At 29.0% G+C, this 170,021-nt stretch carries 159 protein-coding genes, 1 tRNA gene and 2 riboswitches; of the genes, 27 read left to right on the top strand and 133 right to left on the bottom strand.

Features of this window, described 5'->3' with window-relative positions; translation table 11 throughout:
- Positions 1-63 precede the first annotated feature (63 nt).
- The 3 genes from B8978_RS11290 to B8978_RS11280 form a co-directional block, all read right to left on the bottom strand.
- Positions 64-1,484 (bottom strand): IS3 family transposase gene (locus B8978_RS11290; protein ID WP_242950543.1). Its coding sequence is split into 2 segments (ribosomal slippage): positions 64-998 and positions 998-1,484, totalling 1,422 coding nucleotides; the frame shifts between segments, so codons are not numbered across the junction.
- A gap of 74 nt (positions 1,485-1,558) precedes the next feature.
- Positions 1,559-2,839 (bottom strand): DedA family protein, encoded by a 1,281-nt coding sequence (locus B8978_RS11285; RefSeq protein ID WP_084116130.1) that lies wholly within the window; start codon positions 2,837-2,839, stop codon positions 1,559-1,561.
- Between the two features lie 124 nt (positions 2,840-2,963).
- Positions 2,964-3,365, bottom strand: a complete 402-nt coding sequence (locus B8978_RS11280) for a hypothetical protein (protein WP_084116129.1) — start codon at positions 3,363-3,365, stop codon at positions 2,964-2,966.
- Positions 3,366-3,513: 148 nt separating this feature from the next.
- Here B8978_RS11280 and B8978_RS11275 point away from each other — a divergent pair, with 148 nt between their 5' ends.
- Positions 3,514-4,053 (top strand): DUF2383 domain-containing protein, encoded by a 540-nt coding sequence (locus tag B8978_RS11275; RefSeq protein ID WP_084116128.1) that lies wholly within the window; start codon positions 3,514-3,516, stop codon positions 4,051-4,053.
- Between the two features lie 432 nt (positions 4,054-4,485).
- Here the strand turns inward: B8978_RS11275 and B8978_RS11270 are convergent, their stop codons facing one another.
- The 11 genes from B8978_RS11270 to B8978_RS11220 all read right to left on the bottom strand — a co-directional run bounded on the left by B8978_RS11270 (position 4,486) and on the right by B8978_RS11220 (position 14,512).
- Complete coding sequence (locus B8978_RS11270) at positions 4,486-5,373, bottom strand: DUF2156 domain-containing protein (protein WP_084116127.1); 888 nt, start codon at positions 5,371-5,373, stop codon at positions 4,486-4,488.
- Positions 5,374-5,484: 111 nt separating this feature from the next.
- Complete coding sequence (locus tag B8978_RS11265) at positions 5,485-6,276, bottom strand: MBL fold metallo-hydrolase (protein WP_084116126.1); 792 nt, start codon at positions 6,274-6,276, stop codon at positions 5,485-5,487.
- 83 nt (positions 6,277-6,359) lie between these two features.
- Positions 6,360-7,109 (bottom strand): elongation factor P 5-aminopentanone reductase, encoded by a 750-nt coding sequence (gene ymfI / locus B8978_RS11260; protein ID WP_084116125.1) that lies wholly within the window; start codon positions 7,107-7,109, stop codon positions 6,360-6,362.
- Positions 7,110-7,157: 48 nt separating this feature from the next.
- Positions 7,158-8,270 carry a rod shape-determining protein RodA gene (gene rodA, locus B8978_RS11255; protein WP_084116124.1) on the bottom strand — a complete coding sequence of 371 codons (1,113 nt, stop codon included), beginning with the start codon at positions 8,268-8,270 and terminating at the stop codon, positions 7,158-7,160.
- A 179-nt stretch (positions 8,271-8,449) separates the two neighbouring features.
- Positions 8,450-8,707 (bottom strand): DUF3892 domain-containing protein, encoded by a 258-nt coding sequence (locus tag B8978_RS11250; RefSeq protein WP_084116123.1) that lies wholly within the window; start codon positions 8,705-8,707, stop codon positions 8,450-8,452.
- A 96-nt stretch (positions 8,708-8,803) separates the two neighbouring features.
- A complete protein-coding gene (gene trmB, locus B8978_RS11245; protein ID WP_084116122.1) occupies positions 8,804-9,439 on the bottom strand; it encodes a tRNA (guanosine(46)-N7)-methyltransferase TrmB in 636 nt (211 codons plus the stop codon).
- 57 nt (positions 9,440-9,496) lie between these two features.
- Positions 9,497-10,144: a site-2 protease family protein gene (locus tag B8978_RS11240; protein ID WP_084116139.1), complete on the bottom strand. Its 648-nt coding sequence runs from the start codon at positions 10,142-10,144 to the stop codon at positions 9,497-9,499.
- A 142-nt stretch (positions 10,145-10,286) separates the two neighbouring features.
- Positions 10,287-11,315, bottom strand: a complete 1,029-nt coding sequence (locus B8978_RS11235) for a hypothetical protein (protein ID WP_084116121.1) — start codon at positions 11,313-11,315, stop codon at positions 10,287-10,289.
- Between the two features lie 14 nt (positions 11,316-11,329).
- Positions 11,330-12,367, bottom strand: coding sequence for a phosphodiester glycosidase family protein (locus B8978_RS11230; RefSeq protein ID WP_084116120.1), 1,038 nt, complete (start codon positions 12,365-12,367; stop codon positions 11,330-11,332).
- Between the two features lie 46 nt (positions 12,368-12,413).
- Positions 12,414-13,448, bottom strand: coding sequence for an NHL repeat-containing protein (locus B8978_RS11225; RefSeq protein ID WP_084116119.1), 1,035 nt, complete (start codon positions 13,446-13,448; stop codon positions 12,414-12,416).
- Positions 13,449-13,459: 11 nt separating this feature from the next.
- Complete coding sequence (locus B8978_RS11220) at positions 13,460-14,512, bottom strand: phosphodiester glycosidase family protein (protein WP_084116118.1); 1,053 nt, start codon at positions 14,510-14,512, stop codon at positions 13,460-13,462.
- Positions 14,513-14,833: 321 nt separating this feature from the next.
- On the opposite strand from B8978_RS11220, the gene perR reads away from it, so the two are divergent.
- A complete protein-coding gene (perR, locus tag B8978_RS11215; protein ID WP_084116117.1) occupies positions 14,834-15,268 on the top strand; it encodes a transcriptional regulator PerR in 435 nt (144 codons plus the stop codon).
- Positions 15,269-15,479: 211 nt separating this feature from the next.
- Positions 15,480-16,367: a VCBS repeat-containing protein gene (locus tag B8978_RS11210; RefSeq protein ID WP_242950542.1), complete on the top strand. Its 888-nt coding sequence runs from the start codon at positions 15,480-15,482 to the stop codon at positions 16,365-16,367.
- Between the two features lie 238 nt (positions 16,368-16,605).
- Here B8978_RS11210 and yihA read toward each other — a convergent pair whose 3' ends face one another.
- The 17 genes from yihA to pyrB form a co-directional block, all read right to left on the bottom strand.
- The gene (gene yihA / locus B8978_RS11205; protein WP_084116115.1) at positions 16,606-17,190 is read right to left on the bottom strand and encodes a ribosome biogenesis GTP-binding protein YihA/YsxC; all 585 of its coding nucleotides are present in this window, start codon (positions 17,188-17,190) and stop codon (positions 16,606-16,608) included.
- Positions 17,171-19,516 (bottom strand): endopeptidase La, encoded by a 2,346-nt coding sequence (lon, locus tag B8978_RS11200; RefSeq protein WP_084116114.1) that lies wholly within the window; start codon positions 19,514-19,516, stop codon positions 17,171-17,173. Before lon ends, yihA begins: the two co-directional genes overlap by 20 nt.
- Positions 19,517-19,617: 101 nt before the next feature.
- On the bottom strand, positions 19,618-21,300 hold the full coding sequence (lonB, locus tag B8978_RS11195) for an ATP-dependent protease LonB (protein ID WP_084116138.1): 1,683 nt from the start codon (positions 21,298-21,300) through the stop codon (positions 19,618-19,620).
- Positions 21,301-21,452: 152 nt separating this feature from the next.
- Positions 21,453-22,754 (bottom strand): ATP-dependent Clp protease ATP-binding subunit ClpX, encoded by a 1,302-nt coding sequence (gene clpX / locus B8978_RS11190; RefSeq protein ID WP_084116113.1) that lies wholly within the window; start codon positions 22,752-22,754, stop codon positions 21,453-21,455.
- A 20-nt stretch (positions 22,755-22,774) separates the two neighbouring features.
- Positions 22,775-23,362, bottom strand: coding sequence for an ATP-dependent Clp endopeptidase proteolytic subunit ClpP (gene clpP / locus B8978_RS11185; RefSeq protein WP_084116112.1), 588 nt, complete (start codon positions 23,360-23,362; stop codon positions 22,775-22,777).
- Between the two features lie 113 nt (positions 23,363-23,475).
- A complete protein-coding gene (gene tig / locus B8978_RS11180; protein ID WP_084116111.1) occupies positions 23,476-24,768 on the bottom strand; it encodes a trigger factor in 1,293 nt (430 codons plus the stop codon).
- A 237-nt stretch (positions 24,769-25,005) separates the two neighbouring features.
- Positions 25,006-25,788: a sugar phosphate isomerase/epimerase family protein gene (locus B8978_RS11175; protein ID WP_084116110.1), complete on the bottom strand. Its 783-nt coding sequence runs from the start codon at positions 25,786-25,788 to the stop codon at positions 25,006-25,008.
- Between the two features lie 32 nt (positions 25,789-25,820).
- The gene (locus B8978_RS11170; RefSeq protein ID WP_084116109.1) at positions 25,821-26,612 is read right to left on the bottom strand and encodes a hypothetical protein; all 792 of its coding nucleotides are present in this window, start codon (positions 26,610-26,612) and stop codon (positions 25,821-25,823) included.
- A 209-nt stretch (positions 26,613-26,821) separates the two neighbouring features.
- Positions 26,822-30,016, bottom strand: a complete 3,195-nt coding sequence (gene carB, locus B8978_RS11165) for a carbamoyl-phosphate synthase (glutamine-hydrolyzing) large subunit (protein WP_084116108.1) — start codon at positions 30,014-30,016, stop codon at positions 26,822-26,824.
- A gap of 34 nt (positions 30,017-30,050) precedes the next feature.
- A complete protein-coding gene (carA, locus tag B8978_RS11160) occupies positions 30,051-31,136 on the bottom strand; it encodes a glutamine-hydrolyzing carbamoyl-phosphate synthase small subunit (RefSeq protein WP_084116107.1) in 1,086 nt (361 codons plus the stop codon).
- A 351-nt stretch (positions 31,137-31,487) separates the two neighbouring features.
- Complete coding sequence (gene pyrE / locus B8978_RS11155) at positions 31,488-32,162, bottom strand: orotate phosphoribosyltransferase (RefSeq protein WP_084116106.1); 675 nt, start codon at positions 32,160-32,162, stop codon at positions 31,488-31,490.
- A gap of 2 nt (positions 32,163-32,164) precedes the next feature.
- Complete coding sequence (locus B8978_RS11150; protein ID WP_084116105.1) at positions 32,165-33,061, bottom strand: dihydroorotate dehydrogenase; 897 nt, start codon at positions 33,059-33,061, stop codon at positions 32,165-32,167.
- A complete protein-coding gene (locus tag B8978_RS11145) occupies positions 33,054-33,794 on the bottom strand; it encodes a dihydroorotate dehydrogenase electron transfer subunit (RefSeq protein WP_084116104.1) in 741 nt (246 codons plus the stop codon). Before B8978_RS11145 ends, B8978_RS11150 begins: the two co-directional genes overlap by 8 nt.
- Before the next feature lie 16 nt (positions 33,795-33,810).
- A complete protein-coding gene (gene pyrF / locus B8978_RS11140; protein ID WP_084116103.1) occupies positions 33,811-34,671 on the bottom strand; it encodes an orotidine-5'-phosphate decarboxylase in 861 nt (286 codons plus the stop codon).
- Positions 34,672-34,685: 14 nt separating this feature from the next.
- Positions 34,686-35,870 carry a dihydroorotase gene (locus tag B8978_RS11135; RefSeq protein ID WP_084116102.1) on the bottom strand — a complete coding sequence of 395 codons (1,185 nt, stop codon included), beginning with the start codon at positions 35,868-35,870 and terminating at the stop codon, positions 34,686-34,688.
- 12 nt (positions 35,871-35,882) lie between these two features.
- On the bottom strand, positions 35,883-36,305 hold the full coding sequence (locus tag B8978_RS11130) for an aspartate carbamoyltransferase regulatory subunit (RefSeq protein ID WP_084116101.1): 423 nt from the start codon (positions 36,303-36,305) through the stop codon (positions 35,883-35,885).
- A complete protein-coding gene (pyrB, locus tag B8978_RS11125) occupies positions 36,305-37,228 on the bottom strand; it encodes an aspartate carbamoyltransferase (RefSeq protein WP_084116100.1) in 924 nt (307 codons plus the stop codon). The genes B8978_RS11130 and pyrB overlap by 1 nt, the downstream gene beginning before the upstream one ends.
- A gap of 341 nt (positions 37,229-37,569) precedes the next feature.
- Here pyrB and B8978_RS11120 point away from each other — a divergent pair, with 341 nt between their 5' ends.
- Positions 37,570-38,172 carry a DedA family protein gene (locus tag B8978_RS11120; protein ID WP_084116099.1) on the top strand — a complete coding sequence of 201 codons (603 nt, stop codon included), beginning with the start codon at positions 37,570-37,572 and terminating at the stop codon, positions 38,170-38,172.
- A gap of 336 nt (positions 38,173-38,508) precedes the next feature.
- Here the strand turns inward: B8978_RS11120 and B8978_RS11115 are convergent, their stop codons facing one another.
- Positions 38,509-39,282, bottom strand: coding sequence for an SDR family NAD(P)-dependent oxidoreductase (locus B8978_RS11115; RefSeq protein WP_084116098.1), 774 nt, complete (start codon positions 39,280-39,282; stop codon positions 38,509-38,511).
- A 37-nt stretch (positions 39,283-39,319) separates the two neighbouring features.
- Complete coding sequence (locus B8978_RS11110; protein ID WP_084116097.1) at positions 39,320-41,059, bottom strand: ABC transporter ATP-binding protein; 1,740 nt, start codon at positions 41,057-41,059, stop codon at positions 39,320-39,322.
- A gap of 269 nt (positions 41,060-41,328) precedes the next feature.
- Between B8978_RS11110 and B8978_RS11105 the strand changes: the two genes are divergently transcribed.
- On the top strand, positions 41,329-41,529 hold the full coding sequence (locus B8978_RS11105) for an alpha/beta-type small acid-soluble spore protein (RefSeq protein WP_084116096.1): 201 nt from the start codon (positions 41,329-41,331) through the stop codon (positions 41,527-41,529).
- A gap of 121 nt (positions 41,530-41,650) precedes the next feature.
- On the opposite strand, the gene B8978_RS11100 is transcribed toward B8978_RS11105, so the two are convergent.
- From B8978_RS11100 to B8978_RS11060, 9 genes are all read right to left on the bottom strand, one after another.
- Positions 41,651-42,070: a CBS domain-containing protein gene (locus B8978_RS11100; protein ID WP_084116095.1), complete on the bottom strand. Its 420-nt coding sequence runs from the start codon at positions 42,068-42,070 to the stop codon at positions 41,651-41,653.
- 129 nt (positions 42,071-42,199) lie between these two features.
- Positions 42,200-43,273 (bottom strand): nicotinate-nucleotide--dimethylbenzimidazole phosphoribosyltransferase, encoded by a 1,074-nt coding sequence (gene cobT / locus B8978_RS11095; RefSeq protein WP_084116094.1) that lies wholly within the window; start codon positions 43,271-43,273, stop codon positions 42,200-42,202.
- Between the two features lie 66 nt (positions 43,274-43,339).
- A complete protein-coding gene (locus B8978_RS11090) occupies positions 43,340-43,657 on the bottom strand; it encodes a PTS lactose/cellobiose transporter subunit IIA (RefSeq protein ID WP_084116093.1) in 318 nt (105 codons plus the stop codon).
- Between the two features lie 80 nt (positions 43,658-43,737).
- Positions 43,738-44,040 carry a PTS sugar transporter subunit IIB gene (locus B8978_RS11085; RefSeq protein WP_084116092.1) on the bottom strand — a complete coding sequence of 101 codons (303 nt, stop codon included), beginning with the start codon at positions 44,038-44,040 and terminating at the stop codon, positions 43,738-43,740.
- A 75-nt stretch (positions 44,041-44,115) separates the two neighbouring features.
- Positions 44,116-45,831, bottom strand: coding sequence for a methyl-accepting chemotaxis protein (locus tag B8978_RS11080; protein WP_084116091.1), 1,716 nt, complete (start codon positions 45,829-45,831; stop codon positions 44,116-44,118).
- Between the two features lie 220 nt (positions 45,832-46,051).
- Positions 46,052-46,513 (bottom strand): ribonuclease H-like YkuK family protein, encoded by a 462-nt coding sequence (locus tag B8978_RS11075; protein ID WP_084116090.1) that lies wholly within the window; start codon positions 46,511-46,513, stop codon positions 46,052-46,054.
- Positions 46,514-46,617: 104 nt separating this feature from the next.
- A complete protein-coding gene (gene hxlB / locus B8978_RS11070; RefSeq protein WP_084116089.1) occupies positions 46,618-47,166 on the bottom strand; it encodes a 6-phospho-3-hexuloisomerase in 549 nt (182 codons plus the stop codon).
- A 5-nt stretch (positions 47,167-47,171) separates the two neighbouring features.
- On the bottom strand, positions 47,172-47,810 hold the full coding sequence (hxlA, locus tag B8978_RS11065; RefSeq protein ID WP_084116088.1) for a 3-hexulose-6-phosphate synthase: 639 nt from the start codon (positions 47,808-47,810) through the stop codon (positions 47,172-47,174).
- A gap of 93 nt (positions 47,811-47,903) precedes the next feature.
- The gene (locus B8978_RS11060) at positions 47,904-48,944 is read right to left on the bottom strand and encodes a LacI family DNA-binding transcriptional regulator (protein WP_139796037.1); all 1,041 of its coding nucleotides are present in this window, start codon (positions 48,942-48,944) and stop codon (positions 47,904-47,906) included.
- Positions 48,945-49,111: 167 nt separating this feature from the next.
- On the opposite strand from B8978_RS11060, the gene rpsD reads away from it, so the two are divergent.
- A complete protein-coding gene (gene rpsD / locus B8978_RS11055; RefSeq protein WP_084116086.1) occupies positions 49,112-49,699 on the top strand; it encodes a 30S ribosomal protein S4 in 588 nt (195 codons plus the stop codon).
- Between the two features lie 86 nt (positions 49,700-49,785).
- On the opposite strand, the gene B8978_RS11050 is transcribed toward rpsD, so the two are convergent.
- The 14 genes from B8978_RS11050 to B8978_RS10985 form a co-directional block, all read right to left on the bottom strand.
- Positions 49,786-50,445 (bottom strand): DUF4430 domain-containing protein, encoded by a 660-nt coding sequence (locus B8978_RS11050; RefSeq protein ID WP_084116085.1) that lies wholly within the window; start codon positions 50,443-50,445, stop codon positions 49,786-49,788.
- Positions 50,429-52,792: a hypothetical protein gene (locus tag B8978_RS11045; protein ID WP_084116084.1), complete on the bottom strand. Its 2,364-nt coding sequence runs from the start codon at positions 52,790-52,792 to the stop codon at positions 50,429-50,431. The genes B8978_RS11050 and B8978_RS11045 overlap by 17 nt, the downstream gene beginning before the upstream one ends.
- Positions 52,793-52,804: 12 nt before the next feature.
- Positions 52,805-53,494 (bottom strand): ECF transporter S component, encoded by a 690-nt coding sequence (locus tag B8978_RS11040; RefSeq protein ID WP_084116083.1) that lies wholly within the window; start codon positions 53,492-53,494, stop codon positions 52,805-52,807.
- Positions 53,491-55,116, bottom strand: coding sequence for an ABC transporter ATP-binding protein (locus tag B8978_RS11035; protein WP_084116082.1), 1,626 nt, complete (start codon positions 55,114-55,116; stop codon positions 53,491-53,493). The genes B8978_RS11040 and B8978_RS11035 overlap by 4 nt, the downstream gene beginning before the upstream one ends.
- The gene (locus B8978_RS11030; RefSeq protein WP_084116081.1) at positions 55,113-55,979 is read right to left on the bottom strand and encodes an energy-coupling factor transporter transmembrane component T; all 867 of its coding nucleotides are present in this window, start codon (positions 55,977-55,979) and stop codon (positions 55,113-55,115) included. Before B8978_RS11030 ends, B8978_RS11035 begins: the two co-directional genes overlap by 4 nt.
- A gap of 121 nt (positions 55,980-56,100) precedes the next feature.
- A riboswitch (cobalamin riboswitch) is annotated at positions 56,101-56,221 on the bottom strand.
- Between the two features lie 175 nt (positions 56,222-56,396).
- On the bottom strand, positions 56,397-56,987 hold the full coding sequence (locus B8978_RS11025) for a 50S ribosomal protein L25 (RefSeq protein WP_084116080.1): 591 nt from the start codon (positions 56,985-56,987) through the stop codon (positions 56,397-56,399).
- A gap of 216 nt (positions 56,988-57,203) precedes the next feature.
- Positions 57,204-57,902 carry a response regulator gene (locus tag B8978_RS11020; protein ID WP_084116079.1) on the bottom strand — a complete coding sequence of 233 codons (699 nt, stop codon included), beginning with the start codon at positions 57,900-57,902 and terminating at the stop codon, positions 57,204-57,206.
- Positions 57,892-60,510: a sensor histidine kinase gene (locus B8978_RS11015; protein ID WP_242950541.1), complete on the bottom strand. Its 2,619-nt coding sequence runs from the start codon at positions 60,508-60,510 to the stop codon at positions 57,892-57,894. Before B8978_RS11015 ends, B8978_RS11020 begins: the two co-directional genes overlap by 11 nt.
- A 175-nt stretch (positions 60,511-60,685) precedes the next feature.
- Positions 60,686-61,306 carry a K(+)-transporting ATPase subunit C gene (locus tag B8978_RS11010; RefSeq protein WP_084116077.1) on the bottom strand — a complete coding sequence of 207 codons (621 nt, stop codon included), beginning with the start codon at positions 61,304-61,306 and terminating at the stop codon, positions 60,686-60,688.
- A 19-nt stretch (positions 61,307-61,325) separates the two neighbouring features.
- Positions 61,326-63,389, bottom strand: coding sequence for a potassium-transporting ATPase subunit KdpB (gene kdpB, locus B8978_RS11005; protein WP_084116076.1), 2,064 nt, complete (start codon positions 63,387-63,389; stop codon positions 61,326-61,328).
- Between the two features lie 42 nt (positions 63,390-63,431).
- A complete protein-coding gene (gene kdpA, locus B8978_RS11000; RefSeq protein ID WP_084116075.1) occupies positions 63,432-65,108 on the bottom strand; it encodes a potassium-transporting ATPase subunit KdpA in 1,677 nt (558 codons plus the stop codon).
- 26 nt (positions 65,109-65,134) lie between these two features.
- Positions 65,135-65,212: a K(+)-transporting ATPase subunit F gene (gene kdpF, locus B8978_RS20545; protein WP_423236721.1), complete on the bottom strand. Its 78-nt coding sequence runs from the start codon at positions 65,210-65,212 to the stop codon at positions 65,135-65,137.
- Between the two features lie 359 nt (positions 65,213-65,571).
- The gene (locus B8978_RS10990; protein ID WP_084116073.1) at positions 65,572-65,841 is read right to left on the bottom strand and encodes a hypothetical protein; all 270 of its coding nucleotides are present in this window, start codon (positions 65,839-65,841) and stop codon (positions 65,572-65,574) included.
- A gap of 208 nt (positions 65,842-66,049) precedes the next feature.
- Entirely contained in the window at positions 66,050-67,936 is a 1,887-nt protein-coding gene (locus B8978_RS10985; RefSeq protein WP_084116072.1) for a PAS domain-containing sensor histidine kinase, read from the bottom strand.
- 231 nt (positions 67,937-68,167) lie between these two features.
- On the opposite strand from B8978_RS10985, the gene B8978_RS10980 reads away from it, so the two are divergent.
- Positions 68,168-68,980, top strand: a complete 813-nt coding sequence (locus tag B8978_RS10980) for a PPK2 family polyphosphate kinase (protein WP_084116071.1) — start codon at positions 68,168-68,170, stop codon at positions 68,978-68,980.
- A gap of 28 nt (positions 68,981-69,008) precedes the next feature.
- Here the strand turns inward: B8978_RS10980 and B8978_RS10975 are convergent, their stop codons facing one another.
- The 4 genes from B8978_RS10975 to B8978_RS10960 form a co-directional block, all read right to left on the bottom strand.
- Positions 69,009-70,634 carry a hypothetical protein gene (locus tag B8978_RS10975; protein WP_084116070.1) on the bottom strand — a complete coding sequence of 542 codons (1,626 nt, stop codon included), beginning with the start codon at positions 70,632-70,634 and terminating at the stop codon, positions 69,009-69,011.
- Between the two features lie 2 nt (positions 70,635-70,636).
- The gene (locus B8978_RS10970; RefSeq protein WP_176212679.1) at positions 70,637-71,425 is read right to left on the bottom strand and encodes an ABC transporter ATP-binding protein; all 789 of its coding nucleotides are present in this window, start codon (positions 71,423-71,425) and stop codon (positions 70,637-70,639) included.
- A 103-nt stretch (positions 71,426-71,528) separates the two neighbouring features.
- Positions 71,529-72,140: a LysE family translocator gene (locus B8978_RS10965; protein ID WP_084116069.1), complete on the bottom strand. Its 612-nt coding sequence runs from the start codon at positions 72,138-72,140 to the stop codon at positions 71,529-71,531.
- Between the two features lie 11 nt (positions 72,141-72,151).
- Complete coding sequence (locus B8978_RS10960; protein WP_084116068.1) at positions 72,152-72,592, bottom strand: Lrp/AsnC family transcriptional regulator; 441 nt, start codon at positions 72,590-72,592, stop codon at positions 72,152-72,154.
- A gap of 228 nt (positions 72,593-72,820) precedes the next feature.
- On the opposite strand from B8978_RS10960, the gene B8978_RS10955 reads away from it, so the two are divergent.
- Positions 72,821-74,509: a methyl-accepting chemotaxis protein gene (locus B8978_RS10955; RefSeq protein WP_084116067.1), complete on the top strand. Its 1,689-nt coding sequence runs from the start codon at positions 72,821-72,823 to the stop codon at positions 74,507-74,509.
- Between the two features lie 63 nt (positions 74,510-74,572).
- Positions 74,573-75,217, top strand: a complete 645-nt coding sequence (locus B8978_RS10950; protein WP_084116066.1) for a superoxide dismutase — start codon at positions 74,573-74,575, stop codon at positions 75,215-75,217.
- A 75-nt stretch (positions 75,218-75,292) separates the two neighbouring features.
- Here B8978_RS10950 and B8978_RS10945 read toward each other — a convergent pair whose 3' ends face one another.
- Positions 75,293-75,826: a GNAT family N-acetyltransferase gene (locus B8978_RS10945; protein WP_084116065.1), complete on the bottom strand. Its 534-nt coding sequence runs from the start codon at positions 75,824-75,826 to the stop codon at positions 75,293-75,295.
- A gap of 63 nt (positions 75,827-75,889) precedes the next feature.
- Positions 75,890-76,258: a VOC family protein gene (locus B8978_RS10940; RefSeq protein WP_084116064.1), complete on the bottom strand. Its 369-nt coding sequence runs from the start codon at positions 76,256-76,258 to the stop codon at positions 75,890-75,892.
- A gap of 136 nt (positions 76,259-76,394) precedes the next feature.
- Here B8978_RS10940 and B8978_RS10935 point away from each other — a divergent pair, with 136 nt between their 5' ends.
- The gene (locus tag B8978_RS10935) at positions 76,395-77,135 is read left to right on the top strand and encodes an MBL fold metallo-hydrolase (RefSeq protein ID WP_084116063.1); all 741 of its coding nucleotides are present in this window, start codon (positions 76,395-76,397) and stop codon (positions 77,133-77,135) included.
- A 46-nt stretch (positions 77,136-77,181) separates the two neighbouring features.
- Here the strand turns inward: B8978_RS10935 and B8978_RS10930 are convergent, their stop codons facing one another.
- The 3 genes from B8978_RS10930 to B8978_RS10920 all read right to left on the bottom strand — a co-directional run bounded on the left by B8978_RS10930 (position 77,182) and on the right by B8978_RS10920 (position 79,057).
- Positions 77,182-77,466, bottom strand: a complete 285-nt coding sequence (locus tag B8978_RS10930; protein ID WP_084116062.1) for a hypothetical protein — start codon at positions 77,464-77,466, stop codon at positions 77,182-77,184.
- 43 nt (positions 77,467-77,509) lie between these two features.
- On the bottom strand, positions 77,510-78,451 hold the full coding sequence (locus tag B8978_RS20080; RefSeq protein WP_207651883.1) for a DUF4062 domain-containing protein: 942 nt from the start codon (positions 78,449-78,451) through the stop codon (positions 77,510-77,512).
- Positions 78,452-78,640: 189 nt separating this feature from the next.
- Positions 78,641-79,057, bottom strand: coding sequence for a bis(5'-nucleosyl)-tetraphosphatase (locus tag B8978_RS10920; protein ID WP_084116061.1), 417 nt, complete (start codon positions 79,055-79,057; stop codon positions 78,641-78,643).
- A gap of 92 nt (positions 79,058-79,149) precedes the next feature.
- Between B8978_RS10920 and B8978_RS10915 the strand changes: the two genes are divergently transcribed.
- On the top strand, positions 79,150-79,866 hold the full coding sequence (locus B8978_RS10915) for a DUF3298 and DUF4163 domain-containing protein (RefSeq protein ID WP_139796035.1): 717 nt from the start codon (positions 79,150-79,152) through the stop codon (positions 79,864-79,866).
- A gap of 109 nt (positions 79,867-79,975) precedes the next feature.
- Here B8978_RS10915 and B8978_RS10910 read toward each other — a convergent pair whose 3' ends face one another.
- The 9 genes from B8978_RS10910 to B8978_RS10870 form a co-directional block, all read right to left on the bottom strand.
- Entirely contained in the window at positions 79,976-80,656 is a 681-nt protein-coding gene (locus tag B8978_RS10910; protein ID WP_139796034.1) for an HAD family hydrolase, read from the bottom strand.
- 86 nt (positions 80,657-80,742) lie between these two features.
- Positions 80,743-80,946, bottom strand: coding sequence for a hypothetical protein (locus B8978_RS10905; RefSeq protein ID WP_084116059.1), 204 nt, complete (start codon positions 80,944-80,946; stop codon positions 80,743-80,745).
- Positions 80,943-81,350: a MerR family transcriptional regulator gene (locus B8978_RS10900; protein WP_084116058.1), complete on the bottom strand. Its 408-nt coding sequence runs from the start codon at positions 81,348-81,350 to the stop codon at positions 80,943-80,945. Before B8978_RS10900 ends, B8978_RS10905 begins: the two co-directional genes overlap by 4 nt.
- Before the next feature lie 96 nt (positions 81,351-81,446).
- Positions 81,447-83,114, bottom strand: coding sequence for a B12-binding domain-containing radical SAM protein (locus B8978_RS10895; RefSeq protein WP_084116057.1), 1,668 nt, complete (start codon positions 83,112-83,114; stop codon positions 81,447-81,449).
- Complete coding sequence (locus tag B8978_RS10890; protein WP_242950540.1) at positions 83,089-83,670, bottom strand: hypothetical protein; 582 nt, start codon at positions 83,668-83,670, stop codon at positions 83,089-83,091. Before B8978_RS10890 ends, B8978_RS10895 begins: the two co-directional genes overlap by 26 nt.
- A gap of 60 nt (positions 83,671-83,730) precedes the next feature.
- Positions 83,731-84,447, bottom strand: a complete 717-nt coding sequence (locus tag B8978_RS10885) for a zinc dependent phospholipase C family protein (RefSeq protein ID WP_084116056.1) — start codon at positions 84,445-84,447, stop codon at positions 83,731-83,733.
- Positions 84,448-84,451: 4 nt separating this feature from the next.
- Positions 84,452-85,774: a PQQ-dependent sugar dehydrogenase family protein gene (locus B8978_RS10880; protein ID WP_084116055.1), complete on the bottom strand. Its 1,323-nt coding sequence runs from the start codon at positions 85,772-85,774 to the stop codon at positions 84,452-84,454.
- Positions 85,775-85,839: 65 nt separating this feature from the next.
- Positions 85,840-86,400, bottom strand: coding sequence for a ferritin-like domain-containing protein (locus B8978_RS10875; RefSeq protein WP_084116054.1), 561 nt, complete (start codon positions 86,398-86,400; stop codon positions 85,840-85,842).
- A 57-nt stretch (positions 86,401-86,457) separates the two neighbouring features.
- Positions 86,458-86,979, bottom strand: coding sequence for a hypothetical protein (locus B8978_RS10870; RefSeq protein ID WP_084116053.1), 522 nt, complete (start codon positions 86,977-86,979; stop codon positions 86,458-86,460).
- Positions 86,980-87,176: 197 nt separating this feature from the next.
- On the opposite strand from B8978_RS10870, the gene spoVB reads away from it, so the two are divergent.
- Positions 87,177-88,682 (top strand): stage V sporulation protein B, encoded by a 1,506-nt coding sequence (gene spoVB / locus B8978_RS10865; RefSeq protein WP_084116052.1) that lies wholly within the window; start codon positions 87,177-87,179, stop codon positions 88,680-88,682.
- A 117-nt stretch (positions 88,683-88,799) separates the two neighbouring features.
- Here the strand turns inward: spoVB and B8978_RS10860 are convergent, their stop codons facing one another.
- The 5 genes from B8978_RS10860 to B8978_RS10840 all read right to left on the bottom strand — a co-directional run bounded on the left by B8978_RS10860 (position 88,800) and on the right by B8978_RS10840 (position 95,848).
- The gene (locus B8978_RS10860; RefSeq protein ID WP_084116051.1) at positions 88,800-90,407 is read right to left on the bottom strand and encodes a putative polysaccharide biosynthesis protein; all 1,608 of its coding nucleotides are present in this window, start codon (positions 90,405-90,407) and stop codon (positions 88,800-88,802) included.
- A 56-nt stretch (positions 90,408-90,463) separates the two neighbouring features.
- A complete protein-coding gene (locus tag B8978_RS10855) occupies positions 90,464-91,417 on the bottom strand; it encodes an RluA family pseudouridine synthase (protein ID WP_084116050.1) in 954 nt (317 codons plus the stop codon).
- A gap of 177 nt (positions 91,418-91,594) precedes the next feature.
- Positions 91,595-92,773: a M20 metallopeptidase family protein gene (locus B8978_RS10850; protein WP_084116049.1), complete on the bottom strand. Its 1,179-nt coding sequence runs from the start codon at positions 92,771-92,773 to the stop codon at positions 91,595-91,597.
- A gap of 34 nt (positions 92,774-92,807) precedes the next feature.
- On the bottom strand, positions 92,808-94,856 hold the full coding sequence (locus B8978_RS10845) for a cell division protein FtsA (RefSeq protein ID WP_084116048.1): 2,049 nt from the start codon (positions 94,854-94,856) through the stop codon (positions 92,808-92,810).
- A gap of 98 nt (positions 94,857-94,954) precedes the next feature.
- A complete protein-coding gene (locus B8978_RS10840) occupies positions 94,955-95,848 on the bottom strand; it encodes a fumarylacetoacetate hydrolase family protein (RefSeq protein ID WP_084116047.1) in 894 nt (297 codons plus the stop codon).
- Between the two features lie 196 nt (positions 95,849-96,044).
- On the opposite strand from B8978_RS10840, the gene B8978_RS19525 reads away from it, so the two are divergent.
- Complete coding sequence (locus B8978_RS19525; RefSeq protein WP_139796033.1) at positions 96,045-96,479, top strand: MarR family winged helix-turn-helix transcriptional regulator; 435 nt, start codon at positions 96,045-96,047, stop codon at positions 96,477-96,479.
- A 54-nt stretch (positions 96,480-96,533) separates the two neighbouring features.
- Positions 96,534-97,679 carry an MFS transporter gene (locus tag B8978_RS10835; protein WP_139796040.1) on the top strand — a complete coding sequence of 382 codons (1,146 nt, stop codon included), beginning with the start codon at positions 96,534-96,536 and terminating at the stop codon, positions 97,677-97,679.
- A 70-nt stretch (positions 97,680-97,749) separates the two neighbouring features.
- Here B8978_RS10835 and B8978_RS10830 read toward each other — a convergent pair whose 3' ends face one another.
- Complete coding sequence (locus tag B8978_RS10830; protein WP_084116046.1) at positions 97,750-98,337, bottom strand: nitroreductase family protein; 588 nt, start codon at positions 98,335-98,337, stop codon at positions 97,750-97,752.
- Positions 98,338-99,044: 707 nt separating this feature from the next.
- Here B8978_RS10830 and B8978_RS20540 point away from each other — a divergent pair.
- The 4 genes from B8978_RS20540 (at position 99,045) to B8978_RS10805 (ending at position 102,370) form a co-directional block, all read left to right on the top strand.
- Positions 99,045-99,689, top strand: a complete 645-nt coding sequence (locus tag B8978_RS20540; RefSeq protein ID WP_084116044.1) for an accessory gene regulator ArgB-like protein — start codon at positions 99,045-99,047, stop codon at positions 99,687-99,689.
- A gap of 14 nt (positions 99,690-99,703) precedes the next feature.
- Positions 99,704-99,841: a cyclic lactone autoinducer peptide gene (locus B8978_RS10815; RefSeq protein WP_084116043.1), complete on the top strand. Its 138-nt coding sequence runs from the start codon at positions 99,704-99,706 to the stop codon at positions 99,839-99,841.
- Positions 99,842-99,913: 72 nt separating this feature from the next.
- Positions 99,914-101,767, top strand: a complete 1,854-nt coding sequence (locus B8978_RS10810; RefSeq protein ID WP_084116042.1) for a PAS domain-containing sensor histidine kinase — start codon at positions 99,914-99,916, stop codon at positions 101,765-101,767.
- A gap of 45 nt (positions 101,768-101,812) precedes the next feature.
- Positions 101,813-102,370: a DUF5317 family protein gene (locus tag B8978_RS10805; RefSeq protein ID WP_084116041.1), complete on the top strand. Its 558-nt coding sequence runs from the start codon at positions 101,813-101,815 to the stop codon at positions 102,368-102,370.
- 25 nt (positions 102,371-102,395) lie between these two features.
- On the opposite strand, the gene B8978_RS10800 is transcribed toward B8978_RS10805, so the two are convergent.
- The 4 genes from B8978_RS10800 to B8978_RS10785 form a co-directional block, all read right to left on the bottom strand.
- Positions 102,396-102,773 carry a hypothetical protein gene (locus B8978_RS10800; RefSeq protein WP_084116040.1) on the bottom strand — a complete coding sequence of 126 codons (378 nt, stop codon included), beginning with the start codon at positions 102,771-102,773 and terminating at the stop codon, positions 102,396-102,398.
- A 4-nt stretch (positions 102,774-102,777) separates the two neighbouring features.
- On the bottom strand, positions 102,778-103,356 hold the full coding sequence (locus tag B8978_RS10795; protein ID WP_084116039.1) for a hypothetical protein: 579 nt from the start codon (positions 103,354-103,356) through the stop codon (positions 102,778-102,780).
- Between the two features lie 111 nt (positions 103,357-103,467).
- A complete protein-coding gene (locus B8978_RS10790; RefSeq protein ID WP_084116038.1) occupies positions 103,468-105,648 on the bottom strand; it encodes an ATP-dependent helicase in 2,181 nt (726 codons plus the stop codon).
- 51 nt (positions 105,649-105,699) lie between these two features.
- Entirely contained in the window at positions 105,700-106,614 is a 915-nt protein-coding gene (locus B8978_RS10785) for an AEC family transporter (protein WP_084116037.1), read from the bottom strand.
- A 244-nt stretch (positions 106,615-106,858) separates the two neighbouring features.
- Here B8978_RS10785 and B8978_RS10780 point away from each other — a divergent pair, with 244 nt between their 5' ends.
- Positions 106,859-108,337: a nicotinate phosphoribosyltransferase gene (locus B8978_RS10780; RefSeq protein WP_084116036.1), complete on the top strand. Its 1,479-nt coding sequence runs from the start codon at positions 106,859-106,861 to the stop codon at positions 108,335-108,337.
- A gap of 10 nt (positions 108,338-108,347) precedes the next feature.
- On the top strand, positions 108,348-108,698 hold the full coding sequence (locus B8978_RS10775; protein ID WP_084116035.1) for an iron-sulfur cluster assembly accessory protein: 351 nt from the start codon (positions 108,348-108,350) through the stop codon (positions 108,696-108,698).
- Between the two features lie 19 nt (positions 108,699-108,717).
- Here B8978_RS10775 and B8978_RS10770 read toward each other — a convergent pair whose 3' ends face one another.
- The 15 genes from B8978_RS10770 to B8978_RS10700 all read right to left on the bottom strand — a co-directional run bounded on the left by B8978_RS10770 (position 108,718) and on the right by B8978_RS10700 (position 122,551).
- Entirely contained in the window at positions 108,718-109,485 is a 768-nt protein-coding gene (locus tag B8978_RS10770) for a DeoR/GlpR family DNA-binding transcription regulator (RefSeq protein WP_176212678.1), read from the bottom strand.
- A gap of 17 nt (positions 109,486-109,502) precedes the next feature.
- A complete protein-coding gene (locus tag B8978_RS10765; protein WP_084116034.1) occupies positions 109,503-110,192 on the bottom strand; it encodes a response regulator transcription factor in 690 nt (229 codons plus the stop codon).
- Positions 110,167-111,651, bottom strand: a complete 1,485-nt coding sequence (locus B8978_RS10760; protein ID WP_084116032.1) for a sensor histidine kinase — start codon at positions 111,649-111,651, stop codon at positions 110,167-110,169. The genes B8978_RS10765 and B8978_RS10760 overlap by 26 nt, the downstream gene beginning before the upstream one ends.
- A gap of 62 nt (positions 111,652-111,713) precedes the next feature.
- The gene (locus tag B8978_RS10755) at positions 111,714-112,919 is read right to left on the bottom strand and encodes an ABC transporter permease (RefSeq protein WP_084116030.1); all 1,206 of its coding nucleotides are present in this window, start codon (positions 112,917-112,919) and stop codon (positions 111,714-111,716) included.
- A gap of 43 nt (positions 112,920-112,962) precedes the next feature.
- Positions 112,963-113,655: an ABC transporter ATP-binding protein gene (locus B8978_RS10750; RefSeq protein WP_084116028.1), complete on the bottom strand. Its 693-nt coding sequence runs from the start codon at positions 113,653-113,655 to the stop codon at positions 112,963-112,965.
- 15 nt (positions 113,656-113,670) lie between these two features.
- Positions 113,671-114,906, bottom strand: coding sequence for an efflux RND transporter periplasmic adaptor subunit (locus tag B8978_RS10745; protein ID WP_084116026.1), 1,236 nt, complete (start codon positions 114,904-114,906; stop codon positions 113,671-113,673).
- Positions 114,907-115,065: 159 nt separating this feature from the next.
- Complete coding sequence (locus tag B8978_RS19855; protein ID WP_176212677.1) at positions 115,066-115,758, bottom strand: hypothetical protein; 693 nt, start codon at positions 115,756-115,758, stop codon at positions 115,066-115,068.
- A gap of 245 nt (positions 115,759-116,003) precedes the next feature.
- Positions 116,004-116,921, bottom strand: coding sequence for a patatin-like phospholipase family protein (locus B8978_RS10735; protein WP_084116022.1), 918 nt, complete (start codon positions 116,919-116,921; stop codon positions 116,004-116,006).
- A gap of 62 nt (positions 116,922-116,983) precedes the next feature.
- Positions 116,984-117,781 carry an ABC transporter permease gene (locus B8978_RS10730; RefSeq protein ID WP_084116020.1) on the bottom strand — a complete coding sequence of 266 codons (798 nt, stop codon included), beginning with the start codon at positions 117,779-117,781 and terminating at the stop codon, positions 116,984-116,986.
- Positions 117,774-118,538: an ABC transporter ATP-binding protein gene (locus B8978_RS10725; RefSeq protein WP_084116018.1), complete on the bottom strand. Its 765-nt coding sequence runs from the start codon at positions 118,536-118,538 to the stop codon at positions 117,774-117,776. Before B8978_RS10725 ends, B8978_RS10730 begins: the two co-directional genes overlap by 8 nt.
- 130 nt (positions 118,539-118,668) lie before the next feature.
- Positions 118,669-119,682, bottom strand: coding sequence for an ABC transporter substrate-binding protein (locus B8978_RS10720; RefSeq protein ID WP_084116016.1), 1,014 nt, complete (start codon positions 119,680-119,682; stop codon positions 118,669-118,671).
- Positions 119,683-119,775: 93 nt separating this feature from the next.
- Entirely contained in the window at positions 119,776-120,582 is an 807-nt protein-coding gene (locus B8978_RS10715) for a transporter substrate-binding domain-containing protein (protein ID WP_084116014.1), read from the bottom strand.
- Between the two features lie 22 nt (positions 120,583-120,604).
- Positions 120,605-121,342 carry an amino acid ABC transporter ATP-binding protein gene (locus B8978_RS10710; protein WP_084116012.1) on the bottom strand — a complete coding sequence of 246 codons (738 nt, stop codon included), beginning with the start codon at positions 121,340-121,342 and terminating at the stop codon, positions 120,605-120,607.
- Between the two features lie 11 nt (positions 121,343-121,353).
- Positions 121,354-122,040, bottom strand: a complete 687-nt coding sequence (locus B8978_RS10705; protein ID WP_084116010.1) for an amino acid ABC transporter permease — start codon at positions 122,038-122,040, stop codon at positions 121,354-121,356.
- Positions 122,041-122,335: 295 nt separating this feature from the next.
- Positions 122,336-122,551, bottom strand: coding sequence for a hypothetical protein (locus tag B8978_RS10700; RefSeq protein ID WP_084116008.1), 216 nt, complete (start codon positions 122,549-122,551; stop codon positions 122,336-122,338).
- A 244-nt stretch (positions 122,552-122,795) separates the two neighbouring features.
- On the opposite strand from B8978_RS10700, the gene B8978_RS10695 reads away from it, so the two are divergent.
- On the top strand, positions 122,796-123,299 hold the full coding sequence (locus B8978_RS10695; protein ID WP_084116006.1) for a hypothetical protein: 504 nt from the start codon (positions 122,796-122,798) through the stop codon (positions 123,297-123,299).
- Between the two features lie 169 nt (positions 123,300-123,468).
- Positions 123,469-124,737: a D-alanyl-D-alanine carboxypeptidase family protein gene (locus B8978_RS10690; protein WP_084116004.1), complete on the top strand. Its 1,269-nt coding sequence runs from the start codon at positions 123,469-123,471 to the stop codon at positions 124,735-124,737.
- Positions 124,738-124,887: 150 nt separating this feature from the next.
- On the opposite strand, the gene B8978_RS10685 is transcribed toward B8978_RS10690, so the two are convergent.
- From B8978_RS10685 to B8978_RS10670, 4 genes are read right to left on the bottom strand one after another with little or no spacing between them, the layout of a single operon-like run.
- Positions 124,888-125,670 carry a CPBP family intramembrane glutamic endopeptidase gene (locus B8978_RS10685; RefSeq protein WP_084116002.1) on the bottom strand — a complete coding sequence of 261 codons (783 nt, stop codon included), beginning with the start codon at positions 125,668-125,670 and terminating at the stop codon, positions 124,888-124,890.
- Between the two features lie 25 nt (positions 125,671-125,695).
- The gene (locus tag B8978_RS10680; RefSeq protein ID WP_084116000.1) at positions 125,696-128,485 is read right to left on the bottom strand and encodes an AAA family ATPase; all 2,790 of its coding nucleotides are present in this window, start codon (positions 128,483-128,485) and stop codon (positions 125,696-125,698) included.
- Complete coding sequence (locus B8978_RS10675) at positions 128,486-129,835, bottom strand: metallophosphoesterase family protein (protein WP_084115998.1); 1,350 nt, start codon at positions 129,833-129,835, stop codon at positions 128,486-128,488.
- A gap of 19 nt (positions 129,836-129,854) precedes the next feature.
- Positions 129,855-130,829 (bottom strand): hypothetical protein, encoded by a 975-nt coding sequence (locus B8978_RS10670; RefSeq protein WP_084115996.1) that lies wholly within the window; start codon positions 130,827-130,829, stop codon positions 129,855-129,857.
- Between the two features lie 158 nt (positions 130,830-130,987).
- Between B8978_RS10670 and ltaE the strand changes: the two genes are divergently transcribed.
- Positions 130,988-132,016, top strand: coding sequence for a low-specificity L-threonine aldolase (ltaE, locus tag B8978_RS10665; protein WP_084115994.1), 1,029 nt, complete (start codon positions 130,988-130,990; stop codon positions 132,014-132,016).
- A 527-nt stretch (positions 132,017-132,543) separates the two neighbouring features.
- Here ltaE and B8978_RS10660 read toward each other — a convergent pair.
- Together B8978_RS10660 and B8978_RS10655 are read right to left on the bottom strand one after the other, a co-directional pair.
- Entirely contained in the window at positions 132,544-133,161 is a 618-nt protein-coding gene (locus B8978_RS10660; protein ID WP_084115992.1) for a DUF488 family protein, read from the bottom strand.
- Between the two features lie 18 nt (positions 133,162-133,179).
- The gene (locus tag B8978_RS10655) at positions 133,180-133,725 is read right to left on the bottom strand and encodes a DJ-1/PfpI/YhbO family deglycase/protease (RefSeq protein WP_084115990.1); all 546 of its coding nucleotides are present in this window, start codon (positions 133,723-133,725) and stop codon (positions 133,180-133,182) included.
- 725 nt (positions 133,726-134,450) lie between these two features.
- Between B8978_RS10655 and B8978_RS10650 the strand changes: the two genes are divergently transcribed.
- Positions 134,451-135,095, top strand: coding sequence for a DUF4397 domain-containing protein (locus B8978_RS10650; RefSeq protein WP_084115988.1), 645 nt, complete (start codon positions 134,451-134,453; stop codon positions 135,093-135,095).
- A 155-nt stretch (positions 135,096-135,250) separates the two neighbouring features.
- Positions 135,251-136,717, top strand: a complete 1,467-nt coding sequence (gltX, locus tag B8978_RS10645; RefSeq protein ID WP_084115986.1) for a glutamate--tRNA ligase — start codon at positions 135,251-135,253, stop codon at positions 136,715-136,717.
- A gap of 148 nt (positions 136,718-136,865) precedes the next feature.
- On the opposite strand, the gene B8978_RS10640 is transcribed toward gltX, so the two are convergent.
- From B8978_RS10640 to B8978_RS10560, 17 genes are all read right to left on the bottom strand, one after another.
- The gene (locus tag B8978_RS10640; protein ID WP_084115984.1) at positions 136,866-137,645 is read right to left on the bottom strand and encodes a prepilin peptidase; all 780 of its coding nucleotides are present in this window, start codon (positions 137,643-137,645) and stop codon (positions 136,866-136,868) included.
- 42 nt (positions 137,646-137,687) lie between these two features.
- A complete protein-coding gene (locus B8978_RS10635; protein WP_139796032.1) occupies positions 137,688-138,116 on the bottom strand; it encodes a type II secretion system protein in 429 nt (142 codons plus the stop codon).
- Positions 138,117-138,195: 79 nt separating this feature from the next.
- On the bottom strand, positions 138,196-138,882 hold the full coding sequence (locus tag B8978_RS10630; protein WP_084115982.1) for a ribonuclease H-like domain-containing protein: 687 nt from the start codon (positions 138,880-138,882) through the stop codon (positions 138,196-138,198).
- A 128-nt stretch (positions 138,883-139,010) separates the two neighbouring features.
- Complete coding sequence (locus B8978_RS10625) at positions 139,011-140,480, bottom strand: hypothetical protein (RefSeq protein ID WP_084115980.1); 1,470 nt, start codon at positions 140,478-140,480, stop codon at positions 139,011-139,013.
- 126 nt (positions 140,481-140,606) lie between these two features.
- Positions 140,607-142,109, bottom strand: coding sequence for a hypothetical protein (locus B8978_RS10620; RefSeq protein ID WP_084115978.1), 1,503 nt, complete (start codon positions 142,107-142,109; stop codon positions 140,607-140,609).
- An 84-nt stretch (positions 142,110-142,193) separates the two neighbouring features.
- Entirely contained in the window at positions 142,194-146,165 is a 3,972-nt protein-coding gene (locus tag B8978_RS10615) for a carboxypeptidase-like regulatory domain-containing protein (protein ID WP_084115976.1), read from the bottom strand.
- An 84-nt stretch (positions 146,166-146,249) separates the two neighbouring features.
- The gene (locus B8978_RS10610) at positions 146,250-147,566 is read right to left on the bottom strand and encodes a hypothetical protein (protein WP_084115974.1); all 1,317 of its coding nucleotides are present in this window, start codon (positions 147,564-147,566) and stop codon (positions 146,250-146,252) included.
- A complete protein-coding gene (locus B8978_RS10605) occupies positions 147,563-148,450 on the bottom strand; it encodes a prepilin-type N-terminal cleavage/methylation domain-containing protein (protein WP_084115972.1) in 888 nt (295 codons plus the stop codon). Before B8978_RS10605 ends, B8978_RS10610 begins: the two co-directional genes overlap by 4 nt.
- A gap of 7 nt (positions 148,451-148,457) precedes the next feature.
- Complete coding sequence (locus B8978_RS10600) at positions 148,458-149,066, bottom strand: prepilin-type N-terminal cleavage/methylation domain-containing protein (RefSeq protein ID WP_084115970.1); 609 nt, start codon at positions 149,064-149,066, stop codon at positions 148,458-148,460.
- A gap of 20 nt (positions 149,067-149,086) precedes the next feature.
- On the bottom strand, positions 149,087-149,725 hold the full coding sequence (pilO, locus tag B8978_RS10595) for a type 4a pilus biogenesis protein PilO (protein ID WP_084115968.1): 639 nt from the start codon (positions 149,723-149,725) through the stop codon (positions 149,087-149,089).
- Positions 149,709-151,277: a pilus assembly protein PilM gene (gene pilM, locus B8978_RS10590; RefSeq protein ID WP_084115966.1), complete on the bottom strand. Its 1,569-nt coding sequence runs from the start codon at positions 151,275-151,277 to the stop codon at positions 149,709-149,711. Before pilM ends, pilO begins: the two co-directional genes overlap by 17 nt.
- 168 nt (positions 151,278-151,445) lie before the next feature.
- Complete coding sequence (locus B8978_RS20420) at positions 151,446-151,817, bottom strand: prepilin-type N-terminal cleavage/methylation domain-containing protein (protein ID WP_084115964.1); 372 nt, start codon at positions 151,815-151,817, stop codon at positions 151,446-151,448.
- 36 nt (positions 151,818-151,853) lie between these two features.
- The gene (locus B8978_RS10580; protein WP_084115962.1) at positions 151,854-153,065 is read right to left on the bottom strand and encodes a type II secretion system F family protein; all 1,212 of its coding nucleotides are present in this window, start codon (positions 153,063-153,065) and stop codon (positions 151,854-151,856) included.
- Positions 153,066-153,082: 17 nt separating this feature from the next.
- Positions 153,083-154,774: a GspE/PulE family protein gene (locus B8978_RS10575; RefSeq protein WP_084115960.1), complete on the bottom strand. Its 1,692-nt coding sequence runs from the start codon at positions 154,772-154,774 to the stop codon at positions 153,083-153,085.
- 168 nt (positions 154,775-154,942) lie between these two features.
- Entirely contained in the window at positions 154,943-155,755 is an 813-nt protein-coding gene (locus tag B8978_RS10570) for a MetQ/NlpA family ABC transporter substrate-binding protein (RefSeq protein WP_084115958.1), read from the bottom strand.
- A 167-nt stretch (positions 155,756-155,922) separates the two neighbouring features.
- Positions 155,923-156,041: riboswitch (SAM riboswitch) on the bottom strand.
- A gap of 239 nt (positions 156,042-156,280) precedes the next feature.
- Complete coding sequence (locus tag B8978_RS10565; RefSeq protein ID WP_084115956.1) at positions 156,281-156,658, bottom strand: CBS domain-containing protein; 378 nt, start codon at positions 156,656-156,658, stop codon at positions 156,281-156,283.
- Positions 156,659-156,719: 61 nt separating this feature from the next.
- Positions 156,720-157,520 (bottom strand): ribonuclease H-like domain-containing protein, encoded by an 801-nt coding sequence (locus B8978_RS10560; protein WP_084115954.1) that lies wholly within the window; start codon positions 157,518-157,520, stop codon positions 156,720-156,722.
- Between the two features lie 275 nt (positions 157,521-157,795).
- On the opposite strand from B8978_RS10560, the gene B8978_RS10555 reads away from it, so the two are divergent.
- Entirely contained in the window at positions 157,796-158,260 is a 465-nt protein-coding gene (locus B8978_RS10555) for an Lrp/AsnC ligand binding domain-containing protein (protein ID WP_084115952.1), read from the top strand.
- Positions 158,261-158,364: 104 nt separating this feature from the next.
- A complete protein-coding gene (locus B8978_RS10550) occupies positions 158,365-158,574 on the top strand; it encodes a DUF378 domain-containing protein (RefSeq protein WP_084115950.1) in 210 nt (69 codons plus the stop codon).
- Between the two features lie 79 nt (positions 158,575-158,653).
- On the opposite strand, the gene B8978_RS10545 is transcribed toward B8978_RS10550, so the two are convergent.
- The 11 genes from B8978_RS10545 to B8978_RS10495 all read right to left on the bottom strand — a co-directional run bounded on the left by B8978_RS10545 (position 158,654) and on the right by B8978_RS10495 (position 169,984).
- Positions 158,654-160,390, bottom strand: coding sequence for a phosphoenolpyruvate carboxykinase (locus B8978_RS10545; protein WP_084115948.1), 1,737 nt, complete (start codon positions 160,388-160,390; stop codon positions 158,654-158,656).
- A 258-nt stretch (positions 160,391-160,648) separates the two neighbouring features.
- Positions 160,649-161,965: an argininosuccinate lyase gene (argH, locus tag B8978_RS10540; RefSeq protein WP_084115946.1), complete on the bottom strand. Its 1,317-nt coding sequence runs from the start codon at positions 161,963-161,965 to the stop codon at positions 160,649-160,651.
- 2 nt (positions 161,966-161,967) lie between these two features.
- Positions 161,968-163,173 (bottom strand): argininosuccinate synthase, encoded by a 1,206-nt coding sequence (locus B8978_RS10535; protein ID WP_084115944.1) that lies wholly within the window; start codon positions 163,171-163,173, stop codon positions 161,968-161,970.
- Positions 163,174-163,402: 229 nt separating this feature from the next.
- Positions 163,403-164,410 carry an isocitrate dehydrogenase (NAD(+)) gene (locus B8978_RS10530; protein ID WP_084115942.1) on the bottom strand — a complete coding sequence of 336 codons (1,008 nt, stop codon included), beginning with the start codon at positions 164,408-164,410 and terminating at the stop codon, positions 163,403-163,405.
- 460 nt (positions 164,411-164,870) lie between these two features.
- Positions 164,871-166,259 carry a beta/alpha barrel domain-containing protein gene (locus tag B8978_RS10525; RefSeq protein ID WP_084115940.1) on the bottom strand — a complete coding sequence of 463 codons (1,389 nt, stop codon included), beginning with the start codon at positions 166,257-166,259 and terminating at the stop codon, positions 164,871-164,873.
- 345 nt (positions 166,260-166,604) lie between these two features.
- Entirely contained in the window at positions 166,605-167,321 is a 717-nt protein-coding gene (locus tag B8978_RS10520; protein WP_084115938.1) for a lysophospholipid acyltransferase family protein, read from the bottom strand.
- A gap of 68 nt (positions 167,322-167,389) precedes the next feature.
- Positions 167,390-167,854, bottom strand: a complete 465-nt coding sequence (locus B8978_RS10515; RefSeq protein ID WP_084115936.1) for a hypothetical protein — start codon at positions 167,852-167,854, stop codon at positions 167,390-167,392.
- Positions 167,854-168,177 carry a hypothetical protein gene (locus B8978_RS10510; protein WP_084115934.1) on the bottom strand — a complete coding sequence of 108 codons (324 nt, stop codon included), beginning with the start codon at positions 168,175-168,177 and terminating at the stop codon, positions 167,854-167,856. The genes B8978_RS10515 and B8978_RS10510 overlap by 1 nt, the downstream gene beginning before the upstream one ends.
- Complete coding sequence (locus tag B8978_RS10505) at positions 168,149-168,694, bottom strand: RNA polymerase sigma factor (protein ID WP_242950536.1); 546 nt, start codon at positions 168,692-168,694, stop codon at positions 168,149-168,151. Before B8978_RS10505 ends, B8978_RS10510 begins: the two co-directional genes overlap by 29 nt.
- 5 nt (positions 168,695-168,699) lie before the next feature.
- Positions 168,700-169,758 (bottom strand): LiaF transmembrane domain-containing protein, encoded by a 1,059-nt coding sequence (locus B8978_RS10500; protein ID WP_084115932.1) that lies wholly within the window; start codon positions 169,756-169,758, stop codon positions 168,700-168,702.
- A 151-nt stretch (positions 169,759-169,909) separates the two neighbouring features.
- Positions 169,910-169,984, bottom strand: a tRNA-Asn gene (locus B8978_RS10495).
- Positions 169,985-170,021: the final 37 nt, after the last annotated feature.

The raw sequence follows: 170,021 nt of genomic DNA, 5'->3' as shown, positions 1-170,021 counted from the left end.
ATGATGCGACCCCAATAAGTTAGACTTTATTGCGTAGTAGTTTTTAACTGCTACGCAATTATTTTAAGCAGCCAAGAGGCTGAGCCTGTATTCTACAGGACTCATCCATCCTAGTTTCTCTTTAATTCTTTTCTCGTTATAATACTTTATATATTTATCTATTGTCTCTTTCAGTTGCTCATAGCTATAGTAAACCAAACCATAATACATTTCTTGTTTCATAATTCCAAAGAAGTTTTCCATTACTGAATTATCATGGCAGTTTCCTTTCCGGGACATACTTTGGAAGATTTTATTTTCTTTTAGCTTATAACAATAAGCTTTCATCTGGTAAGCCCATCCTTGATCCGAATGAAATGTACGCCTATATTTACAATCGCTTGTAATTTTTACAGCTTCATTTAATGCATTCATTATATTCTCAGCAGACGGACGTTGAGAAATAGAATAACTAATTATTTCTCTATTACACATATCCATAAATGGATCTAGGTAAAGTTTCTTGATGATCATTCTTCCTTTATCATCTATAACATAATACTTAAATTCTGTAGTGTCTGTTGTAATCTTTTGGTGTGGAATATGAGTTTCAAACCTCCTGTGAATTCTATTAGGAGCAACTCTACCCACCTTGCCTTTATAAGAACTGTATTTACGGCTTCTTCTGGTAAACGAAGTAACTTGAAGACCTAGCTTCTGAACAATTCGTTGAACACGTTTCTTGTTTACAACTAGTCCTTGTTTTCTTAATTCTCCATATAACCGACGATAGCCGAAATCTTTATTCTCTTTTCTGATTTCAAGGATTCTTTGTTCAAGATCCTTGTTTGGATTTTCTCTATCAAAGCGTTTTTGCCAGTACATATATGTTGATTTAGGAAAACCTGTGAATGCGAGAATATCTTTTAGTTTGAAGTATCCTCGGAGGCTGTGAATGATTCCCGCTGTTTTTTCAGAAGAGTTTCCTCTTCTAAACGCAACCTCCTCAGTTCTTTTAAATAGGCATTCTCTATTTTTAACTTAAGTAACTCATCTTCAAGCTGTTTAACATGCTCAACACTTGTATCCACTGGTTTTGTATCAAACTGTTCTTTTGATTGTGAGGTCTTTGGAGATTCCAATGATTTCTTCCTCCCTTTCCGCTTTGGTCTCAAAGCATCAGGACCTGAAATTCTGAAATCATTAACCCACTTCGCTATTAATGGCGGATTACCGATTCCAACCGATAAAGCCAGTTCCTGATAAGAAACTTCTTTAGATAAGTATAACTCTACCACATGGGTCTTAAATTCAAAAGTATATTTTTCATTTTTTCTCGAACGCATTAATCCTTTATCGCCATACTTTTTGTATGCTTTTATCCACTGTTGTATATTTCGATGTGCAGGAACGCCATATTTAGTTGAAAGATAGTGTGCTCCTTCTTCACCTGATAGATATTCTTGAACAATCTTTTTCTTGAATTCAAAACTATATTTTGCCATAAAAAAACTGACCTCCCATACATTAGATTTTTAGGTCTAACTTATGGGGGTCAGTTCAGAATGCAGAGTAATAGCTACTTTTTTAATTCTTTAATGATTTTAAAAATCTGATTTATTGTTATATTTATTGTTAGCCATGTAACCCCAAAAATATAAGCTACAATAACACTACTAGCCGTATAATTCTTTATTAACATTGCTGAACTTCCTATTAATATACATATTACAATACATATAACCACACTAATTGTTTTCAGCCTATATCTAATTTGCTGTTCTAAAATTATAAATGCTAAGTATCCATAAAATATTACAGAAATATATGCTGCATAACATAAAAACTTGCCTTCTATATTGTATTTTCTTGTTATTACCATAGAAAGTATACGCTCAATTAATATGTATATAAAGCCTCCACCTAAAACTTCAACTATAAAACTTAATATTTGAACCTTTTTATTATTAAAATAAAACAACATACAACTTACAAAAATTAAAGAACCTATTAAAATAGCTATGTTATTTGACATATATAAAAATAAATTCATTATCTTCGGTGTTTGAAAATTAAACATACTTCTTACAATATAATTAATTACTCTATTAAATCTAATAAATTCATTATGTAATATCTTATCTATACTAATTATAATTAATACAACCATAGATAAAAATATGAATTGTGTTACAATAAACAAGATTTTTATTCTGCCTAGGGATTTATATGTTAATATGACTTTATTAAGAGAGTTATAAATATATTCTCTTATTTTAGTTTTAAAATATTTTAACACTATTATTAAAATAACTATTAAAGACAATACAATGCATATGACAACCAGGTATTTACTAGCATAAGCATGAAGTTTACCCCATTTTCCACCTAAAACCTTACCAATAGATATAAAAGTGAAAGTCCAAATAAATGATCCTATGTAAGAATTAATCACAAATTTTTTAAATGATACTTTTGTAATTCCTGCAAAATATCCAGTAATATGCCTTACTCCAGGAATGAAATAAGCTATTATCAATAGATTACTCCCATATAAGTCAAACCATGTAGAAATTTTTTTCATTCTCTTAGGTCCCATGTGAACGTATTTTCCATACCTATTAAAAAAACCTATACCTAAAGTTTTACCAATAAAATAAGAAATGGTGACTCCAATATTTACACCTAAAAATGCAAGTAATATACTTATAGAATAATTTAACTTTCCTTTATATACAAGATATCCACAATAACTCATTAATGTTTCACCTGGTAAGGGAAACGCTAATAATTCAAGCATTAAAGCTACTAATAAAACTACATATCCATTATTGTCTAAAAGAGTAAGTATTGAATGCATTTTTGAAACCTCCATACAAAGGTAAATATAAATTATATTTACTATCTTAACATAAAACTTTAAAAAATAGATGAATAAAATTTAAATTTACAACTTTGATATGGATATTCTATAATATAATTTATTATGCTTTATATCGCATTAATGGTGCTTCATATAAATGTATTTCTTTAAATATGCCTTTTGCCTCTTCCCTAAGCATGTTCCAAGTTTCAGGTACGTGTTTTCCTGTTGAAAAATCTAATGTATTTATATCTTTTAATTCAATTTTAACTTTTTCTAAATTATGACACTGTTCAAATAGTCCTGGAACAAATGCCAAACAAGCATCTAATATAGAATTTTTGTCATCTCTATCTTTAGGAATTACAGCATGTATATTTCCAAGCCTTTGAAATTTCTCTTCATCATATTTGGCTTCAAACCACCTTTTTTCTCCTTCACCTTGCAAAATTTCTACATAAATGTCTTCTAAACCATCCTTGCTCTCATTTCCAATAATAAATATTTTAGAATATACGGACATTTAATATCATCTCCACTTATATTTTAATCATATGTTATGCAGTTATTTTTGTTTTATAATATGTTATTTTGTACATACTTGGGAAATTTAAAAGGTTATATTATATTTAAAAACTGATAATAATATAATTTAGAAAGGAGTGTTTTGTATGAATAAAAATAAAAATAAAAAAAAGACTGCTGCTATAAAAAATAAGACTGCAAATAACTCCACAAATTCATCAAAATTAAATGAAAATCTTAAAAATTCATCAATAAAAGAGTTAAACGCTATTTTAAAGGGTGAATACATGGCAATAGATGCTTACAAAAAATATATAAATAATATTTCTGACAAAAATGCAAAAACTGAGCTACAAAAAATTCAAGATGAGCATAAAAATGAGGTTCAAATTTTATCTAAAAGGATACAACAACTTGGTGGAACTGCAAAACAAAGTCCTGGAATATTAGGAAAAGTTGCTGAAACAATTTCAAGCGTAAAAGACCTGGGTAATAAAAAGCCTAGTACTTTTGTTAAAAATGCACTGACTGGTGAAACTAGAGGTGTAAAATTAGTTTCTGAAATGGTTAAAGGTGACTTAGATTCTCAAAGTATGAATTTAGTTAACACAATGCTAAACCAAGATAAGGCTCATATAAATACACTTTCTGGACTGGCTACAAGTCTTGATAATGTTGAGAAATGATTTATGCACAATATATGACTTTCCGTAATAGTGAGATATTGCAAAGCAAAGACTAAAAAATTTTATCATAGCTAAAGCTGATAAAAAGATTAAAGAAAGCCTTCGGCTAGATGGAATAATTGACCAGGCTAAAGCCGTCAAAGATTAGAGAAGTTGCTTACGTAACAGGTAAAGAAGTGAAAGCTAAAGGCTGATACCTATATTAATATACAAAAATAATTCTACTATATATTAACACCACAGGTTGTGTTTTTAGGCGCAACCTGTGGTGTTAACATTATAGTTAATATTATAATAAATACTTATACATTACCTTTTTGCTGAAAGCAAATTCTATCACCATTAACGGTATTACCGTTAATTCTTTAATTTTGCCACTTTGGCAACCTTTCACCTTTTTACTCACGAAGTAAAGGAAAAATCTTTAACCAGTTACTTCACAACATATTTTTTAACAAATTCAAATAACTTGTAGGATTCCTTAGCTTTTCTTAATCCTGGTATTCCTAAATCTTGTTCTCTATTTATAATTTTTACATCATTAAAATAGTTTTCAACAAAATACTTATTTATAAAAGTATACACTCCTTTTATATCTGAATCTGCCTTCTCAACATGTATAATTGCCATGTTATCACTTATCTTTTCTCCAATTGTAAGTGCAACTATTTTGTCTTCAACAAATACAGCTATACCTTTAAATTGAAATTTTTCATAATTCCTTAATAAATTCTCAATTGCTTTAATTTCATATGATAAATACTCACTCTTGTCCTCTTTTTGATTTAACCAATAATTTAATGCTTCTAATGATTCTTCGATTTTAACATCTTTTAGTTCTTTTACTGTATATGTATAGTTCTTTATAAACTGATTGTAATGATTCTTTTTTGCATGAAGTTTTTTACCTGAAAGAGACATCAATTTTTCACTTTCATATACATAGTCAAAATTATCTCTGTCTTCTAAAATTTCTAGAGAATTTCCGTATACAATTTTTAAGTCTTCTACGAAACTTTCTTCAATATCTTTGAATAAACATTCCATTTCAAACTCTTTTTTATATACCTTGAGCGTTTCAATTATTTCCTTTAAATCTTCAATTTTATAACCTATAGGTTGCATAAAATGATTTGACCCGTCAAAATCTTTCTTTTTTATAATTAAAACATCATTATATATAGCATACTCAATTTTACAGGCATCTTTCCATATATATAGTGTAGTAAATGAATACTCACAACTATTGTAGTTAAAATTATTTAAATATTTTTCTAATATCTGCTTATCTTCTAATGTAAGCTTTTTAAACTGTAACACAAAACCACTCCAATTCAATACCCAAATTAATACTTATTATTACTTAATACTTCGTTTTAACATTTCGTTTCTTAATTATACCATAAAACTTAATAAAATTATAATGGACTTTTACTTTGTATAAGTTTTTATAATAACATTAAAATTACCTTCCGAATCACAACTTGTGCTTACATCATGTTTTATCCCACTTATTCCAGAGGTTTTGTTAAAATCATCTTTTACAAATGACATGTTTTTTAAATTACTCTGATTTTTAGGTATAGAAAACTTCAACTTTATATTGTCTTTTGAGTCACTAGCTTCTACATCTATGTCTCCAATTTGATATTTAGATTCTATCTTGTTTAATTCTAGTCCATTAGAATTTACTGCTGCTTCAAGTTCATTGTAATGACTATTTGATTTTATTGAATCATCTATATATCTAACTTCCTGAACTTTATAATCGCTTATTATTTTAGCTGCTGCTCCCATATTGCTATCATCGCCACTTGTTATAATAACTGAATACAAAGTATCTACAGAATGAGCTTTTAAAGCACTTTCTATTTCTTTTATATTTTCAGCCTTGCCCGAATCTATAAGTATGTTTTTTTCTCCACATTGCAATAATATACAACCATTATCTCCATTATCAATAAAATTAATTTTTAGCATAGTATTTACAATGTTACTACTCAAAGTTTCCTTTTCCATATCACTTGTTGTAGAGTTTTTAGCAATTTGTGATTGATCTTGTATTGGTATTTTTAAATACCCAACAAATGTAATTATAATTCCAATTATCATGCATATTATATAAATTTTTAACTTTTTCTTTTTCGTAACTAATGCGGTTATAAGCATAGTAATAAAATAAATTGTACTTACAAGACCAAACATGATTAATATTATTTCCAAAAACATCATCCCCTAATTCTAGATAATCATTATTAGAAATATTGACATATTAGCCTTATAGTATTCACATTTTTTTAGATGTCCTATAGAAATCCGCCATCAATTGTTATTATTTGTGATGTAATATAACTTGAGGAATTACTTGCAAGAAATACTGCAAGTTCTCCAATTTCTTTCGGTTTTCCAAGCCTATCCATTGGTATATCTTCTTTAATTGAATCTATTTCCTCATGGCTAAAAGACTTATTCATATCCGTATCTATTACACCAGGAGCTATAGCATTTACTCTTATATTTGCAGTTGCAAGTTCTTTTCCAAGAGCCATTGTAAAAGCATTTATCGCACCTTTTGAAGCTGAATAAAGTGTTTCACAAGAAGCTCCAACATTACCCCATATTGACGATATATTTATTATAGATCCACATTTTCTTGAAATCATGTGACTTATTACAGCATTAGTGCAGTTATAAACTGACTTAAAGTTTGAATCCATTATGTAATTATATTCTTCTTCATTAGAATCAACAAATAACCCAATCTTAGATACTCCAGCATTATTGATTAAAACATCTATCTGTCCAAAATCACTTATAATACTTTTAATCATTTGCTTTACTTTTAAGAAATCTCTTAAATCACATCTATACTTTTTACCATATCCACCTATTTCTCTTATAAGTTCTAATGTTTTGTCTATTCCAATTTCATCTTCCATATAATTAATAGCAACAGATGCCCCTACCTTTGACATTTCTATTGCTATTTGTCTTCCTATACCTCTAGAAGCCCCTGTTATTAAAACAACTTTTCCTTTTAAATCACTATTAATCATTTAAATCCACCTATCTATAAAAAAATTTGTATATATACAAGTTATTCTCTAAAAATTTATTTTTTTCTTTCTCATCCCAACATTCATAACCAATGCTATAGCCATAAAATTCGAAAATATAAAACTGTTACCATGACTCATAAATGGAAGTGGTATCCCTGCAATTGGAGCTAATCCAATTGTCATGGCTATATTTTGAAAAATTGAAAATGTTAAAGATGAAAATGTACCTATACAAATTAATCTACCTAATAAATCCTTTGATTGTATTCCTATTTTCAATATTTTATATAATAGCAGGGCATATAATATAAGCAATGCTACTGCCCCTATTATTCCCCATTCCTCTCCAACAACTGCAAAAATAAAGTCTGTGTGATCTTCAGGTATATATCCACCTGAAACTTGAGTTCCCTTTAAAAATCCCTTACCAAATAATCCTCCAGAACCTATGGCTACCAGTGAATTTGCTAGTTGATATCCTGAGCCTTGTTCGTTTCCCGTTGGATTAAAAAGAGACGTTATTCTAGCTTTTTGATATGCCTTTAAAAGGCTGCTATTCCATAAAATAAGTACAAATGGTACTACAATTGCTACACTGGCATAAATTATTTTCAAATCTATACCTGAAATAAATATAATTCCAAGTGCTATACAAAGACAAATTATAGCTTCTCCTAAATTGGGTTGTTTATAAACTAAAAGCACTGGTATCAATGTATAAAGCATTAATATACTAAAATTCTTTAGGTTATTAACTTCACCATCCATATCACTTATCTTTCTTGCAATAAATATAGTAAGGATTACCTGAAAAAAACCAACAGGAGCAAAACTTTGACCTCCTACCTTCATCCAAGAATTAGCGCCTTTTACTGCTTCACTATGAAATGCTGTATAAAACAAAAGCATATTTCCAATCCAATAAAATACTGTAGCATAATTACTCATAAAACTATAATCTAAGAGAAGAATAACATATACAACTATTAAACTCATACCTATACCAACAAACTGTGCAATTAAATAATGCGTCCCATATGAAGCCCGAGATGCACTGTATACATTTAACGCTCCAAACACTGATATAATGAGTGCTATAATTAATATACTGAAATCCGCTTGCTTTAATAATCTCTTATCAATTACCCATTTTTTCAAAATTACTCCTCCCATCTTACATTTTTATATGTAAGTTTTGCACAATATCATACCAATAAATTATACATTAAACCAATACTATTTGTCCTATAATAAATCATTAATTTATTATAAACAATTAATAGAGTACGCATCACACTGTTTTGATACGTACTCTATGTAAAAACCTGCATTTTTAATTATTGAAATTTGTTAGTATTTAAATTTGGCATATCTATAAGATTGTCACTGTAATCTTCTTCTATACTTTTTATATATTCATCTCCGTTATCATCTTTTTCAATTTTAACGCCACTAATCATTCCTTGATAAGCCATACTTACAGCTTCTTCTTTCATTACAATTTCACCATTTTCAAGTGAGTACGCAATTATGTCTTCATTATTGTTTTTTATTACTTTTTTTATTACATGTGAATTTTTAAATCCAAACGGCATAAATATACCTCCTCTAATGTAGCACTGTTATAAACATAAATCTACATTTTACTAAGATATATTTTATCCAATCATATATGTTTTATACACATTTTGTTATTTAAGAACTGCTTTTAAAAACATTATTTTCATTCCTAAACTTACAAACTTACTTTCATATTCTGTTACAATGTTTTCATGGAAATCACTATTATGAAGATCATAAGTATAATATTCTATCTTAAACCCATTGTCTTTAAAGTATTCAATAGAAGCATCAAACAAACCTGCATTGTCAGTTTTAAACCATATTTCAGTATTTGGTTTTATAAACTTCTTATATTTTGTAAGAAATTTAGTGTGTGTGAGCCTTCTTTTATTGTGTCTGTCCTTTGGCCAAGGATTGCAAAAATTTATATATATTCTGCTTATCTCATTTTCACTAAAAACATCTTCAATAAATGCTATTTGAAGTGGTATTATTCTAATGTTTTCAAGTTCAGCCTCTTGAACTTTTCTTAGAACATAAACTAATACTTCATCTTTTAAATCTATGGCTATATAGTTTTTGTTTGGATTTTGTGATGCAACTTTGATTATAAAGTCTCCTCTTCCACAGCCAAGTTCCAAATGAATATCATTACTATTTCCAAAAACTTCACTCCATTTACCACTGTATTGTGTTGGTTCTGTTATAACAAGAGGGCTTTTTTCCATCTCTGGTCTTGCCCACCATTTTTTTCTAAGTCTCATTAATTTCCCTCCATCATTGGTCTTAACTAATAACTGCAATGTTTTCTATTCTAATACTTATCTTATAACCATAGCCGCAATATTCATAAATGCATTATATATTAAACTTCCTGGTATTCCTATAACTATACCTAATATAGAATTTCCACCTAATACAGGCATTGCTAATACAATAAAAATAATCAACTGATATCTATATAGAGAATCCGATATATTATAAAAAGCTTTTGGAAATAAATCTCTCAAGATATGGAACCCATCAAATCCCGGTATTGGAATTAAATTCAGCAATGCTAACATACAATTTATACTTGAAACAGTACTAGCTATTCTAATTAATAAATATGTTAGATTATTTGATGGTAATACTTTATATAAAATCATTGTAACAAATGCAAATACAAATCCAACAAGTAAATTTGCTAGTGGTCCAGCAACAGAAACTTTTAGATCATCTTTATAGTAATTTTTATAAGCACTTGGATTAGTCTCTACTGGCTTTGCCCATCCAAAACCTACAATTAAAATTAATATAAATCCTATTGGATCTATATGTGAAATTGGATTTAAGGTTAATCTTCCTTGAAATCTAGGTGTTTTATCCCCTAATTTATCTGCTACTATTGCATGAGCATACTCATGAAATGTAAACGCTATTAAAATTGCGGGAATGCTTATTATAATAGCTAGTGCTTTATCATTTATACTTCCCACATGAAATTCCTCCTATCATAAATTATATTATACAATTATATCAAACTTTTTATGAACTTATAAGTACCTTACCCAATAAAGTAAACTTTACATTCATATGGATAAAAAATTTGCAGAATAAATCTGCAAATTTTTATTTATAATCTGTAGTTAAAAGTTTACCACTTTCTTGTGATAATATTTCTTTGTCCGTCATCTTAATTAGAGTTCCTTTATAACTTGTCATTTGATTTGTTTTTAACGCAGTAACCTGACCTTTTAAACTATCATTTTTATATATGATTCCACCTTCAGTTACATGTAAATCATCAGGTTCTGCTCCACCTGGAACTACTAATGATTGCCACTCACTTGTAGGTGTTTCTGTTTTTCCATAATATATATTAGTTATTAATCCATTTACCTGATTGCCAATAAAAACATCATTATCATCATCAGCGCCTAAAATCACTGGATTTTGAATGTTGGAAAAATTCATACTTACTTTGTCATTTGTTGAAACAATTCTATTTGAACTTAAATCTTCATAAATCAATTCATCTTTATTAGGTATAATTCTTATATTACCAATTTTCGAAGAAGTGGTATCAATTTTGGTAACTTCATTCATAACATTGTTTTCATAAATCTCAGATTTATAAGAATTTCTTTTAACTTTCACATATATCAAATTAGTTGCTGGTGAAATTTGAATATCATCTACAGTTGATGAACTACTAGACCATGTAATATTGTCATTTATATTATTTTTAATTGATTTAGCTGCATCATATGCTTTTAATTGAATTTTACCACTGTTTTCCTCAGGTTCTTCTGCTATCATAATTCTATGTCTATCAGAAACCCAGTTGTAAAACAATATTTTATTACCTTTATCTGGCACAACTTCTTTAACTTGGCCACTAGTTGCATCTAATATTTTTAAACTTTGACCTTCACAATATGAAATAAACTTTCCATCATAAGAAGCATTTATCTTATTGGCATCAGCAGGAATATTTATAGAAATAGCTTCTTTCTGAGGTGCCTTTGTTACCATTTTACTAATTTTAAATTTAGTTTCCGTTCTTAAATAGTACTTGTCTACATAATATAGTGCTCCAAATTGAATTACTAAAGATATAACTATCCATATACTTACGTGTTTCAAAGCCTTTATCATAAGTGTACCTCCTATTATTTCGCATATACAATTGAAGGCACATATCTTTCACCAACTGCATCACTTGGATTGTTTATTACGTCCCCATTGTAGTACATTGTAGTTGATGAGCCCCCATCTAAAGCTACTGCATTAAATGCACCATGCTGCTGCATAAGGTTTCTAACTTCTTCATAAGATGCACCAAGACTTGAGATAGACCTTCCATCAATTGCCAAGAACAATATACTTCCATCTCTCGTTTGTCCTATTGCTGTCCTTGGCGCAAAACCTGATTCTTGACCTATAACTTGTGGAACCCCATTAATTAAAAGCATAGATTCACACGAAATTGCATCTGTAACATTTGCAGCTTTTAGATCATTAACACTGTAATTTCCAACTCGCATTTTTCCATCTGGTGTTATACCAAAACTCTGTATTTTTTTATCCGGATTGCCATTATTGTCACTAATTACCTTTCCATTAGAAATCAAAATACCTATTGGCTTACCACCTGTACCAGTATATTTCTCTCCACCAATTGTAGCTTCATCGGCAAAATCGCCACCATTTATAGCTGCAACTGCTCCATTGTCCTCTGCCATAGCGCTTGTTATTTGTCCTTCTTTGCCAAGATATTTAGTATATGCCACTTTTACCCTTGTTGGATCATTAATAACCAAGAAATACGCTTTAAATTTTGAACTATTTACAGTTTCTACGGATATTCCAGAATCATTTTTATGTTCTACATGAATTTCGTTTACATCCGATTTTTGGTTGCTTGTAATTAAACCATTTTTTGCATTACTATAATTTGTTAGTTTATTTATTTCGTCATCTGACAAAAACCATTTTGCCACATATTGATGTCTTCCAGAATTTATAAACATACTTACAACCGTTTTTTTCACATTTGTAAATGGTCCATAAAATACAATTAGTGTCAATGTCACTGCTGTAAACACAACTTCGAACAACAAAAATAGTCCTGAATATTTTAGTTTTGAAAATCTACGTTTGTTTGTTTTATTTTCTGTTGACTTCCCATCTCTCCTAAAAACAGACATTAATTTACCTTACCTTTCTTATATAAAATATTAAATTTTTTATCAATTACTTCATCTGCTTAATCATAAGTTTGCCACCGTTGGTGTAAACTATGTATTCATCATTTATCTCACAAAAATTCCCTTGATAATTATAGGATTTATTGCTTTTAACATCTGTTACAGTACTTTTTTCTCTATCTACAATATATACATTCCCATTTTCTTTTACTACTATACTATCATTGTTTACCATTGAACCTAACTGAATCTTCTTCCAAGCAGAGGTGTTTTCAGTTAACTTCCCATAATACACAACGCTTGATTGCTCTCTCCCATTTCCTATGTAAAAATTATCATTGCTGTCGGTTCCAATTATTGATGGTCTTGAAACACCTGAAATAGCTATATAAGTTTTAAGTTTATAATTAGTCCTAATTGTGCCAGAACCCAAATCCTCGTATGCAAGCTGATCATCATCAGAAGCTAATGCTATTGCCCCAATGTTTCTTCCAGTTACTGACCTAGTTAAAGTCTCATTTCTATCTATTCTATATATATTATCCCTTATTGAGTTGTATCCAACTTTAATGTACAACAAACCAGTTAAATCGGAAATTTGCATATTAGCTGTTTGACCTGCTGGAACAGAGTTTATTCTTTTATTTAATGTATCATCAACTTCGGATTTCACTTGATTTTCTGCATCATAAGAATAAAATCTTATTTGAGATGGACTTATTTTTTCAACAATCATAATCCTATCTGTACTAGGTACCCACTTATAAGAAAGACATTGAATTCCACTAGAATAATTTAGATTACCTCTAACCTTCCCAGTGTTTGTATCAACTACAATTACGTGTCCATTGCTTAAATAAGCTGTATAGTTCAGGTCATCTGAAAGTGATATGTTTTTAACATTATTGCCAAAAACTACATTTGGAGTAACTTTCTTTTGCTGATCATCTGTAGTTGTATCTTTATTAATTTTTATATTTCCCTCTTCAGCGTAATAAAATTTATCTAAAAATAAATATACTGAGCACTGAAGAATCAGTGAAATTATTATCCAAACAAATATCCTTTTTGAAGCCTTCACTGTCATACCTCCTATTTCGTTACGTATATAGCTGTAGGAACTGGTCTTTCTCCAAATTTATCACTAGGACTATTTATCACCTTACCATCATAATACATAGTAGTAGATGCACCACCATCAAGATTAACGGCATTCAGCACGCCTTCTTCTTTCATCGTTTGTTGAACATCTTCTATTGTAGCCCCTGCTTCAAGTCCTTGTCTTCCGTCTATTGTAAGTAAGATTATTGATCCATCACTTTTCTGCCCAATTGCTGTTCTTGGATTTGCACCCTGGTATTGAAGACCTTTTATCTCTGTCCCATTTTCTATAAGTGTTGGTCCAAAACATAATGCATCTGTAACACCTAATTGTAGTAACTCATCAACTGTGTGATCTCCTACAACCAATTTTCCCTTATTAGTAATTCCAGCTACACCACTAAAAACCTGTTTAGTATCAAGATCTTCTCTTTGTGGAAATATTAATTTTCCCCTTGAAATAACTATTCCTGTTGGAATCGCACCAGTTCCAGTCCAAAGAGTTGTTGAATTGTTTCCTTTATCGTTAAAGCCTCCACCATTTATAGCTGCAACAGCATTATTTTCCTTTGCTATTTCACTAGTCTTTTGACCAACTGTACCAAGCTTAGATGAATACCCAATTTTAACACGTTTGGGGTTATGTACAATAACCATTATTCCATTAAATTTTTTACCTTGGATTGTTGCCTTTTCAATTCTATTGTCCCCGCCACTTAAGTTAATTCTACTTAAATCTTGAGCCATTGCACTCACACTAGAACTTCCATCACCATTAAGTATTTGTTGTATTTGCTTATCTGATAAGAATAATGTAGCAATAAATGCGTGACTATTTGTACTCATTGCGGTCCCAACAATATTTTTTCTTAAATTCGTAAACAATGGACTATAATAAACAATTATTGGTGCTGTTGCAATTCCAAATAAAAACTGAAAAAGCACAAAGTACAGTATAAGTTTCCATGTTTTTATTTTTTTTACTTTGTTTTTACTTTTTGTTTTTTTTGTATTATATTGTCTATTATTAACTTTATTTTTCATTTTATTACCTCAAATTTATTATATTAGGCACAATACTTACACTCATATAAAGTCAAAACCAAAGTTCAACTTGAGTGTAAGTTTCACTTTATTTTAACTCTTAAAAATAAATTTTTCATATATAAATCATGTATTTTTTGTAAAAATGTTATACACGTTTGTTTAACATAAAAAAAACCAGAAAATTTATCTGGATTATTATTTATTATACCCTTTTTGTTACTTTAAAATCAAGTATATATTTGTTAATAAAATATTATCTTTGACAATTGATAATTCTTATTATATAATACAATTAATTAATTGACAAGGGTGGTGCTTATGGATAGCATAACAAGTATTTTTAGAGAAAAAAAATTAAAACTGACACCGCAGCGAATTGCAGTATATAAATACCTGCAATCGACAAAAGAACATCCGTCTGCAGAAATCATTTACAAAGCATTGCAAGAAGATTACCCTACAATGAGTCTAGCTACTGTCTATAAGGCTTTAAAAACACTAGTAGAGGTTAATTTAGTTATAGAATTAAACGTAGGTGAAGGTAATTTTAGGTATGATAGTAATATCTCTTCTCACCCTCACATTCAGTGTATTTCATGTGGCAGAGTAGATGATATAGAAAATGTACCTTTCTCTGACTTAAATATGAGAGTTACTGAGTTTACTGATTATGAAGTTTTAACAAATCGAGTTTACTTTTATGGTTTATGCAAATGCTGTAGGGATAAAGTTAATACTCTAAAAACTAAATAGTTTAAAAATAAACTGTTTCAAAATCACTATTCATTTTGAAACAGTTTATTTTTTTAATATGTGAAAATTAAATGTAATAAGAAATATCACCTCCTAATATATTTTAAATGAGGTGATTAATTTGAGATTCAATGTTTTTTTCCTGAAAAAACGATATATATATTATAGTGTAATTTTTTTATTAATATTAATTCTATCTATTCTTTTCATCTTGTCTAAGGATGTATCTTATATTTTTTCAACATCAAATGATGAGAAAGTATTACATAATTACGATCTAACAGGTGATGGAACAAAAGATTCTATTCACATAAATAAAAACAATAATACATATCAAATCAATGTTGAATCAAAGAATAAAAATTACATTTTGGATTCAAAAAATGGATTAAAAACTTTAGGCTCTTATTATAGTTATTGGCCTTTACGTATTACCCTTTTAGATGCATCAAGGGATAACCTCCCTGAAATTTTTGTACAGGCTTCCAAAGATAATGCACCCATTGAAAATGTTTTTATGTGGAAAAATAATAAATTTGAAAATATACTTAGTAGTTCTAATAATTTATTAGGTTTTATAGACTATCACAATAATAAAACGCCTAAAATAATTTTAGGCAATTTAAATGACGATAGCATTGACTTTGCAAATTATATAATTTCTAAAAACTCTTTAATTAAATATGCCCCAAACTACGATTCTAATTTCTTAGGCAAGGATTCTATTCTTCAGTTCGTGAAGTATGTAAAAACTCTACCTTACGACAGATTGTATACACCTAATGAAATTTTCCGTTCAGAAAATTTCAACAATATAACAAATGCTATAGATAAGTTATGTGATAATAATTCTAATTACAATTTCCAAGATGGAATGTTTATAGATGATAAATGTGATAAGGAGGGTAATATTAAAGAACTTAAGTGGATTTTAAATTTTAAAGCTACATCAATTATAGATAAGAACACAATAAAAAACTGTACTATAAAATTAATCTTAAAACCTGCTGCAGATGCAAACAGCAAATACTATTTTAAAATATATTCATGCGAATTACTTGATGAAAACAGCGTATGGATTAACGAACCTCATCAATGACAAATAATTTAAAACAAATTATATTAACGCAATACACAGTTATTTTTCTATATAACTAAAAATGGGACCGCATTACGGTCCCAAGGGGGATGGGGGGTTTAGCATAAAACAAAGCTTTTACCTTATTTCATACTAATGGAGATCTTATCTCCAATTACATTTATTATGATACCCTATTTTTGTTTTTTTATTCAATTTTGTAAATGTTTTTTATAATTTTTTCTAAAAATGTCTTTAATTATAAAACATCATCGTAAATGTAATCCAACAATTCTTCTTTTCCTACTTTTTTTAAAGATGAGTAGAAATATATTTTTTCTGAACTATTAATTTTTAATGTTTCCCTTATAACTTTTTCGCTTTTACTTAATTCACTTTTGTTTAATTTATCACTTTTTGTTGAAATAATCATACACTTATATCCATAATGTTTAATCCATTCATACATTAATAAATCATCTTCATTAGGTTTTCTTCTACAATCCAATAGCAAAACTACTTTTTTCAATTCATTTCTGCCATTTAAGTAGATTTCTATCATCTTTCCCCAACTTTTTTTCTCTTCTTTTGAAATTTTAGCATATCCATAACCTGGTAAATCAACAAAATAAGAATTATTATTAATTAAAAAATAATTAATCAATCTAGTTTTTCCTGGAGTTGAACTCACCTTTACTAATTTTCTTCTGTTGGTTAAAGCATTAATTATAGAAGACTTTCCAACATTTGATCTTCCTACAAACGCAACTTCTGGAAGCCCGTCCTTAGGGAATTGTTCTACTTTTACAGCCGATATAATAAACTCAGCTTGTTTTATTTCCATTATTATCTTCACCAACCAATGCATTTTTTATAACATCATCAACTTTTTCAGCTAAAACAAAGTTAACTTTGTTCGTAACAGATTTAGGAATCTTTCTCAAATCTTTTTCATTTTGTTTTGGAATTATTATAGTGTCAATTCCAGCTCTATAAGCCGCCAATGATTTTTCTTTAAGTCCTCCTATTGGAAGTACTCTTCCTGTAAGAGTTATCTCTCCAGTCATGGCTACATTATGCTTTACTTTTCTGTTGCTCAAAGCTGATACCATTGCAGTTATCATTGTTACCCCTGCCGAAGGGCCATCTTTTGGAACAGCACCTTCTGGCACATGAATATGGACATCTTTTTCTTTATAAAATTTTTCATTTATTTTATATTTATTTGCATTTGTTCTTACATAACTAAAACCAGCTTCAGCAGATTCCTTCATTACGTCTCCTAGCTGTCCAGTTATGGATAATTTACCACTTCCAGGCATTACAGCAACTTCAACTGGTAATGTATCACCACCATATCCAGTCCATGCCATTCCAGTTACAACCCCTACCTTATCTTCCCCATCTACTTTATCATAGGTATACATATCATTTCCCAAATATTTTTTAGTTATTGTAGCTGTTATAGTAATTGTTTCTTTATTTTTTTCTAACATCTCCGCTATAGCTTTTCTTATGATTGCAGCAATCTTTCTTTCAAGATTTCTTACACCTGATTCTCTAGTATAATTATCAATAATACAATTTATTGAGTTATCAGTGAAAACTATTTTTTTAGAATCTATTGAGTGTTCTTTTAATTCCTTTGGAACTAAATATTTCTTTGCGATGTTAAACTTTTCTTCTGATGTATAACCTGAAACCTCTATAATTTCCATCCTATCTAAAAGTGGAGTTGGAATTGTCTCTAATGTATTAGCAGTCGTTACAAACATTACATCTGATAGATCGTAATCTAATTCTAAATAATGATCTCTAAAACTAAAGTTTTGTTCAGAATCCAATACCTCTAACAGTGCTGCAGCAGGATCCCCTTTATAGCCCTCACCCATTTTATCTATTTCATCTAGTAAAAATAATGGATTCGTTGATTTAGCTTGTTTCATGCTATATATTATTCTACCAGGTATTGCTCCAACATAAGTTTTTCTATGTCCTCTTATATCAGCTTCATCACTAACCCCACCTAATGACATTCTTACAAAATTTCTATTTATTGCATGGGCTATAGATTTTGCTATAGATGTTTTACCAACTCCTGGTGGTCCAACAAGACATAAAATTGGTCCTTTAATTGAATTACTCATTTCTTTCACAGCAAGGTATTCAATTATTCTGTTTTTAACCTCTTCAATCCCATAATGTTCATCATTCAAGATATCCCTAGATTTTTTTATATCAATGTGATCTTCAGTTTTAACATTCCATGGTAAATCTAAAATCCAATCAAGATAACTTCTAATAACTCCACCTTCCGATGAAAAACTGCCTGCATTTTTAAGCTTATTTAGCTCATGAAGTGCTTTAGCCTTTACGTCTTTAGGTAATTTTGCTCTACTTATTTTATTTTTGTATTTTTTTTGTTCCTTTTTATCGTCGTCATCTTCCCCAAGTTCTTCTTGCATAACTTTTATCTGTTCCCTTAGGTAATAATCTTTTTGACCTTTATCTATCTTTTCTCTAACCTTATTTCCTATTTCTTTTTCCACTTCAAGTATTTCAATTTCACTGCGCAAAACTTCTAAAATGATTTCTAACCTTTTTGTAGTATCTACTGCTTCTAATATCTCTTGTTTTTTTTCTTGCTTAACTATTAAATAAGAACATATCGTATCAGCAAATCTTCCTAAATCATCGTCAATGTCTTCTAATGAAATTGGTACATCACTAGGTACAGCACTAGAAAGTTTCATATATGAATCAAAACTTTCGCTAACAAGTCTAGTTAATGCAGTCTGCTTATTTTCATCCGAAGATTTATTATCCTCTATTTCTTCTATTTCAACCTTCATAAATGGTTCTTTTTCAACATATACATTAATTTTAGCCCTTTTTTTTCCTTCTACCAATACTCTTACTGTATCTCCAGGCAATTTTAACATTTGTTTAATTGTACATATTGTACCCATTGAGTATATGCCGTCCTCATCAGGTTCCTCAATTTTTGCTTCCATTTGTGCAGCTAAAAATATTTCTTGCTTATTAATCATTGCATCCTCTAAGGCAAGAATTGATTTCTCTCTTCCAACATCAAAATGCATTACCATATATGGAAATATAATTATACCTCTTAGTGGGATTAGAGGAAGAACTTTAATATCATTGCTCATTTTTCTCCCCTCACTTTCAATTGCTATACTAAATGTTTAGATAGTCTTATTTATTATACATTTAAAATAAAATTTTTTCAATTGTAAGAATATTATTTTTCTTAACATTTGTATTCATTTAATTTTGCTAGAAGAATTTCTCCTTTAGTTTCAAATGTTATATTATTATCCTCTATTTTATCTGTGATTGATAAATCGAAAACTTCATTAATACTATCTACTGGTTTTATTTTTACTCCATTTATTCTATTAAATTTGTCTTGCCAATTTTCTCTTGGAATTATTATTATTTTTGCCCCAGCTTTTATTGCAGCTGCTATTTTTGCATCTACCCCTCCCACAGGCTTTACTTTTCCGTATAAAGATATTTCACCAGTCATAGCTATTCTGTTATCTACATATACTCCTTTGATTGCACTATATATAGCTGTAGCCATACTTATACCAGCTGATGGTCCATCTACTGGAGCTCCCCCCGGAAAGTTCACATGAATATTATATTCATTACAATTTATATTAAATTTTCTTTCGAGCATAGTTATTACATTTTCTACAGAACATCTAGCATTGCTTTTTCTTATGATTTTATTGTTTCCATTTTTTATTTCCTCCTCTTCTACAATTCCAGTAACCTTAAGTTTACCATCGTTATTTTTGATTTTTATAGCACTTGCCTCTATTTCCATAATCGTACCAATATTGGCTCCATAAATTGCAAGTCCATTTACATATCCAATTTGAGGTTTTTCATTTATCTTCTTCTCAATTTTAGGTGAATACTGGCCATTCTCAATAACCCATTCAACATCCCCTAATCTAACTTTATCTCTTTTTTCATTTAATACTATTCCGTAAGCTAGTTGTATTAGATTAACCGCATCTCTTCCATTATTGGAATACTCTGAAACCATTTCTAATGCTTTTTTTTCTATTTTCATTTCAACTTTCTCTACTGCATTTAATGCTATCCTTTTTAGTTCATCTGGTAACAGTGGTTTGAAAAATATCTCTACACAACGTGATCTTAAAGCTGGGCATATTTCTTCTGGACTCCTTGTTGTTGCCCCAACAAGTCTAAAATCAGCCGGTAAACCGTTTTCAAATATTTCCTTTATGTATACAGGCATTTTATTGTCACTAGAATTATAATAAGCACTATCGAGGAATACTTTTCTATCCTCTAAAACCTTTAACAATTTATTCATTTCAGTAGGGTGAAGTTCACCAATTTCATCTATAAATAAAATTCCTCCATGGGCTTTTGTTACAGCACCTGATTTTGGTTGTGGTATTCCTGCTATTCCAAGGGACCCTGCCCCTTGATATATAGGATCATGAACTGAGCCTATGAGCGGATCTGCAATACCTCTATCATCAAATCTAACTGTAGTTGCATCAATTTCAATAAATTTTGCTTCACTTTTAAATGGTGAGTAGTTTATTTTTTTTGCATATTCTAATACAAGCCTTGCAGCAGCAGTTTTTCCTACACCTGGTGGTCCATAAATTATTACATTTTGTGGATTAGGTCCACATATAGCTGCTTTCAAAGCTTTAATGCCTTTTTCTTGGCCTATGATTTCGTCAAATGTCTTTGGTCTACTTTTTTCAGTTAACGGCATTGTGAGGCTAATACTCCTCAATTTATTTAAATTATCCATTTCCTTTTTATTTTCTTTATCTATCACAATTTTAGAAGATTGTTGCCCCTTCAATAGAGTAAAAAAATAGATTCCTATAATCACTGTAAAAAATAATTCTACAACTAAAAGTAACATCGTCATATTCTTTGGCATTAAGGCTGTTTCTTCCTTATGCCTACCTCCTCTCAAATATAAGTATTTACTTTTAGTATTTACATTTTTATAGTAATATATTCCACATAAAAAAATGTGCCAAAATAATTAAAATCATTTTGACACACTTTTAATATACACTAGGCAGTTTCTGAGCCTTTTTTCTTTTTCTTTATATCTTCAGTCTTATTTTCAGGTTCAGGAAGTTGTTCTGTTGGTTCTGTCAATTCAATTTTAGGTTGTTTAGTTTTAAGCGTCTCTTCATTGACAGATACTTTCTTAACATCTTTCCTTGATGGTATATCAAACATAATATCTTTCATCATGTCTTCTATAATTGCCCTTAAACCTCTTGCTCCAGTATTTCTTGTTATAGCTTCTTTAGCTATAGCTAGAAGCGCCTCTTCATCAAAGTCTAAATCTACATTATCCATTTTAAACAATTTTTTATATTGCTTTACCAATGCATTTTTAGGTTTACTTAATATCTCTACAAGCGCTTTCTCATCAAGTGCATCCAAAGTAACAAGAATTGGTAATCTTCCTACAAATTCAGGTATTAATCCAAACTTTAGTAAATCACCAGGCATGATTTCTTTTAATAACACACCTATATCTTTTTCTTTCTTTGACTGAATCTCTGCACCAAAGCCTAATGAACTTTTTCTAGTTCTATTCTCAATTATCTTGTCAATTCCATCAAAAGCTCCACCACAGATAAATAAAATGTTTGTAGTATTAATTTGTATAAATTCTTGATGAGGATGCTTTCTACCACCTTGAGGAGGTACTGAAGCTACTGTTCCTTCAAGAATTTTCAAAAGTGCTTGTTGTACGCCTTCTCCAGAAACATCTCTTGTAATTGATGGGTTCTCTGATTTTCTAGCTATTTTATCTATTTCATCAATATAGATAATACCTTTCTCTGCTCTTTCAACATCATAATCAGAGTTTTGAATAAGCTTAAGCAAAATATTTTCTACATCTTCTCCAACATACCCAGCTTCAGTTAAAGTAGTAGCATCTGCTATAGCAAAAGGTACATTTAAAAATTTTGCTAAAGTCTGAGCTAGAAGTGTCTTTCCTGAACCCGTTGGTCCTAATAAAAGTATATTACTTTTTTGTAATTCAACATCTTCGCTATTTACATTTGAATTAATTCTTTTGTAATGATTGTATACAGCAACAGATAATGACTTTTTAGCATCATCTTGACCAATAACATACTGATCTAAATAATTCTTTATCTCAGTTGGTTTTGGAAGTGATCCTACTTCTACTGAAGAACTTTCTTCAAATTCATCAGCTATAATTTCAGAACATAACTCTATACATTCATCGCAAATGTAAACTCCAGGTCCAGCAATAAGCCTTCTAACCTGATCTTGACTTTTGCCACAAAAAGAACATCTTAATTGTTTTTTATCGTCAAATTTTGCCATCTTTGCACCTCACTTAAAGGTTATTTCTTTTTTGTTACGAAAACTTCATCTATTAATCCATAAGTCTTAGCATCTTCTGCATCTAGGAAATTATCTCTCTCTGTATCTTTTTCTATAACTTCTAAAGGCTGACCTGTTCTTTCACTGAAAATTGTATTTAATTTCTTTTTTATTCTAAGAATTCTGTCAGCATGTATTCCTATATCTGTTGCTTGACCTTGGAAGCCTCCAAGCGGTTGATGAATCATAATCTCACTATTTGGAAGTGCAAATCTTTTTCCTTTTGCACCAGCACATAATAAAAATGCTCCCATTGATGCTGCCATTCCAACACAGATAGTTGATACATCTGGTTTTATATATTGCATTGTATCATAAATACCCATACCAGCTGTTATTGAACCACCTGGGCTATTTATGTATAGGTAAATATCCTTATCTGGGTCTTCACTTTCTAAAAACAATAGCTGAGCTATAACTAGACTAGCTGTTGCATCATTTACTTCTTCACCTAAAAAAACTATTCTGTCTTTTAAAAGTCTTGAATAAATATCATAAGACCTTTCTCCCCTGTTTGTCTGTTCCACTACCATAGGTACCAAACTCATAAAAATCCCTCCTACATCTGTATCTTTATAACCAAATAAAATACATGAAAATTTAACCTCTTTATATTATGCTAACATAACACAGCAAATAATCAATATATTTTTATTTTTTATTAATCAATAGCTTTACTGCTACTAACTAATAAATCTATAACTTTTTCATTTTTAACATCATTTTCTATTGTTGCTTTTTGAGCATCTAATAATAATTTTGCCATTTTTTCAATATCTTTGTTTGAGTATTGCTTAGCTAATTCAGTTGCCTTATTTAACAATTCTTCTTCTGTAGCTTCAACTTTTTCAGCTTTAACAATCTCTTCAAGTACAAGTCTTGTTTTTACCCTTTTTTCAGCTGTTTCTTTCATGTAATCTCTAACTTTTTCTTCAGAACTATTTGTAAATTCATAATAAGATTTTAAATCTAATCCTTGATAACTTAATCTTGTTTCTAATTCTTTAAGCATTTGATCAACTTCATTTTTAACCATAACTTCTGGCACATCAACTTTTGAATTATCACATACAGCTGATATTACAGCATCTTCATATTCAGCTTTTTCTCTTGCTGCATTGTTTTCTTCAAATTTAACTTTTGTATCATTTCTAAGTTCTTCTAAAGTATCAAATTCAGAAACCTCTTTTGCAAATTCATCATCAATTGCAGGCAATTCTTTAATTTTAATTTCTTTAATTGTAACATTAAACGTAGCTTTCTTTCCGTTTAATTCCTCTTTGCCGTATTCTTCAGGGAAGGTTACTTCAACATCTTTTGTTTCACCTTTTTTAAGTCCTATAAGTTGTTCTTCAAAGTTGTCTATGAAACTACCACTTCCTATTTCTAGAGAATAGTCTTTTCCTTCTCCGCCTTCAAAAGGTGTTCCATCTACAAATCCTTTAAAGTCAATAACAGCGATATTTGTGTTTTCAACAGCGCCTTCTTCTTTTGTTTCTATTCTAGCATTTTTTTGTTGTATTGATTTTAATTCGTTTTCAATGTCTTCTTCTGTAACTGGATATTTAACTTTTTTAACTTCTAAATCTTTATATTCTCCAAGTTCTACTTCTGGAGTTACTGTAACTTTAGCTGTATATACAAAGTCTTTTCCATCTCCTATATCTACAACATCAATTTCAGGATAGTCAACAGGCTTTATGTTATTTTCTTCTAACGCTACTGGATATGTATCATCACAGCAAAAGTTAATAGCATCTTCATAAAAAACTCCCTCTCCATAATATTGTTTTATTATAGATAAAGGTGCTTTACCTTTTCTAAATCCTGGTACATTGAATTTTTTACTATTTTTCTTATATGCTTTTTGAACAGCTTCGTTAAATTTTTCTGCCTCAACTGTTATCTCAAATTTAACGACATTATTTTCTAATTTTTCTAATTTTGTATTCATACGTAAATTCCTCCTAATCAAGTAAAAGCTTATTAACTTAAATATTATAACATATTCTAATCTATTTACAAATACTAATACCAAGCAAATTAGCTATAAATCTTTTATATATTATATAACAAAAAACCTTATGGTTACAATTAAATTTTTCAAAGTAAAAAACTTTATGTTAACTTACAAATTAATTCTTAATTATTCGTAAGTTAATTTACATATTACAAGTGCTATATTTTTGGTTTATATAAACTTAGACAGAAACTTTTTAGCGTCTTGTAATTCAGAGTATGTTTTGTAATTGTTTCCATATACTTCTATTATAACATTACCCAGATAATTTTGTGCTTTTATTTTATTAAATATAGCTTTTAAATCCACATTCCCTTGTCCTGGCATTAAACAAACGTGCTTATCATCCCTATCATTTACATGAAAATTTATTAATTTATTTCCCATTATATCCAAATATTCAAATGGCTTTATACCAGCCTTATAGGATTGCTTTATATCAAATGTATAATATAGTGGATAATTTATATTTTCTTCGATTCTATTTAAATATTCAATATTACTAGACATGCACCATGAAACATTCTCTTGAGCTAATTTTATTCCATTTTCTCCAGCAATATATGTTAATGTATTATATACATCATGAATTAATTTAAAATCTATTGCTTCTATATTGTTTAATCTCATACCATGAAAAGTATAACATCGTGCACCTAAAAGCTTTGCCGCTACGCATACCTTTGTAAAATACTTTAGCATGTCATCTCTTCTTCTCTTATATGAATCAAAGAGATATGGTTCATATAAAGATGAAAAACTATGAACACTGTTTATTTCCAAATTGTATTTATCTTTTTTATCCCTTAATAACCTTATAAAATCTTCTTCAAATTCCATAGGACTATTTAAAAAAATTTCTGCACAGCTAAAACCAAGGCTAGAGATTAATTCTATGCTGTGCTCTGTCTCAACCTTTGGATAAAACACCGCAGACGATAACCCAATCTCCATATTTTCCTCCTAAATAACTATTGTAGATACTCCTAATTTGTTACAGAACCATCACCTTTAAGATATTGAACCGAATTGTCAACAGAAATTTCTAATCCATTTGGAGTTATAGCATTAATTTGAACATTTTCTCCTGTAAGATTTGTATTTACTGAAGTTTTATCCTGAATATTAAATTTCCAAATATACTTATTACTTTTGTTAAACCATGGTAACTGACTTATATATGCTACATTTGTATCGTCTATAAATTTAGGTGATGTGCACCATACATAACTTGGATTTGCTTTTAATACAGAATCCTTTGTAAACACAGTTCCTGTAGTCGCCGTGTAGCTTGCATTTGTAATATTAATTGATGTTCCATCGGCATTTGCAACTATTATATCCTGAGTACTTTTTTGAAATAATACTATGGCAGAACCTGATGGATTTATATTATAATCCAAATCCGGATCACTATTTTCTACACTTTTAATAACCTTTGCTGTCCCAGCATTTTCATAAATAACTTTAATTTGTTTACCACTTGGCATATTAATAACAAAATTTAATTTATCAATTTTCTTTGAAGCATCTTCATTGGATTTTTTAATTTTGTCTTTTGATTTTTTACTACTAGTATTTGTTTTGCTGTTAGTCTCAGTGTTTACAATCTTTTTAATTTGTTCATTTTTCTTATTCCTAATGCCCAGATTTCCTAACAAGGAAATTATAACTATTACCAAAGCAACAATTACTATTAAAACACTGATAAAAATCATCCTTTTTCTTTTCCTCATCTTCTTTTCATATCCACTACTAAAAATGCTTGGCTTTGCCACTTGAAACCCTCCTTAATTCATTTTTTAATATTTGGCCATTCGCTACCATCCGTAAGACTCTTACTTTATTATAACTCATTGTAAAAAAATTTAATAATGAATTTTATGTTTACAAAAAAATAGATAAAATACTTTAAGTTAAAACTTTAAAAGTATTTTATCTATATTATAACATGAACACTCTGAAGAGCTTAAATAAATTGTAAGTCTTATTTATTGTCTTTAAAATAATCATTCATAGGACTATAAGCAACTTCTTTGTTAGATTTTTTATATTCTACAGCAGTTAAGAATATGCTAGCTGTATCTATACATGTAAAAACTGGTATTCTGTGTTCTGCTGCTTTTCTTCTAAGTCTAAATCCTAAAGTTTCTAATTTATTCCCCTTTGTAGGTGAGTTTATAATAAATTTAATGTTTCCATCGCCTAAGTTATTAATTACATCTTCAATTTCCAATATTTCGCAATGGAGCCCATTTTTCTTTATATGCTTGCCTGTTTCAGAAGATGCATATATATTAAAACCAAGTTCTACGTATCTCTTTATAGTTTCGATTCCTTCTTCTTTATCTAAATCCTTTAGTGCAACATATATATTTCCTTCTGTTGGTATTACATAATTTGCTCCACAAAATCCTTTGTATATTGCTGAAGGAAAATCTTTGCCTACTCCTAAAACTTCTCCGGTAGATTTCATTTCTGGTCCGAGGTATGTATCTACATCTACAAGTTTTTCGTTGGAAAACACTGGTACCTTTACTGCAAATAATTTGTGATCTTTAATAATTCCAGTACCATACCCAAAATCCTTTACCTTGCCCCCAAGCATTACATCTACTGCAAGTTTTACCATTTGGACACCTGTAACCTTACTTAATATTGGTACTGTTCTAGATGCTCTTGGATTTACTTCAATTACATATACATCTTTTCCGTCATATACATATTGAATGTTGAAAAGTCCTTTTATATTTAAAGCTTTTGCTATTTTTTTTGTACTTTTTTCAAGTGTTTCAAGAACTTCATTTGAAAGAGTTTTTGTAGGATACATAGTTATACTATCTCCTGAGTGTACTCCAGTTCTCTCCACATGCTCCATTATTCCTGGTATTAATACTTCTTCTCCGTCTGAAATAGCATCTACTTCAATTTCAGTTCCCCTTACATACCTATCAATAAGTACTGGATAATCTTTTGAAAGATTTACAGCATCTTTCATATATTTTTCTAGAGTGGCATCCTCATGGACAACTTGCATTGCTCTACCACCTATAACATAAGAAGGCCTTACTATCACTGGATATTTCAGTTTATTTACTGCTCTATACGCTTCCTCCATATTCGTTACCGAAACGCCTTCTGGAAGTGGTATTTCTATATCATTTAAAAGTTTACTAAATTTTTCTCTGTCTTCTGCAAGGTCTATTGATTCGAAGGAAGTTCCAAGTATATTTACATTTTTTTCGTTTAACTTACCTGCTAAATTAATTGCAGTTTGACCTCCAAATTGAACAATAACTCCATATGGTTTCTCTTTTTCAATTATATCTAAAACATTATCTATATATAAAGATTCAAAATACAGTTTGTCTGCTGTATCAAAATCTGTGCTTACAGTTTCAGGATTATTATTTATTATTATAGATTTATAACCAGCTTCTTTTATACCCCAAACTCCATGTACGCAGCAATAGTCGAATTCAATTCCTTGACCTATTCTTATTGGCCCAGAACCCAAAACAATTATCTTTTTATCATCATAAATTTTGTTCTCATCTTCGTCTTCATAACATGAGTAATAATAAGGTGTATCCGCTTCAAATTCTCCACTACAAGTATCAACCATCTTGTAAACAGGTGTTATATTATTCTCCTTCAGTATATATCTTATGGTTTCTTCATCTTTTTTACAAATTCTGCTTATCTCTTTTACTGTAAAGCCCATTTTTTTTGCCTTTATAATATTTTCATTTGAAGCTTCTTCTCTAATATCAACTTCCATATCAACTATAGATTTAATGCTATTTAAAAACCAATAATCTATTTTTGTTATATTGTGAACTTCTTCTAACGTTACGCCCTTTCTTACAACTTCAGCAATGGCAAATATTCTCTCATCATCCTGCATCTTTATTTTTTCTATTAGTTCATCTACATTAAGGCTCTCAAGATATTCAAGTCTAAGTCCAACTATTTTTCCTTCTAGAGAAGTAACTGCCTTTAAAAGTGCACTGCTAAACGTTCTATCAATTGCCATTACCTCTCCGGTTGCTTTCATTTGAGTGCCAAGTGTTCTAAGCGCTGTATCAAATTTATTGAAAGGCCATTTAGGTATTTTAACAACACAATAGTCCAGTGCTGGTTCAAAGCATGCACTAGAATTTTTGGTTACATAATTTTTAAGTTCATCTAGACTGTATCCTATAGCTATTTTTGCAGCAATTTTAGCTATTGGATATCCTGCGGCTTTTGATGCTAAAGCACTAGAACGGCTAACTCTTGGATTTACTTCAATTACTATATAATTATTACTATTAGGATCAAGTGCATATTGAATGTTACATCCACCTTCAATTTTAAGGTTTCTAATAATCTTTATTGCAGCTTTTCTAAGCATTTGGTATTCGGTATCTCTAAGTGTTTGTGAGGGAGCTACTACAATACTATCTCCTGTATGTATTCCTACAGGATCAATATTTTCCATATTACAAATTATTATGCAATTATCCTTTCCATCCCTGATCACTTCATATTCAATTTCTTTCCAACCAGCAACACTTTGTTCTAAAAGTATCTGACTTATTGGACTCATCTCTATTCCTCGTTTTGAGATTTCTAAAAGTTGATCCATATCTGAAGCTATACCACCACCAGTTCCACCTAATGTATATGCTGGTCTTATAATAACTGGAAAGCCATATTTGTTTACAAATTCTATACATTCCTTAACATTTGTGGCTATTATGCTTTTAGGGATTGGTTCTTCAATTTCTTCCATTAAGTTTTTAAATTCTTCTCTGTCTTCTGCTTTTTTTATCGCTTCACTGTTAACACCTAAAAGTCTAACATTATATTTCTCTAATATTCCCTCGTCCTTAAGCTTCATTGCTAAGTTTAAGGCTGTTTGACCACCAAAACCAGCAAGTATACCATCTGGCTTTTCCTTTGCTATAATTTTTTCTAAAGCTTCTACAGTAAGTGGCTCTATATAAACTTTATCTGCAATATGATAATCTGTCATAATTGTTGCAGGATTGCTATTTACAAGTATTGTCTTTATTCCTTCTTCTCTTATAGCTTTAGCAGCCTCAGTACCAGAATAATCAAATTCTGCTGCCTGACCTATAATTATAGGACCAGAACCAATAATTAGAGCTTTTTTTATAGTTTTATCTAAAGGCATTTTTATTCCTCCAATATCGTTAGTATTATTTATCTTATATTGCTTCTTCTTTTACAGTTTTGTCCATGAGTGTTATGAATTTATCAAATAAATAAGCTGTATCAGTTGGTCCAGGCGCTCCTTCTGGATGAAATTGAACTGAAAATACTGGGAGTGAATTATGTTTCATTCCTTCAACCGTATCATCATTTAAATTTCTATGTGTAATTATCATACCTTTGCTTTCAACACTTTTAGGGTCCACTGCATATCCATGGTTTTGAGAGGTTATATATGCTTTATCTCTTTCTATATCATAAACGCCGTGATTTCCACCCCTATGTCCAAATTTAAGTTTATAAGTATCTCCTCCTATTGCCAATGCTATCATTTGATGTCCAAGGCATATGCCAAAAGTTGGTATTGAATTTATAATACTCTTAACGGTTTTAACTACATCACCTAAATCCTTTGGGTCTCCAGGTCCATTAGTTAGGAAAACTCCATCTGGCTTTATGCTCATAATTTCGTTATAACTTGCATTGAATGGGAATATTGTTATATCACAATTTCTTTGTTTTAAATTTTCTATTATATTTCCCTTAGCACCAAAATCCATAACTGCAACTTTAAATTGACTTCCCTCAATGTGCTTAATTTTCTTTGTGCTAACCATCTTAACATAATTTTCTTTTATATTTTTTCCATCCATAATATCCTTTAACTTTTCAATTGAAAACTCTTTATTGGATATTATACATTTCATTGCTCCTGAATTTCTTATTTTTTTAGTTATAGCTCTTGTATCTACATCATACAATCCAACTATGTTCATTTTTTTAAGCATATCATCTATACTCATCTCACTCATGTAGTTTGATGGATTGTTACATACTGATTTTACAATGAATCCTTTAGCGTAAACTCTTTCAGATTCATTTTCATAGCTGTTTACTCCGTAGTTACCAATCATAGGATATGTCATATTAATTATCTGACCTGCATACGAAGGATCTGTAAGTATTTCCTGATATCCTGTCATAGAAGTGTTAAACACAAGTTCTCCAACGGATGTTCCAATTTTACCAAATCCTTTTCCAATGTATGTTGTTCCATCTTCTAAATATAATATGCCTTTCATAAAATACACCTCTCCTAATATATTAAAATAAAATTAATTTATATTTATGCAATTGAATTTATATTTATACATAGATTATCATATTGCTTATCAACCTGTCAAATACAATTTAAGCCCATATATCTGATTTTTGCATAAAAAATAGAGCCTTCTCCTATGAGAAAGGCTCTTGCGTACGAAAACAAAGCTATGCATATACTTATGCTGCTTTTTACTAATATACCGTATCACCTTCTCAGCCTCACAGGACCAAATTTAAAGGTTATATTCATTTTTATTTTTCTATACTTAATAATACACTATTATCTCACTAATATCAAATGTTATTTAATGTTTCTACAATTTATAATTTTATTTTACCCCATAAACCTCATAATATTCTTCTATTTTTTTCTTCATTTCATCATTTATTGTAATTTTTCCATTTATTTCTTTATTATAAAGGTGCGCTACTACATCTTCCATTGTAACTATTGCACAAGTTTTCATACCAAACTCTTCTTTAATTTCACTTAAAGCTGACTTTGTTCCTTTTCCCTTTTCCATTCTATCTACAGAAATTATTAGACCAATTACATCTACATCTCCCTGAATTTTTATAATTGGCATTGTCTCATGTATTGAAGTGCCTGCAGTAGTTACATCTTCAATTATAACTACTTTATCTCCAGACTTAATTTTGCTTCCAAGAAGTATTCCCGTGTCACCATGATCTTTTACTTCTTTCCTATTTGAACAATAACCTACATTAATGTCATATATATTGTTTAATGAAATAGACGTAGTTACACTAAGTGGAATTCCTTTATATGCTGGTCCGAACAATATATTAAAATCACTACCAAAGTTTTCTTTAATAGCCTTAGCATAAAATTCTCCCAATTTGCTAAGTTGTCTTCCAGTTTTATAATTTCCCGTATTAACAAAGAATGGTGTTTTTCTTCCGCTTTTAGTTGTAAAATCTCCAAAGGTTAGAACTCCGCAATCTACCATAAATTCAATAAAATCTTTTTTATATTGTTCCATCACTATATCACTCCCGTTATTTCTGATAAATCTTTTATTCCTTGATTTTTCATAAAATCTTCAATATCTCTTATTATATCAAGACAAATATCAGGTTTAATGAAATTCGCAGTTCCAACTTGAATTGCTGTGGCTCCTGCCATAATAAACTCTATGGCATCTTTTCCATTCATTATACCACCCATCCCAACTATTGGAACATTTACTGCTTTAGAAACTTCATACACCATCCTAAGTGCTAAAGGTTTTATTCCTGCACCAGAAAGTCCCGCCGTAATATTGTTAAAAACTGGTTTCCTCTTATTAATATCTATAGCCATGGCTTTAAATGTATTTACAAGCGATATAGAATCTGCCCCTGCCTCTGTACATTTTACTGCCATATCTACAATATCCTCAGCATTAGGAGAAAGTTTTACCATAAGTGGCTTCTTCGAATATTTCCTAACACTCCTTACAATATCATATGCAACTTCGGACTTTATCCCAAAAGCCATTCCTCCATGTTTTACATTTGGACAAGATATATTAAGTTCTATTATATCAACATCAGTTTTATCTAGAAGTTCTATTCCCTTTTCGTAATCTTCCTGACAACCTCCACCTAAGTTTGCAATTACTACAGTTCCAAATTTTTTCATCATAGGTAGTTCATCATCTATAAAAGTTTTTACACCAGGATTTTGTAATCCTACGCTATTCATAATGCCGCCGTCTACTTCATAAATTCTTATACCGTCATTACCTTCTTTAGGATTTATGGTTAATCCTTTTGATGAAATCCCGCCAAGTTTACCTACATCAAAATAATTATTATATTCGTTGCCGAAACCAAAAGTTCCAGAAGCCGCTATCACAGGATTTTTAAATTCAACCCCACAAATATTAACTTTAGTCATTTATTATCAGCTCCTCACCTAAAAAAACAGGTCCTTCTTTACATGACCTTTTTCTTCCATCCTTTGTTTTACAAGTGCAAACAAGACAAGCACCTATACCACAAGCCATTCTATTTTCCATAGATACGTAAACTTTGACATTCTTTTCTTCGCATAATTTTATAGCTTTTGTCATCATTATCTCTGGTCCACAACAAATTACAACATCATATTTCTCTGGCTTTAACAAATCTGTGACGTATCCTTTATGACCAACATCTCCAACTTCTGTGGATAAAAATAAGTTATTAACATATTTTTCCACATTATCCACAGTTTTGCTCTTGTTTTTAAATCCTGCATATAAGTCTACACTACAATCCGTAAGTTTATTTATAAGATATCTCATTGGTGCAATTCCTATCCCACCTGCAACTATAGCAACTTTACCTTTGATATTTTGTGTATCAAACCCATTTCCTAGAGGACCGGTAAGTTTTATTTCATCACCACTTTTAAGCTTTGATAAAATTTCAGTGCCTCTTCCAAAAACTCTATATAAAAAACTTATTTTATCTTCATCAATATTATTTATACTTATAGGTCTAGAAAGTGTTGGCTCTTTATCCCAAGCCCTAAGCATATAAAATTGTCCAGGTTTACCCAAAAAATCGCCTTTAATTGTTATTTCATATATATCATCATCTACTTTAGTATTGCTATATACCTTTTCCACTGAATATTGTTCGCTCATAGGTTTCCTCCATAATTTAAATATGTTTTAGAATATCATCTCTCATTAATATAGCTGCTTTTCTTGCATATCTTTCAAAATGTGTTTCTCCATCTTCCTCTTTTTTATAAGCAAGTAATATTCCCCTTGAGGAATTAACTATCCCACCATTACCAAGTGTTAAATAACTAGCAACTTCTTCTGCTGTACCACCTTGAGCTCCATAACCTGGTATTAAGAAAAATGTAGATGAAAGTTTATTTCTCATTTCTTTACCTTCAAATCCAGTTGTACACCCTACAACCGCTCCAATTGAACTGTAGCCACTCTCACCTAAAAAGTCATTTCCCATATCCTTAAGTTTTTCTCCAACAAAATCATAAACTCTTTGATTTTCACATGTACTTATATATTGAATATCCTTAGAGCCCTCATTAGAAGTCCTTAAAAGAACAAACACACCTTTTTCTTTATTTTTTACGTATGGAAGGTATGGCTCAACACTATCAAAACCCATATATGGATTTAATGTTATAAAATCACTTTCAAAGTCTCCCTCAAAATGTGCTTTTGCATACATTTCGGCAGTTTTTGCTATGTCTCCTCTTTTTATATCTGCAATTGCTATAGCCTTTTTATCTTTTAAATACTCTAGAGTTCTTTTATATGCAGCAAGTCCCTTTAATCCATATGCCTCATAATATGCTATTTGAACTTTATAGCAAGCAACTACATCAAGAGTTTCATCTATAATTTTTTTATTAAAATTGAATAGTGCATCTTCTATATTTTCATAACCTTTGAAAAAATCCTCTGGTAAATAGCTTAGGTCTGTATCTAGTCCTAAACATACATGTCCTTTTTCCTTAACACTTTCATACAACTTATCTATAATCATATTAAAAACTCCTCTTATATATTATAAACAACTTTACCTTTTTTTATTGTTTTAAGAACAACACCATATAGTTCCATTCCATCAAAACATGTGTTTTTACCTTTTGATAAAAAGTCATTATGGTCTACCTTATATTTTGTTTCTAAATCTAAAATTACAACATCACCATCATATCCAGGTTCTATCTTACCTTTTTTTAGTTTCAAAATTTCTGCTGGAGTTTTGGACATTATTTCAGAAAGTTTTTTTAAACTTATATTTTCTTTCTTAACAAGCTCTGTATAACATATTGAAAAAGATGTTTCTATTCCTGATATTCCGCAAGCTCCATTTTTTTTATCTTCTTTTGTATGAGGTGCATGATCTGTTCCTATAGCATCTACGTATCCATCTTTAATTGCCTTTATAAGTTTTTGCCTGTCTTCTTCTTCTCTAAGTGGTGGATTTACCTTATATCTATCTTCTCCTGTTAAACATATATGATGAGGAGTTACTTCACAAGTTATATCATATCCTTCATCTTTTGCATTTTTTATTGCTTTAATGGCTTCCTTCGTGCTTACATGGCATAAGTGTAAATGTGCTCCAGTAAATTTTGCCAATTCAAGGTCTCTTACAGTCATTAGATTTTCTGAAAGTCTCGTACTTATATAACTTACTTCCATATCTTCTGCATGAGACATAACAACCCAATTTCTCTTTTTTGCTATTTTCATTGCCTTTAGCATATTTTCACTGCTGCATACTCCTTTGCCATCATCAGAAATACATTTTACACTGTCATCTAAATCTTCTAAATGACTTATGTCTTTACCTTCTAAATCTCTTGTGATACTTACAGTTTGATTTGCTTTTACAAGTCCAAGTTTGTCTGCTTTTTCTTCAACATATCTTACAATGTCCATGTTACTACATACAGGTTTTGTATTTCCCATAAGGTTTACAGTTGTGTACCCACCTCTAACTGCTGCTTTACTTCCACTTTCAATATCTTCCTTATAAGTTAACCCTGGATCTCTAAAGTGACTATGTAAATCTATGAAAGCTGGCATAACAGTCTTTCCTTTTGCATCTATAGTTTCACAAGATTTTTTCAAATTTGTTCCTATTTCTTCAATTATTCCATCTCTAATATATATATCACCATTAAAACTTTTTGAAAAATCAACTACGGTACCATTCTTTATTAAAAGTTCCAAACTGACTCCCCCTTATATCGTAACTATTTCATCACAATATTCGCATCTATATTCGCCTTTTTCCGCATCTACTAGATTAAATATATGCGGTACATATAATTCAACAGAAGTAATACACCTTGGGTTTTTGCACCTAATTACATTTTCAACCTTGTCTGGAAGACTTAGCTTAATCTTTTCTTTTATTCTCTCATTTTCAATTATATTAACTGTAATATTATGATCTAAAAGTCCAAGCATTTTAAAATCTAAATCAATAACATTTTCAATTTTTATTATGTCTTTTTTTGCATTTTTTGTACTATTTACATTCATAATTAAAGCTGTTGGAAAATCAGCGTCTTGAAGATTTAAATAATTATAAATCTTTATTCCATGTCCGGCCTGAATGTGATCTATTACTATTCCATTCTTTATACTGTTTATAGTAATCATTAAACCACCCCCAAAAGTTTTGCCATTAATGCCATTCGAACGTACATTCCGAACTTAGCTTGCTTAAAATAACAAGCTCTTTCATCTTCATCTACTTCATAATCAATTTCATTTACTCTTGGTAAAGGATGAAGAATTATCATATCTTTTTTTGCAAGTTCAAGTTTTTCCTTATCAAGAATATAGCTATCCTTAAGCCTTATGTAGTCTTCTTCGTTAAAAAATCTTTCTTTCTGAACTCTCGTCATATATAAAATGTCTAGATTTTCAATGACATCTTCTAATTTCTTTGCCTCTACAAAATCAATATTGTTTTTTTCAAGTATTTCCTTCTTAATATAATTTGGGATTTTCAATTCATTAGGTGAGATTAGTATAAATTTATTATTCTTATATCTTGAAAGTGCTTTTATAAGTGAATGAACAGTTCTACCAAACTTAAGATCACCACATATACCAATTGTTGAATTATTAAGATTCCCTTTAATTTTTCTTATGGTTAAAAGATCAGTTAACGTCTGAGTTGGATGTTGATGTCCACCATCTCCAGCATTTATTATTGGTACCTCTGAATACATAGCAGCAATTTTAGGTGCCCCTTCTTTTGGATGCCTCATAGCTATTATATCTGCATAACATCCCACAACTCTTATTGTATCTGCTACGGTTTCACCTTTAGAAACTGAGGTTGAATTTGGTTCTGAAAAACCAACAATTTGACCACCAAGTCTTAACATAGCAGTTTCAAAACTAAATCTGGTTCTTGTACTTGGTTCGTAGAAAAGTGTTGCTAATATTTTACCAAAAGCTATTTTGCTATATTGCTCTGGATTTTCTATTATATCATCTGCTAATTTAAAAATTTCTTCTAATTCATCAATGCTAAAATCCATAGGATCAATTAGACTTTTTCCTTTTAACATATTATATTACTCCTCCTTCTTAGTCTCTCTGTACTAAATTTAAAGGTACACAAAAAGCCTTCCTTAAAATAAAGGAAGGCATAATGATATCATAACTCATGTATACTCATTTGACCTTCCCAGTCTCTCTGAACTGAACTTAAAGGTTCATTAATTTCTATATTATACTATCATAACACTTTTTTAATGTCAATAAGAATTGAATTTCACTATTTAATTGTAAATTTTTTATAACCAATTTATTTTTTCTGAAAATTATGTGGAAATTTGTTTGCTTAACCTTTACAATAGGTACTATGTATTAAATAAACATTGTACATCTTAGAAAGGATTGTGTTAATTTGGTTGAACATATTATAAACATATTAATATTAATACTTGGAAAACTTGGCTATTTAGGAACATTTTTAGGGATGTTATTTGAAAGTGCCTGTATTCCAATACCAAGCGAAATAATTTTACCACTTGGAGGCTACCTAAGTTTTAAAGGAAGTTTAAATTTGATAGTCACTATTATAGTTGGAACTTGTGGTGGAACTTGTGGTTCTATAATTGCATATTTAATTGGTGCAAAAGGTGGAAGACCACTTGTGGAAAAATATGCAGATAAGCTTCATCTTTCAAAGGAAAAGATTGAAAACAGTGATACCATGTTCAATAAATATGGTGATAAGATAATATTTATTTCCAGATTGCTACCAATTATAAGAACCTTTATATCTTTGCCAGCTGGTATTACAAAGATGAATTTCACTAAGTTTGTAACTTATACCTTCGTTGGATCTGCTATCTGGAGTACTATACTAGTATATCTTGGATATGTTATGGGTGAAAATTGGGAGACAATTCGCTCTTATTATCACTATTTAGATATAGCTGTTTTAATTGCAATTATTGGATTTATAATTTATAAAATTGTTACTAGAAAGAAAAGTAAAAAATAATTTAACCAATTCAAATCACAGTAGTAAGAAATTGTGACGCAACTGGTTAAAGATTTTCATCATAGCTAAAGCTAGATAAAAAGATTAAAGAAAGCCTTCCGCTAGATGGAAGAATTGACGAGGCCTAGGCCGTCAAAGTGGTAGATAAAGAGTTCTAAGTCTCATATGGATGACCCTCCACCTAAAACTTAGAACTCTTTTTATGTATCTTAATATTTAGAAACAACTCTACAATATATTTTAAGTTCAAAGACTTTTCATAGCGTAGTAGAGAAAAATCATCCATAGCTTTTTCCCACGGAAAACCCTTCACCTTTACTTTGCAATCTCTCCATACTATAAATCAGCCTTATTGTTATCTGTTAACCCTCTTTGATATTTACCTACCATTTTCATAACTAAATTACTTGGCAATTTTACTAATATTTTATTCGTAATTCCTGGTACTATCACCCTTTTATCTCTAAGTAACTGCTTATAAGCTATTTTTGCAATCTTACTTGGATTTGAAGCTAATGTTGAATCTTTCCTTCCAGCTCTCTTAGCAAAATTAGTTTTTGTTGCGCCAGGACAAAGTGCGCTTACCGTAATATTATATGGCTTTAATTCTTCTGACACAGCTCTTGAAAATGATAATACATATGCCTTAGTTGCATAATAAATTGCTATATATGGCCCTGGCGTGAAAGAACCCGTGGATGCTACATTTAAAATTTTACCCTTTTTCATTTTTATCATTTCTTCAGCAAATAACTTTGTAAGTTTAGTTAGAGCTATTATATTTAATTGAATCATTTCCATATCTTTTTCTATACTAATACTACTAAACAAGCCCACGTTTCCAATGCCGGCATTGTTAATTAATATATCAATTTTTAGGTTTAACTTTTTAATTTCATTAAACACTTCCTCAGCAGAAAATTCTTCGCATAAATCCTTAACAATTACATGAACTTTTATTGGGAATTTCATTTCTAAACTATCTGCTATTTTTCTTAATTCATCTCTACTTCTAGCAACTAAAATTAAATTATAATTATTTTTTGCAAATATTTTAGCCAGCTCTAGCCCTATACCACTAGAAGCACCCGTTATTAATACATTTTGCATAATTCTATCTCCTATATAATGAAAAAGGGTTTCGGACTTATTTTATAGTTTCAAATTGCATATTATAAAGCGAAGCATATATTCCTTTTTTGTCCATAAGTTCTGAATGATTTCCTCTTTCTTTAATACCTTCTTCTGTTAAAACCATAATTTCATCTGCATTTCTAATTGTACTAAGTCTATGTGCAATAACAATAGTTGTTCTATTTTTTGAAAGTTCTTCAAGTGAATTTTGAATGAATTTTTCACTTTCATTATCTAGTGCTGATGTAGCTTCATCTAAAATTAGGATTGGAGGATTTTTAAGAAATACTCTTGCTATAGATATTCTTTGTTTTTGTCCCCCTGAAAGTTTAACTCCTCTTTCTCCAACAAAAGTATCATATCCATCCTCAAGTTCCATAATGAATTCATGTATATTAGCTCTCTTAGCAGCTTCAATAATTTCATCATCTGTTGCATTTTGTTTTCCGTAAGCTATATTTTCTTTTATAGATCCTCCAAATAGATATACCTCTTGTTGGACAATACCTATGGCGTTTCTAAGTGAGTTCAATTTTATATTTTTTACATCAATTCCATCTATTGTTATACTTCCATGTGATATTTCATAAAATCTTGGTATAATACTACAAAATGTAGTTTTACCACCACCAGATGGTCCAACTAACGCTACATTTTTTCCAGCTGGTATATTTACATTAATATCTTTAAGTATATCTAAGTCATCATCATATCCAAAAGTAACATTTTTGAACTCAATATCACCTTTTGGTTCTCTAATATCCACAGCATCCTTTTTGTCTACAATATCTGGGTTTGTGTCAAGTACCTGTAATAATCTTGTAAAACCAGTAAGTCCTCTTTGAAATTGCTCAGTAAAGTTAACTAATTTATCAATTGGGTTTAAAAATATATTTATATACAATATATATATTACAAGTTCTGAAACATTAAAATTTCCTGTACTTATAAATATACCACCAAGTAATATCACTGAAAGATATAACATTCCTTGAAAAAAACCATTCCCACTATAATATCTTCCCATAGTAAAATAACTTTCTTCTTTAGTTCTTAAAAATTCATTATTTCCTTTTTCAAATTTAGCAGCCTCAACTTTTTCATTTGCAAAAGATTTAACAACTCTTATACCAGAAAGTGTATCTTGAACTACTGCATTTACATCCGCAATTTTTACTCTATTACTCATAAATACGTTTTCCATTTTTTTGTTATAAAATAAAGAGAAATATAACATTACTAAGGTTATAAATATTAATAACAAGGTTATTGGTATGTTTATGCTAAACAAAATAATAAAGGATCCTATAATCTTTAAAAGCGAAATAAACATATCTTCAGGTCCATGATGTGCTAATTCTGATATATCAAACAGATCATTTACAATCCTTGACATAAGCGTCCCTGTATTATGATTGTCGTAATATGAAAAAGAAAGTTTCTGATAATGTTCAAATAAATCCCTTCTCATATTTGCTTCCATTTTTGCGCCCATTATATGACCCCAAGAAGTTATAAAATATTGACAAAAATATCTTATTATGTACATAGCTAGCAATGCTGCTCCAAGTATAAGCACATATCGTAAAATAATATTTTTATCTTTCAAAATGTATACATGGTTAAGCATAAATTGTACAATTATTGGAAAGACAAGATCTACTGCAGATAAAATCAACGCGCAAAACATATCTGCAAAAAATAATTTTTTATAAGGTTTGTAGTATGCAAAAAATCTTTTTAATTTGTTCATAATAAAAAACAACACCCTCTTTTAAAAAAATAATATAAAGACAAAATATAATATACATACTAAATAACTTAACATTTAATATGCATTTTATCAATATAAACTTCCTTTCACGATTATTTTCTACTTTTACATATAATAAATGCATAAGTTCTATTAAATACAAATTACTTCCATAAAACTCTTAAATTTCATAGAATATGATTCTTTAAACTGCACAATATACTATCGTAACACAAATAAAAAATTATTTTAGAAGGAGATGCATACTTATGTCAAGTAGAAGAAATAGGGCCCTAGTCCCAGAAGCAAGAGAAGGATTAAACAAATTTAAGATGGAAGCTGCTAATGAGGTAGGTACTCCTTTAACTGAAGGTTACAACGGAGATCTTACTTCAAGACAAAATGGTTCTGTTGGTGGTCAAATGGTTAAAAAAATGGTTCAAGATTATGAAAGCAAACTAAGCAAATAGTACCTTTTAACTTCTAAATCTAAGGGTGTTTCCAAAGATATATGTTTTATTTTTGGAAACACCCTTTTATTATATTTATAAAAAATAAAAGCCATCAATATTAGATGACTTACATAAGCTTTTACATACAATTTAATTTTTCACTTTCATTATATTTGCTCATGCTGAGCAAATCACTTTTTTTGATTATTCCTATAAATATATTGCTATCATCTACCACAGGCACAAAACTTCTATCCAACATTGATGTTGGCAAATCATCAATATTATCATATATATGCACTGTCATATCTATCATGTCCGTTATAATATCTGAAATTCCCATTTTATTAAAATCTTTAAATTCAAGTTTAGGAGAGTTTTTTATCTTACTAATTAGGTCCTCTTTTGTAATAATCCCTACAAAAACTCCCTTGTCATCTAATATAGGTAATCTATTGCAATTGTGATATTTCATTTTTTCTAAAACCTGTCTCACCGTAGAAGTTAATTTTACGTATATTACTTCTCTCTTAGGAGTCAAAAAAAATACTATATTCATAATTATTAACCTCTTTCCCTTTATTATTTTTTTCTATACCTATATTATATATGTTGTTTTTTAAAATTTCAAGAGTTTATTTGATAATCTTTTAATAAAATAGATTTATTTTTGATAATTTATCAATAGCTATGCTTTTCTGATATCAATATAAAACTTTTTGTTTATCCCTGCTTCATTAAACGAAGCCATGTTATTAATTGTATATAATGCAGTCTCAATTAAATTAAAAGCTATAGGACATCCCGATCCTTCACCTAATCTCATTTTTAAATTTAACACTGGTTCTATCCCCATCTTTTTCATTACAAATGCCATTCCAGGTTCTGCAGAAATGTGCGATGGAAATATGTAATCTTTAACATTGTTATTTAACTCATATGCACATAATGCTGCAACTGAAGATATTAAACCATCAATTACAATTGGTAATTTTTTTTCTGCTGCACCTAAAAAGCATCCACAAAGCGCTGCTATATCAAAACCTCCAACTTTTGAAATAACATCGATAACATCACTTTTTTGTGGTAAATTAACTTCTATTGCCTTCTTTACTACTGACTTTTTATTTTCTAATTGCTTATCTGTAAGTCCTGATCCTTTTCCAACTGCACTCTCTAAATCTATTTGGAGTAAAACACTTAATATTGCCGCAGACGTAGTTGTATTTCCAACTCCCATTTCTCCAGTTCCAAACATATCGTATCCATATTTACTTAATTCATTCACCGTTTCGATTCCAATTTCAATAGCTCTAATTGCCTGACTACGACTCATAGCTGGACCTTTGGCTATATTTTTTGTTCCATATGCTATTTTCTTATTTATTATTTTTTTATTATTAAAATCAGCGTTTACACCAACATCAATTACTGTTATTTCTGCATGCTCCTTTTTTGCTAAAACACAAACACCTGTGGTTCCTTTGGTGAAATTCTCCATTACAATTCGAGTTATATTTTGAGGGCATGTACTAACGCCTTCCTCCACAACTCCATTGTCCCCGCACATAATAATTATATTTTTTTTATACTTTTCATATTTTAATTCACCTTTAATTCCTGCCATCTTTGCAGAAATTTCTTCTAACATTCCTAAACTTCCTATAGGTTTAGATAAGTTGTCTATTACGTTCATAGCATTTTTTATTGCTAGTTTATTTGAAGGTTCTATTCCTCTAAGTGTTTCCTGTAATAATTTCATTTTTTTCTCCTTAATATTATAATAAATACATTTTTATTATAATATTATTTAAGATAATTTTACATATTATTTTTCCCTTACTTTTTGATATAACTCAATTATAAGTTTTACCATATCCCTATAAGTTACTGAAGTCATAAATTGGTCCTGCGCATGAATTAACAAAATTGTTTTTTCAATTATTATTCCATTTAACTCCTCCTCTATAAGTCTTGTTTGTATATTATGTGCTTCACCAATACTTTTTCCAGCTTCTTTAAGTTTAGCTTCAGCACCATATTTGTCTCCGCTTAGAATTAGATTAAAAGCTTCGGTTGCAAGAGCCTTTCCTTCTCCGCTACACGTGATAAGCGTCATGCAATCCTGTACCAACTGTTTATCCATATTATTAGACCTCTTTCTCTTAAGTTTAATAACTCATGAGTTTATTGCTTAAATAAAACCTTTACAGTAAGTGCTAAGCTTTATTTGTTGATAACTGCCAATGCTTGAGCTAATACATTTTTACCATTTATCATTCCATAATCTCTCATACTAATTGTTTCTACTGGGCAGCTTCCATCTACAATTTTTGTAATTTCTTTTGACATATGCCTTATTTGTGGCCCAATTAGAATTACATCTGCTTCATCTTTTACTTTTTCTAGAACTTCTACTGAATATGCTTCAATTTTAGCTTCTAGTTCTATAGTTTCTGCTGCCTGTCTCATTCTTTTAACAAGTACAGACGTTGACATTCCTACATTACATACTAAATAAATGTTCATAACTAATTCCTTCCTTTATTTTGCTTATATATATAATATAACATTTTCAACCTAAGTATAAAACAAATTGAACATCTATATTTTAAAACTTTTAGTGATTTCAGTAAGTTTTTGTGCAAGTTCTGCTTGATTTTCAGCTGACTTTGCAACCTCGTTTACTGCTATAGTTACATCATTTATACTATTCATTATTTCTTCTGATCCACTTGCAGATTCTTCTGCAGTTGATGACATATTTTCAATTGCACTATTTACTTGCTCAACTATTTCATTAATTTCTTTAGATGAATATGCAATATCTTTAGCCATTCCATTAATAAATTCAGCATCATTTTCATATTGAATTCCAGTATTCATTAATAATTCAAAGCTTGGTTTTATATTTATACCTATATAATCCAAAATTTCCTTACCACTTGTTGAAAGATTATTAAATGCCACTTGAACTTGTGTTACCATATCCTGAATATCCAAAACCGCTTTACCTGATTGCTCTGCAAGTTTTTTAACTTCATCTGCTACAACTGCAAATCCCTTTCCTTGTTCTCCCGCTCTAGCTGCCTCTATTGCAGCATTTAATGCAAGTAAATTTGTTTGTTCTGCTATCCTGCCAATAGAATCGGCCATGGTTTTTACTTGTTCTACAATTTTTCCTTCCTCTATTGATTTTAATATATTTTCACTTTTTTCTTTATAAATATTATTTCCTTCTATAATACTTCTCTCAGCTTTTTGTTTAACATTTAAAGCCCTCTTTTTTATTTCATTTGCAGAAATTACTGCATCCTGTGCTTTTTTAGCTAAATTTGCTGTAGTTTCACCAATTTCAAGTGACGAACTGCCAACTTCTTCTGATATAGAACTTAACTCCTTAGACCCGCTAGCAATGATACCCGTTGCCTCACTAATTACTTGCATAGTAGAAGAAATTTCTTCTGTAGTTGAAGATAAGTCTTGACTTGAAGTATTAATAACACCTGAACTATTTACAATTTCACCTATTAAATTTTTTACATTTGAATTTGCCTCATTTAATGCACTAGATACTTGTCCAATCTCATCTTTATAATTTACTTTTATATATTGCTGTAAATCCCCACGCTGAAGTGATTTTGCAAAACACAATATTTTTTCAACTCTTCTTGAAATTAAAACTGATATCATTATTCCTAAGACAATTGCTATTATAAGTCCTAGCAATGTTATTCCTATTGTTATATAAATAGATGTCTTATATGTACTTATGTTTAAAGCATTGGCATTATCGGCTTCTTTCCTGTTTATTTCTATAAGTCTGTCTAAATCACTATATACGTTACTCCTTAAAGTTGCTACCTTTAAAAATCTATCGCCAGCCTCACTAAACTCATTATTTACCACATATAATTTTATAACATTGATATTGTCTTCATATTCATATATATCTACTTTTAATTTTGAAAAAATCCCTTTTTCTTCAGCAGATGAAATATACTTGTCATATGTGTTAACGATTACATAGCTGCTATTAGATAAATTTTCAATATTTTTCGAAACACTTTTATTTTGTTCTGCATCTTCATTCTGATATACTAATTTCATTGTTTCAGTTTCAATATCAGCAAAGTTTTGCTTTATACTATTCAAATTCTCTATGGACTTTAAATTATAATCATGCATTTTAATTGCATTAGAATTTATTTTATTCATATTATTTATACCAATAGCTCCTACAATTCCTATAAAAAGTGCTGTTAATAAAAATGACAGTATTAATTTTTGCGATATTTTTAAATTATTCATCCACTTCATAAAAATCCCTCCATTACTTTTAGCAAACGTTTGCACAACCCATATTACTTATTCTATATTAAATTATAAAATCCGTCAATAAGTATAACCATATTTATAATTTCAGCACATGCTTAACTTCTACAAACATTTACTTAACTAATACTAGCAATTGAACTTTAGTTAAGCTAACACTCAGATGGAGTTAAAACTAAAACCTCACCTGAGTACAAGTTCCACTTTATTTTGAATATTTATTTGCTATTGTTGAGGCTGCGTAAGAATCTGGTTTCGTTTTACAGTCAAATCCACATGCTTTTACCCATGAAGTAATTTCAGGTATTACCCTTTTTGTTGGCCCATTTTGACCTGCATCTACATGAATTCCTATACTGTAATTAAAATCTTCATCATGAAATTTTTTTGAAAGTTTCATAGCGAGTTCAAGACTGATACTAGTTTCATAAAATAATTTTTGATTAATATCACTAATCTTTTTTACCCTTTTAACCTCATAAAAAAATATTCCTCCGTGTCCAACTTGGTATACTGAAACAACTAGCACTACTTTTGTAAGTTCAAAATTTTGACTGTCAGTGCCAATTGAAATTTTGTACGCTTCTTTAGGAGCTTTGTTTACAAAGTCTTTTATAATAGAAAACATCTTATCAAAATCAACTTTTCCATAGGTTATACTTTGCATAATATCTCCTTCTCTCATAACTTATTGTGTTTTATATATTATAAGTTAATTTGAGGAAAATGATGCTATAAAAATAAATAATTTCATTTTAATCTGGCTTAAATCTACTCTAAATTACTATGTTTTTTAAATGCATCATCATTGTTTAAATTTTTTGACTCCGCATACCCTAAACAAATAGAATCAAATATTATATGGCAACACTGGTCAAAAAGTGAACCTAATGGCTGAATACTTGATGTCTCTCCTTGTCTGCGATATTTTGTAGCTGCTGGTATATGTAATTTAAACGTAGCTATCTTTCCAAGTTCTGAATCTAAATTAGTTGTAACTACAATAACAGAACACCCCAATTGTTTTGTTCTTTCTGCTGTTGTAACAACATTTTTAGTTGTACCAGAACCAGAAATAGCAACAAGTATGTCACCTTTTTCAATGGCAGGAGTAATAGTTTCTCCCACAACATACACCTTTGCACCTAAATGCATAAGACGCATAGCAAACGATTTACCCATAAATCCACTTCTGCCTTCTCCAATAACAAAAATTCTATTTCCATTATTCATAATTTCTATAAATTCATCTATATCTTTCTCTTCTATTCCTTCTAATACACTTTTTATTTCATTCATAATTATTTGTGTTCTTCTCATTAAATTTACCTCCTATTAGCTAATTCTTTAATTTTTTTTGCTTCAAGTTCTGGATTATTTGACTTTGTAATTGCGGAACCAACTATTACTACATATGGATGGATATCTTTCAAATTTTCTAAAAACTCACTAGTAATTCCACCCGCTATTGCTATCTTTAAATCCTTTATTTTAGTTAATGGTTCAGGTACTTTTATTTTGCTTACCTCCTGTTTTTCTCCAATAACCTCTTGTAAATCCTTACTAATATGCATACAAAAGATAGCATCTTCATATACACTAAGCTCCTTTATTTTTTCATCTGACGTATTAAGAAGGTCTATCATTACCTTCCTTCCACTCTCCCTTGCTACTTCCATACAAATGTCTATAGAAACCTTTGGTGCTGTGCCCATAACTGTTGCCACATCAGCTCCAGCTTCAAAGCACATTGTAAATTCATATTTAGCATTGTCAAAAGTTTTCACATCTGCCAAAATAATTTTTTCTGGAAATGCCTTTCTTATTTCTTTTACACTTTTAATTCCAAATTCCTTTATAAGAGACGTACCAACTTCAATCCAATCAACATATTTTTTTACTTTATTTGCATTTAAAATTGCTTCTTTAATTGTAAGTCTATCTAAAGCCAGTTGTATATTCATCACTAAACCTCCATTTAAGTTATTTCATCTTCAATTCATTTATGGTACCGATTCCAAATTTACTTAAATTTTTCATAACTACTGAAATTCTTATTATTGTGTTGAACCTCTAATTATTAATTGGCCCGGAAGTTCTATTATTTTAGGCTCATCTACATCACCATTTATACGACTTAAAATTCTATTCATTGCTGTATTACCAATTTTATAAGCTGGCTGAGCAAAAGTTGTTATCCCATTACCAATTATTTCAGTCCATTCTGGATTATCAAAGCCAACTATCCCTATATCCTCTGGTATTCTTAGATTTTTGCTTTTAATTATTGACATTATTTTTAATAAAACAACACCATTAGTAGCAAAAATAACCCTTGAATTTTTTTGGGAATCCTCTAAAAAACTATTAATGCCATTCTCAAGATTTTTACTTATATTAATATCAATTTCGTATAAATCTTTACTTGCACTCATATGTTTCTTTTCAGAAAGTATTTTTATAAAAGTATCCATGCGTTCTATTCGTGAACTGATTTTTTTAACTGGCTCTGTAAAAAAAGCTATTCTCTCATAACCTTTTTCTAATAAAAAGTTTACAATTTCTGACGTCCCCTTTTTATTATCAACTGATATAGTGTCAAAATCTAATTCGGGTATTTTGCGATCTACTAATACTACAGGTATCTCATCATCTGCTGCTAATTTGTATAAAAATTCATTGTTTTTACCCGTTGTATTTATAATAAGACCATCTATCCTATGTGCTTGAAGCATAAATATATAATCAAGTTCTTCAACTGGATCATTATCTGTATTGCAAACAATAAGACTATAATCATTTTTTTTGCAAATAGTCTCTGCCCCTCTAAGCATTTCTGTTGAAAATGGATTAGTTATATCAGCAATTACCATACCAATTATTCGACTTTTGTTTCCTTTTAGTCCCATTGCCATAACATTAGGCCTGTACCCTAGTGTATCAATGGCTTCTTCAATTTTTTTTCTAGTTTTTTCAGCTAAAGAATCATAATGCCTTCCAATATATCTTGACACAGTTGTTTTTGACACCCCAGCCAACTTTGCTACGTCATTTATTGTTACTCTTGATGTTCTTGAAGCTGTAATAAATTTATTCATCACTTAATACTCTCCTATAACTGATAATGGTACCGGTTTCATTATTTTACTAAAGTATATTAAATTATTGAATACTTGTCAATACTAATTTAATCATATGATATTGATTATCACTATCATATATGGTATGATAATTTCAATTTATAAAATAATTTAAGGAGATAGATATGGCAACTACAAGAGGACCAAGATTTAAAGAGTGCAGACGATTTGGAGTAAATATTTATGGCCATGCAAAAGCTATGAATAGGTTTGAAGTAAATAGAAAACCTAAGAAAATTTCGGATTATGCTGTGCATCTTATGGAAAAACAAAAACTTAGAGCTTATTATGGAGTTCTAGAAAAGCAATTTAAAAGATACGTATATAAATCTATGAAAAGTGGAGAATTAAGCGGTGAAACTCTATTAAAATTTTTAGAATGTAGACTTGACAATATGGTTTACAGGATAGGCTTTGCAAATTCAATTAGACAAGCAAGGCAGATGGTTAATCATGGTCTCATACTTGTTAATGGTGAAAAAGTTGATATACCATCCTATGGAACTAAAATAAATGATGTTATATCCTTAAGGGAAAAATACAGAAAAAATGAATTGTTCTCTAGCAATTTTACAGAACTTTCATCTTTTTCTCTTCCTTATATAAAAAAAGATTTTAACAATTTCTGTGGAGAACTCACTAGACTTCCTGAAAGAAAGGAAATCCCAATACACGTAAACGATATGGCTGTTATAGAGTTCTATTCAAAATAAAACTTAATTAAGTGAAATTCTTACGGATTATAAATAATGTATAAAAAATAAGCTAAATCAAATTTTGATTTGGCTTATTTTTTAGCTTAATTATCTAGGGCATTCTGAAAAAATTCCCATTCAACTTTATCTCCTGTTTTTAAAATATAGCTAGATGCCCCAACAGATCCCTTTTCTCCATTTACATAATAATTCCACCCGCTTTTTTCACCTGCACTCTTTTCTTTTTGTCCATTTATACTTGAAAAGTAAATTCCTGTTATTCCAGAAGTATAACTTCTAGGAATGTTTTGTCTGTTCAACACCTCTAAAGTAACGTCTGCTACTGATTTGCCATTAAAATTCACAAAAGAGCTATAATTCTTACTTTTATCGACATTATCAATTATAAAAAAATTTTCCTGACCATTACTTTTTGTAGCTGCTGAAACAAAGTTGTTTTGTCCATCTGCCTGCTTTACGTAATTACTTTTATTATTTGCATTGCTATTGTTTTGTGAATTTGACACATTATTTAAATTTGAATCTCCATCATCGTTTGAGGCAACTTTAGCACTTGAAGGTACTTCTGTTGATGTGTTTTTTTCATCATTCTTAGAAATATTTTGTTGTTTTTGCACAGTATTTCTATTCCCTGATACTTGTACTAGTTGTGCAGACATTTTTTGTTGTAAATGATTTGCAAGTATAGCTGTTAAAGAACAAATGAAAATAATTAGTACTATTAAGCTACTCTTTCTCTTCAACTTTTTCACCTCTTTTCCCTAAAATCAATACAAATAATACTACTGCAATAATTAAAAGCACACTACAAATTATAATCGTTGAATCAAAAATACTATTGCTTGAGTTAAAAGGTTTGCTGCTTATTTTATTTAACGAAATATTTCCTTCAAATATTGCAAAAGTTGTAAAGTGAGGTGTTTCAAATGTAAATGTGGAATTACTGTTATCAAAAACACCATTTGACCCCTCAACCTTTTCCCATTTTAATTTTGACTCATTAAAATAGTAAGCTCCAAGCTTTGATGGGTCTATATTTTTTATGCCCTTTAAACTTACTGTAACCTTAGCCATTTTCCCAGGTTTAAAATTATGAATTTCACTAACTTCTCCATTTGCTTCCCTAAGCACAAGATTTAAAGAAAAAATATTTCCTACTATTTTTAAATTAATTGGTATCTTATTTATTACTTTACTAGCTTCTGTAGAAGATAAGTATCTTTGTGAAAAATAAAGTTTGCTTCCATTCGGTATATTAATAATATCTTTAGGCAGTATTACTCCTATTTTATTATCTTCTGAATTTATGGTTATTTCATCGTTACCCGTTTCAGCTTGAATCACGCTATTAGCTTCTATAACTTGTGATTTACTGCCTTCATCTGCTACTTTTACTACTTTAGATGGCTTCATAACATTTGATACTGCTTTTGTCATGACGCTTTTTGTCCCATATTCTGTATCCTTATTTTCTAACTTAAAATCATAAGCTGGGAGCTGACTAGCATCTATATTAGTGGAATAAAAGTTGTATGTATCAGAAGTTTTTAATTTTTGCAATGCTATAAGTGCCCTAAGTGCCTCCTCTGTAGCCATATAATCATCACTTCCATTTAAGTTATGCTTGTACATGCCTCCATTACCCTTAAACGACAGTAATGCTGTTACAATGTTTCCATTTTGCCTTACAAAAGGGCTCTGACTTGGATCTATTCCTATTGCTGTAAGTCCAAGTATTACCATAGAAAGTGTTTCACTTGTAAGTCCATTATTAGAGCCAATATAACCACTGTTATTTTCCATACTTGAAATAGCTTGTACAGCTTTATCTAGCTTTGATTTCACCATAGCATTACTATTATAATAAGGTGCTAAAGAGCTTATAGCCATACCTGTTATGTCTGCATCTACCGAATTGCCACTTATTGACCATCCTCCAGAATTACTTAAATTCTTATTTAAAATTGCATTAACAATGTCAACTTTATTAATATTATATTTTTCTTTTATATTTGCATAGTTGTATGCATCTAGACCGAATATTAAATCATTAATTTGAAAACTACTTAACTGTCTATTATAAAGTTCTTCAACTAGATTTTGTGCTTCAAAATTATAAGGGCTGTATCCTGCTGCTGTAATACCTATAATTGCTTTTTCTAAATCTGTGTTACTATAAGAGGCTAAACCATTGTAACTTATATCCTGTGCCAAGTTTTCTAAAAAATCTTTATTACTATTTACACCTAGTTTTTGCATGTCCATAGCTACCCAATTGTCTGAGATTGGCATTAAAACTTTTGAAGTGGCACTCACCTCGTTATTTATATCTACATCAATTTTATTGTTATCCTTAGTTATGTTGTCATAACTTGAATCAGTATAATTAAATCCTGATGTTGTCTCTCCATCAATAATAAAACTTCCCTTGTCCATTACAACGCTGGGAGGCTGACCTTTATTATAACCACTTATCTCGTATGTATGCTTTCCGTTGTGAAGACCTTTAACTGAAATTTGTCCATTATCATCAGTAACATAATTTTCATTATCAATTTTCACATTTACCTTGGAGATTGGTGTAGTAGTTGAAATTGCATTCCAATTACTATCATAAATATCATGTTTCCAGCCGAATTTCATGGTAAATGCCTCATTTACTTTCACTATATCGGGAGTGAATTTTATTGAATTCACAAAAGGTGTATTCATTTCCTTATTGCTATAATAAAATACAATTTCATCACCAGCTACAGGTGTATACGGGTAAGACTGATCTACAGTTTTTCCATCTGCATGCTTTACATATGACATCCAGCCATCATAACCACCCTGCAAGCTTCCAGACTTTATATTATCTATCTCGCTAATATAATTTTTATCCCCTGTGTAATGAATTTTCTTTTTATTCAAAACATCAATAGCAACTTCTGCTGCCGTTGTTCCATTCCCATAATCTTCTGCAATTGTGCCTGAAAGCCCTTCAATTCTTACAAGACAGCTTGCACCAGTATCTTCTGCATTTACAACATTTGTTAATCCACTCATAAATAGTACTAAAGTAAGTAACAAACTTAAAAATCTTTTCAATGTTGTTCCTCCTTATATATCATCCTTAATATATGTGATTTCAAGTCTCCTTTTAAATCTATCTAAGACCTTATAAAATTTTTCAAAAAATATTATACAAAATACAAAACTACTAGCAGCATGTGCAAGATCAAAAGTTAATCCTGATAAATAAGCAATAAAAATGCCTTTAACTGTAAGTGGTTTAATAAATCCTATTACGTACCATAAATTCATAATCCAATCAAACATAAATCCATAAATAAAACAAATAAAAGAAAAACCTTCTCCGGAAATGTGTTTATTCCTTTTTCCAATCAATCCTGAGATAAAGCCAACTAACCCCCATGCAAACATCTGCCAAATTGTCCATGGCCCTTGCCCTAAAAATATATTTGAAATAAAAGCTGAAGTACTTCCGATTAAAAAACCTTCATATGGTCCAAAAACCAATCCTGAAATAGCAACAATGAATGTGGTTGGTTTTATATTTGGGAATGGAGCAAAAATAACTCTACCCACTGCTCCCACAGTACTAAGCGTTGCAATTAAAGCAATTTCCTTTGTCCCTAGCAAGCTTTTTTCAAAATATAAATAGCTTAGTACTAGAATACAAAACACTGACATAGTTATAAGCCAAGAAAAATCACCCTTATATTTAAAAGTTAATACACCTAGTATTACAAAAATTAATACTACAAGTGCTATTATTGCTTTCCTCATATCTTCTCCTTTTTAAACATTTTCATTGCCTGGTTTAAAGTGAATATGTCCTTTTCATTGTCTCTAATAAGTTTGTTTATAGTAGTAGTATAAAATATACCCTCAGATAAGACGTCTGTTTTGCTTCCAATGGATACTTTTTCACCATTAAACATTAGCATAAACTTATTGCAGTATTCAGCAGCAAAATCTGCGTCATGTGTTATTAGAATTATTGTAGTCCCACTTTTGTTTAAATTTTTAAGTATCTCCCCTAAGTCTTTTTTTGCATTTATATCCATACCCCTTGTTGGCTCATCTAACATGAGTATTTTAGGATTTAATACTAAAATAGATGCTACTGCCACTCTCTGACGTTGTCCCCCACTTAAGTCTCTTGGATTTTTATCCTTAAATTCGTAAATTTTAAGGGCTTTAAGCACTTCATCTATGACTTCATATTCCTTTAACTTATGATTATCCAAAGTAAACTTTAATTCTTCATAAACTGTATCCTTAGTTAGATAGTCATTTGGATTTTGAGATACATAACCAACAATTTTTGAAAGTTCTGTAAGCTTAATTTTTGAAACTTCCTTTTCAAAAATTTTTATGCTTCCTTTATACTTATTAAGTCCAATTATGGTTTTCATAAATGTACTTTTCCCTGCTCCATTTGATCCAAGTATTGCAAGGAAGTCCATGCAATTCACACTAAGGCTTAAATCTTTAATCGCCTCAACTTCACCATATTTACAGCTTAAGTTTTTAACTTGAATTGCCTCTTTTTCAACTTTTTTTTCCTCTACTATAGGCTTAGCAAATTTAAAATTTCTAATGCTTTTTCTAATATTTTTTAAACCCTCTGGCCTGTTATTTAGCTGTAGAAATTTAGATAGTTTAAGATAAGTTGGTAAGAATTTTTCCAGTTTCCCAGACTTTTCATCGTACATTTCTTCTTTGTTTCCAAAAAATATTTTTCTACCCTTTTCCATAACCATAATCTTGTCTGCAACATCAAACCACTTATCAATTCTTTGTTCTATAACTATAATTGTTATTCCAAGTTCCTCATTTATTCTTTTCACAAGTTCACACACTTCAAAGGCAGCAGAAGGATCAAGCTGTGAAGTTGGTTCATCTAAAATAATACAATTTGGCATATAGCTAAGTGCTGAAGCAATTGCAACCTTTTGTTTTTCTCCACCAGAAAGTGTGTTTATATCTCTATAAGCAAGCTGCAATAAATTTGAATACTGCATTGCTTCAAAAACTCTTCTTTTTATTTTGTTTTCTTCTATTCCAACATTTTCAAGCCCAAAAGCAATTTCTCTATGCACCTTATTCATAACCAGTTGTCTTTCTGGATCTTGAAAAACCATAGTTATTTCCTTAGCTCTTTCCACATGCTCAATATCCTTTATAAGTTTTCCATTTAAATATATTTGTCCTCCTATGGTTCCTCCATAAAAATTTGGTATAGAGCCTGATATACATTTTGCAAGAGTTGATTTCCCAGAGCCTGATTCACCCGTAAGTAGGACAAAGTCTCCCTTCTCTATAATAAAATTTATACTTTCCAATGTTTTTTTCTCTTCTCTAGGATAGTAATAATCTATATTTTTAGCTTCAATATAATTCATTTTATTTTCTCCTCATAAAAAACTAAGTGTAATTCAAATGTTAATAGGATAAGTGATACAAAGATTACAGAACTTGCTGTGTCTACTATATTCCTTAGATTTATTCCATAGTAAGCATTAAAATTATCCATACCTAAAAACTTAAAAGTTAAAAATATAATTAAAATTAAAATTACTGAAATTGATATTGCATAGTCTCCTTTATTTAAATGCTTTCTATCATATATTGTTCTCTTATTACTTAAAAATCCTCTAATATAAGCAGCTTCCCCGATATCAAAAGAATTTTCTAATGAATCCTCAAGTATTACAGAAAAAAGAGGTTTAAGATTTCTTATCACATCTTTTATACCCTTTGTTTCAAAATTAACCCCTCTAATACTGTATATATCTTTCAAGTTATTCATCCTTTTTTGCATAGAAGGAAAAAGCTTAAGTGCAATCATCATTGTAAGTGTAGTTTTAGGTACAATCTTAGAAAAAAAAGAAATTGCTTTATCAGAGTCAATCATTACCTGAAACATTGCAAACACAAAAATTACAAGTAAAAGCTTAAATGAAAGTGTTAAAGAATATATTAGAGCTTCAATGGTTATTATCCTGTTAAACACAGTTAGAATTACAATGTTTCCTTCATTTACAAAGATAAGATTAATAATGACTGTTATTATTGCAAATGGGAAAAAATACATAATACTTTTCTTAATAACCTTTAACCTTCTACTCCTTATAAATATATAAATCATAATCACTGATAAACCAAACAAAATTAAAGGATTATCAGAACATATTATTAAAATACATAAAATCATATTTAATAATATTACTGAAGACACATGCATGCCTTTTAAATTTTCATTCATATTTCCTCCAAAAAAATATACCGGACAAAAGTCCGGTAAAGTGTAAATTGTCATACAAAAGTATAACGCTATATAATCCTTTACCCTCCCTCCGAAGGTAGAAACTTCACGAAAAAACACAAAATATCCTGACTTGTACTTCATCTTAATGATACTCTTCCCCAGAAAAATCCGAGTGATAATGTATCCTTCATCAATACTTACAGTAGCGGGGGCTGTTGTGGATTTAAACCACATTCCTTCATGCCTTTTCATATTTAATTTTATATTACCTATATTTATTATAGTTTATACTATTATATTGTCAACAATATATATGGCTGTAAGTTTTATAGCGTTTTTATTAATAAAAAAAAACCGAATCAGATTTTCTAATTCAGGTTCTTTCTTATTTATATCATTTTATGTGCTTATGAATTATTCTTCTGTTTTAGTTTCCTCGGCTTCATCTTCAGTTTCTTCTTCAATTATTAACTTGGTTATAGTAGCGTATATTTCATCTTCTTTATCATGTGCTTTTATATTCTTGTCCAAATTAAAGTCTTCAAAAACAATAGTATCACCAGCATTTTTCTTAGAAACATCAACATACACTACTTCTGGCATTAAATCTATTTTTCCTAAAACTTCTACATCTGATTTATGAGCTTGAATTTGTAATTGATTTGCTTTTAATTCTTCTTCACCTTTAAACACAATAGGAATTTGCATCTTTATATTTTGATCTTTAGATACAAGTTGTACATCTATATGTATAATCTTGTTTGTAAGAGGTTCTCTCTGAATTTCTTTAATAAATCCAAATTTTTTTTCATCTCCATATTTAACCCACAATTTTACATTTGATCCATGCTTAGAAAGAATTTTCTTTAGAGATACTTCTTGAATTTTCACAGATTTTGTATTTTCAGCATTGCCACCATAAATTACACCTGCTATAAAACCATCTTCTTTAAATTTCTTTGTCTTTTGTATTCTTTGTTCTACATCTAAAACTATTTGTTCCATAATAAATCACTCCTCTTAGCTTTTATAAGCCATTTTTAATGTTTGAATCGCTAGCATCCGTAGGAGTTTTTTAGCTCTCCTTCAATTTTAATTGAAGTAAGTTATTCGCTATAAATTAAAAATTTAAGTTCCTTACTTATGCGGTAACGTTAGTGATTTAAATATCTAGTTTTATTATAGCACTTCTGTCCAGTTATATTATTACAATTTTACAAATTATTCATCAATTAATCTATATCCAACTCCAACTTCTGTATAAATGTATTCTGGCTCAGCTGGATTCTTTTCTATTTTTCTTCTAAGACTTGCCATAAAAACTCTTAGAGATTTTGTTTCACTTCCAATGGATGATCCCCATATTTCGCGAATTATAAAATTATGCGTAAGAACTCTGCCAGGATATTTACATAATAATAACATTATTTTGTATTCTATAGGTGTTAGATGCACTTCTACATTATCTATCGTTACTTTTCTTTTAATAAAATCTACATACAGCTTTTTTACATTGAAAAATTTAATATCTTCATCTTCAGATTGGCCAGATATAACATGCCTGAGTGCCACTCTTACCCTCGCTAGGAGTTCGCCAATTCCAAAGGGCTTCGTAAGATAATCATCTGCTCCTAAATCTAGCGCTTCCACTTTCTGTCTTTCATTTTCTCTAGCTGAAACAACTATTATTGGCACTTTAGACCACTCTCTAATCTTACTTATAACCTTTAGTCCATCAATATCTGGAAGACCTAAATCAAGTATTATAAGATCTGGATTATGTGACATAGAAAGAGCAACTGCTTCATTTCCTTTATCTGTTTCAACGTACTTATAACCTTGAGCCAATAAGGATGCTGAAATAAAATTTCTTATTGGCTTATCATCTTCAACCACCAGTATATACAGTTTATTTCCCATCCTTCTCAACTCCTAAAAGATTATTTTTGTTTTCCATTGCATTACTTTCTGGTATATTAAATCTAAAAATAGCTCCACCATCTTTTCTATTAAGAGCCTTTATTCTACCATCATGTGCCTCCACTATAGACTTACAAATAGCAAGCCCTAGTCCAACGCCACGTCTTGAATCTGACACATTATTTCCATCGGTAAAGAATCTGTCAAATATGTGTGGAAGTATTTTTTTAGGTATTCCTGTGCCGTTATCAATAACCTCAAATATCACATCTTTATTTTTTTCATATAAGTTTACAATTATTAAGGATTGCTTTGGTGAATATTTAACTGCATTATCAATTAAATTTATTAATACCTGTTCTATTAAGCTGCCATCCATTGCCACTAATATTAATTTATCTGGAACATTTACCTTTATCTTATGGTTTTTAAACTGCTTAGAACTTCGTTGAACAGCTTCATATACAACTTCCTCTACTACCTCAATATTTTTTCTAATTTCCATTTTTCCTTCATCAAAGCGCGTCATACTAAGTAAATTTTCTACTAATCTAATCAGCCATTCTGTATCATCATACATTCCTTTAAGAAGTTTCTTCTCTGTTTCTTTCGAAATAAGATCCCCATTCTCCAAAATGGTACTAACTGCACCTTTTATTCCAGCTAATGGACTTCTTAAGTCATGTGAAATAGATCTTAAAAGATTACTCCTAAGCCGTTCTCTCTCAATTTCAATTTTTGAGGTTTCTTGCTCCTTTGAAAAAATTTCTCTCTCAAGAGCTATGGACATTTGACTTGTAACTGTTTCAAAAACAAACTTTTGTTCAGGCTCAAGCTTACCATCTATACATGAAATCCCTATAACTCCCAATATGTTTTTTTTCCCTTTTATAGGCATATAATAACCTTTAGCCCCATAAAAGGTATCCGTTCCAGAGCCAGATTCCTTTTTATTTAAAAATGTCCATTGAGCTGCCGCCTGCTCCTCTTTATCCAAAATATTATTATAATTTTTGCTTTTATCACTGTTATATATAAATGGAGCTGACAACTTTTCATTTTCAAAGACATAACATATAACAGTTCTCCCTATAAGTCTTGAAATATATTTTATTCCTACAGTTACCACATCTGCATTGCTAGTTGCACTGAGAAGTTTTCTACTTATCCGATATAAAGTTTGTGTCAGTTTTTCTCTATCTGAAGATTTTCTAACCTCAGTTTGAACTCTATTAGTAAGAGTTCCTATTATTAATGCAACTATAAGCATTATTGGAAATGTGGCTAAGTAACTTTTATCATAAAATTCAAATGAATATTTGGGTTCTGTAAATAAATAATTGAAACTAAGCACACCTATAATTGATGATATTATTCCCGCTAAATAACCTGTAGTTGCCATATAAACTATTATAACACCCAAAATATATACCATAATCATATTTGTAGAAGCAAATCCAAATATATCAAAAATCTTAGAAATTATTGTAACATTGCACATTACTAAAATTGCCTTAATTATGTCTTGAAAAGATATAGATAATTTCACATTTGTATTTAATTTTTTTCTTATATTTTTGTTTTCACACTCTGCGTTAGGTACAACATATACATCAATATAGGAATTTGAATTCATAAGTTTATCTACGATGTCTCTAGCATAAAAATGGAGTATCTTACTAGTTACCTTGTTGTTTTTTCCTATAATAATTTTAGTTATATTCCTAAATTCAGCATATTCTATTATTTCCATAGCTACATCATCCCCATATGCTGTAACTACTTCACCACCAAGTTGCTCTGCCAAATTAATATATGAATTTAACCTCTCTTTATCTTCCGCCGTTAGTTTTTGAAATTTAGTTGTCTCAACATACAAAACTATCCATTTTGTATGAAAAGCTTCTGCAAATCTTGCTGCAGTCCTAATTACCCTCAGTGAAGATGGCGATGTACTGATACAAGCAAGTATTTGATCTGAAGTTGGCATAACTGTAATCTGCCCCTTTGATAATCTGGCACTCTCAACTTCATAACTTACCCTATCAGCAGTTCTCCTTAAAGCAATTTCTCTAAGTGCATAGAGATTGTTTTTTGTAAAAAAATTGTTAAATGCTTTTTTTGTCTGCTCTTTGCTGTATATTTTCCCTTCACTAAATCGCTTTAAAAGTTCCTCAGGTTCAATATCAATTAATTCAACTTTATCCGCATCATCAAAAACTTTATCTGGTATTGTTTCTCTTACCGTTACTCTCGTTATAGTAGCAACTACATCATTTAAACTCTCAATATGCTGAACATTTAGAGTAGTGTATACATCAATACCTGCATTTAAAAGTTCTTCGATATCTTGCCATCTTTTTTTATATCTTTGCCCATTAACATTTGTATGTGCTAGTTCGTCTACTAATATAATTTTAGGTTTTCTTTTAAGTGCTTTATCTAAATCAAATTCCCTAAATTTAATTCCCTTATATAAAATCTCTTTTATCCCAATAGACTCTATTCCATTCAATAGTGAAATAGTCCCTTTTCTTGCATGAGGTTCGATATACCCAATGACCACATCTTTTCCAATTTCTTTTAAGTCATGTGCCTCTCTTAGCATTGTATATGTTTTTCCAACACCTGCTGCATATCCAAAAAATATTTTTAGTTTTCCTTTATGCTTTTTGCTTTCTATCTTTTGAACTGTGCTTAAAATAACATTAGGATCTGGTCTTTCGTTATTATAGATTCAAATCACCTCCTATTCTGTATTATGTTAATAACTGTATTCATATCTATTTTAACATAGAATTTACCTCTAAATTTAATTTTAAAACATTTACTCTTGAAGCACCTAATACTCCTAATGTTTTGCCTTCAGTATATTTATCAACTATTTTTTGAAGTTTATCTCTACTTATACCAGTTGCCTTTGAAACTGCTGGAATTTGAATTTCAGCAGCTTTTGGGCTTATATCTGGATCTAACCCTGAACCTGAACTTGTCAATAAATCTGTAGGTATATCTGATTTTTTTACCCCTGGATGACTCTTTAAAAAATCTTGAATATCTTTTGCTACTCTTTCCTTCAAAGCTTTATTTGAAGGTGCTAAATTTTGTGAACCAGAGCCTACACCACTGTAAGCTACCTTGCCTGTTTTATCTGGCTTCATATCCGCTTTCGTATAGGTATTATAGTTGACAGAGGAAACTCTTCCTCTAAAAAATCTAGGATCCGTAAAATTTTGTCCAAGTAATGCTGAACCAACTTCTTTTCCCTTATAACTAATTATACTACCATTTGCTTTGTTACTGAAAAAAACTTTACCTATTCCAGTAATTGCAAGTGGATATACTAATCCACACAATACAATCATTACAACACTTAACATAATGGCGTTTTTTAGAAACTTCATAAAAATCACTTCTCCCTTATTAGCCTAAATTTAACATTCTAACTACTGGTGTAATAACTAAATCAATAATTTTAATTCCTATAAAAGGCACAATCATTCCTCCAAGTCCAAATACAATCATATTCCTTAGAAGCATCATTTCTGATTTCATAGGTCTATATTTTACACCTTTCATTGCAATTGGTATTAGAAGAGGTATTATTATTGCATTAAATATTAATGCTGACAAAATAGCACTATAAGGAGTTGAAAGTCCCATTACATTTAAAATTTGCATTCTAGGTATAGCAATTGTAAATATTGCAGGTATTATAGCAAAATATTTTGCTACATCATTTGCAATACTAAAAGTAGTTAATGCTCCTCTAGTTATAAGCAGTTGTTTTCCTATTTCAACAATTTCCAATATCTTTGTTGGATCAGAATCTAAGTCTACCATGTTAGCAGCTTCTTTTGCCGCTGTAGTTCCACTATTCATTGCAAGACCAACATCTGCTTTAGCTAATGCTGGTGCATCATTAGTACCATCCCCAGTCATTGCTACAAGTTTTCCTTGTGCTTGTTCATCAGTTATAGCTTTAATCTTATCTTCTGGTTTACATTCTGCAATAAATCCATCTACACCGGCCTCTTTAGCAATAGTTGCTGCTGTTAATGGATTGTCCCCAGTACACATTACTGTCTTTATACCAATCTCTCTAAGTCTTACAAATTTTTCTGCAAGACCTGGTTTCACTGTATCTTTTAGGTATATAACTCCATATATCTTATTTGCTACACATACTACAAGTGGTGTTCCTCCAGCTTTTGAAACCCTATTTATGGATTCCTCAAGATCCGAAGGTATTTTACCGCCAAGTTCTTTGATTCTATTTTTTATAGAATCACCAGCACCTTTTCTTATAATAGTTCCATCTTTAAGATCTACTCCACTCATTCTTGTTTGAGCCGTAAATTCAATAAAATCACTGTCTTCATATTCTTTATAATCTAACTCTTTGCCTAATTTTTTTCCTAGTTCTACAATTGATTTACCTTCTGGTGTATCATCTTTTAGAGAAGATATAATTGAATATTTAATTAAAGCTTCCATTTTTGCATCGCCTACAGGTATAAATTCTGATGCAAGTCTGTTTCCAAAAGTAATAGTACCTGTTTTGTCAAGTATCATTGTATCAACATCACCACAAGCTTCAACTGCTTTACCTGATAAAGCTATTACATTAAATCTTGTAACTCTATCCATTCCTGCAATACCAATAGCAGATAGAAGTCCACCAATAGTAGTTGGAATTAAACACACTAGAAGTGCTACTAAAGTTGATATTTGAATTTTTACCCCTGAATACCCAGCCATTGGATATAAAGTAACTATTACAATTAAAAATATCAAGGTTAAACTAACAAGCAATGTATTAAGAGCAACTTCGTTCGGAGTTTTTTGTCTTGAAGCACCTTCCACAAGTGCAATCATTTTATCTAAAAAAGATTCACCTGGTGTTACTGTTACCTCTACCTTAAGCCAATCACTTACAACTTTTGTTCCTCCAGTTACAGACGCGAAATCTCCACCTGCTTCTTTCATAACTGGGGCTGATTCACCTGTTATGGCTGATTCGTCTACAGATGCAATTCCTTCAATAATCTCACCATCATTTGGAATTATATCACCATTCTCAACCAAAACTATATCGCCTTTTTTAACTTCATTTGAACTAACTATTTTAATATTGCCATTTGAATCTAAAAGTTTTGCAGTAGTGTCTTTACGTGTTTTCTTTAAACTTTCAGCTTGTGCTTTTCCACGACCTTCTGCTATTGCCTCTGCGAAATTAGCAAATAATACTGTTATAAATAATATTACAGCTACAATAATATTGTATATTCTTAAATTATTTCCTGTATCTCCAAATAAATTAGGAAATATGGTAAGAACAATTGATATAAAAAAACCTATTTCAACAATAAACATTACAGGATTTTTTATCATATATCTTGGGTTTAATTTTTTAAATGCTTCAATAGTAGCTTCTTTAGCTATTTTTTTTGTAATAAATTTAGACTTTGCTTCTTTACTACTCATAATCTTATCTCCTTCTAAAAAACTTTATTGTCATACTTTGATTCATAACGTAAGATGTTCTGAAATTGGTCCCAGTGCCATTGCTGGTAAAAATGTTAACGCACCAATTATTATGACAATAACTATTAATGTTATGGCAAACATAGAATTATCAGTCTTAAATGTTCCTATGCTTACTGGTATGGCTTTTTTAGCTGAAAGTGAACCTGCCACAGCAAGTAAGATAATCATAGATAAATATCTTCCATAAAGCATTACTATTCCAGCTGTTGTATTCCAAAATACTGTATTATCACCTAAGCCTTCGAAACCAGATCCATTATTAGCTGCCGATGACGTATACTGATATAATATTTGTGATAATCCATGGAATCCTGGATTCGATATTGCGCTTACTCCTTGAGGCATAATCAGTGCTAACGCCGAGAACATTAGTATTAAAAAAGGATGAATTATTATAGCAAGAGCTATTAATTTCATTTCTTTTGCTTCTATTTTCTTAGATAAAAATTCTGGTGTCCTTCCAACCATAAGTCCACATATAAAAACTGTAAGTATTGCATACATGATCATATTCATGAAGCCAACGCCTTTTCCTCCAAACACAACGTTAATCATCATATTAAACATTAAAACTGCTCCTCCTATAGGAGTAAATGAATCATGCATACTATTTACTGCGCCAGTAGATGTATCTGTTGTAGTTGTGGCAAATAACGCGGACAGAGGTACTCCAAACCGAACTTCTTTACCTTCCATATTTCCCATACTCTGACTTAATCCAATATTACTTAATACTGGGTTTCCTGCCATCTCAGCTTTATAACAAACTGCAAGCCCAACTACAAGTAAAATACTCATAGCAGAAAATATTACTACTGCCTGCTTTTTGTTTTTAAGCATATATCCGAAACATACTACTGTAGAACCAGCAAATATAAGAAATGCTATATTACCCACTGCATCCGTAAGTGGTGTTGGATTTTCAAAGGGGTGTGCGGAATTGGCTCCAAAAAATCCTCCTCCATTTGTTCCTAAAAGCTTTATTGATTCAAGGCTTGCTACTGGTCCAAGTGGAATATCTTGAAGCTTTCCTTCTATAGTAGTTACTGTTTTATTTGCCGCAAATGTCTGCGGTACTCCTTGTGCTATAAAGAATATTGATAAAACTATAGCTGCAGGTAATAATATTCTTGTTATTATTCTTACATAATCTTGATAAAAGTTTCCAAGCTTCTTTCTTCTTCCAGCTATTCCTCTCATAAATGCTAACCCAACGGCTAAACCTGTTGATGCTGCAAGAAACATAAAGAACGTAATTACTGCCATCTGACTAAAATAAGATAATCCAGACTCACCACTGTAATCTTGTAAATTTGTGTTAGTCAAAAAACTGATAACAGTATTAAACGTAAGATCCTGACTCATGTTTCCTATATTATTAGGATTTAATATATGAATAAAACTTTGCATTCTGAGAATTAAATACGCTATAAAAGTAGCTACCGCATTACTTGAAATCAAAGCAATTAAATATTGCTTCCAGTTCATTTCCTCACTTGTTATTCCAGTTATTTTATATATAAAATTATCTAATTTATTAAAAACAGGATCTAAAAAAGTCTTCTCTTGCTCGCTAACTTTATAAATATATTTTCCTATTGGAATACATAATAAACCAAAAATAATTAGTATGATTGCCATTTGCAATACTTCCATATTAAAAACCTCCACGCTTTTTAGAATTAGAACTTTTCAGGATTAAATAATGCATATCCTAAATAGCAGAACATCAAAACCACTATTATAATTAGTAAAACCAATTTTATCCTCTCCTTCAAATTTATTATTGCCTTTTATTAATTTGTTTTTCACACCAATCTGTAAAAAATTTAATTGATATGAATCCAATTATAAGTAAGCAAATAAAAACTAGATCCATCATCACTCTCACTCCTTTATTTCTTAATTTTTACATTCCTAATATTAGCACTGATAATATAAATGTTGGATAAAGATTCTAGCAATAGGTGTTAAGATTGTATAAAGATTTATATTTATAAAAAAATAAATATAAAAATAGTGTACACAGATTTTTACAAGCCTATGCACACATCCAATAATATGTACTAATTCAAATTAACGGTTTATATTTATCACCACTTATTTTTATTGTTTAAAATTATATTGATTCCATAACATGTTCTATTTGTTTATCATTTAACGAAATAACTTTTCCATATTTAAGTCCAACAACTATAAAGTCTTCTTTTATATCAGCTGCAGATTTTATTATAGAATTTTCCATATTTATGCTATTGCAAATTGCTACAAACTCATCCTCGTTAAAAAACATTTTTAAGCAACCCTTTTCTAACCTATTCAATACCTCTAACTCACTAATTTCCATAACATATGGGGCTACATTATCTTTATATAATATTGCTTTCATTGTTTCCTCCTTAAATTTGTTTAAATATTTTTAAGTTATTTTAGAAGCATAATTCTATTAATTTTCTTTGGTTTATATTTTAATTTAAGCCAACATATGTAATACTATCAAAGTTGATTATAATGTCAACGGTAATATATTCCACAGCAATATTAAACATAAAATACCTCATGTAGAACGTCAATATTCTACATGAGGTATTTTTCATTCACTCCAGATATATGGTGGAAAACTCAACTTTCATATTTTGCACTAGTCTATTGTTAGTAAATTCTTGTAAATTTTTTTCTTTTTTAAATTCAATTTTTATATCAGGCAAACTTATAATAAAGGTGCTGCCGATATTTTCCTCACTAGTTAAGGTAATATTTCCCCCTAAAGCTTTTACTAAAAGTTTTACAAGATATAGACCTATACCTGTGCCCTCAGATTTTCTCGTTAAAACACTTTCAGATTGCCCAAATCTATTAAATATTATAGATTGTTTTTCTTTTGCTATGCCTACACCATCATCTTTAACAATAATATCCACAAAATTATTGTTCTTTATAACAATACCAACCTCAATATTCTTATGTTCAGGAGTGTATTTTATTGCATTTGAAAGCAAGTTTAATAATATTCTTTCATATTTTTCATCATCAATAGCAATAACCTTCTGTTTCAATTTGCAGTTAAATTTTACACTTATATTCTTAGATTTTGCAAATGTATTTATAGATTTTATAATTTCTTTAGTCATAGAGACAATATCTCTATTTTCACTATGAACTTTAAGATATCCAGTCTCCGCTCTTGTTATGTCAAGCAAATTATTTACTAACCGTAATTGCTGATTTACATTTCTATTCATCATTTTTATGTATTTTTCTAATTTATCAGATATCTCTGATTTATATACACATTCTATAAGTTGAATCGTTGCACTTAAAGTAGTTAAAGGTGTCCTAAATTCATGGACTATAAAAGAAAAAGAATTTTCTCTTGCTTCTATTGATTTTCTAACTTCATTCATTTCCTCCTCTTCATTTGTAATATCAATAGCAATTATAAAAAATTCTGATACCTCTGAATTCATATCTAGAATTGGTTGATAGCTGATTTTATAATATTTCACCTTGTCATCTAATTTAACAGTAAATTTTTTCAGATTTACTACAGTCTTAGTTTTAATCATTTGATTTATACATTCAATATTATCTTCATTTGAAAATTTGATTTTATTTTCAAATGAATTTCCTACATTCAAGAAATTACTTTTTTTCAAACTTCTTAATAACCTTAATCCTTCATTGTTTATTTTTTTTATAAAAAAATCAGGATAAGAAACACAAATTACAGGTAATTTGATATTATTAAAAACCATACTTAATTGTTTTTCATAATTTATTAAATTTTCTTCGCTGTTTTTTATATTAACACTTTCTTCAGCTACATCTATTATAGTTTCTGCTAAATATTTTATGTCACCGTGAGCTCTAATGGGAACAACTGTTATATCCCAATATGAATGTTTTCCATATGTATCTATAACCTTCATTTTTCTATTATGATAAACCTCACCTGACTGGATTATCTTCTTCCAGAATCCTTCTATGTCTCCTTTATTATAGTTTCTCATAATATATTCTTTTTTCATGCCTATGCAATTTTTTTCTATATTAAATGTCTTACATAAATGATAAAGATATTTCTCATTTGCCTTCAATAAAATCATTTCTGGATAGCTATACATTGCTAAGCCAATTAAATCACTATTATATATCTCATTTATATAATTGTTATTATTTAAATCAAATTCTTCTTTTTCTGTAAAACAATATTTAGCTTCACCATTTAATCTGTATTCATTACTTATTGTTACACTTTTTACAGCTAATGATTTTGTGAATATGAAGCAATCTAAACCATTACCCTCATTAATTTCTAATTCACCTGTTATGTTTGACCTTAAAATTTTAAAAACTTCTGTTGATGACTTTCCTAAAAATTGATTTTCATCATACCCTGTTAATTTAATAAATGCATTATTAACCCTAACCACCTTATTATTAGAAAAATATAAACATGCTAATTCATTATTAGATATACACATACTCCCACCTCATCTTCAATTATAATATATCATCCAAAATCAAGAAATTTTCTACAGTACTATATTAGCATGATTTAAGTAATTTTTCCAAAAATATTATTTTGAAACAATAAAGCCATATTGCCACCAAATATGGATTTATTATTGCGTTTATATTAATTTTATTTATAATTATATATATCTATGTAAAAATATCTATATATTAAATAAAAAACAAAGGGAGATAGACTAATGGATGATTTTATCGTTAAATTAAACCAACATATAAATTTAAAAGATTTTAGTCCTAAATACACAAATGATTTATCAAAAAAGGATGTTGAAGAAGAGTATTCTATTTTACAAAAAAAGTTTATTGATCTTCAAGATGTATTTTGTGCCTCTAAAAAATTTAGTTTACTGATAGTATTACAAGGAATGGATTGTAGTGGCAAGGACGGTACTGTTAAAAAAGTTTTAGCTGGTTTAAACCCTAATGGTTTTAAAGTTGAAAGTTTTAAGGAACCAACTTCTGAAGAATTATTACACGACTACCTTTGGAGAATCCACAAGGTAACTCCTAAAACAGGTAACATTACAGTTTTTAACAGATCCTATTATGAAGATGTACTTGTTACAAGAGTTCATGGTAATATTGATGATAAAACAGCATTTAATAGATTTAAAGAAATTAATAGATTTGAAAAATATCTTACGGATAATGGTACTATTATACTAAAATTTTTTCTAAATATATCAAAAGATTTTCAAAAAGAAAAGCTCAAAAATCGGCTTGAGAACCCCGAGAAACATTGGAAATTTTCTGAAGCTGACCTAAGGGAACGGAAGTTTTGGGATAAATACCAAAATTATTATGAAGATGTTTTATCAAATTGTAGTATAGACGATGCCCCATGGCATATTGTACCCGCAGATAATAGATGGTTTCGAGATTATATTGTACTTAAAACTATAGTAAATACACTAGAAAAATTAGATTTAAAGTTTCCAGATATCCAAGGAAATTTGAAAGAATTAATTCGAGAAGTTAAAGAGAGTGATTAAAAAATTAAGGTGGCTACTGACAGCCACCTTAATTTTTAATTTTAAAAGCAAATTTCCAAGTTATAAAATCTATAATAAACATAATTAAAATATAAATATATACTCCAAATGTAACAAAAGTTGCTAAAAAGTGAATTAAACCCAAAACTCCTAGTAATATCATAATAGGTATCATAATTATACCTTCACTTTGTTTAGCTGTTGCATAAGGTATTGAAAATGGTAATGCTTTTTTAAATGCTTTGAAGCATACTACGGTATATAACATCATATTTAAAAATACAAGTATTAAGTCTGGAAATATCCTTAACCCAAATATAGCTATAAATATGATTCCCTCTAAAATGAAAATAGGACATATTAATTTTAAAATTAGACTTTTAAATGTTCCCCTATAAATATCCCCAGTATCTTTGATTGGAGTGACTTTGTAAATCCATGCACCCTTATATTCTTTTGAATATTTAACCATCATTACAACTGTTGGGAGCATCAATGCACAAAAATATATCATTATAAACCCTTTTCCAGAACGAATGCTGCTAAAACTAGTGTTTCTATTAAACATAAATATAAATGGAAATATTATAGATAATCCTAATGAAGGATAAACCTTTAATTTAAATTCTCTTTCATTTTTTATCATATCAGTTGTAAATTTAAAAAATGTCCTTTCAATTTTTGTAAAGCATACTATATTGGCTAGCTTATCTGTAAACTTTGATTTAGCTTTCGTAATTTCACCATTATTTTCAAGCTTTTGTAAGTTCTTTTCAAAGGTTGGCATAAGCTTTAAATATAAACAGATGGAAAGAATAGGTACACATACCGCTAATAATAAAAATATTATATAATATATATTGTAATTACCATTTATTATCAACTGAAATGACCCACCAAACCACATTGGAACAATAAAGTATTGCCACCATTTAGGAACAAAAGTCACATTTAACTTTACAATATTAAATAACCTTCCAAGAAATTGATATCCAATAGTTAACGTAATAGATAAAATTATTTGCACATAATTTATTATGTCCTTTAATTTCTCACCATCAAAGAATCTTAAAATAGCAAGATACAAGAGAGCGGTTATCATTATTACTAATAAATCCGTAAGTATTATTTCTAATAAAAATATTATAAAAAACACAACTCCATGTACAAATAATGATATTATTAAAGGAATTCCAGTCAATGAAATGGTAAGTGAAAAAATATAAATACAAATATGAATTATTTTTGCCATACTTACTGTTTTACCTTCTACAGGTTTTGAGGCTATTATATTTTTATCTCTTAAATCAAGCAGCACTGATGAAAAATCTGCAATTAAAGTTGTCATAAGCATAAACATGACAATAGCAAATACAAAACTCATTGAAAAAGCATAATTTGCTTTTATAAATATAAATGGAATCATTATAAGACTAATAAAAATATAAACTATAGAAACTCTTCCTGATGAATTTTTATCATCTTCTGATTTTTTATTTTTTCGTGCCCTATTATTAAGCACAGTGGGTACTCGTCTACTGTCCATAATAAGTTTTATTTGAATAATTTTTCTCATGGTTTCATAGTCTATATGGAACTTTTCAAAAATGCCTTTAAATTTATCTAAAAACTTTAATATTCTAAAATCCTTCACATCTACACCTCTTTTATAGTAGATATAAATTCTTTAGCTATATCTTTATATTCGTTAAATCCAGTAAGTTCATTAAATATACTCTCAAGTGACCCTTTTTTAGAGTTCCCTTTAAGTTCTTCAAAACTTCCATCAGCAATTATTTGACCATCCTTAATAAGAATTATTCTATTACTTATCTTTTCAACTACGTCCATTATATGCGATGAATAAAATATAGTTTTCCCATCAGAAGCTAGTTCTGAAAGTATTTCCTTAACTATCATAACACTATTTGCATCAAGTCCACTTAATGGCTCATCCCAAAATAATATATCTGGATTGTGAAGTAAACTTGATATTATAAGTACTTTTTGTTTCATTCCCTTAGAATAAGATGTCATTCTTGAGTTGTACACACTTTCTATTCCAAACATATTCATTAATTTTCTTGCTTTCTTATCAACCTTTTCGTAATTAATGCCATAAAGTTCAGCTACAAAAGTTAAATATTCTTCGGCGGTAAGACTATCATATATATCTGCAACTTCTGGAACATAACCTATCTTCCTTTTATATTCCACACTTCCATTTAAAATATCTTGTCCTAAAATTTTTACTTCTCCCGTAAAGCCTTCAACAAGTCCAAGCATTATTTTAACGGTTGTACTTTTGCCCGCTCCATTAGGCCCTATGTATCCTATTATCTGTCCTTTTCCAACATTTAAATTTATACCTCTTAAAACTTCTTTTTCTCCATAATTCATTTTCAAATCCTTAATAGTAATTATTGGCTCCATCATGTTTTCCATAAGTTACCTCCTACATATTAGTAGCATATTCTGATTTTTATTTTACCATAATATTGTAGTGCATACTATAAATTTAAATATTATCAATATGTAAATTATATTATTAGTCTTTCCTTCTTATAAGCATCCTAACACTAAAATAAATAAAAAGTACTCCCACCATTAAATTTAATATTTGTATTACACTATATGATAAGAATGTTTTAACAAAACTTCCCACTACAGCGATTAGACTCAAAAATACTACTGTTGATAACAATGCTCCAAAACCAAACAAGTAAATTTGATTTTTATCCATATTTTTCTCTGTAAGTTTTGCCGAGAATACACCTGTCCAGAAAATTATTGTTAGAGGATTGGAAAAAGTAATAAGCATTGCACGAGAAAAAGCATTATTACCTTTAGAAATGTTGTGTATATTTAAACTTGGTAAAAATATAATGTTGAATTGATTTAATATTATACTTAATCCAAATACAAACAATATGATTGCTCCAAATATTCTTAAACCTATTTTAACATTCTTTTTGTCAATTACAGAACCAATTCCAAGTGTTGCAATACCGATAAAAATGCCATCAATTAAGGAAACTCCACTTACTGCCGTTTCTGCTATATAAAATCCTCTTAACGATGCTACTTGAAACACAAATATACAGACGGGTCCTATTGCAAATTGTAACAACATTCCAAATTTAAACCCCTTGAATATCATTATATTACTCCTCATACATTAATATTTTCTTTTAGCGATGATAAAGTTATTATTGTATTCGATTTGCACACACCTTTGATTTTCTTTAAAATATCTGATAAAAAATATTCCAAACTCTTAGTATCCTCAACTAAAACCTTTAATAAATAATCATATTCACCTGCAACATGATGACATTCTAATACGGAATTGTATTTAATAATGTTTTCCCTAAAATTTTTTATATTTTCTGTTTTATCAATATTTATGAAAACAAAAGCTAAAACCTTATAATTTATTTTTTCCCTGTTAACCTTTATAGTATATTTTTCAATTATGTTTGCTTGCTCCATTTTTCTTATTCTCTCACCAATTGCTGGAATAGAAAGACTTACTTTTTTACTTATTTGCGAATTGGTTACTTTACTATTTTGCTTCAATACGTCAATTATTTTGAAATCAATTTCATCCATAAGTTAACCTCCATATTATTTAATTAATGTTATTATACGTATTTATTAACCACCAGTAAACATTTTTTAATATTTCATTAATATTTTAATTTTTTTATTGTTTTTCTTTATTTTAGCTTGTTATTGTAACATTAAAAATATTACAAATATTCTTAAAGTTTTTTATATTTCGCACGATATAATAACTATATTTTACATTTATATACATACATAAGGAGGGTTAAGTCTATGAAAAATATTAAGATCATCCATGGAATTTTGATTTTGTGGATATTATCATTGATTTCTGTACTTTTAATGGGGGCTATTGGATATAATGGTATGTCTCAGATTCAAGGAAATTTAACTTCATTGTCTAAGAATGAATTGATACGTTTAAACGTCCTGGGAGATGTAAATGGTAATTTTAATGCTATGAGAAATAGTTTAACTAAGATTATAGATAGACCATATGATGAAACTATGGTTGCTTCTGTTGTTACCATAGATAACAATATTCGTTCAGCGTTTAAACAGTTTTCCTCAACAAATATTAGCACTGCAGAAAAAGCTCAAATAGATAAATTTTTAAGTGATTACAATAATTATATGAATAGATTCCCAAGCTTAAAAGAAACAAGGACAAATGGTGCCTCTCTTGATGCAACATCCATGAAAGCTTATGGTGATATTGGTACTTTAGTAACTTCTGACTTAGATGGACTTGTAAAAACTGAAAAACAAAATGCCGCCGATTTATATAATAAATCAGTTACAAGTTATAACTCCACTAAAATGATATTTATCGCTATTTTTCTAATTATGCTTGTAGCTAACTCAGTCATATCCTTATTATTGAGATATTTCATTAAGGGTTCAATAAAAGATTTTAACTCTCAACTGAAGGTTATATCAACAGGAGATTTTAGTTTAAAAATTGACACTACAAAAACAAATGAATTTGGAGAGATGCAAAAAACTTTAGCTACAACTGTTAGCTCTATCTCCTCAATTCTTAAAGAAATAGTGTCTAATTCAAATAACATTAGTGAACATTCTCTTTCCTTATCATCAATATCTACTGAGATGACAGCTTCCTCACAAGAAGTTAATACAGCTATTCAAGATGTTGCTCAAGGTTCAACTTCACAGGCTCAAGAACTTGTAGATATAAGTTCTACAATGAATACCTTTAGCGAAAAAATAACTTCAATTACAAAAACTATTGAAAATGTTAATTCAAATGCTATGGCTGTAAACTCTATGGCAGCATCAAGTAATAAAAATCTTATTGAACTTGTAAATTCGGTTAACATAATTAATTCTTCTTTTGGCTCTATTGATACAAGCATTAAGGAGCTAGGTGCTAATTTAAAACAAATAAATGCAATTACTTTATTAATCAACGATATTTCAGACCAAACTAATCTCCTTGCATTAAATGCTGCCATAGAAGCTGCACGTGCTGGTGAAGCAGGAAAAGGTTTTGCTGTAGTTGCTGATGAAATCCGTAAGCTTGCGGAACAAAGCAAAAATTCTTCTGAAGAAATTAACAAATTACTTGATATTATTAATTCTGACACAGATAATGTTGTTAACACTACTAATGATGTAAGTTCAAAACTATCTTCTCAAGTATCTGTAATTGATACTTCAATTGACTCATTTAAAACAATAATGACTTCTATTGAAAGAATAATACCTGAAATTTCAACGGTGAGTAATGAAATGTTAACTATAAATGGATCTAAGGATGAAATTTTAAGTAAGGTAGACAATGCTTCAGCTGTATCAGAAGAAAATTCAGCGGCTTCTGAAGAAATAGCAGCCTCTTCTGAAGAACTAACAATTTCCTCTGGAAAGGTTGCCTCTTCAGCACAAATACTGACAGAGATGTCTGACAAAATGAAAACTTCAGTAAATGAATTTAAATTATGAATATGAACATTTATCTCATTATCTCATAAAATATAATGTAGTATTTTTTATAAGGTGGCTTTAATGTATAATATAAAACCTGAAACCTTTAATTTCAAATCAGTAAAAGGAATTTCAACAAAGCAACTAGATGAACACTATAAGCTTTATGTTGGTTATGTAAATAAACTAAATGAAATTTGGAACACTCCATATATACAAGGGAATTACCTAGACAGTAATGCAACTTATTCAAAAATGCGTAGCCTAAAGCTTGGTGAAACATATTCATTGAATGGCGTAAAGCTTCATAATCTATATTTTGAAAATATGACGAATGGAAATAACACTCCCCATGGCCTCGCACTAGATATGATAACAAGGCAGTTTTCTTCTTATGATAATTTTATTTCTTACCTTACAAACGTAGGATTATCTGTGCGTGGGTGGGCTCTTCTATCAATTGATTCAATTGATAGTAAATTTCATATAATAGGAAGTGATTTGCATGATACTGGAGCTGTATGGCTTTCTTATCCAATACTAGTTATGGATGTATACGAGCATGCCTATTTTATGGACTTTGGCACAGATAAAAAGAAGTATATAAATACTTTTATTCAAAATATAAATTGGAAGGTTTTAAATGACAGATTGCAAAAATACATTTCTTTTACAAAACCTATTTGCATGAATAGAAATATAGCTTGTCCTATGGGATTTTTTTAATATTTTTAAACTAATTAAAAGCCTTAGAGTTGCTATTCTATAGGCTTTTGTTTATATAACCTCAATAAAATCTTCTTAGTCTATTTCAAGTCCCATGTGAACTGAATCATAAAATTTGCCATTAACTAAAAATTCTCTTGTGACTAATCCCTCTTTTTTAAATCCATATTTCTCATATAACTTTATTGCATTTAGATTGTCCTTTTTAACTATTAAATTTACTTTTCTAATAATTTTTGTTTCTTTTGCGAAGTTTAACAATTCTCCTAATAATAAACTTCCGATGCCACAATTCCAATAAGCTTTTCTAACTGTAATTCCCATTTCACCAGTGTGTTTAACTCGACTTCTTGTCCCCGCTGAAAGTGATGTTGATCCAACAATTTTGCCATCTATTATAGCAACTAACATTATTGAATTACTGGTATTAACATTTTCAATATAATTTATTTCCTGCTCATAAGTAACCGTCCACTCCCCATCTCCAAATGTAAGATTATCCGATTCTCCTCCAATAAGGCTCATATATTGCATTACTTCATCAATATCTTCTTTTTCTACTTTTCTTATAAGCAAAGACTCACCATTTTTTAAAGTTATTTTTTTCACCTTCAATGCATCCCTTTCATTATAATAAAGATGGGACTATTAATTTAAGCCCTATCTTTATTATTATCTATTTGGTAAAATTTCTGTCCAATAACCATCTGGATCACTTATAAAGTACAATCCCATTTTATGATTTTCAAAGCAAATACAATCCATTTTTTTATGTTTTTCATACGCACCATCAAAATCGTCTGTTCTTACTGCCATATGAATTTCATTGTCACCTAAATTATACGGCTCTTTTCTATCTCTAAGCCATGTAAGCTCAAGCTGATAGTTTGTCTCACCATCCTCTAGATATACTAATATAAATTCTCCGTTTTCTTCATTTTTTCTTTTTACTTCTTTAAATCCTAAAGCTTCTTCATAAAAAGCAAGACTTTTTTCTAAGTCAAAAATATTTATGTTGTTATGAATAAAATTAAATTTCATTATTTTGACTCCTTTCAATTTCTATGATTATAATATAATTATAGAATAAATTATTAAAAATTGAAAGATTCATAAATAAGGGAGGTGGATTTTAGCTTGTTGGAATTTTTCCAAATGGAGAAAGCTAATTTACATTATGAAAAACACACTTAAAGTAAATTATTTGTATAACAGTGGATTTTATGTTGAAACCGAAAATCATATATTAATATTTGATTATTATCTAGATACTCCGTCCTTATCTGTAAAAGGATTAGAACATGGAGTTGTAAATTTTTATGATCTAAAAGATACAAATAAAAAAATATTTGTTTTTGCTACCCATAGTCATTTTGATCACTTTAATCCTGTTATTTTTACTTGGCAAAAAAATATTAAAAATATAACTTATGTTTTAAGCAACGACATTAAAACAAACCATAATGGTGATAATGTCAATTTTATGGCACCTTATGATAGTTTAAAATTAGATGATATAACGGTTAATGCCTTTGGATCTACAGATTTAGGTTCATCCTTTTTAATTAATGTTGATAATATTGATATTTTTCATTCTGGTGACCTTAATTGGTGGGATTGGTTTGATGAAAGCAGAGAATATAATTTAGAAATGGAAAAAAATTTTAAAAATGAAATTCATAAAATTAAGAAACATAACGTAGATATAACATTTTTTCCAGTTGACCCTAGACTAAAAGATAAATTTTATCTAGGTGGCGAATATTTTATTAATAATTTGCATCCAAAATATTTTATTCCTATGCACTTTGGAGAAAATTTTGAAATAACAAAACTATTTTCAAATAAAATTTTGCATTTAGATACAAAAATTATTGAAATTCATCATAGAGGTGAAACATTTAGCCTAAAGTTATAAAAAAGGATTTCTAAAAATGATTAGTTTCATTTTTAGAAATCCTTTTTTATATCAATGAGATTATATATATTATTATAGTTCCAATTATGTTTATACCACCAAAAGCAAAAACAGCATTTGTAATGTTATTATTACTCTTTTTATATTTGCCTACTTTACCATAAGTTGTAGCACTCCCAAACACTTTTACATATGCAGTTGCCAATAAAAAAGCTATAATTCCAATGCCGCCATTAAAGATTAATACGTAATTCCAATTTTTTGATACCATACCTATTGCCGCACCAGCTAAAACTAATATTACACCGATTATTATTGATTTTTTAATCAAAGTTCTACACTCCTTGTTGTTATATAAACTTGTACATCTATTTTTAATAAATAATTTGTTTTTTTAAATCTTCATTTTCTTTTTTTAACCTATTGTATTCTTGTAAAAATTCTCCTGGTACCCAACCTGCAAATTCATATTTTTTATCAAAATCTCGTAAAGTATCCAATATAGCTATTTGAATATCCTTTTTATCATTATAAAAACTACTTATATTTTTTAAAACTTGTTTTCTAAATCTATTATATTTATCTCTGTTTTCAAGTTCAATTATATTAGTTCCAAATTCTTTAACCTTTTTATTAAGAGCATCTTCAGTTATAACAACAGAAAAATATGGTTTTTTCTTTTTCACTGCATAATTGTATTCGAGATGTGTATAACTTAATCTAGATTTAGCTTCTATACTCCCATATCTTCCACCTAATATAAGTAAATATATATCAGACTCATCTATCCAATCCTTAATAGTTTTTAATTGTGTAACATTACCTGATTTAAAAAGTTCCATTCCAGCTGGTATATTTCCAGACTTTAGTATTGCTTCAACAGCCGATTGCCTTTCCTCAATTAAATCACTATAAGTAGACGATATAAACACTTGTAATTTTTTGTTTGTTTCTTTTTTTTCACTAAAAGCCGTCATCCTCTTTTTATTTAAAATGATAGTATTTTTATTTTCTATTTCTTTATTTTCTATTTCTTTAAAAAATATTTGATGTTCTTCTTTCATAGTTAAAAACAAATTCATCAATCTTTTTATACCATTGTTCCAGCTAATATAATAATAATATTCATCAACTGGATAAACAAGAGGATAAAAATTAACATTTTTTAAAGAACTAATATAATCAGAAGACTCCCCAAATATTTTTTTCACTATCATTTCTGACTTTTCTATTAAACAATTTAGTTTAGCTTCATCACCGTATTTTACATTATTTAATTCTATTATAAGTCTGTCAATTAATTTAGTGTTATCCATATATCACACCCCACTTGTGAATACCTATGAAATAGACTAAAACAGAATCTATAAATTTAGCAGATTGTAACTATCTATCATTAACTACTGTACTAAATAACAACGCCTTAGAAATGCATCAAATTAAATGTTTTACTGTTACTATATTATAGCACTTTTTTCTTTCTTTTCAAACTATTCCCTATTAATTTATATGCCTAATTTCAATAAATATTCATTAGCTTTTTTAAGAACATCCTTATCACTTTCATAAGTTAATGTTTCGTATGTCTCATCATATGTGGCTAGTATATAATCCTCTACCTCTTCTTCTTGAATCTTAACATCATATATATCTGAGTTTCCTATAAAAAATACAACTTCTTTATGTAAGTTCTCATTTGGATAATATTCTTTTGTAACTCTAAACCCATCTAGTAACCTTACTTTTATATTGGTTTCTTCTAATACTTCTCTTTTAGCAGTATCAATTTCAGTTTCACCTTTTTCAACGTGACCTTTAGCAAACCCCCAGTGACCATCTCTTTTGCTTTTTACAGCCAAATATTTTATTTTTCCTTCCTTAACTTTATATACAACAGCTCCACAAGACTTTTCAAAATTCATAATAATTTTTCCTCCTAGATTTACTTTAACCTTATGTACATTTTTTATTAGTATAACATATTATAAATATTAGGTTAAGGGAGGCGAAAAAGTTGTATTACTGTAATGTACACAATGTTAAATGTCCATATTATATTAAAAATTCATATAGAACCCAAATAAACAATTTAAATGTAATTACTGATGAAATTAATTCAGAAAATCAAAATATACATGAGTACTTAAAAGTTCCTGTTTTAAAAGGAGCTATATCTCCAAAAATTTTAGACAACATAAATTCAAATATTAAGAATGACATATTTGAATTTAAAGATCAACTAGAATTAGCTGCAGATGAGGATGCTAAAGAAAAGAAATCATCTGGCAGTAATTTTTCCCCTTTTCAAATTTCTAACAATTACATTTTAACTTACAATAAAAATGGACTTCTTAGCATATCTTTAATTTTTCAAGAATTGGTTAATGGACGAAACAGTTATATACGAACTTCTTATAATTACAATCTTAAAACTGGTGAATCTATGCCCTTAGAAAGTCTTTTTATGACTGGAACAGATTATATAGATTTATTAAATAAACAAATAATTAAAGAAATTAAAGCTAATCCTTCATCTTATTCATCTAATACACTTTCAAATTTTAAAGGAATTGCTAAAGATCAACCCTATTATTTAGATAATAACAACCTAAATATTTTTTTTGGATTTAATCAAATCTCACCAATTAATTCTGAAATATCTTTTATTAGAATTCCATATGAAAATTTAATTAGTATTTTAAAACCTGACATTACACGAAGTTATATATAATTCTACGTTTCAACATGGAATTAATAGTTTTCCTAATACCTCTACACATTCAAACAACACTCAAAAAAATCTAAAAGGTAAATGTCACTAGTGGCATTCACCTTGTTTTTTAATGATATATTATCCTTATTAGTTCATTTAAAGAAGTTATAGTGTATTCACTCTTGTAATTTATTTTTTTCCCCCGTCTATTTATAAGTATTGATGTAGCCTTCATTTTTTCAGCACTTAAAATATCCATATCAGAATTTCCAACCATAAACATTTGTTTTGTCTTTACATTGCAAAAATTTAATGCCTTATTAATTATTTTGTCAGCAGGTTTATATGCATTAACATCCCCCGATATTACAAATCCATCAAAATATTTATATATATCTAATTTTTTAAGCTCTCCGATTAATATATCCGAATCAGAATCACTTAATACTATTAGTTTTACTTTTTTCTTTTTTAACTCCGTAAGACACTCTAAAACATCATCATATAAATATGCCTTTTTAAAGTAAAAATTTTCATAATACTCATGGGAAAAGCTGCTTAAATCCTCTAACTTCATATCTACAGCTACTTCTTTTAAAACAATTTTAAGTATGTCATTTACACTTTTAAAGACACTCTCATCCTTATTAGCATAAATTTCATCATATTTTTCTCTAATTACCCTTGATATTTTATCTTGATCTCCATTTTCATATTTACTTGCAATATAGTGAAATAAATCCGGAGATCCAATTAAAGTACCACCTATATCAAAAAATATCACCTTATTTTCATCATGGCCTACCATATATACACCTCATAATTTTTTCTAACAAATCCTTATTATCTAATTTTAACACATGACTTTGTTTTTATAAACATAGTTTCTGTCAATTAGATAAACAACAAAATTATAAAAATAGAAAAAACAGCTCTAACTATATGATGTTGTATATTTATTTTTCCATACATCTTGTATCCATTACATATAGCTGATAATGTTTTTATTTCTTTTTTATTTACTCCCACTCTTCCTACTATAATATTCAAAGCTCCATATATAGAGGCTATTATTACTAATATAATCCTGATGCTCACTTTATAGTTACCTCACCATTTAAAAATTTTTCTCCTTTCTTAATCATACTTTCAAGCTGCACTTTTGTTTTTATTATTTCTTCATATTGTTTATCCAAGCATTTGCATTTTTCCTCTACTAAGTCTAAAAGTTTTCTTAATTTGTTTTTGCCTTCAAAATCAATAACTTCATTATTTTTCATATAAATTTCTATTTCTAGACCAAGTTTCAGTAAATTTTTAATATCTTCAATAGAAAATTTTAATTTTTTTAATGTTTTAATATCTTCTGCTAATTCTAAATCTTCACATGCATACTCTCTTAAATTATTTATTCTAACAGGTGTTAAAATTCCAATCTTATCATAATACCTAAGGGTATCTATTGTTAAACCTGATGCTTTAGAAAAATCCTTTATTTTCATTTCTATCCTCCAATGTTATAAACATTAATTTTTTCATAATATTAATAAACCTATAAAAATATAATAAGCCCTGAAGTTAACTCCAGGGCAAGCAATTTACTCAAAATATTTTATATTATCCTCATTATTTTCATCAAAAATAACATATTTAGTATCCTTTACTATTTCACCACAAATTTCATATTTTAGTATATCTATATCAAATCTTTCTACATGAACATCCTCTATATTTTCTTTTTTAAGTTCAGTCCTAATTTTCTTGTGAATATCTTTTTCCACAACTCTGTTTAAAAAAGTAGGCAGCCACTTCTTTTTATTAAACTTTAAATAATCGTATTTTATTATTTCAGACAAAATTTCTGTATTTTCATTTAATATTTCCTCTGTAAAGTCCATAAATATTCTATAGTAATCAGCTGAAGATATATTTCGGTCTAAATAACCCTTATTCTTAAAATATGTACCAAGTTTAAAGAAAAAATCAAATGGACTTTCAAATTTAGGCATAAAATATTTTAATATATTACCAAATTTTTGAGAATTATAATATTTATCGACTACTTCTTCTGTTCTTTTAAGTTTTAATATTTCATCATAACTTATACTATCTGTGCTTAAAATTTCATAAGGTGCATATGGTGAATATACCATTCCCCATTTTTCTGTTTCAAATCTCATTGAAGATCCTTTTAGAAGTTTTAAAAACCCAAGTTGAACTTCTTCTGGTGCTATTGAATAAACATCATTAAAGGATTTCTTAAACATATCGAAAGTCTCTCCTGGAAGTCCCCCTATCAAATCAAGGTGCTGCTTTATATTTCTGTTTTTTTCGAGCCTTAAAACTTTTTCTTTAATATCTTCAAATTTTATATTTCTATCAATATTTTTTAAAATTTCATTGTTAGTTGTTTGAACTCCAACTTCAAGTTGAATTCTACCTTTTGGTGCTGTATTTAATAAATTTATTTCTTCATCTGTAAGTATATCCGCGGAAATTTCAAAATGAAAAGTAGCGTCTGTTTTTGCATCTATTAAAAATTTCCATATATCCATAGAAAATCTATGATTACAATTAAAGGTTCTATCCACAAATTTAATTAACTTTACTCCTTTATCGATAAAGAACTGCAACTCTTTTTTTACCCTACTTACATCCATAAATCTTACACCATGTGTTGTAGATGAAAGACAATATTTACACTTAAATGGGCATCCACGACTGCTTTCATAATATACAATTTTATTATGAAGTTCATCATCTTTTTCATAAGGGAATACAGTTTTGTTTAGATCCATTGGTTTTCTTTCCCCATCAAAACTTATTTCCTTTTCATTTTTATAATACAAACCTTTAATATTATTTATTTTCAAATTGCCTATTCCTAATTTCCATTCTATAAAGTCTCTAAAAGTTTCTTCTCCTTCTTCTACTATAAGATACTCACCTGGATTTTGTGACAAAAATTTTTCTCCATCATAGGAAACTTCAGGCCCACCATAAAGTATTTCTATTTTTTCATCTAAGATTTTAATTAGATTTGAAAGCTTTACCACATATTCGATATTCCATATATAACATGAAAATGCAACTACATTAGGTTTCTCCTCAATTATTTTTTCAAATATCTTTTCAATTCTATCATTTATAGAAAATTCTTTTATTGTACACTCACAATCTAAATCTTTTGTAAATGCTTTTAAATATCTAACTGCTAAATTACTGTGTATATATTTAGAATTAATGGCTGTCAACAATATTTTCACTTAAAATACATCCTTTCTTTTGTGCCTTTATATAGTATATATTATCTGACTGTTTTAAATCAATTATATTAAAATATTGTTTTAATAATTTACAAGTCGTTTTACAAGAGGCATCCACTAGTGGATTTCTTGCATTTATCTTAACCTGCCTAAAACCCTTACTTGGAACCACAACCTTAAGCTTAATATATATGCTTTTAAATCTAGGTTTGTCCACATCCCATAGATATAAAATTCCATCTTTTTTTAAAAAAGTGCATATATCTTTAATTAGATTATTTTTCCTGTAGGTGCTTTTTATATCAAATAACGAAAAAAATATCACACAACTGTCAAAAAAATCTTTTTCTATTTTTCCTTTATCCTCTTCACCACTAATATAATCAATAGTTATATTATCATCAATACCCTTACAAAGATCATATACAATACCATGGTTTTCGGTTCCAATGTCCAGCACATTACCTAAAAAAGCTTCCTTTTCAAGGTTTATAAATATCTCTTTACTCATGTTTATCACCTTGTATTCCTTTTGAATTATTGGATTTTCATACATAATATTAATTCTATAAAAAAGTGATAATTCCTCCATAATATGGAAAATTATCACTTTTATTTATTCTTTCCTTTTTTTTAAAACTATGGTTTCATAGAAATCTAACATAAACCCTGCTGTTGTACTTTCAGCTTCTGGAATTATAGCATTGGAAATTCTTTTATATTTTGTTTCTGTATCAGCAATATTCTTAAATTTAACATATATATCATTTGACATATACGCATTTGCTTTTATATATTTACTTATATCCTCGTATCTTTTACTAGTTTCTGACATAGTAAAAGGATATCCACTAACTAATTTCTTTAAAATCCACATTTCAAAAGATCTGTGACTTTTTAATAACTTATTATTTACATGATGTGGAACAGTAGAATCTTGAATTAAATGACACGCTGCCCCAAAATAAAAAACTGCTTTTGATATATCTCCTGCATCTGAATAGTTAATTGCCTTCTTATAATATTTTTCACATTCAACTAATGCATTTGAAAATCCATACAAACCTCTACCTTCTAAATAATGATAAAAATGATTTGTGCTTTTAAAATCTTGGTCTGCATATACTACTCCACTATTAAGCTGAGATATATACTTCAAAAAAAACCTATATGCCTCTTCATTTCCTTCTTCCTTTAAAATTTCCATTGCTCTTATATTAATATATTTATGCACAGTACAATTGGTTTTAATTAGAAGTTTCTTTATGGGATTAACTTTTGACATTACACTTCTTACAGCATTACCATAATGCTTCTCAATTTTTCTTTCCATATTATCACCTAGTTTTATTAATTTTTATTTTTTCAAGTACAAGTATAACTACTATACTTATTGTTATTCCTGAAAACATTATATATATCATTATATTGTTTCCACTAGAATTTTTATCTATACTAACACTTGCGATTGATGATAAAGTTCCATTTCTAGAATCCAATACTAAAAGTTCATTTTTATTAAATTTTAAGCTTGTTATATTAGACGTATTATTAAAACTAGCTATTTTTCTACACACGCCTTGGTCATCTAAAAAATTTATTGTTTTTTCTTTATTATCATAGAAATATATGCTATCCTTTTCTCCAATACACCCTTCCTTATCTACTGCTAACGCACCAAGTGAATCCACATACTTACTCTCGTATATTGGTGCCGGTGGATTAGTTGTTGGTTGTTTGTCCAATATGAAGCTAAGTTTTGATTTGACACCTTTACTAAACTTAGGAGAATCTATAGGATCTCCTCCACTATAATCAGGAAAACCATACCATTTACCACTTTCTATATTAAAAACATAATCCGAATCCCTTTTTACTGGCCTTAAACCTCTATCTTCCATGCCACCAACAGTTCCTACTAATATTCCTTTACTTGTAGTATCCATTCCTTTTACATTTCTTATTCCATATGCAAAAGTGTTAGCATTTTTAGTCCTTAAATTAATTGCTATAATTGAAGAATTTCCTGGAAAGTGTTCAGATATAATTTGACCCTTTACATTGCTTGTATTGTATGGCGAAAATGCCCCTGTCTTGTTGGATTGAAAATTTTGACCCTTTAATATTATTTTTTTAGGTGACATATCATATATAAATGGATTATCTTTAAGCCATACATTGTCTGGCCCAACAACTCCTGAATTTGTTGCAGCACCTATAGCTGCGTATAATATTCCATCATACACCTTTAATTTTAAGTCTTTATAATCTCCACTATTAGGTATGCTATTAATTAATTCTTTAGTTTTTTTATCAATTGTATTATATGAATATATACTGTTATTTGACGCGTAATAAATTGAATTTTTATAATATTCAATGCTATATATATTGAGACTCTTATTATTTATTATATCATAACTTTCTCCTTTTATATTAATGTATTGCACTCTATTCTTAAAAGCTACATACAAATTACCTTGTCCATCCTCTATAAAATCTTTAGAATCCTTTAATCCTTTTAAAATCACAGAAGCTTTTTTATTCTTATCTTGTAAATCTATTTTATAATTATTGTTATAGACATTCATGCTTGATACTTTAAGACCTAAAAACAGCAATATTAGTATAGACAAGAAAGTTAAAAATTTTTTTCTCATATTTTCCTCCACTAAAAAATCCTCTTACCTATTTATATTAATAAGGTAAGAGGATATGCATGTATTTATCTACTTGTAAGAGCTATATGCTCTTTTTCAACATTACAAAGGGCTCCAAATATTCGTACAATGTCTTTATTATTTATTTCATTAATATATTTTTCATAAAATTTCACAGCATGTTCTTCTTTTGCATTGGCTAACTCTAGTAGCGCATTATCACTATCATATTTATCATAATTCACATTAACTAATGTAGGCATTTTTTCAAATCCACCTATGTTAAAGTGAATTTTTGCATGCATCATCTCTACATTACCTAAAGCTTTAAATAATTCTTTTATATCACTTTGTTTAGCCATTTTATATGCCCTTTTATAAAATTCTCCATTAAAAATTTCTAATTTTACGGCATGGTCTAAAATTTTTATTGTTTTTTCATCTAAAAAATTTTTTCCAATTCTTATCACATCTTCACTTTTACTTAAAAATTCAGAGCCAACTCCACAAAATGGGCATTTAATTATATGATCCTGACTATTTTTCTCAGTAAAAGCAACACTATTAAAGCCAAAATTAATTTCGTTAATCTCAGCTCCGCAAATTATACATCTATATTTTCCCACGTTCTTGCACCCCCTATATAATAATATACCATATTAGAGTGGCTTATGTAAGTTATGTTAATATCCATATTTATCGATTAAACTTTCTATGTCATCAAACATTGTTTTTGTATTTATATTTTTTTTATGTACCTTAACATCGTCTCTAGTTACCATAAAAATTATACTAGAGTATTTTTTATCTTTTATCTTATTTATAGCTTTTCCATATACATAGCTGTCATCTTCTCTAGTTTCATACATGAATACGTTTTTAGAAAAGGCATCTATTGCCAATATCTTCAATTTAATGTTCTCGTCTACACGTTTAATTACATTACCATCATAGGTAAATTTTTTTAATTTCTTTAATCTGCCATCCAAATGTGAACCTTTGAACATAAAATATTTTTTTTCTATGCTTTTTCCATTTTTAGATGTAATAAGTAAGCTATACCTATAATCGTCTTTGGTTAAATCAGAATTACTTTTTACATAATCTTTTAATTTTTTACATTCCTTCATTGCGAAGCTAAATTTTATTCTAAGCATTCCCCCAAACAATGAATTACTATTTTCATCAATGGTCGAATTGAACATACCACTTTCCCTCCACTGCATATTAAGCCAATTTTTAATAGATATTCCAAGTTAATTTTAACAAATTATATTAAGAAATTCAATATTATTTTAAATTTTCGTTAATAATGTTAAAATTTCTAAAATTTTTTAATATAGAATATTAAAGCATGTCCCCTCATAAACATTACATATAAACACTATTATAGGAGACTTAAATGGAATTTGATAAATTTTATAAAGATACTGTTATTTTAACAATTTCTAACCTTGCCACCGGAATTTTAAGATTTGTTTTTTCAATAATACTTTCTAACAAGTTAGGTCCAGAAGGGTTAGGCCTTTATTCACTTATAATGCCTATATACGATTTATTTTCATGTGTTGTATGCGGTGGTATAATAGTTGCAGTATCTAGAAAGTCATCTATACTTGTTGGAAATGAAGATTATTCAAATATATATAAACTTATACATACTACTTTATTATTCGAAATTTTTTGGTCAATATTTATAGCTGTATTATTATTTATTAATTCAAATTTTTTGGGTACCTTCCTTGTAAAAGATATCAGAACCGTTTCTTCTATCGAAATAATTTGTCCAGCCCTTATTTTCATAGCCCTTTCATCTGTATTTAAAGGTTATTTTTATGGGGTTTCAGAAGCAAAAATACCTGCTTATATTGATATTTTTGAAAAAGCTATACGGATAGGGGTTGTTATTCTTATAGTTAACATGTTTTTACTTAAAAATATTGTACAAACTATAAGTGCAGTATACGCTGCACTAACCTTTGGTGAGCTTATAAGCCTTTTAATGTTATATGCAGCCTATATTATGTACAAAGGGAAATACAGAAGTACTAATAAAATTTTAGAAGGTACTGGTCAAATTTTATTTGACACTTTAACAGTTTCAGTACCTCTTTGTATAAATGGATTTTTATCTTCATTATTAAATGCTGCCTCTACTTTAATTGTTCCAAGAAGATTAGTTTTTGCTGGACTAACCTATGCTACATCTCTTTCTCTTATAGGTAAATTTACAGGTATGGCATTAAATATAACCTTCTTTCCTATGGTTGTTATTATGTCTATGTCCACATTATTAGTACCAGATATATCTAAAAATCTTAATAAAAAAGATTTTTATTCCATGGAAAAAAGGATTACTGAGGTAATTCAAATATCATTTTACATAGGCATCTCAACAATGATTATTAGTTTGTGTATACCAAATGCTTTAGGTAGCCTTTTTTATGGAAGAAGTGACCTTAGTTCTTTTATAATCACTAGCTCCATTTGTGCCCCAATAACTTATGCAGCTGCATCAACATACTCAGTATTAAGTGGTCTGGAGAAGCAAACAAAAATACTCTTTAATTCTTTACTTGTTTCTATTGAGGAGATTGTTCTTTTGTATATTTTAACTGGCATTCCAGTTATAAATATTTACGGTTATGCCATAACACTGTTTATTACAAGTTTAACTTCATATTTTTTAAACATGCATGAAATAAATAAGATGTGCAATATACATTTTTCTTTTACAACTATATTTTTAGATATTCTGTTTGCTATATTATTATTTTTAATTCTAGGGATAATAAATAATATTATCCCAAATTCGTTTTTCATTTTAAAAAATGTAACTATTATCATTATTGGATTTGTTTTATACATATATTTGACTCTAACAGTAAAGGAAGCTATCTTGAGATAAACTTTTATTGATAATACAAGAAAATTGCAAAACAAAGACTAAAGAATTTTAGAATAGCTAAAGCTAGATAAAATTCTTTAGTCTTTTATTCGAAATCTATTACTATACAGAACCAAGTTATCGTCTACTTAATAACAATTTCTTAGGAATGCGTTTTTTTAATCTATATGGTATAATGTCTAATTCATCTCTTGATATACCATTTATCATTAACAAAGAATAAAAATATGCAATCATACCTGCAACCATTGCAATTATAACTGAAATAGCATTATTTATACGTCCAACTATAACAAAACCAATCAATGTGCTAAATACATTATAAACAACCCAAAGTACAGCTCCCATAAATATTGAGCATATTAAAGGCTTAAAAGCATGACTTATTATTTTAATCTTTATTCTTAATCTTTTACGTATGTAAATTGTATTTAATAATATTGGAATCAAAAATCCAACTACACTTCCAACAATAGCTCCATATATGTTTATTTTTGGTCTTACTATAAGTACATAGTTTATTGATATTTTCAAAATTATACCTATAATAGAGTAAATGGTAACAGTATAAATTTTGCCTAGTCCTTGCAATATACTTGTTTGTATCTGTGCTAAAGACATTAATACTAATATAATTGTTCCATAGATAAGTAACTGATATCCAGGCCTATTATAATAAAGTAACATATAGATTTGTTTACTTAAAACAGTTAAACCTACTGCTGATGGAATTGCTATTAGAAAACATACTCTCAATGCAAAATTTATCTTCCTCTTTACTAACTTTTTATCATTTAAGGCTACCGCTCTAGATACAGCTGGTAAAATATTTACTGCAAGGGCTGATATTATAGCAATAGGTACACCTATTAAAGTAATAAAAAGCCCATAACTTCCACTTAGCGATTGTGCTGCTACGCTTGAAAATCCACCAAATTTAAGTCTACTAACCGTATTAGTTGTATCAATAAGCGTACCTGCATTAGTAACACCTATGCTTACAGTTATTGGCACACTATACTTTATTATTTTTCTCATTATTTGCTTATTTGTATGTTTAATTGTATTAACAGTATTTCGCACCTTTAATTCATGTCTGTTTTTTTCATAAATAGCCATCAGAAATAAGGAAGATGCAAGTGCTCCTAAAGTAGTACCTACCGTTGCCCCTACTACACCTTGAACAATTCCCTTTTTTATAAAAACAAAGGCAAATAATAGTGAGAATATTGTATTTATAATTTGTTCTAATACCTGGGATATGGCCGTTGGTTTCATATTGCCCCTACCTTGAAAATATCCCCTATAAGCAGATCCCATTGCTGTAAAAATTAACGCTGGACATAATGCTAAAACAGAATTCTTTGCCTCCGGGAATCCCATTGTAGAAGTTATTGGTGCTGCAAATAAAAACATTATTATCGCCATCAATATTCCTAATGCTATTAATAATGTCCTTGAAATTCTAAAAGTCTTAATTGCACTCCTATAATTTTTTACAGCTATATATTCAGATATAAGTTTTGATATTGCACTAGGTATACCTGTATTTGTTAATACATATATAAATACATATATCTGATATGTTGCTGAATATATACCAAACCCTCTTGTGCTTCCAAGTACCCATACAAGAAAAGGGTTATATACTAAAGATAAAACCTTTGTCAAGAGTGTTGCTGCTGAAAGTATCGCAAACCCTTTAGAAGTAGATTGTTCCTTCATATAACATACCTCTTATTATAAATTTAGCTTTCGTTATTAGCTAACTATTTTTTACACTAAAATTTAAATGCATCTGTTTTTATTTTCTTAAATATTGGAGGAAGTGTTTCTGCTATTGTTTTGTTCTCTAAATAAGAAAGTTTATCCGGACAGTTTTTAAATACAACCTTATATGCATATAAAAACTGATAATTTAAACCATATTTATTATTAAAGAAATTATTTAGTTTCTTTTCTCCGTATTTACTATCACCTATAATTGGATTACCTAAATGACTTAAATGTGCTCTAAGTTGATGGCTTCTTCCTGTAATCAGATAAATTTCTATAAGTGAAAATGCTCCACAGCTTTGAATATTTTTTACTTCCATAGCTATCTTTTTTGTACCTGGCATTTCTTTATCAAATACTTTAGATATATTGGCATCTTCATTCTTATATATAAATGCATCATATATACCATCATTTATTCTTCCTTTTACTAGACTAATGTAGTATTTTTTTATCCTTCTATCCCTAATCATTTCATTTATAAGTTTAAGAGCTTCAAAATTTTTACCAAATATCACTATTCCAGAAGTATTTCTGTCTAGTCTGTTACATGGAGCCGGTGTAAAAGTAACTTCTTTTTCAGGTTCATAATCTCCTTTATCATATAAATATGATAAAACATAATCTGTAAGGGTTGGTTCTCCTTCATCACCATTAGAATGAACTAGCACTCCTGGCCACTTTTCTAAAAGAAGCATATTATTGTCTTCATATGTTACCTTAAAATTGTTATTTATTCTTTCAAATTTTTTCTTTTCAGGTTTTGATTTAATTTCGTACGTCTCTAATACATCACCCTCTACAAGTGAATATTTTTCTTTAGTCTTTTTTCCATTTACTTTAATATCTCCCTTACGAAAAGACTTAAAAATTGCACTTAGTGGAACATCCTTTAACCATTTCCTTACAAATTTATCCACTCTTTGTCCTGCTTCATTTGGTCCGATTACTATTTTCATATTTTCCTCCAAGTTTATATAAAGCTTAATATTTGTTTATAATTAAGACCTTTCACCCTTACATCGTATTTTTTTACTATTTAAGATTAAAATTACCAATTATTAAACAGCTTAATAACAAGCTTCTATTATACTACGATATAATTACTAATTGCAATTAAGTCCTGAAATAGTAAGTTAAAAATTTGATTTCAAAATTCTAATTGCACTTTCGCACTGGATAGCAACTCCTATAGGAATACAGTCTTCATCAACATCAAATAAACTTCCATGTGCAGGATTTATTATTCCCTTTTTTTCATTTCTACAACCTAAAAAATAAAAAGCTGAGGGTCTCTCAAGTGAAAAATATGCAAAACTTTCTACTCCCATATTAGGACTTTGAAGTATATTAACTTTTTCTTTACCAATTAGGCTTTGGGCAGCATCTTTAACTAATTTTATTATATTATCATCATTATAAAGACAAGGATAACTTTCCTCAATTGTTACTTCTGATTGTCCTCTCATACTGCTTACAACGCCTTCAGTTATTTCAGTTAGTCTCCTTTTTACATATTCTCTTTGCTCAGTATTCATCGTTCTTATAATGCCGCCAATTTTAACCTCTTCAGGTATTATATTTTGAGCGGTCCCACCATGAATATAACCTATTGTTAATACACCTGGATCTGTAGGCGATATTTCTCTGCTTATTACTGTTTGAAGTGTGTTGATTAAATTACAAGCAATAACTATTGGATCTATTGTTGTATCAGGATGTGCTCCATGACCGCCTCTTCCCTTTATTTTTATTGTAAATGGATTTGAAGCAGCATGAACCACTCCTTCTTTTATACCTATTTCTCCAACTTCAATAGATTCGTTTACATGTAATCCAATAATTGCATCTACCCGTGGATTTTCTAAAACCCCATCTGCTATCATTAGCCTTGCACCGCCAGTTGTTTCCTCTGCTGGTTCGAAAAAAAGCTTAACATTCCCTTGGATTTCATTTTTTATACTATTTAAAAGCTTTGCTGTACCCATAAGTATAGTTGTGTGCACATCATGACCACATGCATGCATTTTTCCATCATTTTTTGATGAATATTCACATGTTTTTTGATCAATTAAAGGAAGTGCATCCATATCACCTCTAAGAGCAACTGTTTTCCCATCTTTTCCACCTTTTATTATTGCACATATTCCAGTTTTAGCTGTAATAGTATATTCAATACCCTCTGATTTTAAAAATTCTGTAATTTTCTCATTAGTCCTAAACAACTCATAATCAAGTTCTGGATGTGAATGAAAATCTCTCCTCCAATTTATAAGTTCTTCTTTTATTTTATTTGCTTCACTTAAAAAATCCAAAATACCTACCCCTTCTCATGTTATTAAAATCTTCTTACTCCCACCTTGCTTCAATAATATCCCCGTTTTTTAAAATGTTGTTATAACCAGCCTTTTCTCCATTAAGTTTAAGTACTATACGACCTTTTAGGGTTGTTAGATCAAAATTAATATAATTAAAAATATCTACAAATACATACTCTTTTTTACCCTCAAGTATTATTTTCTTATCATTTACAACTACCTCAATTGCTCCATACTTAACTTTTTCTTCATTTAAAACTTCACTTGAAATTTCATTTTTATTTTCTATACTTGTATTTTTTTCATTATCTATTGTTTTAACGTTCATATTTTCGTTTAATTTTTCTTTAGATTGTATTTTGTCGCCTTCTTTAATGATGTAATCATCTGAAAGTTTTTCATCGTTTATATAATATTCAACATTAATATTATTGTTTACATATCTCTTATATTGACCTATAGTTTGAGAAAATATTGTATTAATATCATCTCCATCCAAGATTTCGTAATTAATATCCGTTTTTTCCCCATTGGCTATAAATATTGGTTCTAAATTTTGAATTTCACCATTTAAATAAAATCCTATACTATTAACGTCTTTAACATAATCTTTGATCACAGCTTTTGCATTTTCACCATTTTGTGAAAATTCTATTTCAATCTTATCATTCTCTCTTATATCAGATTCCATACTTCCTAATAAGCCATTTATTTTTATAATTGCACTTTTACCAATTTTTCCAAAAGAAACTCGTTTAGACCCATTAAGCTTAAATCTTATATTATTTCCATTTCTTCCAATTAACACTTTCGGATTGATACCAGCCTGCATTATAACATCCATTACTGTATTTTTTTTTGAATTAAAAAGGCTGACAACACTACTATTTAAAAATACGTCAATAAAATCTCCACCATATTTTTTTATAGCAACTAAAGCTATTCCTAAAACCGTTACACCCGTACTTCCAAGATTATTATCAATGCATACACAATCTGTTACAGATTCCCTACCCTTTATAGCTATTCTTTTTTCAGGTATGTTTATCTTTTCTGCTAATAAATCTTTTAATAAAAGAGTATGTGCACCTCCACCAACTAAAAATACTGCATTTGGAGCTTTACTGCCATTTAATTCAATAATTTTATTTGCAATTTCTTCAGACAACTTTTCTACCACTGGTTTAATTATTTTAATTATTTCATCGTAACTTACTGTGTTTTCTATTCCAAGCACGTCAACAAAATCCACTTCTTTTTTTGAATCCATTTGTTTTTTTATCTTTTCAGCTCCATTAAAATCTACAAGACAAGCTCTAGCAATAGCTTCTGTTACTTTATCTCCAGCCATGGCAACCATTCCATAAGCACTTATTGTCTCATTACTACTTATTGCAATATCTGAAGTACCCGCTCCAATATCAACTAATGCTAAATTTAATAGTCTTAAATTCTGAGGTATTGCTGCTTCCATTGCTGCAATAGGTTCAAGTGTTAAATTTGTAACTGAAAGCCCTACTTTTTTTGTAACTGCATACAAACTATCTACTACTGATCTTGGTAAAAAAGTTGCAATTACTTCTGCTGTAATATTTTGACCTTTATGAGCTAACAAATTGGAAATAGCATATCCATTTAAAAAATAATTTTTCACACTATAACCAACACAATAAAGTTTTCCAACTGTATTTTTATTTACTTCCTCTTCAGCTACCTTTACAGCTGTAAGTTCAAGGCTCCTTATTAATTCTTTATCTATTTCTTTATCGTCATCAATATTTATTTCAGACTTTACTGTAGTTGTTCTTAGAAATCTTCCTGCTGCTGCAATTGCAACTTTTTCTAATTTAAATCCAAGTTCTTCTTCAAGCTCACTTTTTACTTTATTTACTGCCCTTGCAACTAAACTTATATCATGTATTTGTCCATCTATCATAGCTCTTTCTTCATGTTCCGTAAACTTCTCGGAAATAACATGAAATTTTTTATCCCTTACTACACCAACTGTACCTATAACCGTACGAGTACCTATATCTAAAGAAAATAAAGCCTCATCAGAATTAATATTTCCAGACATCATATTCCTACCTCTTCACCGTATAATCTAAAGGCTCATATTCTTTAAAGAACATGAGCCTAATAAAATTATATAATAATATTACAAAATATTCAATAAACCTATAATGTACAAACTTTATTTGTCAGTTTTCCAATTTTCTCAATGTTGCATTCAACAACATCTCCATTTTTCAGCAATTTTTCGGGTTTAAATCCCATTCCAACTCCACTAGGGGTGCCTGTTGAAATTATATCTCCTGTTTTTAGCGTAAATCCTTTTGATAAATCGCTAATTATATATGGTATATCAAAAATTAATTTTTTTGTGTTTGAACTTTGTCTTACTTCGCCATTTACTTTGCAATTTATATCAAGTTCAACAGGGAAAGGTATTTCATTTTTATGCACAATGCTTGGTCCCATTGGGCAAAAAGTGTCTAAACTTTTTCCCTTAAACCATTGATTATGAGTGGATTGCAAATCTCTAGCTGAAACGTCATTTATTATTGTGTATCCAAAAATATACTCTTCAGCATATTCTGGTTTAATATTTGTCCCATTTTTTCCAATTATAACTGCAAGTTCAACTTCATAATCAACTTTTTTTGTAACTTCAGTTGAAAATCTTATTTCATCATCATTTCCAATACATTCGTTCACTGCTTTAGTAAAATATATTGGTGCTTTTGGTATACCATCCTTAGATATAGCTGTAGCTTTAACCTCGTTTGCATGTTCTACATAATTTTTTCCAAGGCATAAAATATTCCTACGGGGATTTCTAATCGGTGCGAGTATTTTTATTTTATCCAATGGTATTATATCGAATTTTTTATGCTTCATATCTTCTTCAATTACTTTAATCTCATCATAATAAATTCCTATAAATTCATTCATAGAATTTACTCTTGTTTTTCCAATTTGACTTAAGACTGAATTTAATTCTACTACACCAGCTTCCTTAAGTATTCCTAAATATTCTCTTTTATTATAACTATAGGTAACGAATCTCATATTCTTTTAGTTATCTAAGCAAAGATGTATTACTCAAAATATAGCTTAGACTTCTAAACATTCACTTCCTTTCAATCGTAATTGTAATCCTATAATCAAATTATATCATTTTTTAGTTGAATTTATCATAATTTTATGTTTATAATTAATTGTTATACTAATTATTGTTATAACAAAAATATATGGAGGTGACCTTATGATTAAATCTTATGATGAATCCATCGGAAGATTAACTAATATTACAAATAAAAATCTATTACACTTTTTAAACAAAAACCTTGAAAAATTCAACATTACCACTGAGCAATGGACGGTGCTTTTTAATTTGTCCAATCAAAATAAAATAAGTCAAAAGTCATTAGCTAAAATTACAAATAAAGACCAACCTACTTTAACTAGAATATTGGACATTTTAGAACGTAAAAATTTAATAGAAAGACATTCAAGTAAAGAAGATAGACGTTCCTTTCTTTTACATATAACAGAAAATGGGCTAATTCTTAAAGAAAATATACTTCCATTTATAGAAAACCTTTTTAGGGATATCCTTAAAGGAATATCTCCTGAAGATTTAAATATATATATATGCGTTTTATTACAAATAAACAAAAATATTGATAACTTAAAATAAGGAGGATTTAACTTGGAACATTCACAAAAATTATGGACAAAAGGTTATATTTTTATGCTATTATCAAATTTATTTATTTACTTAGGTTTTTATATGTTAACCCCTACACTTCCAGCTTATGCAAAATTGTCTGGCGGAAGCAGCCTAGAAAGCAGTCTTGTTGTTAGTACATTTTCTATAACCTCGCTACTAATTAGACTTTTTACAGGAAACATTATGGACAAAATTGAAATCAAACCACTCCTTTTAATTGGCACAATAATCCTAGCTGCAAGTACATTATCTTATATTTGGCTTCCTTTAGATGCAATTATCTTGATGCGTGTTGTCCAAGGAATAGGTTGGGGACTTGCCTCTACCGGTGCTGCTGCAATTTTTTCTAGTATCATTCCTGAAAAAAGACGTGGTGAAGGTATGGGATATTATTCCCTTTCAATGATAATATCCATGGCTTTGTCACCTGTAGTTGCAATTGTTATTATGAATTTATACAGTTTTAAAAACATTGCTATTATTTCAATAGCTTTAGTTATTGTTGGTGCTATTTTTCTACAAGGTGTAAATCTTAATAAAAAGCTAACCAATACTCCAAATTCAAAGAAAAAAATCAACCTAAAGGATGCTTTTGAACAAAAGGCTGCTTTACCTTCACTTCTATGTTTTTTACTTACAGTTACTCTTTGTGGAATTATGAGCTATATTATGCTGTACGGGAAAGAACTTAAAATAAGTAGTATTTGGATATACTTTGTAGGATATGTTGCTATGGTACTGCTAACTAGACCTGCTGTAGGAAAGATATTTGATAAAAAAGGACATGTAGTTGTAATACTACCTGGTGCCATTTGTATGATTATAGGACTTATTATATTATCCTATGCAGCATCTGTTCCAATACTATTATTATCTTCTTTGTTTTACGGTGTTGGATACGGAGCTGTACAGCCTTCACTTCAAGCTTGGGCAGTAAATCGCTCACCTTCTAATAGAAAAGGTGCAGCTAACGGTACTTTCTTATCTTCTATGGATTTAGCATACACATTTGGTTCTATACTATTAAGTTTTGTTGCTGAAAAAAAGAGTTATGGATTTATGTATAGATTTTCCGCTATATTTATTATTTTGCTTATATTAATATATTCATATAATATATTTAAATCTAAATATTCTAATGAGTCTTTAGAAGAAAAGGTTTCTTAATAACTTATTAGTTAAAGATTTTCACTTATTCTTTCATATGAAAATCTTTAACTTTTTTTGCATTTTCTTATTATTTTATAAACGTAACATGGTTTCCTTTTCTTTCAATAGGCGGCAAATTATTTTGCTCAGAATATCCTAAAACAATTCCACCACAAATAATTTCATCTTCATTAATATCGAATTTTTTTATATAGTTTTTAACAGTATAGTTATCCGCTAGCCATTTCAATTGGTTTACCCAGCATGAACCTATTTTAAGTGACGTAGCTGCAAGCATCATATTCTCTAAGGCAACTGAACAATCTGCCATAGCATTTCCATATCCTCTTAAATTAGAAATCAATATAAGTGTTGGTGCATGATACGTAAAGTCATAATTTCCTTTTTTAGATTGCAATATAGATGCTTTTAAACTTTTATAAGTATCTTCTTTAATTTCCATTTTTGAAAATTCTTCTACAACTAGCGCCTTTAATTCATTTAGTGTTTCTGGACTTTGAATGACAACAAAATGGCTACTTTGATTGTTTCCGCCACTAGGTGCATAACAACCTGCTTCTATTATCTTATCAAGTTCTTCATCTGTTATTTGATTTTGTTTGTATCTTCTAATGCTTCTTCGATTTTGTATTGTTTCGATAACTTTATTTTCCATAGTAACGACAACCTCCATTTTCTATATATAAATTTAATGTTGTATCGTTAATATTATATCAAATAAATTCATTTTATAATGTAACTTTTTATAAATGCTTATGCCGCATAAAATATATATTTTGTCATAAAAAGTAATTTAATACATAAATAAATCGAATTGTTTTTTGATACATTTTATGTATCAAATGGTATAATAATGGTGTAAAATAATTAAAAATATTATAAGAAAGAGTAATGTTATGTTGAAAGTGTCGTTTTTAGAACTATTTTTTAGAGGTTTTCCAGAATCTATTTTATTTATTTGGGCTATAAGCTTGATAAATATGAAAAAAATCAGCAAAAAAGTATGGCTTTTATTAAGTATTTTTTTGTCTATAATTGTATACATGGTAAGATTATTACCCATACAGTTTGGGGTACATACTCTTATAACTGTTGTTTTTCTTATTATTAGTACAAACTATTTTATTAAATTACCATTAACAAGAGCCATATCTTCATCTTTAATTGTAATAACGTTATTATCCATTTGTGAGTTTATAAACTCTGTTCTACTAATACATCTATTTAATATTGATATATTAAATTTAGTTAATATTCCTTCAAAAAAAATTTTAATTTATATGCCTTCATTAGTGCTATTTGCAATTTTTATTCTGATTTTTAATAAATTTAATAAAAATATTGCGAAAGGAGAAAACTAGCATGTTCTTATTAGAACGATTATCCATTAAAATTGGTCATACTGTTGCTATTAGATTAAATTTAGATAACAATCATGAAGAAATTTTAACATATGGAGCTTTTGGACTACTCCAAACATTTTTCTCAATTTTTTTAATTATGACATTTGGTTTTCTCTTTCATGTATTTTTTGAATCATTGGTTATCTCTTTTTCTATTAGTATATTAAGAAAATATTCTGGTGGGGTACATTCCTGTTCTCCAAATCGTTGTGCTCTAATTGGAACTTTTGTTTGTGTATCTTTTAGTTTATTCACAATTTTTATTTTGAAAACTCTTCCCCTTACAATCATATTTTTGCTAATTATTATAAGTTTTATATATTCCTATTATTATATTCATAAACATGCCCCAGTAGATAGCTCTGCAAAGCCAATAAATAACATCTTAAAAAGACAAAAATTAAAGCAATCATCTTTAATAATTGTATGTATATTATATGGAATTATAAGTATTTTACTTCTGTTATATATAAATAGTAGTAATATTAATTTTTTAATCTATGCTTTTTGCATCTCTATAGGGACTACATGGCAAACATTTACTTTAACATATTTAGGTCATAAATTTATACACAAAATAGATTCTATATCAATAAAATTATGAAAGGTGGAATAAAAATGAAGGACAAGTTATCAAAAAAACTATTAGGTGTAACTGCTAGTATTCTAACATTGTTTGCCTTAAGTACAGCTGTTTCTGCATGTTTTTGGGTTCTATATCAACCTGAAGAACCAAAGTGTCTTATAGAAGACTAACATTTAAGGATCGAGAAATCGGTCCTTAAATACTAAAAAATTATATTATTTATAGATGGGTGTGAAATTACGTTGTTTGAATTTGAAGAAAATAATCAGAAAAATGTAAATGATATTATATATGTAATAAAGCTTGCCTCATTATTATTTAGTATATTAATTATTAATAATAATTTTGATTTAAGCTACAATTCATTTGAAAATCATCCAAAACTTAACTATTTTTATTTAAATAGAATTGGCTTCTTCTCCTTATGCATTATTTTAGTTTATCTATTATGGTCATTTTCTACAAAAATATTTGAAAAGCATCAAAATAAAGGCAAAATATATCATATTGAAAATTACATTTTTATCTGCATATTTTCTTTATTAATCCTCCTTTCTGGCACTTATATTTATCAATATAAGTTTTTATTTATGTTTATAATTATTACAGCAACTTTACAATCTGGAAAAAAGCATGGGCTTTTAATAGCTTCTATTTCTTCAATTGTAATATTATTAGTTGACTTGTTTTCTTTTAAAAATTTAAGCTTTAATATATATTTTGAAAATGATTTAATTATTGCTGGAGTATTTATTTTAACTGCATGGCCACTTGGTTATTATGTTGAAATTGAAGAAGAAAATATAAATAGAAAAATCCTACAATTAAATGAGCTTAATAAGAAATTGATGAACGAAAACAATAAAAACAAACGTATTGAAGAAAATTTATTAAAAAATGAAGTTTGTTGCCGTATGATTATTGAAAACTCAAAAGATGTAATCTTAGTTCATGATGATAATAAAGTTATTTTTGCAAATGAAAGTGCAACCAAACTACTAAATTTTAATATGGACGAATTAATAACAAAATCTATTTATGATTTAATTTGCAATGAAAAAAAACGTTACGTAAAAAAAATATTTGAACAAGAATTGAACAATAAAAAAACATTAATAAAATTCCAAGTTAATTTATTAAATAGTAGTGGTGAGCTAATTACAGTTGAATATATTTCAAATTATTTTTTATATGAGGGTAAACCTGCAATATTAAGTATAATACATGATATTTCTTCAGAAATTCAGGTAAAACAATTACAACAAGATGTAGAAAAAAAAGTGGAATTATTAAATGAAACTAAACAATTTAATAACTCTATTATTGAATTATTTGCTAACATTTCTCACGAACTAAAAACTCCCCTAAATGTAATATTTTCAGCTATTCAAGTACTGGACATTTATAAAACCGACAACATAAAATTTGAACATAAAATTGACGAGTATGTAGCATTAATTAAGCAAAATTGTTATAGACTAATGCGATTAATTAACAACTTCTTAGATATTACTAAGGTTGATTCTGGTTTTTTAAAATTAAATCTTGGAAATTATGATATAGTAAAAATAGTAGAGGATATTACTTTATCTGTAGCACCATATGTAGAAAGTAAACATTTAAATCTTGTATTTGATACTGATATTGAAGAGAAAATTATGGGCTTTGATCCTGATAAAATTGAAAGAATTATGCTTAATTTACTTTCAAATGCTGTTAAATATTCTAAAGCAAATGGAAAAATATTAGTAACATTAAATGATATTGGAGATAAAATTTCAATTTCAGTTAAGGATACAGGTCTTGGCATACCAGCTAACAAAGAAAATCTGATATTTGAAAGATTCGGACAAGTTGATAGAACATTAAAACGTATTAGTGAAGGGAGCGGAATAGGTTTATCTTTAGTTAAGTCTTTTGTAGAAATGCATAATGGGACAATTGAATTAAAAAGTCAACTTGGAAAGGGTAGTGAATTTATTATTATTTTACCCGCTAAAATTCTTAAACATCCTGAAAAATATCAAAACATAATATACGAAACCAACACTGATAGAATAAGCATAGAATTTTCAGACATATATACAAACGTTTGACGTTTATTAATATTATTATAATGAAAGAATATACGAGGTAAAAATATGATTGAGACTATATTTATAGCTATTTTAGCCGCAAAAATTAAAAAATATAAAATAAAACCTTTGTTTAAATCTTGGACTGTTTATCCAATGCTAGTTATGGCTTTTTTGTATATAATATTGGAATTTATGATATTTAAAGGAGTTTATTCCCCTGTAAAATATTCAAGCCAATTTAAATTACTGCTGCTTTTATCTGTATTTATTTTAGTAGTTAAATACAATCTGTATATAAATTCTATTATTGGATCGGTTTTTGTTTTATTAGGAAGTTTGTGTAATTATGTAGCAATGAAATCTAATGGTGGTAAAATGCCAGTATTTATATCTTTATCTAAATTCACAGGTTATGCAAAAGCTGATATTTTTAGCAAAGTTAACGATATACACATGCTTGGAACCTCTACAACAAAATTTAAATTTTTAACTGACATCTTTGATGTTGGCTATAGTATAATGAGCATTGGAGATATTTTAATAAGAGTTTTTGTATTTATAATTATATATAAAGCCATAGAATGCATTAATGTTAAAGAAAATGACTTCTACACAATGTAAAAGTCATCCTTTTCACATATTTTTTTTATAGCAATTTGATTCCCGTTATACATATATTATTGTAACCATTTTCTCTTTCTAAATCTCTACAAATTTCTTCTATGTCTCTTTCGTTAAATATCTGGTGATCAATCTCTGTAATTCCACTATCATGAATTTCACACCCATCCATATCATAATACATATAACTTACAAAATATACGAAATCACCTGCTATAAATTGCTCTGGCATTTCTTCAAATGTAACTACAGCTGCACTTCTTAATCCATTATCTCTTATGATTATATCAAGTAATTCCTGAATACTCCTATGTCCTTCTATTGGTCTTGGCGTATTATAAAAAGTACTTAGATATCCACTTTCGTCCCATTTTTCATATTTCAACAATATAAAATATCTCATTTTATTATCTCTTTCTCCTTAATGCAGCTATTATTATTCCTGCTATTATTATCACAATTAATATATCTACAATTACACCGCCTGCAGAAGGTTTTGCATTGTAATAATATTCATGTCCTGTACTGTCATAATAATATGTTCTGTGAGGAAATCCAAAAAAATAAAAGCCACTACTTGTTGCCGATCTATAATAATTTGTTGGCTTTCCTGATTTTGATAATGTTGAACTATATGGAGTAGCTGTTGTGCTACTAGTTCTCTTTGCATTATTTGAGCTACTTGAAGTACTTGTGCCTTTGGAAGTATTTGATTTACTAAATGAGCCTGTTGAATATCCTCCTGCTTTACTTGAAGTATTTGTACTCTTGGAAATGCTCGAATTTTTTGAACTACTTGAACTACTTGTACTTTTCGAACTACCTGTGCTTTTTGAACTACTACTTGTACTACTTGATTTACTAAACGATCCTGAACCATATCCTCCTGCTTTGGTAGAAGGTGTTCCTGCAAATACTATTGATGACTGAACTACTAAAATCAGTACACATAAGATTGTAATTGATATACTTCTAATTTTTTTCATTTTACCCCTCCATATGTAGTTTCAATGACATATATAACTTAACCATTGCCATTATAACAAACTATATATATTTTTACAATATATTGGGTTTTAATCCAATTGAAATTTAGTTTAGATAATCTTCTCAATAAGCCTATTATTCACCAAAATCACAGGGTCAAATTTTCTTTTCACTCCACCCTCAAATTCAATTTCAACAACACTATCATTAAGTTCTGTTATTTTTCCACGGCCAAAAGACATATGTTTTACACTTTCACCTACTTCATATTTACCAGTGTATGAGCTATTAAACTTAAGTCCACATTCTGCTACAAATCTTGATGGATCCTTTGATTTTCCCCTTATATCTCTACTTATGCATATCCATAAACTATCGATTGCTCTAGTTATTCCAACATAAAAAAGTCGTCTTTCTTCTTCTAGGTTGTTTTCTATACTGTTCTTATGCGGTATGGTTTCCTCACAGCAGTTAGCTATAAATACATTTTTAAACTCCATTCCTTTTACACCGTGTATAGTACTAAGTATTACTGCATCTTTGCTTAAATCTTTTTTATTGTTTTTAAGTTTTTCTGCAACCTCTTCTACATGTGCTAAAAAAGTAATTATACTCTTATATTCTTCTGATGATTTTTTAAATTCTTCAATAATTTGAAGCAATTCATTCACATCTGCTTTGAATTTTTTAGAGTATTCAGTTATGTAATCTTGATATCCAAGTTCTAAAATTACAGTTTGAATTGCTCCTGTAAGTGACATTTTATTTAATCTTTGAATTGAATTCTTTAGTTTATCCACAGTTTTCATTTGAAAAAGAGGCAAATCATCTACATTTTTTAAAACTTCAAATAAATCTTCTTTAAACCTATAGGATTTTATTTTTTCAAGATTCACCTTTCCGATGTATCTAAATGGCTTATTTATTATCCTTAAAAAGCTAATTTTATCTGTGCTGTCAATGCTAAGTTTTAAATATGCTAGAATGTCCTTGCAAATAAAATGTTCAAAGAAATTATATTCCCTATCTAAAAGTCTAAATGGTATGTCCCTTCTTATGAAATTATCTATAAGACTTCTACTCTCAACGTTTGTCCTATAAAGAATAGCAAAATCACTATACTTCTCTTCATTTACTTCTTTCAGCTTTATAATGTTCTGATAAATTTCTTCTGCCTGCATATTTTCATTTGCATTATTAAGTACAGTTATATTACCTTCTTCAGATTTATTTGCATATATGGCTTTTTCGTTTCTCATTAGATTGTTCTTTATAAGATTTTTTGAAATATCAACTATATTACATTTGCTCCTATAATTTTTGTTTAGATATATCTTTTGTCCATCAATAAATACTTTATTAAACTCTACCATACAGTCAGGTCTCGAGCCTCTAAATCCATAAATACATTGATCTTCATCTCCTACGGCATATATACTATTCTCCCTATTTAAAAGTTTTAGAAGTTCTATTTGTAGTAAATCTGAATCCTGAAACTCATCAACTAACATATATTTAAATAGTTTTCCATACCCCATCAACAAATTTTCATTATGTTTAAAGAGTTCTAAGCATTGAAGTTGAATATCATCAAAATCAATTAAACCTTTTTCTTTCTTATATCCCTCATAATTATCTAGACATTCCTTAAATATGCCTTTTTCAATTGATGGTTGAAATTCATCGAAGACCCTTCTTGAAGTTTTATATTTTGATATATCACCTATAACCTCTCTTGATTTATCTTCGCTTACTTCATCCATATATTTTAATAATACATGTTTAACAATTCTATAACTTTCATATGCTTCAATTATATTAATAGAATTTTTGTATCTCCTTAATATCCTGTAAAACAAACCATGAAAAGTACCAAAAAACGGTTCATTTATAGTCTTAAATAAATTTTTATATCTTTTTTTCATATTTATTGCTGCAGCTCTAGTAAAAGTTATTACAACTATATTTTCAGCTTTAATTGCAAAATATCTAAGTACATCTGGTATAACATTTTCATCATTATTAAAATAACGTTTCAAAACTTCTATTTGTTCTTTTGTTATAGAATTTGGAATAAGCTTTGTATTATAGGTAGGTCCAAAAGTACATAAATAATCTACTCTATTTATGATAACCTGGGTTTTCCCAGCACCTGGACAAGCTATTACTATACAATTTTTATCATTGTTTAATACCGCATTAATTTGAGAATTATCAAGCTTATTGTATCTATTCTCTATTATTTTATCTCTTAAACTGCAAAATTCTTCTGTTAATTGCTGTTCCATCATTTAACCACCTAAATAAAAAAATCCTTTTACTATTTATTATTGACAAGTTTCCTATAATAATAACTTAATAATTACAGGAATTGCCACTATTGAAAGTACTGTACTTACAAATATGCTTTTTATTGCTAAAAGCTCGTCCCCTCCATATTGAAAGCTTAAAACTGCTGCATTAGATGCTGCAGGCATAGCTTCGAGTAACACTATTATATCAATTATTAATGTGGGAGCACCAACAAGTTTTAATGTAAAAAAGGTTAACACTGGTACAACAATAAGCTTTATAAAACTTATTATGTATACTGTTTTACCACTAATTGCATTCTTAACCTTCGTGTCAGCAAGCATAACTCCAACTATTATCATTGATAATGGTGAGGTCATTGAACCAACAGAACTAATCATTGAGGACAATACATATGGGATCTTTATACCTGTAACAAGAATAATTATTCCTATTATAATAGCCACTATAGCCGGATTTAAAATTATTTTTTTTAGTTCTTTAAAGGAGCTTCCTCCCTCTACATCTAATACCATTATTCCGTAGCTAAACATAAAAACATTTAAGACTATTCCAAAAATTGAACAATAAAATACACCTGGGTTGCCATATAATCCTTTAAGCACTGGATAACCCATAAAACCAGAATTTGAAAATAAGGTTACAAATTTTGCTACACCTCTCTTATTTATTGGCACTTTACAATAAACTATTTTAGAAAATACTATAATTACGATATGCACTATTATTGTATACATAAATAGTTTTTCAGCATTAACTATCATACTTTTTGAAAAATTAGTGTTAAAAGAACTTATTATTAATAGTGGCAGCGTTATTTTTAAAAGCAATTTGCTAAGTCCATCATTTATTTGCTTATTTATATAATTCCTTTTTCTCGCATATATCCCTACAAAAATCATTAGAAACAAAATTAACACCTGATTTATTACATCTGAATTCAAAAAATCATCTCCTTCTAATTTACAATACAATATATTGTACAACTTTTTTAGTTACTTAACAAAAAAATTATATTAAAACACCGTTATTTCCACAAATAAAAAAAATATTGTATAATATATAATTAAGTAATAAAATGAATGTAATTATTCTTAGGTTAATTTTATGGAATTAAGAAATATTCTACAAAATCATGCATTTTGAAAAATGTTTCTAATACAATTTAAAGATAGGAGAGTTTTTATTATGGAACTCAATAAAAATTTTAATGTAAGAAATGAAAGAAATCTTACAATGCTTGTAGACTTTTATGAACTCACTATGGGAAATGGATATCTAGAAAATGGTGTAGGTGATAAGATTGCTTACTTTGATATGTTTTTTAGAAAAGTCCCTGATGATGGTGGATATTGTATAATGGCTGGTGTTACCCAATTAATTGAATATTTATCAAGTCTAAAATTTACAGAAGAAGATATTGAATACTTGAAATATAAAGGTTGTTTTTCTGAAAAGTTCTTAAACTATTTAAGAAACTTTAAATTTTCTTGTGATGTTTTTGCAGTTCCAGAAGGAAATCCAGTTTTCCCAAATGAACCTTTAGTTACAGTAAAAGGGCCTGCTATCCAAGCCCAATTTGTAGAAACTATGATTCTTTTAACTGTTAATCATCAAACTTTAATTGCAACAAAAGCAAATAGGATCTGCAGAGCCGCAAATGGAAGACCTGTTATGGAGTTTGGTTCAAGAAGAGCTCAAGGTTATGATGGTGCTGTTTATGGCTCTAGAGCTGCTGTAATTGGTGGTTGTAGTGCTACAGCTTGTACAATTTCAGAAGAAATGTTTGGCATACCTGCAATTGGTACAATGGCTCATTCTTGGGTTCAACTATTTGATAATGAATATGAATCTTTCAAAGCTTGGGCAAATGTTTATCCTGACAACTGCCTTCTATTAATTGATACATATAACGTTTTAAAATCTGGACTACCAAATGCAATAAAAGTATTTGATGAAGTTCTAAAACCAAAGGGAATTAGACCTGTTGGAATTAGAATTGACAGTGGTGACATAACTTACCTCACTAAAAAATGCAGACAAATATTAGATGATGCAGGATATCCTGATGCTAAAATTACAATTTCAAATTCTTTAGACGAACATATTATTACAGATGTTTTGGCACAAGGTGCTAAAATAGATAGCTTTGGAGTAGGTGAAAGACTAATCACTGCAAAATCAGAGCCTGTTTTTGGTGGTGTGTATAAATTAGTAGCAATTGAAAACAATAATATTATTGTACCTAAAATAAAAATAAGTGAAAATGAAGAAAAGATAACTAACCCTGGTTTTAAAAAGATATATAGAATATTTGATAAAACTACTAATAAGGCTCTTGCTGACCTAATTACCCTTAATGATGAAGTAATTGATGAAACAAAAACACTTGAAATATTTGACCCAATTTATAATTGGAAAAAGAAAAAACTAAAAAATTATTATATTAAAGACCTGCATGTTCAAATATTTAAAAATGGTAAACCTATATATGAAAGTCCTGCTGTAAGCGAAATAAAATCTTTTGCTGAAGAAGAAACAAACAAACTTTGGCCAGAAGTATTAAGACTTGAAAATCCTCATAATTATTATGTAGATCTTTCTAGCAAGCTTTGGAATTTAAAACAAAACTTACTCCACAGTTATTCTGAAATATACGAAGAATAAGGAGACCAAAATGGATATAGATGTATCTAGTGAAGCATACTCAAATTTATATACTTTACTCAAGCAGCATAATGAATATAATTGTGTTCGTTTTTCACATTTAAGTTCTTGCTGTAAAAATGCTACTGTAGATGTAATTTTAGATGAAGTAGCCCCTAACGATTCAATAAATAAAATTAAAAACATCAATTTTGTATATTCAAAAGAATTAGAAGAAAAGATTAAGAGTATTAATTTAATCTATAGAGACTCAAATTTTCTACTTAAGTGTGAACCTTTAGTTCAAAACAAATCATGTTCAAATTGTGGCAATAATGGAAGTGACTGCGGCAGCTGCAGTGGATGTAACTTTAAGAAATAACTACTATAGTAGTTATTTCTTATTCAATTTCTGCTACCATTACCTCAACCCTATTATAATAAAAAATCTCCATTAAATCCTTATCTGGTAATTTATCTGTTATAATTACGTCAATATCACTAATATCTGCACACTTAAAGAATCCTTTTCTACCAAATTTAGAATGGTCTGCTAAAACGATTACTTGATTTGACTGCTTTATCATTTTTTTCACTACATGTCCATCTTCTTCTTGTGCTACCGTTAATCCATCTTCAGAAATTCCAACAGTGCCTATAAACGCCTTATCTACACAATAATTTGAAAGTTCTGCTATGGTTGATGGTCCATATAAATATCTGTGCTCCTTGTTTATCTTTCCTCCCAATAAAAATATATCTGTATTTTCGATTTCTATAACTAATTCCGCTAAATTGATTGAATTAGTTATAATATAACAATTTTTTTCATTAATAAATTCTACACACGCCTCCACAGTAGTTGAAGAATCCAAGATAATTTTTTTCCCATTCTTTATAAGTGCTGCTGCCATTTTACCAATAATTTTTTTCTCATTTGAATAACTTTTAAGTCTATCCTTATAACATTTAACCTCTTTATTTAAAATTGGTAAAACCGCTCCACCATGAGTTCTTGTCAAAATTCCACGTTTCTCTAAACTTAATAAATCTTTTCTCGCGGTATATCTAGAAATACCACATAACTTACATATAATCTCTAATGTAATATATTTATTTTCTTTAATATATTGTACAATCTCTGTCATTCTTTTGTCTTGATTTAACATTTAAACTCACCTCAAAATCAAACTTCAAATCTATAACCAACCCCCCAAATAGTTTCTATATATTGGGGATTCGAGGGGTCAATTTCTATTTTTTCTCTTATTTTTCTTATATGCACTGTTACTGTTGACAAATCTCCTTGAGAATCCATACCCCATATTTTAACAAAAATTTCATCTTTGGTAAATACCCTATTGGGATTAGTAGCCAAAAACGTTAGAAGATCAAACTCCTTAGTGGTAAATATAATTTCCTTTTCATTAAGAAAAACTCTCCTTGATGCTTTATCAATTAAAAGGCCTCGTATCTTAATCTCTTCTTTTTTTTCTTCAATTCCACTTAATCTATCATATCTAGCTAAATGTGCTTTTACTCTAGCAACAAGCTCACTAGGACTAAATGGTTTTGTTATATAATCATCAGCTCCTAATCCAAGTCCTCTTATTTTATCTATATCCTCCTTTTTCGCAGATATCATAATTATAGGGATTTCTTTCACTTTCCTTATTTGCTTACATATTTCAAATCCATCCAAATCCGGCAGCATTAAATCTAATATTACAAGATCATATTGGTCCTCTTTAGCTTTAATAAGTCCCTTTCTTCCATTGCACTCTATATCAACTGCATACCCACTTATTTCAAGATAATCCCTTTCAAGTTCTGCTATACTTAATTCATCTTCAACTATTAATATCCTCTTTCCCATAGTCATCTCTCCACTTTTTTAATTTAAATATTATATTCGTCCCATAATAATTTTCACTCTCTGCCCATATAGTTCCGCCATGTTCTTCTATTATTCTCTTAGAAATAGCAAGCCCTAAACCACTTCCTCCTGTTTCTGAATTACGTGAAAAATCTGATCTATAAAATCTATCAAATATATATGGTATTGCCTCTTTTGAAATTCCCATGCCATTATCTTTAAAACTAATTGTACAAAAGTTTTTGTCATTTTTTATATTGATAAATATTTCTCCTATGTCTTTATCCATGTATTTTACTGAATTATTAATAATATTCATAATTACCCTTTTTAATTTTTCCCTATCTGCCGTCACATAAATTTTTTCTAAAAGTTTACACTGAAGTTTTATATTAATGTTTTTTTTATCAAGATCAAATTTAAGCTCTTCTATACAATCTCTTAAATAATTTAATATATCTACCTTTTCAAAATTAAAAGGAAGTTTTTTCAAATCTAGTTTAGAAAATAAAAAAAGTTCATCTATAAGCTTATCTAGATCTGTAGCTTTTATATATATTGTATTAATATATTTGTCCATTTTTTCTGGTGTATCTGCTACCCCATCCTTTATACCTTCAACATAACCTTTTATCGCTGTTACAGGTGTCTTTAAATCATGGGATATATTTGAAATTAATTCCTTTCTATTACTTTCGTATTGAAGTTGTACTTCTAAGGATTTTTTTAACCTAAACCTCATTTCTTCAAATGCTGTACTTAGTTCTCCAATTTCATCATTTGATGTAACATTAATCTCAAAATCTAAATTTCCATTTTTTATTAATATAACCCCATCTTTAAGTTTTTCTAATGGCTTTACTATACTTTTAGACATTATAAATGTCAAAATACTACTTGTTAATACAAATATTATTACTAACAATATAACCTCAATTATAAAAAAACTGTAAAAAATATTTTCCGCAGATGACACATTTAAAAACAAAAATATCGATACTTTGCTGCCATCTTCAACATAAAAGTCATATTGTTTTAACAACATAAATTTATTTTCAGCTATGGAATGTGGTCTGTTTGCACCTTCATATTCTCCGAATTTAGGCAATATATTATGTTCAACTCCATTTTTTAGGAATGGAGACATATACACTATATTATTATTTTTTCTTATTGCCACACCCGTTTGATCATTTAAATATTTATTCTGATTTTCAAAAAAGTTAGCATTTTCTGATTCTTTTTTATGAGATAACATATAATTTTTAATATTATTTATTGCTATTGAATCCTTTTCAATAATATTTTCTACTGGTTCACCATGAAATCCAACATTATAAACACCTTTTATAGTGTTTTTAAGTATTCCACTTGTAAAAAATGTGATTACAACAAATATAATAGTAGGTATTAAAAGCATTGCAATATACGATATTATAAGTCTCTTTTTTATCGACATAGTACCTCCATATTTAAAAATGTCAGCAAAACAATCCTGCCGACATTTTTAAAAGCGATAATTTATTCATACCTTAAGGCTTCAATAGGATCTAGTGAAGCTGCTTTTTTAGCTGGATATATTCCAAAGAATATTCCTACCGCCGATGAAAATAATATAGCTGCTATAACTACTACAGGTGAAACTACAGGTGTTACATTTACAAAATTACCTACAATTTCAGATGCACTTATTCCTATAATCATTCCAATAACTCCACCAATAAGAGAAATTATAACAGATTCAGTTAAAAATTGAACCATAATGTTCTGAGTAGTTGCTCCAATAGCTTTTCTAATGCCAATTTCCCTTGTTCTTTCAGTAACTGATACAAGCATTATGTTCATAACTCCAATACCACCAACTATAAGAGAAATTCCAGCTACTGCTCCGATAAAGTCCGTAAATATACTCAAAACCTTATTTATTTGATCCATTTGTTTAAATAAATTAGTTGCTGTATAGATGCTTTTTCCTCTGTTATTATGCCTACTTTCTAATATACTTACTGCACTGTTACCTGCATCCTCTACATCTTCCTTAGAATCTGCTGCTACAGTTAAATTGCTAATTGTAAAGTTAGTTGAATACATGGTCTCAGCAAAGGAAATTGGTACATCTACAGATATAGATGCATTGGGGCCTCCACCTCCAAAACTACCTGAAGAACTTCTTATACCCACAATTGTAACTTTCTTACTAGCACCAATAGGACCTAAATCCATAGTTTTTCCAACTGCATCAGCACTGCCAAACAATTGTTTAGCTGCATTATCGTCAATTACCGCAACGGCTTTTCCTTCATTTTCCTCAAACTCATTAAAATATCTACCATAGGATATATCGTAGTTTTGTATATCTGCATAATCAGTAGTTGCACCTGTAATATTTGCATTTTTTGATTCAATACTAGATACCGCAGTTCCTCTTTCCGATACTGTTGGACTTACATATTTTATCGTATTTACCTCTTGTTTAATCTTTGTAGCATCTTTTAAAGTAAAGTAATCACTTTTCTGCGCTTTAGTTGAATCTAAACTTATAGTTACTGTAGTTGCACCTATTTTATTAAACTGATCTGTAACAGCACTTTGACCACCTTGTCCTAGTGATACAATTGCTATTACGGAGCTTATTCCTATAATTATTCCTAACATAGTAAGAAAGGATCTCATCTTATTTGCTATTATGCTTTCAACTGCTATTTGTAAACTCTCTAAAAAATTCATATTACCCTCCTTTTCAAAGCATCCTTTAGGAATTGGTTAATTGCTATAACCTAATTCTATCTTTTACATCTTCGTCAGATGTTATTTCACCATCCTTAAACCTTACAATTCTCTTTGTATAAACGGCAACATCTGGTTCATGTGTTACCATAACTACTGTGGAGCCCTCATCATTTAAATCTTGAAAAATTTTCATTATTTCAAAAGTTGATTTTGTATCAAGATTTCCAGTTGGCTCATCTGCCATAATAACATTCGGTCTATTAACTATTGCTCTAGCAATTGCAACTCTTTGTTTTTGTCCACCTGAAATTTCATTTGGTTTATGTTTAACTCTATCACCTAGTGCAACCTTTTCTAATGCCTCCAATGCTCTTTCTCTTCTCTCCTTTGCAGGAACACCAGCATAAACCATTGGTAATGCAACATTTTCTAGTACTGTTAGTCTTGGTAATAAATTAAAAGCTTGAAAAACAAAACCTATTTCTTTATTTCTTACAAGTGCCAATTCATTGCCTGTAAGATTTGAAACATCTTGACCATTAAGCATGTATTTTCCTGAATCCATTTTATCAAGGCACCCTAGTATGTTCATAAAAGTAGATTTTCCTGAACCAGAAGGTCCCATTATTGAAGTAAATTCTCCCTTTTCTATCCTCAAATTTACGCCCTTAAGTGCAGTAAAATCTATATCTCCAGCTACATATTTTTTAATAATATTAGTAACCTCAATCATATTTTGTAGCCCCCTTTAATTAGTTTTTACTAAAGTACCATCTTGTATTGATGCACTTGGATTAAGTATAACTTTATCTGAAGTATTAAGTCCACTTTTAATTTCTGCATCAGTATCTGATTGCAAGCCTAATTGCACTTCCTTCTTATATGCCTTGCCATTTGATATAACAAAAACATAGTTATTTCCTGACTTATCTGTTTTTATGCTCTCAGCTGGAACCTTTATAACATTATCACTTTCTCCTGTTAATATATTTACATCTGCATCAAAGCCTTCTACTAAGCCATCTTGAGGTGCATCTATATCTACATCTGCTGTAAGGGTTGTACTTTGAGTTCCAGAACTTGTTGAAGTCTCTGCTGATGGCGCTACATAAGATACCTTACCTGTATAATTTTTATTTGCAAAGTTTAATGTTGCACCTTCTCCAACCTTAACTTCACTAGCACTGTATTTATCTAAGTTTACTTCCGCCTCTAAACTGCTTTGATCCTCTATTGTTACCGCTGCACTACTACCGCTTCCTGAAGCTACACTACCTGTTCCTGAATTTCCTACCTGAGCATTTAAAGCTGTAACTACGCCATCAAAGTCTGCTACATTGGAATCCACATTGTTTGCCAAATTTTCATTAGCTGTATTTAAATTAACCTGCGCTAAATTTATTGAATTATCCGCTTGTTTTAATTTTTCTGTTTCATCTGGAATTTGATCTTTTGTACTGTTTAAAGTTGTTAGTGTAGAGTTTAGTGTTTGTAACTGTTTATCTCCACCTGCAGCGCTATACGCAGCCGGATTAGATTTTTGAAGTGCAGTCAAATTATTTATCTGATTTGTAGTATCTGTAATCTGATTGTTTGTATCCGCAAGTTTTTGATTATTTAAATTTTGTGTATTTATCAAATCTTGTTTTTGACTTTGGGCAGTACTTAAATTTATTTGAGCCTGCTTTACTGCTGCATTTAAGTCTTGAACCTGGTATGTAACCAAAACCTGTCCTTTTTTCACCTTATCACCAACTTTTACATTTACAGTTTTAACCTTAGCTTGTGATGGTGCAAAATAATCCTTGCTGTTTTTTGACTTTATTGTTGCTGTTGTTGAAAAATAAGCCTTTATATCTCCTTTAGTTACACTTGCTGTTTTAACAGTTATAAAATTCCCTTTATTTTTTCCCATTCTACTTAATCCTATTGCTCCAACAATAACTACTATAACAATTATACCTATTATAAATTTTTTCTTCATAATATGCCTCGTACCCCCTTTAAAATTTTATATCACGTTTTTTGCTTTTAGATATAATTACATTTTACAATTTATTTATAAATTCACAATAAAATAATTCTTAAAATTCTATAAAAATAAAACTAGAAATTAATTTCTAGTTTTACCTTATAACAAATTTTAATGCTTATTTTTATGTTTAAATTTTAAAAATCTTTTTTTGTTTTCTACATTTGTAAAATACATCTTATTAGATTTTATATTTTTTATTATGTATACACCTGCTGCCACTATTATTATAAAAATCATTACAAACCCAATTACCTTTTTTCGCTGAATAGAATTATCTATATTGCTTCCAGTTAAGGTTTCTTCATTAACATTTGGTTTCTGATCACTTTCATTAGCTTTAACAACATTATTACTACTACTAATATTTTGTGTCGTATTATTAGTGTCTGATACAACATTGGCTTGTACAGAATTCACAGTATTTTCAGTACTATTAGTAGTTATTGTAGCCTTTTTATTGATTGTCGTATTAGTAACATTTGTATTTGATTTTTGGGTTGTTTTGTTTTTAGTTGAAGTTGAATTAATACTTCTAGTTATTGTAGATGGTTTTGCATTACTTCTTTGTGGTTCTTGTGTAGATTGTTGCGTTGGTGCTGAATTTGGCGTTGGTGCTAGATTCGGTGCTGGCGTTGGATTCGGTGTTGGCGCTGGGTCTGGTGTTGGATCCGGCGTTGGCGCTGGGTCCGGCGTTGGTGTTACTTGTCCAGAATTTCCACTATCATTTGTTTCTCCACCAGTTGAATTATCTTGCTGTACTGAATTATCATTTGTATCTAATAAATTAACATATTTTTTCACAAACGCGTTAGTTTTTATTTTATTTGTATATTGGACGAATGAATTATAGTATGAAACATAAATGCAAAAAAATAATACTAAAAACGAAACAGTTAGTTTTAATTTCTTCCTCATAATCATTACCCACTTTGCAAAAATTACATAAATTACGTTATTGCATAATAATCGTAAAATTATATTTATATTTTACAATTGATAAATTTTTATGTCAATTGATATAGCAATAATATTACATTTTTTTGCATCTAAACCCTATATTTTGATATATAATCATGAAAACTCCAACTATTTAAAAATTCATTTGTACTATTAAATCCAGATTCACAAAGTCTAATGCACTTTTTTCGTGATATATTAAATTCTGTGGTTCTTACCCCTGCAGTGTTTATTGTAATTGTTCTAACTGCGTTTCTATCTGGTAAATATTCCTCTTCATTTCTATCAATCATTGTTTCTACAACATCAATAAAATATGAAAACAGATCTTTTCCATGACTATTCATATTTTTATTCGTATTAGTTTTTAACTTGAAGCCGAAGGTAGGCCACATTGGAGTATCTCTTACATCAAATATCCATATAGGAAAATTGCTTATTATGCCACCATCTACAATATAACTTATGTTGTTATTATATTTTATTTTAACTGGTTTAAAAAAAAATGGTATACTTGAACTCATTCTAACTGCCTTTGCTATTTCAAATTCTGAGGGCTCAATGCCATATTTTTTTAAATCATCAGGAATTATTACAATGTTCCTTTTTGTTACGTCTGCAGCAATTATTTTAAGAGTTCTACCTTCATACATTCCAAGGTCTTTAAATTTTATTATTCCTTTTTTCTTTAGCAGTTTATAAACCCATTCTTCAATTGCACGCCCATCATAAAATCCTTTGCTTCTTATAAGTTCCATAGCATTGCCAACCAATGGAATATCGCCATATACACTGTTTCTTAAAAACTTTCTATAATCCATATTAATCATTATTTCTCTTAGTTCTTTCCCACTATAACCAGCACAAAGCAATGCTGCTGTAATGGCTCCTGCTGATGTTCCTGCAACCTTATTAAACGTGTATCCTTTCTCTTCTAGAGCCTGAATTCCACCTGCAAATGCTATTGCCTTTACTCCTCCACCTTGAAATACAACATCAACTTTCATATAAAACTCCTAACTAACACATATTAAAAAGTACTACTATAATAATTTATTTTTCCCATAGTTTAAAATCTTGATTTTATCTTATTTTCCAATATAAGAACTATTTCATACATTATATATGCAAGTATTGCAAGAATTACTATACTCATCATTACCATGTCAAGCTGAGATATCTGTCCACCGTATACTATTAAAAATCCTAAACCTTCCTTTGCCACTAAAAATTCACCCATTATCACACCTACCCATGAAAGTCCAACACTAATTCTAAGTGCTGATACAATATTTGGAATAGATGCTGGCATTATAAGCATTGTAAGAATTTGAAACTTACTTGCACCAAAAGTTTTTAATAATTTAATTTTGTCTTTATCAACTCTATTAAAGCCGTCTAATACACTTATTATTGTTGTTACAATTGATATTAATATTGCAATAGTAACTATTGCTTTAATTCCATTTCCTACCCAAAATATTATTATTGGTGCCAATGCAACCTTTGGTAATGCATTTAATACTACAAGATATGGATCTAAAACCTTTGAAATAAAATCCGACCACCAAAGTAATACAGCTATTAATATGCCAAGTACAGATCCTATTATGAATCCAAGTATTGTTTCATAACAAGTTATTCCTATATGTGTAAAAAGCGTTCCTTCTTCATATACTTTTATAAGACTTTGGAACGCCCTACTAGGTGTGCTTATAAAAAATGGATCTATCCACTTTAAATCACCAGCTATTTCCCATAACATAAAAAAACCAATTAAAATAAAAATTCTTGTAAACATAATTATTTTAGTTCTATTCTTAGTATCTTTAATAAATTTCTTATGTTCTACGCTTACATTATTCATCTATCTCAAGCTCCTTCCAAACAACATCAAAATATTCTCTAAATTTAGGATGTTCTCTTTTTTTTAATGGCGTAAGCGAATCATCTTTAAAATCAATGTATATATCTTTTTTTACTGTTGCAGGCCTCTTTGAAAATATTATTATTCTTTCAGACATTGATATTGCTTCCGATATATCATGAGTTACCATTATAACTGTCTTATTTTGCTGTTTTATTATCTTGGAAATTTCATCACTTGCTCGAAGTCTGCTTTGATAGTCAAGTGCTGAAAATGGTTCATCCAGAATTAAAATTTCAGGATTTAGAGCTAAAGTTCTTATTAAAGAAGCTCTTTGCCTCATACCTCCAGATAATTCATTAGGATAATGTTTTTTAAATTCAATAAGTTTATATTGCTTTAGCATTTTTTCTATTTTATAAATGTTTTCTTTTGTTTTTTTATGTTGTACTTTAAGTCCAAGAATAACATTCTCATAAACATTTAACCATTCAAAAAGTTCATCTTTTTGAAACATGTATCCAAATTTTCCATCTGAATTTTTTACTTTTTTACCGTCCATTAAGATTTCTCCTTTAGATGGTTCTAAAAGCCCAGCTATTATGTTTAGCAGTGTTGATTTTCCAGAACCAGACGGTCCAACAATACTTACAAATTCACCTTTGTTTACATTAAAGCTAATATCTTTTATTGCCTCGGTTTCTGAAAGCATTGAGTGATAATTCATAAATATATGCTTAATTTCTAACTTATTCATTATAAACTCTCCAAAATAATTTCTGTTGTAGCTACAATTATTATATGAAGTTCATTAGTTTATTGTGTAAAACACGTAAAATAAATACCTTAAAATGATGTCTCACTCTAAGGTATTTATTTTACGTACTTTATTTAGTTGCTTCTTCTGCTATATCTGTATTTACAAGTTTATTAAACGCTGGTCTTTTCTTAATTAAGTCCTTTTGATAGCCTTCAATAATATCCATTAGCCTATTTATATCGGCTTTATTTATTTTAGGATTTAAAGCAAATGCATTTACTTTTTTATAATTGTTTACGTTTTGGGCTATAAGTTTTACATCTGTACCTGGAAAAAATGATTTTATCTTTTCTGCAACTTTATTATCACTATTACTTTCTATCCAGTTTTGTCCTTTATAAATTGCCTTTGTAAACTTAACTAAGGTATCTTTATTTTTATCTAAATAAGACTTTGTTGTAAAATAGCACGTATATGGAAGTGGACCAGCTTCAGCTCCAATTGAAGATTCAATATATCCTGAACCCGTTTGTTTTAAAATACTTGCTGTTGGTTCAAAAAGTGCAACATAATCTCCTGTGCCGGCTTTAAATGCTTCTGCAGTGGCATTAAATTGTAAATTGGTTATAATTTTAACATCTTTTTTCGGATTAAGTCCATGTTTTTTAAGTACATATTCCAGTGTCATTTCGGGAACACCGCCTGGCCTTGCTCCGATAATTGTCTTTCCTTTAAGCTCTTCCCATTTAAAATTTTTTTCTTCTTTTCTTCCAACAAGAAAAGATCCGTCTCTTTGCGTAAGTTGTGCAAATACAACTGGATAATCTTCTTTGTTCTGATTATGAATGTAAATTGATTGTTCAGGTCCGCAAAAACCTATATCAGCATTTTTACTAAGAACTTCTTGCATAGTTTTATCTGCACCTTGACCAATGGAAAGATCAATATCAAGTCCTTCCTCTTTAAAGTACCCATTATTTACTGCTACATAAAATGGTGCATAAAATACCGACCTTACTACTTCATTTAGCTTTATTTTTTTTACAGCTGTTTTATTATTAGTACTGCATCCATAAAAAAAAGATGTACATATACATATTAACATTAGTAAAAAGATTGGATAAAATGTTTTTTTTCTCATAACTACCCACCAATTTAAATACTATAGTTAATATTATATGTACATATATATAATTTGTTAATGTTACCAATAAAGAAATTAACCAGCTTAATATTATTTAGTAGTTACATCAGCACCAAACCATTTTTCTGATATCTTCTTTAAAGTTCCATCTTTTCTCATATCATCAAGAGTTTTATTTATCTTTGTTACTTTATCTTTGTTTTTATCGTTCTTTAAAAATGGATATGCATTCTCCATTGTAGAAATTGGCTGTCCAGTTATTTTAAGATCATAATTAGATCTTTTAATTGTGTCCATAATAGCAAGTTTATCTTCCACAAGTGCATCTGCTCTGCCAAGATTTACATCTGAAAAAATTGAATTATAATCATTGTATTGTTTTATGTTTATTTTTCCGCCTTTAGCATTGAAGTCCTCTATGCTCTTGTAAAAATTCATTCCAGACTCTACTGCCACAGTTTTTCCATTTAAATTAGCTAAAGTTTTTATTGAATTATTGTCCTTCTTAACCGCTAATTGAACTCCAGAATAAACATATGGATTTGTAAAATAGTATTTTTCTTTTCTTGCATCAGTTACGGTTACTTGATGAGCTATTGTGTCTATTTTACCAGAATCAAGCATACCTAAAAGTCCATTCCAATTTGCAATTACATATTTAACTTTCCAATTGTTTCTTTTTGCTACATCATTAAAGATATCAATTTCCATACCTTTAACTTTATCCGCTGCTTCTCCTTGATCTATAAATGCAAATGGCCTATAGTCAGTAGATGTACCAACATTTATTGTATTGTCTTCTTTATTATCTGTGCTACTTGAAGAATTACTTGCACAGCCCAAAAGACTTCCTCCTATAACTAATGATAATAAAATTACCCCTATCTTCTTTTTCATTTCTGTTCCTCCTATGTAGCTTTTATTTTACGTTTATTTTTTTTAAAAATTGATTTATTCGTTCATTGGTAGAATCTTCAAATATTTCTTTAGGCGTTCCCGTCTGAATAATTTGACCTTCTTCCATAAAAACAACCTTATCTGCTATTTCTCTTGCAAAGTTCATTTCATGTGTAACAATAACCATTGTCTGCTGATTTTTTGCTAGTCTCTTTATTACGTCTAATACTTCAAAAACTCTTTCTGGATCAAGTGCAGAAGTCGGTTCATCAAAGAGAATAACTTCTGGATCAAGTGCCATTGCTCTGGCTATCCCAACTCGTTGTTCTTGACCTCCTGAAAGCTGTGATGGATACGAATCAAATTTATCTTTTAATCCAACGTTTATCAATCGATCTTTACTTATTTTTTCTGCTTCAGACTTAGAATATTTTTTAACAATAATCAAGGCCTCTTCTACGTTTTCTAGTGCGGTTTTATTTTTAAACAAATTAAACCTTTGAAATACCATTGATGTCTTTTTTCTAAGTTGTAAAATTTGATTTTTCTTTATCTTACTAAAATCAAGTTCCAAATCGCCAAGTCTAAGCCTACCCATATCTGGAGCTTCTAAATAATTTAAGCATCTTAAAAAAGTAGATTTACCAGCTCCCGAAGGACCTATTATAACCACAATTTTACCTGTTTCTATCTGTAAGTCTATTCCTTTTAAAATTTCATTATCACCGTAGGACTTATGTAAATTTTCTACTTTAATCATAAAAACACCACCTAATATGCCTTAGAAAACTTTTTTTCTATTATTTTTTGTATGAAGTTAAAGATTTCAACTACTATCCAATAAATTATTGCTAACGCTAAATAGTTCTCTAGAACCTTAAAGCTAGAAGCTGCATTGGACTGGGCTCTTGCAAGTATTTCTGTAAGACCTAAAACATATGCTAGAGAAGAGCTTTTTAATAAATCCACAAAAGTATTCCCTATACCTGGAATAGCTATTCTTATTGCCTGTGGAAAAACAATTCTTCTAAGACCTTGTCCATGTGTCATTCCAACAGATAAAGCTGCTTCAAGCTGTCCTTTTTCAACGGACATAACAGCACCTCTAAAAATTTCTGAAAGAAGTGCAGATCCACAAAGGCTTAAGCCTATAATCATAGCCCAAAATGGCGTTAAATTTTTAAGTGGCTTTATTATTTGTGGTAGACCAAAATAAAAAACAAATAATTGCACAAGTAAAGGTGTACCTCTAAAAAATGATATATATACACTTACAATTTGAGATAATACCTTTATTTTTAATATTCTAATAGTTGCTAAAATCAATGCTAAAATTAAGCCAATTAGTGTTGAAATTACAGCCATTAAAATAGTATAATCTAAATATTTAAGCAAATCAGGAAATGCATTTAAAAAATATTTAAAATCAAAAATAATAATCCCTCCATTTCTTAGCATTCTTATATGTTTTATATTTACATATAATATATTAGTTATTTTTTTATGTCAAACATAAAGTCAGCTAAGTTTTTTGACAATGCTAATAAATAATACTTTTTAATTTCATATTTCAAATTATCATTATAATAATTATTAAAATCAAATTAATAATACTGCTATGATGTTAATATAGTAATTTAAAACAATATAAAAAAGGTATAGAATAATAATAACAATGATATTATTATTCTATACCTTATTTTTTTCATAAATTTCAATGTAATTAGTTAACCAAAATAATTTATTTACATTATCAATCAATTAATTTAGCTTCTATCTCTTCATCAAAGCCAAGCCCGTAATCTTCTGCGAAATAATACTGGTACAATTTTTTCACATTATGTTTACTTTTTCCTGTAGCTGATTTAAATGGGCAATCTGAATTATCTCCACCATCACAATAAAATGGACAATCTTTAAAGCAATTTACCTTATCATCATAAGTAGTTAAAAATGAACATATTTCCATAATTACACCTCTCATTTATAATTAGTGATAATGTTTACATATCTTTTGTATACATTATAAACTATAATAGTAAAAAAATGAATAGTTTTTTTGTATTAATTAAATTTGAACACAATTGCTTATTAATATTTTTATTTTATGAAGTTTTTATCAATAATTCACATTTACTCTTTAAAAAATCATTAATTTGGAATATAATTTTACATAGTAAATAATCTATACTTTTTTAAAGGGAGATGGTACTTTGAAAAAGAAATTATTAAATTATGTCATCATTTTATCAATTTGCTTTTTAATTGCTCCAGCTTTGCTTTATTTTATTTTAAATTCTTCTGAATTTAGCAAATATAATCTTTATTATGATAAGTCAGTGTACATAGGATTGTATTTAAAACTAACAATATTAGGATTACTTTTATTTATATTAATGAAGGCTATAGGTAAATTATTATTTAAGATATTAACTAACGTTCCAACTGAAAAAGCTAAACTTATATCTATAGAAAAAATAAATATTGAAAGTTTTGGAATAACCTTATCTCCTGATGAATCAAATGCTTTAGAAGAGATATACAGCATAAAATTTAAGCACAATGATGAAATAATTGATATAACTGTTTCAAAAGAAAGCGTTAAAAATGATCTTACTAAGGAAGAATATCCCTACGTCGAATACCAACATATTAACCTAATAAAAATATTCAACAAATTTCTTAACATAAAAGTTCACACTAAGAATAAACGTTGATGAGGTATACATTTAGCAATGTAAGCACTTAAGCTTTTATGTGATTAGCTAAGTGCTTATATTTTGCCTGTAACCTTAAAATAGCTTAGGCATATTGAAAAAATAGAATAGCAGCTTGTAGTACGCTATTCTTATTTTTTCATGTGCCTTAAAAATTGGAGAGATGAAATTGAAACGTAAAATTATATCTTTAATATTAACACTAACAATATCCATATCTATTTCTTCAAATGTATTTGCTGCTGAAAATAGCGCTGCTCCAAATATAAGTGCAAAAGCCGCAGTAGCTATAGATGCAAATACAGGAGAAATTATTTATTCAAAAAACCTTGATGATAAAGTATATCCTGCTAGTACTACAAAGCTTTTAACAGCTTTAATACTAACTAAATTAAAGAAACCAAATGATATTCTTACATATACACCTAGTGCAAAACTGCAGCCTTCTGCCTCACTAAATATGGACAAAAAACCAATCCTTCCTGGGGATAAAATAACTGCCGATACTGCTTTAAAGTCTATGCTAATTTATTCTGCAAATGATATTGCTGAAATGATTGCTGGAAACCTAGTTAATGATACTACTTCAAGTGTAAGTGACACAAATAAAAAATTTTCTGTACTAATGAATAATGAGGTTTCTAAACTTGGTCTTAAAAATACACATTTTGAAACTCCAAATGGTCTTCACAATCCTGACCACTATACAACTGCTTATGATATGAGTATTATAGGTAAAAATGCTTTTGCAAACAAAGAAATACTTGATACTGTAAAATTAAAAAATTATGTATTTAAAACTGAAAATGGCATTCAAATTCCAATTGAAAACAGGAACAAACTCATTTTAAACAATCTTTCTTTATATGATAAAACATGCATAGGTGGTAAAACTGGTTTTACTAATGAAGCTGGAAACTGTTTAGTTGCTATTTTTAATAGAGATGGCAGAACGATTATAGGTGTTGTTATGCACTCAAATAGTGATAGCGCTGACACCCAGTCTTTCAAAGACATGGAAGCAATGATAAATTATAGTTACTCAATACAACCTACAAATTTATATTCTTCTAATAATAATGTTGTAACTAAAACTTTAAGTTATAAACCTCTAGTCTTTTTTGGTCCTACAAAAACTATAGAAGTACCTCTTAAAGTAAATAAAGACGTTCAATATTATAAAAATGATATTAATGATAAAGAGAAATCTATTTCCATTAACCTTAATACCAAAAACCCATGGGATTTAAAGAAAAATACCTCTGTTGGCACCCTTGCCCTAAATGAACGAGGCGTAACAAAGCAATTTGACCTGTATACAACTTTATCTTCTAGTGATTTAATTAAACAAAATAAATTACTTTATGCCTCTACTGCTGCTGGAGTAATTATTATTATTGGATTAATTACATTAATTGTTAGAAAGAAAAATAATTAATAACTATCTATTACAAAGTACAGGTTAAAGCTTTTTATCGTAGCTAAAGCTAGATAAAAAGGTGAAAGAAAGCCGCCGAAGGCTTTCTTTCACCTTTTTACTCACGTAGTAGAGTAAAAAACTTTAAATGCCGTGCTTTGCAATCTATACTTAATTACTAACCTCTACTGTTTTGTTAAAATAAAATGTTGCTCCACACAATATTATTATTCCAAGTATAATATACCCTATGCCATATCTACTCGTATAACTTAAAAGTATAGGAAAAACAAAAGTGCCACATATATTAAACGTTATATGTCCCGTTATAGAACCGACTATTGTTTTAGTCTTAACGCATACATATCCTAAAACAAGCCCTAAAATAGATGCATACAGGCCTTGAAAAATATTCATATGGTATATTCCAAAAATAATTGCTTGAATTATTACTGCTGGAACAATTTTTATATTATCACTTATTTCTGTTAAAATAATCCCTCTAAACATTATTTCTTCAAATATTGGTGCTAATATAACTACTGCTGTTATTCCTATCCATGAGGACATCGTACTGCTTATAGTTTTAGCTGTATCATTGTATGACGGAAAGTATTTTACAACATATAACGATACTGCGGACAATGTGAGGCTATACCCTACTACAATAAGGATTATCAACATTATATTTTTTACTTTCACCTTTTTCGGTTTGCATATCTTAAGAAGATTCTTACCTCTTGCTCTTAATATGAAGAAATATATAATAAAGGATATTATCATTGCTGGTATTAGAACAAATGCCATGTTTTTGTTCATATAGTCTACAGCTTGTGTTTGATTCAAGCCCTTAAATATAGCTTGTATATCCAAAACGATAAAATCTACAATTTGAAGTGCATAATATATAACTAAATACGCGATTATTATTGCTGCTGTTTTAATATGTTTCACTTTGTCGCCTCCTTGTATTTTAATTTTATGTATCTAAAGATAGATGATTTATAAGCTGGTTAGCTGTATTTAAATAAAAGTTACCTTCCTCAAGCTTAAAAAATTGTGCTTTTTTATTTATCTTATAAATTGTTTGTATAACTTCTGGATGACAGGTTAAGAAAAATATTTGATTATGTTTAGACATGTCATTGATTAATTTTATTGAGTTGTATAAATGTCTACTATCAAAATTAACTAATGAATCATCAATTATAATTGGCAATTTAGAGTGAATTTCACTAATCCTGCTGAGCCTTACAGATAAAAAAAGTTGTTCTTTAGTTCCTCTGCTTAATTCCTTAGAACTATCCTTTAAAATTCCATTTTTATCTATGGTCTTAAAATCCACCTTTGTAAGATCATCACCTGCCAATATTTGCTTTATTTCTCCGTTAGTTATATTGCTTAAAAAATCCCCTGTTCCCTTTAATATTGTTTTTTCTGCATTATCCATGAAATCTTTTTGTAAATACTTAAGCATAAATTCCGCCGCTCTATTTATAGCATATTCCATTGCTATTCCTTTAAGTTTATGTCTACCTTTTTCAATTTTGTTATGAGCTTTTATTATATCTTCACTACTATATAAATTTTTTATTTCCTGTTTTAATGTTATTTTTTCATCCTTAAGTTTATTAAGAAATTCTATGTTCTCTTCTAATTTTGCTTTTAGTTTATAAGCGTTTTTCTCTACTTCATCTACACTCATATAATTGTGGACCATATTGTTAAAAGCATCCACAAGTTCAATATTTTTATCTTCTTTTAACAATATTTTTTTTATTCTCTCCATACTTAAAGCATGCATTAACCGATAAATTAAATTTTCATATTTATTTTTTTCATCTTTATATTTGTTATAAATTTTGCACTCTTCTATAGTTTCATTAAGTTTTGATAAAATTTCTCCTTCTACTTTTAATTTAATCTGATTTTTAATCTTTTCTTCAATTATTCTTTTTGAAGTTTTTATCTCACTTAACTTTTCATATTCACAGAGGATTAAACTTAAATCTTCTAACTTAGAAAAATAGTATTCACTGTTTTCTATTAATTTGTTACTTCGCCTTATAGACTCTATTTCTATCCAAGCATTAAACTTCAAAAGAAATTTCAAAAGATTTTCAAGTTCTATATTTATGCTTTCTTCCATTTCACACATATTATCTACTTCATATTTTAAGTGCAAAACCTTATTTTTTAAATTTCTAACTAAAACAAAATAACTTTTTATACTTGAAGATGGTACGTCTAAACTAAGCTTTAATATATGTTTATAATTGTTAGTAATTTCAGCTAAATTCCCTCTTGTTTTTTCAAGACCTATTAATTCCCTTTTCTTATTGTTAAGTTCAGTCTCTACAGAATTAACATCTTCACCATTAAATCTATGACTACTTGAAGTTATAATATAAATGGAAGTTACAACTATGCCACTTATACCTATCAATGCACCAAAAACTTTATTTTGGTTGTACACTATAAACCCTAAAATTAAAAACACAACTATTATTGCTATGTATTTCATAAAGTTGCTATCTAGTTTTGAATTGTTTCTTAATCCCGTATATTTTTCTTCAAGTTCCTCTATATAAGTCTTCTTATCATTTATTTTATTTTCAATGTTTTTTAATTCATCAACATTTTCACATAATTCTATATATGGGATTTCTTCTGTATTAATTTCTAATATCTTTGTAAAGTCATCACTCCAATCCACATTAACATCTACAATATCAATTAGTATTTCCTGTTTTTTTACTTTACAGTTCTTAAGTGTTTCCCTATAGTTTTCTATCTTTTGCGTAAGACCAGCTATTATAAGCTCCTTGTCTCTAATTTCTTTTCCATACATATCAAAAACTTTAAGTTTTGTTTCTTGAAACTCCTTACCTTTAAAAAAATTTATGGCGGCTTTTTCATATTTATCAATTGCTTCACTATATTCATCTTTTAAATTTAAACATGCTTCAAGATTAATTTTTTTTTCTTCAATATAATCATATGTCTTCTTATTTTGTTCATTCTCCATTACTACTGTAAGTTTTTCAATTTCCTTATAAGTTTCATAATTTGCCATCAAAATTTCCATCAATAAGATTTCATCTTCTATTGTTCCTATTTGATCTTCAAATTCTATTATGCTATTCTCAACGGATTTAAGTTTTTCTTCACACTTGTTATATTGAGTCACTTCATTTATAGCTCTGTCTTTAAGTACAATTCCTTCTGAAATCTCATTAAAACTCTCTTTAAAAAGTTTAGTTTTAGGATTTCCATTTTTCCCACCAATCTTTTCGGCTTCTTTTTCAAACTGTGAAATAATCTTAGGGATAAAAATAGCATCTTTAAGGCCTGCTCCTAAAAGTACTGCTTGAAGTTTTTCATCTGCTCCCTCTGCATTTTTGAGTTCATCTAAAGATATTGTAAATAATTCTTTGTAGGTAAATGAATCAACCTCATCATATATATCACCTATTTTTTCATAAGTAGACTCATTATAAATATGTGGTTTTGCATATCCATTAATCTTTGCGGTGATTTTTTTATTATTCTCATCTAAAAATTCACATTCCACCCCGTATTCCACACTACATGGTGGAATGTCTGTAGCTTTAGAAAAACCATAAGGAAAATATCTCAAAAGATTTAGCAATGTGGATTTACCAGCTCTGTTATTACCTCCGATAACCACAATTTCCGAGGAAATATTGTTTAAATTTACATTCCTATATATGCCAAAATCTCTTATATATAAGTTTTTAATATGCATCTACCTATTCTCCTTTATGAATCTCGTAACTATACGCTGCCTTGCATTATTCAAAATTTTTTTGAAATCTTCGTCCTCTAATTGAGCCTTAAAATTGTTTATATTTTCTATATCAAATTCCTTCTCCCAAACCTGACCAAAACTTTCAATAATATTTTTTTTAAATTCACTATTTTCATCTATCTTTTCAATAACTTCAGATAGTTTTTTTAATGTAGCATTGTTATTAATTAAATCTTCATACTCTTCAAATGAATTTTCAAGTCTTACATCAATAGAATCTGTATATACAAAAGGACTTATTTTCATAAGTCTTGAATTTAATTCTTCAATTATTATTTCTTCTATATCGTCTGTACTTTCATCAAAAATATCTTTTAATTTTCCTTTTCCGGTTATAACCCATCTTATTGAATATCCTGTAATTGTGGTTTCCAAATTTTCTTCATATTTAAATCCATTTGGAATTTTAAGTTTTGTTTGTATTAAAACCTTAGCTTTGTTTTCAATTAAATTTATAAGCTCTGTTAAATTTTTAGGAATATCCCCTGAATCCTTATTTATATCCACTTCTATTTTATTCCATATAACTTTAGAGGTTGGTAAAAATTTCACATCTGTATTTCCTGTTTCATTAACCTCTACTAAAATACATCCTTTCATTCCATTTTCACCAATATCTCTACCTTGAATAACTCCCGAAAATGCTATGGTTGGTTTTTCTGCATTAAGCACATTAGCTTTATGTATATGACCAAGTGCCCAATAATCAATTTTTTCGTTAGCTTTCAGATTATCAAGTGAACAAGGTACATAATTTAAGCTTTTTGATTCCATTTCTGTATGTAGCAATGCAATATTGTATATACCATCTTTAGGAGGATTATAGTGACTGTACATTTTTCTACTATCTGCCTTCCCCCTATATGATTGTCCACATATTCTGGCTATTACTTCTGATTTATCATTTCTAACTTCAAATTGACTTATACTCTCGCTTTCACATATAAATACATTAGACGGAATTGCAAATAATTCTTTTTTGCTTATAAATGAATCATGATTACCTGCAATTATAAAAACCTTTATGTTTTCCTTTAAAAGTCTCTCACATTGATGTATAAAAAAATTATTAGCACGTATAGAAATTGAATCTCTATCATATAAGTCACCACTTATAAGTAAAAAATCAACCTTATACATAATTGCATAATCAATTATTGTTTTAAATGCCTCGTAAACTCCATCGTTAAATATATTAAATTCATTAGTTATATTTTCATTGCTAACATTTAGCATACTTCCAAGGTGAATATCCGCTGCATGTATAAACTTAATAGGAAAAGTCAATTAAAATCACAACCTCTACTTAAAATTTCATCCATTTATCTAACCAATGATAAGCTTTTTCCTTTATATCATTAGGTAAAAACATAGAGCTAACATAAATTATACTTACAAATTTATTTGGAACCCTCATGTTTAAATAAACTTCTTTTGCTTTTTCACATATACTGTCTACTTCTCTCTTTGATACATTGTTTTCATTTTCAAGCCATATAAATGGCTTAGGTGCTATGCTAGCTAAAACATCAGAAAGTCCGTCATTTATGTTTTTATTTTCTGATATAGCTAAAAACATATCACATATATTTCTCTTTCGTTTTGATATGTCTTTTTTGCTTTCATTTAACATGTACCCAATATTAATAGCGCAGCCTGACTTTATTCTATGGTCAAGATATAAAATCATTGCTGCTAAAAATCCACCTTCAGATAATCCAATAACACTGATTTTATTATTATTAACCTCTTTGAAGCTACTCAAAACATCTACGGCTATAATCATTTCCTTTAATTCTTTTCCAAGTTCTGTTACTCCATTATACAATAATTTATTGCATACTAACATTCTATAATAATCAGTTTTCTCTAGCGAGGAATCTTCATTTGTTTCTAAACTTCTGCTTTCATATGGAAATCTGTCTGGACAAATAACAACATTACCTTTTTTACAAATTTCTGCGCCTAAAGCTAGATGATTATCTTTATTTTCTATAGCTAAAGAACTTTTTCCAACTTTATATGAATGCTCTCTTCCTTCTCCGTGAATAGCTAATACTCCTCCTAATTCTCCATTAAATCCTTTTGGAAATAAGACATAAGCATCTGCATATTCATCTTTAGAAATCCTATACCTTAATAGTTTTCTGTTGTAAAATTCACATTCCTTTTCTGAAACAATTTTTAAATCTAAAGGTATATTTTCTTTAACCCTTAAATTTGATGTATTGTCTCCAATAAGCTTCCCCAAATCACTGTTAAAATTTTCTACAAACCTCATATTAATACCCCCAATTTTATTATATGAGCTAAAATTATAGTTTACAACAAACTGTGATTTTATTTAACTGATAAATATATTATAATCTTCTTATAAAGCAATGTTTTAATTAATTATAAAAATATTTCAAATTATTTTTAAGAAGGAGTTTTGACAAAATGAAGTATATTGATTTAAGAAGTGATACAGTTACTGCACCTACAGATAAAATGAGAGAAGTTATGTTTAAGGCTGTTGTTGGTGATGATGTTTATGACGATGATCCTACAATGAAAGAATTAGAAGCCTTCGCTGCAAAACTTGTTAACAAAGAAGCTGCCATATTCGTACCAAGCGGAACCTTCGGAAATCAGCTTTCTCTTTTTACCCACTGTAATCGCGGTGATGAAGTGATCCTTGGAGAGGACTGCCATATAGTCATGCATGAAGTTGGTGCATCTTCAGTAATTGCTGGAGTACAATTAAGGACACTAAGGAGCAATAAAGGTGAACTTAACCCTGAAAATATAAAAAGCAAAATAAGATCTGGTGAAGATGATATCCATTTTCCAAGTACAGGTTTAATATGCCTTGAAAATGCTCACTCAAATGGCCGTGTTATTCCTTTAAGCAACATGAGAGAAATTTACACTATTGCTAAAGAAAACAACATTCCTGTGCATTTAGATGGTGCAAGACTTTTTAATGCAGCTTCCTATTTAAATATAGATGTAAAGGAACTAACAAGAAATTGCGATTCTGTTATGTTCTGCCTTTCAAAAGGTTTATGTGCTCCTGTAGGTTCAATTTTAGCTGGAACTAATGATTTTATTAAAAAAGCTAAAAAAAAGCGAAAACTTATGGGTGGTGGTCTTCGCCAAGCTGGTTTTTTAGCTGCTGCTGGACTTGTAGCTTTAAAGGATATGAGAGAAAATTTAACTAATGATCACGAAAATGCCTTATTTCTAGGAACGGAATTATCAAAAATACCTGGGATTAAGGTTAGACAAGATGACATACATATAAATATGGTATTTTTCTCAATTAAAGATACACCTTTAAAAAGTGATGTTATTGTATCCGCACTTTTAGAAAAAGGAATAAAAATAAATGGTGAAGAAGACGGAGAAATGCGATTTGTTACTAATTATTGGGTTAAGAAGGAAGACGTTATGTATGTAGTTAAATGTCTTAAAGACTTACTGTAATTTGATTTATTTTTAACATAAAGAAACTTAGAAATAAAGTGAAGGGTTTTAACGATTGCGTTGCTCGGATAAAAGGTGAAGGTTTTATGGATAAATCCATAAAGGATAAGGAAATTTTTCCTCCTACGTCAGAAAAATAATAAATTAATGTGCCTTAATATATAAAGATAACTCTAATACATGTTTTAACCATAGGTTTTGTTCTTAGATGTAACCTTATCTACTTAAGTTTTTATTACTATACAAAGAGACGTAGCAGCCGTTATCCCACACTTTAAAAAAGATTTTAGTGTTACGGTATGGTAGTCATGGGATAATTTTAAGTTAAAAGATTTTTCGCAGCATAGCGTAGAAAAATCATCCATAGCTTTTTCCCACGGAAAAAATATCACCTTTGACCAGCAAAGCGTCCGTCAAACCCTTCACCTCGCTTTAGCCACCCTTCACCTTTTCACCGCGAAGCATAGGTGAAAACCCTTCACCCATATCAACTATTATGAAATAAAAAACATCATGACTTTACAATTTCATAATGCTTCTAGAAGAAGCTTATAATTAATTTCATAACTTTCTTCTAGCATTTCTGCCTTAAAGTCTGATTCATCCATATCTAAATCAATGTTTTTCATTATATTGCTTATTGACAATTCTGCTACTTTTTTAATTAACTTAATCTTATATACTTTCATAAAAGTTTCTTCAATTTCTTTTTGAGACTTTACATGCTCTTCATCAATAATATTTTCTACATAAACATCATTTTTTTTAAGTCCATATGCAACGAAACTTGCTTTACCATAATTTTTTGTTGTATTTTCCTCACACAATAATCCTATTTTATATCCTTTATCTATTCCTGATATAATTCTTTCAATTCCTCTTTTATAATCCAAATTAACCACAATATCATCAAAGGAATATTTACCATTTTTTAAGCTAAACTCTCTATTCATATCTATATAATAAATGCCAATGTTATTAAGACTTTTTTTTATGCTTTCTCTTTTAAACGAAGAATATATTTGTTCAATATTATGATTTTCTCTTATATCTATAATGCAATTAATTTGATACTTTTTTAATAAATTAATAAATTGATCCAAATTTCTATTTACATAGTTAACACTGTAACATATCTTTCCCATAAACTATTTTTTCTTCCTTTACTTATTTGTTAATTCACCACTTTCACTGCTTAAAAATTCAAATATATTATTCATAAATTGTGGCAAATTTCCTGGTATTTTTGCACTTATTAAATTATTATCAACGTAATTTCCAATGTTGGTATAATCACCACCTGCATTTATTATATCGTCAACAATCTCTTCTGGACAAGTTATCTGATATCCGCTTATAACTTTTGCAGAAATTAAAACTGCAGCTCCAAGTCCTGTACAACCAACAAGTTTTTTGCTACAACTGATTTTAGAGACAATATCTTTTATATATATGTTGCTTCTAAGTTTATATGCTGATAAACCACCCGGTATAATAATTCCATCGTATTCTTCTGGATTAACAGCACTTGGGTAATCATCTACATCTAAAGTATATCCATGTTCTCCTGTATAACTATCTTTGTTTCCCGTTCCAACTACAGTTATCTTTATACCCTCTTCTCTTAATCTTAAAATAGGATAAATAGCCTCCATATCTTCAAACCCATCTTCTGCGAGAACTATAATACTTTTATCACTTAATTCCATTTTAACACCCCTCATTATAATTAATTATTACCAAATTTTTGTATTTTAAAAATTTATAATATATAAATTATTTCATACCTATATATTATCCGCAATAAACGCTATATATCAACACATTTTTTTAATTATAAAGATTTTTTTTAATTATGGAATAAAATTTTTCAATTTGGTTATCATAAATAACGTAAAGAGGATTTAAATTTGTTGTGCGAAGAGTATTTTGTGATTTATAAAAAAATAGGTTGTAAAATATTCGACATAAGGTGTATAAATGGTATGAAAATGCTGTTTATATGCCGGAGGAAGATTATTATATGTGGCGTATAGCTATTTATATGCCACAAAGGTGTATACGTGGTTTGTAGTTATGTATAATAGTCGAGCTGAGACTGTATAGATTGCTTATTATATTAATTTTTAATATATAAAGGTTATATAAGGTCGAAAGATTTTATATAGTTTTTAAAGTATTTTATACAGTCGAGCCAAGATTTATATATGTGTTGAGATGCTCTTTAATAGTTGAAAGATTATTAATGGGTGTGTAAATATGTATGTAGGTTGTAACGAAGATAATTTTAAGTTCCTTTACTTTAAAAGGACTGTTTCAAAATCACTAAAATGATTTTAAAGCAGTTCTTTTTATAATTATGAATAATATTATTATCATATAACAATTATGAACATATACTAATAAAGAACAATATTTGAAAGGTGACCTTTATATGTATTTTGATTCATATTCCAATGATTCTAGATTACAACCTTCGCTTTCTAATGCAAGAATATTTCATTCTATTCCAAATGCACCTGCCGTTGATGTTTATTTAAATAATAGGAGAGTTGTACAAAATCTTCATTATGGAGATTTCACAAAATATTTACCATTAAGACAAGGTTCATATAATGTTAAACTAACTCCATTTAATCAACCAAATAAAACATTATTAACAAAAAACATAAACATAAATGATTCTTCAATTTATACAATTGCTGCAGTAGGCTATGTTCCAAAAATAGATTTGCAAACAATACTTGAGCCAAAGGGTCCCATTATTCCTGGAAAACTATTTTTAAGGTTTGTTAATTTATCTCCAAATTCAAGACCTGTTGATTTATCACTTATAAATGGTAGAAAACTTTTTACTAATGTACCATACAGAGGAGTAACAGACTACATTCCTCTAAACCCAAATAAATACAATTTTCAGATAAAAGACACCAAGAATGGAAATTTACTTTTAAATGTGCCCAATATAAATTTAAGAGAAAATCGATTTTACAGTATTTATTCAATAGGTCTTGTGGGCGATAAACCACCTCTAAAAGTTGTTATCCCTCTAGATGGTAATTCTTATTTAAGATTTTAATTTTGTAATATGAATATAATTTGACACTGCGCTTTGTATTTAGCTATTGACACCATTTTTCTATTATATTATTATAAGGATAGTGTTTTAGTATAAATGCCTTTCATCTTAAAGTGGTGGGGGGCTTTAATTTTATATTCATAGGAGTGAGTAAAATGTCTTCAAAAGAAATTAGAACTAGATTCGCACCAAGTCCTACTGGTTATATGCATATTGGTAACCTTAGAACTGCTTTATACACTTATTTAATAGCAAAGCATGATGGTGGTAAATTTATATTAAGAATAGAAGATACGGACCAAGAGCGTTTTGTTGAGGGTGCCGTAGACATTATCTACAAGACCTTAAAAGAAACTGGACTTGTACATGACGAAGGTCCTGATATAGGTGGTCCTGTTGGTCCATATGTTCAAAGTGAAAGAAAAGGTATGTACCTAGATTACGCAAAAGAGTTAGTTGAAAAAGGTGAAGCTTATTACTGTTTTTGTTCAAAGGAAAGACTAGACATATTAAAAGTTAATGCCGAAGCTTTAAAAAGGCCTTTTAAATATGATAAACATTGCAAAAACCTTCCAAAAGAAGAAATTGAACAAAAACTTAAAGATGGTGTTTCTTATGTAATAAGACAAAATAACCCAACCACTGGAACAACTACCTTTGATGATGTTATCTATGGAAAAATTTCAGTAGATAATTCAGAACTTGATGATATGATCCTTATAAAATCTGATGGATTTCCTACATACAACTTTGCAAATGTAGTAGATGATCATCTTATGGGCATAACTCATGTGGTGAGAGGAAATGAATATCTTTCATCTGCACCTAAATATAACAGACTTTATGAGGCGTTCGGATGGGAAGTTCCAATATATGTTCACTGTCCACCAATAATGAAAGATGCACACAGTAAACTTAGTAAAAGAAATGGTGATGCTTCCTTTGAAGATTTAATAAACAAAGGTTATATAAAAGAAGCAGTGCTTAATTTCATTGCTTTACTTGGCTGGAATCCTGAAGGTGAAAATGAAATATTCACTCTTGCTGAGTTAACTGAGAAATTTGATTATGCTACAATAAATAAATCCCCTGCAATATTTGACCCTGTAAAATTAAGATGGATGAATGGCGAATATATCAAGAGAATGTCTCCTGAAAAATTCCATGAACTTGCTTCTCCATATTATGAAGGTGTTATAACAAACAAAAACATAGACCTTCTAAAAATCAGTGAACTTTTACAGACTAGAGTTGAAGTTTTAGGTGAAATACCTGAAATGGTTGATTTTTTTGATACTCTTCCTGAGTATGATATAGCTATATATACTCATAAAAAGATGAAGACAAATACAGAGAACTCACTTACTAGCCTAAAAAAATCACTTCCAATTTTAGAAGCCTTAAGTGATTGGAATATTGATGTTATTCATGATTCTATGATGGCACTTGCAAAAGAACTAGAGGTTAAAAATGGAATAATTTTATGGCCTTTAAGAACTGCTCTTTCTGGAAAACAGTTCACACCAGGTGGTGCTTTTGAAATTGCCGATATAATTGGTAAAGAAGAGTCAATTAAAAGAATAAAAGTTGGAATTGAAAAATTAGAAGCTGCTCTAGCTTAAATTAGAGTCTTAATTAAAAATTTACTTTCAGCAAAAAGTTAAGGAAGCTTCTTCTGGCAAAGCCAGAAGAAGCTTCCTTAACTTATCCATTCACTACCATCCGTAAGCCTCCCACTTCGACTTACATGAATATACATATATTAGAGACCTATCTTATTAACATATTTAAATAGTAGCTTATGATATCTTGTCCAAAAAATGTGGTTAATATAGCTGCAAGTACAATAAATGGACCAAAGGGTATATAGTCCTCTCTAGTTTTTATTTTCATAGCTATAAGCACTATTCCTATTATTCCTCCAAGTACAAAGGAAATCATCAGCATTACAATTGTAAGTTTAAATCCGAGGAAAAGTCCAACTACTAAACATATCTCAGCATCTCCCCAGCCCATACCCTCGGTACCAATGATTATCTTGGATCCTATTATAATGAGTGCTATAACTCCTCCTCCAATAATACCTCCAAGTACATATGTAGTTATACTATTTTTAAAATAAACATCTGCTAATATAAACACTACCCCAAAAATAGCACCTGTTAACGTAGTACTAAAATAAACATCTGTTGTATCAAAATCTATCATACCAATGATTATAAGAATTGATATAAACACAATAAACTTTATCGTCAAAATAGCTAGTCCATATTTAAAATACACCAAATAAAATAAAATTCCTGTTATTAATTCTACCGTTGGATATCTAAGTGATATTTTTTCTTTACAATATCTACATTTTCCTTTTAAGAAAACGTAACTTAATATTGGTATTAAATCATACCATTTTAATCTATTATTGCAGCTAGTACAATGGGAGGGAGGATATGAAATCGACTCTCCCTTTTGAATTCTAAAAATACAAACATTGAAAAAACTTCCAAATATTAACCCTGTGATAAAAACAAATAAACTAATTATTAAATTCATTACTATATCACCATAACCCCTTACATAATAATTAACCTTAGTTTATTGAATAGTAATTGTAGATGCTGCTCCATTCATGGCATTTACAGAAAAATCTCCATCTGCTACCTTTTCTAAATTCGCTAAGGATTGTACTTCATGAGTTCCATCAAGACAAGTTGGTATCTTACTTCCATCTAATACTTTTTCTGAAACCAAATCTGTGATTCCTGCTGGATATTGAATTGCATCAGCAGCATCACTTATTTGATCAGCATTGCTATCTTTATCAGAATTATATGCCTCTATTGCACTAACAACAGTTTTTGCACTAGTTTGAATGTTAGATTTTTCAGCTTTTTCTCTATAGCCAAGCACATTGGGTACAAGAATTGCTCCAAGTATTGCAAGAATTGCAATAACAACAATTACTTCAATAAGTGTAAAACCAGATTTTCTTTTTCCTTGTTGCATAAATTTATTTTTATTCATGTTTTATATAAACATCTCCATTACGATATTTGTACAACGAACTTGCACATATCATGATGTTTGACATAAATCACATAAATTAATCACTTGTTTCAAATTCTTTTTTTTCTTTATCTTCAGTTTTCATATATTTTTTCCAATTTGTCATAATGTAGAATAAACTTACTACATCTTGCTCATTATAAAACAATATCTTATCTTTTTTTTCAACAGGCATTCTATCAAAATAAGTATCATCACATATTATTTTATTTATAGTTTTTGCAAGGTTAGATCCGCTAATGAGCTCACTTTCTCTATCAATTTCAAATATTTTTTCAAGTTTTTTAAGACCTATTCCCTCTTTTTTTTCTTTTTCATATTCTTTTTGCAGGTCAATTTGCAAAAAAATTTCTTCTACTTTATAATCTATACCCATTTTATTATACAAGTATCTTAAAACTGTAAAATCATTATTGCCTGAAAAAGTGACAATATATTTTTTACCATACTTTTCATTTTGTTCGTTAAAATATTTATTTGACATTTTAATAATCTTTGAAGCATCATTTTTATTTTCTATCATATATTGGGTTACACAAATGGAATTTGAAAGTTTATCATAATATGAGCATCCAAACACTCCAATACATATTGGCTTTTTATAAACATAATGCTCTAAATCGAAAAAAAGTGCATCCTCATACAACAATTTTTCATCACCAATACTAAAAACCTGTTCTAAATCAATTTTATCAACTTTTATAACATTATTCCTTATAATCACATACATCACTCTTTCCTTTAAGCAAAAACAAATCACCTTAAAAATGCCTAAACAAATAATTTATAATAACATTATAACCTAATCTGTTAACAATAAGCCACAGCTACAGTGGATATATTATATGTTTATTAGTAAAAATCTACTTTATATATGCAATAATTATCATCATCATAAACTACTGAAAGGTTTTTATAATCCCTCAAAGTATCATATACTGTGTATGATTTGTTTATTAATATATAATTTATCTTATATTTTTTTATAAGCTTATCCGGTTCATAGTCGTCCACAAAACCTCTCATAAAATCATAAAATGCATTTGTATTTTTATTGTAACTTGGCAAAAATAAATCTGCTCTACTATCCACAAAACTTGGAATCCCTCTAAATATAAGATATGGACTGTCATTATAATGGCTTAATAAGTGACTGTATTTAATCTCCGGATGATTATTTATGTAATTAGCTGCATAAACAGGTTCATCACTATTATTTACTTTATATAGTGTCACCTTATTTGAAAAAAAATCACATGTGTAGAAAACATTAGGTATTATTAAAATTGCTTGAACCATTACAAAAATAGCAACTCTTACTAAGTTTTTAGTTATTATCCCTCTTAAGGGCTTTACAATATTCATTTCAACCGGGAAACTCGAAATTATATATTCTATTCCAATTGATACATATTGCGATAAAATTGGTAAGGCTAAAATTGATAAAAATATAATCTGTCTATTTGATGAAAAAGCTAAAAGTATAATACTTCCAGAAAACAATATATCTTTAACTTTAACTTTATTAAATGCATAGATAAATACAATAAATACAACAATTACTAAGGAGGCCTTATAATCGTATAGTGCAGTAACCTTCCATTCGTTAATATATGTTTTTTCAACTGACATTGACTTCATAGCATTTATCGTGTACATGTATATGTCATATGTATATGGATTTATCAAGATACATAGTAGTGAGGCTATGAAATATTTATAGTTCTTAAAAAGCGTGTAATAGGCAAATATAATGATATAAATAGGATATATACCACCATGAAGATTAATACCTACTGTTAAAACAATAAGACCAATTAAGTACTTCCTTTTTTCTAATAAAATACACAAAAAAAGAATTACTGGAACGGATACTGTAAGTGGTCTAAAGGCAAGTCCTACATCACTATACAATGAAATTAAATAAAAACTTGTACAAATTAATGAAACCCATCTGTTTTTGCTTCTAATATTTACAAGTGAATAAAGCAAAATACATGTTATAGTGTTCACAACTCCAATGAAAATAGAAACGGATAAAAAGCCATGAATGGAATACACAAAATACGCCACAATTCCAAATAACCATTCATGACTAATCCACTTGAGATTCATACCTTTCCCGTACCAAGAAAAAATATCGTGGTATGGGATTGCCATATTTTTTATAATGTATTCCCCTACCTTTATGTGCCAAAAGCCATCATTTACTATCTTAAAGGTTAAGCCGTAGATGAAAGCGAAGGACAATAGGACTAATAATATCAATAAGTGTATGTTTTGAAATATGATTTTCTTTACCACATGTTTGTTTTCGTACATAAAAAACTTCTCCTATCAATTTCCATAAAATTTCCAATATAAAATTATAATAACATAAGAATCCGTTTTTTACTGTACAATTTTTATAAATTCATTAAATTTTAATATAGAATTATGTTTTTACTCTTATTTTACATAATAATTTACCTTGAATATACAATAATTTTTATCTTGGTATATTATACCTAAGTTTTTATATGATTTAAAAGTATTATAAATTGAATAAGATTTATTAATTAATATATAATTTATTTTATATTTTGTAATTAGTGCCTGTGGATTATATCCATCTATTATATGTAAAATAACATCATATAGTACTGTAGTATTACTGTTAAATTCAGGATCAAATAAATCCTCTCTACTATCTACAAAGGTTGGAATTCCTCTAAAAATTAAATATTGACTATCATTATAGTGACTAAATAATTTACTACTCTTTATCTCTGGATGCTTATTTATATAATCTACTGCATAAATCGGATTTGTAGCAGCTTCAACTTTAAATATATTCATTCCATTATCAAAAAAATTGTAGCAATACTTAACATTGCTAAAAGATAAAATCACTAATATTATTATGGAACTAGAACTCTTTAAAAATACTGATTTTTCAATTCTAAATAACTTATTAATTTGAAATAATTTAAATTTAAATACGTAGTTGTTTAAAAGTTCATCTATTGCACTATTAATATACGGTGCTACCATTGGTAAAACTACAATTACTAGAAATACTAATTGTCTATAAGAAGATATTGACAATAAAATAAATGCACCCGAAAATATTATTTCCCTTAAATTAAGTCTTGTTAGTGCATATGTTAAAGCTGTTATTACTATAATTATTAATGGAATTTTATAATCAAATAATGCTACTGTATGCCATTCAGATATGAATTTTTTGTTTAATTGAAGTTCTTTCATAGTTTTGTATGTATAAATGTATAAATTATATGTATATGGATTTACTAAAATTCCTGATAAACAAGCAAAAAACCACTTAGACTTTTTAAGAATAGTATAATATCCAAATAACATAATATACACTGGATAAATGCCACCATGTACATTTATACCCACTATAGTCATTGCTAATGCCCATAAGTACTTTTCTTTTTCAAACAAAATGTTTACTATCAGTATAATTACACAAGAAATCATGATAGGTCTGTACATTACACTAAATCCATGATTCAAAATAAGAATATAAAAGCTTGTACAAAAAAGTGCAATCCACTTATTTTTAGTTCTAATTAATACTAGTTTGTTTAAAAGCAAAGCAATTAACACACTTATTATTCCCATAAATATTGATACCGAAAAAAATCCATCTATTGAATATACTAAGTATGCAATTATTCCAAATAACCATTCATGATTTATCCATGAAAGGTGCTGACTCTTTCCATACCATGAAAAAATATCATAATGGGGAATCGTTTTATTTTTTAAAATATACTCTCCTACTTTGATATGCCAAAAGCCATCATTCATAGTTGTAAAACTTAAGCCATAAATAAATGCCATAACTATAATTATTAATAGGCACAGGTAATAAAAAAATGTTGAATTCTTTATTACTTGATCTTTAAAAAGTAACTCACTCAGTTTTTTGTTGTCTTTCATAAGTCTTTCCTTTCCTTAAAACATATATAATTTAAATAACATTCAGACAGAAGTAATTTCCATCTGAATGTTATGTTTTTCTTTCTATCTTAAACTTACGTCATTTCCAACCTGAACATTAATAGATGCTAAGGTTACAGTATGGCTACCATCTGAAAGAGAGGCTTTTATACTTGTTGTTACAGAATTTCCAGTGCTACTTACAATTTTAATTGGAGTTCCTGCAGCTACAGTAATTGTACTAACTTCATTTCCAGAATTGTCTAATATTTTAATGTTATTATCTGCAACTGTAAATGTAATGTTTAAACTATTATTTTCATTTGTCTTTGATGCTACTACTGAATTATTATCCATTATAGAATAATCTATTGTAGCCGTATTTCCTGTATCATCTGTTCTAGTTCCTGTTGTAGGTGCCACATAAGTTATATTGCTAGAAGCCTGCAAACTATAATCATTTAATTGTATTGAACTAGAAGTTGTAATAGCACTTATATTTTCATTTGCATCTACAGCTATAGCTTGAAGATATCCACCTTGCGTTATGCTTATTTCACTTCCATCTGATGGATATATGCTCCAAGATGCATCCTTTGGATCATTTGAAAGTGATGGATCCTTTGGATTTGAAACAATCCTATACAATTCCTTTACAACATCCGTTCCATTTGTATTTGGATAACTAATGCTTGCTATTGCACTCTTCTCATCATCTGAAACTGTAATACTTTCTATAGTTGGTGCAGCTGGCAGTATATCTGTAACTGTATATGGCGCTGGATTACTTTGCTCATTGTCTGCTGTGTCATAAGCTGTTGCAGTTATTACTGTTCCATTTAATGTAATTTTAGCGGCTGTATCACTTAAAGTATAACTATACGTTGTAACTCCATCATTTGTACTTACAGGTGTTAGACCACTAATATCATTTGCATACAATGTCTTAGTGTAGTTCATGTTACCTGATGTATTTTGAATGTTAATTACAACTTTATCCGTAGGTTCATCACTTTTGCTTGTAAATTTAACTACTGCCTGTGCACTTGTTCCTGCAGTATCCTTTGTTTCACTTATTGTTGGTGTATCAATATTAGATTGCCTAGCAAAGTCAAGGCTTCCAGTATCACTGCTAGTACCTACAGCATCTTTATCAGAAGCTGTTATTGTCTGTGACGACTTAACAATAAATGTATAATAAGTTGCAAAATCAGTATCACTTGCTGTTTTGTGTATCGTTTCAGGCGTCTCTATTCCACTAACTGGATCTACCGTTGTAATATTTATATATTCATCAGTTAAATTTTCTCCATTGTTATTTGCAAAGTTTACAGTTATCTCTTTATAACTTGAACCTGCTGGTGATATATAGCTACTATTTTGTGTAATAGTTGGTTTATCTGGATTTATTGTTATATCCTCAGGTACTACATTACTATATTCATTATCAGGAACTCCACTGCTTGAAACATAACTTGTCTCGCTTTGTGCATTAACTCTCTCATCCTTTGAAACTGTAAAGGAGCCTGCATAAGCAGTACTTGGTAAACCTATATTGCTTTTGCTATAATCCGATATACTGTAATTTTGTGCAATTAAGCTTCCACCATTGCTATTAGGATAAGTTATTGTTACTACCTTATGGGTGCTTCCATCTGCTGCTGGGGAAACATTTATAACTGGATCTCCTGGATTGATATCTGTAACTTCATAATTTCCAGTGTTTCCTTGCACATTAGTAGTATCAATACTATAAGCTGTTATTGCTTGATCTTTACTTACTTCAAAGGTTTCTATATATTCCCCTTGTGCATTTGGAGTTACTGCTGCTACATGATCTGTTTCACTGTTTTCTCCATTAGCTTGAATAGTAACATGCTCATTTTGCAAGCTGTATTTAGAAGAATTTCCAAAGTCAATTGTAATTATTTTATTATTAGGGTTGTCCGTTGCTGCTGCTTCAGAAAATAATGGTACTGGCGGTTTAATATTAACTACTTTATATGCTGTTTCACTTTGGTTACCTTTTGTATCTTTACTATACGCATATACAGTTTGACTCTTATTAACATCAAAAGTGTATTTAGGATAAGTCATATTTGAACCTGTTATAACATGATTCCCACTGACACCATTTTCATCTACATAACTTATATCATATTCATTCAAGCTGATTCCACTAGTATTAGTAAAATCTATAGTTACCTTTTCTTGTGCTGCTCCATCGTCTGAATAAGTTATTGTTGGTTTATCTGGAACAACATCACTTACAGTAAAACTAGATTCTTTACTTGTTATTGCACTAGTGCTTCCATCCCATCCATTAAAGTTGCCGCTTGTAATTGCTGAAATTGTTTGATTGTTATATATATCAATAGTAACTGAAGTTCCTGTAACATGATGATCTGTTGGTGTGCTATCACCTTGTCCTTGATAATTAATAACTTCATCTGAAGTCGTTACCCCACTGCTATTAGGAAAATTTACCGTTACCTGTTTATGCTTTCCATCCACTGAATTTTCCGTAAAAGTTGGCTTTTCTGGCAATATATCTTTAACGTCATATTGAGTAGTATTACTTCGTAAGCTATCATCACTGTTCATGCCATAGGCTTTTATTGTCTGATCTGAACTTACTGTAAAAGCTCCTGTGTAGTCATGCCAAAAAGGAACTGTATCACTTGGCCCTTGATAAAACACTTTTGTTCCCGCTGGAACTTTGCTTTGATCTGCATAATTAACTGTAATAGTTCTTGGACTATTTGTATCTGCATTTGAGTTACTTGATGCACTTTCACTTATAGTAGGCTGCTGAACTGTGTTAGGCTGTAATGTAAAATTTGCTGTTGTCTTATTTCCAACAGTAACACTTACATTTTGTTGAGCAGTTTGGTAGTTTTTAAGTGAAGCTGTAAGCATTCCTAAACCTGCTGGTACATCAGATAGCGTATAAGTTCCATCTGCTGCTGTTGTGGTTGTATCTCCAAAGGAATCTGATACAGTTGCACCTTCAAGAGCAGTACCACTTGAACTTGTAACCTTTCCTGTTACAGTTCCATAGTCTTGAATAGCTTTATCATTTATAAGAAGTTTAGCAAAATTTATAGCATATCCATCTGCAGCATTACTTGTAGTTGGATCATCTATCTTTATCTGTATAGATCCAGTTTTAAGTAAATTTAAATATTGAGTTGGAATTCTAAGCGTAATAAGTTGTCCCACTGGTCCTGATTGATTTAGAGAGTTAATTGCATCACTAAATTCTTGTATTTCCGTGCCGTTTATAGTAAAGTGATATTTTCCCGTAAACCTATGAGTACTTGCATTTGGATTTGTAGAAGCAGATGTAGGACCTGCTTGAAAGTCATCAACAAATAGCTGAAGCACTGCATTTCTAATATATTTATAGTTAGCCGCTGTAGGATCTGTAAAATTATATTCATTTTGATTACTGCTGTAATCTATTGTTATAGGTTGTACAGAAGTAAAAGCTTGGTTGCTACTACTTAATCCACTTCCAAAGTAACTTCCATTTTGTGCTACCGAAAGTGGATAATTTGAAGCGGAATAGCCATTAGGATATTTACTAACAGAATATCCATCAGTATAACCATTGCTATATAACGATCCTGCACTACTCATATGATTCTCAATATAATTATAAGCACCAGAATTCACCATAATAGTATTAATACCTAGTGGTGTATCCTGCTGTTTAGTTGGGAACGGAAAATTATGTCCTATAGTTGCCCCTGAAAATGGATTTATAAATGTTGTGGTTGTAGTTGAATACCATCCATATCCACTTGTAGTAGTCTTATTCCATCCAAACCCAAAGTTATCAATAGCACCAACTCTGGTCATTACGTCAGCTTCACTAGTGTCTTTCAATGTAAGATTTTCAGAATTCCAATTACCATTATTAGGATCACTACTTGTATTTACACTTGTATTATCTGCATTTACAACAATAGGCTTAATATATATTGAAGTAGTTAATATAATGCAAATTGAAACAAAACAGCTAATTAACCTATTAATTGATTTTCCTTTCATATTTTTCCCCCCAAACTACTATAATCTTCTAATTTTATAATATAATTTTATTAATGCTATTTCAACTAATTTTTTCCCTAATTATTATCTTTCTTTCCAATCTAAAATTCTAAATTCTAGTCCATTATAATAATTGTCCAAATTTTTGTTTAACTCGTCATCAATTACGCCCTTTTCATTTGCCGTAAACTGTGCTCCACTGTAGCTAGCCGGCAAGGAGCTTATATTTTGTTTAATTTTATTTATTTGATCTTGAGATAAGTTGGTTCCATCTGAAACTAAACTCTCTAAAAGTGTTTCATTTGTACTGCTATTTTTCATTCCCGTCATGTTAATCGCAGTAGCTCCGTTTGAAGCATTTACAAAATTATTTGCATAAACTGAACAGTTTACAAGATTTATCTGTTTTGGATTGTTTGCATTTATTGTCAACGTTCCATCTACATAAATAATATAATTTACAAGAGTATGCTGTAAATTGCTTATATCTGCATCTCCATGAACTAATATAATTTTATATATTCCTGCATAATTTAAGTTATTTGCTACAGTTTGCGTGTTGTAATAGTCACTTCCAAGAAGTCCATTTAGTTCATTAGCAGTTATAATTGAAGGTACTGTGACGCCGTTGGTTCCACTTTTTATAAAACTAGAAAAAGTATTGAAGGCTTCTGTTAATTCCACTGCACTAGTTCCACTTCCACCTTTATAGGTTGCAGATACTAATGTTGCTGAAGCACTGCCTGGAACCGTACTCACCTTAAAGCTAGAACTACTATTTTCACTGCCTGCCGGTATAGAATTCCCATCTGCCACAACTCCTGGCCAGCTTCCAACATTGCTTGAGCTCAGTATCTTATAGCTGTCATCTGTAGTTGATACCACCTCATTGCTGCCAGCATCTGTTTGAAACAGCTTTAAAAAGTATTTATTCTCTATATTCCTCTCATCCACATATGCATCTATTGTCTTCGTGATACCATTAACCGTAACCGTAGAATTTATATCTATGGCATATCTTCCAGCCTTTATTATTCTATTCCCATTTACATCATTATAGCTAAAACTTATAGTTGGATTTCCACTAGTACCTTGAACTGTAGCTGGCAGTTCATACCTATAAGCAGTATTAGTAGGATCTTCCTCCATATTTGCATATGTATTTTGGTTGTTTGAATCATTTATAATTTTGTTCTTCAATACTTCTATTCCTCTTTGAATACCTGTTTCTGCTGCTAGCTGTGCTTTATAATTATTTTTCATATTAGCCGTTAAAGTTATATTTGACACCATAAGTGTAAGTATTGCTCCTGTAAAGGCAATTAACATTGCAATCACAACTATTACATAAACTAAGGTAACTCCCTTATGTTTTTGCATATTTACTTTAATTTGTATCATAAGGGGTCGCCTCCATAGTTAATTTCACTTTCAGTTACATCTATGTTTTCAGTTGTGCCATCTTTTTTATTAAAAGTAATTGTTACGCTATAAGTTGGATTAGTATTAATTGAGTTAAGCCCATCTGTAGCAGTACCGCCAAGCTCGTTAACTTCAAAATTCGATACGTTATTTGCTATATCTGTCTCCTTAGGATTAGAATAAGTAACATTGCCTGCTATAAGTGGTATTTGATAATAAACATTATTTCCATTGCTATCTATTATATGATAGACCATAATTATCCTACCCGTACTATTAAATATTGCATCTACATATACCTCAGCTCCATTATTTAGAGAATTCAAATCATTAATATATTGTAGATAATCTTGTACATTTTCCTTATCACCATATCCAACTACAGTTTTTATAGTTGAATCTTTAATGTAAGGCAAATTGCTATCATTATTGGAAATTTGACTTTTTGTTGTAGCGTCAAAGCTGTAGGAATAATTTACTGTATAAGAAATTCTCTTTAAGGTTCCACTTTCCAAATCATATAGTACCGCTGTATTGTTTTTCTTCTGTAAAAACATCTTATAATTGTTATTTATGCTGGTTAGACCTAAAGTTGTGCTTATTTCATTACTACTTTTCCAAATAATGTTACTAGTATAGCTGCTTGCAGTTGAATTGTAAGAATTCATTGCATCTGTTCCTCTAATATCTTGAGTAAGATAATTAGTTACAGTTCTTTCATCGTTTTTTATATTAGCTTCATTATTTTGATCTCCATATATATTTAGCTCTACAGAAAAGAAATTCATAGCAGCCAACCCAATAATGGACATCAAGGCCAAAACAATTATCATTTCTATTAATGTTACCCCTTTTTTTTTCACAAGAACATCACCTGCTTACTAAAACATTCAATTCACTTTGAACATTTTGTCCCTTTTCAAAATCATATAATTTTACATCAATTTTATAAGTATAAAAATTATATCTTTGTGCTGCGGCGGCCCCAGTGCTATTATCGTTTAAATCGTAGTCATAGTTTTTTGTTAGTGTAACAATAGCTCCATATTTATAATTTGATGTATTATTGCTGCTGCAGTCTGCATAACTAGCAGCTCCATTAATTCCCTCATCAACCATTTGGAAATTAGTTGTGTTTTTAAGTATATAGTTTAAACTATCTTCTGTATTATCATTTACGTCATCATTGTTAAAATATAAATACAAATATTTAGTTGTACTTGTTGTAGTTGCATCTTCACCATTTACTCTTGTGCTATTATTATACATAGAGCTTAAACTATTAAGGCCTTTTCCTTTAAAACATTCTAGTATTTTATCTGTATACTCAGTGCTTTTTAAATCACTAGTATTTTGCCCATATAGACTACTTGATGTCTCAACTGCAAGTCCAATTCCTCCTGATGCAATTACTAAAATTGCCATTGCAATAATAAGTTCCACTAATGTAAAGCCTTTTTTTCTACTTAATTTTTTCATTTTTCCGCCTCTCTAAGGTGCTAGTTAAATAAATCAGTTTTTCCATAGTTTCCATTGTTAAAATCATAGTCCGGTTTAGTGCTGCCATTAATATAATAATAAACTCCTGAAATTGTTGCTTTTTCACTACCTGAAGATTCTCCACTAGTAATGGAAAAATCTCCAACTTTAAATACCCTAGTGTCCTTCTCCATATCACTAATTAGATTTAATATACTTTTATAACTACCACTTATGGTAATAGACACTGGTAATTTAACTACTATACTATTATCACTTTTATTGTCACTCTTATTACTACTTGCACTAGTTTGATTACTTTGTGAGTTATAATTAATGCTGCTTAAAGTTAATTGCTCCTTAGTACAAAATTTGCTTAGAGTATTTTCAATTTCTGCATCCTTAAGCTGCATTGGTATCCCTTTAACACTTGTGTTATACTTTGACTTTATGTTCTTTATTGCAGTGTTATAGCTTCCATTTTCATTTTCTAATGCCAGAATATTATTATACTTATCATTTAGTGCTGATATACTAGAACCTAACTCTGAATTTTTTTGCATAATAGGCGAAATAATGAATTTGAAATAGACAAATACTACTAGTATAACTACAATAGCTGCAATTTCTATTTTTTCTCTTTTACTTAGTTTGTCCATTATTTCCACCTCCTATTTGGATTGTGAATTTATAAGCACCATCGCTAAATGTAACACTTTGCAAAGTGGCCTTTGAGTAATTTTCACTTTGCTGTAAATTAGCAAGTAATACTCCTGGTGAATTTGGCTGTGTTGCTTTGCCAATTATACTGTAAGTACTGCCTACTCTAGATAAAGTAGTTAGGCTTACATCAGCTGGCATATAGTTTTGAAGCCCTTTTATCCATTCAGTAGTAACATCATCATTATTTTTAAGTTTATTGTATTCTTCTATATTTTCTCTATCCATATTAACTTCTTTTGCTAACTTATCATTTTTATTCTTTACTACTCCATAATTCGCTACCTTCAATTTAGCTTCAGAATTATCTCCATTTAGCTTGAAAGAATATATTAACATTCCTAAAAATACAATTATCAATAGTCCTAAGAAACCTGAAGCCATATATATTATGCTTTTATTTAATTTAGATTTTGAGACTTCCTTCATTGAATACGGAATTAGATTTATGTATTTTTTCTTATCATCCTTTAAAATTGTTCCTAATGAAAAAATATAATTATCTATGTGAATATTATTATTATATATAATTCCAAGTGACTTAAATAATTCAAAATTAAACAATTCAACTTCAGTATTTAATGCATCACTAGTATATTGCTCTAGTCCCTTAATTTTAACTTCCTCTTCTATTATAAAAACTTTATCAAGATTTTTTTTTGTTTTACCAGTAAAATAAAATTGAATAAATTTTTCAAAAGAAGCTATTATGTTATCTATTGATCTTTTAATTCTTTGATTTTTTTCATCTTCTTCATTGGGCAAATCCAAATCAAATTTTTTTAATATATCTAAAGCTTCTGCTTCTGTGATTCTGTAACTATTACTTATTTGTTTTACAATATTTTCTTTTCCAAAAGGTACTTCTCTCTGGAAAAACAATTTTCCGTTTTGCAAAATTATAAAACTTGTAGAATTAGAATCAATCTTTATTATACCTATATCCTGAAATTGTTTATCCTTCAAATAAACAGGTTCAAATAATTTTGATATACTATTTGCTTCAACTTCTATTGCTATAAGTTTTAAATTAATCTTATCTGCAATTTCTTTATATACTTCTGATTTTTTCTTAGGAGCAGCACAAACTAATACATTAAATACTTTCTTTTCTTCATTATTTTGTTTGTTTAGTATTTCATAATCTATGTAATGCTCTTCCCCTTGCTCTGGTAAGTATTGAGTCATTTCCCACTTAGCTGCATCTAAAATTTTGCTTTCTTCCATTATTGGCGTTTCAGAATGTCTAATTACAATATCTGATCCACTAATAACAAATATAACTCCATCGCAAGACAATTTTTTTTCAAATATGTATCCGTTGATTTTATCTGCAATAAAATCTACATCTATTATTTCTTTGTCTTTAAACATATTTTCTGGTATGGATATTTTATGTGCTGAATCTATTTTTTTATTTTTGGAATGAACAATATTTATAAATCTATCTTCAAGTTTAATTATTATAAGTTCTTTTCCATAAAACTTCATGAAGCTCCTCCTAATTTGATTATTTATCCTTTATTTATATAAAATATTTCATAATATTTGTTTTCAAATTTATATGTCCAAAATTCTAGCTTCTCATTAATGAATTTTAAAATAAGTATTAACCAGGTTATAGTTAATACTTATTTTTTGAATAATTTTGCATTACCATTAGTTGCCAGTTGTATTATTAATCCCGTTTGTTGCTATGCTGTCTAAATTTGCAACAGTTTGAGTTGAAAGTGCAGTATCATGTGCTGTTATTTGAGTTACAGCATCATTAATTGTTGCATCATTAAAACTACCAAGACTACTTATAGTTGTAGTGTCTGGAATTGTTGAACTTGCACTAGCATCATATGCTTTTATTGCAGATAGCAATGTCCTTGCATCAGATTTTTCTTTTGCTGTTGTTGCCTTGCTTGTATAACCTATTACTTGTGGTATAATCATTACTGCTAATATTCCTATTATCGCAATAACAATGATAAGTTCAATAAGTGTAAAACCCTTTCTTTTCTTCTTGTTTTTTGGATTATTCATTTTTTTCCTCCTAAATATAATATAAAATTTATATGTTTACTTACCTGCCAAACTGTAAATTTGAAAGATAGGTAGCATAATCGAAATAATTATAAAACCAACAACTACTCCTAAGATTACAATCATTAATGGTTCTATCAATGCAGTAAGCTGAGCTGTTGCCACTTCTATTTCACCGTCATAAAATTCGGCAGTTTTAGTGAGTACTGAATCAAGTGTTCCTGTCTCTTCACCAATTTTAATCATCTGAGTAAGCATGGTTGGAAATATTCCAACGGAAGTGAGTGTATCTGCAAGGCTTGCTCCTTTTTGCATTTCTTCTTTAGTACTTATAAGAATATTTTTCACATAAACATTGTTAAGCACATTAGCACTTATATCTATACTTGTCATTACAGTTAGTCCACTATTTATTACTATTCCAAATGTTCTGGCAAATCTTGCAGCAATTAACCTTTTGTTTATTTTTCCCACTATTGGTAAATCAATTTTAAATTTATCATACTGGAGCCTTTTTATCTTTGTTAAATACCTAAAACCTATTATTATTAATATAATAAACGCAATGTATAACCACCAAAAATGTGTTATTCCATTACTTATAGCCATTATTATTTTAGTTGGCACTGGTATATTGGAAGCACTGCCTCCACTTTGAAGTATCATGCTGGTAAACATTGGTACAACCTTAATTACAAGAATACTTACAACTACTAATGCTATAATGCAAATTACAGCTGGATAGGTTAGAGCTTGTTTTACTTTCTGCTGCTGCTTATACTCTTTTTCGTAGTTATCGGCCATTTTTATCATTACGTCATCAAGATTACCTGTGGATTCTCCCACCTTAACCATGTTTACAAATAGTTCAGGGAATTCGTCATATTCCTCCATTGCCTTAGATAGAAGTTGTCCCTTTTTAACACTATCACTTACATTGGATATTATTGCCTTAAACTTTTTATTCTCAGTTTCATCCTGTAATACATCTAATGCACTTACAATTCCCATTCCTGAAGCTATAATATATGAAAACTCCCTACTAAAAATATAAATATCCTTTAATGTAACTTTTTCAAATTGTGACAAGTCCATATTTAAAACTGATTTTTTTTCTAAATTTATACTTGTAGGAAAAACTCCAACTGTTCTAAGCGAATTAGTTACTTCATTTTTATCGGCTGCATCCATCTTACCTTTTCTAAGTGCACCTTGCTTGGTAACACCTTCATATTCATATACAGGCAAAATATTGTCCTCCTTCTCTATTCTTTAAGAAAAGCAGTTTTTACAAGTTCATCAAAAGTAGTAATACCTCTAATTACTAATTTCTCACAGGCTTTCCTTATGGTTTGCATATTGTTTTCAACACTTAGTTTTTTTAACTCATCTGCACTGGCTCCATTCATTATGAGTTCCCTATGTTCTTTGGTTATTTCCATCATTTCATATACACCAGTTCTCCCATGATAACCAGTTCCATGACACTGCGGACATCCTTTTCCTTTGTATAATTTTATTTGTTCATTCTTATCTATTTCTAAAACTTCTTTTTCATAGTTACTTGCATCATAACTTTCCTTGCAATTTGTACAAACAGTTCTTACCAGTCTTTGTGCAATAATTCCTCCAAGGGCCGTAGCTGCAAGATATGGTTCAATGCCCATATCAATTAACCTCATTATTGAAGAAGGAGCATCATTTGTATGTATTGTACTTAAAACTAAATGTCCTGTTATAGCAGCTCTTGCAGCTATTTCCGCAGTTTCATTGTCTCGCATTTCTCCAATCATGACTATATCTGGATCTTGCCGTAATATAGATCTTAAACCTGATGCAAAGGTAAGTCCTGCTTTATTATTTACATTAACTTGATTAACCCCTTCTAGCATATACTCTACTGGATCTTCTACAGTAATAATGTTTTTATAATTATCATTCAATTCATTTAAAATAGTATATAGCGTTGTAGACTTTCCACTTCCAGTTGGTCCTGTTACAAGAATAATTCCATACGGTATTTTTATCATATTTTCTAGTAATTTAATCTCTAATTCATTCATACCTAATTTTTCTTTACCAACAGTAACGCTATCGTTTTTAAGTATTCTTATAACAACCTTTTCCCCATTTATTGTAGGAAGTACAGAAACTCTTAAGTCCACATATTTACCTTTGTATTCAATTTTCATTCTGCCATCCTGAGGTATTCTCTTCTCAGCTATGTTCATATTAGATAAAATTTTTATTCTAGTTATAAGTGCTCCTTGAGATTCAATAGGAAGTCTTTTTTGTTCATACAAAACTCCATCTATTCTATACCTAATTTTTATATACTTTTCAAAAGGTTCTATATGTATATCACTACTTTTTGAATTAATAGCATCACTTAAAATTAAATCTACAAGTTTTACTATTGGCGCATTACTTATGTCTTCAATTTCATTTAGATGTTCATTTTCTTCTTTTTCAACTTTAAGTTTATGTTCCCTAGAAAATTCTTCTGCTGCCCTTTCAACCTTTTCTCCAGAGTAAAGCTTGTCTATAACTTTTACAATCTCATCTCTTGTTGCAATTAAAGGATTTACTTCATAGCCCGAACTGATTCTTACATCATCTTGCGCAAATATATTCAATGGATCTGCCATTGCAACTTCAATCTTATCCCCAATAATAGCTGTAGGCACAAGTGTATGTTTTCTTGCTAGCCTTTCAGGCACAAGCTTTGTAAGTTTAAAATCAATATCCACAAAATCCAAATAAACTCTTTGTATGCCAAGTTGTATCTCAAGGACATCAATTATATCTTCTTCGGTAATATACCCCTCATCCGTTAAGATTTCGCCAAGCCTTTTACCTGTATTTTTTTGTTTATTAAGTGCTTCTTTTAGTTCTCTATCAGTTATTTTACCTAATTCAACTAATAAATCTCCTAATCTCTTAATTTCTCTTGCCATTTTATCTTCTCCCTATATAGGAAATTATTTATATTTAACATTATATCATCTCCATTTGCAAAAAAACATCTTTTTCCAATATTTTTTACATTATTATTTAAATTTTAACGTAGTTAAAAAAAGCACTCTTCTATCACTTAGAAGAGTGCTTTTTCGTCAGAATATTTTCTAAAATGCTGGTACAATACTTCCCTTATATTTGTCTTCAATAAATTTCTTAATTTCAGGCGAATTAATAGCTTTATCTAAAGCTTTAATATAAGCTTTGTTTTCATTTCCCTTTTTAACTGCAATTACATTTGCATATGGTGAATCCTTTGCTTCTAAATATAATGCATCTTTAGTTGGATTTAAATTAGCTTGAAGTGCATAATTTGCATTTATTACAGCCGCATCAACATCATCAAGTGTTCTTGGAAGCTGAGCTGCATCAAGTTCTGTAAATTTTAAATTCTTTTTATTTTCAGTAATGTCACTTACAGTTGGTAAATCCACTTTTTTAACTTTAATTAATCCTGCTTTTTCTAAAAGTTGTAGTGCTCTTGAACCATTTGTTGCATCATTTGGTATAGCTATTTGTGCTCCATCCTTAAGATCCTTTAAACTTTTTATCTTCTTTGAATACACTCCCATTGGCTCGATGTGAACTTTAACTGTAGGAACTAAGTCTGTTTTTTGTTCTTTGTTAAATGTATTTAAATATGGTATGTGCTGAAAGAAGTTTGCATCAATATCTCCATCATTTAAAGCTTTATTTGGTTGAACATAATCATTAAACACTTTTATCTTAAGCGTATAACCTTCTTTTGCAAGTATTGGTTTTACTTTTTCTAATATTTCAGCATGTGGAATTGGTGAAGCACCAACTATTATTGTTTTTTTGTCTGTATCACTAGTAGATGTGCTTTTGTTTGCACCACATCCTGTTATTGCTAGCATCGCTACTATAGCAACTGCTATTACTCCTAAATATTTTTTCATTTTTGAAAACCCCCTTAAATTTTGTTTAGGCATATGAAAGAAAACATTGCTTTCTAAAGCTGCCTTGTATATTTTTTTGTCAATATAATATAAATTATAAGTAATATTGTGTATTTGAAAATAAAAAAATGCCCGAGAATGAACTCAGGCATTTTTTGCCAATATCCTTCTCATCTCTCAGCTAGCGCTGCAGGAATTAGCACCATTATACTGAACCTTATTTTCTATGTTCAGTACTGGTTGCCGGGCTTCAAAGGGCCAGTCCCTCCACCTCTCTTGATAAGTGCACTAATTACGTTTCTAATTTATGTATAAATTATAGTTTTATTTATTTTCAAAGTCAATACGAATCATATATTTTCATACAATTCTTATATATTAACTTGGTATAATGTCATTTTAATAATATTTTTGCTTATATTTATTAATATTTCAATCATTATAGTATGATAGGAGCAAAAGAATTAATCAACTCTGTACGCTCCTATCATATTATCCTATATAAATTTAATTCATTTCATTATTCTAGTTTTTACCTAAAAAATAATCTACTATATCCTCAAGCTCAATTATTCCTATAACTTTTTTATTTTCAACAACAGGAAGAGCCATTATATCGTTTTCTCTAAGCCTTCTTGCAACTTCTTCTACTTCTTCGTCTTCATTAGCACTAATGACCTTATCTGACATAACTGATTTTACGGGATAAGTGTCATAATGACCATCTTCAACTAAAAATCTATATATGTCCGCTTTAACCACAATTCCATTCAAATTTAAATTTTCATTTACTACTGGAACTCCATTAATACCTTTTTCATTCATAAGTTGCAAAGTTTTATTTAAAGTTTCATTTTCATCAACATAAAAATATTTTGTATGCATAATTTCTCTTACTTTCATATAACCATCCCCTTTAACTTATTATACCATCTATAATATATAAAGCACAATTGATTATATGTTAATAGCTGTTTTCTGCAATTTCCAGCAATTTTTTTTCATCATACATACCTTTAATTAAATTATCTATTATTCTAGAAGCTGCTTTTTTAGAGATTTTGTTAAAATTTATTTCTATGCCTATTTTATTTTTATCTAACAAATATTTCAAATAGCTAAGTTGTTTCTCTGTTATACTGTCTTCTCTTGCAAAATCCGATCCTGTATCTATTTGAAAAACTACTTTAAATATTTTAGGAAGGTTTAAAACATCTTCATAATTATGAAGCATAATTACTTCTTTTATCTTTTCACTTTTTGTACTTAAATATTTTTCATATAATTCAACACTTTTTCCACCATCAATTTTATCAAGCCTATTAATTCCTATGTACTTCTCAACACTTTTCAAATTGCATCTATTTAATCCTAACTGCTTGTAATACGGTCTTATTAATCTATATAAATCTAAATGCTCCTCTGGAGGAACAAATTTATAAATCTTGTTTTTTATCATTCTATTTTTTATAAAAGGTTCATCAAAAGCCTTTCCATTATATGAACACCATATATTGTATCCTTTAATATCATCTTTAAAAGCTTCTAGTAGAGATTTTTCATCTTCTTCGTCTTCTGCATAATACTGTTTTATATGCAAATCTCCATTTTCTTTAAACCATCCTAAAGATATTAACATTACTATATCATTTTCTTTATCAAAACCTGTTGTTTCAATATCAAAATATGCTATACTTTTCATATTGTATTTGTCCAAAATTTTATTATCCAAAGTTAGCTTTGAATCTCTTTCTAATCCAAACATAAAAATCCCCCAAATTGTTCTTTTAGTCAATAAAAATTATACACTACTTTTAAATTTTTTCAAACTGTAGTAATTATTTAAAAACTATGTGTATATTTTTCCCATAAAAAGTGCAATAATAATAATATATCGTGTTATTATTGATAATATATCAATAATACTGCGATATATTTAGAGATTACGAAACTTATATGCAATTGCAAATTTTTGTTTTGATAAATCGTCAATAAATTTGGTATAATATTATTGATTGTTAAACATAGGAGTTGGTTTGAATGAATTTTAATATTAGTGGTTTAGATGAACTTGATATTCAAATTTTAGATATTTTAGTTAAAAATTCTAGGACACCTTATTTGGAAATAGCTAGAATGTGCCATGTTAGTGGTGGTACTATTCATGTTAGAATGAAAAAAATGGAAGATATGGGTATAATTAAAGGGACTAAGTTAATCATTGATAATTCTAAACTTGGTTACGATGTTTGTTGCTTTATAGGCATATTTTTAGACAAAGCTATTTCCTACAATAATGTTCTTGAAAAACTAAAAACCATAAATGAGATAGTTGAGCTTCATTATACTACAGGAGATTACTCAATTTTTGCAAAGGTAATCTGTAAAAGCATTGCGGATTTACAAGAATTATTAATTACTAAAATACAAAGCATTGAAGGTGTTCAAAGAACTAATACCTTTATTTCACTATCTCAACCGATTGATAGAAACATACAATTTTAATTAAACAAAAATAAATAATTTTTAGTTTCTTATTGTCTGGTTATAATTTATTGCAAACTACACATAATAGAAGTGTAAATTTCAATAAAGGAGATGGGCTTTTTATGAGAAGCTTGGATATTATTTCACTTGTTTTAGTTGTTATTGGTGCTATAAACTGGGGCCTGATAGGTTTCTTCCAATTTGATTTGGTTGCATCTATATTTGGCAACATGTCAACATTCACTAGAATCATTTATGCTTTAGTTGGTATTGCTGGTTTATATGCAATTTCTTTTTTCGGAAGAGACAGAGAAAGAACAACAGAAAGATAATTATAATGAGCTGTCTCAAAATATTTAATCATTTTAAGACAGCTCATTATACTTTGTTATTAATTTTTAGTTAGACTTCTTAAATTGTTTTCACAATTTCTAAAAGTTTTTTAGCTGCTTCCATTGGACCATTTTTTTCTTTTCCTTTTATTCCTAAACAAGTCCTAAGTTGGCCAATTTTTACGCCACTCTCTTGAAACTTGTGAAAATACTCTATTAGAAGTTTATCAGTTTCTTCTTTTTTCTGGACAGGACCAAACGGATTTGCAAAATAGGTCTTAACAAGACCCTTTTCTGTAGTTGTTCCCTTTGCTATTCTTGCACCATTTCTAAATGTATCCAATGCCTCATCTGCATTATTGAAGAATTCTAACTTTTCACCATCATTATAATTGTTGGCATATAAAAATAAATCTATCGGGTAGCCCTTTCTTATGTCATTATAAGTTGCTACTGGCATTACAAGTCTAGCATTTATTTTATCTGGATTCATAAATATACTTCTGTCTATTTCTCTAAAGGCATAACCAGGATCCAAATCATCAAGCCTTACGAAGGCACCAATCTCTGTTCCAAAGCCTAGAGGTCTATTATCCCCATTAAGTTTAACAACGCCCATATCATCGAATATTATGGTCATATCACTTATATAGTCTTCACTAAGCTCTCTAAATGCCTCTAAACTTTCAGATTTTCCAGCACCACTGTCACCCATTATAATTATATTTGATGTCTTTCCATTTTTTGTAACTATATTAACCATTGCTCCGTGAATTGGCAAATAGCCTCTTTTTATCATAATTAGGTTATGAAGCGTTAATGTCATTTTTTTCATATACCCAAAATAATCAATTTCTTCACCATAACTTACATATCCAAGCATTATATTATTTTCAACATCATCATAAAATACTGTTTTTACTTTTTCAGCTTCGTCCTTTGCTCCAAATACATAGACAATATCAGGTTTTTTATTTTCATACTCCTCACGTCTAGCCATTTCAAACAAATTGCATAAAGAAACCCCATGACTCATAAAATCTCTATGAAAATATATAAATGCTAAAAGCTCTCCAACCTTTACTGGAAAACAGTAAAAGTGTTCTTTTTTTAGAGAACAATACTTCAAGGGATTTTCTTTTACTTCACTAAACAACCCATCTCGCGTGTTTTTCTTCGGATATGTTATAAAAGGCGGATCAATTAAAACTGAGTCAACAAAAGGAATTGCCTTTAAGCACTCATATTCCTCTGATAAATTAAATTTTATCTTATTTACAATAACTCCTACATTTCCACCTGCTGGCAGCTGTCTATATACCTTTGGTTTATGTCCTTCAATATTTTCTTCTATCTTTCTATATGTAGACAATATCAGGTTTGAAAATTTTGCATTTGCGTCTATAAAACTTACATTTCCAAGACCTTCATTTACACTCACATTTTCTATAAAAGTATATCTCTCAAGCCTTCTCCAAAATCCATAAAGTCCTTCTATAAAATTTATAAGTATTCCTTTATCTTCAAATATGTTTTTGTATTTTTCGTCCATTGAAATGATAGATTCTTTGTCCATTATGGTCAATAACTTTAAAAAGTTAATAACATTTTCAGTTATCTCCTTATTATTGTAGTCTGTGTTTATTTCACTAATATATTTATATATATTAGAACCTCTTTTTTCTAGAGACTTTAGATATGCCAAAGTAACCTTTTTAAAGCCATTACTTGTTAAAAGTTCCTCATGTGTTGTACAGTATTTAATAGTAAAATTTATCATTGCATTATCATTACTTAATGAAAAATCCTTAACCATTAATTGCCCCCCTTTTGATTTATGTGAAAGTTTGATATTGAAGTTCTTGCATTTTTCACTGTTTACTATGTGATTATATCATAAAAATGAATATTTTTCACTGTTCTTCCTTCATATTTTTATATTTAGAATAATATATATATATTTAGCAAAAATACCGATATATTTTTAATATATTCATAATTGTGCTACTTATGTAAATTTTTTCACAAAAAGAGTAGGACAATATATCCTACTCTTCATGTATATGGTGTTTCACTATTTCATTTCTTTTTTTATTCCTCTGCTAATTGTGTTTTCATAGTCTACAAATTCATATATGTCTTCTCCAAAAAGTTCACTAAACCCTTTAAGCTCTTCTATTGTGAGCTCTTCTATTGATTTATCCTCACTTTCGCATTTCAGCACTATCTGTCCAATAACACCATGAGCATCCCTAAACGGCATACCTTTATTTACAAGGTAGTCAGCAGCCTCTGTAGCATTAAGAAAACCCTTCTTTACAGCTTTAAACATAGATGTCTTTTTAACTTTTAAAGTTCCAAGCATACCATTCATAACCTTAATGCAACTAAGTGATGTATTTAGAGCATTAAAGAAGCATTCTTTATCCTCCTGCATATCTTTATTATAAGCAAGAGGAATACCTTTCATTGTTGTAAGAAGAGACATTAAACTTCCATAAACTCGTCCTGTTTTACCTCTTATAAGTTCTGCAGCATCTGGATTTTTCTTCTGTGGCATAATACTACTTCCAGTAGAAAATTCATCACTAATTTGCACAAAATCAAATTCCTTTGTACTCCACATTATAAGTTCTTCACTAAGTCTACTAAGGTGCATCATAATAAGTGAAAAATCTGACATGAGTTCTATCAAATAATCTCTATCACTAACCCCATCAAGAAAATTATCTGCTGCTCCATTAAACCCCAATTCGTTAGCTGTAAATTTTCTATCTGTTTCATAGGTGGTGCCTGCAAGTGCACAACAGCCCAGTGGACTTAAATCCATAATTTCTATTGCATTTTCTATTCTTTTAACATCTCTTTGAAACATACTATAATATGCCATCATATGATGTTTAAAGGTAACAACTTGTGCCCTTTGCATATGAGTATAACCTGGCATTATAAAGTTGTTTTCTTCTGCAAGTTTTTTGATAGTGTTTATCAATTGTTTTAGATTTTCTATTACGTTTTTTGACATGTTTTTAGAATACAATCTTGTATCTAAAGCAACTTGATCATTTCTGCTTCTAGCTGTATGCATTTTCTTGCCTGCATCGCCTATTCTATCAATTAAATTTGCTTCTACAAAACTATGGATATCTTCATAGTCCCCTTCTATTTTAAGTTTTCCATGTTCAATATCCTGTAGTATTGAATTTAATCCTTCTATTATTTCCTCTACATCTTTTTTATTCAGTATATTGCACTTTTTAAGCATTTTTACATGGGCTATACTACCAACTATATCCTCATGATATAAAGTTTTATCAAAACTCAAGGAGCTGTTAAAATCCTCCATAAGCTTACTTTCTGCATTTTCAAATCTTCCGCCCCAAAGTTTCATAACTATTTACCTGCCTTTTTATCCTTAAGTGCTTTTATTTTATATGGTAAACTAAATAATTTTATAAATCCTTCTGCATCCTTATGGTCATAAAGATCACTAGCTCCAAAAGAAGATATGCCTTCATCATAAAGTGCATTATCAGAATCAATACCTGCAACCATAATATTTCCTTTATATAGTTTTAATTTTACTGTTCCTGTTACGTTCTCTTGAGTTTTATCAATAAATGCATCCAATGCTTCTTTTAAATTTGTGAACCAAAGTCCATCATATACTAATTCCGCATACTTTTGAGCTACAAGTTGTTTATAATGGAAAGAGTTTTTTTCCATAGTGAGGCTTTCAAGTTCTTCATGTGCGGCATAAAGAATTGTACCACCTGGTGTTTCATAAACTCCTCTTGATTTCATTCCAACAAGTCTGTTTTCAACTAAATCAACTACTCCAATACCATTTTCTCCACCAACTTTATTTAAAACATGAAGCATCTCTACAGGATCAAGTTTCTTCCCATCAACAAGTTTTGGAATTCCTTGCTCAAAATATATACTTACATAACTTGCCTCATCTTTTGCTTTTTCTGGTGGAACTATCATCTCATATATTTCAGTTTTATGTTCATTTTTAGGATCTTCCAGATCTCCGCCTTCGTGGCTTATATGCCATATGTTTTTATCTTCTGAATATATCTTTTCCTTTGTTACTGGAACTTCTACTCCAACTTTTTCAGCATAATCTATAGCATCTTCTCTTGATTTTATATCCCATATTCTCCATGGTGCTATTATGTTTATAGATGGATCAAGTGCTGCTATACTAGTCTCAAATCTTACTTGATCATTTCCCTTTCCTGTACAACCATGGCAAATGTATTTTGCTCCTTCTTTATGTGCTATCTCAACAAGTTTTTTCGCAATTAATGGTCTTGCAAAGGATGTTCCTAGAAGATATTTTCCTTCATATACTGCTCCTGATTTAATTGCCTTAAATAGGTATTCTTTTACAAATTCCTCTTTAACATCTTCAATATAAATTTTATAACATCCAGAACTAATAGCCTTCTTTTCAACAGCTTTCATATCATCATCTTGGCCTACATTTACACATACAGCAACTACATCTAAATCATAGTTTTCCTTAAGCCATGGAATTGTAATAGAAGTATCAAGACCTCCTGAATATGCTAAAACAACTTTATCTTTCATAACGAAATCATCCTTTCACATAATAAATATACACATTTATTTATATTTTTTTATTTTAAACACTTAATTAACTATATTTATTATATATCTAATGTTATAATTATGCAATATTTATTTATAAATATACATAATTATTTGTAAAAAAAACATTTCATAACTTTAGTTTCTGAAATGTTTTTTATCATCAATATTATTTTTTTCAGTTCATCCTAGTGAGAATAAACTTAAATTATTTTAATTTTTTTATTACTTCTTCTGTAAATTCTTTAGTACTAGCACTACCACCCAAATCAACAGTTAATTTACTTCCTTCTTCTAATACTTTTGCTATAGCAGCATCAATTTTTTCTGCCGCCTCATTTTCACCTATGTATCTTAACATCATTACTGATGATAAAATTGTTGCAAGTGGATTTGCTATACCTTTGCCAGCTATATCTGGTGCTGATCCATGAACAGATTCAAAAACAGCTATATCCTTTCCAATATTACCACCTGGCACAACTCCAAGACCACCAACAAGACCTGCTCCCATATCTGATAATATATCTCCATATAAATTTGGCATAACTAATACATCATAATTTTCTGGTGTTTGTACTAATTTCATACTCATTGCATCTACAATTACATCTTCAAATTCAATTTCTTCATAATTCTTAGAAACTTCTCTTACTGTATTTAGGAACAATCCATCTGAAAATTTCATTATATTTGCCTTATGAACTGCCGTTACCTTTTTTCTGCCTTCATTCTTAGCTAAATCAAAAGCAAACTTTGCTATTTTTTCACTGGCATCTTTTGTGATTATTTTAATACTTTCAGCTGCATAATCACCAATTTTATGCTCAATACCTGCATATAAGTCTTCTGTGTTTTCACGTACTATTACTAAATCCACGTTATCATATCTAGATTTTATACCTTTATAAGTCTTTATAGGTCTTACATTTGCATATAAATTAAATTTCTGTCTAAGTGCTACATTAACACTTCTAAATCCTTTACCTACAGGTGTTGTTATTGGTCCTTTAAGTGCTATTTTGTTTTTTTCTATACTATTTAAAACATAATCTGGAAGAGGTGTTCCATATTTCTCAATAACCTTTTCACCAGCTTCTACTACCTCCCAATTAACATTAACTCCTGCTGCTTCTATTACATGCACTGCTGCTTCAGTAACTTCGGGTCCTATTCCATCACCTGGTATAAGTGTTATATTGTATTCTTTACTCACAATTAAAGCCTCATTTCTTTTATTTTTTTATATTATTAGATATATAACATGTAAATTCATAATAGTGATAAAATGCCAAGTACGGGTGAAGGGTTTTCACCTTTGCTTCACGGTGAAAAGGTGATGGGTTAGCTATGGATGATTTTTCTACGCTATGCTGCGAAAAATCTTTGAACTTGAATTTATAATCTAAAGTATATTGCTATTCATTTTTTTGACCGTAGGTCGTGGTATTCAATGAATAAGTATTATCATTCATATTAACACCAAAGGCTACGGTTAAAATACATAGTAGAGTTGTCTCTAAATATTAAGACATATAAATTTAAATTTATTATTTTTCCCACCTAATGAGGAAAAATTTCCTTAGCCTTTATGGATTTATCCATAAACCCTTCACTTTACTTCGCAATTTCTTTATATTATGAACAACTTTCATTTATTGTATTATATGAATTTCTTAACCTGCGTAACTTCCTTCTACACATATAAGCTCTTGAAACACACTTTTAACAACAAGTTCAAACTCTTTATTACTTATTGCTGAATTTCTACCACTTTCATATTCAGCATCAACCCACTTTTTAAGTTGTGCTATTCTTTCATCTTTTTTGCTTATTTTATCTTCATTTTTTAATTTAAAATAAGTGTTTATCCAAGCTGCGATTCCAGCAAGCCCAGAATATTCATTAACTGCTATTAAAATTGGTCTTTCTAAAATTTTACTAGTATCAAAAATGTTATAGATTTCCTCATCTTTTAACATTCCATCAGCATGGATTCCAGCTCTTGTTAAATTAAAGTCACTGCCGACAAAAGGTGTCCTCGCTGGTATTTCATATCCCATAACATTTGAAAAATAATGAGCAATCTCAGTTATTACTTTAAGATTCATATTTTTAGTATTTCCTTTGATTTGGGCATACTCCATAACCATTGCCTCAAGTGGGCAATTCCCTGTTCTCTCACCAATTCCAAACAAAGTTGTATTTACACTAGAACATCCATAAAGCCATGCTGATTCAGCTCCTGGCACTACATGATAAAAGTCATTATGTCCATGCCACTCTAAAGCATCAGCTGGTACATTTCCATACTTTCTTAGGCCTGCTATAATTCTTGGAATACTTCTTGGAAGAGTTGCCTGGGGATAAGAAACTCCGAGACCAAGTGTATCACAGGCTCTTATCTTTATCTGTATTTTAGCCTGCTTTGACATCTCCATTAGTTTATTAACTAATGGAATTACAAATCCAAAAAAATCAGCTCTCGTTATATCTTCTAGATGTACTCTTGGAACAATTCCATATTCTAAAGCTTTTGCAGCAACAGCTACATATTTATTGAAAATTTCTTTTCTAGTTGATTTAAACTTTTTAAAAATATGATAATCTGAACATGACATAAGAATTCCAGTCTCTTTTATGCCAAGTTTTTTTATTATCTCAAGTTCATCTAAATTTGCTCTTATCCATGTAGTTATCTCTGGAAATTTATACCCTAGTGAAAGACATTTTTCGATAGCTTTAATATCTCTGCTAGTGTATGTGAAAAATTCTGTTTGTTTTATAATTCCTGAATTGTTATCAAGCTTATTTAAATATTTAAATATATCTACTATTTGATGTTCTTTAAATGGAGTCATGGATTGTTGACCATCTCTAAAAGTAGTATCCGTTATATAAATATCATTAGGTAAGTCCATAACAACAGAATCTCCATCAAATTTAACCTTAGGCACTTCTGAATAAGGAAAAATTTCTCTATAAAGATTTGGTTCATTGACATCCTCTACTTCATAATTAAATTTACTGATTTTCTTATCAGCATCGAGATGAAACTCCATCATAATACCACTCCTTCATAAACACTGATTTGCAAGTTTTACAACCTATTAATGCAATTATTCTCATATAGGTTTATTTATTATACTTTATAATTTAATAATTATTCTACCACGTTTGCTACATTTTGTGAACAATATTGCAATAGATTAATAAAAATACATTATTTAATATAATTATACATGTATTTTATCATACAATTTTGCATACTGCAAACATAAAAATTCATTTTTATGAATTATACCTCTTTAGATTTTTCATTTTATAAACATTAATTTTTGTATTTTATCCATAAAAAAATAGAAACTAGGCTGTTAGGCTAAGCTTCTATTTTTATGATGTTTTTTTTATTAATGTAATGTTTGTAATTCTTTTTCAATTTTATTTTTTATAATATCCGCTAAATTAGCTTTCTCTTCTTTTGTCAAATCGTTAACATTAATAGGTTCTAATATAGACATATTAATTATAGAAGCTTTTAATTTTCCTTTTCCTTCTTCAAAAACTTTAAATGAATTGTCTATAACTAATGGTACTACAGGTACACTAGCCTTTAATGCCATCTTCATACTTCCCTTTTTAAACTCTCCAAGCTTATGGCTTTTGCTTCTAGTTCCCTCTGGAAATATAAGCATACTATATCCATTATTCAAATTTTCAATTCCTTTATTTATTGCTTTTAAAGATTCCCTTATATTCTCCCTATCAATAAATACACAATGCATTTCTTTCATCCAGGTTCGTATTACAGGTATTTTTAATATTTCCTTCTTAGCTAAAAAGCCTAAATGTTTATCTAATTCAGACATCAAAACTAAAAAATCTGCATTTCCTTGATGATTTGATACAAATAAACAATTTTCTTTTGGCAAATTTTCAAGGCCTTTTATGTTTACTTTTACACCAATTATTTTTAAGGTGTACCTTGCCCAACCATTTACCATTTTATATAAATAATAATCATACTTTTCTCTTAATTTCGTTCTTCTAATTATAAATAAATATAGTCTTAAAAACAACGTTAATATGATAACTATAATACAATAGATATATTTTAGAATATACATTTTTTATCCTCCTTAATTTATGTCACGCATACTAATTATACCCACATGTATATTCTTTTTCAAGTAGATTAAATTCTATCTTTTCCTTTAAATAAAAGGTAAATTCCTATAAGAATAAATATGGCTGGCACAATATAAAGTCTAACAGAATAAAATATATCATAACTTGCAAAAATTTTATTTAAAATGGCGATCACTCCAATTACAATGAGAACCCATGCAAAGCTAGTCCATCCCTTATTAGATATATTGATTTCACCAAGGCTATTATTAGAGAACCAACTTTTGTCTTCAATAATTTCTCCCCTGTCAAACTTATGAGCTACTCTATAGGTATCAAAAAATGTGTATAGCCAAAATGGAATTGAAAATATATATGCTATAAACCCTAAACCAACTAGATGAAGTATTTTAGGCACTATAAAAAACAATAACATTGTCTCTATTCCAAATCTAATCATTCCAAAATACATATATCCTGCTCCTGGTAATAGTGATGCTAAAAATGTAACAAATTCACTTCTTCTATCCATTAAAACCACTCTCCAATTTCGTTTTTAAAAAAATTTACTTTATATTGATATTCATATTTGTAAATTGACTCCTGAATTATTAATTTACCTTTTAAATTAATAAAATTGTATGCCACAGGGTTAATGCTCAAAAGCCCTATAATTATGCCGCTAAGGATGAAACTTGAAGCAGCCGGTCTACTGCTAAGAAGCCAATTTTTATTTCTTCTACTTTTCTTCTTATTTAGTTTTTCTAACAACCTATAATTATATTTATCTGAGACCTTAAATTCTATCTCAGCTGATTTAATAATCTTATCTGTGTAATCCCATTTTTCCTGCATACACAATTCCCTCCTTAGAAAATATATTTTTCAGCTTATTTTTACCTCTATATATTCTACCCTCCACCGTTCTTACAGAAACATTTAATATTCTACCTATTTCCTTCTGATCTAAGCCTACATAATAATAAAGTACAATAGGTATTTTTATATTGTTTGGAAGTTCATTTATACATTCTCTAATATATAATTTTTCATCTAATTCTTCAATTTTTCCTTTTTCCTTGCTAAATCCATTAAATAACATAAATTTTATACTCTTTTTTCTTTTAAAATCCTTGCATTTTGAAAGCGCTATCTTATACAAATAAGTTGCTATTGAACATTCACCTCTAAACTTATTTGCACTTCTATAAAAGGTGATAAAGACATCTTGTGATAAATCCTCAGCCTCATAACCATCATTTGTGTAAGAATAACATAGAACTATAATTCTCTTTTTATAGCAATTGACTAAATCTATAAAAGCTTCCTGATTTCCACACTTGATTCTGGACATTAAATCCTGGTCATCCAATTTTTTCACTCCTGACTATTAACCTTTATAGAACCTAATTTTATATCTACATCCATATTGTTTTTGCCTGTTCCTATACTCTTAGTTAACGTTCCATTATTTATTTTTTCATCATTAAATCTAATATTTCCTAGACTACAAGTAAGAGATGCTCCTATATTTTTTTCATTGGTGTCTACTTTCACAAGTGAATTATCAGCTTTTATCTTTATTGAATTAAAATTATTATTATTTATATCTGTACTTCCATTATTCATATCAATATCTACATTTTCTATATTTCCTGATAGATCGTTTTTTATATTTTTACCTTCTATTTTTACACTATTAACATCTTTTATATTCACATCAGAATTATCTGTTTCAATGTTTACAGCAGCAAGATTTTGTATGTTGAATTTTGAATTTTTAGAATTTATATCTAATGTATTGTTTGAAAGATTATCATAAGTAGTAATGTCGCAATTATCAACTACTAAATTTGTATATATTCCATCTGGAACGTACATTGTTCCACGTACATCCTTAACATAATTATCATCTATACTTACAGTATCTATACCTCCTTCGTTTTCATCATGTATTACGTATTTGTTATCTTTAAAATCATCACTTACCTTTACTTCTAACTGAAGTCTTATATTATTGTCAGTAGATTTTTTAATATTTAAGACTCCATTATTAGTTGTAAATTTAAATTTTTTATTATTTCCGGTAATAATCTTTTCTGAATCTATACTTCTCGTATTACCATCATAATTTATTTGTACCCTACCATTATTTAAATTTGAAATTCCATCTTCTATAAATTCATGAGTTCCATAATAAACATTAGTACATAAAAATATAAGTATGATAAATATTATGCCTATATTAAAATTATTCTTCATGGTTTCTGAATTTATTCTAGCGTTTAATAATATTTCTACACCTAATATAACAAATATCATTGGCCACCATTTAAATATTTCCTCAGCCACTTTAGGATTTATATTTTTTAACGCTAGCCATACTCCATAATAAATACACCCTAAGGATAATGAAATTGTTCCAACTTTTCTCATTGCAGATTCACCCCTTACATTAATTAACCTTATTTTCATATATATTGACGTTATTAAGAACGTAAATCCCACAGAAATATTAAAAAATATTTCTAAAAATAATAAAAAAACTTAGATTCAAATAGAATCTAAGTTAATATTATTATAATAATGGCTCCGCGAAAAGGATTCGAACCTTCAACCTATCGGTTAACAGCCGAGTGCTCCACCGTTGAGCTATCGCGGAACATTGACCCAGCGACGACCTACTCTTCCACAGGGCT

It is taken from the genome of Clostridium acidisoli DSM 12555 (assembly GCF_900176305.1).
GTDB lineage: Bacteria > Bacillota > Clostridia > Clostridiales > Clostridiaceae > Clostridium_I > Clostridium_I acidisoli.
This window is presented reverse-complemented; position numbering and strand designations above follow the sequence as displayed.

Bases quoted from the DNA above. Each gene is read 5' to 3' on its own strand.
- B8978_RS10985 (WP_084116072.1), bottom strand. From the start codon at position 67,936: ATGTGTATATCTAATAATGAATTAGCATGTTTATATTTTTCTAATAAT.
- rpsD (WP_084116086.1), top strand. From the start codon at position 49,112: ATGGCAACTACAAGAGGACCAAGATTTAAAGAGTGCAGACGATTTGGA.
- carB (WP_084116108.1), bottom strand. From the start codon at position 30,016: ATGCCTTTAGATAAAACTATAAAAAAAGCTCTAATTATTGGTTCTGGT.
- B8978_RS10935 (WP_084116063.1), top strand. From the start codon at position 76,395: ATGAAAAACACACTTAAAGTAAATTATTTGTATAACAGTGGATTTTAT.
- pyrB (WP_084116100.1), bottom strand. From the start codon at position 37,228: ATGTTAAAAGGAAAAAGTCTAATTGATCCTATGGATTTTAGCATTGAT.
- B8978_RS10625 (WP_084115980.1), bottom strand. From the start codon at position 140,480: ATGTACGAAAACAAACATGTGGTAAAGAAAATCATATTTCAAAACATA.
- B8978_RS10620 (WP_084115978.1), bottom strand. From the start codon at position 142,109: ATGAAAGACAACAAAAAACTGAGTGAGTTACTTTTTAAAGATCAAGTA.
- pyrF (WP_084116103.1), bottom strand. From the start codon at position 34,671: ATGATTATAGATAAGTTGTATGAAAGTGTTAAGGAAAAAGGACATGTA.
- B8978_RS10870 (WP_084116053.1), bottom strand. From the start codon at position 86,979: ATGTTCAATTCGACCATTGATGAAAATAGTAATTCATTGTTTGGGGGA.
- B8978_RS10880 (WP_084116055.1), bottom strand. From the start codon at position 85,774: ATGAGAAAAAAATTTTTAACTTTCTTGTCTATACTAATATTGCTGTTT.
- B8978_RS10900 (WP_084116058.1), bottom strand. From the start codon at position 81,350: ATGAAAATAAAGGATTTTTCTAAAGCATCAGGTTTAACAATAGATACC.
- B8978_RS10600 (WP_084115970.1), bottom strand. From the start codon at position 149,066: ATGAAAAAATTAAGTAGAAAAAAAGGCTTTACATTAGTGGAACTTATT.
- B8978_RS11025 (WP_084116080.1), bottom strand. From the start codon at position 56,987: ATGGAACAAATAGTTTTAGATGTAGAACAAAGAATACAAAAGACAAAG.
- pilO (WP_084115968.1), bottom strand. From the start codon at position 149,725: ATGGACAAACTAAGTAAAAGAGAAAAAATAGAAATTGCAGCTATTGTA.
- B8978_RS10805 (WP_084116041.1), top strand. From the start codon at position 101,813: ATGATTGAGACTATATTTATAGCTATTTTAGCCGCAAAAATTAAAAAA.
- B8978_RS10550 (WP_084115950.1), top strand. From the start codon at position 158,365: ATGAGAAGCTTGGATATTATTTCACTTGTTTTAGTTGTTATTGGTGCT.
- B8978_RS11060 (WP_139796037.1), bottom strand. From the start codon at position 48,944: ATGAATAAATTTATTACAGCTTCAAGAACATCAAGAGTAACAATAAAT.
- B8978_RS10735 (WP_084116022.1), bottom strand. From the start codon at position 116,921: ATGAAAGTTGATGTTGTATTTCAAGGTGGAGGAGTAAAGGCAATAGCA.
- yihA (WP_084116115.1), bottom strand. From the start codon at position 17,190: ATGGAAATAAAACAAGCTGAGTTTATTATATCGGCTGTAAAAGTAGAA.
- B8978_RS19525 (WP_139796033.1), top strand. From the start codon at position 96,045: ATGATTAAATCTTATGATGAATCCATCGGAAGATTAACTAATATTACA.
- pyrE (WP_084116106.1), bottom strand. From the start codon at position 32,162: ATGGAACAATATAAAAAAGATTTTATTGAATTTATGGTAGATTGCGGA.
- B8978_RS10840 (WP_084116047.1), bottom strand. From the start codon at position 95,848: ATGAGATTCGTTACCTATAGTTATAATAAAAGAGAATATTTAGGAATA.
- B8978_RS10950 (WP_084116066.1), top strand. From the start codon at position 74,573: ATGTATAATATAAAACCTGAAACCTTTAATTTCAAATCAGTAAAAGGA.
- B8978_RS11275 (WP_084116128.1), top strand. From the start codon at position 3,514: ATGAATAAAAATAAAAATAAAAAAAAGACTGCTGCTATAAAAAATAAG.
- B8978_RS10500 (WP_084115932.1), bottom strand. From the start codon at position 169,758: ATGAGAAAAGTTGGAACAATTTCATTATCCTTAGGGTGTATTTATTAT.
- B8978_RS11250 (WP_084116123.1), bottom strand. From the start codon at position 8,707: ATGCCGTTTGGATTTAAAAATTCACATGTAATAAAAAAAGTAATAAAA.
- B8978_RS10775 (WP_084116035.1), top strand. From the start codon at position 108,348: ATGGATATAGATGTATCTAGTGAAGCATACTCAAATTTATATACTTTA.
- B8978_RS11010 (WP_084116077.1), bottom strand. From the start codon at position 61,306: ATGAAGTTTCTAAAAAACGCCATTATGTTAAGTGTTGTAATGATTGTA.
- B8978_RS10920 (WP_084116061.1), bottom strand. From the start codon at position 79,057: ATGAATTTTGAAAAGTCTTGTGGAGCTGTTGTATATAAAGTTAAGGAA.
- B8978_RS10535 (WP_084115944.1), bottom strand. From the start codon at position 163,173: ATGAAAGATAAAGTTGTTTTAGCATATTCAGGAGGTCTTGATACTTCT.
- B8978_RS10515 (WP_084115936.1), bottom strand. From the start codon at position 167,854: ATGGATAGAAGAAGTGAATTTGTTACATTTTTAGCATCACTATTACCA.
- B8978_RS10670 (WP_084115996.1), bottom strand. From the start codon at position 130,829: ATGAGGTTTGTAGAAAATTTTAACAGTGATTTGGGGAAGCTTATTGGA.
- B8978_RS10990 (WP_084116073.1), bottom strand. From the start codon at position 65,841: ATGAAAGCAATATTATATAAAGATAATGTAGCCCCATATGTTATGGAA.
- B8978_RS11175 (WP_084116110.1), bottom strand. From the start codon at position 25,788: ATGGAGATTGGGTTATCGTCTGCGGTGTTTTATCCAAAGGTTGAGACA.
- hxlA (WP_084116088.1), bottom strand. From the start codon at position 47,810: ATGAATATACAACTGGCTTTAGATAGACTTACAATTAAAGAAGCAATT.
- B8978_RS10720 (WP_084116016.1), bottom strand. From the start codon at position 119,682: ATGAGAAAAAAAACATTTTATCCAATCTTTTTACTAATGTTAATATGT.
- tig (WP_084116111.1), bottom strand. From the start codon at position 24,768: ATGAATACAAAATTAGAAAAATTAGAAAATAATGTCGTTAAATTTGAG.
- B8978_RS11035 (WP_084116082.1), bottom strand. From the start codon at position 55,116: ATGAATTATATTGAAGCTAAAAATATAGATTATTACTATCCTAGAGAA.
- B8978_RS10635 (WP_139796032.1), bottom strand. From the start codon at position 138,116: ATGAATAAAAATAAATTTATGCAACAAGGAAAAAGAAAATCTGGTTTT.
- B8978_RS10640 (WP_084115984.1), bottom strand. From the start codon at position 137,645: ATGAATTTAATAATTAGTTTATTTGTTTTTATCACAGGGTTAATATTT.
- lon (WP_084116114.1), bottom strand. From the start codon at position 19,516: ATGAGCAATGATATTAAAGTTCTTCCTCTAATCCCACTAAGAGGTATA.
- B8978_RS10660 (WP_084115992.1), bottom strand. From the start codon at position 133,161: ATGGGAAAGATATGTTACAGTGTTAACTATGTAAATAGAAATTTGGAT.
- B8978_RS10745 (WP_084116026.1), bottom strand. From the start codon at position 114,906: ATGAAGAAAAAATTTATAATAGGTATAATTGTTATAGTAGTTATTGTT.
- B8978_RS10650 (WP_084115988.1), top strand. From the start codon at position 134,451: ATGTATTTTGATTCATATTCCAATGATTCTAGATTACAACCTTCGCTT.
- B8978_RS10780 (WP_084116036.1), top strand. From the start codon at position 106,859: ATGGAACTCAATAAAAATTTTAATGTAAGAAATGAAAGAAATCTTACA.
- B8978_RS11090 (WP_084116093.1), bottom strand. From the start codon at position 43,657: ATGGATAAACAGTTGGTACAGGATTGCATGACGCTTATCACGTGTAGC.
- B8978_RS10655 (WP_084115990.1), bottom strand. From the start codon at position 133,725: ATGGAATTAAGTGATAAAAGTATTATAGTTCTCGCAGAAGATGGGTTT.
- B8978_RS10830 (WP_084116046.1), bottom strand. From the start codon at position 98,337: ATGGAAAATAAAGTTATCGAAACAATACAAAATCGAAGAAGCATTAGA.
- B8978_RS10545 (WP_084115948.1), bottom strand. From the start codon at position 160,390: ATGGTTAAGGATTTTTCATTAAGTAATGATAATGCAATGATAAATTTT.
- B8978_RS10860 (WP_084116051.1), bottom strand. From the start codon at position 90,407: ATGAAGGAACAATCTACTTCTAAAGGGTTTGCGATACTTTCAGCAGCA.
- B8978_RS11220 (WP_084116118.1), bottom strand. From the start codon at position 14,512: ATGAAAAATAAAGTTAATAATAGACAATATAATACAAAAAAAACAAAA.
- B8978_RS11020 (WP_084116079.1), bottom strand. From the start codon at position 57,902: ATGGGAAATAAACTGTATATACTGGTGGTTGAAGATGATAAGCCAATA.
- B8978_RS10970 (WP_176212679.1), bottom strand. From the start codon at position 71,425: ATGGAAAACATGATGGAGCCAATAATTACTATTAAGGATTTGAAAATG.
- spoVB (WP_084116052.1), top strand. From the start codon at position 87,177: ATGGAATTTGATAAATTTTATAAAGATACTGTTATTTTAACAATTTCT.
- B8978_RS10525 (WP_084115940.1), bottom strand. From the start codon at position 166,259: ATGATGGAGTTTCATCTCGATGCTGATAAGAAAATCAGTAAATTTAAT.
- B8978_RS10565 (WP_084115956.1), bottom strand. From the start codon at position 156,658: ATGAAAGTAAGAGAAATTATGCATACAAAATATTTTTATGTTGATGAA.
- B8978_RS10800 (WP_084116040.1), bottom strand. From the start codon at position 102,773: ATGAGATATTTTATATTGTTGAAATATGAAAAATGGGACGAAAGTGGA.
- B8978_RS10940 (WP_084116064.1), bottom strand. From the start codon at position 76,258: ATGAAATTTAATTTTATTCATAACAACATAAATATTTTTGACTTAGAA.
- B8978_RS11130 (WP_084116101.1), bottom strand. From the start codon at position 36,305: ATGATTACTATAAACAGTATAAAGAATGGAATAGTAATAGATCACATT.
- B8978_RS10510 (WP_084115934.1), bottom strand. From the start codon at position 168,177: ATGCAGGAAAAATGGGATTACACAGATAAGATTATTAAATCAGCTGAG.
- B8978_RS10980 (WP_084116071.1), top strand. From the start codon at position 68,168: ATGGATGATTTTATCGTTAAATTAAACCAACATATAAATTTAAAAGAT.
- B8978_RS11105 (WP_084116096.1), top strand. From the start codon at position 41,329: ATGTCAAGTAGAAGAAATAGGGCCCTAGTCCCAGAAGCAAGAGAAGGA.
- B8978_RS10910 (WP_139796034.1), bottom strand. From the start codon at position 80,656: ATGGTAGGCCATGATGAAAATAAGGTGATATTTTTTGATATAGGTGGT.
- B8978_RS11100 (WP_084116095.1), bottom strand. From the start codon at position 42,070: ATGAATATAGTATTTTTTTTGACTCCTAAGAGAGAAGTAATATACGTA.
- B8978_RS10725 (WP_084116018.1), bottom strand. From the start codon at position 118,538: ATGAATAAGTTAGAAATTAAGCATATATTTATGAATTATCACTCAATG.
- B8978_RS10765 (WP_084116034.1), bottom strand. From the start codon at position 110,192: ATGGGAAAGAGGATATTAATAGTTGAAGATGAATTAAGTATAGCAGAA.
- B8978_RS10555 (WP_084115952.1), top strand. From the start codon at position 157,796: ATGAATTTTAATATTAGTGGTTTAGATGAACTTGATATTCAAATTTTA.
- cobT (WP_084116094.1), bottom strand. From the start codon at position 43,273: ATGAAATTATTACAGGAAACACTTAGAGGAATAGAACCTTCAAATAAA.
- B8978_RS11015 (WP_242950541.1), bottom strand. From the start codon at position 60,510: ATGCTAAGAGAGGCACATGACTTAAAAGAAATTGGAAAAGATGTGGTC.
- B8978_RS11280 (WP_084116129.1), bottom strand. From the start codon at position 3,365: ATGTCCGTATATTCTAAAATATTTATTATTGGAAATGAGAGCAAGGAT.
- B8978_RS10715 (WP_084116014.1), bottom strand. From the start codon at position 120,582: ATGAAAAAGAAGATAGGGGTAATTTTATTATCATTAGTTATAGGAGGA.
- clpP (WP_084116112.1), bottom strand. From the start codon at position 23,362: ATGAGTTTGGTACCTATGGTAGTGGAACAGACAAACAGGGGAGAAAGG.
- B8978_RS11040 (WP_084116083.1), bottom strand. From the start codon at position 53,494: ATGAGGAAAGCAATAATAGCACTTGTAGTATTAATTTTTGTAATACTA.
- hxlB (WP_084116089.1), bottom strand. From the start codon at position 47,166: ATGAGAAGAACACAAATAATTATGAATGAAATAAAAAGTGTATTAGAA.
- B8978_RS11075 (WP_084116090.1), bottom strand. From the start codon at position 46,513: ATGCAAAGTATAACCTATGGAAAAGTTGATTTTGATAAGATGTTTTCT.
- B8978_RS20540 (WP_084116044.1), top strand. From the start codon at position 99,045: ATGTTCTTATTAGAACGATTATCCATTAAAATTGGTCATACTGTTGCT.
- B8978_RS11110 (WP_084116097.1), bottom strand. From the start codon at position 41,059: ATGAACAAATTAAAAAGATTTTTTGCATACTACAAACCTTATAAAAAA.
- ymfI (WP_084116125.1), bottom strand. From the start codon at position 7,109: ATGATTAATAGTGATTTAAAAGGAAAAGTTGTTTTAATAACAGGGGCT.
- B8978_RS20080 (WP_207651883.1), bottom strand. From the start codon at position 78,451: ATGGATAACACTAAATTAATTGACAGACTTATAATAGAATTAAATAAT.
- B8978_RS11285 (WP_084116130.1), bottom strand. From the start codon at position 2,839: ATGCATTCAATACTTACTCTTTTAGACAATAATGGATATGTAGTTTTA.
- perR (WP_084116117.1), top strand. From the start codon at position 14,834: ATGGATAGCATAACAAGTATTTTTAGAGAAAAAAAATTAAAACTGACA.
- B8978_RS11145 (WP_084116104.1), bottom strand. From the start codon at position 33,794: ATGAGCGAACAATATTCAGTGGAAAAGGTATATAGCAATACTAAAGTA.
- kdpB (WP_084116076.1), bottom strand. From the start codon at position 63,389: ATGAGTAGTAAAGAAGCAAAGTCTAAATTTATTACAAAAAAAATAGCT.
- trmB (WP_084116122.1), bottom strand. From the start codon at position 9,439: ATGAGACTTAGAAAAAAATGGTGGGCAAGACCAGAGATGGAAAAAAGC.
- B8978_RS10705 (WP_084116010.1), bottom strand. From the start codon at position 122,040: ATGCTAAGAAATGGAGGGATTATTATTTTTGATTTTAAATATTTTTTA.
- B8978_RS10815 (WP_084116043.1), top strand. From the start codon at position 99,704: ATGAAGGACAAGTTATCAAAAAAACTATTAGGTGTAACTGCTAGTATT.
- B8978_RS10790 (WP_084116038.1), bottom strand. From the start codon at position 105,648: ATGATGGAACAGCAATTAACAGAAGAATTTTGCAGTTTAAGAGATAAA.
- argH (WP_084115946.1), bottom strand. From the start codon at position 161,965: ATGAAACTTTGGGGCGGAAGATTTGAAAATGCAGAAAGTAAGCTTATG.
- B8978_RS10710 (WP_084116012.1), bottom strand. From the start codon at position 121,342: ATGATTAAAGTAGAAAATTTACATAAGTCCTACGGTGATAATGAAATT.
- B8978_RS10575 (WP_084115960.1), bottom strand. From the start codon at position 154,774: ATGGCAAGAGAAATTAAGAGATTAGGAGATTTATTAGTTGAATTAGGT.
- B8978_RS11115 (WP_084116098.1), bottom strand. From the start codon at position 39,282: ATGCAAAATGTATTAATAACGGGTGCTTCTAGTGGTATAGGGCTAGAG.
- B8978_RS10570 (WP_084115958.1), bottom strand. From the start codon at position 155,755: ATGAAAAAATATTTAGGAGTAATAGCAGTTGCTATAGTAGCGATGCTA.
- B8978_RS10855 (WP_084116050.1), bottom strand. From the start codon at position 91,417: ATGAAAATAGTAATCGGACCAAATGAAGCAGGACAAAGAGTGGATAAA.
- B8978_RS10885 (WP_084116056.1), bottom strand. From the start codon at position 84,447: ATGGAAAGAAAAATTGAGAAGCATTATGGTAATGCTGTAAGAAGTGTA.
- B8978_RS10560 (WP_084115954.1), bottom strand. From the start codon at position 157,520: ATGTTTGGATTAGAAAGAGATTCAAAGCTAACTTTGGATAATAAAATT.
- B8978_RS10760 (WP_084116032.1), bottom strand. From the start codon at position 111,651: ATGTCGATAAAAAAGAGACTTATAATATCGTATATTGCAATGCTTTTA.
- clpX (WP_084116113.1), bottom strand. From the start codon at position 22,754: ATGGCAAAATTTGACGATAAAAAACAATTAAGATGTTCTTTTTGTGGC.
- B8978_RS11235 (WP_084116121.1), bottom strand. From the start codon at position 11,315: ATGATAAAGGCTTTGAAACACGTAAGTATATGGATAGTTATATCTTTA.
- B8978_RS10520 (WP_084115938.1), bottom strand. From the start codon at position 167,321: ATGTATATTCTAAAATATATCTATTGTATTATAGTTATCATATTAACG.
- B8978_RS10750 (WP_084116028.1), bottom strand. From the start codon at position 113,655: ATGATTGAGGTTACTAATATTATTAAAAAATATGTAGCTGGAGATATA.
- B8978_RS11085 (WP_084116092.1), bottom strand. From the start codon at position 44,040: ATGAACATTTATTTAGTATGTAATGTAGGAATGTCAACGTCTGTACTT.
- B8978_RS11030 (WP_084116081.1), bottom strand. From the start codon at position 55,979: ATGAATGAAAATTTAAAAGGCATGCATGTGTCTTCAGTAATATTATTA.
- B8978_RS10890 (WP_242950540.1), bottom strand. From the start codon at position 83,670: ATGTATGAAAATCCAATAATTCAAAAGGAATACAAGGTGATAAACATG.
- B8978_RS10845 (WP_084116048.1), bottom strand. From the start codon at position 94,856: ATGATGTCTGGAAATATTAATTCTGATGAGGCTTTATTTTCTTTAGAT.
- B8978_RS20420 (WP_084115964.1), bottom strand. From the start codon at position 151,817: ATGAATAATCCAAAAAACAAGAAGAAAAGAAAGGGTTTTACACTTATT.
- gltX (WP_084115986.1), top strand. From the start codon at position 135,251: ATGTCTTCAAAAGAAATTAGAACTAGATTCGCACCAAGTCCTACTGGT.
- B8978_RS10755 (WP_084116030.1), bottom strand. From the start codon at position 112,919: ATGAATTTTTTAGAGAGTTTACAAATAGCAGTTGAAAGCATAATAGCA.
- B8978_RS11080 (WP_084116091.1), bottom strand. From the start codon at position 45,831: ATGAAGTGGATGAATAATTTAAAAATATCGCAAAAATTAATACTGTCA.
- B8978_RS10610 (WP_084115974.1), bottom strand. From the start codon at position 147,566: ATGATACAAATTAAAGTAAATATGCAAAAACATAAGGGAGTTACCTTA.
- B8978_RS10955 (WP_084116067.1), top strand. From the start codon at position 72,821: ATGAAAAATATTAAGATCATCCATGGAATTTTGATTTTGTGGATATTA.
- B8978_RS10680 (WP_084116000.1), bottom strand. From the start codon at position 128,485: ATGCATATTAAAAACTTATATATAAGAGATTTTGGCATATATAGGAAT.
- B8978_RS10700 (WP_084116008.1), bottom strand. From the start codon at position 122,551: ATGGAAATATGTTCATTTTTAACTACTTATGATGATAAGGTAAATTGC.
- B8978_RS10960 (WP_084116068.1), bottom strand. From the start codon at position 72,592: ATGGATGAAATTGATTTCAAAATAATTGACGTATTGAAGCAAAATAGT.
- pilM (WP_084115966.1), bottom strand. From the start codon at position 151,277: ATGAAGTTTTATGGAAAAGAACTTATAATAATTAAACTTGAAGATAGA.
- B8978_RS11150 (WP_084116105.1), bottom strand. From the start codon at position 33,061: ATGACTAAAGTTAATATTTGTGGGGTTGAATTTAAAAATCCTGTGATA.
- B8978_RS10615 (WP_084115976.1), bottom strand. From the start codon at position 146,165: ATGAAAGGAAAATCAATTAATAGGTTAATTAGCTGTTTTGTTTCAATT.
- carA (WP_084116107.1), bottom strand. From the start codon at position 31,136: ATGAAAGGCATATTATATTTAGAAGATGGAACAACATACATTGGAAAA.
- lonB (WP_084116138.1), bottom strand. From the start codon at position 21,300: ATGACGATGTTACTTTTAGTTGTAGAATTATTTTTTACAGTGATTATA.
- ltaE (WP_084115994.1), top strand. From the start codon at position 130,988: ATGAAGTATATTGATTTAAGAAGTGATACAGTTACTGCACCTACAGAT.
- B8978_RS10730 (WP_084116020.1), bottom strand. From the start codon at position 117,781: ATGAATAATGTAAGCGTAGAACATAAGAAATTTATTAAAGATACTAAG.
- kdpA (WP_084116075.1), bottom strand. From the start codon at position 65,108: ATGGAAGTATTGCAAATGGCAATCATACTAATTATTTTTGGTTTATTA.
- B8978_RS11230 (WP_084116120.1), bottom strand. From the start codon at position 12,367: ATGTCTGTTTTTAGGAGAGATGGGAAGTCAACAGAAAATAAAACAAAC.
- B8978_RS10770 (WP_176212678.1), bottom strand. From the start codon at position 109,485: ATGTTAAATCAAGACAAAAGAATGACAGAGATTGTACAATATATTAAA.
- B8978_RS10795 (WP_084116039.1), bottom strand. From the start codon at position 103,356: ATGAAAAAAATTAGAAGTATATCAATTACAATCTTATGTGTACTGATT.
- B8978_RS10835 (WP_139796040.1), top strand. From the start codon at position 96,534: ATGCTATTATCAAATTTATTTATTTACTTAGGTTTTTATATGTTAACC.
- B8978_RS10965 (WP_084116069.1), bottom strand. From the start codon at position 72,140: ATGATATTCAAGGGGTTTAAATTTGGAATGTTGTTACAATTTGCAATA.